Genomic DNA, 165,230 nt, shown 5'->3' on the forward strand with positions numbered 1-165,230 from the left:
TGGAATGGACATTGGTGAAGTACGACGTCTCGCCGGCCGGCATGTAGGCGCCCTCGATGTGCCACCCGGTGTCGTCCGGTTCCTCGGAGTGCGGGAACCGCAGCGGAAAGGCCCCCATCTCGTTCCGCGGTTGCCAGCGGCCCGGACCGACCACCAGATCGAGGGCGTCGACGAGCACCGGCATGTTCGCGGCCCGGGCGAACGGGGGCTGCGCCATGTTGCTCACCCAGTGAACCGGCCGGGTCCAGGTGCGGGGATCGCCGGGTTCGGCGTCGATCTGCTGCCACAGCAGGCTCGCGCAGGCCTCGGTCACGGCGGCGGGGACGGCCTGCTCGACCCGGACGAAGCCGTCCCGGACGAAAGCGTCGACATCCATGCCCCGAGACTGGCTCGTCAGCGCGGGGCGGGCAACCGATTACGGTAGGGCCATGGCTTCGATCAAGGAGTTCCAAGTCACGTTCGACTGCGCCGAGCCCGAGCGGGTGGCCCGGTTCTGGTGCGAGGTTCTGGGGTACGTCGTGCCGCCGGCGCCGCGCGGATTCGAGAGCTGGACGGCCTACGACCGCGCGCAGCCGCCCGAGCGGCAGGGGGCGGCGTTCGCCTGCGTGGACCCGAACGGCGTGGGGCCGCGGCTGTTCTTCCAGCGGGTCCCCGAGGGCAAGGCCGTCAAGAACCGGGTGCATCTCGACGTGCGGGTCGGCACCGGGCTGGTCGGTCAGGAACGGCTCGACGCGCTCGAGGCGGAGTGCGCGCGGCTGGTCGCGCTGGGTGCGAAGCGGGGGCAGCTGCTGGTGGCCGACGGCGTGAACGAGTCGTGTCAGAACATGCAGGACGTCGAGGGCAACGAGTTCTGCCTGGACTGAGCACCATCCCGGTCGTGCGCTACGGCCCGGACCACCGCTGAAGCTCGCAGGCACCCCCGGTTCGGGTCGGCTGCGGTTGTGGCGGTGGTGACGGCGTACGGGAAAGGGGTGGGGGTTGGCAGGACAGACCGCGGGGGCTTGACCATGATGTAGTGGTGAACTTCCGGTCGATTTATCAGCACGGGTTCGCGCGCGTGGCCGCGTGCACCAATCACGCTGTCGTGGGTGATCCCGCGGCCAATGCGGCGGCGATTTTGAGCATCGCTCGCGAATGTTCGGAACAGGGGGTGGCCGTCGCGCTCTTTCCGGAGCTGGGGCTCTGCGGATATTCGATCGAGGACCTGCTGATGCAGGACGTGCTGCTCGACGAGGTGCTCGCGGGGCTGCGGACGGTGGTCGACGGGTCGGCCGAGCTGCTGCCGATGCTGGTGGTGGGGGCGCCGCTGCTGCATCGGAACCGCATTTACAACTGCGCGGTCGTGATTCATCGCGGTCGCATTCTGGGGATCGCGCCGAAGTCGTATCTGCCGAACTATCGCGAGTTCTACGAGAAGCGGCAGATCGCGGCCGGGGACGACGAGCGCGGCGGCTATTACGCCGGCGACATTCCCTTCGGTACGGATCTGCTGTTCGCGGCGGACGACGTGCCGGGGCTCGTGGTGCACGCCGAGATCTGCGAGGACATGTGGGTGCCGATCCCGCCCAGCGCCGAGGCCGCGCTGGCCGGGGCGACCGTGCTGCTCAACTTGTCGGGCAGTCCGATCACGGTGGGCCGGGCCGAGGACAGGCGGCTGCTGTGCAAGTCGGCGTCGTCGCGCTGCCTGGCCGCGTACGTGTACGCCGCCGCCGGGCTGGGTGAGTCGACGACCGACCTGTCGTGGGACGGGCAGACCATGGTCTACGAGAACGGGGTGCTGCTGGCCGAGACCGACCGGTTCCCGCTGGACGACCGGATGGCGATCGCCGACGTCGACCTCGATCTGCTGCGGCAGGAACGGCTGCGGATGGGGTCGTTCGACGACAACCGGCGCACCCACGAGGACCGCACCGGCGGGTTCCGGCACGTCCGGTTCCGGCTCGACGCCCCCGCCGGGGATCTGGGGCTGCGGCGCCGGATCGAGCGCTACCCGTTCGTGCCGGCCGACGTGGCCCGGCTCGCGCTGGACTGCTACGAGGCGTACAACATCCAGGTCGCCGGTCTGCAGCAGCGACTGGCGTCGATCGGCAACCCGAGGGTCGTGATCGGCGTCTCGGGCGGCCTCGACTCGACCCACGCGCTGATCGTGGCCGCGCGGGCGATGGACCGGGCCGGGCGGCCGCGCAGCGACATCCTCGCGTTCACCATGCCCGGCTTCGCGACCAGCACGAACACCAAGGACAACGCGCACCGGCTGATGCGGTCGCTGGGCGTGACGGCGGCCGAGCTCGACATCACGGCGACGGCCAAGCTGATGCTGTCCGAGATGGGGCACCCGTTCGCGTCGGGTCAGCCGGTCTACGACATCACGTTCGAGAACGTGCAGGCCGGGCTGCGCACCGACTACCTGTTCCGGCTGGCCAACCAGCGCGGCGGCATCGTGCTCGGCACGGGTGACCTGTCCGAGCTGGCGCTGGGCTGGTGCACGTACGGGGTCGGCGACCAGATGAGCCACTACAACGTCAACGGTGGCGTGCCCAAGACGCTGATGCAGCACCTGATCCGCTGGGTCGTCTCCGAGAAGATCTTCGACGACGAGGTGGGCTCGGTGCTGACCGCCGTGCTCGACACCGAGATCAGCCCCGAGCTGGTGCCGGGGGCCGAGCTGCAGTCGACCGAGAGCACCATCGGCCCGTACGCCCTGCACGACTTCGCGCTGTTCCACGTGCTCCGCTACGGCATGCGCCCGTCGAAGATCGGCTTCATGGCCTGGCACGCATGGCGGGACGCGGAGGCCGGGGCCTGGCCGCCGAACTTCCCCGAGCCCAAGCGGGTGGCCTACGACCTGCCCGAGATTCGACACTGGCTGGAGACGTTCTGCCGCCGGTTCTTCGCGTTCGCCCAGTTCAAGCGGTCGGCCATGCCCAACGGGCCGAAGGTGTCGGCGGGCGGTTCGCTGTCCCCGCGCGGCGACTGGCGGGCGCCCTCGGACGGGAACGCCAACGCGTGGCTGCGCGACATCGAACGCTGGGACGCGGTGGACGCCTGGAAGTAGGACTTTCGTCGGGGGTGAGGAGCGACGATCGCCAGGAGAATCGGCGGCCGCGGATTCCTAGTTTCGATCCGTGCTGAAAATTCTCCTGGCTGCGCTCCTCGCCGTCCCGGCTCCGGCTTCCTCCTTCGACGACTATCTGCACGACGCGTTCGCCTCGGCCGGGCTGCCGGGGATGTCGGCGGTGGTGACCCACGGCGACGAGATCGTGTACGCGGGCGGGTTCGGTGGCGCCGTCACCGCCGATACCCCGATGCGGGTGGCCTCGCTGAGCAAGTCGTTCACCTCGGCCGCGGTCCAGAGCCTGGTCGACGAGCGCCGGGTCGATCTGGACCAGCCGGTCGCCGGTTACCTGCCGGAGTTCCGGATGGCCGACGACCGGGCGGGCCGGATCACCGTGCGGCAGTTGCTGGACCAGACGTCCGGGCTGTCCGACCGTACGGTCGACATCGGCGCGACCCAGCGGGCGACGGACCTCACGGGATATGTGGCCGCGCTGCGGGACGGCCGGTTGACCGGCGAGCCGGGGGCCCGCTACGAGTACTGCAACGTCAACTTCGATCTCGCGGCGCGGCTGGTCGAGGTCGTCGACGGCCGGTCCTTCCCCGACGCCATGCGGGCCCGGGTGTTCGCGCCGCTCGGCATGAACGCGAGTGCCGTGGGGTCGCGTCCGCCGGACGGGTTCGTCTCGCTCTTCGGCGCCTGGGTGCCGCGGGCCGAGCTGCCCGGGTTCCGGGGCGGGGCCGGCGGGGTGGTCACCACGGCGTCGGACATGGGCCGCTGGCTGATCAGCCGGGCCGAACGGACACCGCGGACACCGGGCCTGTCCTACACGATGGGCTGGGGCGAGGAGCAGGTGGGCGGCCGCACGCTGCTCGTGCACTCGGGCAACCTGTTCACCTACACGGCCGCCCAGGCAGTCGACCCAACCACCGGCTACGGCTTCGCGGTAATGACCAACAGCGCCTCGCTGTACGACGACACGTACGGCGTCCTGCTCGGTCTGGTTGCTGTGGCCGACGGCCGTACGCCCGATCTGCCCGGCGGCCAACGACAGACGACGGAGCTGGGTCTGGCCGTCGTCGCGCTGGTGTCCGTCGGTCTCGGTGTCCTGGGGGTGGTCCGGTCGCGCCGGCGTCGGCGGACCGTCCTGCGGCTCGCCTGGTTGCTGCTGCCGGTGGCGGTGTTCGTGACATGCCCGCAGTGGGTGTCGTTCCTGTCGAACGGCCGCGAAGTCACGTGGGCCCAGATGACCTATTTCCCGGCCCCGCTGACGATCACGCTCGCGTGCGTCGCGGCGGCCGGGTCGGCGACCCTCGTGGCCCGGCTGCTCCATCTAAGGTCGAGCAGGTGAGAAACGGCGCGCTGCTTGTCTTGATCGCCGGGGCGGCGGTGGCCAACGGGCTGCACATGGACCGGATCCCGGCGTGGCGGCAGGCGCTGTTCCTCGTCCTGGTGATCGCCGCCTATCTGCAAGGACGGCATTTTCCCGTACGACGGGGGTGGGTGCTGATGGCCGCCGTAGCGCTGGCGCCCGCCGGATACGCCCTCGCCGACCCGGCCGCGGGCGCCGGCGCGCTGCTGGCCCTCGGGGTGTTCGTGACACTGCCGTGGCTGGCCGGACGGTTCCGCGGTCAGCAGGCCGCCCTGGTGGCTCACCTCGAACGGGAACGGGAGTTCGTGGCCGACCGGGCCCGGCTGGTCGAACGCGCGCGGATCGCCGCCGACATGCACGACGCGCTCGGCCACGAACTGGCCCTGATCGCCCTGCGTGCGGGCGCGCTCGAGCTGGCCCCGGACATGACCGAGCGCAACCGGGAGGCGGCCGCGCAGCTCCGCGCCTCGACGGTCGTGGCCGCGGACCGGTTACGCCACACCGTGACCGGGATGCGGGACGCGCCCTTGGACGCGCTCATCGGCCGGGCCCGGGACGCGGGGATGACCGTACGGGTGACGGGCCCAGCGCCGGCCAACCGGCATGTGCACCGAGTCGTGCAGGAGGCGCTCACCAACGCGGCCCGCCACGCGCCCGGGGCCGAAGTGGACATTGTCTTTACCGGCGACACCGTGACCGTCCGGAATCCGGTGCCGCGGCCGGCCCGGCGGTCCTCGGAGGCGGGCAGCGGGATCGCCGGTCTGCGGGAGTATGTCGGGGCTGTAGGAGGCGTCCTGACCGTGGAGGCCGGGGACACGTTCACGTTGACCGCTCACCTGCCTCCGGCCGGGGTGTCGCCGTGATCAGGGTGGTGCTCGCGGACGACGAGCCGGCGATCCGGATCGGCGTAGCGGCCATCCTGACCACCGATCCGGAGATCGAGGTGGTGGGCGAGGCCGCCGACGGGCACGAGGCGATCGAGCTGGTCCGCCGGCACCGGCCGGACCTCGCGCTGCTGGACGTTCGCATGCCCCGCCTCGGCGGCCTGCCCGCGGCGGCCGAGCTGGCCACCGTGGCGCCGGACGTGGCCGTGGTCATGCTGACCACATTCGACGAGGACGAGTACGTGGCCGAAGCCCTCGCCGTCGGCGCGGCCGGTTTCCTGCTCAAGGCGGCCGACCCGCGCGAGCTCCTCCTCGGGGTCCGGTCGGTGGCCGACGGCGCCGCCTTTCTGTCCCCGCGGATCGCCCAGCGGGTCATCACCAAGCTGGGCGACGGCCTCGTACGCTCCCGGGCCGCCCAGGCGCAGGTGTCGCGGCTGACCAACCGTGAGCGCGAGGTGCTGGCCCTCGTCGGGCGGGGCCTGTCGAACCAGGAGATCGGCCGGTCGTTGTCGCTCGCCGAGGGCACGGTGAAGGCCCACGTGAGCGCCATCCTGCTGCGGCTGGCCCTGAACAACCGGGTGCAGGCGGCCGTCCTGGCGTACGAGGCCGGGCTGGTCTTCCCGTAACCGAGGCCGGAGAAGTTTGCGGCGCGGCGTCGGATCCGGGGCGGCTCGTTCGTAGAACGGTCGAGAGGCGGCCGGACCGGGCCGCCGGACGAGGGAGTCGTGAGATGGCGCGGTATCTGATTTCGTTCGATTCGGGAGCGATGGACCACATCACCGCGGAGGAGCTGCCCGAGGTGGGCCGGGCGGCGAGCGCGGCGGTCCAGGAGATCGTGGACGCCGACGTGTTCGTGTTCGGCGGCGGCCTGGAAAGCCGGCGGGCGAGCATCGTGTCCACCGACGGCTTGGTCACCGACGGCCCGTACCCGGAGACCAAGGAGGTCATCGGCGGCTTCGTGGTCGTCGACGTGACCGCCCGCGACGAGGCGCTGAAGTGGGCCGCCAAGATCGCCGCGGCCTGCCGCTGCGCCCAGGAGGTCCGGGAGATCGGGGCCGACCCGAGGCTGGACGAGATGCTGGCGGCGCGCGGCTGAGGCGGACGGCCGTGGTGGTCGCCACGCCGCCCCGCCGGTAAGCCCAGTCTCGTGGGGTGGCGTGGCACCATCGTCGGCGGGAACGTCGGTCGAAGGGGTAGGGCGGGTTGGAGTTCGGGGATGTCAGGGAGCTCGCCACGGGGCTGATGGACGAGCATCGGCTCGGTGGGTGGCGGCTGGTTTTCGACAATGCCAAGACCCGGGCGGGGTCGTGCCGGTCGGATCGGCGGGAGATCGCGCTGTCCCGGCCGCTGATGAGGCTGTACGACCGGGAGCAAGTGACGCAGACGGTGCTGCACGAGATCGCGCACGCGTTGGCGGGGGCGGGGCACGGGCACGACCGGAAGTGGCGGACCATCGCCCGGCGCATCGGGTACACCGGCGGGCGGTGCCTGCCGGTGGACTCGCCCAAGGTCGACGGGGACTGGGCCGGGGTGTGCGCGGCCGGGCACCGCACCACCGCGCACCGCCGGCCGGTCCGGGTGCGGTCGTGCCCGGAATGCTCGAAGACGTTCGACCTGTCGGCCCGCTACGAGTGGACGTACCAGGGGCGCCCGGCGGCCATGGATCCGCGTTACGAGGCCGAGCTGGCCCGCCTGCGCGACCGGCGGCCCGAACCCGAACCGACCCTGGTGGCGGTGGGCGAGCGGGTCCGGTTGACCGGCGCGGGAAAGTACGCCGGCCTGACCGGGACCGTCGAGAAGCGTGGGCGCAGCCGCTATCAGGTGCGTACGAGGGCGGGCCTGTTGAGCGTGGCCTTCACAGCGGCCCAACCGGTGACCGCCCCCACCGGCTAGGGCCGGTCCAGCTGCCTAGAAGATCGAGGGCCTGGCGTTCCGGTGAGCCGGGCTCGGGCGAGTAGACGTTGATGCGGAGCCCGGGGTCGGAGGGCAGATCGAGGGCTTCGTACGGCAGGGTCAGGTCGCCGAGCAGCGGGTGGCGGAGTCGCTTCACGCCGGAGCGGTTGAACTTCACGTCGTGTCTGGCCCAGCGCCGGGCGAACTCGTCGCTCTTGGTGGAGAGCTCGCCGATCAGGTCGGTCAGGCCCTTGTCCCGCGGCGAGCGGCCGGTCTCGGTGCGCAGGAAGGCGACCGAGTCGTTGGCGGCCTTCTCCCACTCGGGCCAGAAGTCGGCGGAACCCGGGTCGAGGAACACGAACCGCGCGGTGTTGACCGGACCGCGCTGCGCGAACAACGGGGATTCGTAGACCGGGGCATAGAGAGCCTGGCCGAGAGAGTTGGCGGCGACGATGTCGAACCGCCGGTTGCGGATGTAGGCCGGCAGGCCGGTCATCGCGTCGAGCATCCGCAGAATCACCGGTCGGATCCGCCCGGTCGCGGCGGGTGGCCGGCGTTCGGACGCGGTGACCGCACGGGCCAGGTCGTAGAGGTAGGCCCGCTCGGCATCGTCGAGCTGAAGTGCGTGGGACAAGGAGTCCAGCACCGAGTCCGAGGCGCCGCTCAGGTTCCCGCGTTCGAGGCGGATGTAGTAGTCGATGCTCATCCCGGCCAGCAGCGCCACTTCCTCGCGGCGCAACCCGGTCACCCGTCGGTTGGCGCCGAAGACGGGCAGCCCCGCCTGCTGGGGGGTGATGCGGGCGCGACGGGTGCTGAGGAACTCCCGCACCTCGGCGGCCCGCTCATGTCTCTCGCTGCCGGTCACGTAGCCCACCGTAGGTCGTACGCCGGTGGGCTGGGAGGTACTGCCGTTACCCGGAAGAGCGGTGACTCCCGCCCGAGCGAGACAGACGTTTGGGTGGGTGCAAAGGAGAAAGGCGGAAAAGTGGTAGTCGAACAATTCACAACGCATGCCGGGCTCTTCGATCTGAGCGGGAAGCGCGCGCTCGTCACCGGTGGCACCAGAGGCATCGGGATGATGATCGCGCGTGGCCTTCTCCAGGCGGGCGTACGCGTCGTCATCAGCTCACGTAACGCCGAAGCGTGCGCTCAGGCGCAGGAAAAGCTGTCCGAATTCGGTGAGGTGCGGGCCATCCCGGCCGACCTGTCCCGCCACGACGAGTGCCGGCGGCTGTCCGACCTCGTCACCGCCGGCTCGGAGCGTCTCGACATCCTCGTCAACAATGCGGGCGCCATCTGGGACGAGCCGCTGGCGACGTTTCCGGACGCGGCCTGGGACACGGTCGTCGACCTGAACCTCAAGTCGCCGTTCTGGCTGGTCCAGGCGCTGCTGCCCGCCCTTCGCAAGGCGGGCACCGCCGACGATCCGGCCCGGATCATCAACATCGGCAGCATCGCCGCCATTCACATCCCCCAGCGGCCCAACTATTCGTACTCCAGCAGCAAGGCCGCACTGCATCAACTCACCCGGGTGCTCGCCAAGGAACTGGGACCGCAGCACGTCACCGTGAACGCCGTGGCGCCGGGACCGTTCCCGTCGACGATGATGGCGGCCACCCTCGAAGAGCTGGGCGAGGCGATCGCGGCGGCGGCCCCGCTGCGCCGGATCGGCCGCGACGACGACATGGCGGGCGTCGCCGTGTTCCTCGCGAGCCGAGCCGGCGCCTACCTGACCGGCGCCGTGATCCCCGTCGACGGCGGCATCGCCACCACCGCGTAGCAACCTAGGCGAGCGTCAGGGCGTAGACGTAGACGCGCGCGTCGTCGGGCAGGGTGATGGAGCGGACCTGTTTGCCCGGCGTCAGGGGCAGGCGGGCGCCGAAGAGCGAGACGGGCGGGCCGTCGACGCCCTGACCGGCCTTGATGCGGTGGGGCAGGGCCAGGACAGCGGTGGTGCCGGCGGCCGCCGTGCCGCACCAGTCGGCCACGGTGACCGGGGCCGAGGCGTACGTGCCGTCGGTGTATCCGATGGTCACCGACGTTCCGACCGGGCCGTTGTGGCTGGTCAGCACCACGTTGGCCGAGGTGTAGGAGCCGGACGGCAGCAGCAGGGTCTGACCGGTGGCGGGGGTGAAGTTGGCGGCCGTGCCGGTGGGGTCGGGGGCGTTGTAGGTGACCCCGGACCAGGTGACCGGGCCGGCGGCCGGCATCAGGTCGGCGTCGTAGCTCCAGCCGCCGCCGTCGAAGTTGCCCGAGTCGGACGCGGCCACGGTGGCGGTGCCGTCCCGGGTGGGGGCCAGGCCGATCGCGCACTGGCCGGCGGCCGAGGACGACGCGCAGGTGGAGGGGGTCGTGACGAGCAGTTGGGCGGCCTTCTGCACGCCGGAGACGTCGACCTGAAGCGGGTAGGCGCCCACCGCGGCCGAGGCCGGGGCCGTCACGGTGACGGTCGCGGTGGCCGAGGTGGGCTGATGGCGGGAGACGATCGGGCCGGGCTGGCGAACCGAGGTCCGGAAGCCGGTCGGCGCCACCACCGAGACGCGCGGGTTGAGGGTGCCGGGGGCCTGGCCGACGATGTCGACCGTGAGCGTCGCGCTGCCGCCGGGCGGGACGGCCGCCGTGGCCGGGCGGACCGCGGCCGACAGGTGGGTGCGGTTGTCGAGCGGCGCCTGGTTGACCGACGGGGGCTCGGCCGCGGCCGAGGTGCCCCACGACGACGGGGACGTTCCCAGCGTGTGGGCGATGGTGCCGCCCGAGCCGACCGCCGACCACGGCACCCAGTTCTTCGTGAGCGAGGAGCCGTTCACCCGTACGCGCTGGATGTACCGATTGGTGTCGGAGGCGCCCGGCGCGGTGATCGACAGGGTGCGCCCGCCGGTCAGCGCGACGGAGGCGGACGGGAACTGCGGCGAGGACACGGCCAGGAAGTTCGCGCCGCTCATGGTCGGATAGAGGCCGAGCGACGAGAAGACGTACCAGGCGCTCATCGTGCCCAGGTCGTCGTTGCCGGTCATGCCGTCGGGGCCGGTCGTGAACAGCGTCATCGCGGCGCGCACGACGGTCGCGGTCTTGGCGGGCGCGCCGGCCCAGTGGTACATGTACGGCGCGAGCAGGTCGGGCTCGTTGTTCGGGTTGTACGTCGGCTTGGCGTAATAGTCGTACGGGCTGGCGATCCAGTCGGTGCGCGCGGTGCCCGCCGGGTCCTTCAAGAGCTTCTCGTACGCGAAGAAGCTGTCGAGCCGTTTCTCGGTCGCCGGCCGCCCGCCCATCAGCCGTACGAGTCCCGCCGGGTCCTGCGGCACCAGCCACTGGTACTGGTAGGCCCCGCCCTCGTGGAACTGCTGGGCCGCGGCCACCGGGTCGTACGGGGTCAGCCAGGTGCCGTCGGTGGTGCGCGGCCGGAACTGGTTGATCGAGCCGTCCCACAGGTTGCGGTACCACTGCCCGCGGGACGCGAACAGCCGCGCGTCCTCGGTCTTGCCCAGGCCGGCCGCCATGAGCGCGAGCGACGCGTCGGCCGCCGAGTATTCGAGCGTGGCCGACGCCGGGTGCACGCAGTCGTTGTCGCCGCCCTTGTGCACGCAGTCGGTGCCCAGTTTCAGCCCGGACGGGACGTATCCGCGGTCGTTGTAGTACTTGATGCCGGTCCGGCCGTTGTAGGGGGAATCGGCCGGCGGCTCGCTGAGCGCGTTCGCGCGCAGGAGGGCGTACGCGGAAGCCTCGTGGCCCTTGAGCAGCCCCTTGGACCACGCCTCGACGAGGAAGGGCGTGACGGGATCGCCGGTCATGATGTTCGTTTCGCTGTTCACGAGCGCCCAGCGGGGCAGCCAGCCGCCGTCCCGGCCGATCGCGACAACGCTCAGGGCGACATCCCGGGCGACGTCGGGGGTGAGTAGTTCGAGCAGCTGGTTCTGCGGGCGGTAGGTGTCCCAGAGCGAGAAGTTCTGGTACGGCGTGTACCCGTCGGCCTTGTGCACAGCGCGGTCGAAGCCCACGTACGAGCCGTCGACGTCGCCGGCCAGGTTGGGGTGCAGCAGCGAGTGGTAGAGCGCCGTGTAGAACGCCGCGCGCCTCTCCCCCGTACCGCCGCCGATCTTGATCTTGTCGAGGGTGGTGACCCACTTGGCCCGCAAGGCGTCGCGGGTGGCCTCGAAGTCGTAGGACGAGGCGGTTTCCGCGGTCAGGTTGGCCCGCGCCCCGGCCGGACCGGTGTACGACAGCCCGACCTTGACCACGACATCGCGGTCCGCGGTCGCGTCGAACGTCACGTAGGCCCCGTTCGAGCCCGCCCCGGCCGCGTCCCGGCTCCCGGCCGACACCGTCGAACCACGCCAGGTCCCGTACGCGGTGAAGGGCCGATCGAAGGAAGCGGTGAAGTAGACGGTGTGGTCGTCCTTGCCCGCGCAGAAGTTGCCGGCCTCGACCCGCCCCTCGATCGTCCGGTCGTTCACGACGTGGATCTCGGAGTCGAACACCGACTGGTTGGCCTTGCCCGTGTTGAACAGGACGTTGGCCGCCCCGGTGGACGGGAACGTGTAGCGCTGCCAGCCGGTGCGCTCGGTCGCGGTGAGCTCGGCCTCGACGCCGTACCGGGACAGGCCGACCCGGTAGTAGCCCGGCGAGGCTTCCTCGTCGTCGTGGCTGTAGGCCGACTTGTAGGCGTTCGGGTCGACGCTGGTGATCGCGCCGGTGGTCGGCATCATCGGCAGCTCGCCGGCTACGCCGCAGCCCACGCCGGAGAGGTGGGTCTGGCTGAACCCGTAGATCGAGGACTGCCGGTAGTCGTAGCCGCCCTGCCCGCCGGTGTCCGGGCTGACCTGCACCATCCCGAAGGGCGCGCTGGCACCGGGGAAGGTGTTGCCGAAGTTCTCGGTGCCCACGAAGGGGCGTACGAGATCGACGGGCTGTTCTTCCACGGCCGGCGCCGCGAACAGGGACGTGAGCAGCGCCGCGCTGAGCAACAAGTGCATGGATGAACCTCCCGTGACCGGCGTGATCAGGCTTTGACAACGTTGTCACCAGACAGTTACGTACGTCAATAAGTTCTGCACCCGTTTCGCAACGCATTGCCCGGCCGAACCCCTCAAGGTCGGGGCGCGCGGTCCCGATCTTCGGCTTGACGGCCTAACTGGGGAGACGTGATGGCAACCAGCACCCGCGCGACCGATTGGTACCGCTTGTGCGGTCTGGTCGGCGCGGTAGTCGCCGCCTTCGCGTTCGTGCTCAGTACCGGGGCCGGCGGTTCCGGCGTCTCGCAGGCGGTCTCCAACTTCGGCCTCTGCCTCGGCGCGACCGCCGCCGCCGTCGCCTGCCTGTACCGTTCCCGCCGCTTCACCGGCCGGATGCGCTGGGGCTGGAGCCTGGTCGGCCTGGGCATCCTGAGCTGGGGCCTGGGCCAGGCCATGGCCTGCTGGTACGGCCTGTCCGGCCAGGAGGTGCCGCTGCCCTCGAAGGCCGACCTCGGCTACCTCGGCATGGTGCTGCTCACCCCGATCGGCCTGCTCGTGCTGCCCAGCCGCACTCAGGCCCTGGCCAGCCGCATCCGCAGCGTCCTGGACGGCCTGATGGTCGCCGCCTCGCTGGTCCTGATGGCCTGGATCTTCGTGGTCGTGCCGCTGCTCGAAGGGGGAACGGCCGGCCTGGCGCTCTACGTCAGCCTGGCCTACCCGCTCGGCGACGTCGTCATCGTCACCATGGTCCTCTACATGCTGGCCCAGCAGCGCCGCAGCGGCCGCACCTTCAACCAGCTGGCCCTGGTCGGCGTGGGCATCGTCGCGTTCGCCATCTCCGACATCGCGTACGCCTACCTCAACCTGCTCGACGCGTACAGCTCGGGCGGCGTCACCGACATCGGCTGGTTCACCGGGTTCTCGCTCATCCTGCTCGCGGCGCTGATGCCGGTGAAGCGGACCGACGACGAGGCCGAGGACGGCGGGCCGCCGGTCGGCATCCTGCTCCCGTACGTGGCGGTGCTCGCGGCCCTGTTCACGTCGGTCATCTGGTACGCCACCACCGGCCACAGCAACCTGTTCGTCGCGTACACCCGCTCGGCCCTGATCCTGCTGATCGTCGGCCGGCAGCTGCTGACGCTGCGCGAGAACCGCAACCTCACCCGTACGCTCGAGGCCCGCGTCGCCGCCCGCACGGCCGAACTGTTCGCCAGCGAGCAGCGGTTCCACGCCCTGGTGCAGCACAGCTCCGACGTCGTCACCGTGGTCAGCCCCGAGGCCGACGTCCTCTACCAGAGCGAGTCGGTGCAGCGCGTCTTCGGCTATCCCGCGCACGCCCTCACCGGCCGCCGCCTGACCAAGCTGATCGACCCCGAGTCGGGCATCCGTCTCGCCCAGGCGCTGCGACAGGTCGCCGGCCGCCCGTACGCCACCACCGTGCTCGAACTGACCGTGCAGCACCGCGACAAGCGGCTGCGCCAGGCCGAGATGACCATCACCAACCTGCTGAGCGACCCCAGCGTGGCCGGCCTGGTGCTCAACACCCGTGACATCAGCGAGCGCAAGGAGCTGCAGGACCAGCTCGTGCACGAGGCCTACCACGACGCCCTCACCCAGCTGGCCAACCGCGCGCTGTTCCGCGAGCGGGTCAGCGAGGCGCTGCGCACCAAGCCGGACGCCGACGAGGTCACCGTGCTCTTCCTCGACCTCGACGGGTTCAAGGAGGTCAACGACAGCCTCGGCCACCTCGCCGGTGACCAGCTACTCGTGCAGGTGGCCGACCGGCTGCGGGCCTCCGTACGGGAAGACGATCTGGTGGCCCGTTTCGGCGGCGACGAGTTCGCCGTGCTCATCCAGGCGCCGGTCGACGGCACCGACGCCGAGCAGGTCGCGCAGCGCATCATCGACGTGCTCGAGGAGCCGTTCGCCAGCCAGAGCCGCAACATCCACGTGCAGGCGAGCATCGGCCTGGCCGCGGCCGGGCTGCTCGAAGGCGGCGAGACCGACGGCGCCGAACAGCTCATGCGCAACGCCGACCTGGCCATGTACAAGGCGAAGTCGGCCGGCGGCCGCGGCTACGCCAGCTACGACCCCGAGATGCTGTCCGGTCTGGTCGAGCGGCTCGAGCTGGAGGCCGACCTGCGCCTGGCCCTGGAGCGCAAGCAGCTGCACCTGCACTACCAGCCGACCATCGACCTGGCCAGCAGCGAGGTCATCGGGTTCGAGGCGCTGGCCCGCTGGGAGCACCCGACCCGCGGTCTGATCCCGCCGGCCGAGTTCATCCCGATCGCCGAGGCCACCGGGCTGATCGTGCCGCTGGGCCGCTGGGTGCTGCGCGAGGCGTGCCGTCAGGCCGTCGCGTGGAGCCAGGCCGGCGGCCGCCCGGTCAAGATGGCCGTCAACGTCTCGGTGCGCCAGTTCGACCGGACCGACCTGGTCGACGTCGTCTCCGGCATCCTCGCCGAAACCGGCATGCCGGCCAACCAGCTGTGCCTCGAGATGACCGAGAGCGTGCTGATGACCGACACCGACGACAACCTCGAGCAGCTGGTCCGCCTGAAGGCGCTCGGCGTGACGCTGGCCATCGACGACTTCGGCACCGGCTACTCGTCGCTGGCCTACCTGCGGCGCTTCCCGGTCGACACCCTCAAGATCGACCGCTCGTTCGTGGAACGGCTCGGCGCCCTGACCGACGACACCGCGCTGGCCGACACCATCGTCCAACTCGGCAAGAGCCTCGGCATGAACACCGTGGCCGAAGGCATCGAGGAGTTCGGCCAGCTGGCCGCGCTGCGCGAGATGGGCTGCCACTTCGCGCAGGGCTACTACTTCTCGCGGCCGGTGCCGGCCAGCGAGGCCGGCCGGCTCTTCCTCGAAGGCGCTTCCACCCCAGCCCCCGCCGAACCGGCGCCGGTCCCTCGGCGCTGAACCGCTGCCGCTCCCGGCCTCGTTTCCGCCTCCGCCTTTCGCCCCCGCTTTCGCCGCCGCTTCCTCCGCCGCTAGATCGTTTAGGAGACCCGGATGACCCCCGGCACCGTCGCTTCCTCGTGGCCCGCCACCCTCAGTCCGGCTCTGCTCAAGACGATCGACATGCCGACGCCGTACCTGGTGACCGACCTGGACACGGTGTCGGACCGGCACGCGGCCTTCCGCGCGGCCCTGCCCGGCGTGCGCGTCCACTACGCGATGAAGTGCAACCCGTCCCCCGAGGTCCTGCGCACGCTGGACGCCGAGGGCGCCGGCTTCGAGATCGCGTCGATCGGGGAGCTGCGCATGCTCGAGGCGATCGGCGTCGACCCGGCCGACGTGCTCTACAGCAACCCGGTCAAGCCGCCCGCGCACATCGCCGCCGCGCACACCGCCGGCCTGTGGCGCTTCAGCTTCGACTCCCCCAACGAACTGGCCAAGATCGCCGAGCACGCGCCCGGGGCGGCCGTCTACGTCCGCTTGCGCGTCGACGACGAGGCCAGCATCTTCCCGCTGTCCCGCAAGTTCGGCACCGACGTCGAGGACGCGTACGACCTGCTGCTGCTGGCCAAGCGGCTCGACCTGCGCCCGTACGGGATCACGTTCCACGTCGGCTCCCAGTGCGTGCGCCCCGACGCGTGGGCCGAGGCCGTCGACGCCGCGGGCAAGCTCATGGACCGGCTGCGCCACGACGGCATCGAGCTCGAGATGCTCGACATGGGCGGCGGTTTCCCGGCCCGCTACACGTCGGACGTGCCCACCATCGCCGAGATCGGCGCCGTCACCACCGAGGCGCTCGACGCCCTCCCGTACCGGCCGTCCCTGATCGTGGCCGAGCCCGGCCGCCACCTGGTCGCCGAGGCGGGCGTGCTGGCCGCCACCGTCATCGGCCACGAGCGCCGGGGCGAGGAGAACTGGCTCTACATCGAGGTCGGCACCTACAACGGCCTGATGGAGGTGCTGCAGACCCCCGGCGGCTGGGACTTCCCCATCCTGACCGAGAAGTCCGGCAACCTGGTTCCGTACACGATCACCGGCCCCTCCTGCGACAGCACCGACACCATCGCGTACGGGGTCATGCTGCCGGGCGACCTGGCCACCGGGGACGTGCTGTACCTGGGCAGCACCGGCGGCTACACCCTGGCCTACGCCTCCAGCTTCAACGGTTTCGCCCCGCCCACGCCCCTGTTCGTCGGCGCCGGTGCCTGAAGCCACCGCGTTCCGCCGGGGCCGCCGCAGAGCCGGCCCCGGCGGCATGCGTCGCGCCGGCCGCCCGCGCGAACTGCTCCTGGCCGGAGTCATCGACTCGTTCGGCATGGCCCTCGGCTGGACCTTCATCGTCCTCATAGCCACCGCCCGCGGCGGACTGGCCGAGGCCGCCCTCCTCAACGCGGCCATGCTCGTCGGCGTAGTCCTCTCCGCCCCCGTCACCGGCTGGCTGTCCCGCCACCTGGACGGCCGCACCCTCCTACGAGGCGCCGCCGGCCTCGAGGTCCTGCTGCGCTTCGGCACCCTGTACGGCCTGATCGCCGGCTGGCCCTCCTGGCTGGTAGCCGCCCTGGTCGCCCTACAACACGTAGCGGCCTGGGCCGGCTTCGCAGGCATGCGCGCCGAAGTGTCCGCTGTGGACGCCTCCCCACGTTCAATGACCCGGTACGCGGTAGCAATCGCCGGCGTCGAGGCAGCAGGCACTGCCCTGGCCGCCCTCCTGCCAACAGGCACCCTCGGATACCCAACCGGCGGCCTGCTGGTCGCCGTCTACGCCGTCTACTTGGGTTCCCTCCTCCCCACCGTCCTGGTCGCCCGCCGTTCCCGAATCACTTCCGCCGGCGCCCCTACTCCCGTCACCGCAACCACCGTCCTCGCCTCCGCCGTCACCTTGCCTGTCGCCATTCCCGCCCCTACTCCGGTCACCGTTCCCGTTGCGAGCGCCGCTCCCGTTACCGGCGCCGCTCCTGCTCCCGGTTCCGTTGCTGCCCGCGGGGCGGCTTCGTCCGTCACCGGGTCTGCTCCGGTCCTGGCACGATGGCGGCACGCGGCCACGCCCCCACCGGCCCGCGGACACTGGCATCTCCCCCAGCCGCGACTCCTCCTGGCCGGCGCCGGAATCATGCTGCTCGCCTCGGGCCCCACCCTCCTGGCCATCCCGGTCACCGCCGAACTCCACGGCGACAAGTGGGTAGCCATCGCCGCGATCGCCTTCTGCCTCGGCACCTTCCTCGCCACCCGGGCCGTGGCCGCCATCGGCCGCCTCCAGCTGCCGGCCGTGCTGCGCTGGTCGCTCTGGGGCCTGGGCATGCTGGCCGGCTGGATCTTCGCCCCTGCCCACGCCTTCATGGTCATCGTGGCGCAGTTCGCCGCCGGCCTGAGCCAGACCGCGTTCGAGGGCGACATGGACGCCCGCGTGGCCGCCGAGGCCCGGCCCGAATCCGTGACCCGCGACCTCGCCTACAGCGCTTCGGTGCGCGCCCTCGGTGGTGCCATCTCCGTACGCCTCCTCCCCCTGCTGTTCGCGGCCCCCGCCATCGGCCTGGCCGCGAGCGCCGCCTCCCTGATCCTGGGTGTCATCACGCTGACCTTGTGGGCCGGCCTGACCACCGCGCCTCATATTTTCCGCCGAGTTGCCCACGGCTGACGGCCCTGTGGAAAACTCCGAGCGCCTCGACGCCCCTGTGGACAATGCAAGTTCCAGCAAGGCTTTCGGACTAAAATTGCCGCAGGACGGGGGCCCCCGGGGAGGGTGGGCCGCGCCTCAGGACAGGTGAGTGCACAGCACAGCGGACGCGCACAACGCAAACAGGCGCGACAGCAGAGCGAGCCCGCACAACCAAGCAGGCGCCACAGGACAGCGAGCAGCGCCGCAAGCCGGGCCGAATCGCCGCGCAAGGCCGGTGAACGAGCTGACAGCCGGCACGATAAGCCAGCCACAGCACGGGCGGCCGGGGCGGTGGGGCACAGCCAGGGCGGCGGGCGCAGCCAGGGCGGCGGGGCCGCGGGCCGGGGCGGCAGAGCGCATGACAGGGCCACAGAGCGCAGACCACGGCCACAGAGCGCAGACCACGGCCGCAGAGCGCGGGCCGGGGCCACAGAGCGCAGGCCAGGACGGCAGAGCGGCGAGGCCAGACACGGCGTTGAAAGCGGTTGACCCAAGCAACCCCAACGGCGATCATCTCGGCATGACAACTGCGCACGGCATCGTCTGCCTGTCCGGTGCCCTGTGTCGTCTGCCGGGTTGATGACCCTTTAGCAGCAGCGCCACACCTCACGGCACCGGGACGTTGAGATCCCGGAGCGCTTCTGCATGTCCGCCTATCGGCTTTATCTGCTTGTTTCCGGCGTCGGGTCGTTCGCGTCCCGCACCGCTTCACGCTCAACCTGATCTATCAGGCCACCGTCGTCGGGTTGTCGCCGCTTCAGCTTGTGCTTGTGGGCACGCTCATGGAGGCCGTCTGCTTCGTCGCGCAGGTGCCCACCGGTGTGATCGCCGACCGGTACAGCCGCCGCCTCTCGGTCATTGTCGGCTATCTGCTCATGGGCGCGGGTCTGCTTGTGTGGGGGCTGTTCCCCACGTACGCCGCGATCCTCGTCGCCAATGTGGTCTGGGCGATCGGCGCGGTCTGTGTCGATGGCGCCGAGGAGGCCTGGGCCGCCGATGAGATCGAACCCGAGCGGGTGACCCAAGCCTTCGTACGCGGCGGCCAGCTCGCCCAGACCGGATCGCTGCTGGGCATCGTGGCCGCGGTCGGGCTCACGGCGATCGAACCGGCGCTGCCCATCGTGGCCGGCGGGGTCGTCACGCTGGCCCTCGCCGTACTGCTGATGGCCGTGATGACCGAGAACAACTGGAGCCCGGCCACGCAACCCGAGAAGCTGGGATTCCAGGCCGTACGCCGCAGCACCGTCCTGACGGCGATCGTCGCCGGCACCCTGTTCGCCGGCATGAGCAGCGAGGGTTTCGACCGGCTCAGCCAGCCTTTCCTGCTGCCGTTCGTCGGCGATCATCCGGTCGAGCTGGTCTTCGGCGGCCTGGCCATTCTGGCCGCGCTGGGCTCGATCGCGGTGACCGGGCTGGCCGGGCGCTGGATCGACGTCGTCCGGCCGCACCGGGTCGGGCGGGCGCTGGCCGCGGTGCAGGCGCTCACCGCCGTGGGCATGGCCGGCCTGGGTTTCGCCGGTCACTGGTGGGCGGCGGCGGGGCTCTATCTGGCCGTACGCCTCCTGCGCGACAGCGCCGTGCCGATCCTGAACGTCTGGCTCGTCTCGGTGACCGCACCGGAGTCCCGCGCCACGGTCTTCTCGATCGTGTCGCAGGCCGACGCGCTCGGTCAGGTCGCCGGCGGCCCACCGGCGGGGTTGGTGGCGCAGCGCCGGGCGATCGGGGCCGGCATCTCGGTCGCGGGCCTGTTCGTGGTGCCCGCGGTGGTGCTGTTCACGCTGGCCACAGTGCGACGGCAAACGGCGGCCAGCGCGCAGCGCTAAAGCAGCCACGGCGATCAGCGCGCAGCGCTAAAGCGGGGCACGGCGCGGCGGTCAGCTCACCGCCGTAAGACTGCTCCGGGCCAGCTCGAACGCGGGCAACATGGCCGCATACTCCTCTTTGTCCAGGCTGTCGAGGGCCACCACGATCAACCCCGGACCGCCCTTGACGACGAAGGCCCGCTCGGGCTCCAGCGTGTCCTCGAGCGGGCTCTTGGCCTGGTAGGTCACCTCGAGCCCACGCCGGTCACCGACCTGCACCTCGCGGTAGACCGGGCTCTGCGCGTCGGCGCCGATGAAGGCGGCCAGGCTCTTCTTCGGCGCGGCCGACTTTCCGGTGTAGACCCGGAGGAAGCCGATGTTTCCCGCCGGCTTGGCGTCGATCTCGCAGACCATCGTCATCGGCCCCCGGCGTGCGAGGCCGGCCAGCGGGTCGCCCGCGGCGACCTTGACGGCTTTGGGCTTCCACGATGCGGCGATGCCGAACGACACGGGCAGTTTGCAGCCGCTGCCCGCGGCGCCGACCCGGGCCGCCTCGGGGGCGGCCGCGGCCGGAGCGGGGGCTTCCGGGGCCGCGGCCGAGGAGACGGCCGTGGTGTCGGGGGAGTTCCACACCGACTCATTGCTGTCACAGGCCGCCAGGGCTAATGCGGCGGCACCGAGGCCGGCCAGGGCTAGACGTCTCACGGGTTCGAGAGTGTAGGCGGTGATTTGATCTCGTTCTATCCCGCCGCTACAGTCCCGCGCCAACACCATTTTCTCGTACGGGGGTTCTGTTCCATGATTCGCATTCGCACTGTTCTCGTCGCGTTGGCCGGCGTCTCTCTGATGTCGCTCACGGCCTGTGCCGGGGACGACGCCACCAACGCTTCGACCGCGCCGGCCGCGACCACGGCCGCCGCGCCGGTCGCCAGCACCGAGGCCGCCGCCCCGGCCGGTGACGCGCCGGACGACAAGGCCATCTGCAACGCCGCGAACAAGGCCGACAAGGCCATGAAGACCGAGCTGATCAACGCCATGCAGAAAACCCAGGGCGAGCTGGACGGCGCCGGCTACCAGAAGATCCTGGTCGGGCTGGCGACCCAGCTCACCACCGCGGCCGGGTCCAGCGACACCGAGGTCGGCCAGGCCGTCAAGACGTTCGCGGCCAAGGCGACCGAGGCCGGGGCCAACGCGGCCAAGGCGGCGGCCGCGCCGGAGAGCGCGCTCGACAGCCCGGGGTTCGAGAAGAGCGGCAAGGACCTCACCGCCGCCTGCAAGGCGGCCGGGGTCACCGTCAACTACTGATCCGGCTGCGGCCTGCGCAGCAGGTACGTATCCATGATCCAGCCGTGTTCGGTCCGGGCGTCCGTGCGGGTTCTGACGATGTCGTCGGCCACCTCGGACACCCGGCCCGAGCGCAGGATCTCGTCGGGGGTGCCCACGTAGGCGCCCCAGAAGATGTCCACGTCGGGGTACGCGGTGAAGGCCTGCTGGGCGTCGAGCATCACGACCACGTCGTCGACGCCCTCGGGCCAGCCCTCGGCGAGCCTGCGGCCGGTCGTCACCTGGTACGGCTGCCCGACCCGGTTGAGCGGCACCCGGTGCTTGGCCGCGAGCGCCGACACGCTGCTGATGCCGGGGATCACCTCGTACTCGAAATCGATCGTGCCCCGGGCCAGCACCTCCTCGAGGATGGCGAGCGACGAGTCGTAGAGGGTGGGGTCACCCCAGACGAGGAACGAGCCGGTCTCGTCGTCCTTCAGGTGCTGGACCAGCATCTCCTCGATCACGAGCGCGCGGCGGCTGCGCCAGTCCTCGACGGTGCCCTCGTAGTCGGCCGGGGTGCGGTCGCGGTCGGGGTCGCGCCCGGTGACCATCCGGCGGCTCGGCTTGGAGTAGCCGCGAACGATCCGTTCCCGCAGGTCGACCAGGCTGGCCTTGAGTTCACCCTTGTCGAGCAGGAAGAAGACGTCCGTACGCCCGATCGCCTTGGCCGCTTGCAGGGTCAGGTGGTCCGGGTCGCCCGCGCCGATCCCGATCAGAAAGATCTTCCGCACCCGCACCAGTGTGCCGCACCCGCGATCCGATACCCCGGACCAGGGTCACCTTTCGGATAGTTCCCATGCCACTACGGCGGGTGCATGGTGGATCGATGGATGACGGAATTCGGCTCTTCGTGGCCGAGGACGGCGCGGACGCCGAGCGGCTCGACGACCTGACCGGGCAGTTGCGCTCCGAGCTGCGGCAGCTCGACGTCGAGGACGTACGGGCGCTTCCGGGTGGCCCTCCCCCGGCGGGTTCCCGCGCGTTCAGCATGGAGGCGGTCGGCGCGATCGTGGTGCTGCTCGGGCAGAACCCCGAGGTGCTGCGGTCGGTGCTGGGGGTCGTACGGGGATGGCTCGGACGCTCGGCCGGAACGAAACGGACCGTGCGGCTGGAGCTGGGCGGCGACGTGCTCGAGCTCTCCGAGGCGACCGCCGGCGACCAGCAGAGGCTGATAGATCTCTTCGTGAGCCGGCACGGCACCTGATGGCCGGCGCGCGTAAGGCCCTGATCGTCGCCAACGACACGTACGACCATGACGGGCTCAGCCATCTGCTCGCCCCGCAGGCCGACGCCGACGCGCTCGCCGGGGTGCTCGGTGACGCCTCGATCGGCGACTTCGGAGTCCATGCCGTACGCAACGAGCCCGCGCATGTGATCCGCGAGGAGATCGAGGAGCTGTTCGCCGACAGCCGCGCCGACGACGTGCTGCTGCTCCACTTCTCGTGTCACGGGCTCAAGAACGACTCCGGTGAGCTGTTCTTCGCCACCCGCAACACCCGCCCGGACCGCCTCGGGTCGACCGCCGTCTCGGCCGACTTCGTGCAGCGCTGCATGCGGGCCAGCCGCTCGCGCAGCATCGTGCTTCTGCTCGACTGCTGTTACGGCGGCGCGTTCAGCAAGGGGGTGACCGTACGCGCGGCCGGCGATGTCAACGTGCTCGACAACTTCCCCGGCGGCAGCCGCGGGCGCGCCGTGATCACCGCGTCGAGCGCCATGGAGTACGCCTTCGAGGGCGATCAGCTGGCCGACGACCGGAGCCGCCGCCCGTCGGTCTTCACGTCCGCGCTGGTCGAGGGGCTGGCCACCGGTGACGCCGATCGCGACCAGGACGGCTGGGTGTCGCTGAACGAGCTCTACGACTACGTCTTCGACCGGGTGCGCGAGCGCAATCCGCACCAGACCCCGAGCCGGGACGTCGAGATGCAGGGCGAGCTGTACCTGGCCCGCCGCAGCCGCCCGGTCACGAAACCCGCGCCGCTGCCGCCGGAACTGCAGTCGGTGATCGACCACCCGATCGGGAGCGTGCGGGCCGGGGCCGTGCAGGAGCTGGCCCGCCTGGCTCATGGCCGGCACGCGGGGATGGCGCTGGCCGCCCGCGAAGCCCTCGAGCATCTGTCCGGGGACGACAGCCGTACGGTGGCCGGCGCCGCGACGGCCGCCCTGGCCGGGGAGATTGTGCCGCCCATCGACCGGCCCGGCGACGTGCCACCGCTTACCCACACCGCCGGAGACAAGAAGATCCGGCCCCGGCACCGGATCTGGGCCGCTGCCGCCGCCGCGGTGATCGTCATGGCTGGAGCGGCGGTCGCCTTCGCGCTGTTCGGCGACGGAGACGACGGGAAGGGCGGAACCCCTTCGAGCGAGAACTTCACCGCCCAGGCGCCCTGGCGGCTCACGATCGACGACAACATCGAGGGTAACGACAACGGCTGCGACGTCACGCTGACCCACGTCGACAGCGGCCGGCCCCTGCCGGTTCCCACCGGCCTGTACTCGCCCACGGCGCTCCAGATCCGCGACTCCGGCCAGTTCCGCATGTCGGCCAACGACTCCGGCTGCATCGTCCTGGCCCGCCCCGGCGCTGGCAGCGCCACGTTGCCGTTCGCGACCGAGTGGCTCGGCGACAGCGACGCCTTCACGACCGGCGGCCAGGTCTCGGTCGGGGTGCTGGACGACCACGGCAACAGCTCGTGCGACCTGGTGCTGCACGACGCCACCGACGGCCGGGCCCTGGCCGCCAAGGAGGTGCCCAAGGGCGGCACCGTGCTGCTCGACCCGGCCGGCCGCACGAACGTCTATCTGACCAGCCGCTATTGCAACGTACGCATCTCCGCCGCTTAGGTGAGGGGCCGTAGCTTGAAGATCAGGATGCCGAGGTACTTGTTCATCCACTCCTGCTTGTGCGGGTAGAGGCGCGCGGCCTCTTCGGATAGCCGGGGCTCGACAGCGGTCTCGATCCACAGCCCGGCCGCACTGAACGTGTTGAGCAGGTCGGACATGGTGAAGGTGCGAAGGGTCAGCTCGATGTGCTCGTTCCAGCCGGTGCGGTAGGTGTAGTCGGCGCCGGAGAAGTACTCCTCGCCCAGCGTGGTCCCGTTCCGCTCGGTGCGTTCGACGGCGTACCGGATGGGCTGGGTTCTCGTCAGCAGGATGAATCCGTCCTCGTTCAACATCGCTCGCGCCACCCGCAAGGTGTGCACCGGGTCCTGGGCGTAGCCGAACGACTGCAGGAACAGGATCCGGTCGAACGTGCGGCCGTGCAGTTGCAGCAGCGATTCCGGGTGGGACAGGTCGGCCTGGATCAGCTCGGCGCCGGCCGGTGGGTCGGAGATGAACTTGCCGGCGATGTCGACACCGGCCGAGGCGACGGCGCCATCGCGGACGAGCTCCGCCAGCTTGCCACCGTTGCCGCAGCCCAGGTCGAGAATGGAGCGTCCGGTCACATCGCCGAGAAGGGCCCGCTGGGCCGGCCACTCGACCAGCCGGTCCAGGGAGTCTTCCCGGGCGCGCGCAAGCTCGTAGTCCGCGGTGAGCCCCTGCCACGCCTGGCTCGAAGGGGCGTTGTCACCGTCGGACGCTGCGGTCGCCGTCATGCGCGGAAGCGTAGTCGTCGCCGGCTTCGCGCCCGGGACGGTCCGCGCTAGTCGGGCAGGATCGGCACGGACGGGCCCAATTCGCGGCCGATGGTGGCGGCCCGGGTCAGCGAGGAGGAGCCGAAACGGTCGCGCACCGCGTCCATCGCCACGTCGAGGCGGTCGTCCCCGGCGTCGTCGAAGAGCGAGGGCTGCATGTGGCCGTCGCCGTCGAGGTTGCTCACGGCCACCCCGACCAGTGTGAGGCCGCGCGTCGCGATCAGCTCGTGGGCCTCGGTCAGCAGGTCGCGGGCGGTCGTCTGGATCACGCGGGTCTGCATGGTTGCCGTGAGCAGCGACCGCGAGCGGGTGGCCCGGCCGAAGTCGTCGAACCGCAGGCGCAGCGTCACCGTGCGGCCGGCCCGGTGGGCGCCGCGCATGCGCCGGGTGACCCGGTCGACCAGCGCGTCGAGCGTGGCCTCGATCTCGGCGAACGGGCGGGGCCGGCGACCCAGCGCGCACTGCGCGCCGATCGAGCCGCGGCGGTGCCCCACCCGTACGCGCCGGGGGTCGTGATTGCGGGAAAGCGCGTAGAGGTGGCGGCCGTAGCCGGGGCCGAGCATCGACACGAGCGCCGCCTCGCCGATGCGGGCCACGTCGCCGACCGTGTTGACGCGGCGCTCGCGCAGCTTGGCCGAGGTGACCGGGCCGACACCCCACAGCCGCTCGATCGGCAGCGGGTGCAGGAAGGCGAGCTCGCCACCGGCCGGCACCTCGAGCAGCCCGTCCGGCTTGCCGACCGCGCTGGCCACCTTGGCCAGGAACTTCGTGCCGGCGATGCCGACCGTGATGGGCAGCCCGACCTGGGCCCGCACCTCGGCCCGCAGCCGGGTGGCGATCTCGCGCGGGGTGCCGCTGACCCGCAGCAGGCCGCCCACGTCGAGGAACGCCTCGTCGATCGAGATGCCCTCGACCAGCGGGGTGGTGTCGCGGAAGATCTCGAAGACCGCCTTGCTGGCCGTCGTGTAGGCCTTCATGCGCGGTGGCACCACGACGGCCCGCGGGCACAGCGCCCGGGCCTGGGCGATGCCCATCGGGGTGCGTACGCCCAGGGCCTTGGCCTCATAGCTGGCGGCGAGCACGACTCCGCCGCCGACCAGCACCGGACGCCCCCGCAGAGCCGGGTCGTCACGCTGCTCGACCGACGCGTAGAACGCGTCGAGGTCGGCATGCAGGATCGCCACGATCGACACTATAGAACATATGTTCGAAAAGCAGTATGGGCGCATGAAAGACACGCGCCCCCCACTGGCCCAGCAGTTCGACCTTCAGCCGCATCCCGAGGGCGGCTGGTATCGGCAGACATTCAAGTCCGGCACGGTCTTCCGCCCCGACGGGTACACCGGGGAGCGGGCCGCGGCCACGGCGATCTACTTCCTGCTGCATCCCGGAGAGTCGTCCGCATGGCATGTGGTGCGGTCGGACGAGCTGTGGTTCTGGCACGCCGGCGGGCCGCTGACCCTGCGGTTCGGGGGTGACGGCGAGCACCCGAGCGAGGAGAGGGCCGTCACGCTGGGTGTCGGCGAGGGCCACCATCCGCAGGCGCTCGTGCCGCGCGGGGTGTGGCAGGCCGCACAGCCCGCGAGCACGGAGCACGTCCTGGTCAGCTGCGTCGTGGCGCCGGGGTTCGAGTTCGACGACTTCCGGCTCGACAAGGCTTGACGACAACAGATCGTAACCAAGTATTAGGGCGCATCGTGACGGCGGTCATGTCCAATCGGGAATCCGGCGGCCACAATCTCCGTTGTCGTATCCGGACCCGGGCCCATCCCGCTCGGATCCAGCAGAAAAGAACTCCGCCTGGAGGAACCACCATGTCGCCTCACGGCGCGACGGTTCGCGAGCTCGACCAGCTCACGTGCCGCGTGTTCGACAGCACCCGCAGCTCCGGGGCGCGGCTCGCCGCGTACCGGATCGACGGGACCTTCTTCGTCGACATCGACCTTCCGGGCATAGACCGGGCCGGTATCGACATCTCGGTGGACGACGGCGTCCTGACCATCCGGGCCGAGCGCCGCTCGGCCGAGGGTGCAGCGAGCGCATCGGTCGAAGCCCCCGTGACCCGCGAGGTCGACCTGCGCGAGTCCGAGAGCCTCGACACCGACCAGCTCGAGGCCCGGTGTGACAACGGGGTCGTGACGCTGCACATCCCGGTCGTCCGGGAAGCAGCGCTGGCCGCCGCCTGAGAAAGCCGCCTGAGAAGAGAAACAGAAAGCCGCGCGATGAGCGCGGCTTTTCTCGTTGGCCCTAGTGCACGAACTGCAGCCAGTTGATGTTGAGGAACTCGGCTGAGTCGTCGCGGACGAAGACCAGGAAGACCGTGTGTTTGCCGGTCGTCGGGGTGATGTCGACCTGGTCGGTCCGCCAGTTCTGCCATCCACCCGTACGCGTGACGTTCAGCGTGCCGATCGGCGGCTGTTTCGCGTCGTCGAGCCGGATCTCCATCCGCCCGCCGTCGGCGTCGGTGGACACCCGCACGTCGAGTTTCGTCGCCGCCACCGGCCCGAAGTCGAAGTCGTCGAACCGCAGCTGGTCGCCACCGGCGATCCAGCCGACGTTCTGCCCGCCGCCCGCATCCTCGGTCTCCTGCGACTGGATGCCCACGTTGCCGTCGGCCGCCTCGGCCTCGAGCTTGGCATAGACGGTCGGCGTGGGCGCCTCGGTGGTGGGCGGGGCGGCCGGCGGCGTCGAGGGTGCCGAGGACACCGGCGGGGGGAAGGCGGCGGCCGGCGCCGGCGAGTCCTGCCAGCGGCCGAGGCCGTAACCCGCGGCCAGCAGACCGAGCCCGGCCAGCGCGACGAGCGAGCGCTGCCGGACCCGGTAGGCCTTGGTGCGATAGACGGAAGAACCGGTCGGCGAAACCACCAGGGTCAGGCCGTCTCGGCGATGATTGACTCGGCCGGCGGCTCGGCGAAGTGGCAGGCGACCCGCTGGGCCGGGGCCCGCTCGATCAGGGCCGGGTCCTCGGTGGCGCAGATGTCCTGCGCCTTCCAGCAGCGGGTGCGGAACCGGCAGCCCGACGGCGGGTCGACCGGGCTGGGCACGTCGCCGACCAGACGGATCCGGTTCTTCGGCGGCACGCCCCGCACCACGCCGATGTCCGGCACGGCCGAGAGCAAGGCCTGGGTGTACGGGTGCTGCGGCTTCTCGTAGAGCGAGTCGCGCGGGCCCTCCTCGACCACCCGGCCGAGATACATGACCGCGATCCGGTCGCAGAAGTGCCGCACCACGCCGAGGTCGTGCGCGATGAACACGAACGCGATGCCGAGTTCCTTGCGCAGGTTCTCCAGCAGGTTCATGACCTGGGCCTGGATCGACACGTCGAGCGCGGAGACCGGCTCGTCGGCCACGATGATCTTGGGGCGGGCGGCGAGCGCGCGGGCGATGCCGATGCGCTGGCGCTGACCGCCGGAGAACTCGTGCGGGTAGCGGTTGTAGTGCTCCGGGTTGAGGCCGACGACCTCGAGCAGCTCCTGGACGCGCTTGAGCTCGCCGCTCTTGCCGACCATGTCGTGCGTGCGCAGCGCCGTGCCGACGATCGTGCCGACGGTGTGCCGCGGGTTCAGCGACGAGTACGGGTCCTGGAAGATCAGCTGGATCTCGCGGCGGTACGGGCGCAGCTGGCGCTCTTTCATGTGCGCGATGTCGACGCCCTGATAGCGGATCTGGCCGCCGGTGGGCTCGAGCAGCCGGGTGATCAGGCGCGCGGTCGTGGACTTGCCACAACCGGACTCGCCGACCAGCCCGACGGTCTCACCGGACGCGATGGTCAGGTCGACGCCGTCGACGGCCTGCACCCATTTGGTGCCGCGGGCGAAGAACCCGTCGCCCTTGGTCTTGAAGTGCATCTTGACGGCGTCGAGCTCGAGCAGCGGCGCGCCCGGCACCGAGGGGACCCCGGACTTGGCGGCGGTATTGGTGGTAGCGGTCATGATCGGTCCCTCTTACGGCAGCCGGGGCAGGACTTCGGTCTCGAAGACCTTGTCGGGTTCCTTCAGGTGGCACCGCGAGGCGCGGCCCAGATCGCCGGTCCGGGGGATCAGATCGGGCCTGAGGGTGGTGCACAGGTCGCCCGGCACGCGGTCCTTGAACTCGCAGCGCGGGTGGAACGGGCAGCCGCTCGGCACGGCCAGCAGGCTCGGCGGCGATCCGGGGATCGGGTGCAGCGGCTGCGGCTCGCCGGTCAGCGCCGGGATGCTTTCGAGCAGACCCCACGCGTACGGGTGCAGGGGCTCGGCGAGGATCTTGTTGACCGGGCCCTGCTCGACCGCGGTGCCGGCGTACATCACCAGGATGTCGTCGGCGATCTCGGCCACCACGCCCAGGTCGTGGGTGATGAAGACGACCGCGGAGCCGAAGTCGCGCTGCAGGTCGGAGATCAGGTCGAGGATCTGCGCCTGCACGGTCACGTCGAGGGCCGTGGTCGGCTCGTCGGCGATCAGCAGTTTCGGGTCGTTGACCAGCGCCATCGCGATCATCGCGCGCTGGCGCATGCCGCCGGAGAACTCGTGCGGGTACTGGTCGACGCGGCGGCGCGGGTTGGGAATGCCGACCCGGCCCAGCATCTCGACCGCGCGGTCCTTGGCCTTGCGCTTGCTCACGCTGTGGTGCGCCCGGTACGACTCCATGATCTGGTCACCGATCGTGAAGTACGGGTGCAGCGAGGACTGCGGGTCCTGGAAGATCATGGCGGCGTCGCCACCGCGGTAGCCCTCGAGCTCCTTGTCGCTCATGTTGACGATCTCGCGACCGCCGACCTTGATCGAGCCGGAGATGCGGGCGACCTTGCGGTCGTGCAGGCCCATCACGGCCATGCTGGAGACGCTCTTGCCGGAGCCGGACTCGCCGACGATCGCCAGCGTGCGGCGCAGCGGGACCGAATAGCTGAGCCCCTGCACGGCCCGGACCAGGCCGTCGGCCGTCGGGAACTGCACCTGCAGGTCGGTGACCTCGAGGTAGGCCTCCTCGCCGGCCGCCGGGGGGCGGGGAACCCGGGTCACCGTGTGCGGGGCCTGGATGCTCTGGTCGCTCATGCTGCCGCCTTCGTGCTGCGGGGTGGGAAGACGTGGATACGGGTCGGGATCATCCGAGGCGCACCCGCGGGTCGAGGAACGTGTACGCGATGTCCACCACGAGGTTCATCACCACTAGTACCACCGAGCCGATCAGAACGCCGCCCATGAGGACGGGCAGGTCGTACTGCCCGAAGGCGCGCAGGGTGAGCTGACCCAGGCCGGGGAGGTTGAAGATGCTCTCGGTGAAGATCGCGCCGGTGAGCTGGAACGCGAGGTCGATGCCGAAGATGGTGACGACCGGGGTGAGGCCGGCCCGCAGACCGTGCCGGTAGACCACTCGCCGCCGGCTGATGCCCTTGGAGCTGGCGGTGCGGACGAAGTCCTGGCCGAGCGCCTCGATCATCGAGGCCCGCGAGTAGCGCGTGTAGGCGGCGGCGTTCGTCAGGCCGACACAGAGCCAGGCCGCGAGCAGGCCGCTGGCCCACGTCAGGGGATTGTCCGTGAACGGGTGATAACCCGAGTCGGGCAAAAACGTCGCGTACAGCGCGACGAGCAGGGCGAAGACGAAGTATGGGATCGACTGCACGATCAGCGTCGAGCCGACCACCAGCTTGTCGAGCGAGGTGCCCCGGACCTGGGCCGCGATCGTTCCGGTGAGGATGCCGACGATGAGATAGACCACCGCGCCCCCGACCACGATCGAGACGGTGACCGGCAGCGCCGCCGCCAGCAGCTTGGTGACCGGCTGGCCCAGCGTGTACGAGTAGCCGAGGCAGGGCGCCTCGCACTCGCGCACCGTGCCGCCGCTGCTGTATTCGCGGCCGGCCACGATGCCCTTCATGTAGCTGGCGATCTGGCTGACCGCCGGCTCGTCCAGGTTGAGGCTGTCCTCGATGTCGGCCAGCCGCTCGGGCGTGCAACGGGGGCCGCAGATGACACCGGCCGGATCGGTGGGCGCCAGGAAGAACAACGCGAAGCTGGCCACCAGCGTCACGATCACGACGGAGATCGCGCTCAGGACGCGTTTCAAGATGTACAGCAGCACCGCTTGCTCCTCTTTCCACACGGCGCCGGGGGAATGTCCCGGATTCTCTGATTCACGGCGCGCGATGCCGGTCGCCCGGCACGCCGTGAGGCCATTTTCACGCCCGGGGTGGTCCCGTCCGCCGGTTGAGCGGACCGGACCACCCCGGGGTTTCAGCTAGTTACTGCTACTTCAGCTCTTCAGGTACATGTTGCTGAAGTTGGGCATGCCCATCGTCGGGTCACCGGTGGTGGTACCGACGTTGGTGCCCTGCACGACCGCCAGCTTGTCGTAGTAGCTGGGGATCGCGATGTACTGCTCCATGATCTTCTTGTCCAGCGCGGCCCACTTCGAGGTCGACTCCTCGGCGGGGAGGTTCGCGATGTCGTTGATCTCCTTGTCGAGCGCCTTGTCGCTGAGCATGCCCCAGCTCTGGCCCTCGCCAATGCTCTGCGAGCGGAACAGCACCGGGAACCAGGAGCCACCGGCGGGCCAGTCCGAGCACCAACCGGCCGGGCTCTGGCCCATGTTCACCGGGGCGTTGTAGTCGCCCTTCTTGGTCCGCAGGTCGGCGGTCGAGACACCGATCGGCTTGACCTTGAAGCCGGCCTTGGTCAGCGCGTCGGCCTTGATCTGGCTGACCTGCTGCGCGAGCGGCTTCGAGTTGTCGTAGTAGTAGCTGAGCTCGAAGCCCACCTTGCCGGCGGCCTCCAGCAGCGCCTTGGCAGCGGCCGGGTCACCAGCGCCGGTGCCGGACAGGTCGGCCACGGCCGCGTACTTCTCGTAGCCCGGGACCGAGGGCGGCAGAACCGTGCTGGCCGGCTCGGCCACGTAGTCGTTGAGGCCCGAGGCCTTCCAGATCTGGTCGTTCGGGTACGCCTTGGCCACGGCCTTGCGAACCTCGAGCGGGATCTTGCGGCTGTCGAGCTGCCACACGATGGTGCAGGGGCTCTCGCCCTGAACCAGCTGCGCCTTCTTCTCACCGGTCAGCTGCGGGATCAGCGACGCGTCGAGCACGTCGTAGTTGATCGCGTTGGCGTCCTGGCCGTTGCTGTTCAGAACCGCCTGCTGCGACTTGACCGCGTCGCCGCCCCACTGGAAGTTGAAGCCGTCCAGGTACTGGTGGCGAGCGGCGTCGGTGTTCGGGTCCCAGTTGGTGTTCTTCTCGAGCACCAGCGAGGTGCCGGCCTGGTAGGTCTTGAACTTGTACGGACCCGTGGCCAGCGGCTTGTTCTTGTACTCCTGCTTGGTGTCCTTCGCCTTGGGGATCGGCGTGAACATCGGGAAGGTCATGTAGAACGGCAGGTCCTGGAACGGCGTCGCGAGGTGGATGATCAGGGTGTCGGTGCCCTGGGTCTCCACGCCGGAGTAGGTGTCGCCGTCCTTGTACGGGCCCTTGTACTTGTCGCCGTCCTTGAAGTAGCTCAGCTGGTAGGCCGGGCCGTTCACGAAGACGTCGTGGGCGAAGGACCGCTTGATCGCGTAGGCCAGGTCCTCGACCTTGACCTCGGTGCCGTCCTCGTACTTGATGCCCGGCTGCATCTTGAACGTCCACGTCAGCTTGTCAGCCGACGGGGTGCCCAGGTCGGTCAGGTCCGGCACGAGGGTGGGCTTGCCGTCACGGATGTCGAACTGGGTCGGCGTGCGGAACAGCAGCTTGCCGATCTGGTTCGAGTCGACGTAGTAGATGTCCGACGGATCGAACGTGTTCGGCGTGGTCTGCGCCTGCACGTTGAGCACGCCACCCTTGCGGGCGCCCTCGATCTCCTTGGCCGGGCCCTTGGCGTTGGGGTCGGTCGCGTTGGACTGCGTCGAGATCTTGCCCGAGTCGGTGTCGCCACCGGTCGAGTCATTGTTCGACGAAGGACTGCTGCAGCCAGCCAGGCCGAGCGCCAGGGCGGCGGTGGCCGCCACGGCAACGTTAAATCGCCTTGCCATTTCTCCTCTTCTCATACGGGGCGTCACCACGTCACCGTCGGGTGCGGGGATCGAATGCGTCACGAATCGCGTCGCCGAGCAGGCTCAGCGAGAGCACGAGGATCGTGATGGCGAGAACCGGGATCCACAGGTAGAGCGGGTCGGCCCGGTAATAGTTCTGGGCTGCGGCGATCGTCAGGCCCCAGGACGGCGTCGGCTCCGTAAGGCCGACGCCGAGATAGGTGAGGCCCGCCTCGACGACGATGTAGCTCGGTAGAGCCATCGATACCGAGATGACGATGGGAGCCACCAGGTTGGGCAGCAGCTCCTTGAAGAGAATCTTGCGGGTCGGCACACCGAGCACCTTGGCCGCGGAGATGAACTCACGTTCGCGCAGGGAGAGCACCTCGCCGCGGATCAATCGCGCGAGGCTGGCCCAGCCGAAGAAGGAGAGAACGATGATCAGGGAGAAGAAGCGCGCGTTCGCGACGTCCTGGGCGGCGGCGTCCTGGGCGGTGCCGACGAAGATGGTCAGCAGCACGGCCGGCACCGCGATCGCGAACAGCAGGTAGGGCAGGCTCAGCACGAAGTCGATGACCCAGGAGACGATCCGGTCGAGCCAGCCGCCCACGAAACCGGCCAGCAGGCCGATGGTCACGCCGACGATCGTGGTCAGGATCGTCACCGTGCCCGCGACGATCAGCGACGGCCGGGCGCCGTAGACGAACCGCGCGAACAGGTCGCGGCCCAGGCGCGGCTCGACGCCGAACCAGTGCTCGCCGTTGGGCGGGATCGTCGGGTAGCCGTACTGGTCGATCAGATCCTGGTGCAGGGTCGTCGGATCCTGCCCCTCGAGCTTCGCCAGCAGCGGCGCCAGGATCGCAATCAGTACGAAGAACCCGAAGATGCTTGCGCAGATCACCGCGACCTTGTCCTTGCGCAGGCGCGCGAAGGCGATCTGCGTCGGAGACTTGCGCCGGGTGTCGACCTTCTTCTCCGGGTCGGCGGCCGGGCTCGTCATGGCATCGGTCGGGGAGCCGGCCCGGGCAAGCTCGGCTTCCTCGATCAGCGGTTCCACGCGTCGGTCACCTCCATCGGACGACACACCTCACATGCGCCGTGCGTGAGAGGTATTCGGATGCTGCGCTGGGAAAGGTAGCCCGGAACCGGGCGGGAGGAAATGAGTTGACGCATCGAATGAATAACAGCCCGCTGAAAGCGATGGTTGCTCAACCTCACACCTGGTCCCGTCCACACAGGGGGCGAAGCCCTACTCCAGCGGTCAAACCACCCGTAACGACGAACAACTTTGACTCCAATGTCCGTAATGGAGAACCAGAGGGCAATCGTACTGTTGCGCAAAGTTATCGAAGTCACGTACATGACGCGATCGGCCGCTGTTTCGGCCCGGTTTCGCGAGAGTGTCGATCTTGGCGAGCGAGCGCCGTGGTTTTCTCCGGTGCATGTGCCCTGGTGGCGCAAGATCTTCGGCTTGCGCGTCACCCCGGGGCCGTATCGACGGCCATCCCGCGTTCCGGGACGCGGTTCGATGGTCATCTCCGGAAGGCCGGCGTGCCGCGGGAACTACACCGCGTAAGCCCGGGAAAGGGCCGCATAGGGAGACGGCCGCCATTTAGATAACGATTACCCCCTCCATTCGAGGCTATATAAGACTTCGAAGCGCGTCTTCCCCGATGGGTGCGAGCCATCGACAACCTGCTACCTCGAGGCGACGGGCAGCGACCGCCCGCCGAACCCCGGGACGGCGCGCCACGCCCCGCGTTCGCTGCGGCAACATCCGGTGAACGCCCGGCGGCGGGCGGCGATCGGAACGGCGACGCAGAGTGATCGTCAGGGGCGTGGGGCCAGAGCCGTGAGGATCTCGCCGGCCCGTTCCCGGGCCACCACCGGGTCGGCCCCGGGCGCGCCGATCAGCGGGTCCCAGTTGAGGTCGTAGAACATCTCCGTGACGCCCGCGGCGGCGTACAGCTCGGCCCCGGCGCGGATCTGATCCCAGTCTCCGGACAGCGGCACGGCGTCGTCGCGCAGGCCGGGACGCACGACGGCGCGCACGACGATCCGAACCGCGTCGGGGTCCCGGCCGGCCTCCTCGGCCGCGCGCCGCACGATCTGGGTGCCGCGCGCGATGTCGTCGAAGCCCAGCCGGCTGCTGCTGACCCAGCCCGCGGCCAGCCGCCCGGCCCGGCGCAGCGCGACGTCGGCCGTGCCCCCGAGCAGCACCGGCGGGCCGCCGGGCTGCACCGGACGCGGCGCCATCGTGCTCTCCGGCACCCGATAGAGCTCGCCGTCGAAGGACGCCACCGGGTCGTTCCACAAGGTGCGCAGCACCTCGAGATACTCCCGGAGGCGCCGGCCGCGCGGGTTCGGGTCGGAGCCGGTGGCCTCGAACTCGGGCTGCGACCACCCGGTGCCCAGCCCCAGGTCGAAACGGCCGCCCGACAGCACGTCGAGGGTGGCCGCCTGCTTGGCCAGATAGGCCGGCGAGACGTACGGGATGTTGAGCACCGCCACCCCGAGGCGGATCGTGCTGGTGCGGGCGGCGGCCCAGGTCAGCGCGAGCATCGGGTCGAGCACGCTGTGATAGACCGGCAGCATCGGCTGATCGGCGCCGACCAGCAGCCGCTGGAACGCCCAGAGGCCGTGATATCCGAGCTCCTCGGCCCGCGCCGCGAACTCGCCCAGCGTGGCCGGATCGGCCCAGGCCCCGGCCACGGGGGCGCCACAACTGATCAGCATGGCGAAACCTTAACCGGAGGCCCGCCCGTACTCCGTGGTCAGCTGTTCGCCCAGCTCGGTCAGGCGGGCGTCCGGGGCCGCGGCCAGCACGGCGGAGATGAACGCGCCGTACGCCGCGCCCAGCGGAGCCAGATCGCCGTCCTGCAGCAACAGCATGTAGGTGGCCTCGGCGACCCGGCGGAAGTCGGCCGGGGTCTCGGCCGGCGGTCCCGGCGGCCCGGGCGGGTCCGGCGTCTCGACCTGCTCCACGACCACCGGCGGCATCTCCGGACCGGCCATCTCGGCCCGCAGCCGCAGGCTGGCGCTGAGCAGCCCGACCGGCGAGCCCTCGAACAGCGACGCCGGCTCGTAGTCGCGGGCGACCAGCCCGGCCCCGCGCGCGACCATCTCGTCGGGATCGAGGTCGACGCGGATGCGGGCCGCGCCCCAGCCGAAATAGCCGGCCAGCCGGTTCCGGATGGCCGGGATGCGGGTCGAGCCCCCGGCCAGCACCACCTCGTCGATGTCGCCCCAGCCCACACCGTGCGCCGCGCGGGCCGCCGCGATCGCCTCGGTCAGCAGGTCGAGCGAGCGTTGCACGTCCGGCTCGATCATCGCCTCGAACGCGCGCCGGCTGAGCGGCACGCCGGCGCTGACCGTGGCCGTGAGCAGCGGCAGCTCCAGCGTGGTGTGCGCGGCGACCGACAGCTCGCGCTTGCGGATCTCGGCCTCCCACCGGATGCGCTGCCGGATGCCGGCGTCCAGGCTCAGGTCGACGTGGTGCCGCTCGCGGATCTGCCGCAACGCGTAGGCGACGATCAGCTCGTCGAAATCGTCCCCGCCGAGCCGCTGGTCGCCCGACGTGCCCAGGACGTCGACCGTGCCGTCCGCCACCCGCACGACCGAGGCGTCGAACGTGCCGCCGCCCAGGTCGTAGATGGCGTACGTGCCGGGGCGGGCCTCCACGCCGAGCGCCATCGCGGCGGCCACCGGATCCTCGACCAGCCGCCGCACGTTGAGCTGGGCCAGTCCGGCCGCCTCCCGCAGCGCCCGCCGCTGGGCCTCCCCGGCCGCGGCCGAGACGGTGATCACCGCGTCGTGGATGGGCTCGCCGACGAACGCCTCGGCCTGCCGCTTGAGCTCGATCAGCAGGAAGGCGCAGATCTCGCGGGGCTGATAGGCCCGGCCCCGGAACCGCACGTTCTCACCGGTGCCCAGCCGCCGTTTGATGCCGGCGATCGCGTTCTCGTCCTCGGCGGGCGGCACACCGGCGATCACCTGGCCCGCCCTGTCCTGCCCGACGGAGGCCGGCATGGTCGCCGCGCCGGTCGGGCCGCGGACCATGAGCAGCTTGGCGCCGTCCCACACCGAGACCGCGCACGAGCTGGTGCCCAGGTCGATCCCGACCACACGATGGAAAAACGGATACGCGTCGGGATGCTCGGTCAAGGCCGCCCCCTTCGGGAACGCAGCCCCAGGGCCGGCGGCGTCCTCGAGTGTGACCAGCAGTACTCGGTGCCTCTGATCGCCAAATTAACATTCGTCACCGAGCCGAAAGAACTGACAACGATCGATCCGTCGGACATCCGACTGAGGCTGGACAAATCATGGCAGTGTGCACGTCATGGCTGTGGATCTCGTCGATCTGACGCAGGAGGAGCTCGCCCAGCGGCGGCCGTCCATGATCGCCCTCTTCGCCGACGCGATGGCCGAGAACTACGGCGTCCCGGCCGAGGCGGCGTACGCGGAAGCGGTCCGGCAGACCGACGAGCTGCTCCCGGCCGGGGTGCACACCGCCGGCCAGTTGCTCCGCAAGGGCATGGACGGCGACGACGAGATCGGCTTCCTCTGGATCTCGATGCCCGGTTTCCCGTACGCCACCATGGCCTGGATCGCCGAGGTCTCGGTGCGCGAGGACAAACGCAACCACGGTTACGGCAGCGCGATGCTGCGAGCCGGCCAGACCGACCTGGCCCGGCGCGGCGTGCACCGGGTCGGCCTGCACGTCTTCGGCGTCAACACCGGCGCCCGCCGGCTCTACCGCCGGCTCGGCTATCGCATGCTGGCCCAGCTGCGCACCCGGCCGGTCGAGCGCACCGGCTCCCCGGTCGGGCTCGTGCCGATGAGCCAGGCCGAGTACGAGAACCGGCTGGCCGAACTGGTCGAGGGCAACGCGGTCGCCCTGACCCGCGACCCGCTCGCCCCACCGTCCCGGGCCCACCAGGTCGCCGCCGTTCTCGCCCCCGCCGGGGTAGGCACCCCGGACGTGTTTCTGCGCCACGCCGTCGCCGGGGGCCGCCCGGTCGGCTGGATCTGGTTCGCGCTGCCCGGCCCGCACCGCCCCGGCACCGCCTCCGTCCACTACCTGACGATCGACGAGCCGTACCGGCGCCGCGGCCTGGGCCGGGCCCTGCTGGCCGCGGCCGAGGCCGAATACGCCCGCCGGCGGATACCCCGGATGGGCCTGTGGATCGCCGCCGCGAGCCCGGGAGCCGAGGAGTTCGCCGACGCGCTCGGCCTCGACGTCTCCTCCGAGCAGTTGGTCAAGGACCTCTAACCCTCGACCCCGGTCGCCTCGTGGGCCGAGCCGACCGGCTTGGACTGCGACGACCCGCGCTGCCGCAGGAAGATGGCCAGGATCGCCATCGACGCCACCGCGAGCAGCTCGGACTGCCAGTTCTGCAGGGTGCGGTCCCAGAAGTCCGGCTCCAGCAGATACTGGCCCCACGAGACCGGGTCCTGCCGCTCGCTGAGCTGCTCCTCGTTGAAGGCGGCGACTCCGGCGACCGACTGGGCCAGCCACGAGCCCAGGAAGATCAATCCCATCACCAGGCCCAGCGAGTTGGAGAACACCGCGGTGCGCCACCCGCCCACCCGGGCCCACTGGGGCGACCGGTCATCGGCGTACGGGCCGACCTTCTGATCCTTGTCGGTCTCGAGGCCGGGCTTGTCCAGCGACTTCGACTCGGGCGAGCCCTTCTGCAGCAGCCACACCGTGAGCACGATGAACAGGAAGAACTGCAGGTACTCGGACTGCCAGTTCTCGGCCACGTCGACGCCGAAGCTCGCGGAGGTCACGTAGCGCCAGAACGCGATGTCCGGCAGGCCCGAGGCGCGCTGGGCCTCGTTGAAGACGGCCAGGCCCGCGTACGCCTGCCCGACCAGCACGACCAGGAAGAGCAGCCCGAAGACGAGGCCTATCGAGTTCTCGCGCAGGAAGCGTCTCACCGGTGCAGCACCCCCAGCGTGATGACGTAGATCAGTCCGACCGCGACGACCACGAGCAGCAGGACGAAGAGAGCCCGCATGTCAGTCCCCCTCGACCGAGCAGTCGTACGGGCGGCTCCCCTGCGGAGTGCACCCGGCCGCCACCACCCGCCAGCCACCCGGGAAGGCGCCCAGGAAGACCGTGTCGTCGTCCAGCTTGACCTGCGCCCACTGCCCGTAGACGGACGCCTCGAGCACAGTTCCGGGGCGGGGCAGATCCTTGTCGAGGATCGCCTGCGGGCACGGCTCCTCCTCGGCCACCGTGCGGACCGTGCCGGGAGCCAGCAGGGCACAGGCGGCCTCGCCGTCCCCCGCGTCGACGACCGTGAGCAGCCGGACCGCGACGTCGGTGGCGGTCCGCTCGCGGTCACCGACCGTGGAACACCCGGCCGCGGTCAGCAGCAACACCGCGCCGACCAGCCAACGCACAAAGATCACGGGCGCGAGCATGCCCCTATTTTGAGCACCTATGCGGCCGCACGCTCGGCATCCGAGAGGGCGTGTTCGGCCCAGCCGATGCGCTGCGGCGACAGGTTGGCCTGGCGGGCCTGATGCACCGCCTCGCGCAACAGGCGCACCGCCTCCGAGAGGTTGCCCGCGGCCAGCTCGGCCTCGCCCAGCGCCAGCGTGCCGGTGGCCACCCGGCGCGGGTCGCCGTAGCGCTCCCGCAGCACCTGGGACATCCGCAGGTGCCGCAGGCCGCGTTCGTTGTCGCCGGAGACGAACACATGGAAGAAGCCGATGTGCCGGTGCACCTCCGAGCGCACCATCTCGTCGGCGTAGCTCTCGGCCAGCGCCAGGGCCTCGGTGTAATACGGCATCGCGGTGGTCCAGTCGCCCCGCAGCACCTGATGCACCAGGCCCAGCCCGAACAGCGACTCGGCGGCGCCGGCCGGGTCGCCCACCTCGCGCTGGATGCGCAGCGCCGCGGTGAACAGCTGCTCCTCGGTGGCCCAGTCGGCCCGGGACAGGTCGCCGCCGATCGCCGCGAAGTGCGCCAGCATGCCCAGCCGGGTCAGGGCGGCCGCCTCCTCGACGCGGTTCTCCTCGTCGCAGGCGCGGCGGCGGGCCCCTTCCAGCAGCTGCCACGCGGAGAGGAAGTCGCCGCCGCGGTACGCCGCCTCGAGCATCGCCTCGTGTCCGGCGGCCAGCAGCGCCCCCGCGGTCACCTCGCTCCCCATGGACGCTACGTTAGCGACCAATCACAATGAGCGCAGTGCCTCATCGATGGGGGTCGACCCGCCGAACAGTTCGAAGGTCACTCCGACCGTCGACGGCGTGGTGAGGCAGGCCGCCAGCACGGCCGCGACGTCGTCCCGGGGCACGGACGCGCGCCGGCCCAGCTCGCGCGAGACGGTGACCAGGCCCGTGCCGGGCTCGTCGGTCAGGCCGCCGGGGCGCACGATCGTCCAGTCGAGGTCGGCGCGCGCGGTGACGTACGCATCGGCCTCGGCCTTGGCCTCCAGATAGGGACGCATGGTCTCGCCGCCGGACGCCGGGTCCTGGGCGCCGATCGACGACACCATCAGATAGCGGCGCACGCCCTGGTCGGCGGCCGCGTCGGCCAGCTTGACGGCGCCGCCGAGGTCGACGGTCCGTTTGCGGGCGGCCCCGCTGCCCGGCCCGGCCCCGGCCGCGAAGACGACCGCGTCGGCGCGCTTCACGTACGGCGAGAGAGACGCGTCGTTCTCCAGGTCACCGATCACCGGAACGGCCCCCACGGCCTGCAGATCGGCGGCGTGGGCCGGGTTGCGGATCAGGCCGCGGGCGGTGTGCCCCTCGGCGGCGAGCAGCTTGAGCAGACGGAGGGCGACCTGACCGTGGCCGCCGGCGACGAGGATGTCCATGCCTGAAGTCTTACCCCCGTTCAGGCGGAATCGCGCACCACCAGCGTTGGCTGGAACGTCACAGACCGCGGCAGCCGCCCGGGCGAGGCGATGTGCGCCATCAGCACCTCGGCCATCTCGGCGGCCATCTCCTCGACCGGCTGGCGCACCGTGGTGAGCAGCGGCCGGCAGTCGAGGGCGGCGCTGCTGTCGTCGAAGCCGACCACGGCGATGTCGCCGGGCACCCGGCGGCCCATCTCCTGCAGCGCGCGCAGGGCGCCCTCGGCCATCAGGTCGTTGGCCACGAACAAGCCGTCCAGATCGGGGTGCTCGGCCAGCAGCCGCCGCGCCGCCGCCTCGCCCCCGGCCCGGGTGAAGTCGCCCTCGATCGCGGGCGCCTCGCCGAAGCCGCGATTGGCCAGGTACGACCGGAAGCCCTCGAGCCGGTCGAGCCCGGACGGGATGTCGAGCGGGCCGCTGATCGTGGCCAGCCGGCGACAGCCGCGGTCGAGCAGGCGTTCCGCGGCCAGCCGGGCGCCGAGCCGCTGATCGACGTCGACGAAGCTGACCGCGATGGGCGAGGTCGGCCGGGCCGACACCACGGCCGGGATGCCCAGCTCGTGCACCTGCCGGGGCAGCGTGTCCTGCTCGTGGCTGCTGATCAGCAGGACGCCGTCGACGTGACCCTGACGCAGGTAGCGGATGACCTGGTGGTGGTCGGTGGAGTCGGTCGGGATGACCACCAGGTGGATGTCGTGCGGGCGCAGCGCCCCCGTGGCGCCCGCCGTGATCCGGCCGAAGTACGGGTCGGTGAAGATCCGGTTGAGGAACGAGTTGTTGTCGGGCCGGTCGGGCTCGCTGATCACCAGCGCCACCGAGTTGGAGCGGCGGGTGACCAGGCTGCGGGCGGCCACGTTGGGCACATATCCGGTGTCGGCGATCGCCCGCTGGACCATTTCGCGGATCTTGGCGTCCACGCTCGGAGCGCCGTTGATCACTCGGGAGACGGTCGCGCGCGACACCCCGGCCGCCTCAGCGACCTGGTCCATCGTCGGATGCTGCCCACCGCGCGCGGGCCGGGTTGTCATGCGGTCCGTTATAGCAGCGACGTGGGGACGGGTGCCGCCGCCGTCAGTTTCTCCGTCGGCGACACCCGTGGTCATTACGGCCGTCCGTCGGTGCCGCACTTGACGATCGGGCGGATGCAGTCGTTCACCCGTCGCGCCAGCTCGTCCACCGGCCAGGCGTTGAAGAAGTCGCCGTGCATGGTGTAGCCGGGCCCGGAGGCCAGCCGGAAGTTGGCCGGGTTGCCGTTGACCGGGTAACGCATGACCTGCCGCAGCTTGGGCACCACGACCGGGTGGCTGGCCGGGCAGGCGTTGTTCACCGGGTACGCCATGTGGCTCTTGTGATCCGGCGAGTCCAGGTTCACGCCGTCCCAGCAGTGCGGGAAGTCGAGGTACGACTCCAGCATCGTGCCCGCCGGGCAGGTGACGAAGTCGTGCGACGAGCCGGCCTCCCCGGCGTGCAGGCAGGACCAGCGCGAGATCGTGTTGTCGTTCGGCCCGGTCGCCTTGGCGTTGCCGGCCACGATCCGCAGGCCCAGCGGGAACGGCTGCGTCTGCGCGATCAGGTCGTCGCGCACACCCTCACCCAGGTAGTAGAAGATGCCGGTGGTCGGCTCGACCGGGGTGTTGCCGTTGTACAGGGTCGGGATCCAGTACGACGACTTGTCGATCGACGGGTTGCAGTTCGAGTTGGCGTTGAGCAGGTCCTGCGTGGTGGTCGCCGCGTTCGTCACGGTGCTGCCGAAGAAGCTGTGCATGTGCGACGCGCCGGGCAGGTTGGGGAAGATGATCGGGTCGTCCGGCAGCCGGTGGCTGAACGGGCAGTCGGCCAGGAACTCGGCCACCCGCACGGCCCCCGGCGGAATGGTCGGCGTGGTCCCGCCGCCGCCACCACTGCCGTACACCTGGAACTCCTTGAGCGAAACACCCCACTGCGTGGCCCGTACGGTGGTCTCGAGCCGGACGTAACGCCCGGTGCCGGTGACCGTCAGCGACTGCCGCCCGCCGGTGCCGTTGGTGGTGGTGTTGACCGTGGTCCACGACGAGCCGTTCGCCGAGACCCGGATGCTGAAGGTCCGCGCGTACGCCGCCTCCCAGTCGAGCACGACCGACGAGATGGTGGCGCTCGCGCCCAGGTCGACCTGGAGCCACTGGGGATCGCTGAAGGCGCTCGACCAGCGGGTGCCGGCGTTGCCGTCGACCGCGTTGGACGCGGGGAAGGCGGCCGACTCGGACGAGCTGGCGGTGGCGGTCTTGCCTTGCGAGATGAGGGTGTCCGCGGCGCTCGCCTTGGTCGCGACGACCAACAGGGATGTGACGAGCAGAGCCGCGGCGAACATTGCCTTCTTACGCATTGCGGCCGTCCTTGGGGGAAGGGGGCCGGGAGCGTTCGTCGCCGCTCCCGGCCCGGCAATCACTGGTAGACGCGCACGTAGTCGACGAGCATGCGGGACGGGAACGGGGTAGTGGCGTCGATCGGGCCGGGGAAGTCGCCGCCGACGGCCAGGTTGAGGATCAGGTAGAACTTGTGGTCGAAGATCCACGGGCCGCGGGTGTTCTCCACGGTGGCCTTGTCGGCGTTGAAGACCTGCCGGCCGTCCAGGAAGAACCGGATGCCCTTGCTGTCCCACTCGGCCGCGTACACGTGGAAGTCCTGCGAGAGATCCACTCCGGCCGCGTTCTTCTGGCCGTATCCGCCACCGCCGTTGTAGGCCGGGGCGTGCAGCGTGGTGTACATCTCGTTGGTGTTGCGGCCCAGCACCTCCATGATGTCGATCTCGCCGTTGTACGGCCACGGGCGTCCACTGAGGAAGTCCTCGCCCATCATCCAGAACGCCGGCCACAGGCCGTTGCCCTTCGGCACCTTGATCCGCGCCTCGAACCGGCCGTACTGGGTGCTGAACTTGCCGCCGGTGTTCATCCGGGCCGAGGTGTACTGCCGGCCCTCGTAGTCCTGCCGCCGCGCCTCCATGACCAGGTTGCCCTGACCGTCGGTCTGCGCGTTCTCGCTGTTCGGCGTGTAGTACTGGATCTCGCCGTTCTGCGGGACGCCCGGGTCGTAGGTCCACTTGGCCGTGCTCGGCTTGGTGCCGGCCGACTCGTTGAAGTTGTCCTCGAAGACCAGGCGGGAGGCCGGAAACGCCGGGTCGGCGGGCTGGGCCGGCGGGTTGGCCGGGGCGCCTCCGGTGCCGTAGACGCTGAACTCCCACAGCGAGTAGCCGTAGGTGCTGCTGCGCTGGGTGCCGTACATCCGCACGTACCGGCCGGTGCCGGTGGCGTTGATGACGTCCTTGAGACCGTCACCGGTGGTCGTCGAGTAGATCGACGTCCAGTTCGCGTTGTCGTTGGAGACCTGGATCTGATAGCTCCGGGCGTACGCCGGGTCCCACTGCAGCACGACCTGGCTGATGTTCGCGGTCGCGCCCAGGTCGACCGAGATCCAGCCCGGGTCGACCCAGCCGTTGGTCGAGCTGGTCGCCCAGCGGCTGGCCGGGTCGCTGTCGAACGCCTTGTCCGGGCTGCACGGGTTGCAGTTGACGTCGTTCTGCCAAGTGCTCGCCTGCGCCGGCTTGTTGTAGGACAGCAGCCGCGCGGTGCCGGCCGGCGGCGTGGTCGGCGGGGTCGTGGGCGGCGTGGTCGGCGGGTTCGTCGAGCCGTTCGAGAAGACCTGGAACTCCCAGAACGAGTAGCCGTAGATGGCCAGGGCCCGCTCGGTCAGGTTGATCCGCACGTAGCGGGCGGTGCCGTTCACGGCGATGCTCTGCTGGCCGCCGGCGCCGGTCGTGGTGGCGTACGCCTGGGTGTAGCTCGTGCCGTTGGTCGAGAACTGGATGGTGAACGCCTTGGCGTACGCGCCCTCCCAGTTGATGGCGATCCGGCTGACCGGCGTGGCCGTGCCGAGGTCGACCTGCCACCACTGGCTGGCCGAGAAGGCGCTGGCCCAGCGGGTGCCGTTGTTGCCGTCGACCGCCTCGCCGGCCTGATAGGCGCCGGCCGCCTCGGTGGAGCTCGCGGTGGCGGGCTTGCCCTGCGAGACGACCACCTCGGCGGCCTCGGCGTTCTGCGTGGTGGCGACGAAGAAGGCGGCGATCAGCCCGACGAGGGCGAAGCCGAGGGTGAGAATCCGGGCCGGAGACAGCCTGCTGCGAGGCGTCCCGAGCCCGTCCAGGACCGGGGATGTCATGGAGGGACTCCTGGGTTCGGGGATGGGTCCTTCATGTGTCGGAGCGATTTCGGCCTGGGGAACGGCCTGTGAAAGCGCTCTTTGTGACGACACTGTGAACCGGCCCTTCGCCCCCTGTCAATGCCTGGTAGGAGACCCGGGAAGCGCTTTCTCAGCGTTCTCGCAGGTGAGCAGCAAAACGCCCCTGACGGTTCCGGAACCGTCAGGGGCGTCTGCACACCGGTCAGTTGTCCTCGAGGTCGCCTTCGGTCTCCAGGTAGAGCTGGCGCAGCGCGTTCAGCGTGTCCGGGTCGGGCGACTCCCACAGATTGCGCTCGGCCGCCTCGAGCAGGCGCTCGGTGATGCCGTGCAGCGCCCACGGGTTGGACTGCTGGAAGAACTTCTGGTTGTCCGGGTCGAGGGCGTACGTGGTGGCCAGCTGCTCGTACATGAAGTCGGTGACCACGCCGGCCGTGGCGTCGAAACCGAACAGGTAGTCGACCGTCGCGGCCAGCTCGAAGGCTCCCTTGTAGCCGTGGCGGCGCATCGCGGCGATCCAGCGCGGGTTCACGACCCGGGCCCGGAAGATGCGTGCGGTCTCCTCGGTCAGGCTGCGGGTGCGGGTGGCGTCGGGGTTGGTGGAGTCTCCGACGTACGCCGCGGGGGCCTTGCCGGTCAGCGCGCGCACCGTGGCGATCATGCCGCCGTGGTACTGGAAGTAGTCGTCCGAGTCGGCGATGTCGTGCTCGCGGGTGTCGATGTTCTTGGCCGCCACGTCGATGCGCCGGTACGCGTTCTCCATGTCCGGGCGCGCGGGCACGCCGTCGAGCCCACGCCCGTACGCGAAGCCGCCCCACACGGCGTACACCTCGGCCAGATCCTTGTCGTCGCGCCAGTTCCGGCTGTCGATCAGGGGCAGGATCCCGGCCCCGTACGCCCCCGGCCGCGACCCGAAGATGCGGGTGGTGGCCCGCCGCCAGTCGCCGTGGTCCTCCCGGTCGGCCAGCGCGTGCGCCCGCACGTAGTTGTCCGGCTCGTCGAGCTCCGCGATCATCGTGAAGGCGTCGTCCATCATGGCCACGACGTGCGGGAACGCGTCCCGGAAGAACCCGGAGATGCGGACGGTCACGTCGATGCGGGGCCGGCCCAGCTCCTCGCGGGCGATCGGCTCGAGGCCGGTGACGCGGCGCGAGGCCGGATCCCAGACCGGGCGTACGCCGATCAGCGCGAGGATCTCGGCGATGTCGTCCCCGGCCGTCCGCATGGCGCTCGTGCCCCAGGCCGAGAGGCCGACCGACCGGGGCCAGTCGCCGTAGTCCTCCCGGTAGCGCTTCAGCAGCGAATCGGCCATGGCCTGGCCGGTCTCCCAGGCCAGCGAGCTGGGAATGGCCTTGGGGTCGACGGAGTAGAAGTTGCGCCCGGTCGGCAGCACGTTGATCAGCCCGCGCAGGGGCGAGCCGCTGGGTCCGGCCGGCACGTAGCCGCCGTCCAGCGCGTGCAGCAGGTTGGTGAGTTCGTCGGTGGTGCGTTCCAGCCTCGTCACCACCTCGGTGGCCGCGAAGGCCAGCACCCGGCGCACCTCGTCGTCGTCGTGCAACCCGGCCGGGACGTCGGCGGGCCAGCCGGCTTCCTCCATCGCGGCGACCAGCCCGCGGGCCAGCGTCTCGACCCGATCGGTCTCGGCTGTGGAGGCGTCCTCGCTCAGCCCGAGCGCCTCACGCAGACCGGGCAGCGCCGCGACCTGGCCCGCCCACATCTGCCGGGCCCGCAGCATGGCCAGCACCAGGTTGACCCGGGCCTCACCGGCCGGGGCCGCGCCCAGCACGTGCAGGCCGTCGCGGATCTGCACGTCCTTGACCTCGCACAGCCAGCCGTCGACGTGCAGGATGAACTCGTCGAACTCCTCGTCGCCGGGGCGGCTCTCCATGCCCAGGTCGTGATCCATGCGGGCGGCCTGGATCAGCGTCCAGATCTGGGCCCGGATCGCCGGCAGCTTGGCCGGGTCGAGCGCCGCGATGTTGGCGTGCTCGTCCAGCAGCTGTTCCAGACGGGCGATGTCCCCGTACGACTCGGCCCGCGCCATCGGCGGGATGAGGTGGTCGACCAGGGTCGCGTGCGCCCGCCGCTTGGCCTGGGTGCCCTCGCCGGGGTCGTTGACCAGGAACGGATAGATCAGCGGCAGGTCGCCGAGGGCCGCGTCGGTGCCGTCCGAGGCCGACATGCCTACGTTCTTGCCCGGCAGCCACTCCAGGTTGCCGTGCTTGCCGACGTGCACGACCGCGTGCGCGCCGAAGTCGTCGGCCAGCCACCGGTACGCGGCCAGGTAGTGATGGCTCGGCGGCAGATCGGGGTCGTGGTAGATGGCCACCGGGTTGGCGCCGAACCCGCGCGGCGGCTGCACCATGACCACGACGTTCTCGTCGCGCAGGGCGGCCAGCACGATGTCCCCGCCGTCCACGTAGAGCTCGCCCGGCGCCGGCCCCCAGTGCCGCTCGACCGACTCCCGCAGGTCGGTTGGCAGGGTGGCGAACCACGACTCGTACGCGGCGCCGGAGATGCGCACCTTGTTCTCGCTGAGCTGGTCCTCGGTGAGCCAGTCGGGGTCCTGCCCGCCCGCCGCGATCAGGGCGTGGATGAGCCCGTCGCCGTCGTACTGGGAAAAGGAACCGGTCTGGTAGCCGCGCGAACGCATGGCCTCGATGAGCGCCACCGTCGAGGCCGGGGTGTCCAGCCCGACCGCGTTGCCGATGCGGGAGTGCTTGGTCGGGTAGGCCGACAGCATCAGCACGATGCGGCGCTCGGCCGGCGGGACGTGCCGCAGCCGGGCGTGCGCGACCGCGATGCCCGCCACCCGCGCCGCCCGTTCCTCGTCGGCGACGTAGACCGACAACCCGTCCGGGTCGATCTCCTTGAACGAGAACGGCACCGTGATGATCCGCCCGTCGAACTCGGGGATCGCCACCTGCGTCGCCGCGTCCAGCGGGGACAGGCCGTCGTCGCTGGCCTCCCACGCCGCGCGGCTACTGGTCAGGCACAGCCCCTGCAGGATCGGCACGTCGAGGCCGGCCAGCACGCCGACGTCCCACGCCTCGTCGTCGCCCCCGGCGCTCGCGGTCGCGGGTCGCGTTCCACCCGCGGCCAGCACGGTCACCACGAGGGCATCCGCCTTGCGCAGCTCGGTCAGAAGCTCTTCCGACGCCGTACGCAGGGAGGAAGTGAACAACGGCAGAGGACGCCCGCCCTTGGCCTCGACCGCCCGGCACAGGGACTCGACGAACGCGGTGTTGCCGGCCATGTGGTGGGCCCGGTAGTAGAGCACCGCGATGGTCGGCCCGGTCGCCGTCGTCTCGCGGGGCAGCGGCCCCCAGTCGGGCGCGGCCTGCGGCGGCGCGAAGCCGTGACCGGTCAGCAGCACCGTGTCGGAGAGGAAGTCGTGCACCGCGCTCAGGTTGTCCGCGCCGCCCTGGGCCAGATAGGCGTGCGCCTCGGCGGCCACACCGGCCGGAACCGTGGACAGCTTCATCAGGTCGGCGTCGGGCGCCTGCTCGCCGCCGAGCACCACCACCGGGACCGGCCCGGCGAGCAGCGCGTCGAGCCCCTCCTCCCAGGCCCGGCGCCCGCCGAGGATCCGCACGACGACCAGCGTGACCCCGTCGAGCAGGGCGGGCAGGTCGTCGACGGTCGTGCGGGCCGGGTTGCCCAGCCGCCACCGCGAGCCGCTGGCCCGGGCGCTGAGCAGGTCGGTGTCGGAGGTCGACAGCAGCAGGAACACGCAAAGCTCCCCTCGGGGTCCGCGCCCCGGGTAGTAGAGATCACGGCGACCGGAGTTCCTGGCTCCCAGCCCGTTTCCGGCCTGGTGACAGTGGCGGGACCGCGCCGGATTCGCACCGGCTTCCTCCGCGGCGTCGCCGCTCGTGACCTCCCACCCTTCCCGGCCCCGCCACCCGGCGTCAAGGAGGGCGCCGCTGTGTGACGATCCCGACCCGAGGATGCGACCGGTCCGGGGGTCGAACGTAGTATCCGGGCCGTGCCTGCCCGCGAGTCCGCCGTCGATGCCTGCCCCGGCGCCCTGCGTCTGCACCCGGCCGCCGACGGCCCGCTGGCCCGCGTCCGCCTGCCCGGCGGCCTGGTCACCGGCGCCCAGCTGGCGTCCCTGGCCGCCCTCGCCACCGAGTTCGGCGACGGCCACCTGGAACTGACCTCCCGGGCGAACCTGCAGCTCAGAGCGCTGGTCGACGCCGACCCCGAGGTGCTCGCGGCCCGCCTTTCGGCCGCCGGCCTGCTGCCTTCGGAGACCCACGAGACCGTACGCAACATCGTGGCCCCGCCTCTGGCCGACGCCACGACCCGCGCGCTGGTCGCACACCTGGACCGTGCTCTCTGCGCCGACCCGGCCCTGGCCGCTCTCCCCGGCCGTTTCCTCTTCGCCCTGGGCGAAGTCCCCCTTGCCGCCGACCTGGCCGCGATCCCGATCCCCGGCCCGGCTCCGGCCACGACCTTCACCACCGGCCCGGCTCCAGCTCCGGCTCCGGCTACCGACGCATTCATGATCCGGTTCGCCGGCCACGACCTCGGCCTCCGGGTTCCGGCCGATGCCGTGGTCCCCGCCTTGCTGGCCGCCGCGAACGCCTTCCTGACGGAGCGGGCCGAGTCGGGCCCCGGGGCTCCCGCATGGCGATTGCACGAGCTGGCCGACGGCCCGGCCCGCGTCGCTTCACGTACCGCATCTGCCCTGGGCCTCGCCGCCCTCACCGGATCCCCCGCTCCAATCGCCGGTGGAGAGACGGCTGGGACCACGGCGATCGTCGGGGTGGTGCCGCAGTCCGACGGGCTCGTCGCGGTGGGGGCGCTGGTGCCGCTCGGCCGGCTCGGCGGGGCGGCGTTGCGGCTGCTGGCGACCGCGCGGCGGGTGGTGGTCACGCCGTGGCGCGGCGTCGTGGTGCCCGATCTGACCCCCGAGGCGGCCCGCCGGTGGGCCCGGGCGCTGGCCGAGGCCGGGCTTCCGGTCGAGCCGACGTCGCGCTGGGCCGGGGTGACCGCCTGCGCCGGGCGGCCCGGGTGCGCGAAATCCCTGGCCGACGTGCGGGCCGACGCCGATAGCAGCATCGCGTGTTCCGACGGCCTGCCCGTGCACTGGATCGGCTGCCCCCGCGGTTGCGGCAGCCCGTCCGGTCCGCACGTGCGGGTCGAGGCCACCCCGGCCGGTTACGCCGTGACCCGGCAACCGGGCGGGAAGACGTTCACCGGCGACACGGCCCACGCGGTCGCCGCCGCGAGGAGGAGCTGATGGAGTACGAGAGGGACGGCGCCGAGATCTACCGGCGTTCCTTCGCCACGATCCGGGCCGAGGCCGACCTGAGCGGCCTGCCGCCCGAGGTGGCGCGGGTCGCGGTCCGCATGATCCACGCCTGCGGCATGGTCGACCTGGTGCGCGACATCGGGCACAGCCCGCAGGTCGCGGTCGTGGCCCGCGAGGCGTTGCTGGCCGGGGCCCCGGTCCTGTGCGACGCCGAGATGGTCGCCTCGGGCATCACCCGCAAGCGCCTGCCGGCCGCCAACGAGGTCGTCTGCACCCTGCGCGACCCGTCCGTGCCCGCCCTCGCCGAGAGCCTGGGCACCACCCGCAGCGCCGCCGCCCTCGACCTCTGGCTCGACCGGCTGGAGGGCTCGGTCGTGGCGATCGGCAACGCCCCGACGGCCCTGTTCCGCCTGCTCGAGATGATCGCCGCCGGGGCGCCGCGCCCGGCCGCGATCCTCGGCATCCCGGTCGGTTTCATCGGCGCCGCCGAGTCCAAGAACGCGCTGGCCGCCTCCGGCCTCGAGCACCTGATCGTCCGCGGCCGCCGCGGTGGCAGCGCCATCACGGCCGCCGCCGTCAACGCCCTCGCCTCAGAAGCGGAGTGAAGTGACCGCCATCCCAGCCGGCGACTCCCCCACCACCGGACGGCTCTACGGCGTCGGCGTCGGTCCCGGCGACCCCGAGCTGATCACCCGCAAGGCGGCCCGGCTGATCGAGTCGGCCGACGTCGTGGCCTATCACGCGGCCCGGCCCGGGCGCAGCAATGCCCGGGCGATCGCGGCCGGCCTGCTGCGCGAGGGGCAGATCGAGGAGCCGCTGATCTATCCGGTCACGACCGGGGACACCGACCACCCGGGCGGCTATCAGGGCGCGATCGACGAGTTCTACACCGAGGCGGCCGACCGGCTGGCCGCCCACCTCGACGCGGGCCGGGACGTGGTGGTGCTGGCCGAGGGCGACCCGTTCTTCTACGGCTCCTACATGCACATGCACAAGCGGCTGGCCCACCGCTACCCGACCGAGGTCGTCCCCGGCGTCACCTCGGTCAGCGCGGCCTCGGCCGTGCTGGGCCGCCCGTTGATGGAGCGCGACGAGATCCTCACGGTCCTGCCCGGCACCCTGCCCCCGGCCGAGCTGGCCGCACGCCTGGCCGCCACCGATTCGGCCGCCGTGATGAAGCTCGGCCGCACCTTCGAGGGCGTCCGCGAGGCGCTGACCAAGGCCGGCCGGCTCGACGACGCCTGGTATGTCGAGCGCGCCACCACCGACCGCGAACGCCATGCCCGCCTGGCCGACGTCGATCCCGGGTCCGTCCCCTACTTCTCGCTCGCGCTGCTGCCGAGCCCGGCCGCCACCGCGTTCGTGGAGGGCGAGCAAGGACCCGGGCGGCGCGGGAGTGTCACCGTGGTCGGTCTCGGTCCGGGCGATCCGATGTGGCTCACCGCCGAGGCGCGGGGCGCGCTGGCCGAGGCGGACGACCTGATCGGATATCAGCCCTACCTCGACCGCGTGGCAACCGGAAAGCACCAGCGCAAGCACCCCTCCGACAACCGGGTCGAGGCCGAGCGGGCCGCGTTCGCGCTCGATCTGGCCCGGCGCGGCCGCAAGGTGACCGTGGTGTCGTCGGGCGATCCGGGGGTGTTCGCGATGGCGGCGGCCGTGCTCGAGGTCAGCGAGGACCCGCAATGGAAGGACGTCGGAGTACGGGTCGTCCCGGGCCTCACCGCCGCGCAGGCCGTGGCCAGCCGGGCCGGGGCGCCGCTGGGGCACGACTTCTGCGTGGTGTCGCTCTCCGACCGGCTCAAACCCTGGTCGGTGATCGCCCAGCGGCTGGCCGGCGCGGCCGCGGCCGACCTGGTGATGGCGATCTACAACCCGGCGTCGAAGTCGCGCCGCGAGCAGCTCGTCAACGCGAAAACCCTGCTGCTCGAGCACCGCGACGGCAGCACCCCGGTCGTCGTCGGGCGGGACGTCGGCGGGCCGCAGGAGAGCGTCCGCGTCACCACGCTGGCCGAGCTCGACCCGGCCACGGTCGACATGCGCTGCCTGCTGATCATCGGGTCGTCGCAGACCCGGGCGATCACCCGCAGCGACGGCACCGTGTTCGTCTACACCCCCCGCCACTACCCCGCCGGATAGCCCGCCCGTAGCGGATCGGCCGGCATCGCGTGCGATGTCCGGCCGATGCACCCTGTCCGCACCCAGAGGCAACGGCAATGCAATTTGTAAACCCAGTACCCGTAAACGTTCCGACCGATTGAGGGGGCGCTTCCGCAAACAAACACCGAATGAAGGGCCCCGAACCAGCCGTGTTCTCGCCTCGCCGCTGCGCCGCAGTCCTGGCCTCCTCACTTCTCCTAGGCCTCGCGCTTCCACACACCCCCGCCACCGCCGCCTCCAGCAAGGCGTCCAAGTCGACCGCGGCCGCCGCGCAGGCCGCCGCCAAGGCCGCCGCCGCCAAGGCCGCCGCCAAGAAGGCCGTCAAGGCGGCCGAGACCCCGGCCGTGCCCACCCTGGCCTCCCGCCTGGCCGCGGTGAAGACGGCCAAGTCGCTGAACTACTACCCGTCCGGCGCGGGCTGGTCGAAGATGTGGATGAGCTGGGACCCGGCCAAGATCGACGCCGACCTGGCCAAGGCCTCCGCGCTCGGCGCCGACAACGTGCGGATCATCATCTTCCCGACCACGTTCGGCTGGCCCAAGCCGTACGACGGCTATCAGCAGCGTCTCGCCCAGTTCGTGAGCATGGCCGCGGCCCGCGGCATGACCGTCAAGTTCACGCTCTTCGACTGGTGGGACGGCTACGCGGAGATCCAGAACAGCATCAACTGGACCAATACGGTGCTCAAGCCGTACAAGGACGACAAGCGCGTCCTGTCGATCGAGCTGCAGAACGAGTTCAACGCGGGCAACTCCGCGGCGGTCGAGTGGGCCCGCAAGATGGTGCCGGCGATGCGCGCGTCGTTCCCCACCATGCCGCTGACCTTCTCGGTCGACGGCACGGCCGGCGCCCCGGGCATGGCGAAGATCAAGTCGGCGATGGCCTCGACCCCGATCGACTACTACGACTTCCACTTCTACGGCAACTCGGAGCGCGCGCTCGCGATCATCAAGAACGCGCAGGCCACGGTCGCGCCCTACCCGATGGTGATCGGTGAGGCGGGCCTGAACACCCTGCAGAACACCGAGGGCGAGCAGGCCGCGTTCCTGGCCCGGGTCTTCGAGGCGGCCAAGACCGCCGGCGTGCAGTCGGTGGCCCCGTGGACGCTCAACGACTTCGCCCAGGGCGCGATCCCGTCCTCGGCCGTCTCCCGCATCCCGGGCCAGTACAGCTACGGCCTCTACCGTCTCGACGGCTCGGCGAAGCCGGCCGCCGCCGCGGTCAAGGCGGGCTGGACCAGCACGACCATGCCGGCCAGCCTGATGGACCCGAGCTTCGAGGCCGGCAACAACCTGACCCCGTGGCGCGCCTACATGCCCGAGCTGGGCCTGGCCGTCAAGACGCAGAGCATGGCGCGCACCGGCAAGTGGTCGGTCAGCATGACCAACACCGGCAAGACCTCGGCCGGCTCGCCGTCCTACCGGGTCGCCCCGATCGCGCCGGTCCAGTCGGGCCAGAAGTGGCACGGCGAGGTGTGGGCCCGCGGCAACGCGGCCACGGGCACCACCCAGATCGCGCTGAGCTGGTTCGACGCCAACGACAAGTGGCTCGGCGGCGCCTCGTCGACGTGGCTGCCGGTCGGCACCACCGGCTGGACCAAGCTGGTCGTCGACGGGGTCGCCCCGACCGGCTCGGCCAGCATGCAGGTTCACCTCAAGTCGGGTGAGAACACCGGCACGATCTGGTTCGACGACGCGGTGATCTCCAACTCCTGATCCGGCTCGTCCTGAGTGACCGGGACGCCCATCCGGACGAACAGGCGCGTGAAGGCGGCCACCGACTTCTCCCACGAGGAGGGGTCGGTGTGCCGCCTTCCGGCGTTCTCGGTCGCGGTGAGAATCGCGGCGGCCAGCGCCGACGACGAGCCGGCGGCCACGAAAGTGGTCCCGGAGTATTCGGACGCGGCCTCGACCAGGCCACCGACCGCGGTGACGACGACCGGCAGGCCGTGGCTCATCGCGATGTGCAGCGGGCCACTGGCCGAGCTGCGCCGATAGGGCAGCACCACGATGTCGGCGTCCGCGAAGAACCCGTCCACGTCGGAGTCGGCGACGTAGCGGTTGACAAACGTGATGCGGGAGGCCGCCGGCGACTCCTCGATCATCGACGCCGGCCCGGTCCAGCCCTCCCACGTCTCGCCGACCACGGTCAGGGTGTAGTGCGACGGCAGCCGTCCGAAGGCCTCGATCAGATCCTCCAGGCCCTTGTACGGCCGGATCGTGCCGAAGAACAGCAGGCGGACCTGCCCGTCGGCCACGCGCGGGGCCACGGCCGTGGTGCGGTGGTCGAACGGCCCGTGCAGCGCGATCTCGTCCGGCACGCCCTCCAGGTCGTATGTGGTCCGCAGGGCCACCCGGTCGTAGTCGGAGTGGACGATCACGCCGTCGGTCCGGCGCAGCAGCGGCTTGATGAGCTTGCGGCAATAGAACGCGGCCCACCGGTGCCGGGCCTCGCCGGTGTCCTGCACCTCGTGGAACTCGACGACCACCCGGATGCCCAGGAACCGGGCCGCGAGACAGAGCACCAGATACGAGTGCAGCACGGTGCCGGTCCACCACTGCAGCACCAGCACCTCGGGCCGGAACGAGCGCAGCCATCGCACGGCGCGCACCAGGCTCGGCACGCCCCACCAGTCGATGCCGTCGAAGACCTCGACCCCGTCGGAGTACGAGAGCTCACTGAGCCGCTGCCCGACGCGCCCGCGCCCGGGATAGAGCCGGGTGGGCAGCAGTTGCCGCATGAGGATCGCGCCCACCTCGTAACGGGCAGCCAGCGCGTTGGTGAGGCGGCAGGTGTAGTAGCTGATGCCGGACAGGAACCGCCAGCCGGAGCCGACCACCACCACCCGGGTGCGGCCGCGAATGTCAGCGGGTGGCCGAGGCGATGCAGGCACGGTAGACCTCCTCGATCTGCGGGACGACGCGGGCCGCCGTGTAATCGAGCCCGCGCCGGTGACCGGCCGTGCGCAGACGCGCGGTCAGGCCGGGGTCGGTGAGCAGCCGCCGGATCGCGGCCACGAGCGCGCCGGCGTCGCCCACCGGCACCTGCAGGCCGCTCTCGCCGTCGCGGATCATGTCGGCCAGGCCGCCTGCCGCCGTGGCGATCAGCGGGGTGCCGGCCAGCAGGGCCTCCACCGCGACCTGGCCCATCGGCTCGAAGACCGAGGGCACCACGCCGGCCGCCGCGTGGTGCCAGGCGGCCATGACCTCGGGGTGCGGCACGTTGTGGCGCACCACCACCCCCTCCGGGATTTCCGGGGTGTCGGCCCGCGGCGTCCCCAGGCACACCAGCGCGGGCGCGTCCCCCTCGGCCTCCAGCCGGCGGTACGCGTCGAAGAGCACGTCGATGCCCTTGTGCGGCCCGAGCGCACCCACGAACAGCAGGTACGGCCGGTCCGGCAGCCAGGCCGGGCGGGGCGTGTTGCGGGCCAGTTCGTCCAGGCCGTCCGGCACCAGCGAGGTGATCACCCGGACCGGCAGGTCACCGGGGAGCCGGCCGTGGCTGACCCCCTCGGCCACGGCGGGCGAGATCGCGGTCAGCGCGTCGATCCCGCGGTGCCGCTGGGCTCGCAGGGCGGTGGTGAGCAGCGCCGACTTGGGCCGTCCGTACTGCGGGGACGCGCACGGCACACACCGGCCGAGCCGTGGCCCGCCGCAGGTCCGGCCCTCCCGCGCGAAGGTCTTCTTGACGCAGGTGAAGCCGAAGTCGTGGGCCGTGTGCACGTGCGGCCGGCCGGCCCGGCTGTAACGCAGCGGCAGGTAGCTGTACATCATCCAGTCGTGGCTGTGCACCAGGTCGTATTCGCCCTCGCGCAGCACCCGCCGGATCGCCGCGGTGGTCAGCGGGTCGGCCGTGGTCGGGTGGAAGGGCTTACCGGCGTCGGCGTTCATCCCCGGCAGCAGGGTGTTGGCCACACTGCGCACGCGTTTCACCCGTACGCCCCGGATCTGTTCGTCGTGATCGGCGAGCGGTGTGGCCAGCGTCAGCACGGTGACCTCGTGCCCGCGGCGCACCAGCTCCTCGCTGCTGGTGGCGATGCTGCGCTCAAGCCCGCCGATCACGGGGGCGTACAGGTTGGACAGGTGCAGAATTCTCATCCGGCAGGGACCTTCCGTCGGGTCGACAGGGAACGAACGGCAACGGCCAGGGCCCCGATGGTCTGGCCGGTCAGCCAGGCGATGCCCGCGGCCTCGATGCCGGTGCCGGGCAGCCAGAGCCAGGTCAGGGTCAGGCAGACGGTGGCCATCAGCAGGTTGAGCCGCAGGCACCGGCGGAACAGGCCCAGCGAGCGCCAGTGCGCGACGGCCAGGTTGGTGATGGCGTCGGGCAGGGCGGCCAGCACGAGGATCTTCAGCAGCAGCGCGCCCTCGGCGGCGTAGCCGGGGCTGAACAGCCCGAGGATCCGCTCGCCGGCGAAGAACAGCACCAGCGCGGGCAGCCCGGTCACCACGAGCACGACCACCGAGGCCCGGGGCAGGCCGGCCGCGGCCGAGTTGGTGCGCTCGGCGTAGAGCGCCGAGGCGACCGCGGGCGAGACCATGAACAGCACCGACGCGGTCATCCAGGCCACGTAGAAGTGGGCGTTGGCCTCGGGGCCGAGCCGGGCCGTGACCAGCACCGGCAGCAGCGCGGTGGGGCCGGCCTGGGCCAGGTTGATCAGGTGGTGGCCGCTCAGCGCGCCCTGCACGTGCCGCAGTTCGGCGCCGAGGCCGGCCGCGGCGAGGCGGGCGCCGGGGCACAGCCGGCCGAGCATGGCGGCCACGGTGTACGCCGTGACGGCGAGCGACGGCAGCGTCCAGGCCAGCAGCACGACCCCCGCCCCGCCGTACCCGGCCCAGGTCAGCGCGCCCAGCATGACCAGCTTGCCGCCGGCCAGGGCGAGGTTGCGGGTGAACATGCCGTGGCTGGCCCGCTGGGCGACGAACACGTTGTCGAGCAGGGTCGTGGCGGTGAGCGCGACCGACGTGGCGACCAGCGCGGCCACCCCGGACGAGCTGCGCAGGAAGGCGAAGGGGGCGGCGAACGAGGGCAGCACCGCGGCCGCGGCGAAGGCGGCGATCGCGGTGGCGGCACAGCCGGTCAGCAGCCCGGCGCTGACGATCCGGGACCATTCCCGTACGCCCGTGCCCGGCAGCCGCTGGATGAACATGTGCCCGAGACCCAGGTTGGACACCATGCTCACGACGGTCGAGACGGAGATGAGCGCGGTGGCCGTGCCGATCGACGGCTGGGCCAGCTGACGCGCCGCCAGCAGCCAGTACAGGTAGCCCAGCCCGGCTGTGCCGACCGTGCTCGCCATGATCAGCACGCTGTTGCGGGCCAGCGAGTCCCGCGTGACCGTGCTCAGCATCGGGCCGGTCCGCGGCCGTAGAAGACCGTGCTGGTCGAGCCGAGGCTGATCTCGATGCGGTGCAGGCAGCCGTCGGGCGGTGCGGGCACGAAGACCTCGACGGCCCGGGTGGTGCCGGGGTCGACGGCGACCGGGCGGCCCGAGACGAGCCGGGACCCCACCCGTACGCGCAGCGGCTCGGTCGCGGCCGGCCTCCCGGCGCTGCTCACCCGCACCAGGACGCGCACGCCGCGGGCCGGGATGGCGACCGGCTCGTCGATGCCGGCGGCCCACCCGGCCAGGGCCACGCTTGTGTAGCCCGGCTGCGGCGGGTGCGGCATCCGGTCGTACGCCTGCAGCGCGAAGAACCCGGCCACCAGCGTCAGCAGGCCGGGCACGACGACCGCGCCGATCATGCGCGGGCACACGGCCGCCGGGGCGCCGGTCGCCCGCTCCCGCAGCAGCGCCACCGTGCCGAGCAGGGTGACCAGAACGGCGAGGCCGGCGGCGACCGAGCGGGTGCCGATGTGCACGCCCGTGACGTGCAGCGTGAGGGCCACGAAGGGCAGGCTGACCAGCCCGGCCGCGGTGGCCAGGCCGATCCGGTGCAGCGGGGGCATGGCCTCGCCGGTCAGCGCGCGCAGCCACAGCTCGCCGATCGTGACCAGCGCGGCCACCAGGACGGCCGGCAGCACCCAGGGCAGCCCGTGCACCAGGGTCAGCAGGAGCAGGGCGCCGTAGACGGCGAGCGCCAGGCGGACGGTTGTCACCGGCCGCTCCGGGTGGCCGGGCTCAGCGAGCCGAAGTCGAACCGGTAGATCGCGATGTTGCCGCTGTCGTAGACCTTGATCGTCCACGGGGTGCTGTCGAACTTGGTCAGCTGACCGAGCGTGAACGCCGGGCGGCCGTTGTGCGGGACCGGCTCGTTGGTCTCGAAGTAGATCTGAATCTCCGGCACCTCCCGGGCCATCCGCCGGTCGACGACGAGATAGGTGAACCGCCACGAGCTGAGCTGCTCGATCAGCCGGGGCGGGACCGGCCGGCCGGGCTGCGCGAGATAGAGGTCGTAGGTGCGGAACGACTGCGACCCGGTAACCGGCCGCTGCCCGCCGAACGAGCCGAAGATCAGCCCGGAGTAGCGGTCGGCGACCAGGCGCAGGTCGCGGCCGTGGGTGGCGCGCAGCCAGTCGGACGCGGCCGCCACCTCGGGAATCGACGAGCGGGTGTCCGAGCCGAAGACCGGCGGGCCGGGGAAGCGGTAGGACGGGTTCATGCCGGCCGCCGTGTTGCCGACCATCGTCACCGCGCACGCCGCGAGCAGCGTGCCCGCGACGGCGATGCGCGCCGCCCGGCGGGTCGCGTGGCCGAGCAGCGCCACCACCACCGGGGCCACGACCAGCGCGATCCCCAGGTAGCTGAACGCCCACGACCGCCGCGCCCCTTCGGCGCCGGACGGGGTGAGGATCAGCAGGGCGGCCGGGAAGTAGAGCGAGCCGAGCACCAGCATGGTCAGGGCGCCCGTACGGGAGACCGCGTCGCCCTCGCGCCGGTACCGCAGCCGCCACGCGGCCGCGGCCATGGCCAGACCGGCCAGTCCCTGCGCGCCGAACGCGGCGTACCGCTCCCACCAGGGCGCGACCGACTCGCGGAACAGGGTGCGCTTGCCCGAGCCGCTGCTGCCGGCCATCCCGGCGAACTGGTCGAGCGCCTTGGCCAGATAGGGGTCGAGATAGCCGGCGGTGCGCGGCGCGACCACGGTCAGGTAGGCCACCACGAGCACGGCGGCCGCGGCGGTCAGCGCCCAGGCGGTCCAGGTGACCGCGCGCGGGTGGCTGCGGCGCAGGGCGCGGGCGGTGGCCACCGCGCACAGGATCAGCATGACGCCGAGCAGCCCGAGGGCGGTCAGGTGGTGGGTGGCGATGGTGGCCGCCGAGAGCATCAGCGTGACCGCGGACCAGCCGAGGCGTGATCTTCCGGCCGGGCCGCGCATCGCCCGGTGCAGCGCGACAAGCGTCCACACCAGCAGCGGGATCGCCAGCGACTCGTAGCCGAACTGGGTGTCGAAGAACAGGAACGAGCTGTTCAGGCTGTAGAGGACGGCCGACACGGCGCCGGCCCGGGCGTCCTGCCAGATCTCCTCGCCCAGCACGGCCACGCCCAGCACGACCAGCACGTGCGCGGTGATCAGCACGAGCAGGGCGCCGTGCCAGATGGAGACGCCGGTCAGCGCCGAGACCGAAGCGACCGTCGAGTGCAGGCCCGGGAAGTCGCCGACGACCTTGACGATCGGGTTCTGCTCGAACAGCCGGCCGTCGAGCAGGATCTGGTGCGCCTGCCGCCAGTGCGCGAACTCGTCGTGATAGAGCGGGCCGTCCGGCGTACGCAGCAGTTTGGGCAGGTAGGTGAAGCCGGCGTACGCGGTCAGCACGGCCACGCGCAGGCGGGCGCCCGAGGCGCGGCGCACCAGCCAGGCCACCGCGGGCAGCGTGAAGACCAGCAGGCCCAGCCAGAACAGCCCGAACTGGTCGCCGTTGTCCCGCTCGGCGGCGCGGTTGGCCGCCACGAGCAGGGCGGCGCCGGCCGCCCCGGCCACGACGAGGGTGGCCGCGCAGGCCAGGGGCGACCGCCGGGACGCCGTCGCGGGCGCTTCGGGCGTGCTCGCGACGGCGACGGCGACGGCGGGACGGTCGCCGGTGACCGGCTGGGTCAGGGTCATCGGTCGCGGGCTCCGGCCCCGGCGGCCTGCTGGATCACGTGGACCGGCGGCGCCACGCTCGAGTAGATCTCGCGGGTGGCCAGCACGACGTCGCTCCACGTGGGCAGCGTGTTGCGGCCGTGCTCGGCCCGGGCGGTGCCCGCCGCGACCTGCAGCGCGTCGGCCAGCGCCACCTCGTCGTCCGGGTTGACCAGCCAGATCGGGGCGCCGGGGGCGGCCATCGCGGCCAGCTCCCGGTGGGCCGGGATGAACGACGCGACGGTCGGGATGCCGGCGGTCAGCGCGTCGGCCACCGCCATGCCGAACGCCTCGTGGGCCGAGGCCGAGACCACGGCCGACGCCGACGCCATCCGGGCGTGGAAGGCGCCGTCGGGCAGCCGGCCGTGGAAGAGGACCCGGTCCGGGCCCAGGCCGAGGCGGTCGGCCAGCTGCTGCCACTCCTCGGCGGCCGGTCCGGCGCCGACCACGTCGAGCCGGTGGTCGGCCGGCAGCTGGGTCATGGCCCGGATGACCCGGTCGACCCGCTTGTAGCGCTCGAGCCGGCCGACACAGAGGATGCTGCGGCCCGGCTCGGGCCCGGCCACCAGGTCGGGGGCCGGATCGGTGCCGTTGGGCACCACCACCATGCGGGCCCGCGCCTCGGGGAAGTGGCCGATCAGCAGGTCCCGCTCGGCCCGGGTGACGCAGATGATCCGGCTCGATCGGGCCAGGACGCGGCGTCCGAGCGGGCGGTAGATCGGATGCAGGGCCGCACGCAGCCGGCTGTGCCCGGTGCCGTGATAGTGCGGCGTGAAGACCAGCGGCGTGCGGTTGGTCAGCGCGGCCGGCAGCGCGGCCAGCGCGTGATAGCTGTGCGCGTGCAGCACGTCGTAGCGGCCGGCGTGGCCGCGCAGCCACCGCCACAACTCCAGCGAGAACCGGTAATTGGGGGCCGCGACGGTCAGCGGGAAACGCCGGACCAGGACGCCGTCGATCGTCTCGACCGAGCCGACGGCGTGCTGGGTCAGCACCTCGACCTCGTCACCGGTCGCCACCAGGGCCGCACAGAGCCGGCGGACGTGGGTCTCCACGCCGCCGATGTCCGGGTGGTAGGCGCTGGTGACGACGCCGATCCTCACCGCGTCCGCTCCGGCGCGCGCTCGGCCGCCGCACGCCGGCACGGCCACTCCCGGGCGATGGTGCGCAGCACCCGCATGCCGTCGGTGAACGCGTTGAGGTTGCTCTCGCCGTGGATGCGCTGCTGCTCGAAGCTGGGCACCTCGACGATGCGCAGCCGGGCCCGGGCCGCGCGCAGGTTGAGCAGCGTCTCGATCTCGAAACCGTCGCCCCACAGCCGGCCCTCGGCGGCCGTCGTGCTGTCCAGGCCGAACACGTCGAGGTGCCGGGCCCAGAAGGCGTTGTAGCCGTAGCAGAGGTCGCTGTACCTCGTACGGAAAAGGAGGTTGACCATCAGGCTCAGGCCGAGGTTGCCGGCCCGCCGCAGCCGGGTGATGTCGGCGCTGCCGCCCGCCCCCGAGAAGCGGGAGCCCTTGGCGAAGTCGGCGCCGGCCCGCAGCGCCGCGATGAAGCTGGGGATCTCCCGGGGGTCGGTCGACCCGTCGGCGTCGATCATGACGATGATGTCGCCCGTGGCCGCGGCGAACCCGCAGGCCAGCGCGTTGCCCTTGCCACGACGGTTCTGCTGCACGATCCGGATGCCGGGCATCAGGCGGCGGGCGACGTCGACCGTGTCGTCGGTCGAGCCGCCGTCGACCAGGATGACCTCGTCGACCTGAGGCAGGGCGGCCATCACGTGCGGAAGGTTCCGCGCCTCGTTCAGCGCCGGGATGATGATGCTGACCAGAGGCTCGCTCGCGGTCGCGATCACCGGGGGCGGCAGCTCGGTTCCCGCTCCGGCCTGAGGGCGAGCGTAGGGGACCGTAGACATACTTCTCTCCAAGACTCGGTGGGGAAACAAGTGCTGCCGGTGCCGCCGGGCGAACCGGGCGGCACCGGCGTGTTACCTGGTCAGGCTTCCGACCCCTGGACGGTCCAGGAGTAGATGTCCTGCTTCGACAGACCCGTGCCGGTGGAACCGGTGAAGCCGACCCACGCGGCGTCGCCGCCGACGTGCCGGGCCAGGTCGACGTTCTGCTCCAGCGCCAGCCACTCCTGCGAGCCGGCCTTGAGCGACTTGACGTGGACCCGCAGCAGCCGCGCGTCGGCGTCGTAGGTGACCCGGGCGTTGAACGGCCGGCCGTAGAGCTCGATCGGCGCCTCGGCCGTGGTCTCCTGGTAATCCGGGTTGCCCCCGAGCACCACCGCGAGGTGGTTGCGGCTCGGGTCGGACGAGTTCTGGAAGATGTCGAACTCGACGGCCAGGCTCGGCTTGATGCCGCGGTAGCCGATGCCGCCACCCCAGCCGCCGAGCGCCCGCGGGCCCTCGGTCTGCACGACGAACGCGATGCCGTCGGCGCCCGGCCGGAAGTGGTGCAGGTAGACCTTGAAGGTCGACTCGAACGACCGCGTGACGTCGAGCTTGGTGGTCGACCAGGCCGACCCGGACTGCCGGTAGCCGCCCGGCGTGAGCCGCAGGATCTTCTGCCGGGTCTTGTCACCCGACGACAGGATGAGGTCGGCCGCGCCGTTGCGGTCCAGCGACTGCGACGCGCCCTTGAAGGTCGGGTAGTCGATCAGCGGGTCGCCGTCGGCGGCGAGGGCCGGTGCACCCGAGACGGCTATCGAGAGGCCCAGGGCGGCGATGAGCCCGCCGCGGGCCACCAGCCTCGGGGAACGTGAGGAAGACACAGTTCTGCGCTCCATTTCGGATAATTTGCCCCACTAGGACGTCGCCTAAGGTAGGACAGCGCGCAGACCCGCGTGACCGAGTCGATACTATTTGCCCCGGATCGGATGCAGTCGGTCCGTTACCCACCGGTGGAACGCGCCGATGTGGTGCTCACTCGGAACGAGCACACCCCCTTGCGCGTACGCCCGGGAACTCATCGACGGCTGGCAGCGTTCGCAGGCCTCGAAGTCCTGCCGGTTGACCCGGTCGAAGAGCTCGACCGAGCGGCTCAGGTCGGCCCCCGACGCCACCACATCGGGCCGGAACAGCCAGTCGCACTCGACGATCGTGCGCTCGGCGGTCAGCGGGTACATCCGGTGGAAGATCACGTGGTCGGGCACCAGGTTGACAAAGACCTGCGGCTTGATCGTGATCGCGTAGTAGCGGCGGTCCTGCTCGGCGGCGATCGTGCCGATCGTGGTCACGCCGGGGCTGCCGTCGACCGTGAACCCCTCGACGTCACGGCCGAACTCGGCGCCGTGCCCGACGTAGGACTGGGCGGCGTACCCGCCCGCGAACTCGGGCAGCACGTGCACCAGCTCGGGATGGATCGTCGAGCAGTGGTAGCACTCCATGAAGTTCTCGACGATCAGCTTCCAGTTGGCCCGCACGTCGTAGCGGATCCGGCGGCCCACCTCGAGCGTCTCCAGGCCGTAGCGCTCGATCGAGCCGACGTCGCCCAGCCGCTCGGCGCAGGCCCCGATCACGTCGTCCTCGAACGACGGCGGCTCGCCGGCCAGGCACACCCAGACGTAGCCGAGCCACTCGCGCACGTGCACGGCGGTCAATCCGTAGGCCACCCGGTCGACGTCCGGCATCTTGACCAGGTTGGGCGCGGCCACGAGCTTGCCGTCCAGCCCGTACGCCCAGGCGTGGTACATGCATTTGAAGGTGCGCTTGACCGAACCCGACTCCTCGGCGCAGAGCCGGGCGCCCCGATGCCGGCACACGTTGAGGAACGCCCGCGCCTTCCCGTCGGCGGCCCGGGTGATCAGCAGGCTCTCGCGGCCGACCGCCACCGTGCGGAACGCGCCCGGCGTGCCCACGTCGGAGCCGCGCGCGACGCAGAACCACATGCGTTCGAAGATCTGGTCCTGCTCCTGAGCGAAGATCGACGGGTCGGTGTAGTAGTGGCCGGCCAGCGTCGGGACGAGCGATGAGGTCATGCTGTTACTCCACGGGGATCCGGAACCGCCTGGGGTCGAAGAGGCCGATCGGGTGGGCGGTCGACCCGCAGGTCGCGAGGTCGGCCAGGATCTCGCCCACCACCGTCACGAACTTGAATCCGTGACCCGAGAAGCCGCAGGCCACGGTGACCGACTCGTGCGCGGGGTGGCGGGCGATGACGAAGTGCTCGTCGGGGGTGGTGCTGTACATGCAGGGCTCGCCGCGCAGGAACGCGCCGGGCAGATCCGGCAGCCGCCGGCCGCAGTACCCGGCCATCTCGGCGATCTCCCGCTCGTGCACCTCGGTGTCCAGCGTGTCCGGCGTGGTCGGCGTGCCCCGGCGGAAGAACGCGATCTTGGCGCCGTCGCCGGGGCCGTCGATCGCCGGGAAGCCGTAGATCTGACCGCCCTCCGCGTCCTCCCAGACATAGATCGGCTGCCGGTCGGGCCGGAACGGCGCCACCCCGCCGCGCGGCTGGAACCAGAACTGCACCTGCCGCTCGATGCGGAACTCGATGCCCAGGTCGGCCAGCAGCTCGGGGGCCCACGGGCCGGGCGCGAGCACGAGCTGGCCGGCGGTGTAGCTGCCCTGGGCGGTGGTCACCCGCACGCCCTCGCCCTCGGGCTCCCAGCTGGTCATCGGTTCGTGGAAGCGCAGGTCGGCCCCGCGCTGACCGGCCAGCTGCAGGTGCGCGGCGACGGTGGCCTCGGGGCGTACGAAACCGGCCTTGGCCTCGAACAGCGCGATCTCGTCGTCCTGTGGCGCGAGCGTCGGGAAGCGGCGGCGGATCTCGGAGGCGTCCAGGATCTCGTGCACCAGGCCCCACTGCTCGGCGCTGGCCCGGCTGCCCGCGACCGTACGGCTCTCCGGCCGCCCGATCATCAGGCCGCCGGTCAGCGTGATCACGTCCCGGCCCGAGTCGGCCGCGAGCTGGTCGAACAGGTCGTACGCGCGGAGCAGCAGCGGAACGTACTCCGGGCCCTCGAAGTAGGACTGCCGGGTGACCCGGGAGCCGCCGTGGCTGGCCCCCCGGTCGTGCGCCGGGCCGTACCGGTCCAGACCGAGGACCCGTTGGCCGCGGGCCGCGAGGTGGAACGCGGCGGCGCTGCCCATGCCGCCCAGACCGACCACGATGACGTCGTACGCCGACAAGGTGTGCCTCCCGGTGTGTTCAGGCGCGAAGCCGTTCGTGCCTGGGGTCGAACAGCGGCTCGGCGGCGACGGTGGCGCCCAGCCTGCGGTCGAAGTACCCGATCGTCACCTCGGTTCCGGGCACCGCCAGGGCGGCCGGCAGCCAGGCGTACGCGATCGGGGCGCCGACCGTGTGCCCGAAGGCCGCGCTGGTCACGAAGCCGACCGGGTCTCCTCCGGCATACACCGGCTCGCGGCCCATCGGCACGTCCCCGGCGCCGGTCAGCCGCAGGCACGTGAGGAGCCTCTCCGGCGGCGAATCGGGCAGCGCGTCCTTCCCGAGGAAGTCCCCGGCGTCGCGGCGTACGGCGAAACCCAGCCCGGCCTCGTACGGGTTGTCCTCCCCGGTCATGTCGGCGCCCCACAGCCGGTAGCCCTTTTCGAGCCGCAGACTGGTGAAGGCGGCCCGGCCCGCCGCGATCAGCCCGTGGTCGCGCCCGGCCTCCCACAGCGTGTCCCACAGCCGCAGCCCGTGGTCGGCCCGCGCGTAGATCTCCCAGCCCAGCTCGCCCACGTAGGACAGCCGCAGCATGGTGACCGGGACCGTGCCCAGGAACCCCTCGCGGGCCTGGAAGTAACGGAACGCGCCGGGCGACACGTCGATGCCGGTCAGCGGCGCGACCAGGTCACGGGCCCGTGGACCCCAGACGCCGAGCCCGCATGTGCCGCCGGTGACGTCGCGGATCCGCACGCCGGCCGGGGCGTGGTCGCGCAGCCAGTGCAGATCGATCGGGCCGTTGACGCCGACCTGGAAGCGCCGCTCGCCCAGCCGGGCCACGGTGATGTCGCTGCGGATGCCGCCGGCCGGGTCGAGCAGCAGCGTGTAGGTCACCGAGCCCACCGGCTTGTCGACGTTGTTGGTGGTCAGGCCCTGCAGGAAGCCGACCGGGCCGTCGACCTCGAGGCGCATGAGCGAGGTCATGTCGTAGAGGGCGACCCTCTCGCGCGTCGCTCTGGCCTCGGTCCCGGCGATCGGGGACCAGTGCCGGCTCGACCACTCGTCGCGCGGCGGCTCCTCCTCGGGCGCGGCGTTGGCGGCGTACCAGAGGGGTCTCTCCCAGCCCGCCGCCTCGCCGAACACCGCGCCCAGCTCGGTCTGCCGGGCGTGAAAGGCGCTCACCCGGACGTTCCGCACCGACGGCGGGTCGAGCGGATGGACGATGTCGTAGACCTCGACGAAGCTGCGGATGGCCCGCTCCCGCGTGTAGGCCGGGGCGAGCTGAGCCCGGTCGAAGCGGTTCAGGTCGCATTCGTGCAGGTCGACGCCGGGACGGCCGCTGACCAGCCACTCGGCCAGCGCACGGGCGGCCCCGGCCGAGTGGGTCACCCAGATCGCCTCGGCCGTCCAGAAGCCGGGCAGCTCGCGCGACTCGCCCAGCAGCGGGAAACCGTCGGCGGTGAACGAGAACACGCCGTTGAAGCCGTCCGTCCGCCCGGCGTTCCTGATCACCGGCATGAGCTCGCCGGCCGCGTCCCACGACTCGGCGAAGGTGTCCGGGGTGAACGGCAGCATCGACGGGTGCGGGCCGCCGGCCAGTTCGTCCAGGCTCACCGGCATCGGCTCGTGCCGATAAGAGCCGATCCCCAGGCCTTCCCCGTACGCCCGGAAGTAGAGATCTTCGTCCTGGTGCCGGACGATCGGCATGGCGTCGCGGGCGCCGACGGCCGTGGTGCGGACGAACTGGTGGGCCATCGGAAGCAGCGGGATCACGGTGCCGGCCATCTCGCCGATCCTGGGCCCCCAGAAGCCGGCGCAGCTGACGACGATGTCGGCCTCGAAGGTGTCCTCCGGCGTGCGCACACCGGCCGCTCGTCCCTGCCGCTCGATCACCTCGACCACCCGGGCCCGCCCGACGAACCTGGCGCCCCGGCGTTGCGCCCTCTCCGCCTGCACCTCGCAGGCCCTGACCGTCAGGGCCAGCCCGTCGACCGGCACGTGCAGCCCGCCCAGGATCCGGTCCTTGTCGAGCAGCGGCACCATCTCGGCGCAGGCGACCGGGTCGATCACCCGCGAGCCGATCCCCCACGACTGGCCGAAGCCGAAGCGCCGGTGCAGCTCGGCCAGCCGTTCCGGGGTGGTCGCCACCTCGAGGCTGCCGACCTGCTGGAAACAGCCCAGCCCGGCCAGCTTCTCGACGGTGTACCGGGCCAGCCGGGACATGGTCCGCGACGGGTTCGTCTGGAAGACCAGCCCCGGCGCGTGCGAGCTGGACCCGCCCGTCACGAAGAGCGGGCCCTGCTCGAGCACGGTCACGTCGGTCCAGCCGCGCACGGTGAGCTCATCGGCGAGGGCGCAGCCGACCACGCCCGCCCCGATGATCACCACCTTGGGGATGCCCATGCCCATGTCAGCTGCCGGCCGGGATCCACGGCTTCCAGGCCGCCTCGTGCTCGTTCACCCACTTCTCCGCCGCCTGGTCGGCCGACATGCCCTGGTTGGTCAGGTAGTCCGAGACGAGGTTCTGGTCGTCGTTGGTCCACGAGAAGTTCTTGATGAACTGGTACGCGGTGCTGTTGGCGTCGGCGAACTTCTTGCTCGCGATCTTGTCGAGCTTGTAGTCGGGGTAGTCGCAGGCGACCTTCTTCGGGTCGGCGTCGCAGCCCTCGGTGTAGGCGGGCAGCTTCACCCGCACGTACTTCTCCTTCGCGAACAACCACTGCGGCTCGTAGAAGTAGAAGAGCAGCGGCTTGCGCTGGGCCGTGGCCTGCTGGGCGGCCTTGATGATGGCCGCCTCGCTGCCCGAATAGACGACGGTGTAGTTCAGCTTCAGGTTCGTGACCAGGGCCTCGTCGTTGGTGACGAACGACGGGTCACCGGCCAGGAACTGCCCCTTGCCCTTGGACTCCGAGGTCTTGAACAGACCGGCGTACTTGTCGAGGTTCTTGTAGTCGGTGATGTCCGGGTACTGCTGGGTCATCCACTCCGGCACGTACCAGCCGATGATGCCCTCGTTGCCGGTCGGCCCGACCTCGACCGCGACCTTCTTGTCCTCGATGTAGGTCTTCTTGAGATCCGGGTGCCCCCAGTTCTCGACGATCGCGTCCACCTCGCCGGTCTCGAAGCCCTGCCAGGCGATCTCCTCCTTGAGCTCCTTCTTGTCGACGGTGTAGCCCATCTTCTTCTCCAGCAGATAGGCGATGACCGCGGCGTTCGCCTCGTAGCCGACCCACGGGTTGATCGCCAGGTTGACCGTGCCCTTGGCCCCGGCGCTCGGCTTGTCCTCCCCGGCGCCCGAGGTGGCGCCGCCGCACGCGGTCAGGCTGACTATCAGGACGGCCGCGGCGGCCGCGCGAATGCTTCTCATCTTCGAGATCCCTTCGAGGTGTGACCCTGGGTCAGGCGATCGAGCAGGACGCCGAGCAGGACGATGGCGAGACCGGCGGCCAGACCCCGGCCGAAGAGCTCGCGCTGCGAGAAGCCGGCGACGACGTCGTATCCGAGGGCGCCCGCGCCGACCAGGCCGCCGACCACCACCATGGCCAGGACCATGACGATCCCCTGGTTGGCCGCGAGCAGCAGGCCGCCGCGGGCCATCGGCAGCTGCACCTTCCAGAGCAACTGCCGGGGCGTCGAACCGGCCGAGGCCGCGGCCTCGACGACGGTCGCGGGCACATCGCGGACGCCTCGCTCGACCAGCCGGGCGACTGGAGGGACGGCGAAGATGACCGCGGCCACGATCGCGGTGAAACGGCTGGCGCCGAAGAGCGCGACCGCGGGCAGCAGATAGACGAACGACGGCATGGTCTGGGCGGCGTCGAGCACCGGGCGTACGGCGGTGGCCAGCCGATCGTGACGGGCGCAGAACACGCCGACGGCCACACCGATCGCCATCGTGAGGACGATCGCGACCAGCACCGTGGCCAGCGTCTGCATCGAGTGCTGCCACAGGCCCAGCCCGGCGATCCCGGCCGCGGCCAGGGCGGCGATCCCGGCGGCGCGCCAGCCGCTGATCAGGGTGCCGAAGGCGGCCACGACCAGGACGAACAGCCACCACGGAGTGGTCACCAGCAGGGTCTCCAGGGGGTCGAGGAGGCCGGCGCTGATCCCGTTCTTGAGCCCCTCGGTGACGTCGTACCAGTGCAGCTCGATCCAGCCGACGAGGTCGTTGACCGGGCCCGCGAAGGAGTAGCCGGGCAGGACGTCCGACGCCGGACCGAAGCGGCCCAGGACGACCACGCCGAGGAGCGCGGCCCCGGCGGTCAGCCACATCACCCGGCGCTGCCGCTTAGTGCGGTGGACCCCGGCCCGGCGGGCGGCGTTGGTGGCGATCCGGTCGAGCACGACGGCGAGGATCACGATGGCCAGCCCGGCGTCGAAGGCCGCCCCCACGTTGACCCGCTCCAGGGCGTTCACGATGTTCTGCCCCAGGCCGGGCGCGTCGATCAGCGCGGTGATCACCACCATGGACAGCGCCAGCATGATCGTCTGGTTGACCGCGAGCACGATCGTGGTCCGGGCCATCGGCAGCCGCACCTTGCTCAGCAACTGCCAACGGGTCGAGCCGAGCGCCGTCGCGGCCTCGACCGCCGTGGGCGAGACCTCGCCGATGCCGAGCGCCGTGATCCGGATCGTGGCCGGCACCGCGTAGATCATCGTGGCGATCACCGCGGCCGGCTCGCCGATCAGGAACAGCAGCGTCATCGGCGCCAGATAGGCGAACGTCGGCATGATCTGCATGACGTCGAGCGCCGGACGCAGCGTCGCGCCGACCCAGCGCACCCGGGCCGCGAGCACCCCGAGCGGGACCCCGATCAGGACGCTCAGGAACACGGCCGACAGGGTCAGGACCAGCGTGTCGACGCTTTCTTCCCACAAGCCGAGCACGCCGAACGCGAGAAAACCGCCGAGCGCGAGCAGGCCCGTACGCCATCCCGCCAGCACCAGCCCGATCGCGCTGACCGCGGCGACCAGGCCCGCGAACCCGAGCCCGGTGAGGGCCGCCTGCACCGCGTCGACCAGCAGCCGTACGCCCAGACGCACGTAGTTGAAGCCGTAGAGGAAGACCGGACTGGTGTCCCGGTTGGCGTCCACCCAGTCGCGGACGCTGTCGAAGAACCTGAACGCCGCGGCATCGCTGCTGTCGGCCGCCCCGTCGGTGCGGAAGAGCAGATAGGCCACCACCGTCACAACGGCCAGGAGCGCGGCCACCGTACGGGTCCGGAGCCGCCCCAGCCGCCGGGGCGCGGCCGGGTAGCCGATCACCGGCTCCACGACCCGCCCCTGGACGGCCGGCGGCGGCACGGTCGTCGTCATCGGGAACCCGCCGGCACCTGACGGTGATGGCTCACCAGCGCGGGCAGCAGCCGGTCCCGGTCGACCACACCCAGGCGCTTCGCGCCGTCGACGACCGCGATCGGGCGCTCGGCCCGCAACACCCGCTGGATCGCGTCCCGGATGACCGTACGGTGGCTCAGCGGCTCGTCCTCGCACAGCTCGCCGGGCGACGGATCCCGCATGATCCAGCGGAGCGTCAGCACGTCCGAACGCGGCACATCGCGGACGAAATCCGCCACATAGGAGTCGGCCGGGGCGCCGACCAGCTCCTCGGGCGTGCCCACCTGCACCAGCTCGCCGTCGCGCAGCACCGCGATGCGGTCGCCCAGGGTCAGCGCCTCGGCCAGGTCGTGCGTGATGAAAACCAGCGTCTTGCCCACCTCGGCGTGCAACCGGCGCACCTCGGTCTGCATGTCTCGCCGGATCAGCGGGTCGAGCGCGCTGAACGGCTCGTCGAACAGCAGCACCTCCGGGTCTGCGGCCAGCGCCCGGGCCAGGCCGACGCGCTGCTGCATGCCGCCCGACAGCTGATCCGGGTACTGCTGCTCGTGCCCCTCCAGCCCGACCAGGGCCAGCACCTCGTCCGCCTTGCGGTGCCGCTCGGCCCGCGAGACCCCCTGGATCTCCAGCCCGTACGCCACGTTGTCGAGCACCGGCCGATGCGGCAGCAGCCCGAAGTGCTGGAACACCATGGCCACCTGCCGCCGCCGCAGGTCGCGCAGCCGCTTCGGGCTCATCGCGCGCACCGCCTCGCCGCCGATGCTGATCTCACCGCTGGTCGGTTCGATCAACCGGGTCAGGCACCGCACCAGCGTCGACTTGCCGCTGCCGGACAACCCCATCACGACGAAGACCTCGCCCGGCTGCACCTCGAAGCCGACATTGCGGACGGCGACGAGACACCCAGTGCGGGCACGCAGCTCGGCCCGGGACAGCTCGGCCAGTCCGGTGCCGACAACCCGATCGGCCCGGGGACCGAACACCTTCCACAGATCCGTTACCGCGATCATCGGTGCCATCCCCGGTTCCCCCTACGCTCGGTTCAGCTCGGCGCTGATCAGGTCGGCCGCCCGTTCGCCGATCATCAGGACGGTCACCATCGGGTTCACCGAGGGCATCAGCGGAAAGACCGAGGCGTCGGCGATGCGTACGCGGGGAACGCCTTTCAACCGCAGCTGCGGATCGACCACCGCCAGCTCGTCCGCGGGCGACCCCATCCGGCACGTGCCCGCGGGGTGATAGACCGTGTGATGAGCGGCCCGCCCGTACGCGCCCAGCTCCGCATCGGACCGCAGCCCCGGCCCCGGCGCGATCTCCCGCGCGATCCACCGGGCGAACGGCTCGGTCGCGGCCACCTCCCGGGCCAGCCGCAGCCCGTCGACGATCGTCCGCTCGTCATAGCCACCCGGATCGGTGAAATACCGGAAATCGAGCAGCGGCTTGGTCCCCGGATCGGCATCGGCCAGCGCGAGCCGCCCCACACTGCGCGGCCGAGGCACGTTGGGCGTCATCCCGAAGCCATGCCGCGGAACGTCGTAGCCGAGCCGCTCGGTATTGAACGTGAACGGAATCTGATACAGGTGAAACATCAGATCGGGCCGCTCGGCGCCGGCCTCGCGCCGCACGAACAGCCCCGCGTCGGAATCCATGGCCGACATCGGCGGGATGGCCTGGGAGGCCTCCCACAGAATCAGCGACTCCGGGTGATCGAGCAGGTTCTCCCCGACCCCCGGCACGTCCTGCTGAACCTTGATGCCGAGCTTCTCGAGCTCCTTGGCCGGCCCGATCCCCGACAGCAGCAGAAGCCGCGGCGTATCCACGGCCCCCGCACACAACACGTACTCGTGCCGGGCCCGCACAAGAACGGTCCGCTCACTCCCGCCGCCGTCCCAGCCCCCGCCACTCGCCCGCCCCGCGCCGCCGCCGGCCCTTCGTCCCCCACCCTCCGCCTGCCCGATTTTTACGTATATACCGTTATCCGGGTCGATATGATAGGCCCAATGGTTGGTGAGGACGGTCAGGTTGGGGCGGTCCAGATTCGGGTGCAGGTAGGCAACCGACGCCGACGACCGCACACCCGTCTCGGGGTAGTAGCCGACCGGGAAGAAGCCGGCGCCGTCGGCGAACGGGGCCGCGTTGAAGTCCTCGTGCACCGGCACACCCAGCGCCGCATGGCAGGCGGCCACGAAGTCCTCGGCCAGCGGATTCCGATCCTTCGGCGCCACCGGCACAATATTGATCGCGAGTCGTTTCCAGAGCGGCAACATTTCCTCGTACGACCATCCGGCCGCACCCGCCCGCACCCAGTCCGCGAAATCCTCGGGCGGCGGCAGAAAACTGATCATGGTGTTGTGCGACGAACAGCCGCCCAGAACCCGCGCCCGCGCATGCCGCAGAAATGAGTTCCCCCGGGCCTGCGGGACGATCGGATAGTCGTAGTCATAATCCGACTCGAGCAGGTTGATCCAGTTGCGCAGCTGAAGTATCCGCTGGTCACCGACGTCGGACGGGCCGCCCTCGATCAGGCAGACCTGGACGTCGGGGTCGGCCGAGAGCCGCGACGCGACAACCGACCCGGCGGTGCCGCCACCCACGACGACCACGTCGAACTCTCTGGTTTCCAGGGTGAGTCACCTCTGCTTCCCGGTCCGCGCCCCCTGAAGAATCATCAGGTTCAACGTCGATGGTCAATGTCAACGACGGACTTTTACCTCTGTGCAACAAAGCACGCCCCCACTCGCCGCGTCCCGCAAGATTCCGGCTCCTAGGATCGGCCCGTGCCCTTCGCCTACTTGGACGCGCCGACGCCACTGGCCTTCGCCCACCGGGGCGGCGCGGCCGACGGCGACGAGAACACGGCGGAGGCCTTCGAACGCGCCGTCAAACTCGGATACCGCTACGTCGAAACCGACGTGCACGCCACCGCCGACGGCATCCCCGTCGTCTTCCACGACCCCACCCTCGACCGGGTCACCGGCGCCACCGGAAGCATCGCCACGATGACCTGGGCCGACCTCAAGACCGTACGAATCGGCGGCGCCGCCCTCGTCCCCCGGCTCGACGAGGTGCTGGCCGCCTGGCCCGAGATCCGCTTCAACATCGACATCAAGGCCGACACCGGAGTGGCCCCCACAGTCGACTGCCTGCGCAACTCGAACGCCACCGACCGAGTCCTGCTCGCCTCCTTCAGCGACCGCCGCCTGGCCCGCGTCCGCTCCCTGGCCGGCCCCACCGTGGCCACCTCCGTAGGCGCCCGCTCAGCCGCCCTGCTCCGCCTGGCCTCCCTGACCGGCGCCCGCCCACGCCTCCCAGCCTCGGTAGCCGCCATCCAAGTCCCCCCGCGACGGGGCCGGTTCCCCGTGGTCGACCGCCGTTTCCTCACCCTCGCCCACCGCCTGGGCCTGCAGGTCCACGTCTGGACGATCGACGACCCGGCCGAAATGACCCGCCTGCTCGACCTGGGCGTGGACGGCATCATGACCGACCGCCTGACCGTGCTCAAAGACGTCTACCAGTCTCGAGGCCTGTGGCCCCTCTGAGATCCCCGCTCCCCTCTGTTTACGCCCCACCCCACCAGGGGGCGGGCCCAAGGTAGTGCTTTCCGAGCCGGCGCCTCCGGCGTTGTCCACAGGAGGCGCTGGACCGCGTTTCCCGCACGCGAGTTGTCCACAGGGCCGACGTCGCGGCGACGAGATCTGGCTCACTGACCGCGGGCACGAGCTGGGCGCGAGACGCGGCGGGGCTGGTCGGCAGCGGGGCCGGTCGGCAGCGGAGCGGAAGGCGCCCGTGGGCGGGAGCCGGGCAGTGCCCAGCGCCTTCCGCTCGATCCACCGGTCGTTGCCGGCCACGCCGGTCGGCAGCGGGTTCGTTGGCAGCGGGTCCGGTCAGCGGCAGATCGCGGGTCGGTCCGTGGCCAGTCCGATCGGCAGCACGCCGTGGGCCGGTCCGCGGCCGGTTCGATGGGGGACAGCGACGGCGGCGAGCAATGCGTAAGTGGTTGAATGCGTTGCGAAAGGCTTGGGAATGATGCTGGAATGGTTTTCCCAGGTTGCTCCTAGGCTCATCCACGGTCACTTGATCTACATTTCTCGGGGGCGAGGCGCCTGGCGAGCCGCCGGAGGAGCCTGCGACTGGGTCGAAGAAGAAGTCGCAGGTCAGCAAAGTTTTTGCGATCTTGGTTGAACTCTGGACATCAGCCGTTCGGAGGATGCGGAGGGTTCGGCGCCCGCCCATATTTTTTCTTTAAGTTTGGGCTAAGAATTCATCAATTTCGCTCTCGGAATTGCAATCCGGCGGGGTGGCTCTTACCGTCTGGGAGCCGGTCGGAAATTGGGCCGGGTGGATTCTTCGAAGATGAGGTATCACGCATGCGTAGGTCTGCTTACCGCCGCGCGGCCGCCACGCCGTCGGGACGCAACCGACGGCTGTTCGCGGTCGGTGCGGTGATCGCCGCCCTGGGTGCGGCCGTGGGCTTCGCCCAGATCTCCGGCGCTGCCGAGAACGATCGGCCCGAGGGCAGCGGGGCCGGCAAGGTCGTCAACGGGCAGGTGATCCTCACCGACACGTGTATCGACAGCAACCTGACTCCGCACAACGGGTTCCAGGAAGGCAGCCGCTGCATCTCCACCGAGTTCGGTGAGGTCGGCGAGGCCAAGGACAACCCCAGCCTGCTGATCACCAACGCGCCCGAGCGCGTCGCGGCCAACACGCCGTTCAGCCTGACGGTCAGCACCCGCAACCTGATCCGCGACCGCTTCCTGGCGGCCGGCAAGGGCGGGTACTACGTGGAGAGCTCGGTCCTGCGGGACGGTCTCGTCCGCGGTCACTTCCACACCGCGTGCCGGATGCTGCCGAACACCAACGAGGCGCCCGCGCCCGACCCCGTTCCGGCGTTCTTCGTCGCCACCGAGGACACCAAGGGTGGCGCGGCCCCCGACGAGGTGGTCATCCAGGTGCCGGGCATGCCGACCGACGGCATCGCGCAGTGCTCCTCGTGGGCCGGCGACGGCTCCCACCGCACCCCGATGATGGTGCGCGCCAACCAGACACCGGCAATCGACGCCGTACGCATCACCGTCGGCAACGCCGGCGGCGGCGACAACGGCGGTGGCGGCGACAACGGCGGTGGCGGCGACAACGGCGGTGGCGGCGACAACGGCGGTGGCGGCGACAACGGCGGCGGTGGCGACAACGGCGGCGGTGGCGACAACGGCGGCGGTGGCGACAACGGCGGTAACAACGGCGGCGGCGACAACGGCGGCGGTGGCGACAACGGCGGTAACAACGGCGGCGGCAACAACGGCGGTAACAACGGCGGCGGCAACAACGGCGGCGGGGACAACGGCGGCGTGACGCCGGGCAACCCCAACAGCACCGTGACGCCGACCAAGCCTCCGACCAAGATCCCGACGACCGCGCCGACAGTGAAGGACGACTTCACCCCGGACCCGACCAAGCCGGCCACCCAGCCGACGAAGCCGGCCGGCACCCGGCCCCCGGCCACCACCCGGCCGCCCGCGGCCAACACCGGCGGCAACAACAACAACGGTGGCGACACCGAGTCGGGCAACGAGAGCGGCAACGAGGCTCCGGCCACCAAGGCCCCGAAGCCCCGCGCGACCAGCAAGAGCGCAGCGCCCGCGGCGGGCGGCACCGACTACACGTACGAGGACGGCCAGTTCAACTCGGGCAACAAGGCCCCGGTGGCCGACCAGGTGGCCCAGGTGCAGGCCGACGCCCCGAAGAAGGAAGACGGCGGCCTGCTCGCCCTGACCGGCAACAACACGGTCGCGGTGGTCGGCGGAGCGGCGGTCCTCCTGATGATCGGCCTGATCATCATGGCGCTCACCCGGCGCCGGCGGCTCCCCGGCAGCACCTGGGAGTAGCTTCTCCGGAGAACTGACAAGGGCGGTCCGCATCACGCGGGCCGCCCTCCCCTTTGCCCTTGAAAAGTGAGGGTAGCCTTACCGGCGGCAGCTCGAATCCCGGATGCGAAGGACCAATAATGGCGAACAGGCCGGCACGAGCGGCGACCGAGGCCGTCGTCACCCGGGTGGAGCAACTCACCCCGCACATGATCCGGGTCGTCCTGGGCGGCGAGGGCCTCGGCACGATCGAAGCGGGCGCCTTCACCGACCACTACGTCAAGGTGTTGTTCCCGAAGCCGGGCGCCGCCTATCCGGAGCCGTTCGACATGGGCACGATCCGGGAGACCGTTCCGCGCGAGGACTGGCCGGTCGTCCGGACATACACGGTTCGCAAGTGGCTGCCCGAGATCGCCGAGATGTGGGTCGACTTCGTGGTGCACGGCGACGAGGGCATCGCCGGACCGTGGGCGGCCGCGGCCCGGCCCGGCGACGTCGTGCGGTTCATGGGTCCGGGTGGCGGCTACACGCCCAGCCCCGACGCCGACTGGCATCTGCTGGCCGGTGACGAGAGCGCGCTGCCCGCCATCGCCGCCGCGCTCGAGGGCATGCCGGTCGGTGCGCGCGTACGGGCGTACGTGGAAATCGACAACGCCGACGAGGAACAGAAGCTCGAGTGCCCCGGCGACCTGGAGCTGACCTGGCTGCACCGCGACGGCCGGCCGGTGGGCGAGGCGCTGGTCGAGGCCGTACGGGGGAACGCCTTTCCCGAGGGCCAGGTGCACGCGTTCGTGCACGGTGAGGCGACGTTCGTACGGGACCTGCGTCGTTTCCTGAAGAACGAGCGCGGCATCCCGATGGACCAGCTGTCGATCTCGGGTTATTGGCGGCGCGGCATGAACGAGGACGGGTGGCAGTCTTCGAAGCGCGAGTGGAACCAGCAGGTGGAACAGGAACAAGACCGGTCGTGAGCCTGATCTTCCCGGGGTCGATGATATGTAAGTGGTGACTGCCGAGGAAGACCTGACTCAGAAGCGTCGCGGGCGCATGATTGCGCTGGTAGCGCTGCTTCTGGCCGCGGTCAACCTGCGGCTGGCGGTGACGAGCGTCGGCCCGGTGCTCGACGAAGTCCGCGACGGGCTGGGCATGAGTTCCACCGTCGCCGGTCTGCTCACCTCGGTGCCGGTCGTGTGTTTCGCCGCCGTCGGTCTGACCGCGCCCCGGCTGGCCCGGCTGTTCGGCGCGTCCCGGGTGATCCTGGTCGGTCTCGTGGTGCTGGCGGCCGGTTTGGCCGTACGCCCGTTCGCCCCCGGCACGGCCCTGTTTTTGCTGCTCAGCCTGGTCGCGCTGGGAGGCATCGCGGTCGTCAACGTGCTGCTGCCCTCGGTCGTCAAGGACCGCTTCCCCGACAAGGTCGGTTCGACGACGGGCCTCTACACCGTCGCGCTCAACGTCGGCGCCACCACCGCCGCGGCGGCCACCGTCCCGCTCACCGATCATGCGTTCGGCGGTGACTGGCGGATCGGCCTGGCCTGCTGGGCCGTCGTTGCGGTGCTGGCCGTGCCGTCATGGCTTCCGCTGGCCCGCGAGCCCATCCCGCCCGCCGCCGAGATCAAGACCGAGGATCTCGTACGCGTCTCCAGGCACCCGGTCGCCTGGGCGCTGGCGGTCTATTTCGGCATGCAGTCCACCTCGGCGTACGTGATCATCGGCTGGCTCCCGCAGATCTACCGCGATGCCGGCGTCTCGGCCGAGCAGGCGGGCCTGCTGTTCGCCCTCACGTCGTTCCTGGGCGTACCCCTCGGCTTCGGCCTGTCCGCGCTGGCCGGCCGGGTGCGCAACCAGAGTTGGATAGCCGTCGGCCTGGGCGTCTTCGGCCTGGCCGGCTACGGCGGCCTGTGGTGGGACCCGGCCGCCGCCCCGTGGCTGTGGGCCACGTTCCTGGGCATCGTCAACACGGCCTTCCCCCTGGTCCTGACCTTGATCGCCTTGCGCGGCCGCACCCCCGCCACGGTGGTCCGCCTGTCCGCGTTCGCCCAGAGCGTCGGCTACATCATCGCCATCCCGGGCCCGTTCCTGGTCGGCGCCCTGCACGACGCCACCAACGGCTGGCGGGCCCCGCTGACCTTGGTGTTGTGCCTGATAGTCCCGCAGATGATCGCGGGTTATTTCGCCGGCCGGGACCGCCAGATCTAGTTCCGCCCGTACGCCGCCCGGCCGGCCAGGCGGGTTCGCCGCGCGGGCCTTGGCCGTCTGCGCGGCGTTGACAGCGCCGTCTGCGCGTTGTTGACGGCACCGTCCGCGCGTTGTTGACGGCCGTCTGCGCCGCGTTGACGGCGCCGTGTGCGCGGCGTTGACGGCGCCCGCCTTCCTGCCCGCAACTCGACCACCGCACCGCAGGATCGTCACGCAGTGCACAAATTCGATTGCTCACAGACACGACGATCAATGGTTTCGTGCGGCAGAGTAAGTGCATGAGCGCGGATGTGTGGGAGGTCGGCGACTCTTATGAGGCCTATGTCGGCCGGTGGAGCCGCCTGGTGGCCGCCGAATTCGTCCGCTGGCTGGGTGTGCCGGGCGGCCGGCGCTGGCTCGATGCGGGCTGCGGGACAGGCGCCCTGACCTCGGCAATCCTCACCGCCGCAGCAGTGAACAGCGCGGCGGGCGCGCCCGGCCCGGCCCGGGTGATCGGGGTTGATCCATCGCGGGGGTTTCTCAGTTCGGCGCCCGTGGCGGCCGCCCTCGTCGCCGGTGATGCGGCTTCTCTGCCGTTTCGGGATGGCAGCTTCGACGCCGTCGTGAGCGGGCTGGCGCTCAACTTCGTGCCCCGTCCCGAGCGCGCGGTCGCCGAGTTTGCCCGGGTGGCCGCGCCCGGGGCGGTCGTGGGGTCGTACGTCTGGGACTACACGGGCGGCATGCGGATGATGCGCTACTTCTGGGACGCCGCCGCCGAGATCGTTCCGGCCGCCGCGGAACGCGACGAGGGCCCGCGCTTTCCGATCTGCCGGGAGGCGGCGCTGCACGCGGCGTGGGCCGAGGCCGGGTTGATCGACGTCAGCACCCGGGCCATCGAGATTCCCACCGTGTTCGCCGGGTTCGACGACTTCTGGGGGCCGTTCCTGGGCGGGCAAGGCGCCGCACCGGCCTACCTGGCGACGCTCGGCGCGAACCAGCAAGTCGAGATCCGCGAGCGAATACGGTCGCGCCTGCCGGTCGAGGCGGACGGGACGATCCCGCTGACCGCGTCGGCCTGGGCAGTGCGTGGCCTCCGTCCGGACAAAGGAGGCACATGAGCCCGGAGCACCCGATCCCCGCGCAGCGCAGGAGCCCCGGACCACCGACCGAACCCCCGAGCCCCCGGTCCACCCGGCCGGGGCCGATCCCGAAACAGCGCACCACCTCGAGCAACGCCGAACCGACCGAGCAGCGCACGACCGCGAACGAGACAGAGCCGTCCGCGCAGCGTGTGAGCGCGAACGACACCGAGCAGGCCGCGCAGTGTGTAAGCGCGCACGACACCGAGCAGGCCGCGCAGCGTGTGAGCGCGCACGACACCGAGCAGGCCGCGCAGTGTGTAAGCGCGCACGACACCGAACCGGCCGCGCAGCGTGTAAGCGCGCACGACACCGAACCGGCCGCGCAGCGTGTGAGCGCGCACGACACCGAGCAGGCCGCGCAATGTGTGAGCGCGGACGAGATCGGGTCTGCGGCGCAGCCGGTGAGAGCGGAACACGCTGCCCAGCAACCGAGTCCGGCCCAGCGCATGATCGCGCTGGGGATCGTGCAGGCCGGTGATCCGGCTTTGCGAGCCCGGGCCCGCCCCTTCGAACTGCCCCGCGAAGCCGCCGCCGCGCATGACACGATCGCCCTGATCAGGGCCGCTATGGATCGCGTGGCCGGGGCGCACCGGTTCGCCAAGGGCATGGGCATGGCCGCACCGCAGATCGGCATCGACCGGGCCGCGGCCGTCATTCGTACGGGAAAACAGGAACTGGTCTTGCTCAACCCGCGGATCGTCGACGAGTCGGCCGACCGGGACACCCTGTTCGAGGGGTGCCTGAGCTTCTTCGACGTGCGCGGCGAAGTGGAGCGGCCGGTCTGCGTCGAGGTCGAGCACCGGCACCCCGACGGCACTGTCGAGGTCACCCGTTTCACCGGCGGGCCGGCCCGGCATGTGCAGCACGAGATCGACCACCTGGAGGGCCGCCTCTACACCGATCGCATGCCGGCCGGAACCGACGTCATCCCGCTCTCGGAATATCAGGGCACCGGCCGCCCGTGGCGCGAGCGCTGACCGTCACGCCGCCCGATGGGCGCGCCCGGCCTGCGCACGCTCGGCGAACCGCCACCGCAACCGGATCTGGCTGGTCAGCAGCAGCTCGCGCAGCCGCAGCGTGTAGACGACCGTGCCGTTCTCCCCCGGCGACTCGGTGGGAGAGAAACCCTTGATTCCCGCGTACGACAATGTCTCCGCGCTCACCTCGGCGGCGAGCCCGGCCGGCAGCCGCAACGACATCGTCAGCGCGCGGGTCGGGAACCGGATGTCGCGCTGGAACCACTGGCCCCACAGGCTGGCGGGCACCCGGTAGGAATACGTCACACGCGTGCGCTCGCCCGGATAGAGCGGGAACCGTGCGCGGGCGTTGCCGAAGACCAGGACCATTTTGACGTACGCGTCGGAGGAGCGCGTCACACGCACGTCCATCGTCTCGGGACGCTCGTCACCGGCCTGGGCCGCGAAGTCGAGATCGGACAGCTGCAGCGGGCTCTCGGCATACAACCGGCGGGACACGCCGGGGTGGTCGGGGTAGCGGTCGACATCGACGCGCACCGGATAGCAGGTGACGGGCCGGTCGCCGACGTTGCGCACCACACGCTCGACGCGGCAGAAATACCATCCGTCGGCATACGTCAGCGTGGCGTTCTCCTCCTCGATCACGAGCGTGGCCGGCAGCATCGGGCTGGGCTCGTAGTCGTTGCGGAGAACCGGGGCGGGCGCGGGCTCACCGGCGGCCTGCCGGCACTGCTCGTACCGCGAGATGATCTCGCCGCCGCTCGCCAGGACCGCCTCGGCGCGGCAGGCGAACTCGAGGGTCGGGTGGTGGCGCAGGCTCTCCACATGGCTGATGTACGACGGGTGGTAGCCCATCGACGCGGCGAGCTGCTTCTTCGAGAGGCCCCGGCGGGTGCGCCAGGCGGTAAGTACCTGAGCGAACGCGGTGCGGGCCGTGAGCTCGAGTTGTGAGGTCATCACACACTCCTCAGGGGACGCTGTCCGGCCATGATGCCCCACGGGATACCCACCCGCCACGTCAACAATGTCACTTTGCGAACTCATGAGATTACGGAGCGCTCACTTGAATCACCGTTCATGTTGTTGAATCATGCGCGTAGCAGAGCGATGACGGGCGCGAACTCCTCCATGAAAAGACCGCTCACACCCACATAGGAGACGTCGAACTCCTCGCGCCGCCGGCACAGCAGATCGGCGATGCGGTCGGCCGAGCCGGTCAGAAAGGCGATGCCACCGGCGGAGGCCATCGCGACCGGATCGCCACCCACCATCCGGCTCACCCAGGGCGGAACATCGCCGGGGGCCGGGGCCACGGCGGCGACATTCAGGTGCATCTCGAGGCGGCCGAATCGCTCCCCCGCGGCGTCGCGCAGGGCGTCGACCATGCGGGCCAGCTCGGGCTCGGTGGACTGCGGCGGGAGACCGAGCGCGACCGTGTCGGCCCGCTCGGCGGCGAGCCGCAACATCCGCGGGCGACTGGCCGCCACCAGCACGGACGGCGGTTTCTCCAACGCGCGTACGGCATCGATCGTCGCGCCGGCCCGGGCCAGCCGCTGGGCCGGCGTGCCGAAATCAGCGCCCAGGGCGGCCGCGTCGCCCTCGGCCCCCGGACGCCCACCGCCGATGCCGAGTTCGAAGCGCCCGCCACTGATCAGCTGAAGCGTCTCGGCCTCCCACGCGACCAGTCCGGGCGACCGGTTGGGCGCGCTCAGAACATAGGTGCCCAGGCGCAGACGAGTGGTGACGGCGGCCGCCGCGGCCAGCGCCGGGAACGGCGACATGGTGTGCAACGTGTCGGGGACGAGCAACGTGTCGTAGCCCAGCCGCTCGGCCCGCCGGGCGGTCGCCGTCCACTCGTCACCACTGGCCGCCCGGCCCGCCACGACCCCGAATCGGAACTCTCGCTCAGTCATGCCGACATGCTCCCGCCGGGCGGCCGCGCTGTCGTCAACCCAGGGACGACCCCCGCGTACACCCTGGGTTGTACGCCGCCGGGCACGCGCAAGGGTTTTCCCTGATTCGGTGACAGGCGTCGATGCCTACGGTCTCACCATCGGACCTTGAGCCCGCCCACAACCCCCGGGCGGGAGAGGAGTACCCGCGTGAAACGTCGAACCCCTTTGATCATCGCGTTGGCGGCCGGAACCGCGGCCGCCTCCGCCATGGTCGCCGTGACCGGGCCCGCAGCCGCGGCGCCGCAGGACCCCTCGGCCGTCGCGGCACTGGCCGCGAACAAGGCGGACGCGCTCGTCGCGAGCCGCCCGGCCATTCTGCACGCCGGCTCGAACGAGACCTTCCAGCAGCAGAAGGTCATCCAGTCCTCCGGACTCAACTACGTGCCTTACAAGCGGGCCTACAAGGGGCTGCCGGTCGAGGGCGGCGACCTGGTCGTCGTCACCGACGCGGCCGGGCAGACCAAGTACACGTCGGTCGCGCAGAGCGCCCCGCTCGGCGAACTCTCCACCACCGCCAAGATCGCCGGCACCGCGGCCGCCGCGACGGCGAAGGCCCAGCTCAAGACGGTGACCACCGTCGAGGGCACGAAGCTCGTGGTGCTGGCCGAAGAGGGTCAGACGGCCAAGCTGGCCTGGCAGACCACGGTCGCCGGCACCAGCGCCGAGGGGCCCAGCCGCCTGACCGTTGACGTCGACGCGACCAGCGGGCAGGTCCTGCGTACGACGGAAAGGGTCATCGACGTCACCGGCACGGGAACCGGCTGGATCAACGGCTCGGTCTCGATCGACACCACCCAGTCCGGCTCGTCCTACCTGCTGCAGGACCCGAGCCACACCACGATCCGCTGCCAGGACGCGGCCAGCAACACCACGTTCAGCGGCCCGGACAACGTGTGGGGCAACGGCACCGGCACCAACAAGGAGACCGGCTGCGTCGACGCCTTCTACGTCGCGCAGAAGCAGTACGCGATGCTCTCGTCGTGGCTGGGCCGCAACGGCCAGAACGGCAGCGGCGGCGCGTGGCCGATCCGGGTCGGCCTCAACGACCAGAACGCCTACTACGACGGCACGCAGGTGCAGATCGGCAAGAACACCGCCGGTCAGTGGATCTCCTCGGCCGACGTCGTCGGTCACGAGCTGGGCCACGGCATCGACGACACCACGCCCGGCGGGATCTCGCGCTCGGGCACCCAGGAGTTCGTCGCCGACACCATCGGCGCGGCGACCGAGTGGTTCATCAACAACCCCAACGACGCCCCCGACTACCAGGTCGGCGAGGAAGTCAACCTGGTCGGCAGCGGCCCGATCCGGTACATGTACAACCCGTCGCTGGCCGGGGACAGCAACTGCTACAGCAGCAGCACCCCCGGTTCCGAGGTGCACGCGGCGGCCGGCCCCGGCAACCACTGGTTCTACCTGATGGCCGAGGGCACCAACCCGTCCAACGGGCAGCCCGCCAGCACCCGGTGCAGCGGCTCGGGCGCGATCACCGGTCTCGGCATCCAGAACGCCATGAAGATCATGTACAACGCGATGCTGATGAAGACGTCGAGCTCGTCGTACCTGAAGTACCGCACCTGGACGCTGACCGCGGCCAAGAACCTGTTCCCGAGCAGCTGCGACCAGTTCAACACGGTCAAGGCGGCCTGGGACGCGGTCAACGTGCCCGCCCAGACGGCCGACCCGACCTGCACCGGCGGCGGCACCACCCCGCCGCCCACCACCCCGCCGACGACGCCGCCCGGCGGCTCCTGCACCGGCACCAACGCCACCGACGTCACGATCCCGGACGCCGGCTCGGCGATCAGCAGCAGCATCGCGATCAGCAACTGCGCCCGGGCCGCCTCGGCGACCTCGACGATCGCGGTCAACATCGTCCACACCTACCGGGGTGACCTGCGGGTCGACCTGGTCGCCCCGGACGGCACGGTCTACAACCTGAAGGCCACCTCGTCCTCCGACAGCGCCGACAACGTCAACACGACGTACACCAAGAACCTGTCGAGCGAGACCGCCAACGGCACCTGGCAGCTGCGGGTGCAGGACGTGTACCGGACCGACACCGGCTACATCAACTCCTGGACCCTGACCGCCTAGAGCTCACCTCTCCCAGACGCGGGGCCGGCTTGACGCAGCCGGCCCCGCGTCGCTTCCTTTTATCGGGCAAATCGGGCACCACCGGTGCGGCTGGGTTGCCCGACGTTGCCTTCCGGGTCCCCTTCTTCATCCGGGCGCGCACGCCCCGATCGGTATCGCTGACAGCAGCCGAACGTCCGAAGGAGCCCGAACTTGAAGCGTTTCGTCCGCCGCGCCATCGTCACCGCCGCCCTGATCGCCATCCCGACCCTTGCCGGCGCCCCCGCCTTCGCGGCCGCCACCGCCGAGGCGCCGAAGAAGGCCGCGGCAGTCGACCAGGCCGCGTACGAGACCGAGGTCGTCAAGCTGACCAATGCCGAGCGCACGGCCCGCGGCTGCAAGGCGCTGCGCATCGACGACCGCCTGGTCAAGGCGGCCCGCGCGCACAGCCAGGACATGGTCCAGGAGCGCTTCTTCGACCACACCGGGTCGGACGGCAGCAACTTCGTCACCCGCGAGGTCCGCGCCGGCTACCCGCGCAACGGCGCCTCCGCCGAGAACATCGCCTACGGCTACCGCACCCCGAAGCAGGTCGTGACCGGCTGGATGAACAGCTCGGGCCACCGCAAAAACATCCTGAACTGCTCGAGCGTGGCCGTCGGCGTCGGCCTGGCCTTCACGTCGGGCGGCTCCCCGTACTGGACCCAGGACTTCGGCCGCGTCTGAAGACAAAGCACGGCGCACAGCCGAAATGCCGCACAGCACCCGCTGTGCGGCATTTCTGTCTTGTACCAGGCACCGCGAAGAGCCCGTTCCCACGCGGTGGCAGCCGGCCGCCGAACACGTCCAGAACGGTCATACCGGCGGAACGAAGGTGTGTCGGGCGGCACCAGCCGCGCCGCCTCGAGCCGGGCGCCCGGGACGCGGCGCAAGTGGCCGACTATCGCGCGCCGGGTTCACGTTACGACGATCGGGCGCTCGAAATCCCTGCGGCAACGCAAGTTCCTCGTGGCATCGGTAGCCGACGATGTGCGGGGCGTCGCGGGAACGGTCTCATTTCGGCACGACGACGTTCCCGACGTACGCCTGATGACCGAAAACGGGACGGCGGTGAATGGCGTGAAGGCGTCGCACAAAGTTCACCGGAATGGGTGAGAATAGTGATTCTGAGTGCGGGTGCCGCGACTCCTGGTGAGGGGAACCACGGCACCCTGAAAAGCACGCGCCCTCGGAAAGATGACTTTAAGTAGGCACTTCCCACCGGTGCGTGCTTATCGATAGAGTTCGGCTTATGCCTCGAGGTCGAACTCGCCGTCCTTGGCGGAGCCGACGAAGGCGGCCCATTCCGCCGTCGTGAACATCAGCGCAGGACCGGAGCGGTCCTTGCTGTCCCGGACAGCGACTCCCTGGTCGAGGAACGCGACCTCGACACAGTTGTTTCCACCGTTGCCGTTGCTACGGCTGGCCTTTTTCCAGACCGCGCCCGTGAGAACAGCAGCGTTCAGCTGGTGCGTGAGCAACTCAAGCACCCCCCTTCGATATGCGGTTGTCTCGAAGAGCACTACGCGACGAGCAGGCTCTCGATCATCTTGATGGTCATTCTGTGGTCGAGCGCCCTGGCACTCAATCGCTCGAACTCCTGCCGGTATCGAACGACCTCGGCCGGTTGCTCTTCGTAGTAGTCTCCCGCAAGACCTTCAAGATAGACAACATCCAAATGGGTGGTCTCCCGGAACTCCAAAAGCGCTGCTGAACCGCCGAGGAACGTGTGTTCGCCGGCGCTGAACGGCAGAATCTGCAGCATCACATTCGGTAATTGAGCGACCTCGATCAGATGCCGGAGCTGTTCGTTCATGACGTCGTCACCGCCCACCATCCGGCGTACCACCGATTCGTCGATGATGGCGGTGAGTTCGAGCGGCCTTTCCCCGCGCAGGCGCACCTGGCGGGTGAGTCGCAGCGAGACCCGGCGGTCCGTCTGCTGTGGTGACTCGTTGGATCGGCCGGTGCGGATCAGCGCGCGCATGTACGACTCGGTCTGCAGCAGCCCGGGCACGATGATCGGCTCCCACGCCCGCATCGAGGCGGCCGCCGCTTCGAGGCCGACGAAGTTGCCGGGACGCATGATGTCCCGGTAGTCCGTCCACCATGTTCGCTCGCGGGACAGCCGGGCCAGTTCGACCAGCGCCTCGCGGTAGTCCTGATCACCCACGCCGTACAGGGTCAGCAGGTCCTTGACGTCGCGTGGGGTCACCGCCACCCGTGCGGTCTCGATGCGCGTGACCTTGGCCGCGTGCCACTCGAAATGCCTGGAGACGTTCTCTTGCGTCAATCCTGCTGCTTCGCGACACCGTTTGAGCTCAGCTCCCAGACGGCGGCGGCGCAGGGTTGGCCCTTCATCAACGGACACCTGGACTCCCTCGGTCCTAGTGAGACCGATAGTACGGCCCAGGCCTTCATGATCCAAACACGGCGTACCAAACAAAAAGTACTAGCCTTCTTGTATCAGCCTCTTCGGCGGGTACATGATGCGCGGACATCGAGTTACAGCGTTTTCTACCGACAGTGATCATCGCGGCCGTGGTGCTCACTGCCAACCCGACCAGAGACCATCAAGACGTTGTCTAAGGGGCGTGGCGGCGTGTTGGCTGACCAGTACTTCCTGATCGCACACGAGGACCGCACCGGTCGGTCCCGTCTCCATCCACGTGCGACCGGCCTAGGCCTGGCCGCTGCACTACTAGGCGAACTCATCATGGAAGGCCGGATCGGCATCTCCGACGGAGATCTGATCATCCTCGACCGGCATCCCCCGTCGGACGCGCTCGCGCACGACGTGCTGGACCTGCTGGTCGCTCAGCCGCAACACCGGGACGTCCGGATCTGGCTGGCCTTCCTCTCCCAGGACGCGGCGATTCGCGTTGGCGAACGACTCACCCGCCTCGGCGCGGTCGAGGCGGTCACCAAGCGGCGGATGCTCTCCACCGAGACTCTCTATATGCCCAACAGCGCGGCCCAGCGCAACGCGGCCGCGTGGGCGCCCGCCCGCCTGGCCAACATGCTGGTTCGCGGGATGGGCATGAGCATCAGTGACCGGGTGCTGATCGGCCTGGTCGCCGCGACCGGGCTCACCCGGCACGTGCTCTACGACTTCGAGGCGCACCGGCACGCGTTCCAGTCGCTGCCCAGCGCCGTCGGGTCGCTCCCGGCCGACCTCCGGGAGCTCGTCGAATACACCGAAGCCTCCGTGGGCTCGGTTGTCACTGTTGGCCGCCGGTGAGCGGCATCGGGCGCCACCACCTCGGGCGCAACAACTCTGAACACTGGGCCGGGAGGCTGTTGATGGCGCGGATGGAACCCGCAGAACCGGACATCGTCACGAAGGCGCTGGCCAAGAACAGGCTGGGCGTCCCCTCGGTGGTGTTCTTCGGAGTCGCGGGCGCGGCACCGCTGACCGTGATCATCGGATCGATCACCACCATTTACGCGATCATCGGCAGCACTGCCGTCCCGATCGCCTATCTGGTCACGGCCGGGCTGCTGTCCCTGTTCACCGTCGGCTTCGTGGCCATGAGCCGGCACATCGTCAACACCGGCGCGTTCTACTCATACATCAGTCATGGGCTGGGGCGCATCATCGGCGTAGGAGCGGCCTTCGTCGCCCTACCCGCCTACTCACTCATGCAGATAGGCCTGTTCGGACTGTTCGGGTCGGTCGCGAGCGGCATCCTGGCCGCGTTCGGCTTCACCGTTCCCTGGTACGCCTGCGCGATAGGCGCCTGGTTCGCCGTGGCGATCCTCGGCCTGCTCTGGGTCGACCTGAGCGGCAAGGTCCTGGCGGTCCTGCTCGTTCTCGAGATCGCTGTCGTGCTGATCTACGACCTCGTGATGATCAGCAACCCGGCCGACGGCCACATCACCTTCTCCCAGTTCTCCCCGGCGCCGCTGGCCACCCCGGTGATCGGCATCCTGATGGTGCTGGCGATCGCCGGCTTCGTCGGCTTCGAGGCCACCGTGGTGCTCTCCGAGGAGGCGAAGGACCCCAAGCGCACGATCGCGCGGGCCACCCACATCGCGGTGATCCTGGCCGGCGTCCTGTGCGCGCTCTCGGCCTGGGCGATGTCGGTCAACACCGGCCCCGACCAGATCGCCGCGCAAGCCGCCACGCACCAGACCGACCTGGTCTTCCAGCTCGTCGGGCCGCATCTGCCCGGCTTCCTGATCGACCTCGGCTACGTCCTCTTCCTTACTAGCGTGTTCGCGGCGCTGCTCGCGTTCCACGCGGCGGTGTCCCGCTACCAGTTCGCTCTCGGGCGTGAGGGCGTGCTCCCGGCCGCATGGGGGCGCACCCACCCGCGTACGGGAGCTCCGCTTCTCGGCTCGATCACCCAGAGCGTGCTGGCCATCATCGTGCTCAGCCTGTACGCCCTGGTCGGCTCGGACCCGCTGGTCTTCGTCTTCGCCTGGCTCACGACGATCGGCGGCCTCGGCGTCCTCATTCTCATGTGGGCCGCGTCGGCCGCGGTCCTGGCGTTCTTCATGCGGAACAAACGCGGGGAGAGCATCTGGAAGGCGTACGTCGCACCGGCCGCGGCTTTCCTGCTGCTCACGGTGGTGCTGGCGGCGACGTGCATCGGCTTCGGTGAACTGCTTCAAGTCGACGGTGATTCACCGTTCCAGTGGCTCATTCCCGCGCTTTATCTGGCCGTTGCCCTGGTCGGCTTCGTCTGGGCAATGATCATGCGGGCCGCACGTCCGGAGGTTTACGCGGCAATCGGCCGCGGCACCGAAGGGCGGGTGAGCGTCGTCCCCGATAGCGCATCCATGCTGCGGGCCTTGCACGCCGATCCGGTCGGCGCCCGCAGCGGAAGCGGATATCCGTACTGAGCTTCCACCGGCTCGCGCGAGACGTCGCGCGGGCCGGGCGGAAAGAACCGGTGGCCGTACCCGATAACGCGGCTACCGAGAGGTCAGCACCCGTCTCGACACGGAGGTCGCCTATGGCTTGAAGGTTTCCCCCCAGCTCCGCGGCAGACCGTCGACAAAGTCGGCGGCCTGCCGCGTTTTTGCGCGAGAGCGTCAGGCTGCCGAGGGGAATTCGTAGAGCCAGTACGACTGCTGGTCGATCCGCGTGAACTTCATGTTGTCCGACAGCCGGCTCACCATCATCCGGAACACCCGGGACATCCGCCGCACCTCGTCATTGTGGTTGCAGATGTCCAGGCAGACCAGGCCGTTCTGGGCCGAGGCGACCATGTACATCTGCTCCACGAGCTGGGCAAACGCCTCGCGACCCTGCGCGTGCGGGCTCACCGCCACGAAGCCGATGTACCAGATTTTGTTCGCGGCGTAGTGCTCGGGCCAGTGCCGTTCGAAGTACTGCGGTGCGATCAACGGCACCGCGTCGAGATCGTTCGTATAGGTGGCCACGCCGCAGATGGTGCCGTCGTCATCGAGGGCAAGGTACTTGTCGACCCGCGTGTCCGCCATTACCTCGTCGAACTCGGACCGGAACATCAGATGCCGCTGAACCGCCAGGTGGTTCAGCTCCTCGAACGCATCCCGATACATGTTCCACATTGTCTCGTGGAGGGCTTGGTCGGTGATCCGGTCGATGACTTTGATCAGCATGTTCGGCTCCCCCGCAGGCCGCCGCCAGGTCGGCCCGCTTCTCGCACTCATCTTGATCGATGATTGTTGACCATCAGAGTACGAAGGGTTACCCGACCGCGACAATGAGTGTCGACGGATTGAATGTGCCAATTCATCTACCGGACGCGTCGAGTGCCCGTTTTGGTGTGCAAGTTGCAGTGGCCACAGTAGATTCGTCCCTCGATTCAGCACATTGTTCAGGCCCCGGAGTACTAGACATCGTGCGCATTACCCCTGGTGCAGGCCCTTGAACAACTCGATGTCGCGCGCCTTTTCTTTTCCGCGAAAGCTCAGTAGCGAGAAAGATCATTTCCGGCGGGAGGGCCTATTCGTATCCGAACGACAATATTGTTCGGTGACAATGCGTAAGTCAGCGTGACTCCGCCGTGTGACGACGCAACAGGCCGTCCACACTGTTCGGCGCCACCTCGTGCAGGACGATCGACGTCGAGGTGCGCACGACCCCCGGCGCGGCCACGACCAGGTTGGTGATGCGGTACAGGTCGCCGGTGTCCCGGGCGACGATGCGTACGAGAAGGTCGCCGTCGCCCGTCGTCGCGAGGATCTCGACCACCTCGGGGATGCGGACGATCTGCTGCGCCACCGCGTCACCCTCACGCTGACTCAGTGACAGCGTCATGAACGCCATGAGCGGATAACCCAGCGACGCCGGCTCGAGCCTGCGCGAATATGCCCCCAGGGCGCCCGACTCGCGCATGCGGCGCAACCGGGCCTGCACGGTGTTGCGCGACATCGACAGACGCTCGGCCAGGGCGACCACGGTGGCGTCGGGATCGGCGTCGAGCGCCAGCAGAATGCGCGCATCGGTCGCGTCCAGAGATCGCATCGTTGCCATCCTCCCCCGTTCCCGGTCATTCTGCTGTGCGTTTGCACAGCAAGCAAGCACATGGATGTGCAGGATGCGTTCCGGCGGCGCCGCGCGACGGGTGATCGACAAGTAACTATTTGCATCTTTAGTGAAAGAATTTCCCCGTACGCCCATGGCCCCGGCCCGGCGGCGAGATCATGCTGGCTCGATGCCTGGCCGTCATCGTCCGCTCCAGCGTTCGGGAATCATCGCCGCCGTCACCGCCGTCGTCGTGGTCGCACTGGCCGGAGGCGGATGGGCCGGATACCGGCAGTTGTCCGCCGACGACTGCCCCACGACTGTCGCGCTCAAGGTGGCCGCGGCCCCCGAGATCGCGCCCGCCGTCCGGGCCGCCGCGGGCGACTGGACCGGCAACGGCGCCTGCGTGACCGTCGCCGTGGCCGCCGTCGACCCCACGGCGATGGCGGCCGCGGTCGGCCAGAAGCACGGCGTCAACCTGGTCACCGGCGCGACCCGCAAACAGGACACGACGGCCGACGTCTGGATCCCCGACTCGGGCATGTGGCTGCAGCGACTGGCCTCCGAGGCGCCCGGGTTCGTGCCGGTGGTGCTCGGGTCGGTGGCCGAGAGCCCCCTGGTCTTCGCGGCCCCCGGTCCGAACCCGCCGTCGCTCGCGGGTCTGGCCCAGCGGATCGCCACCGACAAGACCCTGCGGCCCGCCGTCGTCGACCCCGAACGCGACGCCACCGGCCTGGCCGGGTTGATCGCCGTCGCCGGCGCGGCCGGAACCAACGCGAAGCTCCGGGTCGGCGCGATGCGGGCGCTGGCCGAGAACCGGTCGGGCCTCCGCGGCGCCGTGCTGCAGAAGTTCCAGACCGGCGACATCGGCCTGGTCCCGCTGTCCGAGGCCGACGTCATCGCGTACAACCGGAACGGCCCCGCCACCCCGCTGGCCGCCGCCTACCCCACCGCGTCCGTGGTGCTTGATTACCCGTACGCGGTCATGCCCGGAATTGATCCCCCGAAGGCGGCCGCCGCAAGCACCTTGCGCACCGCCCTGCGCACCGGCCTGTTCGGCGACGAGCTGGCCAAGGCCGGGGTCCGCGGCCCCGGCGGCACGCCCGGCCCCGGCTTCGCCGCCCCCAAGAACGCTCCCCCGGTCGTCCCGCCGTCCGCGCCGATCAACGCCAAGGCGATCACCCAACTGCTCGGCAGCTGGACCGCGATCACGCAGCCCGGCCGGATGCTGGCCGTCTTCGACGTGTCTGGTTCGATGAACGAGAAGGTCCCGACCGCCGGCGGCGCGACCCGGGCCGTGGTCACGCAGGGCGTCGCGCGGCAGGGCTTGGGCCTGCTCGACGACCGCTGGTCGGTGGGTAACTGGACGTTCTCGACGAACATGGCGGGCAAGCGCCCCTGGATCGAGAACGTCCCGATCTCCCCCTGCGCCACCCACCGCCCCGAACTGGAAGCCGCCATCGCCAAGATCGTCCCCAAGCGCGGCGGCGACACCGGCCTCTACGACACAGCGCTCGCCGCCTACCAGACCATGCTGCGCGGCTGGCGTCCCGGCGTGTCGAACTCGGTGGTCATCTACACCGACGGCCAGAACGACAACCCCGGCGGCCTGACGATCGACGAACTGGTCACCCGCATGACGAAGCTCCGCAACCCCGCCCGCCCCGTCCGCATGGTGATCATCGGCATGGGCACAGCCATCGACCGCAAGGAACTCGAGGCCATCGTCGGCGCCTCCGGCTCGGGCGGCGTCTTCATCGCCACCGACCCCGCCAAGATCGGCGAAATCTTCCTCGAGGCCATAGCCAGCCGCAAGGGCGCTTGACACCCGGCCGGCGCGGTCGCCGGGGCAGCTCTCCGCGCGAACAAACGCGTCAGAGCACTTCGTCGACTACTCGATAGAAACAGACCGAGAAGTCGACCTCGTAGCACTTCCCGCCGCGCTGAAGCAGGCCGCCGCTGCCGCAGCAGACCACCAGGCTCATGACCACCAGAAACAGCACCGCCGCGGGCCAGACGAAACAGCCGCACCCCGACGAGCCGGAGTCCTCGATCCCCTGGCTGCGCTGCCACGCGCGGTAATCGGCATCGATCTTGGCTTGTTTGGCATCGAACCGCCGCCAGAAGTCCCGATTCCATTGCTCGTCGTTCACGCCGCCTCCCCGTCCGTCACCGACAACTGACGGACAAGAAACCCGGTGGGCACAGCAAGCGGCCTCGGTCCTGCTCATCGGCCTCTTGATGTTCTACGTGCTCTTCCCGGCGCCGGTGTGGTGCGGGCGGCTGGCCCTGGCCCGCGCCGACCGGCCCGCCCCTGAACTGCGGCAAATCGGACTCGGACGGGCGCCGCGGTCGAATACCGCCGCAACAACTCGGCCGAGCCGTGCCCGCGGCGGCGCTTGGTCGTGGGTCAGCCGGCCCGCCAGTGAGTCAGCCGGCCCGCCAGTGAGTCAGCCGGCCCGCCAGTGAGTCAGCCGGCCCGCCAGTGGGTCAGCCGGCCTGCCAGTCGGGGAGGGCCGAGGTGTCGCGGCGTTCGATCACCGGGAACACGGACGAATAGTGCTGCCAAGCCGGGCGGGGTGGGGCGTCGCTGAGGGCCAGCACCCGGACCAGGGCCTGCAGCGCGTCCTGCAGGGCCTGGTGCAGTCTCGGGTCGGTGATCAGGCCGGCGCGGTCGACCGAGGCGGGATCGATCGGGACCCGGATGCATGCGGCGCGCAGGACCTTGGCGTTGGTGTGGCTCATGACGGTTTCGAGCGTGGTGCGGGCGCCGTAGTCCTCGCCCTCGCCCGACACCGACAGCCAGGCCACCGGCTTGCCGTCGAGCAGGTTGTCCTCGATGAGCCAGTCGAGCAGGTTCTTGAGGCTGCCGGGCAGCGTGCCCGCGAACTCGGGGGTGCTGATCAGCACGGCGTCGGCGATGCGCACCTGGTGGCGCAGCAGCACCACGGTGTCGTGCGGGTTCGGCTCGCCGGGCACGAACGCCGGGACACTGCGCAAGCCCTCGAACAGGCCGGCGTTGATGTCGTCCGGAGCGAAACGTGCAGCAGTGCGCAGCGCGGCGGTCTGCAAGGAGTCCTCGCGGGTGCTGCCCGAGATCAGCAGGATGCGGGTCATGCCGACGAGCCTAGAGCCCCCGCGTTACGAGCCCGCGGCGCAGACCAGCCCGATCTCCTCGGCAACCGGAGTGGCGTCACTCGCCGGGGTGGCCGAACGAGCGTGATGCCCCGCGTCGTCCCGCCCGGAGTGATGATCGGAATCGTCGGGCCGGGCGTGATCGGAATCGTCGGGCTTGGCGTGGTCCGAGTCGTCGGGCTTGGCGTGATCGGAGTCGTCGGGCTCGGTCTCGTCGGAGTCGTCGGACGACGGCCGTCCCAGCTTCAGCTTGTCGATGCCGGCGCCCGTGACCAGGTTGGCCACCGTGGCCGGCGAGGTGCATCCCTTGCGGTGCCCCTTCCACTCCAGCTCGGTCTCGCCGGTGACGGTCACAGTCAACGACGACCCTTTCCCGTACGCCACCACGAGCGCCCCGGTCGTGGAGTCGTACGAGGTGATCCGGAACTTGGCCTTGGACCCGTCCTTGACCTTGGGCAGTTTGTCGTCGCGGTCGCGGATGCCGTCCCCGTCGGTGTCGGCCTTCGACGGGTTGGTGCCGGCCCGGAACTCGGCAAGATTGCGCAGTCCGTCGCGGTCCTTGTCGCCGCGCGCATCGTTCTTGCGCGGGTTGAGCCCGTTGGCCTTCTCGTACTTGTCCGGCATGCCGTCGCGGTCACGGTCCTTGCCCGGGGAGGCCAGCGCCGCGCCGGGAATCGACAGGGTGGCCAGGGTCGCGGCCGCGACGGCGGTCAGGCGCAGGCTCATATGGGGGTCCTTTCGAGGGGGGTAACGATCACGGTAGGCGGCCGGACGGCCTCCGCACCCGTTCGCGCGGGCATCGCTACCGACCTGCTCCGACCCTGCTCCCGGCCCCTTTTCTGTGCGATTCTGTTCGCCGTGGCGAAAGACGACGTCGAGGCTTTCCTGGAAACGATTGAAGACGAGCAACGCCGGCGGGACGCACGCCTGCTCGTCGGCCTCATGGGCGAGGTCACGGGCGAACCGGCGACAATGTGGGGCAGCGGCATCATCGGTTTCGGCTCCCGGCACTACCGCTACGAGTCGGGCCGCGAGGGCGACGTGGCCGCGGTCGGGTTCGCACCCCGCAAGGCGCAGACCGTGCTCTATCTGACCGGCTATCTGGAGGCGTACGGGGATCTGCTCGAACGCCTCGGACCGCACACCCGGGGCAAGGGCTGCCTGTATGTGAAGCGCGTGGACAAGGCCGATCAGGCTGCGTTGCGCGACATTGTCGCCCGCTCCTACGAAACCGCCGAAGTCACCGAATAAGCGGTTCGCCGGGCCACCCGTACGAGGAGCGTCTCGCCGGCCGATCTCACCCGCCCCAGCACGGAACGCCCCGTCCCGCTGTGCCGCCCGCCCGGCTGAGGTCGAGGCCGATCCGGAGCGGATGACGTCACCGGAAAGCGGAGAGGCGCGCCGTCAGGGCCGGATCGAGCAGTTCCAAGGCGGCCACCCGCCGGCCACCGTCATGAGCGTCCAACCGGGTCACGACCTCCGCAAGATATTCGGGCTCGAGGGTGCCATCGTCGAAAAGCGCGTGAAGGGCCCGGGTCAGCAGTTCCTCATCGAGGGTGGCCATGTGATCCAGAATCAGTTGGAGCAACGAGTCGACCGACGTGGGGCGGCCGATCACCCGAGGATGCAGCATGCAACGCACGGCCAGTTCGCCGGCTCGGTCGGATGCCCGGGGATCGCTTACCACCACCACCTCAGTCATGTAGTCGACGAGTTCGCCCGGGAGGCGTTCGATGTCGGCGTACAGCGCTTGCATGAACAGTCCGGTGAGTGCGGGGACGTCCGGCCTCGCTCGGTCGATCGAAACGATGGCGGACGCCACTCGCCGGTAGCGGTCGGCCCGCGCCTCCGGTCGTTCGTTGCCCGAGGCGGAGGCGAGCCAGAGTTCGACCAGGCTGCGCGCGAGGGACTGTTCGATTCCGTCCGTTGCGACAAAAGTCGTCAGCGCGTCGGGCATCAGCGTGAGCAGCGGCTCCAAAGTGTGCAGCATCGTGCTGTCGCCCAGGGAGTTGCTCAGGTGCATCGATCTGAGCAAGGTGTGCACGGCGAATTCTGAGCGATAGACGTTCGGATGCTCGCTTCCCGGCGGGTGATCGTTGAACCAGCCGACGTCCATCGGGCCTGGCGGGTTGGCCGTCCAGTCCAGTGTCAGCTCTAGCGTGATGTCGCGCCGGCCCTCGTGCCAGACCCGGGTGACCTGCAGAATCTCGAGCGCATCCATGTACATGTCGCCGGGGATGGCTGCCCGCCACTGCAACGCCGAAGCGCGCATCCAGTACGCGGGATCGTCCGTCCTGGTGAACAACTCGGATGCGCGAAGTTGTCCGCCGCACGCAAGGGTGAGCAACAGCAAGTTGAACGAATATGTCGCCATCCAATGATCGATGCGCTTGTCGACCGGGCGATACGAGCTTTCCCCGTACGCCGGACGGGTCACCGCCTGGCCGGTGCGCCCAACCAGCCACGCGCGCAAACGCTCACGATCGTCGCCCCCGAACTGTTCGGCGATGAACGGCAGGATGGTGGCCCGCGCAGTGAGCGACGTGAACCCGAGCAACGAACCGAGCAGGTCGTCGTCCGGCGCCGCACCCAGTCGCAACGCCAGGGTGCTCGCCCGCTCGCGCGCCTCGGTGTCGCGGACGGCCTGCACGACGAGCCGGGCCACCAGGTATTCGCCGAACGTCGCGTGCAGGAACTCGTACGTCTGCAGGGTCTGATCGTCCTGGACGGCCTGCGCACGCTGGATGAAGAAGAAACGCCCGACCATCTCCTGACCGGCGGTGATCGGGGCACGGAACGCCTCGGTGCGGCCCGGACGCGACGGGGTCAGACCCAGCCCGGCCAGGTCGGCGTCGAGTTCGCGCTCGGTGACCCACAGCCGCAGCCGGTGGAACATGGCGAACGCGACCACGGACAGGCGCAGCAACTCCTGCTCGACCAGCGCGGGCATGAGGTCATCGGGTTGCCCGGCGTGCAGGCGCCTGACCTCGCGCGCAGCAAACGACGCCAGCAAACGCTCATAAAGCTGACCACCGTTGAGCGATGATGCGCGTTCGTTGGCTGTGTCGCTCAGGGCGCCCTCGGCCCCGTCGTACAGGGCCAGCATCAGCAGCAGCAACGGCTGTTCGGCCAAGTGGCGCAGCGGGCGGAGCACGTCCAGGGTGAGCGGCCGGGTGACGCCGGCGTTCCAAACGGTCAGCCAGCGCTCGATCTGCGCATCGTCGAACGGTTCGAGGCGGACGGCGAGGGCTCCGACGGGCAGACGGGCGCGGTCGGCCACCGCGACCCTGCTGGTCACCATGACGGCGACCGGGCGGCCCAGTGCGGCCTCGCGCTGCTGGAAGGCGGCCACCCGTTGCAGGTAGTCGGACTGGTGCAGACCGGTGGCCTGCAGCAGCTCGTCGAAGCCGTCGAGCAGCACGACCGGCAGGGCGCCGCCGGTTTCGGACAGGGCGGCCCAGGAGACGGTTTCGCCGATTGCCGCGCGCAGGGCCAGTTCGATCTGGTCCTGCACCTCGGCCTCGGCCGGGACCTCGCGCAGCGCGACCCGGCAGACGAAGAAGTCCGAGGCGGGCAGGCGCGCGGCCAGGATTCGGGTCAGGGAGGACTTGCCCGCGCCAGGCTGGCCGAGCAGCAGCATCGGCGCCTCGGTGGCTCGGGTGGTGGTCAGGTACGAGGCCAGGAAGCCGGCGATGTCGGTGCTGGTCGCGGCGTCGGCCCACCAGTGGTCGTCGGCCGGGCGGGCGCCGGGGCCGGCCGTGCGTACGCGGAAGATCGGGTCCAGGTAGGCGGCGCCGAGTGCGGGCAGTTGCAGGTCGCCGGCGTCGCCGCCCAGGACGGGGCGTCGGAGGTCGGCGCGGTAGGCGCGGGCCAGGGCGGCCCGGTGCCGGCCGGGGTCGCGGCCGGAGGTGGCCTCGAGCAGCAGGGATTCGAGGCGTTCGAGGCCGCGGGCCGCCGCCCGGGCCTCGAGGCGTTCCGACCAGATCGCGAACTCGGGGATCTGCTCGGCCAGGCGGCGGTGAAGCTCTTCGAATCTTCGGAGCGCGGCGGGCGGGAGTTTCTGACCGAGCAGGCCGGTCAGGGTGCGCCGGGCGTGATCGCCGGCGTCCTCCCAGATCCGCAGGCCGGGCAGGTGGAAGATCATGCGTTGGGCCGTGGCGGCGAACCAGTCGTCGAGGCGGCTCAGCAGGGCGGCGTAGGGAACGTCGGGGCCGGGCATCGGGACGGGCGCGGACAGCAGATGCTCGATCAGCCCGTCGCCGGCTCCGGGCACGACGACCTGGAGCTGGTCGTCCCGGCTGAACCCGGGATTGTCGACTCCGGCGGCGGCCAGGCATTCGTCGAGCGATTCGAAGAAGGCGGCCACGACCAGCACGGCGTGCGCGGCCTGCAAACGCTCGCTGCGTTCGTAACGACCCAGGCCCCGTACGGAATCATTGATCTTGCTGGAGACCAGGCCACCAAGCCGGACCATCTCGGTCTTGGCGTCGAACAGGCTGATCGCGAGATCGCTGCCGCCGGCCGTCGCCACCGACAGCGCACCGCCGAGCAGGTTGTCGACGGCCGTGGCCAGTGGCCCGGAACCGCCCAGAATGCGTACGGCGTCGGTGTAGGACAGACCCTGGGGCATCGCTTCATGATGTCGTACCGCCTAAAGTCCCGGTTCATGCGCGCGAACGACTGGCATGACCGGCAATGGCAGGCGACGGCCCATTCCTGGATCCGCGGGACCCTCGAAGGGCTCGGCACCCCGGTCACCGGCGAAATCGAGGAGACCCGCGTACGCCCCTGGTCGGTGACGCACAAGGCGCCGACCGCGGCCGGCATCCGGTGGTTCAAGGCGAACACCATGGATTGTGCGTACGAGGCCGGGCTGGTGAAAGCGCTGGCCGGCTGGGCGCCCGATTCGGTATTGACGCCGCTCGCGGTCGACGAGAAGCGCGGCTGGCTGCTCACCGCCGATCTCGGGCCCACCTTGCGGGAGGCGCTTCCCGACAACCGGGAGGCGCGGCTGCGGGCCTGGCGGGAGATGCTGCAGGCGTACGCCGTTCTGCAGCGCACCCTGGCTCCGCACGCACGGTCGATGACGGACCTGGGTGTGCCCGACATGCGTCCGGAAATGCTGCCCGGCCGGCTGCGGGAATTGCTGGCCGAGACCACCGTGGACGGCGAGGTCGACCTCGAAACGTACGGGGAATGGTGTGCGGAACTGGCGGCGGACGGCGTTCCGGCCTCGCTGCAGCACGACGACCTGCACGACGACAACGTCTTCCCGGGAAATCGTTTCTTCGACTGGGGCGATTCCGCCGTCGCGCACCCGTTCAGCTGTCTTCTGGTCGCGCTCGGCTCGGTGCGGCATTTTCTGCAGACCACGCCGGCCGAGCTCGCCGGACTGCGGGACGCCTATCTCGAAGTGTGGTCCGATCTGGCCCCGGCGGAAAAGCTGCGCCGATCGGCCGTTCTGGCCTGTCACGTCGGGCGGGTGCCGAAGGCCGCCGCCTGGCAAAGGGCGCTGCGGGATGCGGCCCTGCCGGTCGGCGACGACTTCGGCACGGCGGTGGCGTACTACCTCGCGGAGATCCCGGAGCCGACGCCGGTGTCTTGACATCGGTGCCCCGCGAGGGCTTTGGTGAGCTGTACGTCGATCGGGTGATTACCGACCGTGGATCGACCGACGGAGGCGCGCCAATGACGGCTGAATCCTCTCCGCGCGGGCAGGCACCGCCGCCGGACATGCTCGATCACGCCGAGCGGATGAGCGTGGACGAACTGCGCGCGGTCCAGTTGCAGCGGCTGCAGTGGACGTTGCGGCACGCGTACGACAATGTCGCGCACTATCGGCGCGCGTTCGACGCCGCGGGCGTGCATCCCGACGACTGCCGCGAGCTGACCGACCTGTCGAAGTTCCCGACGACGAGCAAGGCCGACCTGCGCGAGAACTATCCGTTCGGCATGTTCGCCGTGCCCGAGGGCGAGGTGCGGCGCATCCACGCGTCCTCGGGCACGACCGGGCGGCCCACGGTCGTCGGGTACACCGAGCACGACCTCGACGTCTGGGCCACGGTGATGGCCCGCTCGATCCGGGCGGCAGGCGGGCGACCGGGCGACCGGCTGCACAACGCGTACGGGTATGGCCTGTTCACCGGCGGTCTGGGCGCGCATTACGGGGCCGAGCGGCTGGGGTGCACGGTCATTCCGGTGTCGGGCGGGATGACGCCGCGGCAGGTGCAGCTGATCACCGACTTCCGGCCGCGGATCATCATGGTGACGCCGTCGTACATGCTCACGGTGATCGACGAGTTCGAGAAGCAGGGCCTCGACCCGCGCAAGTCCAGCCTGGAGATCGGCATCTTCGGGGCCGAGCCGTGGACCGAGCAGATGCGCGCGGAGATGGAGGAACGCGCGGGCATCGACGCGGTCGACGTGTACGGCTTGTCCGAGGTGATCGGGCCCGGGGTGGCGCAGGAGTGCGTGGAGACCAAGGACGGCCTGCACATCTGGGAGGACCACTTCCATCCCGAGGTGATCGATCCGGGCTCGGGCGACGTGCTGCCCGAGGGCGAGCCGGGCGAGCTGGTGTTCACGTCGCTGACCAAGCAGGCGATGCCGGTCATCCGCTATCGCACGCGCGACCTGACCCGGTTGCTGCCGGGCACGGCGCGCCCCGGCATGCGGCGCATGGAGAAGATCACCGGCCGCACCGACGACATGATCATCCTGCGCGGGGTGAACCTGTTCCCGACCCAGATCGAAGAGATCATTTTGCGTACGCCCGGACTCGCGCCGCACTTCCAGCTGGTGCTGACGACGCGCGGGCGGATGGATCACCTCACCGTGCAGGTGGAATCGCGCCCGGACTGCGCGCCCGATCGGCGGGAACCGGCCGGGGCCGACGTCGCCCGCTCGGTCAAGGACACCGTCGGCACGTCGGTCGAGGTGGTGGTGGTCGAGCCCGAGACGCTGGGGCGGTCGGCCGGCAAGATCCAGCGGCTCGTCGACCACCGGGAGAAGTGATGGCCGTCTTCCGCATTCTCGAGGCGACGGCGCGTCCGGGCACGATCGATCAGGTGGCCGAGTTGCTCGTCCGGCAGGAGAGGGACGTGGTCGCGCACGCGCCGGGCATCGTGTTCGCCCAGTCGCTGCGCAGCGGGGACACCGTGATGGCCGTGTCCAGCTGGGACAGCGTCGACAACATGCAGCGCTATCTCGACCAGCCGGCCACCGGGGACTTCTACCGGGCCCTGCCGCCGCTGCTCATGGGGATGCCGAGCGTCCGCACATACGAGGTGATCGGCGCATGAGCTGGTATTACCCGAAGGGCTGGACCGACCAGGAGGACGGCGTCGAGCAGGTGCTGATCCACTACACCGCGACGCCGCCCGGGCAGTGGCCGGACTGGAGCTGGGGGCACGAGGCCCGGGTGCTGCAGGATCTCGGCGGTTATCCCCGGCAGCGGCTCAAGGTGCTGCGCATGCCGCGCACGGTCCGCGATATCGAGCACGGGTGGTCGACTCCCGAATACCGTTTCCACTATTACTTCGAGGTTCACCAGAACGGGCATCGCTGGACGACCGACCTGTTCACCGAGGAGATCGTCTATCGGGATCTGGAATACGACGACCCGAGCGGCTGGGTCACGAACATCTGCATCTACTGGTCGGTCGGGGATTGGCGGGCGCCCGTCTACAGCCCGATGGAGGATCCGCGCGTGCCCGGCGACTCCGAATTCGTGGCGACCAACTATTACACGTACGAGGACAAGGAACGCTTTCACCGCGAGAAATACCAGCTGCTGTACGGGCTGCACCTGCCGCACCGGTTCCGTTCGCGCATGTGGGGGCCGCGCGGGGCGACAATCGTGCAGCAATACCACATCGGGCGCATGTATCCGCCGGAGGAGAAGAGCGAGACCTGGCTGGGCCCGTACGGGTCGTCGGCGCCGGGAGGGGACAACTGTTGGACGCACCACCTGTGAGCATTTTCGGACTGCGGAAGACGTGGGTCGACCCCGGGCCGGGCATCGCCATGGTCCAGATCCACTGGACGACCTCGCCGCGCGGCACGCCGCCGGACTGGTCGTCGGCCGATCAGGTGGTCACCTCGGGCGGGCCGCTGCGTTCGGCCGTGCTCGAGGTGCCCCGGGACGACGGCCTGTCGCTGCACCACTTCTTCTTCGTCGTGACGGCCACCGGCCGTACGGCGTCGCCGGTCTTCACCGAGGACATCGTCGCGCGTGAGGTCGCGTACGAGGATCGGGAAGGTCTGTGCACCTCGGTCGGCATCGTGTGGAGCTCGCAGGACGTGCCCAACTACACGAGCGCCGTGATGGACGGCCTGCCGTTCCCGTCGTTCGACTCGGCCCCGGCGGCCGGCGACCTGTACGAGTTCGTGCGGGCCCAGCCGTTGCCGCACGTGTTCCGCGGCTCGGTGTGGGGCATCGCCGGCAGCACGATCCGCTACGGCTATCACCTGATCAGCAACGGCCATCCCGACCCGGCAGCCGACCACGAGTCGTGGACCGGCGAGGCCGGCACGGGCTGGAACATGCAGCTGTGACCGGCCCGGACCCGGGGTCCGGCCGGCTCGACCGCCCGTCCGGCTACGACCGGCCCCTCCGCTGGCTGGAGCCGCCCGGCTCGCGCCGCCGGGTGCTCTACACCGGCCCGCTCGCCCGGGAAGGCCGCGACCTGGTCCTTCATGTCGGCCACGACGGCTGGAAGTCGCCGCGCGACGTGCCGATGGAACGCCTCGACTCGGGCGCCTGGGTCGCCTCCGTGCCCACCGAGGGACGGCTGGCCCTCGACTGTGTGGTCCGTTCCGCGAACTCCGAGAGCTCCCACTGCGACAACAACCACGGCGGCGACTATCGGCTCTGGACCGCCCTCGACCCGGTGGACGCGCACGTGCACGCGAGCGCGCCCGGAGGCGGCCCGCTCGGCTTCGACAGCTTGCGGGCGGCCGCCTTTTCCGGCGGCATGACCCACGCCGTCGTCTCGTGGGGCGACAACGACTTCGTCGAGATCGCGACCGCGGCGACTCCGTGGCTGACCCAGCTCGTCTGGGTGCGTCCCTTCGGACCGGACCCCGACGACGTACGCCGGAGGCTGGCCAACGGCGCCGCGGGACTCAAGCTACATCCGGCATACGACAATTTCCCGGCCGACACCGAGGCCCTCGACCCCTACCTGTCGGTGGCCGCCGAGGCCCGGGTGCCCGTCACCATCCACAGCGCCCCGGGCCCGGCCGACCCCGATCGCATCGCCCGGCTGGCCGCACGCTTCCCCACCGTCCAGTTCGTCCTCTACCACACGTTTCTCGGCCTCCCCGAGGGCCGGAAACGCGCCACCCGGCACGCCAGGCGCCGGCCCAACCTGCACCTGGAGACGTCGTGGTGCGCCTCGCGCGAGGTCGAGCGCCTGATCGACGAGGTCGGCCCGGACCGGGTTCTCTTCGGCTCGGACGCCGCCACCGACGGCCCGGCCCACTTCGTGCGCAAGCCCCCGAACATCGAGATGAGCGAGAACTACAACGGCTCCCTGCTGCGCCTGGCCGAGCGCCTGTCGCCACCGGTCTTCCGGGCCCTCCTGGAGGGCAACGCGCGCGAGCTGTTCTCGCTCCCGCCCCCGGCCTACGAACTCACGATCCCGCAACTACGCACCCTCCTGGCCACCGCGCTCGACACCCATCGCCGCCTGTTCGCCCGCCTCGAACCGCGTGACCTCGAACGGCCGACCCCGTGCACCGGCTGGGACGTCGGCACGTTGCTGGCCCACATCGTGGCCGTAACCCGCGGCAGCGCCCCCGAGGCCGTCACCTTCCGGACGCTCAACCGGGACTTCGCCGTCGCCGCCGCGGCCGCCGGGACAACCACCCCCATGACGCTTCCCGGCCTCGTGCTGGAACTGACCGCCCACTCCTGGGACCTGGCCAGGTCCTTGAACGACCGCGCTCCTCTCGATCCCACCCTGGCCACGGCGGCCCACCGCATCGCCACCGGCCTGCTCCCCGCCACCGCGCGCGACCGCCGGGACTTCGCCCCGCCCGTTCCCGCGCCACCCGGCGCCGGTCCCGGTGATCGTCTCGCGGCCTTCCTCGGGCGGAACCCGGAATGGGTCGGCCGATAGTCTCTGGCCCCCGCTCGCACCATTGTGGAATTCTCGGCGTCCACCGGAAGTGCTGATGAATTCCGAACACAGGAGACGCCATGGCAGCGACTCTCGCTCTCATCTATTTTGCCGGTTTCTTCATCGGTATGGTCGCCGTCCGGCATCGCGCCGGCGTCGGACAGGGCCGCATCAAGATTCTCGGTCGTGACGGATTCGGTTTTCTCTGGTTCTGGCGCATGTTTTCCGCGCTTCTTTTCTGGCCGGTGACTCTAATCATCTGGCTGGCTCGCGGACGGCCCGAACCGCACATCGTCTTCAACGAGCGGGCGGCGGAACGCCGGGCGGCACAAAGCCGTCCGTGACCATCAAAGAATCCACAAGGAGGTAGCCATGTCATCGTGTGCGTGCACCAAGGCCGGCAAACCGAAATGCGCCTGGTGCAAGGAGGCCGAGGCGCATCGGATGCCGACGTCGCGTCACAACTGTCAGTGGGGCCGCTGTTCCTGACGCCGCCCGCTTCCCCGACCCCCCGCGCCGGATTGGTGCGGGGGTCAGGGGAGGCGTCACCGGTGGTCGGCTGAGGCGAGCTGTTCGCGCAGGAGCTCGTGGCGGAACTGGTACGCCGATCCGGCCGCCCGCAGCACCTGCCGCTGGCCGTGGGCGTCGTCGAGGAAACGCATGAGCCGCCACGGCAGTTCGTCGCCCGCGGCCAGCCACGCGCTGCGGATCACGAAGACGCCGTACCGGGTCGACGACGCCGCGATCACCAAGCCGGCGGTGAGCCCGTACGTGGCCAGCGTGCCGGCCGCCCCGGCCACGGCGGCCGCCCCGGACTGGCCCCCGGCCGCCGTGCGGAAACCGACGGCGATCCCGATCGCGACCGCGATCACGGCCGTCATCCGGAGGAAGACCAGCCGGTCCTGGCGGAACAGGGTGGCCGGGGAGGCCGCGAGGCGGTTGCTCGGGTCGTCGCCGCGGATGCCGAACGCGTACGCCCCGGCCACGCCGCCGGTGAGTCCGATGACGAGGATCGAGTACAGCGGGAACCCGTTCGTCCCGGCCGCGAAGGCCCCCATCGCGCCCAGCAGCGCCCCGCCGGCGATCTGCTGCCAGGGCGCGTTGATCCGCAGCGACGGCAGCTTGCGCTGGGCGATGTCCGTCGACACCCGCGAGGCCAGCCCACAGATCAACGCGAACAGCAGCGCGTAGGGGAACCCGGCGAGCAGGCCGACCACGGTCAGCCCGGCGACAGCGGCCTCGACCGGATCGAGGCGGGCCGGGCCGGAGCGGACCGGGCCCCGGATCAGGAAGAACAGCGCGGCCAGCGTCAAGGTGACCCCGAAGGCGGCGCCCCGGGCCGGTCCGGCCGACTGGGCGTGCGCGACGCCGAGCACCAGCCCGGCCGATCCGGCCAGCAGAGCCGGCGGAAGCACCTGCCGCAGCGAGCGCCGCCCGCCGCTCGCGGGCCGCTCCCGCATCGCCAGCAAAACCAGCACGACCACCGCCGCGCCCTCGCCCAGCGCCCGGACCAGATCGGCCTCGACGTCGGCCCGTGCGGCGTAGCCGAGCAGGTTGAGCCCGGCGGTCAGGCCGCCCAGCAGAACCGCCCCCGCCCATCTGGCCGCCCGTCCGTAGACCGGCCGTTCGCCCGGCCCTCGCGTCCAGTAGGACACCCACCACACCGCCGTGCCGGCCGCCAGACCGTCACCGGGGCCGAGCAGCCACGGCTGATCGATGCCGGGGCGGGCGCCGTCGGCCCACGAGTTGACCGCCCCGACGAGGACCGCGGCGACCAGGCCGTGGAACTCGGGCCGCGTCCACCAGCGGGACGAGCCGAGCACCTTGCCGCCGCGCGTCACCTGGATGCCGATCCAGGTCAGCAGGCCCGCGGTGAGACCGGTGGCCAGCCAGCCGTTGACGTCCTCGTCCCAGCGCAGGGTGAAACCGTCGAACGTGCCCGCGGCGAACCCGACGACCAGGGCGTCGTCGAGGGGCACGAAGACGGAGAGCGTGCGGATGGCCGCGATGACCGCCATCGCGGCCACCCCGACCTGGACCGCCCGCATCAGGTCGCCACCGCGTCCGGGCGGCCGCAAGGACAACGGCCGCCACGCGAACCCGGCGGCCAGCCCGGAGCCGAGGGCCAGGTCGTACGAGCCGCTGAGCGTGCCGGTGATGTAGGCCCCGATGACAGCGAGCACCGCGGCCGGATAACTGCCGGTCACCCGGTAGAGGGCGGCGTAGCAGACCAGCGCGGCGGCGGTGATCCGGATCGCGTCGGTGACGCCGGTGACGGTGCTGCCGAAGACCCACGTGTTCATGACGCCGGCCGACAGGGCGGTCCAGGCGACCACGGCGATCAGCGTGAGCAGGTGCAGCAGCAGCCGGGACCGGGGCGCCGACGTGACCCGCAGCTCCCACCAGCGCAGCTCGCCGGTGTCGGCGACCATGCGCGCGAGATAGCCGAGCCAGCGGCCCGCGTCCGGCGCCGGATAGTCGACCGGCTCCTCGGTGTACCGGGCCGGCACGAACCCGCGGAGCAGGTGCTGCCTGATCTCCTCGGGCCCGTGCCGGTCGAGAAGCTCGCTGGGGTGGGGCCGATGCTCCTCGTCGGCGTTGTAGACCGCGTCGGCCAGCATGATCATCAGCGGGGTCCGGAGCACGGTGGCCAGGTCGGGCCGGTGCGGCAGGCTCGCCACGACCGGGGCCCACCGTGGCTCGTCGGCGGCGCGGCGGCGGAGATAGTCGGTGGCGGTCTCCAGGTTCTGCGAGTTCAGGGTCACCTTGGCGCCGCCGGGGAACAGCTCGTCGGTCACCGGGTTGCCGTCGCGGCAGCTGACCAGGATCTGGGCCGGTCCGTCCAGGTTGTTCAGCTGTTCGACGACCGTACGGGAAGGGGCTTTGTCGAAAACCTCGTCCAGCCCGTCCAGGATGAGCGCGAAATGCTGATCGTCCAGCAGCTTGGCCGCCTGCGACTTGCGCACCGGACCGTCGGCCGGGCGGTCGAGGAAGCGATGGTTGACGTGCAGCCAATCGATCAGCCAGCTCCGCAGGTCGGTCAGGGCCGGATCCCACGACGCCAGCGGAACGAGCAGGGGCAGCGGCTCGCCCCTCTTCCAGCCGGTCAGCAGCTCGCGGAACACGCCGACCAGCAGCTCCGACTTGCCCGACCCGGCCGCCCCGAGCACCACCGTACGGGCGCTGTCGCCGTCCCGCTGCCAGGTGCGGATCAGCCTCGGGGCCGCGTCGGGGGCGGCCTCGTCCTCGCCCGGCCAGTCGATCGGCAGCCGGCGGCCCGCACCGACCCGCACCCAGACGGGATCGTTGCGCCAGCGTTCCCGCAGAGCCTGATGCAGCACCTCGGCCGCGGCGACCGTATCGTCGTCCCGCACCGGCTTGCGGCGCGGCGCCCGGGACCGGCGGCGGCGCCGCGCACGCTGGTCATCGAGCGCGCTCACCAGCTCGGCCGCCGTCGGCCGGTCGGCCGGATCGGGGGCGAGCGCATCGAGCACCAGCACCGCCCAGTCACCCGCCTCGGCCAGCGGGCCGTCCACCGCGTAGGCCGGGTCCCCGCCGCGCATCCGGTCGCGTTCGAAGTCCTCCAGGGCGACACTCCCGGCGGTCTTGGACCAGGGGTGGCGTCCGGCCGAGGCGGTGGCGACGAACAGCCCCCAGCTGAAGACGTCGGCCGACGGCCGGCGGTCGGGGCGCTCGCCCAGCGGGGAGGCCAGCACCTCCGGCGCGTGCCAGTCGGGGGTGCCGTTCACCGCCTTGCGGGTCAGGCCGGTGCTCATCGTCTGCTCGATGCCCTCGTCGACCCACTGCGGCGCCCACGACACCCCGAAGTCGGTGATCACCGGGCCGCCCGCCGTGAGCAGGACGTTGCCCGGTGACAGGTCACGGTGGACGATCCCGGCCCGATGCAGGTGGGCCAGCCCGGCCGCATAGCCCCGGGCCAGCCGGAGCCAGTCGTCGAGGGTGGGCGGGCCGTCGGCGATCAGGTCGCCCAGCCGGTGGTGCGGGGTCAGCGGCATGACCACCCACGGGTCGCGGGAGTCGCCCGGTGCCGGCCGCAGACCCTCGTCGTCCGGCCGCATCAGGTGGGGCGGGCCGCTGCCGAGCGACGGCATCACGTTGGCGTGCGGCTCGATCGACGCCATGATGCGGGCCTCGCGGACCATCCGGCGCTCCGGGATCCGACCGGCGCCGAAGGTGCCGTCCGGCCGCAGGATCTTGATCGCCACCGGCCGGCCGCTCACCTCGTCGCGGGCGTACCAGACGTACGCCTGACCGCCGCCGCCGAACGTGCCGCGCAGGTCGTACCGGCCGTTCTCGCCGAGCCGCCGCAGCCTGGTCCGGCCGTTGGCCGCCAGGGGCCACACCCACTCGTCCTCCGGCGGACCCGGTTCGGAGATGGGCTCCGGCTCCCCGAGCATCTCTCCCCTTCCGCCGGCGAGATCCCAGCTTGCCCGCAACCGCGCGGCCCGGGCATCCGGCTGCCGGGGGATTGCGATCCGGCTGCGCGCAAGCTTGCGCGCGCGTCCGGGACGGCCCGACCACACTCGGCCGCATGTCATCTGCCAGCCCTTCGCCGATTCCCGTCTGGCGTCCTCCGCGGGCCCCGGCAACCGGCGTCGAGCTGGGCCGATCCCCGCAGGGCGAGCCCATCCACGCCCCGCCGCTGATGCCGGTGACGGTCGTCGGCCCGACCGGGTCCGGCAAGACCAGCCGGGTCGCCGCGCCGATCCTCGCGGCCTGGCCCGGGCCCGCCGTGGTGCTCGGCGTCAAGACCGATCTGATCGAGGCCACGTACGAGGCCCGGCTGCGACGCGGCCCAGTCTGGCTCCTCGACCCCGAGGGGCCACGGCCGACCGCCCGCTTCGACCTGATCTCGTGGGTCGGCTCGCTCACCGACGCCCAGGACGTGGCGGCCGTGCTGCTCGGCACCGGTGGCGGCCTGCGGGACGGGCAGTTCTGGGCCGAGCTGGCCCAGAACTGGACGGCGCCGATCCTGTTCGCCGGCGCCCGGTCCGGCCTGGACATCGGGCAGATCGCCGACCTGGCCATGCGGGACCGGTCGGCCCAGGCCGAACGGCTGGTCGCGGAGTCCGGCGACCCGATCGCGGCCCGCATGCTGCGCAGCGTCCTCGACCTGGAGGCACGGGCCCGCACCAGCGTGATGGCCACGGTGTGCCAGGCCCTGCGGGTGTTCAACCGGCCCGGCGTCATCCGGGCCGCGACCGGCTCGGACTTCTCCCTCGACCGGCTCCGCGAGCCGTCGACGCTGGCGCTGACGGTGCCGGCGTTCCGGATGGGACAGGTCGCCCCGCTGTTCGCCGCGCTGCTGACCCGGCTGTGGTCGCGGTTGCAGGCGCGGCCCGCGGACCCGCCCCTGCTGCTGCTCGTCGACGACGCCGCCTACATCCCGGACGGTATCGGCCCGATCCCGGAGTGGGTGGCCACCGGACGGGGCCTGGGCGTCCAGGTGGTCACGCTCTGGCACGACCTGGCCCAGCTGACCGCCCGTTACGGCGCCGATCAGTCGGCGCTGGTCAGGAACACCGGCTCGCAGCTTTTCCTCGAGGCCGGTGGTGGCCCGATCCTGTCCACCGGGGGGCGCCGCGAGCCGATCGAACTCTAGGTGAGGTCGAGGTCGCGTCCGAGGCCGATGCCGGGTTCGCGCTCGAGATAGGCCTCGAGCTGGTAGCGCCGGAACGCCCACAACCCCTTGACCGCGGCGATCAGCTCGGTGAGGCCGCCGCTGCCGCCGGGCCGGGCGTTGACCGTGCGGTCCGGCTCGAGATGCTCGGCGACCAGGTTGGTGTACCACTTCGGGTCGTGCGCGGGCGGGGCGCCGATGCCCTCCAGGATCAGCCGGTGGATCTCGTGGGTCGGCCGGCCCTCGGCCACATTCCGCAGTTCCCGGCGTACGTAGACCTGCCAGTCCTCGAGCCCGTCCTGCGCGGCGGGTCCCTTCTTGCTGACGAACGTCCGCAGGGTCTCGCTCGCCCGCAGCCTCTCCCGTACGGACTCGCTCTGCAGGAAGTCTCTGAGCAGCGGGAAGTTTTCCCGCGCGGCCAGCTGGACGCGCAACGCCGCGTCGTCCAGCTCCTCCTGTTCGCGCGGGCTCAGCGGCTGCCGCGGGTCGGAGGTGAAGCTGGTGCTGAGCGCGGGCAACTGCCGGATGGGCGCCTCGATCCAGACCACGAAATCGGTGCTCTTGTTGGAGATGGTCAGCGTGGTGCTCTCGGTCTGCACCGCGACCATCGGCGTGCCCAGCAGCTCGGACCGCTGGTCGTTCGGGTCGGGGCGGACGGCCGGATAGAGCGTGACCGGACGGGGCAGCCGGGGGGACCGCAGCTCCAGGATGTTGTTGTTGGACAGGTTCTCCACCAGCACCCGGGAGCCCTCGTGGAGCGAGGTGAACCAGATCCGTCCGGCCACCTTGCTGACGGCGGAGGGCAGTTCCGGCTCCTCCCGGCCGACCTGCAGCCAGTTGCGGCCGCCGCCGTCGGGCTTGCGCGCGCCGAACCACAGCTGACCGCCCGGGGGAAGCCGCACGACCCGGCACCGCCGCTGGAAACGCTTGTCCATGACCCGGTTGACGTGCCCCGGATACATGCACACGTCGGGCAGCGGGGAATCCCCGGCATCGCACGGGGTGTGTACCTCCGTGACCATCCCGGTCCCGTTGGGCGATCCTGGCGGCGTCACGGAACCCATAATCTGCGGCCCCTCCGCGCCGCGCAAGCTTTCGCGCTCCGCCCGGCCCGGGCGACGAACCTGAGATCACGGCACCAGACCTCTTAGGAGAGAGACGCCATGACTCAGTACGAGCCCCTCACTTCCCTGACCCGGGAGCCGTTCGCGGCCGAGATCGACCTGAACGCGCTGCGCACCGACGTGCAGCAGTCCCAGGTGCGTGGCGACACCACCCCCGGCGACCTGCGGGTGACGCGGGACGGCCGGATCACCCGCGACGGCCGCGACGACATGGCCGCCCGGCTGAGCAAGGAGACGTTCGCCAGCGACACCTACGTCGCCCGGACCAAGCTGCCGCACGGCACCTACCAGCACACCGTCGGGCGTACGACCGGCTTCGTCTACACGTTCTTCAACGAGTTCGCCGACCAGTACACGTTCTTCTCGTACTACAGCACCCAGCACCAGCAGTACCGCACGATGCTGGTCGCGCCCAACCTCAACGGCCTGTTCGGCGAGCACCAGGCGCACCTCTACTCGGACGGCACGGTCTGCCTGAGCCCGACCGTCGGGATGCCCACGCTGGACGGCTCGTACGCCCGGGCCGTGCTCTGGAGCAACGGCGTGAGCATCGTGCGCCGCGGCGGCGAGTTCCCCTTCACCTACGACCAGTGAGGCCATGATGCACTTCCTGGACACCTGCATCGAAGAGATCGAACGCGAGGTGGCGGCCCACCCGGCCGAGCGGGGTGGCGCCCTGCTCGGCCCGGCCGGCCAGTCGCTGGTGACACGCTTCCTCGCCGACCCCGACGGCCGTACGAGCGACGTCTCGTACAACTCGTCCGACCGACTCGAGCGGCAGGTCCGCGAGGTCGAGCGCGAGGAGAACCTGGAGTTCAAGGGGATCCTGCACAGCCACCCGGCCGGGATGGACCACCCCTCCGGTCAGGACCACCGGGCGTACGCGGACAGTCTGCGCCTCAACCCGGCCCGCGGCACCTTCCTGGCGCCGATCGTGACGCACCGGCCCGCCGACCCCGGGCAGCCGCACGAGATCGCGCTGGCCGACGCCAAGATGTCCGTCTACCGGGCGGTGCCGGCGGCCGACGGGACCGTACGCGTGCTGCTCACCCCGAGCACCGTCGTGCCGCTGGGCGAGCACGTGCGGGCGGCCGCCGACGCGCTGGGCGGCGAGGTCACCCGGCCGCCCGCACCCGGCACGGTCGGCGGGGCATTGCTGCTGACCGCCACCATCGCGCTGCCCGGCGGCGAGGAGCTGACGGTTCTCGCGCATCAGTCCTATCCCCTGCTGGCCCCGGCCGTGCTGCGGAGCCGGCCCGATCGGCCGACCGAGTCCGTACGACTCGACTGGCGGCCCGGGCAGGATCTGGCGGCGGCCCTGCGCCCCGGCGTGGCCGTTTCCGTACGGGCCGGGCTCGCCGCGCGGACCCGCGGCATGGTCAGCGAGTCGCTGGCCGGCCGCCGGGTGCTGCTGGCCGGGGCGGGCAGCGTCGGCAGCGTCCTGGCCGACCAGCTGGTCCGCTCGGGCGTCGAGAAGCTGACCCTGCTCGACCCGGACGAGGTCAGCCCCGAGAACCTCTCCCGCTCGGTCTACCGGCTGGCCGACGTGGGCCGCCCCAAGACCGAGGCGCTGGCCGACCACCTGCGGGCGATCCAGCCGGAGGCCGAGGTGGCCACGGTGACCGCCACCGTCTCGCAGGCCGGCGATCGGCTGGAGGAGCTGGTCCGCTCGCACGATCTGATCATCGGGTGCACGGACGACGCGTCGGCCCAGGCCGCGCTGAACTACTTCGCCTGCGCCGCCGACCGGCCCTCGCTCTACGTGGGCCTCTACGCCGGCGCGCAGGCGGGCGAGCTGGTCTACGCCGTACCCGGGATCACATCGTGCTACCGATGCGCGACGGGCATCCGCCACAGCGGCGACGCGGTCCGCCCGGCCACCGACTACGGCACCGGCCGCCTGGCCGGCGAGATCGCCCTCGGCCCCGACATCGCCCACGTCACCACGGCCGCGGCCAAGGTCGCGCTGGCCCTGCTGCACCTGGACGAGGACACCCCGGCCCGGGCGTTCCTGTGGCCGGCCCTGGTCGCCCGCCGCAACGTCATCCTGCTCAGCAACACCCGGGACTTCGACTTCTTCCCCAAGGTCTTCGACGGCGTCCCCAACCAGGACGCGTACCAGAGCCTGTGGATGAGAGCGGACGGCGACCCGGGTTGCGAGGTCTGCGGCGACAACCGCCGGGAGCCGGTCTTCACGCCGGCCCCCGACCCGGCCGACCTGCGGGCAGTTCCGGCCGCGGGGTAACGGCGAAGCCCCTGCCGCGTCCGCCGGGAGCGGATCAGCAGGGGCTTCGTCGTGCCCGGAGGCTCAGTCGCAGATGCCGGATCCGCCGTACCGGATCGAACGGGCGGTGAGGCGTTCGGCCGAATAGACCCGGGGATAGGTGGCGAACGCCGACAGATTCACGGCCTTGTCGGCGGTGGTGGAATACGACACGCTGCTGATCGTCAGGGCCTCGGTGTCGGAGGAGCAGCGGCCGTTACCCATCTGGCTGACCGGGGCCACATTGCTCGGCGCGATGACCTGGCCGTACACCTGCACCGCGCTGAAGAGCGGCCACGGGGCGGTCCAGTTGGAGTCGCTGAAATAGCCGATGTAGCTGCCGACATTGTCGGTGGTTCCGGCCCACAGCCACCATTCGTTGCCCGAGCGCTGAATGCCGAATCGCTGCGGCGTGCCGGGGGTGAACTTCTGACCGAGCGCGATGGTCGCCCCGGACCAGGCGGTGAAACCCGGGCACTCGGTGTTGTAGCACTGCCCGGCGCCGTCCTTCCACCACGCGACGACCAGGTGCGGATCGTCGTCGCCGTGGCGGGCCCGGTCGACCATCCACCCGATGCCGACGCCGTTGCTCGAAGGGTCGCGGACCGACATCATGGCCGCGCTGTGCGTCTCGCCCTCGGCCACGACCGGCTTGCCCACCCCGAAGTTGGCGAACAACACCGAGGCCGAGACGGTCTGCCGCCCACCCGCGTAATAGACCGTGGTGGCCGCGTGGGCCGCACCCGGCAACACGGACAGAGACACCGCAACGGCCACGACCGAAGCCAGCAGCGTCGCGAGAGATCTCCTGAACATTCACACCCTCCAATGCCGTTTGACCGGCGGAGTGTAGCGCCTGCCGACTCGGCGCGAGGGGCGCTCCACACGGGCAGGCACTGGCGTCCGATCGCCTGAAGGCGTCCGGCCACGATTGTCGTTACAAAGGTCATCGGCCCGTACCCTCGACAAAGGACTCCGATGAAGAAGTTTCTCGCGCCCCTGGCCGTCGTGGCCGCGGTATTCGGTATCGGCGCCGCACCGGCGGCGGCCGCGACAAAACCGGTGCTTTTCACGTACGTGTACGTCGACTCCCCCGGCACCGACAACCGGACCAACGCGAGCCTCAACCAGGAGTACTTCCGGATCACCAACCAGCTGGCCAAGCCGGTGGGCCTGAAGAGCTGGTCGGTCCGGGACGCGGCCGGCAAGGTGATCACGTTCGGCAACATCACGCTGCCGGCGAAGGGCACCTTCGTCGTGCACACCGGCAAGGGCACGCAGGGCTCGCCGGCCGGCCACTTCTACTGGGGTTCCGGCAACTACATCTGGAACAACACCGGCGACACGGCCACGCTGCGCAGCCCGTCCGGCGCGACCATGGACACCTGCACCTGGAAGAAGGCCACCACCACCAAGTGCTGATCGGGGCCCGCTACGACGGGTTCCGCCGGCCGAAGAGTGTGGCCAGCGCGGCGTCCGAGGCCTCCAGGGCGGCTCGATCGAAGGTGCTGCCCGCCGCGACCAGCTCGGCCGCCCCGGTGCGGTCGAGCAGCTCGGCCAGCCGGCGCTCGACCTCGCCCGGTGGGCCCGCGACGGCCGCCGCGGCGGTCTGATCGAGGTACTGCTGCTGGCGCGAGGTCCGGGTGGCCGCCCGGATCCCGGCCACCGGCTGCAGGGGCGGGAACACCCCGGTGGTGCGGCCCTGGGCCATCGCCCACGCCTCGGGAAGCAGCAGGTCGGCGGCCTCCGCGGCGGTGTCGGCGATCAGCACGTCGAGGCTGATCGCCACCCACGGCTCCGGCTGCTGCGGGGACGGGCGGAAGGCGCGCCGGTAGCCGGCCAGCGCCTCCAGCCCTGGGGCCGGGTCGCCGCCGACGCCGAGCAGAGGCCCGCCCACGATCACCGGCAACCCGAGCCCGGCCGCGATCGGCAACCCGCTGCCGGTGGCCAGCACGTACAGCGGAACGGGGCTCCCCGGCCGCGGGTGCAGGCCGACCTCCGACGTCCCGGTGAGAAAGCCGCGCAGCTCGACGAGGTCGGCCGCGAAGTCACTGTCCTTCTGGCGTAACGCCCGGCGCACCGGCGGGGTGAAGCCCGGCGAGCGGCCCAGGCCAAGATCCACCCGGTCCGGCGCGAAGGCCGCCAGTGTGGCGAACTGCTCGGCCACGACAATCGGCTGGTGGTGGGGCAGCATCACACCGGCCGAACCGATCCGGATGGTGGCCGTGGCCCCGGCGACCGCGGCCAGCAGCACCGCCGGGGCGGCGCCGGCGATGCCGGGCACCCCATGATGCTCGGCCACCCAGAACCGGTCGTATCCCAGCCGCTCGGCCCGGGCGGCGCGAGCCACCGTGCCCTCGAGCGCGGTCGGTTCGGCCTCGCCGGCCCGGGTCCGGGACCGGTCCAGCAGCGAGACACGAAGCGCGGGTTTGATCACCAAGGGTGCAGCATCGCCGGGCCGGGGCTTGTTCCCCCGGCCCCGCTCATCCTTGGGCGCTGCGACGGGCCGGCGCCGCGCTCATCCTTGGGCGCTTCGACGGGCCCGCGCCGGGTCGAGAGCCCACTCCACCGTGATGGTCACGGTCAGTTGCCGGCGGCCGGGCTCGACCGGCACCGCCGAGTCCGCCGCGGCGAACCTGTCCTGGCCGCCCGGAATCCAGTAACCCGGTGTCGCCTCGCTCACCTTGACCACGCGGCCCAGCGGCCGGCCCGCCTCACGGGCATACAGCTCGGCCTTCCCGCGAGCATCCGCGAACGCCTTCCGGCGGGCCTCGGCGAGCAGGGCGGCATCCTTCTCGATCGCGAACGACACCCCGTTGAGGCGCGCCGCGTCCCCGCCCGCGGCCACGGTGGCCGACATGAGGGCGCCGGCCCGGGCCAGGTTGCGGATCTTCGCGGTGAGTCCCTGGCTGGCGGTGTAACCGGTGACGGGCCCGTCGTCCTTGCGCCGCGAGACGACGTTGACGTTCGACGTCTGCAGGTCGGCCCGGGCCACCCCGCCGCGGACGAGGACGTCGCGCATCCGGGTGGCCGCCGCGTTGGCCTGCTGCAGAGCGTCGCCGACCTTGGGGGCGTTGGTCTCCACGGCGAAGTTGGCCTCGAGCGTGTCCGGCTCCCCGAACACGTTGCCCTGACCCTGGACCTGCACGCTCTCCAGAACCGGATCGGCCGAGGCGGCCGCCGGATGGCCCCCGGCCACCGGCGAGAGAACGGCGAGGGCCATCAGAACGGCTAAGACCGCAGACTGCTTTTTCATGGCTTTAAGGGTATATGTCCGGTTCGAACCTTCCCAGCATTCCCGGCCCGCGAGGTGTCACAGCCGACGAACCTCGCTCCGCTGAAAGTCGTCGCGGATCCCCGGTCACTGCCCGCCGGGCGGCCGGACCAGCGCGCGGGCCGACTCGGCGATGCCTTCCGGAGACATGCCGTAGCGGTCCAGGAGGAAGCCGGCCGAGCCGGTGGGCGCGAACTCCGGCACGCCGAGGATCGTCACGCGAGTGGGGTGGTGGGCGACGACGGTCTCGGCGACGGCGCCGCCGAGACTGCCGGCGGTGGTGGCCTCCTCGGCCGTGACGATGCCGGCGGTTTCCCGGGCGGCGGCCAGGACGGCGGCGGTGTCCAGGGGCTTGACGGTCGGCATCGAGATCACCCGGGCGTTGATGCCGTCGGCGGCCAGCTGTTCGGCGGCGGCCAGCGCCCGCCACAGCACGGTGCCGTTGCTGATCAGGGTGACGTCGTCGCCCTCCCGGACGGTGATCGCCCGGCCCGGCACGAACTCGTAGTCCTCCGGGTAGATCTCGGGCACGCTCATCCGGCTGACGCGGATGAACGCGGGGCCTTCGTGGGCGGCGGCCCAGCGCATGGCCGCGGCCGTCTCGACCGGGTCGGCGGGCACGATGATCGTCATGTTGTCGATCGCCCGCAGCCAGGCGATGTCCTCGATCGAATGGTGGGTGGGGCCGAGTTCCCCGTACGCCATGCCGGGGCTCATCCCGCACAGTTTGACGTTGCGGTTGGAATAGGCGATGTCGGCCTTGATCTGCTCGAGCGCGCGGGCGGTGAGGAAGCAGGAGGCGGCGGAGACGAACGGGATGCGGCCGCCGTTGGCCAGGCCGGCCGCGACGCCGACCATGTCCTGCTCGGCGATGCCGACGTTGATGAGGCGGTCGGGGAACGCCTTCTTGAAGGCGTCGAGCTTGCTGGAGCCGATGGAGTCGTTGACGACGCCGACGATGCGGTGGTCTTCCTGCGCCAGGTCGGCGAGCGCTTTGACGTACGCGTTGCGGCAGTCGAAGCGGGGCCGGTCGGCGATGGAGCCCTGCGGGGCAGTCATGACGGTTCTCCTCAGTTGCTGGTGATCACGCGGGCGGACTCGAGCTCGCCGAGGGCCTGCTGGAGCTCGGCCTCCGAGGGCACCCGGTGATGCCAGGCCACGTTGTTGCTCATGTACGAGATCGGGTGGCCCTTGTGGGTGTGTGCGATGACGAAGGTCGGCTTGCCGGGCCGGAACGGTACGGCCGACAGCACGTCGTAGAGCTCGCCGTGGTCGTGGCCGTTGACCTCCACGACGGCGAACCCGAACGCGGCGGCCTTGGCGTCGAGCGGGTCGAGGTCGTTGGTCTGGCGTACGGTGGCGCCCTGCTGCAGCCGGTTGCGGTCGACGATGACGGTGAGCCGGTCGAGCTCGTACTGCGAGGCGGCCATCATCGCCTCCCAGTTGCTGCCCTCCTGCAGCTCGCCGTCGCCGGTCAGCACATAGGTGCGCCGCCGCGAGACATCCAGCTTCGCGGACAGGGCGTGCCCGACCGCGATGGGCAGACCGTGCCCGAGCGGCCCGGTGTTGGCCTCGATGCCCTTGACCTTGTTGCGGTTGGGGTGCCCGTTGAGGGCGGACAGCGGCTTGAGAAAGGTGGCGAGTTCCTCGACGGGCAGGAAGCCGAACGCGGCCAGCGTGGTGTAGAGGGCCCCGGCGACGTGGCCCTTGGACAGGATGAACCGGTCCCGCTCGGGATCGTCGACCGTGCCCGGGCTGACGTTGAGCACGGCGCCGTACAGGGTGGCGAGGATGTCGATGGCGGAGAAGTCCCCGCCGATGTGGCCGGCCCCCGAGTGGTGCACGAGCTTGAGGTCCTGGATGCGGATCTGGCGGGCCGCCTCGGCGATGTGGGCGATCTGCTTCGCGCGGCTGCTGTGCGGCGGAAGCTGCCCGAACACCGGGAGGGTGGCGTGTTCGGTGGTGAGTGTCATGAGTCTGTGTCCTTCGTATCGGCGGTGAGTGCGGCCGTCACCAGCAGGTGAAGCCGCCGTCGACCAGCAGGTCGACTCCGGTGCAGAAGCCGGCGGCGTCACTGAGCAGGAAGACCGCCGGCCCGACGAGTTCGTCCACGGTGGCCATCCGGCCCATCGGCGTGTCCGCTTCGAACTGGCGCACCTGCTCGGCCACCTCGGGCCGGGTGTTCATCGGCGTGGCGGTGTAGCCGGGGCTGATCGCGTTGACCCGGATCCCCTGCCCGCACCACTCCATGGCCAGGCTGCGGCTGAGGTGGATGACGGCCGCCTTGGACGCGTTGTAGTGGGCCTGCAGCAGTCCGCGGTTGACGATCGAGCCGGACATCGAGGCGATGTTGACGATCGAGCCGCCACGGCCGCCCGCCAGCATGGCCTGCGCTTCGGCCTGGCAGGACAGGAAGACGCCGGTGACGTTGATGTCGATCACGCGCCGCCACTGCTCGAGCGGCATCGTCTCGGCGGGGGCAGCGTTGGCGATGCCGGCGCTGTTGACGGCCAGGGTGAGGTCCCCGAGAGCGCTCTGGGCCTGGTCCACGGCCTCGACGAGGCGGCCCGCGTCGGTGACGTCCCCGGCGATCGGCAGGGCCTTGACCCCGGCCGCCTGGATCTCGGCGCTGACCTCGTCGAGCCCGGGACCGGGCAGGTCGAAGCAGGCGACGTTGGCGCCGGACCCGGCGATGCCGAGGGCGATCGCGCGGCCGATGCCGCTGGCGGCCCCGGTGACGAAGGCGGTGCGCTGATCGAGCCGGAAGTCTGGAGCGGTCATGGTTCGGCCTTTCGGGAGTCGGTGGTGCTCATCCGGCGGCGAGGTGCATGACGGCGACATCGGTGGCGTCGGCCCGGTCGAGGAGGCCCTTCTGCCGGCCGCGGGCCAGGACGAGGACGCGGTGCGAGAGGCCGAGCACCTCCTCGAGTTCGGAGCTGACCACGATGACCGCCATGCCCTGTTTGGCCAGGTTGACGATCACGTCGTAGATGGCCGCCCGCGCGCCGACGTCGATGCCCCGGGTGGGTTCGTCGAGGATGACCACCTTGGGTTGGCGTTCCAGCCACTTGGCGATGACGACCTTCTGCTGGTTGCCGCCGGACAGAGTCCCCGCGTTCTGCTCGGGCCGCCCCTTGACCTGCATGATGCGGCAGGCCTCGACGGCCACCTCGCGGACCCGGCGGGGGCTGATGAATCCCCCGGGCCCGGCAATGCGGTCGAGGTTGACCAGGGCGACGTTGTCGGCGATCGGCATGTCGAGGACGACGCCCTGGGCCTTGCGGTCCTCGGGCACCAGCACGACACCGGCCTGGATGGCATCGGTGACGACGCCGGACCGGAGTTGGCGACCGTTGACGTGCACGGTTCCGGAGGCCACGGGGTCGGCCCCGGCGACGGCGCGGACCAGTTCGGTGCGGCCGGCGCCGACGATGCCCGCGATCCCGAGGATCTCGCCCGCGCGGACCGAGAACGAGATGTCGGAGAAGAAGCCGTCCGTGGCGGTGAGCCCCTGCACGGTGATCACCTCGCGATCGGCCGGCGGATCCGCCTCCGGAAAGACGCTCTCGATGCTGCGGCCGACCATGTCCTCGACGAGCTGGGTGACCGGCACCTGCGCGGTGTCATGGGAAGTGACGTGCCGGCCGTCGCGCAACACGACGATGCGGTCGCAGATGCGGGCGATCTCCTCCAGCCGGTGGCTGACGTAGATGAACGAGACGCCTTCCTTGCGCAACGCGTCGACCTGCGCGAACAGGTGCTCGGTCTCCTCCTCGCCGAGGGCGGCCGTCGGCTCGTCGAGGATCAGCAGGCGGGCGTTGAGGGTGAGGGCCTTGGCGATCTCGACCTGCTGCTGGGCGGCGACCTTGAGGCGGCCGACGAGCCGGCGGGGCGAGACGTCGAGTCCCAGCCGGCGCAGCTGCTCGTAGGCGCGCCGGTCCATTTCCTTGCGGTCGATCCGCCCGCCGCTCATCAGCTGGCGGCCGACGAAGACGTTCTCCGAGATGGACAGGTCCGGCAGCAGGCGCATCTCCTGGTGGATCAGGCCGATGCCGGCCTCGAGCGCGTCGGCCGGGGCCGACGGGGCGTACGGCTGCCCGTTCCACCACATCTCGCCGGTGTCGGAGGGGAAGTCACCCGCGATGATCTTGGAGACTGTGGACTTTCCGGCCCCGTTCTCGCCCAGGAGCGCCACGCACTCGCCGGGACGGACGTCGAGGTCGACACTGTGCAGAGCCTGGGTGGCACCGAACCGCTTGGAGACACCGCGGACCTTCAGCCCGCTGTGCTCGATCGTTGCCGAGGTCATGACTGCTCCCGGGGAGGCGTGGGCGGATCAGGGGTGCTTGGCGATGTACTCGTCGGCCTTGGCCGGGTCGCCGCTGGTCAGCAGGTTGGCCTTCTGCAGCTGGATGGGCGGCACGGACTTGCCGCCGACCAGGTCGATGGCGTTGTCGACGGCCATCCGCCCCATGAGCTGGGTCTGCTGCACCATGGTGGCGTCGACCTTCTTGTCCCGGACGGCCTGCAGGCCGGCCTTGTCCCCGTCGAACCCGACGACCAGGGGCTTGGGGCTGAGGTTGGCGTTCGCGACCGCCTGGGCCGCGCCGAGCGCCAGCGCGTCGGCCTGGCCCCAGAAGACGCTGATGTCCGGGTGGGCCTGGATCATGTCCTGGGCGTTGGCGAAGCCCTCTTCCTGGCTCCAGGCGTCGGTCGGCTGCTCCGCGACGATCTTGAGGCCCGAGGCGCCCTGCAGGGCCTGCCGGAAGCCCTTCTCCCGGTCAATCTGCGGCGTGGTGCCGATCTGGCCCTGGATGATGCCGACGGTGCCCTGACCCTTGGTCTGCTTGACGACCCAGTCGCCGAGTTCCTTGGCGGCGGCCACGCTGTCGGTGGCGATGAAGGTCTTGCCGGGGGCGTCGGCGGCGTTGCGGTCGATGTTGATCACGGGGATATTGGCGCGCTCCGCCGCTTTCACCGGGACGCCGGCCGCGGTGGCGCCGGCCGGGATGTAGATGATGGCGTCGACCTGCTTGGTGATGAAGTCCTGGATCTGGCTGACCTGGCGCGACGAGTCGCCACCGGCGTCGGACACCACGACGGTGGCGCCCTTGGCCTCGGCCTGGGCGGTCACCGACTGCTTGATCTGGTTGAAGAAGTCGGCCTGCAGGTTGGCCACGGCCAGGCCGATGGTGACCTTGTCGCCGCCGTCGCCGCCGCTGTCCGCGCTGTCGCGGTTGCAGGCGGTCAGGGACACGGTGGTCAGGGCAGCGAGCGAGATCGCCAGCGCACTACGGAGTCTCATGTCGGTCCTTTCGGGGAGGGTGGGGGTTCAGGACGCCCGGCGGCGCAGGACGTCGACCATCACAGCCAGGGCGATGACGATGCCGATGACGACCTGCTGCACGAACGGGGAGACCTCGAGCAGGTTCAGCCCGTTGCGGAGCACGCCGATGATCAGGACGCCGACGATGGTTCCGGGGATCCGGCCGACGCCGCCGGCAAGGCTGGCGCCGCCGATCACGACGGCGGCGATGACGTCGAGCTCGAGGCCGGAGGCCGCGCTGGGCTGCGACGAGTCCAGCCGGGCGGCCAGGGCGACCCCGGCGACCCCGGCGAGCAGGCCGGTCACCGCGTACACGCTCGCGGTGGCCGCCTTGACCCTGATGCCGGCGAGCCGGGCCACCTCGCGGCTGCCGCCGATGGCATAGAGGGCACGGCCGCCGGGCCGGTAGCGCAGGAACGCCCATCCGGCCACGAGCAGAAGCGCCAGGACGATCGTCGTGACCGTCAGGAAGCCGAAGTAGCGTTCGGTCGACAGCGCGGTGAACCAGGCCGGGTAGCCGACGATCTGCTGGCCGTCGGTGATCACGTTGGCCAGGCCGCGGGCGATCGAGAGCATGGCCAGGGTGGCGATGAACGGCGGCAGTTTGGTCAGCGTGATGCCCAGACCGCTGGCCAGGCCGCACAGTCCACCGGCGACGACCGCCGCGACGATGCTGAGCCAGAGCGGCCAGCCGCCGTTGTGCGAGGTCCAGCCCAGGATCATGGTGGACAGGGCGAGGACCGAGCCGACCGACAGGTCGATGCCGCCGGTGACGATGACGAAGGTCATGCCGACGGCCAGGATGCCGAGGATGGTGACCTGGTCGAGGACGTTGAGCAGGTTGTTCACGGTCAGGAAGAACGGCGTGGCGATGAACAGGGCGAGGCATAGGACGAGCAGGCCGACGAACGGGCCGCCTGTTCCGCTGCCGAGCCGGCGCAGTCGCTGAAGCAGAGCTGACCGGTCTTCGGGCTTGGTTTCGGGTTCTGCGGACACGGCTGTACTCACGGTGGCTCCTCCGGGTGAGGACGATGGCAGTGCGTGGGGGACGAGACAGGCTCAGTTCATGAACATGCCGCCGTCGACGTTGATGGCCTGGCCGGTGATGTATCCGGCCTCGTCGGAGGCGAGGAACAGCAGCAGGTTGGCGATGTCGTCGTTGGTGCCGGCGCGTCCGAGGGGGATGCCGGCGACCCATTCGGCCATCAGTTCGCCGGGCGCGTAGTCACCGAGCAGGCGGCCCCACTCGCGGTCGTTGTAGGCCCACATGTCGGAGCCGACGATCCCGGGGCAGTAGGCGTTGACGGTGATGCCGTCCTTGGCGAGTTCCTTGGCCAGGCTCTGGGTCAGGCCGATGACGCCGAACTTGCTGGCCGCGTAGTGCGGTGTGTAGATGAATCCCTGCCGGGCCTGCCCCGAAGCGGCGTTGAGGATGCGGCCGCTGCCGCTGGTCCGCCGGAGGAGCGGCACGGCCGCCTTGGCACACAGGAAGGCGCCGGTGGTGTTGACCGCCAGAACGCGGTTCCACGCCTCCAGGCTGAGTTCCTCGATCGGCGCGATCGTGATGGTTCCGGCGTTGTTGATCAGCACGTCGAGGCGCCGGAACCGGTCCTCGGCCGCGGTGAGGAAAGCAGCCACGTCAGCTTCGTCGGTGACGTCGCAGCGGACTCCGAGCGTTTCCGCTCCGGAAGCCGAGGCAATCTCGGCCGCGGCGTCCTGGACGCGCTCGTCCCGATCGGCCAGGACGACCGCGGCGCCCTCGGCCGCGAATCGGTCGGCGATGCCGCGGCCGATCCCGGCGGCCGCGCCGGTCACGGCGACCACTTTGCCGGCCATGCGTCCGTGCTCACTCATGCCTGGCTCCTTGCTCGTCGGGGAAGGTCGCGGGCGGAGCTGACAGCGGCGTGCCAGCCGTCCAGGCGCGCCTGGCGGGATGCCGGGCCGGCAGCTGGGTGGTAGTCGGCTCCGGCGCGGCCGAGGCGATCGAGATCGGCGATCGTCCACACGCCCGCGCCGAGTCCGGCGAGGTGAGCCGCGCCCAGCGCCGACAGTTCGGCGGCCGGCGAGCTGCGGACGTGACGTCCGGAGGTGTCGGCCTGAAGTTGCATGAGGGTGGCGTTGGCCGACGGACCGCCGTCGGCCAGGATCGTCCGCACCGGACCGCCGGCCCGTTCGACGGCGGCGACGACGTCCTCGATCTGAAAGGCGATGGACTCCAGCGCGGCGCGGGCCAGCTGTTCCCGGCCGGTGCTGTCGGTCATTCCGACGACCATGGCTCTCGCCCGGTCGTCCCAGTACGGGGCGCCGAGGCCGGTGAAGGCGGGCACGAGGAAGACGCCCTGGCTGTCGTCGGCGGCGGAGCCGGCGAGCTCGCCCGGTGTCGTCCGCAGCAGGCGGGACAGCCAGACAAGGGTGGCTCCGCTCGACCGGATGTTGCCTTCCCAGGCGTACGTGGGCCGGTCGAGCAGCCAGGCGACGGTGCGCGCCACCCCGTTCTCCGGCTTGGTTCCGGTGGGGGCCACGCCCATGACCGACGAGCCGGTGCCGTAGGTGACTTTGACCCGGCCGCCGGTCCAGCCGGCGTGCGCGAACAGGGCGGCGTGTGAATCACCGAGGACACCGGTGACCGGCACACCACGCAGGTCGGGGTGCAGTTCGTCGGCGGTGACGAAGGGCCCGGTGGAGCACGTCACCTCCGGCAGCGCCGGCAAGGGAATGGTGAACAGGCCGAGCAGCCACGGGTCCCAGCGGCACGTCGAGATGTCCAGCAGCTGGGTCCGTGCGGCGTTGCCGGCCTCGATGAGGTGCTTGCCGCCCAGACGCCAGAGGAGCCAGGAGTCGATGGTGCCCAGGCACAGCTCGCCGCGGGTGCTGCGCGAGCGATCCGGGTCGTACTGATCGAGCAGGGCGGCCGCCTTCGACGCCGAGAACATGGCGTCCACCGGCAGACCGGTGATCTCGCGGATCCGGTCGGCGTGACCGGCCGAACGCAGCCCGGCGCAGAGCTTCGCGCCGCGGGTGTCCTGCCAGCCCAGCACCGGGCCCAGGGGCTTTCCGGTGCGGCGATCCCACAGGAGCGTGGACTCGCGCTGCGTGCTCAGGCCGACCGCGACCACCCGGCCCGGGCGGGCCTCGGTCAGTACGGCCTGGACGGCCTGCTGAACGGAGTGCCAGATCTCCCACGGGTCCTGCTCGGCCCATCCCGGGCGGGGATGGTTCTGCGCGATCGGAACGGTGGCCCGGTGGCTGATCTCGCCGTGTCCCTTCACGACGACTGCCTTGGTGGCGCTCGTGCCCTGGTCGATGGCGAGGACGACGTCACCGCCCGCACCGTGCTCGTCGGATGTCATCTGCATCTCCAGTCGATGCCGAATAGATACCCAGGAGGTTGCAAGGATGTGAATGCCTTGTCAACAATGAATATCTATGCCAACATCGATCATGTCCTCGCACCCGTCACGATCGGTAATGGCGCATCTCGGTGTCGATCAATTACGCCTGTTGTCGAAGATCGCCCGGATGTATCACGAGCAGGGCTTCCGCCAGCCACAGATCGCGGCGAACCTGAACATCTCCCAATCGCGTGTTTCGCGCTTGTTAAAACAGGCTGTCGACATCGGCGTTGTTCGAACCGTCGTCACGATTCCGGATGGCGTCTATACCGACACAGAGCAAGGGCTGGAGACCAAGTTCGATTTGCTCGACGCGGTCGTCGTCGACGCCGGCGGCTCACCGGCCGAGGTGATGCGCACCCTCGGCGGGGCCGCCGCCACCTACCTCGACGAGACGCTGGCCAACGAGGACGTCATCGGCATCTCGTCCTGGAGCGCGACCCTGCTCGCCACCGTCGACGCCATGCGACCGAAAAGTCAGCTGGCCGTCGACGTCGTGACCCAGCTGTCCGGGGGCATCGGCGAGCCGCAGGTCCAGGTCGACGCCACCCGGCTCCTCGACCGGTTCGCCACCCTCACCGGCGGGCAGCCGCTGTTCATGCCCACGCCCGGTCTGGTCCGGAACCCGGCCGTGCGCCGCGCGCTGCTCAACGATCCGGCGGTCAAGGGCGTACGCGACGTCTGGGACCGGCTGACCGTCGCGATCGTCGGCATCGGCACCGTCGCGCCTTCGCCGCTGCTGGCCCGGAGCGGTAATGCGATCGACCCGGAACAGCAGCGGGAGCTCGGCGAACTCGGCGCCGTCGGAGACGTCTGCTACCGCTTCTTCGACAAGAACGGCGAGCTGATCGACTCGCCGTTCAACAACCGGATCCTCGGCATCAGCCCCGGCCAGCTCAAGGCCACTCGCCGCCGGATCGGCGTGGCCGGAGGCGAGGAGAAGTTCTCGGCCATCGCCGCGGCCCTGAAGGGCGGCTGGATCAACACCCTCGTCACCGACCTCGGCACGGCGGAACGGCTGTTGAACGGCGGGCCCGAATCCTGAAACGACTCCGGCCTCACAGATGCACGGGCGCTCCGGTACGCAGGGACTCGACGATCGCCTCGGCGGCGGCGACGCCCCAGCACGCCTGCTCCAACGGCATCACGTCCGGGTTGCGGCCGCCGGTGAAGACCGCGAGGGCGTAGGCGATCTCCCGCCGCAGGGCGCCGCCGACCACGCCGTCCTCCTCGGGCCACAGACCCAGGTCGGGCGCCGCCACACCGGCGCCGGTCCACTCGACCAGGGCGTCGCTGATCAGGCGCTGGCGCAGCACGCCGTCCAGGCCGAGCACCTCGATCTCGCCGGCGATCGTGCCGTCCAGGCTGAGCGGGCCGTCGTCCAGGGTGGCGGGCGCGGCGCCGGGCAGCAGCCAGGCCGACTCGACGGTGGCGACGACACCGTTGGCGAAACGCAGCTGCGCGGTCACCACGCTGGGGGCGGCATCGCCGGCCGCCTCGCTGCGCATCGCCATCACCGTGCGCACCGGGCTGCCGGCGAACGCGATGGCCAGGTCGATGTCGTGGATGCACGACTCCCACACCGGGTCGACCCGGTCGCCGAAGCTGAGGAACCAGGACCGGCTGAAGTCACGGCGCAGGCGCAGCGCGCACAGCGTCCCGATCGCCCCGTGGCCGACGCGGGACCGCATGCGGGCGACCGCGGCGGTGAACCGGGAGATGTGCCCGGCCACCACCTGCCGGTCATGGGCGCGGGCGGTCTCGGCGATCGCCGTCGCGTCGGCGCTCGTCAGGGCCAGGGGCTTCTCCACGAAGACGTGGCTGCCGGCCGACAGCGCGGCGATCGCCAGGCCGGCGTGCGATGCCTCGTCCGAGGCGATCACCACGATGTCCGGGCGCAGACGGTCGAGCAGCGGGCCCAGCTCGGTGGCGGTGTGCTCGACCCCACGGGCGCGGGCCACCTCGGCCAGCCGGGCGGAGTCGGGGTCGGCCAGCCCGACGATGTCGGCGCCGGCCTCGGCCCAGGCGCGGGCGTGCAGGTCGCCGAAGCGGCCGACACCGGCCACGATCACGGTGGGACTCATGACGGGAAGGGCTCCTTCGCTCCATGGCCGGTGAGCACGGCGACGGTGCCGCCCTGGGCGGGCACCGCGACGGCCGCGGCGGCCGCCGGCTCGACAAAAATGCCGCGGGCGGCGAGCTGCCGCTGAGCCACCGCGATCGCGGCTTCGTCGACGGCGACGATTCCGCCGCCGCTGTCCGCCGCGGCCTGCAGGGTCAGCAGGCCTTCGTCCTCGTAGCCGCGCAACGCGTCGGCGATGGCCGCGGCGGCCGTCGGCCCGGCCGTCAGCGGCTCGCGCAGCGAGGCCGCCCAGTCGGTGGTCGACCAGGCGCGGGCCAGGGGCGCGCACGCGGCCGCCTGCACGCCGATCATCCGGGGCAGCCGATCCATCAGGCCGGCCGCGCGCAGGTCGAGGAAGCCCAGCCAGATGCCCCGCAGCAGCGGGCCCGCGCCGACCGGCACCACCACGGTGTCCGGCAGGCCGCCCAGATCGGCCACCAGTTCGGCCGCGACCGGCCGGTAGGCCTCGGTGAGCAAGGGGTTCCGGTACGTCGTGGTGACGTTCAGCCAACCGTCCTGGGCGGCCCGCACCGCCGCCGCGTACGCATCGCTGTAGTCGCCCTCGACAAGCTCGACGGTGGCGCCGTGGGCTCGGGCGGTGGCCAGCTTGCCGCCGGCGTTGGAGCCGGTCGCGCAGAAGACGCGGCAGTCCAGCCCGGCCGCGGCGGCGTAGGTGGCGGCCGAGACCGCCGCGTTCCCGGTCGACGCGAGCACCAGTCCGAGCGAGCCCAGGTCGAGCGCGGCCGAGGCGGCCAGGGCCATCGCGCGGTCCTTGAAGGACAGTGACGGGTTGAGCGACTCCAGCTTGACGTGCCGGTCGGCGTCGAGGGGCAGCAGCGGTGTGCCGCCCTCGCCGAGCGTGACCCGGTGACGCACCTCGGGCAGCATGCCCGCGTGCCGCCAGATGCCGGTCGCGGCCCGCGGGGTGCAGTCGGCTTGGGCAAGCCGCAGCTCGAGCGGGGAACCGCAGGACGCGCAACGGTAGGCGGGATAGTCCGAGGGGTGCCCGCATCGGACGCAGGCGACGGTGAAACTCCGCATCATCATCCTGTCTTCTCGGTGGGCCGGCGCTGGGCCGGCGCGCCCGTCACGGCCCAGCCGAGCCGGCGGGACAGCTCGAGGGCGGCGGCGCGAACCTCCGCGCCGAGCCGTTCGGGGGCCGCGCTGTCGAAGCGCGACGCCGGCGCGGAGACGCTGAGCCCGGCGGCCACCCGGCCGGTGTGGTCGAAGACCGGCGCGGCCACACAGCAGATGCCGACCTCGTTCTCCTGCAGGTCGGTGGCGTATCCGTCGTCACGTACCTGGTCGAGCCGCCGGTGCAGGGCGTCGGCGTCGACCGGTGCGGCGTGCCCGAGGACCTCCGCGCGCACCGCGGCCGGCGAGTGCGCCAGGATGGCCCGCCCGATCGCTGTGGTCAGGGCCGAGTTGGTGTCACCGACCCGGCTGTACATGCGTACGGCGGCCGGGCTTTCCACCTTCTCGATGTAGACGACGTGCACCAGCGCGAGCACGCCCAGGTGGGTGGCCTCGCCGGTGCGCTCGGACAGCGGGCGCATCACGGCCAGGGCCTCCTGGCGCAGGTCGATCCCGTCGAGGTAGGCGCGCGACAGCGTCATGGTTCCGGCGGCCAGCGCGTACCGGCCGTCGGCGGTCTCGCGCACCAGCGCCGTGCCGCGCAACAGGCCCAGCATGCGGTGCAGGGTGGTGGTGGGAATGCCGGTGGCCTTGACCAGCTCGGTCAGCGAGGCGCCGCGCGGGCTGGCCGCCAGGGCCTGCAGCACCGCGACTGTGCGCTCGACGGCGCGCAGGCCGTCCGGTCCCCGTTCGATGTTGGGCATGGACATTCTTCTACCTCACCGCGTCCGCAGGAGACGGTCCGCGAACGCCGAGTAGACCTCTTCGGCGCGGTGCAGCTGCTCGACGGCCACCCATTCGTCCAGGGAGTGAGCCTGCGCGATGTCGCCGGGTCCACACACGACGGATGGTGTGCCGTGCGCGGCGAGCAGCGCCCCGTCGGTCCAGAACTGCAGTCCGATCGGTTCACCGCCGGTCAGATCACAAAGCGTTCCCACGTACGGGTGCCCGGCCGGGCAGTCGAGCGGGGTGTGCACGAACGTGCCGGTGCCGTCCATCTCGTCGACGGTGACGTCCACCCGCGGGTCGGCCTCGCGCAGTCCCTCGGCGACCGCCCGGATCTCGGCCAGCACCTCGTCGTGCCGTTCGCCGGGCAGCCAGCGGCGATCGAGCTCGACCACGCACGAGTTCGGCACCATCGGCGGGCGGTCGCCACCGGTGATCACGCCGACGTTGACCGTGGCCGGTCCGAGCAGCGGATGGGTGCGGCGCCTCAGCACCGGCGCCAGTCCGGTCTCGACGGCGGTGACGAACCGGGCCGCGTGCTGGATCGCGTTGACCCCGTTCCACGGGACGCTGCCGTGCGTGGCGACCCCGCGGAACGTGGCGCGTGCCCACATCGCGCCCTTGTGGGCCCGGCCGACCCGCATCATCGTGGGCTCGCCAACGACGGCGAAGTCGGCCCGCACGCCCGCCTCGACCAGAGCGCGGGTGCCGGGGCTGCCGTTCTCCTCCCCGGCCACCCCGGTCAGCAGCAGCTCGCCGGCGAAGTCACGGCCCAGCCGGGCGACCACCGAGATCATGGCGGCCAGCGCGCCCTTCATGTCGGCCGCGCCCCGGCCGTAGAGGCGCCCGTCCCGCACGACCGGTTCCAGGCTCATCCCGTACGGGGGAACGGTGTCGAGGTGGGCATTGAACATGAGAACCGGGCCCGGGCGGTCTCCCCGCACCCGCGCCACGACGTTGACCCGCCCGTCCCGGCCCACCGGCGGCAGCCCGACCTCGGCGCCCAGGGACCGCAGCCGCCCGGCCAGATAGTCGGCCACGGCGCGTTCCTCACCCGGGTGGTCCTGGTGGCCCTCGATGGCGATCAGGCGGGCGGCCTCCTCGACGACGTTCATCGCAGCATCCCGGGCAGGGCGGCGGCGACCGTGTCGTACCGGCGCCGCGCGGTCCGGTAGGCGTCACGGTCGGCCACGGCGGGCAGCGGTTCGCTGTCGTCCAGGGCGGTCACCGCCGCGGCGACGTCGGGCCACACCCGCACACCCACGCCGGCCAGGGCGACCGCGCCGCGGGGCGAGGCGTCCTGACGCAGCCGCCGAACCGGGGCGTCGGAGACGGCGGCGAAGGCCTCGCGCCAGATCGGCGAACGGGTCACGCCACCACCGACCCGGATCTCGGTCGCCGCGCCGGTGGCCTGGCCGACGGCGGCCGCGCACGCGTAGGCGACGCCCTCCAGGGTGGCCCGGGCGACGTCGGCCGGGCCGTGCTCGGGACCGGCGCCGAGCAGGGCGGCCCGCACCTCGGGGTCGTGGAGGGGCGCGCTGGCCCCCAGCAGGTAGGGCAGGAAGACCAGGCCGCCCGCGCCGGGCGGGCTGCCCGCGGCCGTCCGGTCGGCGGTGCCGTCCGGGCCGCCGCCGAGCAGCGTCCGCTCGCTCCACCGCACGGCCAGCCCGGCCGCGTACGACGAGACCATGGTGAGGAACCCGGGCTCGCCGGCCCGGGCGAAGACGAAGCGTTCCGGGCTCGCCGTGGGCGCGTCGTTGAGCGGCGTGACGATCTGGGCGGCCGTGCCGACGTTGACGTAGACGTGGCCCTCCGCCACCACGCCCGCGCCCAGCGCGGCCGTGGCCACGTCACCGCCACCGGCGACCACGGGGGTGCCGGCGGGCAACCCGGTGGCTCGGGCCGCGGCCCCGGTGACCGTGCCGATCACGTCGGCCGAGCCGGCCACCGGGACGGCCAGCCGGGCGTCGGCGCCGGCCAGCGCCCACAGCCGCGGGTCCCAGTCGCCGGTGCGGACGTCGTAGAGCAGCGTGCCGGCCGCGTCGCTGACGTCGGTCCCCCAGGTGCCGGTCAGCCGGTGCCGCAGCCAGTCCTTGGGCTGCACCAGCCGGGCCGCCCGGGCCACCGAGTCCGGCTCGTGGGTGGCCAGCCAGGCCAGCTTGGGGGCGCTGAACGCCTCGACCACCGGGTTGCCGGTCGCCTCGCCCATGCCGGACTCGCGCAGCCGTCGCACCTCGGCCGTGGCCCGGCGGTCGGCCCAGGTGAGCGCGGCCCGTACCGGCCGGTCGTGCTCGTCGATCAGCGCGACCGCGTGCATGTGTCCGCTGAGACCGACCGCGGCCACGTCCGCGCCGGCCGCCGCCTCCCGCAGGGCCGCGGCCGCGGCGGTCCACCAGTCGTCCGGGTTCTGCTCGTGGCGGCCGGAGGTGGCGGTGTCGGACGGGTAGTCCCGGTAGGCCCGGGCCACGGTGGCGCCGGTGGCCGCGTCGACGAGGACGGCCTTGACCCCGGTGGTGCCGAGGTCAAGGCCGGCGAGCAGCGTGGTCAACGGGCACGCTGCGGGACGAAGCCGAAGTCCATCAGGTACTCCAGGCTCTCCTCGGCGACCCGGTCGAAGTCGGCCAGGCCCACACCGGCCGGCTCGCCGACGCCGATGTTGCCGCCGACCTGCCAGCCCTCCCACTCCACACTGACGTACCCGTCGAAGTTGATCTCGGCGAGCGCCTCGTAGGTCTCGCGGAAGTCGACCAGGCCGCCCCCGAACCAGATGTGGTTGCAGTGCACGATGGTGGGCAGGCCGACCTCGTCCTTGATCTGCACGATGTCGATGTACGGGGCGAGCCGCTTGATCGCCTCCTTGGGGTTCATGAACGGCTTGACCGCGACGTAGAAAGCGCCGGTGTCCATGGTCATCCGCAGGTTGCTCGCGCCGACCTCGTCGAACATCTTCTCGATCAGCTCGACCCGGTTGAGGATCGTGCCCTGCAGAAGCTCGATGCTGACGTTGAGGCCGAGCTTGGCCGCGTGATCGCACACCTCGGTGATCGCCTCGCGGCACTGGGCCCACGCGGTCTTGCGGCTGAGCAGCACGTTGAGCGGCGGGTCGTAGTAGCCGTCGCCGATCAGGGTGCAGACGCTCTTGGCGCCCAGCACCGCGGCCGCGTCCAGCGCCTTCTTGAAGGACTCGATGCCCCGCTCGCGGTCGAACTCGCGCGGGCTCACGAAGGTGGTGTGGTGGCCCAGGTAGCCGATGTCGATGCCGCTGCGCTCGGCCGCGGCCTTGACGTCGAGCAGCTTCTGGTCGTACTCGGCCTTGGGCGTCTCGAGCAGCTTGGCGAAGATGAAGTCGACCCCGTCGTAGCCGTACTTCGCGGTCTGCTCGACGCACCAGACCGGGTCCTTTTCGCCCCACGAGTTCCAGGCCGGGCCGGCGGCCTCCAGACGGCCCCAGGGCATGTTCGGCCAGACCTCAAAGCTGATCTTCACGGTGTGCTCCTTCGGTGACTAGAGGTGCGGAACGATGTCGGACATGAGGCGGGCGGACTCGGCGTTGTGCTCGGCCGCGCCCGCGATGTTGGCGCTCATGAACACTTCGGGGGTCTCGCCGCGGCGCAGCTGGACGCCGAGCGCCTCGACGATGACGGCGTTGAGCAGGGTGAGGCCGACGACCGAGGAGGACGGGCCGGCCGCGGGCAGCCCCGGGCCGAGCTCGACCAGCGCGTCGCCGGGCGGGCAGTGGTTGTCGAGCACCACGTCGGCGATCTCGTGCAGGCGCGGGCCGGGACGGTCGATCGCGGTGGCGTACTGGCGCGACGTGATGGCGATCAGCGACAGCCCGCGCGCCTTGACGGCCTGGGCCACCTCGACCGGAAGAGCGTTGGCGCCCGAGTTGGAGGCGATCAGGAAGACGTCGCTGGGGTCGAGGTGGTAGCCGGCGAGCACCGACTCGGCCTGGCCGCTGCGCCGTTCCAGGACGGTGCTCTGCACGGCGCCCTCGTGCAGCATGTGCGGCGACTTGAGGATCGGGTTGATCCGCACGGCGCCGCCGGCCCGATAGAAGGCCTCCTCGGCGAACATGTGGGAGTGGCCGCTGCCGAACACGTGGAACATCCGTCGCGCGCTCCACGCGTCGGCGACGAGGCGGGCGGCCTCGCGTACGGCGGGAAGCTCTTGATCTGTCGCCTTGTGCAGAATCTGCTGGACGCGCGCGGTGTACTCCCCCGCTGTGACACTCATTTGACCGCCCCCGCGGTGAGGCCGCCCACGAAGTAGCGGCCGGCGAACAGGAACGGAACGATCGCCGGGATCACGGTGCAGACGGTGCCGGCCATGAGCAGGCCCCAGTTCACCGTGTACTGACCCATGATCGCACTGAGCCCGATCGGCAGCGTCTTGAGGTCGTCGCTGACGATGAGCTGCGAGGCGAAGACGAACTCCGTCCAGGAAAAGACGAACGCGTACACGGCGACCGTGGCGATGCCCGGCGCGACCAGCGGCAGCACGATGCGCAACATGGTGCGCAGCGGGCCGGCGCCGTCGACCGCGGCCGCCTCGTCGATGTCGCGCGGGATCGCCATGAAGAAGCCGCGCAGCAGCCACGTGCAGAACGGCGCCGTGAAGGCCACGTTCACGATCACCAGGGCGTTGCGGGTGTCGATCAGCTGGACCTTGGCGAACGCCTGGTACAGCGGCACGAGCAACAGCGTTCCCGGGATCATGTACGCCACCAGGATCGCCCCGGCCAGCTTGTCCCCGCCGGGCACGCGCAGCCGATAGAGGCCGTACGCGGCGGCGAACGCGACCAGCACCGTGAACACCGCCGTGAGGACAGCGATCGCGAAACTGTTGGTCAGGTAGCTGGGATAGTCGGTGGCGCTGAACAGCTGCCGGAAGTTCTCCAGCGTCGGGCTCTGCGGCCACAGGGTGGGCGTGCTGCGCAGGATCTCCTCGCGGTCCTTGAACGCGGACACGGTGATCCAGTAGAGCGGCCCGAGCACGATCAGGGTGAGGATCGCCCAGGTGACCAGGCGGGGCAGGCGCGCGAGGGCGGTCACGAGTCCTCCTTGGGCTGGGCCAGCCGGATGTAGAAGAAGGCCACCGCGGCGAGCAGGATGATCGTGATGACGCTGATCGCGGCCGCGTCGCTCGCCTGGAACTGGTTGAACGCCTTCTGATAGATGAAGACCGGCGCCGTCGTCGAACTGTCGGCCGGGCCGCCCTTGGTGACCAGATAGATCGAGTCCACGATGTTGAACGACCACAACGAGCCGACCAGGCCCAGCGCGAACAGCACCGGCTGCAGCAGCGGGAAGGTGATCCGCCAGAACATCCGCCACGCGTTGGCCCCGTCGACCCGGGCCGCCTCGTAGATCTCGCCCGGAATGGTCTGCAGGGCGCCGTAGATGACCACCGCGCCCAGCGGGAACCAGTGCCAGCTGTTCATCAGGATCAGGGCCGGGAAGGCCAGCACGCTGTCACCGAACGGGCTGCCCAGGCCGTCGACGCCGAGCGCCGACGCGGCCTTGGGCACGATGCCGTAGTTGCTGTTGCTCAGCCATTGCCAGATCACCGCGACCGCGACGGTCGGGATCACCCACGGAATGAGCATCCAGGTGCGCGACGCCCTGGCCCAGCGACCGCGGCCGCCGATCAGGAACGCCGCGACGAACGCGATGACCGTCTGCACGATCAGGTTGCCGACCAGCCAGATGCCGGACCGGCCGATGGACGCCCAGAACGTGCCGTCGCTCAGCGCGTCGGTGTAGTTCTGCAGGCCCACGAAGCTGGACTCGCTGCCGACCACGCCCTGGTTCTGCAGACTCAGCAGGATGGTGTTGATCAGCGGGTAGCCGATGACGCCCAGCATCACCAGCACGAGCGGCGCGACCAGGGCATAGCCCAGAAGGTGCGACCCTCGCTGTCCCGCGCGCCGGGCGCGGAGGTCGGCCTCCGCGCCCGGCACCGTGGCGGGGGTGCTCACTTGGAGACCGCCGCCTGCATCTGCTCCTGTCCCCACTTGACCGCGGCCGCCGGCGTCTCGCCGCTGCTGTAGACCTTCTGCACGACCTGGGCCAGGACGTTCTGGCCGGAGATCTTGCCGACGCTGTCCACGTACTGGCCGTCGGTGAAGCCGAACAGCGCACCGGTCTTGGACTGCTCGAGCATGGCGTCGACGCAGCCCTGGTACTTCTTGATGACCTCGTTGCCGGTCCACGACGCCGCGGTGGCGCCGTCGGCGGTCAGCGGGAGGAACAGGCCGGGCTCGGCGTTGAGGAAGTTGCCGTAGTTCTCCGGCTGGAGGATGTACTTGAGGAACGCCTCGGCGCCCGCGGCCTTCTCGTCCGTGTTGGACATGACCATCGCGGCGTTCGAGTAGTAGATGCTGCCCGGCTTCCCGCCCTCGTCGGCGGCCGGGATCGGCGCGCAGCCCAGGTCGGACGCGGGCCGGCCGGACTCCGACTCGAACGGCGCGAGGTACTGGCCCTTCTCGATGGCCATGGCCGCGGCGCCGCTGTTGAACGCGGCCTGCGGCTCACCCCACGAGTAGTTGCCGCTGTCGCTGGGCGACTGCTTGAGCAGCTCCTGGTAGTAGGTGATGGCCTTGACGGTGTTCGGGTTGTCGAAGTTGGGCGAGCCGTCGGCGTTGAAGAAGTTGCCGGCGCCGCCGGTCAGCATGAGGCTGTAGAGCACCTGGTCGGTGGCGAGGTTCTTGCCGGCCGGCAGGGCGATGCCCTTCTGCTTGCCGCTGGACAGCTTCTGCGCGTCGGCCAGCAGCTCGTTCCAGGTCTTGGGCGCGTCGGCGATGCCCGCCTTGGCGAACAGGTCCTTGCGGTACCAGAGCATCTGCACCATGCCGTACAGCGGCACGGCCCAGTACTGGTCGTCGTCCCGGTAGGGCGCCTTGGCCGCGTCGCCGAACTGGTGCGCCTTGTCCATCTCCTCGACGAGCGAGGTCACCGGGCGCACCGAGCCGAGCGGGCGGACGTACGTGGTGAAGTCGGGGATCGTGAACAGCAGATCGGGCTGGGTCTTGGACTGCACCGCACCGGAGATCTTGGTGTAGATCTGGTTCCAGTCCTGCACCTGGGCCTGGACCTTGTATTCGGGGTTCGTGGCGTTGTAGCTGTCGATCAGCTTCTGGAACCCGGCCACCCGGTTCGGCGGCTGCTCCATGTGCCAGAGCACCACGGTTTTGTCGTTGTCGTCACCGGCCGCCCCGCTGGAGCCGCCGCAGGCGGCGGCGGAGAGGCCGACCGTGGCGGTGAGCGCCACGGCGAGGACGCGCCTGAACTTACCGGACCTCATCAGCTGTAACTCCTTTCGCGGCATTTATGGATATCCGTGACGCCGGGATCCCGGACGAACCGACCGAACAGCCGGGCTAGACGGGCTCTAGCGCGTTGGAATATGGTTTCGGACGTTAGCCCTGCGGTCTAGACCGGTCAAGACTCATTTTGTTAAAGGTCTAGACCGGGTGGGAGCCGGGGAGCGGAGGTACGGGATGATCGGGGACATGTCGACGCCGAAACACGTTGCGATCACCAACGCCCTGCGCGAACAGTGCCGCGACCTCCCGGCGGGCGCCCGCCTGCCGTCCGAGAAGGAGCTCGCCGCCCAGTTCGAGGTGAGCCGGATGACCGTGCGTCAGGCCCTCGACGCCCTGGCCGCCGACGGCCGTGTCGAGCGGGTTCCCGGGTCCGGCACCTTCGTCCGCCGGCCGACCGTCGCCATGGGCCCCAACCTGACCTCGTTCAGCGAGGACATGCGCTCCCGCGGCCTGCGCCCGAGCAGCCGCCTCATCGCCCTCGAGGAGGTGGCGGCGACCGCCGAGATCGCCGAAGAGCTGGGCGTCGAGGCGGACAGCCCGATCATCCGCATGGAGCGCCTGCGCTTCGCCGACGACGAACCCATGTGCCTCGAGGAGGGTCACCTGCCGATCCGCCTGCAACGCGTGGTCGACGACGCCGACCTCGAAGGCTCCCTGCACGAGGTGCTGGCCAAGGCGGGCATCGTCGTGGCCACCGCCCGCCGCCGGGTCCGCGCCGTCATCGCCCCGCCCCGCGACGCCCAGCTGCTCGGCCTGCCCGACCAGGCCCCCGCCCTGGAAATCGTCGACGTCTTCTGCGACACCAACCACCGCCCCGCCCACCGGTCCCGCTCGCGCTACCGCTTCGATCGTTACGAAGTGATGTCCGAGCTGCGCCGGGCCGCCCATCCGGAGGATCTGTCATGACCTGGACCGCCCGCACCAGCCCCGACCTGCCCGCGCCGGCCGGCCCGTACAGCCACGTGATCGACACCGGCACCCTGGTCTTCACGGCCGGTTTCGGCCCGCAGGACCCGGCCACCGGCGTCGTGCCCGAGGGCATCACCGCGCAGACCGAACAGGTGCTCGACAACGTGGCCGGCGCCCTGGCCACGGCCGGGCTCACGCTGGCCGACGTGGTCAAGTCGACCGTCCACCTGCAGCATCTCGACCGCGACTTCGCCGCCTACAACGAGGTCTACGCGCGGCGGTTCAGCGAGCCCTATCCCGTACGCACCACGGTCGGCAGCACGCTGGCCGGGATCCTCGTCGAGGTCGACGTGATCGCCGTGCGCCGGTCGGCCTGACATGGGCGCGGTCCAGCTCCTCGAGCACGTGTGGCAGGTCGGCGGGGCCGGGATCACCGACGACTACGACAGCCACTGCTACCTGATCGCGGACCGCACCGGCGGCGTGCTGATCGACGCCGGCACCGGCCGCGGCGCCGCCGCCTGGCACAGCGCCGTGGCCGAGGTCTGCGACCCGTCGACGATCTCCGGCGTGATCCTCACGCACTACCACGCCGACCACGCCGGCGGCGCGGCCGACGCCACCGTGCCGGTCATCGCGAGCCGGGAGACCGCCGAGGCGCTCGCGGCCGGCGACGAGGACCGCACGTCCCTGAAGCGGGCCCGCGACGCCGGCGTCTACCCGCCCGACTACCGGCTCCGGCCGGCCGTCGTCGACCGGATCGTGGCCGGCGGCGAACGGCTGACCGCGGGCGAACTGCCGGTGGACATCATCGCGGCCCCCGGCCACAGCGACGGCCACCTCGTCATGGTGGCCACGGTGGCCGGCCGCCGCGTCCTATTCAGCGGCGACTGCCTGTTCGCGGGCGGCCGGGTCAGCATCCAGGCGCTGCCCGACTGCCGCCTCGACCAGTACGCGCGGACCGTGATCGCCCTGGCCGGCCTGCGCGTCGACGTCCTGCTGCCCGGCCACGGCTCCCCCGTCCTGCGCGACGCGGCCGCCGACATCGACCGGGCCGCGGCCTCCTTCCGCCGGCTGGTCCCGCCACCCAACATGCTTTAGGTGACCGGCCGCTGACCACATCGGACGTTTTCGGGGCAAGGCAAATTGCCGCCCTGTATAGACGTCGGTGACATTTACGAAACGGGGAGCCAAGGGCATTTATTGCCCGGTTGGGCTCATCCGGAAGCATCGATCCCCGTTTTGCTGGCCCGTCTTGACAGAAGCCAATCGGCCGAGGAGTGTGACATCGACTTCGATAATTAAATGAGGCGGCCCGGAATCGAAGGCCGAATCGGGTCGCCATGCCAACGGGGGAAGGCATATTTCGATGAATCTCGTCGAACTTCGCAGGGGCGCAGCTGTCAGCATTTCCGCTGCCGTCGCCATGCTCGCTGTGTTCGTCGTCGGTCCCGCACCGGCGCAGGCTGTCGGGGGCAACTGCACCTCGACCCGGCTGTCCCGGGCCAGCGGGATCCCGGCGACCTCGGAATACCGGGCCGCCGCCAAATGCTCGTCGCTGAACTCCGACTCGCGAGCGCGGCCCAAATTGATCCGTAATCTCGGACCCGACTACTCCGGCGGATATTTCACGGCTCTCAACGTGTGGAAGTACACCGGCTGGTACCTGTGCTATTCCGGCTGCAGCGACGCCTACGAGATCGCCCACATCTGACCATCGGCCGACCGGCGTGCCGGGTTCCCGGCACGCCGCTCAGGTGGGAGCGTCATGATCGAGTTGGATCGTCTGACCGTCGAATATCCGGAAGTGACTCCCCTCGACGAGGTCACCCTCACCCTGGAACCCGGCACGACCGCGGTCACGGGGCCGAGCGGGAGTGGAAAGAGCACGTTGCTGCGTCTCATCGGTGGCCTGCAGGCGCCGACGGCCGGCACGGTGAGCATCGACGGCACCGCCGTGTCGACGGCATCCTGGCGTTCGGCCGGTGATCCACGGGTGTCCGTCATCCATCAGGACTATCGGCTGGTGCCGTTCCTGACGGTCGAGCAGAACATGTTGCTCGCCGCGGAGCTGCGCGATGTCCGCCGGTCCCGGGCCGACGTCGACGCGATGCTCGGCCGGGTGGCCCTGCCCGCGTCGATGCGTGACCGGCTGCCGCCGAAGTTGTCGGGCGGCCAGCAGCAGCGGGTGGGGATCGCCCGCGCGCTGATGGCCGGGACGTCGGTCATCCTGGCCGACGAGCCCACCGGGGCCCTGGACGTCGAGAACACCGAGCGGGTGACCGACATCCTCGTCGGCCTCGGGCGTCGTGAGGGGCTGGTCATCGTGGTGGCCACGCACGATCCGAACGTGGCCGAGCGGCTGGACCGGCGCTTCGAGGTCGCCCGGGGCAAACTCCTGGCCCTGGCGTGAAGGCCCGGGTGGACGGCCCCCGGCTGATCCTGCAGTTCATTCGCCACCGGGCGGCCCAGGTGTCCGTCCTCGCTCTACTCGGTTTTCTGCTCGGCGCCGCCGTCATCGGCCTGGCCGCGGCCCGGAGCAGCGCGCAACAGGCCATTCTGGATTCGGCTCACGCCGACCTCGGTCAGCAGCGGTACGCGTTGCAGACCGGCGACGCCGAGGTCAACAAGCTCATCCCGGGCGTCGCGCCTACGGCGATGCCCCTTCAGGACCAGTCGGGTGACGTCATCGCCGGTGACCTCTCCGCGCCGGTGCTGGTCCGGGCGACCACCACGTCGTCGTTGCGGCTGGGCGTCATCGTCCGGGGCGAGCGGCCCCGGAAGGCCGGTGAGATCACGCTTTCCGAGCCCACCGCGCTGTCCCTGGGCATCGCGATCGGGGACGCGGTCCAGGTGCGTACCGGTGACGGCGAGGTGCCGGTACGGGTCGTGGGGTTCTCGGTGGATCCGGCCAACCGGACCACCAGCACAGTGGTGCAGCTGGTCGACGGGTCGGCGACGTTCCGGCCGACGATGTGGCTCAGCGACACCGACTTCTACACCGTTCCGGCGCTGAAGCCTGTCCTGGACGGTCGCACGGCGACCTATCGGTCCGCCGACACCCTGCTCGAGGCGGCGGCCGAAAATCGTCCGCGCTTCCTCAGCGCGATGCAGTTCGTCCCGGCCGGCTGCGGGCTGCTGATGAGCGTCCTGCTCGTCGCGGCCGGGGCGGTGCTCTCCCGGCGGTGGAGATCGGACGCCGACACGCTGGCCGCAGCGGGCATGCCGCCCGTACGGGCCTGGCGGAAGATCCTTTCGGTGGTCTTCGGGGCGGTGCTGCTCGGTGAGGTTCTGGGCGGGTGTGCCGCGGCCGTGGCTCTCGGGCTCGCGCGGGGGCCGGTGTCGGCCTGGGTGGGGCAGCACTGGGTGCACATCGCGGTTCCGTGGACCGAATGGGCGGCGGTCCTGGGGTTGACCGTCCTCGCAGCAGTGGTCACCGCGCCGTTGGTGCGGGCCGGCAGCCGGTGGGTCCAGCGGTTCACCCCGCGGGGGGTGCCGCGCCGGTGGGTGACCACCGGGGGCGCGGTGACCGCCGGCGTCGGGCTGGCGGTCTGGGTGATCCTGCTCTGGGTGTCTTTGCAGCCGCACGGGGGCCGGGCGACTGTTTACGCACCCGTCGCCGCGGGGGTGGTCACGGCGGCAATCCCGTTCGTGCTCGCGCCGGCGCTGTGCTGGCGCCTGCCGATGGCCACCCGGGCGTTGATGCAGCATCTGTTCGCCGGGTTGCGGCCGATCGCCGCGGCGGGCGCGATCGTCGTGCTGACCAGCAGCATCTGGTCGGCCGGGGCGACTCATGACGCCAACTCGGGAGAGGCCGGGTCCAGCCCGCTCGAGCCGGCCAGCTCCTTTGTGATCAGCGAGATGCCCGACTCCGCCATTCCGGCGCTGACCCAGCTCTACCGCTCGCTCGGAGGTGACGACGTCGTGCGGTTCAGCGTTCCCGACGAGTCGGCCACTCAGCTCCGGGTGACCGGGACGCAGGTCGTCACCTGTATGGCCGGTCAGAAGACGCTCGACCCCGACCAAGTGATCGACTGCTTCCCGCAGGACTCGTCCTCACCGCTCAACCGGGTGATGCTCGGCGCGAACGGCACGGCCACGTCCGCCGATCCCCACCTCGTCACGGACGGCCGGGTCGGCCTCCTGCACTTCGTCAGCGGTCAGGGAGTGGCGTCGCGGCTCGCCGACACCGAGGCGTCAGGCGATCCGATGCTCGGTGGCAACCTCCCGGGCCTGGTGATCGCGTCGGACAGCAAGGTCGCCAAGAAGTTCGGCATCGTCCCGGCGGGCACGAGCGAAGTGGTCCTCATGGACTTCTCCGGTCTGACCCCGCACGACCAGTTCCTGGTCCGGGCGGCGGCCATCCGGCTCGCCCCGAGCGCCGAGACGGCCAGCGGCTCCGATCCCACCGCATACGACCGGCTCCGTTCGGTCGCCAACACGGTCAGCTTCCTCGGCGCGGCGGCGGCGATGGTGATCATCCTGCTGGGCGGCATGGCCCTGGTCGTCGCGCACACCCTGACGAGACGCACCCTCGTCGATGTCGGCGCGATCGCCCGCCGCCGGTGGGGAATCGCGGCCCGCTGGACAGCCCTGCCTCTGCTCACGACCGTGTCGGCGATCCCGTTGGCGTTCCTGACGGCCTCGGCGGGAGGACAGCGCACGAATGCCTCGTACGGAGTCCTGTGGATCCTGCCCGGCATTGTCGGCGCAATTGCCTTTCTGATCGTCGGAGTGGCTTTTATCCGTATGCCTCGAACGGTCCAGGAATAAGTTGCTGATTGCCGGTCGGAAATATTGACAACGGCAATATAGAGGAACAGGCTACGCATACATCGATATTCAATCGATCAGCGAGAGCATTCGGAATTCACATTCGAGCGCCTTGCGATTCACGGGGAAGGAAATGCAATGACCATCAAATTCAGCCGAGGTGTGGTGGGGGGCATCCTTACCACCTTCACCCTGTCCCTCGCCTTCGTCATCAGCCCGGCGCCGGCCCAGGCCATCGGGGGCGACTGCACTGCCGTCCGGGAATCCCGCTCGGGCGGTGAATATCGGGCGCGGGCGTCGTGTTCCTCCTTGAACGCCGATTCCAAGGCGCGGGCCAAGCTCGTACGCAATCTCGGGCCGGACTACAACAGCTCCTGGTTCACGGCACTCAACGTGTGGCGATACACCGGCTGGTGGACGTGCTATTCGGGCTGCAGCGCCGCGCCGCAGATCGAACACGTCTGACCGGCCGGCCCGGCCCCGGTTACCATGACCGATGAATAGTCGCGATCCAGATTCGTTCCAGGCGTCGCATCCCGTCCTGATTCCTTTCGAGATCGACTGTGGACCGCTGGTTCCCGGGCACCGTGTGCGCTTGACGGGCCTTTCGGACTACGGCGTCTCGCGAAGCGATCTGACCTCACAGGAGCAGGAAATCCCCTGCGACATGGTGTCGCTGGAGTACGACCTGCTGCCGGGCGTGCGTCCCGATGAAGTGGTGGACGGCTTCGATGAGGGATTCATCGTGCAGGCCGGCTATCACGCGGATCTGGAGCTGCCCTGGACCACCGCCGGCGCCGACGGACTGGGGCCGGGAGAGATCGGGGCCTTCGCCGGGGGCGGGCGGACACACGGCGTGCTGGGCCCCTGGCCGGTGCCGGCCGGAGCACAGACGCTGACCTTCACGCTGTACCGGCCGCCGGCCGCCGTGGGGACCACGGCCGACCGGGTGGCCGGGACGGTGATCATCGATCTGGTGAACCGGCAGGCGCGATGGACGCCGTCGGAGGAATGACCGCCACCAGATCAGGCTCCACTGAATGAGGCACCAATAGCGAGTGCTCGATACATCCGCAACGGGGAGGCACTACATGAAAGTCTGGGAAGAAGACACCGAACGCACTACCGGCTCGTGGCGACCGAAGATCGCCGCGGTGGCCGCCCTCGGTCTGGCCGCGGCCGGATTGGCCATGGCCACCCCCGCTCAAGCAGCCGGTGGCTCATGCAATTCCGAGCGGCGAGTGGTTTCGCACGTCGGTCCGGACGGATACAAGGTGCGGGCGCTGTGTCACCGGCTGGACGCCGGTTCCTATGCACGGGGTGTTCTCGACATTCCCTTCGCCGTCGACCGGCAGACCGTCTGGTTCAACGGGCTGGAAGTGTGGAAGTACAGCAGCGAGTCGACGCACGACGGCACGGCTCGTACCGAGTTCAAGGACGACTGATTCCACTTGGTGACCAAGCCCGCGGAAACTCGTATCAGATGCGAAGGCATCGGCGTTTCCTACGGCCAGGGTGACGGACGAACCGCCCCGCTGGCCGGTGCTGCTCTCGCAGTGCCGGCCGGCGAGTCGGTCGCCATCACCGGGCCGAGCGGAAGCGGAAAATCGACGTTGCTCCGGATCCTCGCCGGAATTCAGCGACCGGACGAAGGAGCAGTGTCCCTCGACGGCGTCGTCGTGACTTCCGGCGTGACCGCCCGGCGGCACCGGCAGAAGGTGAGCGTCGTGCATCAGGACTACCGGCTGGTGCCGTTCCTCACCGCCGCGGAAAACGTGCGCCTGGCGCTCGAGCTCACCGGCCGTGCCCGCGCCGCCGCCGATGCCGCCGCGTTGAAAGCCTTGCGGGCTGTGGGCCTGCAGGGTTACGAGGGCCGGCTGCCGGACACCCTTTCCGGAGGCGAGCAGCAGCGGGTCGCGATCGCGCGCGCCCTGGCCGGGCAGCCGGCCGTGATGCTGGCCGACGAGCCCACCGGCGCGCTGGACCAGGAGAACAGTGAGGTGATCGCCACGCTGCTGCACGAGCTCGCGACCCGGCACGGCCTGGCCGTCGTGATCGCCACCCACGACACGGGGGTGGCGCGCCGGATGAGCCGGCGGATGGAACTGCGGATGGGAAGCCTGCACGAGTGCGCACCCTGAGACTGGCGCTCCGGCTCGCCCGCTGGGACCGGCCGGCGACCTTGGGAGTGGCCGCGGGCGCGGCCCTCCTGGGTCTGCTGTTCGCCGCCGCGTTGATCGTGAACGCCACCTACCGGCAGACCATCGCCGACGGTGTCTTGTCCGACAACGGCGGCCTGGCCTACCGGCTGGAAGTCGTCGACCCCGCCGCCGAGATCACGACCCGGTTGTCCGAGCGACCGGAATGGGTCGCCGTCTGGACGTCGACGGTGCAGGTGCGAGCCGGATCCCGGCTGGTTCCGGCGCGGGCCTCCAGCGTCCGCCCGTCCGCGGCGGTCGACGGGTTCGCCGGCCTCGTGGCAGGTCAGGCGCCGCACCGTACGGCCGAGGCCAGCGTCTCCCGCGGGCTGGCCGACAGCCTGACTTTGCGCGTCGGCAGCACCGTGACCGTCACGGCGGACGGCAGCCCGGCCACCGCGGCCACTGTCACCGGCATCTACGTCAGCGCGACCCGCCCGGACGAGGTGTCGATGTACCGCTGGCCGGCCACCCCGCCGGCCGGCGCCCCCGACGCCTGGCTGAGCAACGTGTCGCCCGGTGACGACAGCGAACTGCTGGCGGCCTACGACCGTGGACAGGTCAAGTTCCGGTCCACCCGCGGCCTGATCGCCGATCAGCAGGAACAGGCGGCCAGCGGCGTGATGGCGCCCCTGCGATATCTGCCGCACTTCTTCGCCGTCGTGGCCCTCATCCTGCTCACCGCCATGCTGGCCGCCCTGCGGAGTCGCGTGCGCCGGGTCATCGATGGTCTCGACGCCGCCGGGATGACGACCGGGCCGGCCGCCCGGGTTCCGATCACCGCCGCGACGGTCGTCGTGGCGGCCGGTGTGGCCGGCGGGTACGTCGTGGCGGCAGTCGGCCTCCTCGCGGCCCGGCCTGTCCTGGGGCCGATCGTCGACCAGCACTGGACGCGCCTCACGATTCCGTGGGAGTGGCTGGCCGCCCTGATGGCCGGGCTCCCCGCCCTGCTGTACGTGCTGTTCACCCTGGCCGCGAAGGGACGTCGCCGGGCCGGACATGCGGCGTTCGCCGGCGGTTCCCGCGCCAAGGTGGCCGCGGTGCTGCTCGTGGTGGCGCTGGGACTCGTTCTCCAATGGAGAGCCGGTGACCACAGCGCCTCCGGTGTCTCCGCGGCCCTGTACGGCGGTCTGCTGCTCGCCGTGGCCCTACCCGGCCTGCTGCTGGCGGTGCCGTTCGGCCGGGGCTCGGTAACGACCCGGACCGTACGGACCTTCGGCCTCTCGATCGGGGGCACCGCGGTCATCGTCGCCGCGATGCTGTTCCTGACATCGTTCTTCGGGGTGCGCCTGGCCGGCACCGCCGCCACGGCCGAGCCGGCCGAGCAGCCGAAGGGCTCGCTGGTCGTCGACGGCCTGAGCGATTCGGATGCGACCGCCGTGGAATCCGCTTACCGGCGCTTGTCCGGCGCCGAGATGTGGCGGCTCCCGTTGCCCAGCGAGACAAAGGTTTCCTTGCGGGTCGCCACCCCCGCGTTCGTCACCTGCGTCGACGCGTTGCCGCAGCCGTCCCTGGATCTCGCCGGCGACTGCCCCACCGGCGCCAGCCTCACCCCGGTCAACCGGACCGCGACCACCGGTCCGGGCGCACCTGTCCCGGCCTCGTCACCACCGCACACCGTGCTGGCCGATCCCCAGTTGATCGAGAACGGCCAGGTCGGCCTGCTCGTCCTCGGCATGACCGGCGACGCGCGGGTCGTCGAACGCACCGTGGTCGTGCCGGCTCGGCCGCTGCCCGGCCTGGGTGGCAACCTGCCCGGAGCGATCGTCGACCCGGCCGACCCGATCGCGTCCCAGGACGCCGGACGGGCCCACGTCAGCATGCTGGTGTTGCACGGTTTCGCCCAGTTGTCCCCCTCGGACAAGGCCGAGGTGCGCGGAGCGGTCGCCACCATCGCCGGATACGCCCGGACCTCGGAGGATCATGGACCGGACGACGGCGGAGGCCGCCTGCTGGCCTTGATGATCGTGATGACGGGCGCCCTGGTCGCGCTCCTGCTGTTGCTCGCGGCGACCGCCGCCCTCAACACAGCGCAGGCGGACTTCCGCAAACTGCTGTCCCAACTGGGGATTCCGGCTCACCGCCGGCTGATCGTCGGCCTGCGCGTCCTGAGCATCCCGGGCATCGCGGCTCTGCTGGCCGCGGCGGTCGCCGCTCTTGCCTCCTGGCGGGCCGGCACCGACCCCTGGAACGAGCCCGCCCTGCTGCTGGTTCCCGGGGCCTGCGCCCTGGCCGGCGTGTTGCTGTGTGCTGTGCTCTACGCCCGCGACCCGGAGAGGCGCTGATCCGCTCCTATGTGGCACACCGCACGAGATTTCCTCAGGTGGTCGCCGCGGTTGGTGAGACTGCCGGCCGACGGCCGATGGCGGCCAAGGCGAGAATCAGCAGTCCACTTGCCACTGTCGCGGCGACCAGTCCGGCGGCGGGATTGGCCACGACCCAGTAGTAGGCCGGAGCGATTCCGTAGACGCCGGGGTCGGTGAAGGCCTGTTTGCCGAGGGTGTCGTAGAGGCCGATCGTGGGGTGAGCGGCGAGTCCGAGCGCGGTGAGACCGAGCGCGAGGGCCGCCAACCGGCGCGGCAATGCGCGGCGCCGGAGCCGGTAGCCGGCCCAGCCGGACAACAGCCATCCGGTGACCGCCCCGACGAGCCAGCCCAGCAGGATGGCCGGCCATTCGCCCGTACGGACCGGATGGACGTTGACCTGCAGGTCTGTGCCGGCGACGCCCGGTGTGCGGATCGTATTCGCATACCCGGTGAGGGTGTACCCGTCCTTGGTCGCCCGGAACACGTGGTAAACGGAGTCGAGTCGTTCGTCTCCCCGGTACGAGGCAGAAGACAATTCCTCGGCCGGTCCGAGCGTCCAGCCATTCGCCCGCAGTCGCGCCCCCGCCGCTTCGATCGTCCATTTCTGCAGCGGCCGCTCGTGGTCGTGCGACACATCCACGCCCAGCCACAACTCCCGCGGACCGTCGCGCCGCTCGGCACGGGGCACGGCCAGGGGAGCGCCCGCGACGGTCTCGGCGCTCCGCACGGCCACCGCGTCGGACGGCACCGGCGCCGCCTGCCAGGCCAGCCAGGAACCGGTGGCCGCTCCCACCGCCCCGAGGATCACGGCCGACAGGACGGCTGCCACCACCGCCGCCTTGCCGATCGGCAGCCGGAACCATTGCCGTACCGCCCCGGCATCTGGGCGTACACCGCAACAGCCTCTACAAGACGTTCGGCAGTAAGCGTGGCCTCTATCTGGCCGCGTTGCACTGGCACATTGCGCACGTCCTGCAGCCGCTGATTCATCGGCTTCGCAGCGAAAGAGACCCGGACCAATTCTTCGACACCGTGATCCGGAAGGGCGATCTGGACCTACTGCTGCTGGCCGCGGTCGAGCGCGCCCCGGCCGACGCCGAAGTCGCCGCGGTGATCACCGGAGCGTTGCAGCTGTTGGAGCAGGCCCTGGACGACGTGCCGATACTCCCACCCGGCCGAACCACGGGGATCACGTTGAGTGAGCTTCTAGGGGAACGGCTCCGCGTACGCGTGAGGTCCGCGCACGCTTCTGATGGCTAGCCCGACGGCCTGCGCCGCGGGCGAGAGAAAGGAACGTTTCATGGCTCGCGTCAGGACCGAGGACGGAAATCTCGTCGTGGAGATCGAAGGTCTGGACAAGCTCTGGTCGCTCAAGAGCAGTTTGACCATTCCGCTGGCCAATGTGCGTGGCGCCACCTCGACACCGCCACCCACCCGGGTGTCATCGCCCCGTCCGCCCTTGCCGCACTGCGCAAACTAGAGCGTTGCGCCTCCGGTCAAGGCATCGCGCCGACCGCGCTCAGGTCAGCAGGATCGCCCGCAGGACGTCGGTGAGATAGCGGGCCACCCCGTCCGGCGGCATGGCGGCGAGTGGCCCGTCGGCCAGCACGTAACGGCTCATCGTCACTCCCATCAGGACGGCGCCGACCAGGTCGACGCGCTCCTCGATGTCGTCGCCGGTCAGCACCGCTCGATAGCCGGCCACGCTCTCCGACCGCATCGCCGCCAGCAACGCCTTCGCCGCCTCCTGGTCGGCCGCCGCGGCCCGCACCAGCGCGACGAACGGGTCGGCGCCGCCGGCCGCCTCCATGCGCCGCACGAACGACGCCGCGACCCGCTCGGGCAGGCCGTCGAGGTCGCCGGCCACGCTGGCGGCCAGGTCGCGGGTTCCCGGCACAGCCGCCAGGAACAGCCGCTCCTTCGACTCGAAATGCAGCATGACCAGGCCATGCGTGACGCCGGCACGCCGCGCGATCTCACGGATCGTGGCCTTGGCGAAGCCCTGCTCGGCGAAGACCTGCCGCGCCGCGGCCAGGATCGCGGTCCGCTTTGCCTCGGGGTCACGGGTTCGCCGGCGGTGCTCCGGCGACTGTGATGCACCAGACGTCATGCCCTTACTGTACGCGTGGACATTAGCGAGCTAACTTAATGACCAGGCGGTCAGTAAGGGCCGCCCGTCACCGAAGGAAGCCGCATGAACCTCGAGCCCCTCTCCCCCGACAACTCGACCGTCGTCCTGGTCGACTACGCCGTCGGCTTCGCCAACCTGCTGCGCTCGCACGACCTGCGCGAGCACCTCAACAACACGGTCGGGCTGGCCAAGACGGCCAAGCTCTATGGCGCCGGGCTGGTCGTCACCAACGGCGAGGCCTCCAAGCCCTCCGGGCCGCTCTATCCCGAACTGCTGGCGGCGATCGGCGACCAGCCGGTCATCGAGCGCGCGACGGCCTTCAACTCTTTCCTTGACCCGGCCTTCACCGCCGCCGTCGAGGCCACGGGCCGTCGCCGGCTGCTGATCGGCGGCATTGCCACCGACGGCTGCGTGCTGCAGACCGCCCTCGGCGCACTACGCGCCGGCTACGAGACCTACGTGGTGGCCGACGCGACCGCGAGCACCAGCAAAGAAGCTCACGACATGGCCATTCGGCGCATGGTGATGGCCGGCATCGTCCCGGTCACCTGGTGGTCGGTCGCCGCCGAGTTCCAGCTCGAGCCGCGCTTCGCCGACTCTCCCATCCGCACTCAGCTGATGTCCGAGTTTCAGCCGGCCATGACCATGGGCGGCCGCACCTTCTTCGCCGGCGCGGCCCAGGGGCGCCACGCGGCCTGACACCACCTCACAAGCGGTTGCCCTTGACAATCGGTCTCCCTAGGCTGGCGATCAGTTATCGCAGAGCGCCATCACTTCGGGGGGTCGCGTGCCGGGCCGGTTCGCATGATTACGCGTAAGAGCTTGACTGCCCTGACCTGGCCGCGGCATACAGACCGGCTGTCGTTGCGGCCGGCCACCCCCGCCGACGCCGAGGCCACCTGGCGCTTCCGGCGCCGCGCGGACGTCAGCCAATGGATAACCCGCGCTCCGGCCACCCTGGACGAGCACCGCAGCCGCTTCGAGGCGCCGGACAGTCTCGCCAGCACCCTCGTGGTCGAGCACGACGGTGCGGTCATCGGCGACATCATGGTCAAGATCGAGGACGCCTGGGCCCAGGCGGAGATCGTCGACCAGGCCCACGACGTACAAGCGGAACTGGGTTGGGTGTTGGACCCCGACCACGCCGGCCGCGGATACGCCACCGAAGCCGTACGGGAATTGCTCCGGCTCTGCTTCGAGGATCTCGAGCTGCGCCGCGTGACGGCCATCTGCTTCGCCGACAACAAGGCGTCGTGGCGGCTGATGGAACGGGTCGGAATGCGCCGCGAATTCCACACCGTCCGGGATTCCCTGCACCGATCCGGCCAATGGCTCGACGGCCTGGGCTACGCCTTACTGGCCGACGAATGGCGTAGCGCGGCCGAGCCGCGTTCACCATAAGCCGTACTCCCGCAGACTCGACGCCACTTGCGATCATGTGGACATGCCAAGACCTCGGGAGACCGCCATACTTTCGGCCGCACTGGCCGCCGTCACCTTGGCGGGGTGCACGAACGGCCCGGCGCCCGAACCGCAACCGGCTGCTGCGCCCCACAGCGCGAACGGACCGTCCCCCACGCCCTCGGCTACTCGCCCGACCGCTACCCCGCTGAAGGCGCCTCCCGCTGTCCCGAGCGAGCTGTTCCGAAGAGTGCTGGCCTACAAGGACGGTCACCCCGACAACCTGAGCACCGTACGCCGCAGCGCGCGTGCCGGACAGGAGTACTGGTTGCACGCTGCCTGCACTTCGGCGACACCGGGCACAACACTGTCAGTCGAGGTGCGTAGCGGTAAGCCCGGCGCGACCAATGACGCACTGGCCAGCACGGAGATTCCCTGCGACGGAACGGCGACGGTCAACGGCCTCGGCAAGCTGCCACCGGAGCCGATCATTGCCGAACTGCGGAAACAGCAGTCCGACACCCCCTCGGGTTACGCCATCATCGCGCCGACGCCGTCCCTGCCGGAAGGCAAGTAGGCGCTCAACCCACCACCCCGGGTGTCGACCTGGGGTGTGTACGCCCGCTTAGGGGGTAGACGGCGACCATGCGCATCGGAAACACGGAAGTCCGGTTCCTCGGCGGGCCGTTCGGCTGCCTCGGCATGATCGCGGTGTCGATCCTGCTGTCGGTCGGACTGACCGTGCTGCTCAACCTGCTTCTGCGGTGACGGCCGGTCAGCGTACGGTCAGCCGCCCGACCATGGAGTGTGCGGCCGCGGTGACGAGGGCTCGGTCATAACTGACGACGAACTCGAACTCCCGGTCGGGATCCGGGCCGGTGTCACCGAGGTCGCGGGCCATCAAGGCTGCTGAAAGGTGGGCGCCGAGCACCACGACGGTCCACTCGCTGGCCATCGGGTCCTGGATCGACAGGTGGCCGCCGCGGACGCCGGGGGCGGGTGAGGCGGGCATGTCCACGCCGAGGGCGGCGACGAACGGCAGCCGCGCGGCGAGTTCGGTGAATCGGCGGGTGGTGGACGGGCGGAAGAACTTGACGTGTTCGAAGGCGGCCAGCAGGACCGGCGGAACTGTGGCCTCCATGGCCATCAGCTCCAGGGTCTTCGACACCGGAACGAGAAGGTGCTTGGGCGCATGACGGATACGCCGGCCGGCCCCGACCAGCTCGTAGGGTGTCGCCTGCAGGGCCGCTCCGATCGGGCGGGCGGCGAACCGCTCGGGCCGGAACGTCGAGGGCGTGAACTGGCGTTCGCCGCGAGCCCACAGCCAGCCCTGACCCAGCGTCGCGCCCAGCACGAGCGCGCGTGTCAGGTCCTGCGGACTCTCGATGCCTTCGGCGACCACCTCGGCGCCGGCCTGTTCCGCGTACGCGCGGACGGCGCCGGCCACGGCCACCGTGGCCGGGTCCTTGACGGTGCGCAGCAGTCTCAGATCGAGCTTGACCACCTCTGGTCGCAGCAACGGAATGAACGCCAGAGATTCCGGCTGCACGCCCACATCGTCCAGGGCGATGGCACACCCGGCGGCCCGCAACCGTTCGGCGCCGGCCAGCACCCCGGCCAGATCGGCGGCCAGAGCCCGCTCGGTGATCTCCACGACCACCTGAACATGGGGAGCACGGGCCGACAGGGCATCGAGGACCACGTCGACTCGCTGCGTCACCGTGCTCGGCTCCAGGTTGACGAACAACGTCACCGGCCGCCCCTGCGACAGGTGCGCGGCGTCCGTCAGCGACGCCAGCAGCGACGCCCGCTCCAGATCGGCGAGCCGCCCGGCCGCCCGAGCCGCGTCCAGCAGCACCATCGGCGATTGCCAGTCGGAACCGGCCGGGCCACGCAGCAGGGCCTCGAAGGCCAGGACCGCTCCGGTGTCCACGTCGACGAATGGCTGATAGACGCAGTGCAAGCCACCGTCACGCAGCAGGTCATCGAGACTCACGCCATGGTCTCGAGGCGCGGCGGAAGATGTGGGTATGGCGCTCACCTTGGTCGTTTCGGCGGCTCGTCCGCAGTTCTGAGTGTCGTGCGCTATTCACGACGATCGTCCGGCGAATCCCGCCGAGCATAGCCGTGCCGCCAAGGCCGACGATCGGCCAGCGTAATCAACCTCAGGTTGATTGTCGCCTTACCGATGTGCGCCTGCATGAATCGACTGTTGCGCCGCTCCGTCAGCCGCCCGGTGTTTCTGGTTGGTGGCATCGTCGCTGGACTCACCCTCGTTGCTTCCTCGGCGGGCGCCGCCGTTACGTCCTCGGGCAGCACTGTCACGGCGTGCCAGCACAAGAGCACCGGGGCGCTGCGCGTACCGACCGCGGGTAAGGGCTGCACGAAAACCGAGACCACCCTTACTTGGAACACCCAGGGCGTGGCCGGCCCCCGGGGCCTGGCGGGTCCCGCGGGTCCGCAGGGGGAGAACGGCGTACCGGGTGCGAAAGGTGAAGCGGGAAGCGCCGGGCCGGCCGGGCCCCAGGGCGCTGCCGGACCACAAGGCCCACAAGGCGTGACTGGGCCTGCCGGGGCCACGGGATCTCAGGGCGAGACCGGGCTGCAAGGTCCCGTGGGACCTCGCGGCGCAACTGGAGCTACGGGACCACAGGGACCAGCGGGACCGGCCGGTGCAGCGGGAAGCGCGCTCACCACCATCCGGTTCGGGTACTTCAACTGCGATGACCCGCTCAACGAAGGTCCCCGGACAGCATGCACACCAACAGTGGACGCGTCGGCTGTCACGCCCGGCCTGACTATGACGCGCGGTAGGTCGACGCGGTTCTCCGGCGAGTTCTTCTGCGTCGACGGCGTTTCCAGCACTGCGACGTCGATGCTGAGTCGCGCGGAGGCGCCCGATGAAATGAACGGCCTCATGTGGGTCCCCATCGCGAACGACTCGACCTTGAAGAGTTCCTTCAGCCCGGTCCGGCCTCCGTCCGCCCTGCTTTCGACCGCCGGTTGCGCGGCCGGCACGGATGCCGTGGTGCACGCCGCGTGGGACGGCACGTCAGGCGGTTTGAACTCGGTCGACCGGTCGTGGACTCTCTGGTTCCAGTGAACCCCACGGCACGGGCCATCCCCGACGGCCGTTTTACCCGACCGCGGGCGGCGCGGGGGTGAAAGGTGGGTTTCTCCTCTGGTGCAACGACTCCGACCTAGCCTCGTGGAATGTGGGTACGCCGCGTCGCCGCGGCCCTGATGGTCATGGTCGCCGTCCTGGCGACGGCGACAACTCTCGTTGGCGCGCGGGCCGAGGCCGCTGTCACCGAGACGTTCAGCCCCCGCTTCCAGGTCGATACCAACGGTTCGATCCTGCTCCGCGGCAACGCGAACCTGACCTGCTCGCTCAGCTTGCAGGCCACCTGTCCGCAGGCACGCAACGGCACCGCGACCGGCGCGGACGCGAACAACAACACCTACAACATGGCGTACACGGACGCGGACGGTGATCCGGCCACGTTCAACGACAGCACCGCAACGCTGACCATGCCGGCCGGCAGCACTGTGCTGTTCGCCGGGCTGTACTGGGGCGCCGACTCCAGCTCGCCGTTGCGCAACCAGGTGCGGTTCAGCACGGACGGGGGCGCCTCCTACGGCCCTATCACGGCGAGCCGCCTCTCTCCGATCGGCAGCATCTATCAGGGCTTCGCTGACGTCACGGCGCGGGTGGCCGGCGTCGGCAACGGCGTGTACGGGGTGGCGAACATCCAGGCGTCGCTCGCGAAGGGTTCGTACGCGGGGTGGACGCTCGTCGTCGCCTATCACAATGCCGCCGAGGACCGGCGCAGCCTGCGCGTCTACGACGGCTTCGGCCAGGTCACCGGGGCCGACACCGACATCCCGATCGCCGGCTTCGAGACCCCGCACGCGGGCACGGTGCACGCGAAGATCGGCGCGGTCGCGTACGAGGGTGACCGGGGCACCACCAGGGACAGCCTCGAGGTCGACGGGCAACCGCTGGCCGACGCCCAGAACCCGGCGGACAACTTCTTCAACAGCACGGTGAGCGACTCCGGCGCCGCGGTGGGCGGCCGCAATCCGGGATACGTGAACCTGCTCGGCTTCGACATCGACCAGGTCGACGCGACCGGCATGTTCGCCCACGGCGCCACCTCGACGACGCTGACCCTGAGCACAAGCGGCGACCAGTACTACCCCGGCGTCATCACGTTCACCATCGACCTGTACGCCCCCAAGATCACCACCGACCTCACGGGCACCGACCTGAACGGCGGCGACCTCCTGCCCGGCGACGTGATCGAGTACCGCATTGCCGTACGCAACGACGGCAGCGACACCGCCGACGGAGTGCGGCTCACCGACGCGATCCCGCCGTACACGACATACGTACCCGGTTCGCTGACCGTCCAGGGCGTTCCGGTCACCGACGCGGGCGGCGACGACGCCGGCTCGTACGCCGGTGGCGCGGCCGGCTGGACCCTGGGCTCGATACCGTACGCGGGCACCACCTGGGTCACGTTCCGGGTCACGGTCCAGGCCGGGACCCCGGTGGGGTACGCCATCTCTAATCTGGTGAACGTCAGCTACACCGGGCGCACCACCGGGGTCAGCGTCGCCGCGGTGGGCGCGACGGCCGCCAGCACCGTGCGCCGGCCGCACGCCGACCTGGCCGCCGGATTGAGCGTGCAGCCGGCCTTCGTGCAGCGGGGCGGCACCCCGGCCACGGCAACCTACACAGCGACCGTCACCAACACCAGCGGTGACCTCGAGCCGGCCGCCGCCGCCACCCTCACCCTGCCGGCCGGAGTGTCCCCCGGCGTGATGCCCGCCGGCTGCTCCGTCGCCGGACAGGTGGTCACCTGCGCGCTCGGCCCGCTGGTGAGCGGCAGCTCGGCGAACGCCACGATCCCGGCGATCGTGGACAACACCGCGGCGGCGAACGCGGTCGCCTCGGTGCGGGTGAGCGGCGCCGGCGCCGACTCGAATGCCGGCAACGACACCGCCACCGCCGCGGTCGTGGTCAACGGCGCACCCCGGGCCGTGGCCGACATCGCCACGACGGCCTACGCGACCCCCGTCACGATCGTCGTGAACGGCAACGACAGCGACCCCGACGACCTGCCGGCGACCCTGGTCTTCTCGGTGACCGGGCCGCCGTCACACGGCATGGCGGTGGCACACGCCAACCAGACCATCACCTACACGCCCGTCCCGGGGTGGTCGGGCGTCGACACGTTCACCTACCGCGTGGATGACCCGCACGGCGGCTCGGACACCGCCACCGTCACGGTGACCACGCAGAACGCGGCGCCGGTCGCCCGCAACGACATGATCAATACGCGATCGAACACGGCGGTCACCCTCGACGTACGGCAGAACGACTCGGATCCCAACGGCGACCCGCTCACCATCGACGCCGTCACCCAGCCGCTCCCGGCCGAGGGCACGGTGACCTTCACCGGCACCGACGTCACGTTCACGCCGGTGCCCGCCTTCGCCGGCACGGCCACCTTCAACTACACGGTCAGCGACGGCCACGGCGGCACCTCGACGGCAGCGGTCTCCGTCGATGTAGCCAACGCGGTGCCCACCGCAGCCGACGACGTGCTCGAGGTGACGTACGCGGCGGCCCGGGCCGGCGTGGTCGTGCCGGCGGAACGCAACGACTCCGACCCGAACCGCGACCAGCTGACCGTCGCGGCCGTCGGTTCCCCCGCGGCTGGGGCCGGCAGCACGTCGCTGCTCGCGGGGGTGGTCACCTACACAGCACCGGCCGGTTTCTTCGGGAACGCAACGTTTCCGTACACGATCAGCGACGGCCACGGCGGCACGGACACCGCCCAGGTGACGGTCGTCGTCGCCAACGCCCCGCCGGTCGCCCAGCCGTTCGTCACGACCACCGGCTACCGCACGCCGCTCACCCTGAACGTGCTGGCCGTGGCCACCGACCCGAACAGCCACCCGCTGCACGTCTCCGGCGCGACAGCCCCGGCCCACGGTGTGGTCACCCGCAACCCGACCGGCACGATCACGTATCGGCCCGACACCGGTTGGTCCGGGCCGGACTCGTTCACCTACACGATCGACGACGGCCACGGCGGCACGAACACCGCGACCGTGTCGGTGACCGTGGACAACGGGCTCGCCGTCGCGCGGGACGACTCGGTCACCGGAATCGGCGGCACACCCCTGACGATCAATGTGCTCGCGAACGACGACGACGATCCGAATGCCGAGCCGCTCACCGTCGCCATCGACGTCCTTCCCGGCCACGGCGGCGTCACGATCGGGGCCGACGGGCGGGTGACGTACACGCCGGCGGCGCATTTCCTCGGCGTGGACACGTTCCACTACACGCTCGACGACGGCAACGGCACGCTCGTGGGCGCGGCCGTGACGGTCACCGTAGTGAACGTGGCGCCGGTGGCCCGGCCCGACTGGGTGAGCACCGACACGGACACGGCCGTGACCGTGCCGGTGCTGGCCAACGACAACGACCCGAACGGCGACGCGGTGACCCTGACCGCGACCGCGGTCGGCGGGCACGGCACGGTAGCGATCAATAGCGGCGGGACGGTCACTTACGTGCCCGACCCCGGCTTCACCGGCGGTGACTCGTTCTTCTACTCGATCCGCGACCCGGCGGGGCTCACCGACTCGGCGATCGTCACGATCACCGTACGAAACGCCCCGCCGAACGCGTCGGACGACACCTTCGACGCCCGGCCCACCGTGCCGGTCGTCCTGCCGGTGCTGACCAACGACAACGACCCGAACACGGGGCAGACGCTCACCGTCACCTCGGCGACCGCCCCGGCCCAAGGCACGCTGAGCCTGACCGGCGGAGTGCTGACCTACCGGGCCGACCCGGGCACGGTCGGGACCGACGGCTTCACCTACACGGTTACCGACGACCTGGGTGCCACCGGCACCGCGCACGTCACCATCGTCATCAACGGCGCGCCGACGGCGGTCGATGACGTCGTGCCGGTGCCGGCCGACACGGCGGTCGACATCGCGGTCCTGGCCAACGACACCGATCCCGAATCGCAGCCGCTGCGGGTCGGCGGGGTGGGACCGCCGGCGCACGGCGCGACCCGCAGCAACCCGAACAGAACGGTGGAGTACCGCCCGGATCCCGGGTTCTTCGGGACGGACACCTTCGCGTACTCGATCGTCGACAGCGCCGGGAACACGGCCTCCGCGCACGTCACGGTTCAGGTGGCGAACGCCGCGCCGGTCGCGCGGCCGGACACCGTGGCGCTGCTGTCGGACCGGAGCCTGCTGGTCGACGTGCTCGCCAACGACGCCGACGTCAACCCCGGACAGACGCTGGCCATCGTCGCGGCCGGGCCGCCCGGGCACGGCACGGCCGTCGTGACCGCCGGAACGGTCAGATACAGCCCGGCCGCCGGTTACGTGGGTCCCGACACGTTCCCGTACACGATCAGTGACGGAAACGGTGGTACGGCGACCGGGACAGTCACCGTCACCGTGTCCGACGGCGTGCCGGTGGCGGTGCCGGACTTCCGCACCACGCCCTATCAGCACGCGCTTGTCGTCGACGTGCTCGCCAACGACGTCGACCCGGGCGGCACCCTGGCCGTCACCTCGATCAACGCGCCCGACCACGGCACCGCGACCTTTGCCTCAGGCACAGTGACCTATACCCCGCCGACCGGATTCGCGGGTCTCGCGACGCTCACCTACGGGGCCACCGACGACGCCGGACACCGTACGGGCGCCCGGCTCGAAATCCTCGTCGGTGTCCCGCCGTCGGTGCCCAACAAGCAGGTCACCGTGCTGGACGAAGAATCGGTCGCCATCCGGCTGCCGGAAACCGGGCAGGACGGACGGCCGGTCGTGCTCTTCCGGATCGGCCGGCCGCAGCACGGCACCGCAATGATCAACTCGGATGGGACGGTCACCTACGTACCGGATCCGGGCTTCACCGGCACCGACAGCTTCACGTACGACGTGGTGGACGCTGACGGCAACGTGGCTCAGGCAACGGTGATCGTGATCGTGCCCGTGCCTGTGCCTGTGCCCGTGCCATCGGTGCCCGCCCCGCCGACAACACCGCCCACGCCGGCCCTCCCGCCCTCCGCACCCCCCACGGCGCCCACGCCGTCGAGGTCCGCCACGCCACCGCCGGTCCATCCCGGGCCGCCGCCCTCGCGACGCAACCGGCCGCCGATCGCGGCCGACGACACGGCCGAGGTGGTTGCGGGCGACAGCGTGGTCATCAGGCCGCTGCGCAACGACCGGGACCCGGACGGCGATCCGATCACGATGGTCGGGATTCGCCGGCCCCACCACGGCACAGCCACGATGACCGCGACGACTGTGACCTATAGACATGTGGGCGCCGGCGCGCTCGGCGCGGAGTCCGTCGAGTACACCATCGGCGACGGACGAGGTGGGTGGGCCAGCGCGAACCTGACGATAACCGTCGTTGCGGCCACTCACATGCCGGTCACCGGGCGCGACGTGGCGCCGGTGGCGCAAGCCGCACTGCTCGTCATCGCGGCCGGCGGTTTGCTCCGCTGGCTGGCCGACCGCGAGCGTGGGATGCCCCGCCTGCGAACGCGTACGGGGAAAGCACCCCGCCGAGGCGCCCCGCCTTCCGGGCCAGTTTGAGCAGCGAGTTCGCCGGCTTCCCCGATATACCGATCAACTGTATATTGGCGGCCATGGCGAGCATGCGGCGACCGAGCTTTCTGATCCTGTCGGCGATCGCTCCGGCCCCGCTGCATGGCTACGCGGTGATCAAAGAGGTGGCGCGGCTGTCGGACGGCAAGACGCGCCTCGCCGCCGGCACGTTGTATGCGGCACTCGACCGGCTCAAGGACGAGGGCCTCGTCGAGGTCGATCGTGAGGAGACTGTCGACGGCAGGCTCCGCCGCTACTACCGGCTGACCAATTCGGGCATCGCCGCACTGGCCGCCGAGGCCGAGCAGATGCGCCGCGACGCACGGATGGTCACCCAGCGGCTGAGCGAAGCCCGTCCTGCCGGAGCCCCCCGCACTGCCTGAATCGACCCCGGAAGGGATCACCATGCCCGACGACACCCGCACCCTGCGTCTGGCCCGCAGGTACCGGCGGTGGCTGTTGGCCTACCCCCGGACGTATCGGCACGAGCGTGGTCCGGAGATCCTCGCGACGCTGCTCGACGCCGCCGATCCGGGCCGATCGCGGCCGGCCGCGCGCGAGTCCGCGTTCCTGCTGCGGCACGGCCTCGGCCGGCGGCTCGCCGAGTTCGGGCGCAGGGCGTTCGTGATCGCGGCCTTCGCGGCCGTGCTCGGCGGGCTGAGCGGGATCGCGCTCGGCTCGTGGCTGGCCTGGCAAGACGTGGACCCGATGGCGCCGGACAAGACCACGGCAATCGGCCTCGCGCCGACGGTCCTGCCGGTTCCCTTCGACGACAGGGCCGACCAGTACGGGCGGCACACCTTCTGGAACCCGTACAGCAAAAACACTTTGCTCGGCGGCACCGGCGTCCGTGCCGGCCGGACCAGTGTGACCGGCATGATGCCCCCGCAGACCGGCGTGGAACAGGTCGCCGCCGCCGTCACCCGGCAGATGCGCGCACACGGCTGGCAGGACGTGCAGATAAAAGTCCACCGCAATGGTCCGCAGACTGCCCCCGCCGCGTTCGCCGAGGTGACCGGCACGCGCACCGGCTATCTCGCCGCAGTGCAGATCACCCAAGCCGAATCCAACCCGTCCGCCCTGAATCTCGACCTGATGTGGGCCGAGCCGCCCGGCCACCTGCGCGACACCATCCTCGGCGGCCTGGCCGGCGCTCTGCTCGGCGCCCTGCTCGGGCTTTACACCTGGAAACGCATGCGCCGGTACGGGCCTGGCCGGCAGCGGGCGTACGGGAAACTCTGTGTTGCCACGCTGCTGATGCTCGCCCCGGCCTGTCTGGGCAACATCCCCACCTCGACCGGCTCCCTGCTGGCCAACACCCACCGCAACGGCCACGGCCCCTCGGTGTACTGGGGCGGTTTCGTGTTCTTGGGCGCCGAGCCGCTCGCCCTCCTGTCGCTGATCCCGATCCTCGCCATCGTCGTCTGCTGCGTCTGGCCACAGAGGGCAACCGTCCGTACGCCCACCACAGCCTGAGCGCACGATCTTCAGTCCTTGATCAGGGTCTCGATGCGTTCCATGGCCGCGGCGGCGCCGGCCCGGTCGCGGCGACCGAGACCACAACTCGTCGACACGTCGACCGGCGCGCCGACCGCCTCCTCGATGTGACCCCGGATCCGCAGTTGAGCGGGTAAATCTTGCCGCTCGTGCGCGTACCCGGCGATCAACCGCGCGCCGTGCAGCCGCAGCTCACGCAGCGGTCGATAGAACGCCGGATCCACCACCGGCGGGTCCACCGCCGCGGCCAGCGGAACATGCACGTACTGCAACGGCCGCGAGCCCGGCCAACGCTTGGTGAGCGCATTGGCCAGCGTGACCAGCGGCCCGGCATCGGCCATGTGCCCGAGGGCCCGATGGTGAAGATCCCCGAGACACAGATGTACGCCGAACCGGGCACCCGCCGGAGCCCCGAGCGCAAGGGCCGTGACGCGGGCAGCCAGCCAACCGGCAAGCGCCTTGCGCGCAGGCTTCGGCACCCGCGCCGTCAACACCAGCTCCGCCGGAATCTCCAGCTGAAACAGCACGTCGGCGCCGGCCAGCGCAGACACCCCGTGCATGGCCGTTGACAGGGCCTCGAGGAACGGCTTCTCGTACCGCAGCAAGCCGACCGGCCCGAACGCGAACATCGCCAGATCGAGCGCGCCGGGAATGCCAACCTGAAAACCGGGGAAGGGCTCGCCACCCGCTTCTCGCGCGGCACGATAGGCCGGCAGCGCGGCCTCGGCCGCAACCACAATCCCCAAGTCCAGCGTCGCGCCGTAGAGCCGCTCGCCGCGCCGGACCCGGTAGCGCGGCACTTCGTCGTACCCGGAAAAGTTCCCGTCCCGGACCCTCTCCAACGCCGGGTGCCGGTGGAACTCGTCGAGCACGTTCATAATCCATTGACGGCGCTCGCCGGTCTCGCCGTCCGGCAGATAGTCCAGATGCGGCCACAGATGGTCGAGCGCAAACCGCATCGCCGCGGCCGCATCGGTCGCGGGAAGACTGCCCACAAGGTGAGCACGACGAACGGACGGTGCACCGGGGTTCAAAGCCATACGTCCAGACTGTCCGCCGACGAACAAGGACCGCATCGGCAATGAACGCCTAGCCTCGACAGCACGCGCCCAGGGATGTTTGCGTTCCAGCTTGCCGGAAGCCGCCTACCGGAGCGGCTTGACTTCGATGCGTGATTGGAGGTCGCACACCTTCGTGATTGCCTCGCCTGTCGGGAAGACCCTGGCCGAGCCGGCCTCGCCGGCATCGCTCGCATACTTGGCCAGCTCGTCCGCGAAGCTCAGGAACGCCTTCCGTTTCGCGGGTTCGCCCGTCGTCGCCAGCTCGCGCATCAGCTGCTCGTGGTGCGCGTAGTAGGCCTGGTGCACGGCGATCTTCCGCTGGGGCGGATAGTCGTCGGGGTTGTGGCTCATCCGGTCGTACTCACCGACAGCGGCCTGGCTCCTATCCCCGGGAAGGGCTGCGAGCCAGGCCACGAACTTGTCGCAGGGATCAACAGGGGTTGACGACGCGGCCGTGGAGACGGGCGCAGCGACGCTTGCCTGGGGTCCTGCCATCTCAGTCCGGTCAGCGCACGCTCCGGCCGAGACGCCGATGATCAGCAGGACGGCAGTCATCCGCAGCAGACGCATCGGTGCTCCTTCGGGTGTATTAACAGAGCTGGACGCTATCAGCGGCAGCACCGCTCAGACCGCGCCCTCACCGCGAGGCGCCGCGAGTTCCCCAGTCGTCCACTCGTCACCGCAAATCCCACGAAGTAGTAGTCGGCGCTGGTAAAGACCGAGTGCATCGACACGGCAAACCGACGCACGCGCCGTTGTCGTCCGAAGAGGCCGGCCTCGCCGCATGGCCCGCTGCTCAAGTGCTGGGCTCCTGACGGATGCGGGCGTCAGGTGCGTGACGGTGACGCGATGCGCCGTGCAGCCTCGACGACGAACTGGCGACGTCGAGAGCGTTCCAGCTGGTCGCCGGATCCGGCGCCGGTGATCATCTCGGCCAGCTGGGGCACGGTCTGCCACCACGCGGCCAGGGCGATCAGCGCGAACACGACGTGGGCCGGATCCAGCCCGCTGTCGAGCCGGCCGTCGCGCTGAGCGGCCGCGAAACGAGCCACTTTCTCCCGGTAGTGCACTGTGCGTGCCGCCGCCTGAGCGGGCGGACCATCCTGCAGTCCTTCCCATTGCAACAGGCGGCTCAGCTCGGGATGCGTCGCGTGGTAGTCGAACGTCGCTCCCGCAAACTCACCGATGTCATCCAACCCGGCCCCGGTGAGCTGCACCGCGGCCGCGAGCCGTTCCAGCTCGGTGGACAGCACCAAATCCCAGAGCGCGCTCTTGTCGCCGAAGTAGCTGTAGAGCCGTTCCTTGTTCACACCGGCTCGGGCCGCGATAGCGCCGACCGTCGTGCCTTCGAGCCCATGAGCGGCGAACTCCACAAGTGCGGCATCACGGAGCCGGCGACGCGTTGCCTCAGTGTCCCACGCCACCTCGAAAGACTATCAACACCGACCGTACGGCTCTGCTAGATTTCCAACTGCAACGTTGGAGTTGGAATGGAGCGATAGTGACTGAGGCAGAGCAACTTCCCGAGGAGATCGGCTCACCAGAGCCGGGCACCGTGGCGTTGGTGACCGGTGGAAACAGCGGCATCGGATTCCACATCGCGCGGCAGCTGCTGCACCGCGGCACGCACGTTTGGATCGGCACGCGTGACCCCGCCAAGGGGCAGCAAGCGGCAAAGGCCCTCGGCCCGGCCGCACGCGTCGTCCACCTCGATGTCACGCAGCCGCCCTCGATCGCCGCGGCGGTGGAGCTGATCGGCGAGCTCGACATCCTCGTCAACAACGCGGGCGTCAACCCCGGCGGCGACGACATCACCGGCACCACGGTCGAGCAGCTGCGGATCGCGTACGAAACCAACGTCTTCGGTCTTGTCGCCGTCACGCAGGCCTTCCTTCCCGCACTGCAACGCTCGGCGCACCCGCGCATCGTCAACGTCTCCAGCGGCACCGGGTCACTGACCTGGAACAGCAACCCCAACCCCCAGTTCGACTGGAAGCGCGTCCAGGGCGGCGGCCTCGCCTACCGAAGTTCCAAGACCGCGGTCAACGCCGTCACGCTCCTTACTGCTCAGGCCCTCGGGGAGCACTTCAAGGTCAATGCCCTCGCACCGGGGCTGCGCCGCACTAACCTCATCGCCGGAATGTCCACCGGCGGCGACCCTGCCGAAGCCGCCACAGGAGCCGTACGCCTCGCCCTGCTCCCCGACGACGGCCCCACCGGAGCCCTCTGGTCCTTCGACGGCACCCGCGCACCCTGGTAGCTCCACGCGTCGCATGCCACTGATGCGCGTCTGCGCGACGGTCTCGATGCGACATCGCCGAGCTCGCGGCAGTAGTAGGGCGGGCGCGTGCCCTCAGCAAAATCGGACCTATGAGGCCGATCGTGACGCTAACAGCCGTCCGCCGACGGATACCCTGACCCGGCTCACCGTTCGTCCACTTCGCCGCGCTGCTGTATCCACGATCAGCGGTCAAGATCAACCCGTGGGCCACCCCGTCCCAGTCCACATCAGTGTGTGCCACGGCGGCAAAGAACATTTCTCCGTTGCCGCCGGTGAACCCACCACCAGCGGTGAGTTGCGCGCCGGATCCGAACAACTCGGCCATGGAAACCCGCCGGGCGCCGAGGTGGAAGCCCGGCCGGGCCAGCAGCACCTGATCAGAAACGAAGCGTTATCGACCGTAGTGATAGCGGCAGGACATGATCTCCAACTGGTCCTGGGCGTCCAGTACGCGGTACACGAGCCGGTGTTCTTCGGTGATGCGCCTCGATGCCCAGCCCAAGAGGTCGCCCTTGAGGAGTTCCGGCTTGCCGATGCCGCCGTCTTCACCTCGCTGAATGTCCTTGGTGAGAGCATTGATCCGCTTAAGGGTCTTACGATCGCCCGACTGCCAGCCCACGTACTCGTCCCACGCATCCGGGTGCCAGACGAGCTTCACGCAGAGCCCTCCGCGTCCTGTTCGATCAGCTCATGCTGGACCAGCTCACCGGCTTCCATCTCCGCCCGCCGACGGCGCAACTCGCGGCCGTTGGCGCCCCGGGACAGGTACTCAGTTTCGCGCCACGCGTCATAGTCGCTCTTCAGCATGACGACCAGCGGCTCGTGCCCACTGCGGGTAACGACAAGATCTTCGGCGTCGTTCTCGATGGCGTCGAACTCGTTCGCGAGGTTCGCCCGCAAGTCCGAAGCAGTGATGACCTTCATGACCCCTCCAGCATTGTACGTCATATCGTACAACACCCTGGAGATCAAACCCTAGAAGGCGACGACCACAGGGCAGTCACCAGCGACAACAGCTACGATGACGACCTACGTGCCTCAGCGCATACTCGCAGCTCAACGCGCCGTTGACCGAGACGGTCCTTAAACTGCCAACAATCGATTCACGCTTGCCCAGGTCGGCCGACCAGGGTCCGTAACGCGAACGGTGTTTCTGGCGTTCGGTCAGTAGTTCTCGGCGGCCGGCCAGCGGTCACCGAAAGTGATGGCGAAGGCGTTCAATAC

At 70.5% G+C, this 165,230-nt stretch carries 147 protein-coding genes and 1 riboswitch (1 of these 148 running past the window's edge); of the genes, 68 read left to right on the plus strand and 79 right to left on the minus strand.

The genetic code is table 11. The features are described from left to right. Positions 1-376, minus strand: partial view of a phytanoyl-CoA dioxygenase family protein gene (locus ACZ3I4_RS33120; protein WP_465385994.1) — the start only. It extends 383 nt beyond the left edge of the window; 376 of the gene's 759 nt are visible here — the first part of the coding sequence; its start codon is at positions 374-376; its stop codon lies off the left edge, out of view. Between the two features lie 52 nt (positions 377-428). Here ACZ3I4_RS33120 and ACZ3I4_RS33125 point away from each other — a divergent pair, with 52 nt between their 5' ends. The 7 genes from ACZ3I4_RS33125 to ACZ3I4_RS33155 all read left to right on the plus strand — a co-directional run bounded on the left by ACZ3I4_RS33125 (position 429) and on the right by ACZ3I4_RS33155 (position 7,204). Then, positions 429-863: a VOC family protein gene (locus tag ACZ3I4_RS33125; protein WP_465385995.1), complete on the plus strand. Its 435-nt coding sequence runs from the start codon at positions 429-431 to the stop codon at positions 861-863. 155 nt (positions 864-1,018) lie between these two features. Further along, complete coding sequence (locus tag ACZ3I4_RS33130; protein ID WP_465385996.1) at positions 1,019-3,055, plus strand: NAD(+) synthase; 2,037 nt, start codon at positions 1,019-1,021, stop codon at positions 3,053-3,055. A gap of 70 nt (positions 3,056-3,125) precedes the next feature. Then, positions 3,126-4,406, plus strand: a complete 1,281-nt coding sequence (locus tag ACZ3I4_RS33135) for a serine hydrolase domain-containing protein (RefSeq protein ID WP_465385997.1) — start codon at positions 3,126-3,128, stop codon at positions 4,404-4,406. Next, the gene (locus ACZ3I4_RS33140) at positions 4,403-5,290 is read left to right on the plus strand and encodes a sensor histidine kinase (RefSeq protein WP_465385998.1); all 888 of its coding nucleotides are present in this window, start codon (positions 4,403-4,405) and stop codon (positions 5,288-5,290) included. The genes ACZ3I4_RS33135 and ACZ3I4_RS33140 overlap by 4 nt, the downstream gene beginning before the upstream one ends. Further along, positions 5,287-5,937, plus strand: a complete 651-nt coding sequence (locus ACZ3I4_RS33145) for a response regulator (protein WP_465385999.1) — start codon at positions 5,287-5,289, stop codon at positions 5,935-5,937. The genes ACZ3I4_RS33140 and ACZ3I4_RS33145 overlap by 4 nt, the downstream gene beginning before the upstream one ends. A 104-nt stretch (positions 5,938-6,041) precedes the next feature. After that, positions 6,042-6,407 (plus strand): YciI family protein, encoded by a 366-nt coding sequence (locus tag ACZ3I4_RS33150; RefSeq protein ID WP_465386000.1) that lies wholly within the window; start codon positions 6,042-6,044, stop codon positions 6,405-6,407. A gap of 107 nt (positions 6,408-6,514) precedes the next feature. Further along, the gene (locus ACZ3I4_RS33155; RefSeq protein WP_465386001.1) at positions 6,515-7,204 is read left to right on the plus strand and encodes a SprT-like domain-containing protein; all 690 of its coding nucleotides are present in this window, start codon (positions 6,515-6,517) and stop codon (positions 7,202-7,204) included. Here ACZ3I4_RS33155 and ACZ3I4_RS33160 read toward each other — a convergent pair. After that, the gene (locus ACZ3I4_RS33160) at positions 7,167-8,069 is read right to left on the minus strand and encodes a helix-turn-helix transcriptional regulator (RefSeq protein ID WP_465386002.1); all 903 of its coding nucleotides are present in this window, start codon (positions 8,067-8,069) and stop codon (positions 7,167-7,169) included. The genes ACZ3I4_RS33155 and ACZ3I4_RS33160 overlap by 38 nt on opposite strands. Positions 8,070-8,189: 120 nt before the next feature. Here ACZ3I4_RS33160 and ACZ3I4_RS33165 point away from each other — a divergent pair, with 120 nt between their 5' ends. Further along, complete coding sequence (locus ACZ3I4_RS33165; RefSeq protein ID WP_465386003.1) at positions 8,190-8,984, plus strand: SDR family oxidoreductase; 795 nt, start codon at positions 8,190-8,192, stop codon at positions 8,982-8,984. A 4-nt stretch (positions 8,985-8,988) separates the two neighbouring features. Here ACZ3I4_RS33165 and ACZ3I4_RS33170 read toward each other — a convergent pair whose 3' ends face one another. Next, positions 8,989-12,174, minus strand: a complete 3,186-nt coding sequence (locus tag ACZ3I4_RS33170; protein ID WP_465386004.1) for a GH92 family glycosyl hydrolase — start codon at positions 12,172-12,174, stop codon at positions 8,989-8,991. Between the two features lie 171 nt (positions 12,175-12,345). On the opposite strand from ACZ3I4_RS33170, the gene ACZ3I4_RS33175 reads away from it, so the two are divergent. The 4 genes from ACZ3I4_RS33175 to ACZ3I4_RS33190 all read left to right on the plus strand — a co-directional run bounded on the left by ACZ3I4_RS33175 (position 12,346) and on the right by ACZ3I4_RS33190 (position 19,599). Then, positions 12,346-15,081 (plus strand): putative bifunctional diguanylate cyclase/phosphodiesterase, encoded by a 2,736-nt coding sequence (locus tag ACZ3I4_RS33175; protein WP_465386005.1) that lies wholly within the window; start codon positions 12,346-12,348, stop codon positions 15,079-15,081. A gap of 93 nt (positions 15,082-15,174) precedes the next feature. Then, positions 15,175-16,329 carry a type III PLP-dependent enzyme gene (locus ACZ3I4_RS33180; protein ID WP_465386006.1) on the plus strand — a complete coding sequence of 385 codons (1,155 nt, stop codon included), beginning with the start codon at positions 15,175-15,177 and terminating at the stop codon, positions 16,327-16,329. After that, positions 16,322-17,755, plus strand: coding sequence for a hypothetical protein (locus ACZ3I4_RS33185; protein ID WP_465386007.1), 1,434 nt, complete (start codon positions 16,322-16,324; stop codon positions 17,753-17,755). Before ACZ3I4_RS33180 ends, ACZ3I4_RS33185 begins: the two co-directional genes overlap by 8 nt. Positions 17,756-18,498: 743 nt before the next feature. Further along, positions 18,499-19,599, plus strand: coding sequence for an MFS transporter (locus ACZ3I4_RS33190; RefSeq protein ID WP_465386139.1), 1,101 nt, complete (start codon positions 18,499-18,501; stop codon positions 19,597-19,599). Positions 19,600-19,650: 51 nt separating this feature from the next. Here the strand turns inward: ACZ3I4_RS33190 and ACZ3I4_RS33195 are convergent, their stop codons facing one another. Then, positions 19,651-20,283, minus strand: coding sequence for a lipoprotein (locus ACZ3I4_RS33195; RefSeq protein WP_465386008.1), 633 nt, complete (start codon positions 20,281-20,283; stop codon positions 19,651-19,653). 93 nt (positions 20,284-20,376) lie between these two features. Here ACZ3I4_RS33195 and ACZ3I4_RS33200 point away from each other — a divergent pair, with 93 nt between their 5' ends. Further along, complete coding sequence (locus tag ACZ3I4_RS33200) at positions 20,377-20,883, plus strand: hypothetical protein (protein WP_465386009.1); 507 nt, start codon at positions 20,377-20,379, stop codon at positions 20,881-20,883. Here the strand turns inward: ACZ3I4_RS33200 and cobF are convergent. After that, the gene (gene cobF, locus ACZ3I4_RS33205; RefSeq protein ID WP_465386010.1) at positions 20,877-21,635 is read right to left on the minus strand and encodes a precorrin-6A synthase (deacetylating); all 759 of its coding nucleotides are present in this window, start codon (positions 21,633-21,635) and stop codon (positions 20,877-20,879) included. The two genes, ACZ3I4_RS33200 and cobF, sit on opposite strands and share 7 nt — an antisense overlap. Positions 21,636-21,730: 95 nt before the next feature. Between cobF and ACZ3I4_RS33210 the strand changes: the two genes are divergently transcribed. Beyond that, positions 21,731-22,108, plus strand: coding sequence for a hypothetical protein (locus ACZ3I4_RS33210; RefSeq protein WP_465386011.1), 378 nt, complete (start codon positions 21,731-21,733; stop codon positions 22,106-22,108). Then, positions 22,108-23,745 (plus strand): caspase family protein, encoded by a 1,638-nt coding sequence (locus ACZ3I4_RS33215; protein ID WP_465386012.1) that lies wholly within the window; start codon positions 22,108-22,110, stop codon positions 23,743-23,745. The genes ACZ3I4_RS33210 and ACZ3I4_RS33215 overlap by 1 nt, the downstream gene beginning before the upstream one ends. Here the strand turns inward: ACZ3I4_RS33215 and ACZ3I4_RS33220 are convergent. Beyond that, the gene (locus ACZ3I4_RS33220) at positions 23,742-24,497 is read right to left on the minus strand and encodes a class I SAM-dependent methyltransferase (RefSeq protein WP_465386013.1); all 756 of its coding nucleotides are present in this window, start codon (positions 24,495-24,497) and stop codon (positions 23,742-23,744) included. The two genes, ACZ3I4_RS33215 and ACZ3I4_RS33220, sit on opposite strands and share 4 nt — an antisense overlap. A gap of 47 nt (positions 24,498-24,544) precedes the next feature. After that, complete coding sequence (dinB, locus tag ACZ3I4_RS33225) at positions 24,545-25,765, minus strand: DNA polymerase IV (RefSeq protein WP_465386014.1); 1,221 nt, start codon at positions 25,763-25,765, stop codon at positions 24,545-24,547. Between dinB and ACZ3I4_RS33230 the strand changes: the two genes are divergently transcribed. Continuing rightward, on the plus strand, positions 25,764-26,198 hold the full coding sequence (locus ACZ3I4_RS33230) for a cupin domain-containing protein (RefSeq protein ID WP_465386015.1): 435 nt from the start codon (positions 25,764-25,766) through the stop codon (positions 26,196-26,198). The genes dinB and ACZ3I4_RS33230 overlap by 2 nt on opposite strands. A gap of 152 nt (positions 26,199-26,350) precedes the next feature. Further along, complete coding sequence (locus ACZ3I4_RS33235) at positions 26,351-26,722, plus strand: Hsp20/alpha crystallin family protein (RefSeq protein ID WP_465386016.1); 372 nt, start codon at positions 26,351-26,353, stop codon at positions 26,720-26,722. Between the two features lie 61 nt (positions 26,723-26,783). On the opposite strand, the gene ACZ3I4_RS33240 is transcribed toward ACZ3I4_RS33235, so the two are convergent. From ACZ3I4_RS33240 to ACZ3I4_RS33275, 8 genes are all read right to left on the minus strand, one after another. Further along, entirely contained in the window at positions 26,784-27,401 is a 618-nt protein-coding gene (locus ACZ3I4_RS33240) for a carbohydrate-binding protein (RefSeq protein ID WP_465386017.1), read from the minus strand. 5 nt (positions 27,402-27,406) lie between these two features. After that, a complete protein-coding gene (locus tag ACZ3I4_RS33245; RefSeq protein ID WP_465386018.1) occupies positions 27,407-28,468 on the minus strand; it encodes an ABC transporter ATP-binding protein in 1,062 nt (353 codons plus the stop codon). 12 nt (positions 28,469-28,480) lie between these two features. Then, the gene (locus ACZ3I4_RS33250) at positions 28,481-29,569 is read right to left on the minus strand and encodes an ABC transporter ATP-binding protein (protein WP_465386019.1); all 1,089 of its coding nucleotides are present in this window, start codon (positions 29,567-29,569) and stop codon (positions 28,481-28,483) included. A 49-nt stretch (positions 29,570-29,618) separates the two neighbouring features. Continuing rightward, entirely contained in the window at positions 29,619-30,596 is a 978-nt protein-coding gene (locus ACZ3I4_RS33255) for an ABC transporter permease (RefSeq protein ID WP_465386020.1), read from the minus strand. Positions 30,597-30,767: 171 nt separating this feature from the next. Further along, positions 30,768-32,513 carry an ABC transporter substrate-binding protein gene (locus ACZ3I4_RS33260; RefSeq protein ID WP_465386021.1) on the minus strand — a complete coding sequence of 582 codons (1,746 nt, stop codon included), beginning with the start codon at positions 32,511-32,513 and terminating at the stop codon, positions 30,768-30,770. A 31-nt stretch (positions 32,514-32,544) separates the two neighbouring features. Continuing rightward, positions 32,545-33,570 (minus strand): ABC transporter permease, encoded by a 1,026-nt coding sequence (locus tag ACZ3I4_RS33265; protein ID WP_465386022.1) that lies wholly within the window; start codon positions 33,568-33,570, stop codon positions 32,545-32,547. Positions 33,571-34,343: 773 nt separating this feature from the next. Next, entirely contained in the window at positions 34,344-35,249 is a 906-nt protein-coding gene (locus ACZ3I4_RS33270) for a TIGR03619 family F420-dependent LLM class oxidoreductase (protein ID WP_465386023.1), read from the minus strand. A gap of 9 nt (positions 35,250-35,258) precedes the next feature. Then, entirely contained in the window at positions 35,259-36,677 is a 1,419-nt protein-coding gene (locus ACZ3I4_RS33275; RefSeq protein WP_465386024.1) for an Hsp70 family protein, read from the minus strand. A 175-nt stretch (positions 36,678-36,852) separates the two neighbouring features. Here ACZ3I4_RS33275 and ACZ3I4_RS33280 point away from each other — a divergent pair, with 175 nt between their 5' ends. Next, positions 36,853-37,785, plus strand: coding sequence for a GNAT family N-acetyltransferase (locus ACZ3I4_RS33280; RefSeq protein ID WP_465386025.1), 933 nt, complete (start codon positions 36,853-36,855; stop codon positions 37,783-37,785). On the opposite strand, the gene ACZ3I4_RS33285 is transcribed toward ACZ3I4_RS33280, so the two are convergent. The 8 genes from ACZ3I4_RS33285 to cobN all read right to left on the minus strand — a co-directional run bounded on the left by ACZ3I4_RS33285 (position 37,782) and on the right by cobN (position 48,323). Continuing rightward, a complete protein-coding gene (locus ACZ3I4_RS33285) occupies positions 37,782-38,456 on the minus strand; it encodes a DUF6766 family protein (RefSeq protein WP_465386026.1) in 675 nt (224 codons plus the stop codon). The genes ACZ3I4_RS33280 and ACZ3I4_RS33285 overlap by 4 nt on opposite strands. Before the next feature lie 81 nt (positions 38,457-38,537). Then, entirely contained in the window at positions 38,538-38,933 is a 396-nt protein-coding gene (locus ACZ3I4_RS33290; RefSeq protein WP_465386027.1) for a hypothetical protein, read from the minus strand. Between the two features lie 29 nt (positions 38,934-38,962). Beyond that, positions 38,963-39,676, minus strand: coding sequence for a tetratricopeptide repeat protein (locus tag ACZ3I4_RS33295; protein ID WP_465386028.1), 714 nt, complete (start codon positions 39,674-39,676; stop codon positions 38,963-38,965). 21 nt (positions 39,677-39,697) lie between these two features. Then, entirely contained in the window at positions 39,698-40,342 is a 645-nt protein-coding gene (locus ACZ3I4_RS33300) for an SDR family oxidoreductase (RefSeq protein WP_465386029.1), read from the minus strand. A 20-nt stretch (positions 40,343-40,362) separates the two neighbouring features. After that, positions 40,363-41,370, minus strand: coding sequence for a LacI family DNA-binding transcriptional regulator (locus tag ACZ3I4_RS33305; protein ID WP_465386030.1), 1,008 nt, complete (start codon positions 41,368-41,370; stop codon positions 40,363-40,365). A 113-nt stretch (positions 41,371-41,483) separates the two neighbouring features. After that, positions 41,484-42,743 carry a DUF1996 domain-containing protein gene (locus tag ACZ3I4_RS33310; RefSeq protein WP_465386031.1) on the minus strand — a complete coding sequence of 420 codons (1,260 nt, stop codon included), beginning with the start codon at positions 42,741-42,743 and terminating at the stop codon, positions 41,484-41,486. A 59-nt stretch (positions 42,744-42,802) separates the two neighbouring features. Next, positions 42,803-44,572, minus strand: a complete 1,770-nt coding sequence (locus ACZ3I4_RS33315) for a galactose-binding domain-containing protein (protein WP_465386032.1) — start codon at positions 44,570-44,572, stop codon at positions 42,803-42,805. A 223-nt stretch (positions 44,573-44,795) separates the two neighbouring features. After that, complete coding sequence (gene cobN / locus ACZ3I4_RS33320; RefSeq protein ID WP_465386033.1) at positions 44,796-48,323, minus strand: cobaltochelatase subunit CobN; 3,528 nt, start codon at positions 48,321-48,323, stop codon at positions 44,796-44,798. Between the two features lie 52 nt (positions 48,324-48,375). Then, positions 48,376-48,449, minus strand: a riboswitch (cobalamin riboswitch). Positions 48,450-48,578: 129 nt separating this feature from the next. Here cobN and ACZ3I4_RS33325 point away from each other — a divergent pair. The 4 genes from ACZ3I4_RS33325 (at position 48,579) to ACZ3I4_RS33340 (ending at position 53,725) form a co-directional block, all read left to right on the plus strand. Next, positions 48,579-49,838, plus strand: a complete 1,260-nt coding sequence (locus ACZ3I4_RS33325; RefSeq protein ID WP_465386034.1) for a precorrin-3B synthase — start codon at positions 48,579-48,581, stop codon at positions 49,836-49,838. After that, on the plus strand, positions 49,838-50,455 hold the full coding sequence (locus ACZ3I4_RS33330; RefSeq protein WP_465386035.1) for a precorrin-8X methylmutase: 618 nt from the start codon (positions 49,838-49,840) through the stop codon (positions 50,453-50,455). The genes ACZ3I4_RS33325 and ACZ3I4_RS33330 overlap by 1 nt, the downstream gene beginning before the upstream one ends. Position 50,456: 1 nt before the next feature. Next, positions 50,457-51,989, plus strand: coding sequence for a precorrin-2 C(20)-methyltransferase (locus ACZ3I4_RS33335; RefSeq protein WP_465386036.1), 1,533 nt, complete (start codon positions 50,457-50,459; stop codon positions 51,987-51,989). Between the two features lie 149 nt (positions 51,990-52,138). Then, positions 52,139-53,725, plus strand: coding sequence for a glycoside hydrolase 5 family protein (locus tag ACZ3I4_RS33340; protein ID WP_465386037.1), 1,587 nt, complete (start codon positions 52,139-52,141; stop codon positions 53,723-53,725). Here ACZ3I4_RS33340 and ACZ3I4_RS33345 read toward each other — a convergent pair. The 15 genes from ACZ3I4_RS33345 to ACZ3I4_RS33415 all read right to left on the minus strand — a co-directional run bounded on the left by ACZ3I4_RS33345 (position 53,659) and on the right by ACZ3I4_RS33415 (position 73,118). Next, positions 53,659-54,903 carry a glycosyltransferase gene (locus tag ACZ3I4_RS33345; RefSeq protein ID WP_465386038.1) on the minus strand — a complete coding sequence of 415 codons (1,245 nt, stop codon included), beginning with the start codon at positions 54,901-54,903 and terminating at the stop codon, positions 53,659-53,661. The genes ACZ3I4_RS33340 and ACZ3I4_RS33345 overlap by 67 nt on opposite strands. Further along, positions 54,875-56,107, minus strand: a complete 1,233-nt coding sequence (locus tag ACZ3I4_RS33350; protein ID WP_465386039.1) for a glycosyltransferase family 4 protein — start codon at positions 56,105-56,107, stop codon at positions 54,875-54,877. The genes ACZ3I4_RS33345 and ACZ3I4_RS33350 overlap by 29 nt, the downstream gene beginning before the upstream one ends. After that, entirely contained in the window at positions 56,104-57,360 is a 1,257-nt protein-coding gene (locus ACZ3I4_RS33355; RefSeq protein WP_465386040.1) for a lipopolysaccharide biosynthesis protein, read from the minus strand. The genes ACZ3I4_RS33350 and ACZ3I4_RS33355 overlap by 4 nt, the downstream gene beginning before the upstream one ends. Continuing rightward, positions 57,354-58,109 (minus strand): hypothetical protein, encoded by a 756-nt coding sequence (locus tag ACZ3I4_RS33360; protein ID WP_465386041.1) that lies wholly within the window; start codon positions 58,107-58,109, stop codon positions 57,354-57,356. The genes ACZ3I4_RS33355 and ACZ3I4_RS33360 overlap by 7 nt, the downstream gene beginning before the upstream one ends. After that, positions 58,106-60,055 (minus strand): hypothetical protein, encoded by a 1,950-nt coding sequence (locus ACZ3I4_RS33365; RefSeq protein ID WP_465386042.1) that lies wholly within the window; start codon positions 60,053-60,055, stop codon positions 58,106-58,108. Before ACZ3I4_RS33365 ends, ACZ3I4_RS33360 begins: the two co-directional genes overlap by 4 nt. Further along, a complete protein-coding gene (locus tag ACZ3I4_RS33370) occupies positions 60,052-61,173 on the minus strand; it encodes a glycosyltransferase family 4 protein (protein WP_465386043.1) in 1,122 nt (373 codons plus the stop codon). Before ACZ3I4_RS33370 ends, ACZ3I4_RS33365 begins: the two co-directional genes overlap by 4 nt. Beyond that, entirely contained in the window at positions 61,170-61,982 is an 813-nt protein-coding gene (locus ACZ3I4_RS33375) for a glycosyltransferase family 2 protein (protein ID WP_465386044.1), read from the minus strand. Before ACZ3I4_RS33375 ends, ACZ3I4_RS33370 begins: the two co-directional genes overlap by 4 nt. Positions 61,983-62,062: 80 nt before the next feature. Beyond that, positions 62,063-62,842, minus strand: a complete 780-nt coding sequence (locus ACZ3I4_RS33380) for an L-type lectin-domain containing protein (protein ID WP_465386045.1) — start codon at positions 62,840-62,842, stop codon at positions 62,063-62,065. 87 nt (positions 62,843-62,929) lie between these two features. Further along, positions 62,930-64,048: an aromatic ring-hydroxylating oxygenase subunit alpha gene (locus tag ACZ3I4_RS33385; RefSeq protein ID WP_465386046.1), complete on the minus strand. Its 1,119-nt coding sequence runs from the start codon at positions 64,046-64,048 to the stop codon at positions 62,930-62,932. 4 nt (positions 64,049-64,052) lie between these two features. Continuing rightward, positions 64,053-65,201, minus strand: coding sequence for an N-methyl-L-tryptophan oxidase (gene solA, locus ACZ3I4_RS33390; protein ID WP_465386047.1), 1,149 nt, complete (start codon positions 65,199-65,201; stop codon positions 64,053-64,055). A gap of 19 nt (positions 65,202-65,220) precedes the next feature. Next, positions 65,221-67,587 carry a GcvT family protein gene (locus ACZ3I4_RS33395; RefSeq protein ID WP_465386048.1) on the minus strand — a complete coding sequence of 789 codons (2,367 nt, stop codon included), beginning with the start codon at positions 67,585-67,587 and terminating at the stop codon, positions 65,221-65,223. 1 nt (position 67,588) lies between these two features. Next, positions 67,589-68,545, minus strand: a complete 957-nt coding sequence (locus tag ACZ3I4_RS33400) for an ABC transporter substrate-binding protein (RefSeq protein WP_465386049.1) — start codon at positions 68,543-68,545, stop codon at positions 67,589-67,591. Continuing rightward, on the minus strand, positions 68,542-70,494 hold the full coding sequence (locus ACZ3I4_RS33405) for an ABC transporter permease (RefSeq protein ID WP_465386050.1): 1,953 nt from the start codon (positions 70,492-70,494) through the stop codon (positions 68,542-68,544). The genes ACZ3I4_RS33400 and ACZ3I4_RS33405 overlap by 4 nt, the downstream gene beginning before the upstream one ends. Next, on the minus strand, positions 70,491-71,534 hold the full coding sequence (locus tag ACZ3I4_RS33410; RefSeq protein ID WP_465386051.1) for a quaternary amine ABC transporter ATP-binding protein: 1,044 nt from the start codon (positions 71,532-71,534) through the stop codon (positions 70,491-70,493). Before ACZ3I4_RS33410 ends, ACZ3I4_RS33405 begins: the two co-directional genes overlap by 4 nt. Positions 71,535-71,546: 12 nt before the next feature. Continuing rightward, the gene (locus ACZ3I4_RS33415; protein WP_465386052.1) at positions 71,547-73,118 is read right to left on the minus strand and encodes a GMC family oxidoreductase; all 1,572 of its coding nucleotides are present in this window, start codon (positions 73,116-73,118) and stop codon (positions 71,547-71,549) included. Positions 73,119-73,292: 174 nt separating this feature from the next. On the opposite strand from ACZ3I4_RS33415, the gene ACZ3I4_RS33420 reads away from it, so the two are divergent. The 6 genes from ACZ3I4_RS33420 to ACZ3I4_RS33445 all read left to right on the plus strand — a co-directional run bounded on the left by ACZ3I4_RS33420 (position 73,293) and on the right by ACZ3I4_RS33445 (position 80,673). Continuing rightward, the gene (locus ACZ3I4_RS33420) at positions 73,293-74,054 is read left to right on the plus strand and encodes a glycerophosphodiester phosphodiesterase (protein WP_465386053.1); all 762 of its coding nucleotides are present in this window, start codon (positions 73,293-73,295) and stop codon (positions 74,052-74,054) included. A gap of 828 nt (positions 74,055-74,882) precedes the next feature. Further along, complete coding sequence (locus tag ACZ3I4_RS33425; protein ID WP_465386054.1) at positions 74,883-76,400, plus strand: hypothetical protein; 1,518 nt, start codon at positions 74,883-74,885, stop codon at positions 76,398-76,400. A 119-nt stretch (positions 76,401-76,519) separates the two neighbouring features. Next, positions 76,520-77,350 (plus strand): siderophore-interacting protein, encoded by an 831-nt coding sequence (locus ACZ3I4_RS33430; protein WP_465386055.1) that lies wholly within the window; start codon positions 76,520-76,522, stop codon positions 77,348-77,350. Positions 77,351-77,426: 76 nt separating this feature from the next. Further along, positions 77,427-78,575, plus strand: a complete 1,149-nt coding sequence (locus tag ACZ3I4_RS33435) for a CynX/NimT family MFS transporter (protein WP_465386056.1) — start codon at positions 77,427-77,429, stop codon at positions 78,573-78,575. Positions 78,576-78,853: 278 nt separating this feature from the next. Next, a complete protein-coding gene (locus ACZ3I4_RS33440) occupies positions 78,854-79,672 on the plus strand; it encodes a class I SAM-dependent methyltransferase (protein ID WP_465386057.1) in 819 nt (272 codons plus the stop codon). Then, positions 79,669-80,673 (plus strand): peptide deformylase, encoded by a 1,005-nt coding sequence (locus tag ACZ3I4_RS33445; protein WP_465386058.1) that lies wholly within the window; start codon positions 79,669-79,671, stop codon positions 80,671-80,673. Before ACZ3I4_RS33440 ends, ACZ3I4_RS33445 begins: the two co-directional genes overlap by 4 nt. Before the next feature lie 3 nt (positions 80,674-80,676). On the opposite strand, the gene ACZ3I4_RS33450 is transcribed toward ACZ3I4_RS33445, so the two are convergent. Then, complete coding sequence (locus tag ACZ3I4_RS33450; RefSeq protein ID WP_465386059.1) at positions 80,677-81,630, minus strand: helix-turn-helix domain-containing protein; 954 nt, start codon at positions 81,628-81,630, stop codon at positions 80,677-80,679. Positions 81,631-81,761: 131 nt separating this feature from the next. Then, complete coding sequence (locus ACZ3I4_RS33455; RefSeq protein ID WP_465386060.1) at positions 81,762-82,586, minus strand: LLM class flavin-dependent oxidoreductase; 825 nt, start codon at positions 82,584-82,586, stop codon at positions 81,762-81,764. A gap of 189 nt (positions 82,587-82,775) precedes the next feature. Between ACZ3I4_RS33455 and ACZ3I4_RS33460 the strand changes: the two genes are divergently transcribed. Next, a complete protein-coding gene (locus ACZ3I4_RS33460) occupies positions 82,776-84,725 on the plus strand; it encodes a M4 family metallopeptidase (protein ID WP_465386061.1) in 1,950 nt (649 codons plus the stop codon). A 192-nt stretch (positions 84,726-84,917) separates the two neighbouring features. Continuing rightward, a complete protein-coding gene (locus ACZ3I4_RS33465; protein ID WP_465386062.1) occupies positions 84,918-85,430 on the plus strand; it encodes a CAP domain-containing protein in 513 nt (170 codons plus the stop codon). A 563-nt stretch (positions 85,431-85,993) separates the two neighbouring features. Here ACZ3I4_RS33465 and ACZ3I4_RS33470 read toward each other — a convergent pair. Together ACZ3I4_RS33470 and ACZ3I4_RS33475 are read right to left on the minus strand one after the other, a co-directional pair. Continuing rightward, complete coding sequence (locus ACZ3I4_RS33470; RefSeq protein WP_465386140.1) at positions 85,994-86,224, minus strand: DUF397 domain-containing protein; 231 nt, start codon at positions 86,222-86,224, stop codon at positions 85,994-85,996. Positions 86,225-86,265: 41 nt separating this feature from the next. After that, entirely contained in the window at positions 86,266-87,114 is an 849-nt protein-coding gene (locus tag ACZ3I4_RS33475) for a helix-turn-helix domain-containing protein (RefSeq protein WP_465386063.1), read from the minus strand. Between the two features lie 231 nt (positions 87,115-87,345). Here ACZ3I4_RS33475 and ACZ3I4_RS33480 point away from each other — a divergent pair, with 231 nt between their 5' ends. Together ACZ3I4_RS33480 and ACZ3I4_RS33485 are read left to right on the plus strand one after the other, a co-directional pair. Continuing rightward, positions 87,346-87,984 (plus strand): GOLPH3/VPS74 family protein, encoded by a 639-nt coding sequence (locus tag ACZ3I4_RS33480; RefSeq protein WP_465386064.1) that lies wholly within the window; start codon positions 87,346-87,348, stop codon positions 87,982-87,984. Positions 87,985-88,046: 62 nt separating this feature from the next. Then, on the plus strand, positions 88,047-89,591 hold the full coding sequence (locus ACZ3I4_RS33485; RefSeq protein WP_465386065.1) for an APC family permease: 1,545 nt from the start codon (positions 88,047-88,049) through the stop codon (positions 89,589-89,591). Positions 89,592-89,783: 192 nt separating this feature from the next. On the opposite strand, the gene ACZ3I4_RS33490 is transcribed toward ACZ3I4_RS33485, so the two are convergent. Both ACZ3I4_RS33490 and ACZ3I4_RS33495 read right to left on the minus strand, forming a co-directional pair. After that, positions 89,784-90,335, minus strand: coding sequence for a GNAT family N-acetyltransferase (locus tag ACZ3I4_RS33490; protein WP_465386066.1), 552 nt, complete (start codon positions 90,333-90,335; stop codon positions 89,784-89,786). Positions 90,336-90,726: 391 nt separating this feature from the next. Beyond that, entirely contained in the window at positions 90,727-91,203 is a 477-nt protein-coding gene (locus ACZ3I4_RS33495) for an Lrp/AsnC family transcriptional regulator (RefSeq protein ID WP_465386067.1), read from the minus strand. Between the two features lie 190 nt (positions 91,204-91,393). Between ACZ3I4_RS33495 and ACZ3I4_RS33500 the strand changes: the two genes are divergently transcribed. Further along, complete coding sequence (locus tag ACZ3I4_RS33500; protein WP_465386068.1) at positions 91,394-93,028, plus strand: VWA domain-containing protein; 1,635 nt, start codon at positions 91,394-91,396, stop codon at positions 93,026-93,028. A 49-nt stretch (positions 93,029-93,077) separates the two neighbouring features. Here ACZ3I4_RS33500 and ACZ3I4_RS33505 read toward each other — a convergent pair whose 3' ends face one another. The 3 genes from ACZ3I4_RS33505 to ACZ3I4_RS33515 all read right to left on the minus strand — a co-directional run bounded on the left by ACZ3I4_RS33505 (position 93,078) and on the right by ACZ3I4_RS33515 (position 95,064). Further along, positions 93,078-93,356: a hypothetical protein gene (locus ACZ3I4_RS33505; protein ID WP_465386069.1), complete on the minus strand. Its 279-nt coding sequence runs from the start codon at positions 93,354-93,356 to the stop codon at positions 93,078-93,080. 337 nt (positions 93,357-93,693) lie between these two features. Then, a complete protein-coding gene (locus ACZ3I4_RS33510) occupies positions 93,694-94,320 on the minus strand; it encodes an NADPH-dependent FMN reductase (protein WP_465386070.1) in 627 nt (208 codons plus the stop codon). 24 nt (positions 94,321-94,344) lie between these two features. After that, positions 94,345-95,064 (minus strand): hypothetical protein, encoded by a 720-nt coding sequence (locus tag ACZ3I4_RS33515; protein ID WP_465386071.1) that lies wholly within the window; start codon positions 95,062-95,064, stop codon positions 94,345-94,347. 132 nt (positions 95,065-95,196) lie between these two features. Between ACZ3I4_RS33515 and ACZ3I4_RS33520 the strand changes: the two genes are divergently transcribed. Next, the gene (locus tag ACZ3I4_RS33520; protein ID WP_465386072.1) at positions 95,197-95,589 is read left to right on the plus strand and encodes a DUF1801 domain-containing protein; all 393 of its coding nucleotides are present in this window, start codon (positions 95,197-95,199) and stop codon (positions 95,587-95,589) included. Between the two features lie 127 nt (positions 95,590-95,716). Here ACZ3I4_RS33520 and ACZ3I4_RS33525 read toward each other — a convergent pair whose 3' ends face one another. Then, complete coding sequence (locus ACZ3I4_RS33525) at positions 95,717-98,968, minus strand: NACHT domain-containing protein (RefSeq protein WP_465386073.1); 3,252 nt, start codon at positions 98,966-98,968, stop codon at positions 95,717-95,719. 36 nt (positions 98,969-99,004) lie between these two features. Here ACZ3I4_RS33525 and ACZ3I4_RS33530 point away from each other — a divergent pair, with 36 nt between their 5' ends. The 7 genes from ACZ3I4_RS33530 to ACZ3I4_RS33560 all read left to right on the plus strand — a co-directional run bounded on the left by ACZ3I4_RS33530 (position 99,005) and on the right by ACZ3I4_RS33560 (position 104,806). Beyond that, entirely contained in the window at positions 99,005-99,943 is a 939-nt protein-coding gene (locus ACZ3I4_RS33530) for a phosphotransferase (protein ID WP_465386074.1), read from the plus strand. Between the two features lie 83 nt (positions 99,944-100,026). Beyond that, complete coding sequence (gene paaK / locus ACZ3I4_RS33535) at positions 100,027-101,352, plus strand: phenylacetate--CoA ligase PaaK (protein ID WP_465386075.1); 1,326 nt, start codon at positions 100,027-100,029, stop codon at positions 101,350-101,352. Then, positions 101,352-101,639 carry a putative quinol monooxygenase gene (locus ACZ3I4_RS33540; protein ID WP_465386076.1) on the plus strand — a complete coding sequence of 96 codons (288 nt, stop codon included), beginning with the start codon at positions 101,352-101,354 and terminating at the stop codon, positions 101,637-101,639. Before paaK ends, ACZ3I4_RS33540 begins: the two co-directional genes overlap by 1 nt. Then, positions 101,636-102,313 carry a hypothetical protein gene (locus ACZ3I4_RS33545; protein ID WP_465386077.1) on the plus strand — a complete coding sequence of 226 codons (678 nt, stop codon included), beginning with the start codon at positions 101,636-101,638 and terminating at the stop codon, positions 102,311-102,313. The genes ACZ3I4_RS33540 and ACZ3I4_RS33545 overlap by 4 nt, the downstream gene beginning before the upstream one ends. Continuing rightward, on the plus strand, positions 102,310-102,894 hold the full coding sequence (locus ACZ3I4_RS33550; protein WP_465386078.1) for a hypothetical protein: 585 nt from the start codon (positions 102,310-102,312) through the stop codon (positions 102,892-102,894). The genes ACZ3I4_RS33545 and ACZ3I4_RS33550 overlap by 4 nt, the downstream gene beginning before the upstream one ends. Then, positions 102,891-104,462, plus strand: a complete 1,572-nt coding sequence (locus ACZ3I4_RS33555; RefSeq protein ID WP_465386079.1) for an amidohydrolase family protein — start codon at positions 102,891-102,893, stop codon at positions 104,460-104,462. Before ACZ3I4_RS33550 ends, ACZ3I4_RS33555 begins: the two co-directional genes overlap by 4 nt. 80 nt (positions 104,463-104,542) lie before the next feature. Further along, positions 104,543-104,806: a hypothetical protein gene (locus ACZ3I4_RS33560; RefSeq protein ID WP_465386080.1), complete on the plus strand. Its 264-nt coding sequence runs from the start codon at positions 104,543-104,545 to the stop codon at positions 104,804-104,806. 201 nt (positions 104,807-105,007) lie between these two features. Here the strand turns inward: ACZ3I4_RS33560 and ACZ3I4_RS33565 are convergent, their stop codons facing one another. Further along, positions 105,008-108,880 carry a protein kinase domain-containing protein gene (locus ACZ3I4_RS33565; protein ID WP_465386081.1) on the minus strand — a complete coding sequence of 1,291 codons (3,873 nt, stop codon included), beginning with the start codon at positions 108,878-108,880 and terminating at the stop codon, positions 105,008-105,010. A gap of 134 nt (positions 108,881-109,014) precedes the next feature. Between ACZ3I4_RS33565 and ACZ3I4_RS33570 the strand changes: the two genes are divergently transcribed. After that, positions 109,015-110,085, plus strand: coding sequence for a type IV secretory system conjugative DNA transfer family protein (locus tag ACZ3I4_RS33570; RefSeq protein WP_465386082.1), 1,071 nt, complete (start codon positions 109,015-109,017; stop codon positions 110,083-110,085). Here the strand turns inward: ACZ3I4_RS33570 and ACZ3I4_RS33575 are convergent. Continuing rightward, positions 110,082-111,125 carry a hypothetical protein gene (locus ACZ3I4_RS33575; protein ID WP_465386083.1) on the minus strand — a complete coding sequence of 348 codons (1,044 nt, stop codon included), beginning with the start codon at positions 111,123-111,125 and terminating at the stop codon, positions 110,082-110,084. The genes ACZ3I4_RS33570 and ACZ3I4_RS33575 overlap by 4 nt on opposite strands. A 141-nt stretch (positions 111,126-111,266) precedes the next feature. Here ACZ3I4_RS33575 and ACZ3I4_RS33580 point away from each other — a divergent pair, with 141 nt between their 5' ends. Beyond that, complete coding sequence (locus tag ACZ3I4_RS33580; RefSeq protein ID WP_465386084.1) at positions 111,267-111,821, plus strand: hypothetical protein; 555 nt, start codon at positions 111,267-111,269, stop codon at positions 111,819-111,821. Positions 111,822-111,825: 4 nt separating this feature from the next. Further along, on the plus strand, positions 111,826-113,472 hold the full coding sequence (locus tag ACZ3I4_RS33585) for a ThiF family adenylyltransferase (protein ID WP_465386085.1): 1,647 nt from the start codon (positions 111,826-111,828) through the stop codon (positions 113,470-113,472). 63 nt (positions 113,473-113,535) lie between these two features. Here the strand turns inward: ACZ3I4_RS33585 and ACZ3I4_RS33590 are convergent, their stop codons facing one another. Next, on the minus strand, positions 113,536-114,306 hold the full coding sequence (locus ACZ3I4_RS33590; protein WP_465386086.1) for a neprosin family prolyl endopeptidase: 771 nt from the start codon (positions 114,304-114,306) through the stop codon (positions 113,536-113,538). 162 nt (positions 114,307-114,468) lie between these two features. Between ACZ3I4_RS33590 and ACZ3I4_RS33595 the strand changes: the two genes are divergently transcribed. Then, positions 114,469-114,912: a lamin tail domain-containing protein gene (locus ACZ3I4_RS33595; RefSeq protein ID WP_465386087.1), complete on the plus strand. Its 444-nt coding sequence runs from the start codon at positions 114,469-114,471 to the stop codon at positions 114,910-114,912. 10 nt (positions 114,913-114,922) lie between these two features. Here ACZ3I4_RS33595 and ACZ3I4_RS33600 read toward each other — a convergent pair whose 3' ends face one another. The 10 genes from ACZ3I4_RS33600 to ACZ3I4_RS33645 form a co-directional block, all read right to left on the minus strand. Further along, positions 114,923-115,927 carry an MsnO8 family LLM class oxidoreductase gene (locus ACZ3I4_RS33600; RefSeq protein WP_465386141.1) on the minus strand — a complete coding sequence of 335 codons (1,005 nt, stop codon included), beginning with the start codon at positions 115,925-115,927 and terminating at the stop codon, positions 114,923-114,925. 81 nt (positions 115,928-116,008) lie between these two features. Further along, complete coding sequence (locus ACZ3I4_RS33605; protein WP_465386088.1) at positions 116,009-116,746, minus strand: SIMPL domain-containing protein; 738 nt, start codon at positions 116,744-116,746, stop codon at positions 116,009-116,011. Between the two features lie 105 nt (positions 116,747-116,851). Then, on the minus strand, positions 116,852-117,823 hold the full coding sequence (locus ACZ3I4_RS33610) for a transketolase family protein (RefSeq protein ID WP_465386089.1): 972 nt from the start codon (positions 117,821-117,823) through the stop codon (positions 116,852-116,854). A gap of 11 nt (positions 117,824-117,834) precedes the next feature. Next, the gene (locus tag ACZ3I4_RS33615; RefSeq protein ID WP_465386090.1) at positions 117,835-118,737 is read right to left on the minus strand and encodes a transketolase; all 903 of its coding nucleotides are present in this window, start codon (positions 118,735-118,737) and stop codon (positions 117,835-117,837) included. A gap of 37 nt (positions 118,738-118,774) precedes the next feature. Then, positions 118,775-119,545: an SDR family oxidoreductase gene (locus tag ACZ3I4_RS33620; protein ID WP_465386091.1), complete on the minus strand. Its 771-nt coding sequence runs from the start codon at positions 119,543-119,545 to the stop codon at positions 118,775-118,777. A gap of 28 nt (positions 119,546-119,573) precedes the next feature. Next, positions 119,574-121,073 carry a sugar ABC transporter ATP-binding protein gene (locus tag ACZ3I4_RS33625; protein ID WP_465386092.1) on the minus strand — a complete coding sequence of 500 codons (1,500 nt, stop codon included), beginning with the start codon at positions 121,071-121,073 and terminating at the stop codon, positions 119,574-119,576. 27 nt (positions 121,074-121,100) lie between these two features. Beyond that, entirely contained in the window at positions 121,101-122,069 is a 969-nt protein-coding gene (locus tag ACZ3I4_RS33630) for a substrate-binding domain-containing protein (RefSeq protein ID WP_465386093.1), read from the minus strand. A 27-nt stretch (positions 122,070-122,096) separates the two neighbouring features. Next, the gene (locus tag ACZ3I4_RS33635) at positions 122,097-123,098 is read right to left on the minus strand and encodes an ABC transporter permease (protein ID WP_465386094.1); all 1,002 of its coding nucleotides are present in this window, start codon (positions 123,096-123,098) and stop codon (positions 122,097-122,099) included. Between the two features lie 51 nt (positions 123,099-123,149). Further along, positions 123,150-123,944, minus strand: coding sequence for an SDR family NAD(P)-dependent oxidoreductase (locus ACZ3I4_RS33640; RefSeq protein WP_465386095.1), 795 nt, complete (start codon positions 123,942-123,944; stop codon positions 123,150-123,152). Further along, positions 123,941-125,440 (minus strand): FGGY-family carbohydrate kinase, encoded by a 1,500-nt coding sequence (locus ACZ3I4_RS33645; RefSeq protein ID WP_465386096.1) that lies wholly within the window; start codon positions 125,438-125,440, stop codon positions 123,941-123,943. The genes ACZ3I4_RS33640 and ACZ3I4_RS33645 overlap by 4 nt, the downstream gene beginning before the upstream one ends. A gap of 118 nt (positions 125,441-125,558) precedes the next feature. Between ACZ3I4_RS33645 and ACZ3I4_RS33650 the strand changes: the two genes are divergently transcribed. Next, a complete protein-coding gene (locus ACZ3I4_RS33650; protein WP_465386097.1) occupies positions 125,559-126,527 on the plus strand; it encodes a sugar-binding transcriptional regulator in 969 nt (322 codons plus the stop codon). Positions 126,528-126,540: 13 nt separating this feature from the next. On the opposite strand, the gene ACZ3I4_RS33655 is transcribed toward ACZ3I4_RS33650, so the two are convergent. From ACZ3I4_RS33655 to ACZ3I4_RS33700, 10 genes are read right to left on the minus strand one after another with little or no spacing between them, the layout of a single operon-like run. After that, a complete protein-coding gene (locus ACZ3I4_RS33655) occupies positions 126,541-127,566 on the minus strand; it encodes a Gfo/Idh/MocA family protein (protein WP_465386098.1) in 1,026 nt (341 codons plus the stop codon). Next, positions 127,563-128,651, minus strand: a complete 1,089-nt coding sequence (locus ACZ3I4_RS33660) for a pyridoxal-phosphate dependent enzyme (RefSeq protein WP_465386099.1) — start codon at positions 128,649-128,651, stop codon at positions 127,563-127,565. Before ACZ3I4_RS33660 ends, ACZ3I4_RS33655 begins: the two co-directional genes overlap by 4 nt. Next, entirely contained in the window at positions 128,648-129,442 is a 795-nt protein-coding gene (locus ACZ3I4_RS33665; protein WP_465386100.1) for an IclR family transcriptional regulator, read from the minus strand. Before ACZ3I4_RS33665 ends, ACZ3I4_RS33660 begins: the two co-directional genes overlap by 4 nt. Before the next feature lie 15 nt (positions 129,443-129,457). Further along, positions 129,458-130,579: a M20 family metallopeptidase gene (locus tag ACZ3I4_RS33670; protein ID WP_465386101.1), complete on the minus strand. Its 1,122-nt coding sequence runs from the start codon at positions 130,577-130,579 to the stop codon at positions 129,458-129,460. Next, positions 130,576-132,012 carry a xylulokinase gene (locus ACZ3I4_RS33675; protein ID WP_465386102.1) on the minus strand — a complete coding sequence of 479 codons (1,437 nt, stop codon included), beginning with the start codon at positions 132,010-132,012 and terminating at the stop codon, positions 130,576-130,578. The genes ACZ3I4_RS33670 and ACZ3I4_RS33675 overlap by 4 nt, the downstream gene beginning before the upstream one ends. Further along, positions 132,009-132,950, minus strand: coding sequence for a sugar phosphate isomerase/epimerase family protein (locus ACZ3I4_RS33680; protein ID WP_465386103.1), 942 nt, complete (start codon positions 132,948-132,950; stop codon positions 132,009-132,011). The genes ACZ3I4_RS33675 and ACZ3I4_RS33680 overlap by 4 nt, the downstream gene beginning before the upstream one ends. Positions 132,951-132,968: 18 nt before the next feature. Next, positions 132,969-133,700 (minus strand): sugar isomerase domain-containing protein, encoded by a 732-nt coding sequence (locus ACZ3I4_RS33685; RefSeq protein ID WP_465386104.1) that lies wholly within the window; start codon positions 133,698-133,700, stop codon positions 132,969-132,971. Beyond that, entirely contained in the window at positions 133,697-134,518 is an 822-nt protein-coding gene (locus ACZ3I4_RS33690; protein ID WP_465386105.1) for a carbohydrate ABC transporter permease, read from the minus strand. Before ACZ3I4_RS33690 ends, ACZ3I4_RS33685 begins: the two co-directional genes overlap by 4 nt. Continuing rightward, entirely contained in the window at positions 134,515-135,444 is a 930-nt protein-coding gene (locus tag ACZ3I4_RS33695; protein WP_465386106.1) for a carbohydrate ABC transporter permease, read from the minus strand. The genes ACZ3I4_RS33690 and ACZ3I4_RS33695 overlap by 4 nt, the downstream gene beginning before the upstream one ends. Further along, positions 135,441-136,769 carry an ABC transporter substrate-binding protein gene (locus tag ACZ3I4_RS33700; RefSeq protein WP_465386107.1) on the minus strand — a complete coding sequence of 443 codons (1,329 nt, stop codon included), beginning with the start codon at positions 136,767-136,769 and terminating at the stop codon, positions 135,441-135,443. Before ACZ3I4_RS33700 ends, ACZ3I4_RS33695 begins: the two co-directional genes overlap by 4 nt. 208 nt (positions 136,770-136,977) lie before the next feature. Here ACZ3I4_RS33700 and ACZ3I4_RS33705 point away from each other — a divergent pair, with 208 nt between their 5' ends. The 11 genes from ACZ3I4_RS33705 (at position 136,978) to ACZ3I4_RS33755 (ending at position 146,956) form a co-directional block, all read left to right on the plus strand. After that, entirely contained in the window at positions 136,978-137,697 is a 720-nt protein-coding gene (locus tag ACZ3I4_RS33705) for a GntR family transcriptional regulator (RefSeq protein ID WP_465386108.1), read from the plus strand. Further along, positions 137,694-138,077 (plus strand): RidA family protein, encoded by a 384-nt coding sequence (locus tag ACZ3I4_RS33710; RefSeq protein ID WP_465386109.1) that lies wholly within the window; start codon positions 137,694-137,696, stop codon positions 138,075-138,077. The genes ACZ3I4_RS33705 and ACZ3I4_RS33710 overlap by 4 nt, the downstream gene beginning before the upstream one ends. Position 138,078: 1 nt before the next feature. After that, positions 138,079-138,801, plus strand: coding sequence for an MBL fold metallo-hydrolase (locus ACZ3I4_RS33715; RefSeq protein ID WP_465386110.1), 723 nt, complete (start codon positions 138,079-138,081; stop codon positions 138,799-138,801). A gap of 325 nt (positions 138,802-139,126) precedes the next feature. Beyond that, positions 139,127-139,414, plus strand: a complete 288-nt coding sequence (locus tag ACZ3I4_RS33720) for a hypothetical protein (RefSeq protein WP_465386111.1) — start codon at positions 139,127-139,129, stop codon at positions 139,412-139,414. Between the two features lie 54 nt (positions 139,415-139,468). Continuing rightward, positions 139,469-140,113 (plus strand): ABC transporter ATP-binding protein, encoded by a 645-nt coding sequence (locus ACZ3I4_RS33725; protein WP_465386112.1) that lies wholly within the window; start codon positions 139,469-139,471, stop codon positions 140,111-140,113. Between the two features lie 8 nt (positions 140,114-140,121). Next, complete coding sequence (locus tag ACZ3I4_RS33730) at positions 140,122-142,473, plus strand: ABC transporter permease family protein (RefSeq protein WP_465386113.1); 2,352 nt, start codon at positions 140,122-140,124, stop codon at positions 142,471-142,473. A gap of 138 nt (positions 142,474-142,611) precedes the next feature. Next, entirely contained in the window at positions 142,612-142,938 is a 327-nt protein-coding gene (locus ACZ3I4_RS33735) for a hypothetical protein (protein ID WP_465386114.1), read from the plus strand. A gap of 31 nt (positions 142,939-142,969) precedes the next feature. Next, entirely contained in the window at positions 142,970-143,488 is a 519-nt protein-coding gene (locus tag ACZ3I4_RS33740; protein WP_465386115.1) for a hypothetical protein, read from the plus strand. Between the two features lie 76 nt (positions 143,489-143,564). Beyond that, a complete protein-coding gene (locus ACZ3I4_RS33745) occupies positions 143,565-143,918 on the plus strand; it encodes a hypothetical protein (RefSeq protein WP_465386116.1) in 354 nt (117 codons plus the stop codon). Between the two features lie 111 nt (positions 143,919-144,029). Next, positions 144,030-144,614, plus strand: a complete 585-nt coding sequence (locus ACZ3I4_RS33750; protein ID WP_465386142.1) for an ABC transporter ATP-binding protein — start codon at positions 144,030-144,032, stop codon at positions 144,612-144,614. Then, positions 144,602-146,956: a hypothetical protein gene (locus ACZ3I4_RS33755; RefSeq protein ID WP_465386117.1), complete on the plus strand. Its 2,355-nt coding sequence runs from the start codon at positions 144,602-144,604 to the stop codon at positions 146,954-146,956. Before ACZ3I4_RS33750 ends, ACZ3I4_RS33755 begins: the two co-directional genes overlap by 13 nt. A 34-nt stretch (positions 146,957-146,990) precedes the next feature. On the opposite strand, the gene ACZ3I4_RS33760 is transcribed toward ACZ3I4_RS33755, so the two are convergent. Beyond that, positions 146,991-147,806, minus strand: a complete 816-nt coding sequence (locus tag ACZ3I4_RS33760; protein WP_465386118.1) for a hypothetical protein — start codon at positions 147,804-147,806, stop codon at positions 146,991-146,993. A gap of 203 nt (positions 147,807-148,009) precedes the next feature. On the opposite strand from ACZ3I4_RS33760, the gene ACZ3I4_RS33765 reads away from it, so the two are divergent. Further along, positions 148,010-148,237, plus strand: coding sequence for a hypothetical protein (locus ACZ3I4_RS33765; protein WP_465386119.1), 228 nt, complete (start codon positions 148,010-148,012; stop codon positions 148,235-148,237). Positions 148,238-148,277: 40 nt separating this feature from the next. Beyond that, positions 148,278-148,457 (plus strand): hypothetical protein, encoded by a 180-nt coding sequence (locus tag ACZ3I4_RS33770; protein ID WP_465386120.1) that lies wholly within the window; start codon positions 148,278-148,280, stop codon positions 148,455-148,457. Positions 148,458-148,496: 39 nt separating this feature from the next. Here ACZ3I4_RS33770 and ACZ3I4_RS33775 read toward each other — a convergent pair whose 3' ends face one another. Further along, positions 148,497-149,087 (minus strand): TetR/AcrR family transcriptional regulator, encoded by a 591-nt coding sequence (locus tag ACZ3I4_RS33775; RefSeq protein WP_465386121.1) that lies wholly within the window; start codon positions 149,085-149,087, stop codon positions 148,497-148,499. A gap of 84 nt (positions 149,088-149,171) precedes the next feature. Between ACZ3I4_RS33775 and ACZ3I4_RS33780 the strand changes: the two genes are divergently transcribed. The 4 genes from ACZ3I4_RS33780 (at position 149,172) to ACZ3I4_RS33795 (ending at position 151,277) form a co-directional block, all read left to right on the plus strand. After that, a complete protein-coding gene (locus ACZ3I4_RS33780) occupies positions 149,172-149,807 on the plus strand; it encodes an isochorismatase family protein (RefSeq protein ID WP_465386122.1) in 636 nt (211 codons plus the stop codon). Positions 149,808-149,930: 123 nt separating this feature from the next. Then, complete coding sequence (locus tag ACZ3I4_RS33785) at positions 149,931-150,509, plus strand: GNAT family N-acetyltransferase (protein ID WP_465386123.1); 579 nt, start codon at positions 149,931-149,933, stop codon at positions 150,507-150,509. Positions 150,510-150,759: 250 nt separating this feature from the next. After that, positions 150,760-151,086, plus strand: coding sequence for a hypothetical protein (locus ACZ3I4_RS33790; RefSeq protein WP_465386124.1), 327 nt, complete (start codon positions 150,760-150,762; stop codon positions 151,084-151,086). A gap of 68 nt (positions 151,087-151,154) precedes the next feature. Beyond that, positions 151,155-151,277 (plus strand): hypothetical protein, encoded by a 123-nt coding sequence (locus ACZ3I4_RS33795; protein WP_465386125.1) that lies wholly within the window; start codon positions 151,155-151,157, stop codon positions 151,275-151,277. A 7-nt stretch (positions 151,278-151,284) separates the two neighbouring features. Here ACZ3I4_RS33795 and ACZ3I4_RS33800 read toward each other — a convergent pair whose 3' ends face one another. Continuing rightward, a complete protein-coding gene (locus ACZ3I4_RS33800; protein WP_465386126.1) occupies positions 151,285-152,505 on the minus strand; it encodes a sensor domain-containing phosphodiesterase in 1,221 nt (406 codons plus the stop codon). A gap of 771 nt (positions 152,506-153,276) precedes the next feature. Between ACZ3I4_RS33800 and ACZ3I4_RS33805 the strand changes: the two genes are divergently transcribed. The 4 genes from ACZ3I4_RS33805 (at position 153,277) to ACZ3I4_RS33820 (ending at position 160,643) form a co-directional block, all read left to right on the plus strand. Further along, positions 153,277-153,612, plus strand: coding sequence for a hypothetical protein (locus ACZ3I4_RS33805; protein WP_465386127.1), 336 nt, complete (start codon positions 153,277-153,279; stop codon positions 153,610-153,612). A 110-nt stretch (positions 153,613-153,722) separates the two neighbouring features. Beyond that, positions 153,723-159,155, plus strand: coding sequence for an Ig-like domain-containing protein (locus tag ACZ3I4_RS33810; protein ID WP_465386128.1), 5,433 nt, complete (start codon positions 153,723-153,725; stop codon positions 159,153-159,155). A 53-nt stretch (positions 159,156-159,208) separates the two neighbouring features. Continuing rightward, positions 159,209-159,550, plus strand: coding sequence for a PadR family transcriptional regulator (locus ACZ3I4_RS33815; RefSeq protein ID WP_465386129.1), 342 nt, complete (start codon positions 159,209-159,211; stop codon positions 159,548-159,550). Positions 159,551-159,572: 22 nt separating this feature from the next. After that, complete coding sequence (locus ACZ3I4_RS33820) at positions 159,573-160,643, plus strand: hypothetical protein (RefSeq protein WP_465386130.1); 1,071 nt, start codon at positions 159,573-159,575, stop codon at positions 160,641-160,643. A gap of 11 nt (positions 160,644-160,654) precedes the next feature. On the opposite strand, the gene ACZ3I4_RS33825 is transcribed toward ACZ3I4_RS33820, so the two are convergent. The 3 genes from ACZ3I4_RS33825 to ACZ3I4_RS33835 all read right to left on the minus strand — a co-directional run bounded on the left by ACZ3I4_RS33825 (position 160,655) and on the right by ACZ3I4_RS33835 (position 163,149). Then, the gene (locus ACZ3I4_RS33825) at positions 160,655-161,704 is read right to left on the minus strand and encodes a hypothetical protein (RefSeq protein ID WP_465386131.1); all 1,050 of its coding nucleotides are present in this window, start codon (positions 161,702-161,704) and stop codon (positions 160,655-160,657) included. Positions 161,705-161,809: 105 nt separating this feature from the next. After that, positions 161,810-162,295: a hypothetical protein gene (locus tag ACZ3I4_RS33830; RefSeq protein WP_465386132.1), complete on the minus strand. Its 486-nt coding sequence runs from the start codon at positions 162,293-162,295 to the stop codon at positions 161,810-161,812. A gap of 257 nt (positions 162,296-162,552) precedes the next feature. After that, the gene (locus tag ACZ3I4_RS33835) at positions 162,553-163,149 is read right to left on the minus strand and encodes a TetR/AcrR family transcriptional regulator (protein WP_465386133.1); all 597 of its coding nucleotides are present in this window, start codon (positions 163,147-163,149) and stop codon (positions 162,553-162,555) included. A gap of 77 nt (positions 163,150-163,226) precedes the next feature. Between ACZ3I4_RS33835 and ACZ3I4_RS33840 the strand changes: the two genes are divergently transcribed. Beyond that, the gene (locus ACZ3I4_RS33840) at positions 163,227-163,985 is read left to right on the plus strand and encodes an SDR family NAD(P)-dependent oxidoreductase (protein ID WP_465386134.1); all 759 of its coding nucleotides are present in this window, start codon (positions 163,227-163,229) and stop codon (positions 163,983-163,985) included. 412 nt (positions 163,986-164,397) lie between these two features. Here ACZ3I4_RS33840 and ACZ3I4_RS33845 read toward each other — a convergent pair whose 3' ends face one another. Then, on the minus strand, positions 164,398-164,664 hold the full coding sequence (locus ACZ3I4_RS33845; protein WP_465386135.1) for a Txe/YoeB family addiction module toxin: 267 nt from the start codon (positions 164,662-164,664) through the stop codon (positions 164,398-164,400). Further along, positions 164,661-164,930: a type II toxin-antitoxin system Phd/YefM family antitoxin gene (locus tag ACZ3I4_RS33850; protein WP_465386136.1), complete on the minus strand. Its 270-nt coding sequence runs from the start codon at positions 164,928-164,930 to the stop codon at positions 164,661-164,663. The genes ACZ3I4_RS33845 and ACZ3I4_RS33850 overlap by 4 nt, the downstream gene beginning before the upstream one ends. Positions 164,931-165,230 lie beyond the last annotated feature (300 nt).

Source organism: Actinoplanes sp. NPDC021490, assembly GCF_055562135.1.

Coding starts and splice junctions, on each gene's coding strand:
- ACZ3I4_RS33125 (WP_465385995.1), top strand. CDS start 429: ATGGCTTCGATCAAGGAGTTCCAAGTCACGTTCGACTGCGCCGAGCCC.
- ACZ3I4_RS33150 (WP_465386000.1), top strand. CDS start 6,042: ATGGCGCGGTATCTGATTTCGTTCGATTCGGGAGCGATGGACCACATC.
- ACZ3I4_RS33170 (WP_465386004.1), bottom strand. CDS start 12,174: ATGCACTTGTTGCTCAGCGCGGCGCTGCTCACGTCCCTGTTCGCGGCG.
- ACZ3I4_RS33175 (WP_465386005.1), top strand. CDS start 12,346: ATGGCAACCAGCACCCGCGCGACCGATTGGTACCGCTTGTGCGGTCTG.
- ACZ3I4_RS33180 (WP_465386006.1), top strand. CDS start 15,175: ATGACCCCCGGCACCGTCGCTTCCTCGTGGCCCGCCACCCTCAGTCCG.
- ACZ3I4_RS33200 (WP_465386009.1), top strand. CDS start 20,377: ATGATTCGCATTCGCACTGTTCTCGTCGCGTTGGCCGGCGTCTCTCTG.
- ACZ3I4_RS33210 (WP_465386011.1), top strand. CDS start 21,731: ATGGATGACGGAATTCGGCTCTTCGTGGCCGAGGACGGCGCGGACGCC.
- ACZ3I4_RS33215 (WP_465386012.1), top strand. CDS start 22,108: ATGGCCGGCGCGCGTAAGGCCCTGATCGTCGCCAACGACACGTACGAC.
- ACZ3I4_RS33220 (WP_465386013.1), bottom strand. CDS start 24,497: ATGACGGCGACCGCAGCGTCCGACGGTGACAACGCCCCTTCGAGCCAG.
- ACZ3I4_RS33230 (WP_465386015.1), top strand. CDS start 25,764: ATGAAAGACACGCGCCCCCCACTGGCCCAGCAGTTCGACCTTCAGCCG.
- dinB (WP_465386014.1), bottom strand. CDS start 25,765: ATGCGCCCATACTGCTTTTCGAACATATGTTCTATAGTGTCGATCGTG.
- ACZ3I4_RS33235 (WP_465386016.1), top strand. CDS start 26,351: ATGTCGCCTCACGGCGCGACGGTTCGCGAGCTCGACCAGCTCACGTGC.
- ACZ3I4_RS33245 (WP_465386018.1), bottom strand. CDS start 28,468: ATGACCGCTACCACCAATACCGCCGCCAAGTCCGGGGTCCCCTCGGTG.
- ACZ3I4_RS33250 (WP_465386019.1), bottom strand. CDS start 29,569: ATGAGCGACCAGAGCATCCAGGCCCCGCACACGGTGACCCGGGTTCCC.
- ACZ3I4_RS33260 (WP_465386021.1), bottom strand. CDS start 32,513: ATGGCAAGGCGATTTAACGTTGCCGTGGCGGCCACCGCCGCCCTGGCG.
- ACZ3I4_RS33270 (WP_465386023.1), bottom strand. CDS start 35,249: ATGCTGATCAGTTGTGGCGCCCCCGTGGCCGGGGCCTGGGCCGATCCG.
- ACZ3I4_RS33280 (WP_465386025.1), top strand. CDS start 36,853: ATGGCTGTGGATCTCGTCGATCTGACGCAGGAGGAGCTCGCCCAGCGG.
- ACZ3I4_RS33295 (WP_465386028.1), bottom strand. CDS start 39,676: ATGGGGAGCGAGGTGACCGCGGGGGCGCTGCTGGCCGCCGGACACGAG.
- ACZ3I4_RS33300 (WP_465386029.1), bottom strand. CDS start 40,342: ATGGACATCCTCGTCGCCGGCGGCCACGGTCAGGTCGCCCTCCGTCTG.
- ACZ3I4_RS33305 (WP_465386030.1), bottom strand. CDS start 41,370: ATGGACCAGGTCGCTGAGGCGGCCGGGGTGTCGCGCGCGACCGTCTCC.
- ACZ3I4_RS33310 (WP_465386031.1), bottom strand. CDS start 42,743: ATGCGTAAGAAGGCAATGTTCGCCGCGGCTCTGCTCGTCACATCCCTG.
- ACZ3I4_RS33315 (WP_465386032.1), bottom strand. CDS start 44,572: ATGACATCCCCGGTCCTGGACGGGCTCGGGACGCCTCGCAGCAGGCTG.
- ACZ3I4_RS33330 (WP_465386035.1), top strand. CDS start 49,838: ATGGAGTACGAGAGGGACGGCGCCGAGATCTACCGGCGTTCCTTCGCC.
- ACZ3I4_RS33340 (WP_465386037.1), top strand. CDS start 52,139: ATGAAGGGCCCCGAACCAGCCGTGTTCTCGCCTCGCCGCTGCGCCGCA.
- ACZ3I4_RS33350 (WP_465386039.1), bottom strand. CDS start 56,107: ATGAGAATTCTGCACCTGTCCAACCTGTACGCCCCCGTGATCGGCGGG.
- ACZ3I4_RS33355 (WP_465386040.1), bottom strand. CDS start 57,360: ATGCTGAGCACGGTCACGCGGGACTCGCTGGCCCGCAACAGCGTGCTG.
- ACZ3I4_RS33365 (WP_465386042.1), bottom strand. CDS start 60,055: ATGACCCTGACCCAGCCGGTCACCGGCGACCGTCCCGCCGTCGCCGTC.
- ACZ3I4_RS33375 (WP_465386044.1), bottom strand. CDS start 61,982: ATGTCTACGGTCCCCTACGCTCGCCCTCAGGCCGGAGCGGGAACCGAG.
- ACZ3I4_RS33385 (WP_465386046.1), bottom strand. CDS start 64,048: ATGACCTCATCGCTCGTCCCGACGCTGGCCGGCCACTACTACACCGAC.
- ACZ3I4_RS33395 (WP_465386048.1), bottom strand. CDS start 67,587: ATGGGCATGGGCATCCCCAAGGTGGTGATCATCGGGGCGGGCGTGGTC.
- ACZ3I4_RS33400 (WP_465386049.1), bottom strand. CDS start 68,545: ATGAGAAGCATTCGCGCGGCCGCCGCGGCCGTCCTGATAGTCAGCCTG.
- ACZ3I4_RS33405 (WP_465386050.1), bottom strand. CDS start 70,494: ATGACGACGACCGTGCCGCCGCCGGCCGTCCAGGGGCGGGTCGTGGAG.
- ACZ3I4_RS33410 (WP_465386051.1), bottom strand. CDS start 71,534: ATGGCACCGATGATCGCGGTAACGGATCTGTGGAAGGTGTTCGGTCCC.
- ACZ3I4_RS33425 (WP_465386054.1), top strand. CDS start 74,883: ATGCGTAGGTCTGCTTACCGCCGCGCGGCCGCCACGCCGTCGGGACGC.
- ACZ3I4_RS33430 (WP_465386055.1), top strand. CDS start 76,520: ATGGCGAACAGGCCGGCACGAGCGGCGACCGAGGCCGTCGTCACCCGG.
- ACZ3I4_RS33435 (WP_465386056.1), top strand. CDS start 77,427: ATGATTGCGCTGGTAGCGCTGCTTCTGGCCGCGGTCAACCTGCGGCTG.
- ACZ3I4_RS33440 (WP_465386057.1), top strand. CDS start 78,854: ATGAGCGCGGATGTGTGGGAGGTCGGCGACTCTTATGAGGCCTATGTC.
- ACZ3I4_RS33445 (WP_465386058.1), top strand. CDS start 79,669: ATGAGCCCGGAGCACCCGATCCCCGCGCAGCGCAGGAGCCCCGGACCA.
- ACZ3I4_RS33450 (WP_465386059.1), bottom strand. CDS start 81,630: ATGACCTCACAACTCGAGCTCACGGCCCGCACCGCGTTCGCTCAGGTA.
- ACZ3I4_RS33455 (WP_465386060.1), bottom strand. CDS start 82,586: ATGACTGAGCGAGAGTTCCGATTCGGGGTCGTGGCGGGCCGGGCGGCC.
- ACZ3I4_RS33485 (WP_465386065.1), top strand. CDS start 88,047: ATGGCGCGGATGGAACCCGCAGAACCGGACATCGTCACGAAGGCGCTG.
- ACZ3I4_RS33490 (WP_465386066.1), bottom strand. CDS start 90,335: ATGCTGATCAAAGTCATCGACCGGATCACCGACCAAGCCCTCCACGAG.
- ACZ3I4_RS33495 (WP_465386067.1), bottom strand. CDS start 91,203: ATGCGATCTCTGGACGCGACCGATGCGCGCATTCTGCTGGCGCTCGAC.
- ACZ3I4_RS33500 (WP_465386068.1), top strand. CDS start 91,394: ATGCCTGGCCGTCATCGTCCGCTCCAGCGTTCGGGAATCATCGCCGCC.
- ACZ3I4_RS33510 (WP_465386070.1), bottom strand. CDS start 94,320: ATGACCCGCATCCTGCTGATCTCGGGCAGCACCCGCGAGGACTCCTTG.
- ACZ3I4_RS33515 (WP_465386071.1), bottom strand. CDS start 95,064: ATGAGCCTGCGCCTGACCGCCGTCGCGGCCGCGACCCTGGCCACCCTG.
- ACZ3I4_RS33525 (WP_465386073.1), bottom strand. CDS start 98,968: ATGCCCCAGGGTCTGTCCTACACCGACGCCGTACGCATTCTGGGCGGT.
- ACZ3I4_RS33530 (WP_465386074.1), top strand. CDS start 99,005: ATGCGCGCGAACGACTGGCATGACCGGCAATGGCAGGCGACGGCCCAT.
- paaK (WP_465386075.1), top strand. CDS start 100,027: ATGACGGCTGAATCCTCTCCGCGCGGGCAGGCACCGCCGCCGGACATG.
- ACZ3I4_RS33540 (WP_465386076.1), top strand. CDS start 101,352: ATGGCCGTCTTCCGCATTCTCGAGGCGACGGCGCGTCCGGGCACGATC.
- ACZ3I4_RS33545 (WP_465386077.1), top strand. CDS start 101,636: ATGAGCTGGTATTACCCGAAGGGCTGGACCGACCAGGAGGACGGCGTC.
- ACZ3I4_RS33560 (WP_465386080.1), top strand. CDS start 104,543: ATGGCAGCGACTCTCGCTCTCATCTATTTTGCCGGTTTCTTCATCGGT.
- ACZ3I4_RS33565 (WP_465386081.1), bottom strand. CDS start 108,880: ATGCTCGGGGAGCCGGAGCCCATCTCCGAACCGGGTCCGCCGGAGGAC.
- ACZ3I4_RS33570 (WP_465386082.1), top strand. CDS start 109,015: ATGTCATCTGCCAGCCCTTCGCCGATTCCCGTCTGGCGTCCTCCGCGG.
- ACZ3I4_RS33575 (WP_465386083.1), bottom strand. CDS start 111,125: ATGGTCACGGAGGTACACACCCCGTGCGATGCCGGGGATTCCCCGCTG.
- ACZ3I4_RS33580 (WP_465386084.1), top strand. CDS start 111,267: ATGACTCAGTACGAGCCCCTCACTTCCCTGACCCGGGAGCCGTTCGCG.
- ACZ3I4_RS33585 (WP_465386085.1), top strand. CDS start 111,826: ATGATGCACTTCCTGGACACCTGCATCGAAGAGATCGAACGCGAGGTG.
- ACZ3I4_RS33590 (WP_465386086.1), bottom strand. CDS start 114,306: ATGTTCAGGAGATCTCTCGCGACGCTGCTGGCTTCGGTCGTGGCCGTT.
- ACZ3I4_RS33595 (WP_465386087.1), top strand. CDS start 114,469: ATGAAGAAGTTTCTCGCGCCCCTGGCCGTCGTGGCCGCGGTATTCGGT.
- ACZ3I4_RS33605 (WP_465386088.1), bottom strand. CDS start 116,746: ATGAAAAAGCAGTCTGCGGTCTTAGCCGTTCTGATGGCCCTCGCCGTT.
- ACZ3I4_RS33610 (WP_465386089.1), bottom strand. CDS start 117,823: ATGACTGCCCCGCAGGGCTCCATCGCCGACCGGCCCCGCTTCGACTGC.
- ACZ3I4_RS33615 (WP_465386090.1), bottom strand. CDS start 118,737: ATGACACTCACCACCGAACACGCCACCCTCCCGGTGTTCGGGCAGCTT.
- ACZ3I4_RS33620 (WP_465386091.1), bottom strand. CDS start 119,545: ATGACCGCTCCAGACTTCCGGCTCGATCAGCGCACCGCCTTCGTCACC.
- ACZ3I4_RS33625 (WP_465386092.1), bottom strand. CDS start 121,073: ATGACCTCGGCAACGATCGAGCACAGCGGGCTGAAGGTCCGCGGTGTC.
- ACZ3I4_RS33630 (WP_465386093.1), bottom strand. CDS start 122,069: ATGAGACTCCGTAGTGCGCTGGCGATCTCGCTCGCTGCCCTGACCACC.
- ACZ3I4_RS33640 (WP_465386095.1), bottom strand. CDS start 123,944: ATGAGTGAGCACGGACGCATGGCCGGCAAAGTGGTCGCCGTGACCGGC.
- ACZ3I4_RS33645 (WP_465386096.1), bottom strand. CDS start 125,440: ATGACATCCGACGAGCACGGTGCGGGCGGTGACGTCGTCCTCGCCATC.
- ACZ3I4_RS33650 (WP_465386097.1), top strand. CDS start 125,559: ATGGCGCATCTCGGTGTCGATCAATTACGCCTGTTGTCGAAGATCGCC.
- ACZ3I4_RS33655 (WP_465386098.1), bottom strand. CDS start 127,566: ATGAGTCCCACCGTGATCGTGGCCGGTGTCGGCCGCTTCGGCGACCTG.
- ACZ3I4_RS33660 (WP_465386099.1), bottom strand. CDS start 128,651: ATGATGATGCGGAGTTTCACCGTCGCCTGCGTCCGATGCGGGCACCCC.
- ACZ3I4_RS33665 (WP_465386100.1), bottom strand. CDS start 129,442: ATGCCCAACATCGAACGGGGACCGGACGGCCTGCGCGCCGTCGAGCGC.
- ACZ3I4_RS33670 (WP_465386101.1), bottom strand. CDS start 130,579: ATGAACGTCGTCGAGGAGGCCGCCCGCCTGATCGCCATCGAGGGCCAC.
- ACZ3I4_RS33685 (WP_465386104.1), bottom strand. CDS start 133,700: ATGAGTGTCACAGCGGGGGAGTACACCGCGCGCGTCCAGCAGATTCTG.
- ACZ3I4_RS33700 (WP_465386107.1), bottom strand. CDS start 136,769: ATGAGGTCCGGTAAGTTCAGGCGCGTCCTCGCCGTGGCGCTCACCGCC.
- ACZ3I4_RS33705 (WP_465386108.1), top strand. CDS start 136,978: ATGTCGACGCCGAAACACGTTGCGATCACCAACGCCCTGCGCGAACAG.
- ACZ3I4_RS33710 (WP_465386109.1), top strand. CDS start 137,694: ATGACCTGGACCGCCCGCACCAGCCCCGACCTGCCCGCGCCGGCCGGC.
- ACZ3I4_RS33715 (WP_465386110.1), top strand. CDS start 138,079: ATGGGCGCGGTCCAGCTCCTCGAGCACGTGTGGCAGGTCGGCGGGGCC.
- ACZ3I4_RS33720 (WP_465386111.1), top strand. CDS start 139,127: ATGCTCGCTGTGTTCGTCGTCGGTCCCGCACCGGCGCAGGCTGTCGGG.
- ACZ3I4_RS33725 (WP_465386112.1), top strand. CDS start 139,469: ATGATCGAGTTGGATCGTCTGACCGTCGAATATCCGGAAGTGACTCCC.
- ACZ3I4_RS33735 (WP_465386114.1), top strand. CDS start 142,612: ATGACCATCAAATTCAGCCGAGGTGTGGTGGGGGGCATCCTTACCACC.
- ACZ3I4_RS33740 (WP_465386115.1), top strand. CDS start 142,970: ATGAATAGTCGCGATCCAGATTCGTTCCAGGCGTCGCATCCCGTCCTG.
- ACZ3I4_RS33745 (WP_465386116.1), top strand. CDS start 143,565: ATGAAAGTCTGGGAAGAAGACACCGAACGCACTACCGGCTCGTGGCGA.
- ACZ3I4_RS33770 (WP_465386120.1), top strand. CDS start 148,278: ATGGCTCGCGTCAGGACCGAGGACGGAAATCTCGTCGTGGAGATCGAA.
- ACZ3I4_RS33775 (WP_465386121.1), bottom strand. CDS start 149,087: ATGACGTCTGGTGCATCACAGTCGCCGGAGCACCGCCGGCGAACCCGT.
- ACZ3I4_RS33780 (WP_465386122.1), top strand. CDS start 149,172: ATGAACCTCGAGCCCCTCTCCCCCGACAACTCGACCGTCGTCCTGGTC.
- ACZ3I4_RS33795 (WP_465386125.1), top strand. CDS start 151,155: ATGCGCATCGGAAACACGGAAGTCCGGTTCCTCGGCGGGCCGTTCGGC.
- ACZ3I4_RS33810 (WP_465386128.1), top strand. CDS start 153,723: ATGTGGGTACGCCGCGTCGCCGCGGCCCTGATGGTCATGGTCGCCGTC.
- ACZ3I4_RS33815 (WP_465386129.1), top strand. CDS start 159,209: ATGGCGAGCATGCGGCGACCGAGCTTTCTGATCCTGTCGGCGATCGCT.
- ACZ3I4_RS33820 (WP_465386130.1), top strand. CDS start 159,573: ATGCCCGACGACACCCGCACCCTGCGTCTGGCCCGCAGGTACCGGCGG.
- ACZ3I4_RS33825 (WP_465386131.1), bottom strand. CDS start 161,704: ATGGCTTTGAACCCCGGTGCACCGTCCGTTCGTCGTGCTCACCTTGTG.
- ACZ3I4_RS33830 (WP_465386132.1), bottom strand. CDS start 162,295: ATGCGTCTGCTGCGGATGACTGCCGTCCTGCTGATCATCGGCGTCTCG.
- ACZ3I4_RS33850 (WP_465386136.1), bottom strand. CDS start 164,930: ATGAAGGTCATCACTGCTTCGGACTTGCGGGCGAACCTCGCGAACGAG.